General features: G+C 62.7%; 225 protein-coding genes, 5 tRNA genes, 1 other RNA gene and 1 pseudogene (2 of these 232 cut by a window edge). 137 read left to right on the top strand and 95 right to left on the bottom strand.

The features are described from left to right. Positions 1–485 carry the 5' portion of a helix-turn-helix transcriptional regulator gene (locus K3152_RS01365; protein WP_221572307.1) on the bottom strand. Its footprint begins 88 nt before the window's first position, so only the first 485 of its 573 coding nucleotides appear in the window; its start codon is at positions 483–485; the stop codon falls past the left edge of the window. Positions 486–577: 92 nt separating this feature from the next. Here K3152_RS01365 and K3152_RS01370 point away from each other — a divergent pair, with 92 nt between their 5' ends. Next, positions 578–1051 carry a DUF6456 domain-containing protein gene (locus tag K3152_RS01370; RefSeq protein WP_221572308.1) on the top strand — a complete coding sequence of 158 codons (474 nt, stop codon included), beginning with the start codon at positions 578–580 and terminating at the stop codon, positions 1049–1051. Between the two features lie 56 nt (positions 1052–1107). Here the strand turns inward: K3152_RS01370 and K3152_RS01375 are convergent, their stop codons facing one another. From K3152_RS01375 to K3152_RS01385, 3 genes are read right to left on the bottom strand one after another with little or no spacing between them, the layout of a single operon-like run. After that, positions 1108–1683, bottom strand: coding sequence for a uracil-DNA glycosylase family protein (locus K3152_RS01375; RefSeq protein WP_247713105.1), 576 nt, complete (start codon positions 1681–1683; stop codon positions 1108–1110). Then, complete coding sequence (locus K3152_RS01380; RefSeq protein ID WP_221572309.1) at positions 1680–3488, bottom strand: ABC-F family ATP-binding cassette domain-containing protein; 1809 nt, start codon at positions 3486–3488, stop codon at positions 1680–1682. The genes K3152_RS01375 and K3152_RS01380 overlap by 4 nt, the downstream gene beginning before the upstream one ends. A 42-nt stretch (positions 3489–3530) precedes the next feature. Continuing rightward, on the bottom strand, positions 3531–5138 hold the full coding sequence (locus tag K3152_RS01385; RefSeq protein WP_221572310.1) for an amidohydrolase family protein: 1608 nt from the start codon (positions 5136–5138) through the stop codon (positions 3531–3533). A 135-nt stretch (positions 5139–5273) separates the two neighbouring features. Here K3152_RS01385 and K3152_RS01390 point away from each other — a divergent pair, with 135 nt between their 5' ends. The 5 genes from K3152_RS01390 to K3152_RS01410 all read left to right on the top strand — a co-directional run bounded on the left by K3152_RS01390 (position 5274) and on the right by K3152_RS01410 (position 9476). Then, positions 5274–6008 carry an SIMPL domain-containing protein gene (locus K3152_RS01390; RefSeq protein ID WP_221572311.1) on the top strand — a complete coding sequence of 245 codons (735 nt, stop codon included), beginning with the start codon at positions 5274–5276 and terminating at the stop codon, positions 6006–6008. 76 nt (positions 6009–6084) lie between these two features. Then, the gene (locus tag K3152_RS01395; RefSeq protein ID WP_221572312.1) at positions 6085–6402 is read left to right on the top strand and encodes a PepSY domain-containing protein; all 318 of its coding nucleotides are present in this window, start codon (positions 6085–6087) and stop codon (positions 6400–6402) included. Positions 6403–6500: 98 nt separating this feature from the next. Continuing rightward, positions 6501–7181, top strand: coding sequence for a response regulator transcription factor (locus K3152_RS01400; RefSeq protein WP_040963393.1), 681 nt, complete (start codon positions 6501–6503; stop codon positions 7179–7181). Next, positions 7129–8622: a sensor histidine kinase gene (locus K3152_RS01405; protein ID WP_425594662.1), complete on the top strand. Its 1494-nt coding sequence runs from the start codon at positions 7129–7131 to the stop codon at positions 8620–8622. The genes K3152_RS01400 and K3152_RS01405 overlap by 53 nt, the downstream gene beginning before the upstream one ends. A gap of 41 nt (positions 8623–8663) precedes the next feature. Then, positions 8664–9476 carry a peptidase gene (locus K3152_RS01410; protein ID WP_221572313.1) on the top strand — a complete coding sequence of 271 codons (813 nt, stop codon included), beginning with the start codon at positions 8664–8666 and terminating at the stop codon, positions 9474–9476. On the opposite strand, the gene K3152_RS01415 is transcribed toward K3152_RS01410, so the two are convergent. Continuing rightward, positions 9473–9784, bottom strand: a complete 312-nt coding sequence (locus tag K3152_RS01415; RefSeq protein WP_221573057.1) for a chorismate mutase — start codon at positions 9782–9784, stop codon at positions 9473–9475. The genes K3152_RS01410 and K3152_RS01415 overlap by 4 nt on opposite strands. 67 nt (positions 9785–9851) lie before the next feature. Here K3152_RS01415 and K3152_RS01420 point away from each other — a divergent pair, with 67 nt between their 5' ends. Further along, positions 9852–10868, top strand: coding sequence for a polyprenyl synthetase family protein (locus K3152_RS01420; protein WP_221572314.1), 1017 nt, complete (start codon positions 9852–9854; stop codon positions 10866–10868). A 49-nt stretch (positions 10869–10917) separates the two neighbouring features. Here the strand turns inward: K3152_RS01420 and K3152_RS01425 are convergent, their stop codons facing one another. Next, complete coding sequence (locus K3152_RS01425) at positions 10918–11724, bottom strand: hypothetical protein (RefSeq protein WP_221572315.1); 807 nt, start codon at positions 11722–11724, stop codon at positions 10918–10920. Positions 11725–11897: 173 nt separating this feature from the next. Here K3152_RS01425 and hrpB point away from each other — a divergent pair, with 173 nt between their 5' ends. Both hrpB and K3152_RS01435 read left to right on the top strand, forming a co-directional pair. Continuing rightward, on the top strand, positions 11898–14336 hold the full coding sequence (hrpB, locus tag K3152_RS01430; RefSeq protein ID WP_221572316.1) for an ATP-dependent helicase HrpB: 2439 nt from the start codon (positions 11898–11900) through the stop codon (positions 14334–14336). A gap of 17 nt (positions 14337–14353) precedes the next feature. Beyond that, positions 14354–14632: an ETC complex I subunit gene (locus K3152_RS01435; protein ID WP_221572317.1), complete on the top strand. Its 279-nt coding sequence runs from the start codon at positions 14354–14356 to the stop codon at positions 14630–14632. Positions 14633–14643: 11 nt separating this feature from the next. Here K3152_RS01435 and K3152_RS01440 read toward each other — a convergent pair whose 3' ends face one another. Continuing rightward, entirely contained in the window at positions 14644–15123 is a 480-nt protein-coding gene (locus K3152_RS01440) for a hypothetical protein (protein ID WP_221572318.1), read from the bottom strand. An 82-nt stretch (positions 15124–15205) separates the two neighbouring features. On the opposite strand from K3152_RS01440, the gene ffs reads away from it, so the two are divergent. The 6 genes from ffs to K3152_RS01470 all read left to right on the top strand — a co-directional run bounded on the left by ffs (position 15206) and on the right by K3152_RS01470 (position 21677). After that, an RNA gene (ffs, locus tag K3152_RS01445) (signal recognition particle sRNA small type) lies at positions 15206–15300 on the top strand. A 61-nt stretch (positions 15301–15361) separates the two neighbouring features. Beyond that, the gene (locus K3152_RS01450) at positions 15362–17188 is read left to right on the top strand and encodes a DNA polymerase III subunit gamma/tau (protein ID WP_221572319.1); all 1827 of its coding nucleotides are present in this window, start codon (positions 15362–15364) and stop codon (positions 17186–17188) included. A gap of 11 nt (positions 17189–17199) precedes the next feature. Further along, entirely contained in the window at positions 17200–17541 is a 342-nt protein-coding gene (locus K3152_RS01455) for a YbaB/EbfC family nucleoid-associated protein (protein ID WP_040963400.1), read from the top strand. Beyond that, on the top strand, positions 17541–18659 hold the full coding sequence (locus K3152_RS01460) for a hypothetical protein (protein WP_221572320.1): 1119 nt from the start codon (positions 17541–17543) through the stop codon (positions 18657–18659). Before K3152_RS01455 ends, K3152_RS01460 begins: the two co-directional genes overlap by 1 nt. Positions 18660–18796: 137 nt before the next feature. Then, the gene (gene lon / locus K3152_RS01465; RefSeq protein ID WP_221572321.1) at positions 18797–21190 is read left to right on the top strand and encodes an endopeptidase La; all 2394 of its coding nucleotides are present in this window, start codon (positions 18797–18799) and stop codon (positions 21188–21190) included. Positions 21191–21404: 214 nt separating this feature from the next. After that, on the top strand, positions 21405–21677 hold the full coding sequence (locus tag K3152_RS01470; RefSeq protein ID WP_006834374.1) for an HU family DNA-binding protein: 273 nt from the start codon (positions 21405–21407) through the stop codon (positions 21675–21677). 79 nt (positions 21678–21756) lie between these two features. On the opposite strand, the gene K3152_RS01475 is transcribed toward K3152_RS01470, so the two are convergent. Continuing rightward, entirely contained in the window at positions 21757–22614 is an 858-nt protein-coding gene (locus K3152_RS01475) for a hypothetical protein (RefSeq protein WP_221572322.1), read from the bottom strand. A 25-nt stretch (positions 22615–22639) separates the two neighbouring features. Then, on the bottom strand, positions 22640–23431 hold the full coding sequence (gene rlmB, locus K3152_RS01480; protein WP_221572323.1) for a 23S rRNA (guanosine(2251)-2'-O)-methyltransferase RlmB: 792 nt from the start codon (positions 23429–23431) through the stop codon (positions 22640–22642). Positions 23432–23586: 155 nt separating this feature from the next. On the opposite strand from rlmB, the gene K3152_RS01485 reads away from it, so the two are divergent. The 5 genes from K3152_RS01485 (at position 23587) to K3152_RS01505 (ending at position 28160) form a co-directional block, all read left to right on the top strand. Further along, positions 23587–23672 (top strand) — tRNA-Tyr (locus K3152_RS01485). A 101-nt stretch (positions 23673–23773) separates the two neighbouring features. Continuing rightward, complete coding sequence (locus tag K3152_RS01490; RefSeq protein ID WP_221572324.1) at positions 23774–25330, top strand: winged helix-turn-helix domain-containing protein; 1557 nt, start codon at positions 23774–23776, stop codon at positions 25328–25330. A 57-nt stretch (positions 25331–25387) separates the two neighbouring features. Next, on the top strand, positions 25388–26530 hold the full coding sequence (locus K3152_RS01495; protein WP_221572325.1) for a beta-ketoacyl-ACP synthase III: 1143 nt from the start codon (positions 25388–25390) through the stop codon (positions 26528–26530). 41 nt (positions 26531–26571) lie between these two features. Continuing rightward, positions 26572–27321, top strand: coding sequence for a phosphatidylserine decarboxylase (locus tag K3152_RS01500; RefSeq protein ID WP_221572326.1), 750 nt, complete (start codon positions 26572–26574; stop codon positions 27319–27321). After that, entirely contained in the window at positions 27318–28160 is an 843-nt protein-coding gene (locus K3152_RS01505; protein ID WP_221572327.1) for a CDP-alcohol phosphatidyltransferase family protein, read from the top strand. The genes K3152_RS01500 and K3152_RS01505 overlap by 4 nt, the downstream gene beginning before the upstream one ends. Here the strand turns inward: K3152_RS01505 and K3152_RS01510 are convergent. After that, on the bottom strand, positions 28129–28371 hold the full coding sequence (locus K3152_RS01510) for a hypothetical protein (protein WP_221572328.1): 243 nt from the start codon (positions 28369–28371) through the stop codon (positions 28129–28131). The two genes, K3152_RS01505 and K3152_RS01510, sit on opposite strands and share 32 nt — an antisense overlap. Positions 28372–28725: 354 nt before the next feature. On the opposite strand from K3152_RS01510, the gene rpsB reads away from it, so the two are divergent. Then, a complete protein-coding gene (gene rpsB / locus K3152_RS01515) occupies positions 28726–29475 on the top strand; it encodes a 30S ribosomal protein S2 (protein WP_040964140.1) in 750 nt (249 codons plus the stop codon). A gap of 119 nt (positions 29476–29594) precedes the next feature. Further along, positions 29595–30521, top strand: coding sequence for a translation elongation factor Ts (tsf, locus tag K3152_RS01520; protein WP_221572329.1), 927 nt, complete (start codon positions 29595–29597; stop codon positions 30519–30521). A 236-nt stretch (positions 30522–30757) separates the two neighbouring features. On the opposite strand, the gene K3152_RS01525 is transcribed toward tsf, so the two are convergent. Further along, positions 30758–31528, bottom strand: a complete 771-nt coding sequence (locus K3152_RS01525; protein WP_221572330.1) for an Abi-alpha family protein — start codon at positions 31526–31528, stop codon at positions 30758–30760. Positions 31529–31651: 123 nt separating this feature from the next. On the opposite strand from K3152_RS01525, the gene pyrH reads away from it, so the two are divergent. The 10 genes from pyrH (at position 31652) to rpmE (ending at position 41285) form a co-directional block, all read left to right on the top strand. Further along, positions 31652–32377: a UMP kinase gene (pyrH, locus tag K3152_RS01530; RefSeq protein ID WP_040963408.1), complete on the top strand. Its 726-nt coding sequence runs from the start codon at positions 31652–31654 to the stop codon at positions 32375–32377. Between the two features lie 32 nt (positions 32378–32409). Further along, on the top strand, positions 32410–32967 hold the full coding sequence (frr, locus tag K3152_RS01535) for a ribosome recycling factor (RefSeq protein WP_221572331.1): 558 nt from the start codon (positions 32410–32412) through the stop codon (positions 32965–32967). Positions 32968–33085: 118 nt separating this feature from the next. Then, positions 33086–33775, top strand: coding sequence for a polyprenyl diphosphate synthase (uppS, locus tag K3152_RS01540; RefSeq protein ID WP_221572332.1), 690 nt, complete (start codon positions 33086–33088; stop codon positions 33773–33775). 159 nt (positions 33776–33934) lie between these two features. Further along, positions 33935–34624 (top strand): phosphatidate cytidylyltransferase, encoded by a 690-nt coding sequence (locus K3152_RS01545; protein ID WP_221572333.1) that lies wholly within the window; start codon positions 33935–33937, stop codon positions 34622–34624. Further along, positions 34621–35772, top strand: a complete 1152-nt coding sequence (gene dxr / locus K3152_RS01550) for a 1-deoxy-D-xylulose-5-phosphate reductoisomerase (protein WP_221572334.1) — start codon at positions 34621–34623, stop codon at positions 35770–35772. The genes K3152_RS01545 and dxr overlap by 4 nt, the downstream gene beginning before the upstream one ends. A 1-nt stretch (position 35773) precedes the next feature. Continuing rightward, entirely contained in the window at positions 35774–36919 is a 1146-nt protein-coding gene (rseP, locus tag K3152_RS01555) for an RIP metalloprotease RseP (RefSeq protein WP_345719748.1), read from the top strand. A gap of 168 nt (positions 36920–37087) precedes the next feature. Continuing rightward, on the top strand, positions 37088–39808 hold the full coding sequence (bamA, locus tag K3152_RS01560) for an outer membrane protein assembly factor BamA (RefSeq protein ID WP_247713106.1): 2721 nt from the start codon (positions 37088–37090) through the stop codon (positions 39806–39808). Further along, positions 39808–40491 (top strand): OmpH family outer membrane protein, encoded by a 684-nt coding sequence (locus K3152_RS01565; RefSeq protein WP_221572335.1) that lies wholly within the window; start codon positions 39808–39810, stop codon positions 40489–40491. Before bamA ends, K3152_RS01565 begins: the two co-directional genes overlap by 1 nt. Before the next feature lie 22 nt (positions 40492–40513). Beyond that, positions 40514–40966: a 3-hydroxyacyl-ACP dehydratase FabZ gene (gene fabZ, locus K3152_RS01570; RefSeq protein WP_221572336.1), complete on the top strand. Its 453-nt coding sequence runs from the start codon at positions 40514–40516 to the stop codon at positions 40964–40966. A gap of 94 nt (positions 40967–41060) precedes the next feature. Beyond that, positions 41061–41285, top strand: coding sequence for a 50S ribosomal protein L31 (rpmE, locus tag K3152_RS01575; protein WP_040963416.1), 225 nt, complete (start codon positions 41061–41063; stop codon positions 41283–41285). Positions 41286–41348: 63 nt separating this feature from the next. Here the strand turns inward: rpmE and K3152_RS01580 are convergent, their stop codons facing one another. The 3 genes from K3152_RS01580 to K3152_RS01590 form a co-directional block, all read right to left on the bottom strand. Further along, complete coding sequence (locus K3152_RS01580) at positions 41349–41666, bottom strand: TraR/DksA family transcriptional regulator (protein WP_221572337.1); 318 nt, start codon at positions 41664–41666, stop codon at positions 41349–41351. 69 nt (positions 41667–41735) lie between these two features. Then, positions 41736–42158, bottom strand: coding sequence for a GFA family protein (locus K3152_RS01585; protein WP_345719749.1), 423 nt, complete (start codon positions 42156–42158; stop codon positions 41736–41738). After that, the gene (locus tag K3152_RS01590; protein WP_221572339.1) at positions 42155–42790 is read right to left on the bottom strand and encodes a prolyl hydroxylase family protein; all 636 of its coding nucleotides are present in this window, start codon (positions 42788–42790) and stop codon (positions 42155–42157) included. The genes K3152_RS01585 and K3152_RS01590 overlap by 4 nt, the downstream gene beginning before the upstream one ends. A 194-nt stretch (positions 42791–42984) precedes the next feature. Between K3152_RS01590 and K3152_RS01595 the strand changes: the two genes are divergently transcribed. The 11 genes from K3152_RS01595 to K3152_RS01645 all read left to right on the top strand — a co-directional run bounded on the left by K3152_RS01595 (position 42985) and on the right by K3152_RS01645 (position 51769). Beyond that, positions 42985–43061: transfer RNA gene (locus K3152_RS01595), tRNA-His, on the top strand. 57 nt (positions 43062–43118) lie between these two features. Beyond that, positions 43119–44183: a Leu/Phe/Val dehydrogenase gene (locus tag K3152_RS01600; protein WP_221572340.1), complete on the top strand. Its 1065-nt coding sequence runs from the start codon at positions 43119–43121 to the stop codon at positions 44181–44183. A 54-nt stretch (positions 44184–44237) separates the two neighbouring features. After that, positions 44238–44960, top strand: a complete 723-nt coding sequence (gene ccmC, locus K3152_RS01605; protein ID WP_221572341.1) for a heme ABC transporter permease CcmC — start codon at positions 44238–44240, stop codon at positions 44958–44960. Beyond that, complete coding sequence (locus K3152_RS01610) at positions 44960–45100, top strand: hypothetical protein (RefSeq protein ID WP_221572342.1); 141 nt, start codon at positions 44960–44962, stop codon at positions 45098–45100. Before ccmC ends, K3152_RS01610 begins: the two co-directional genes overlap by 1 nt. Further along, on the top strand, positions 45097–45558 hold the full coding sequence (gene ccmE / locus K3152_RS01615) for a cytochrome c maturation protein CcmE (protein WP_221572343.1): 462 nt from the start codon (positions 45097–45099) through the stop codon (positions 45556–45558). The genes K3152_RS01610 and ccmE overlap by 4 nt, the downstream gene beginning before the upstream one ends. Next, a complete protein-coding gene (locus tag K3152_RS01620; RefSeq protein ID WP_221572344.1) occupies positions 45555–47510 on the top strand; it encodes a heme lyase CcmF/NrfE family subunit in 1956 nt (651 codons plus the stop codon). The genes ccmE and K3152_RS01620 overlap by 4 nt, the downstream gene beginning before the upstream one ends. After that, positions 47507–48034 (top strand): DsbE family thiol:disulfide interchange protein, encoded by a 528-nt coding sequence (locus K3152_RS01625; protein ID WP_221572345.1) that lies wholly within the window; start codon positions 47507–47509, stop codon positions 48032–48034. Before K3152_RS01620 ends, K3152_RS01625 begins: the two co-directional genes overlap by 4 nt. A 92-nt stretch (positions 48035–48126) precedes the next feature. Next, positions 48127–48516: a cytochrome c-type biogenesis protein gene (locus K3152_RS01630; protein ID WP_247713108.1), complete on the top strand. Its 390-nt coding sequence runs from the start codon at positions 48127–48129 to the stop codon at positions 48514–48516. Further along, entirely contained in the window at positions 48513–49166 is a 654-nt protein-coding gene (locus tag K3152_RS01635; protein WP_221572347.1) for a tetratricopeptide repeat protein, read from the top strand. Before K3152_RS01630 ends, K3152_RS01635 begins: the two co-directional genes overlap by 4 nt. 121 nt (positions 49167–49287) lie before the next feature. Further along, a complete protein-coding gene (locus K3152_RS01640; protein ID WP_221572348.1) occupies positions 49288–51225 on the top strand; it encodes a potassium transporter Kup in 1938 nt (645 codons plus the stop codon). Between the two features lie 40 nt (positions 51226–51265). Beyond that, on the top strand, positions 51266–51769 hold the full coding sequence (locus tag K3152_RS01645; RefSeq protein WP_221572349.1) for a hypothetical protein: 504 nt from the start codon (positions 51266–51268) through the stop codon (positions 51767–51769). Here the strand turns inward: K3152_RS01645 and K3152_RS01650 are convergent, their stop codons facing one another. From K3152_RS01650 to K3152_RS01670, 5 genes are read right to left on the bottom strand one after another with little or no spacing between them, the layout of a single operon-like run. Further along, on the bottom strand, positions 51770–52423 hold the full coding sequence (locus tag K3152_RS01650) for an inner membrane-spanning protein YciB (RefSeq protein ID WP_221572350.1): 654 nt from the start codon (positions 52421–52423) through the stop codon (positions 51770–51772). After that, complete coding sequence (gene ftsY, locus K3152_RS01655) at positions 52423–53346, bottom strand: signal recognition particle-docking protein FtsY (protein WP_221572351.1); 924 nt, start codon at positions 53344–53346, stop codon at positions 52423–52425. The genes K3152_RS01650 and ftsY overlap by 1 nt, the downstream gene beginning before the upstream one ends. After that, positions 53343–54530: a MiaB/RimO family radical SAM methylthiotransferase gene (locus K3152_RS01660; RefSeq protein ID WP_221572352.1), complete on the bottom strand. Its 1188-nt coding sequence runs from the start codon at positions 54528–54530 to the stop codon at positions 53343–53345. Before K3152_RS01660 ends, ftsY begins: the two co-directional genes overlap by 4 nt. Next, on the bottom strand, positions 54527–55336 hold the full coding sequence (dapF, locus tag K3152_RS01665; protein WP_221572353.1) for a diaminopimelate epimerase: 810 nt from the start codon (positions 55334–55336) through the stop codon (positions 54527–54529). Before dapF ends, K3152_RS01660 begins: the two co-directional genes overlap by 4 nt. Positions 55337–55378: 42 nt before the next feature. Beyond that, positions 55379–57061, bottom strand: coding sequence for a putative bifunctional diguanylate cyclase/phosphodiesterase (locus K3152_RS01670; protein WP_247713110.1), 1683 nt, complete (start codon positions 57059–57061; stop codon positions 55379–55381). Positions 57062–57231: 170 nt separating this feature from the next. Here K3152_RS01670 and K3152_RS01675 point away from each other — a divergent pair, with 170 nt between their 5' ends. Next, a complete protein-coding gene (locus K3152_RS01675) occupies positions 57232–57642 on the top strand; it encodes an EVE domain-containing protein (protein WP_221572354.1) in 411 nt (136 codons plus the stop codon). 120 nt (positions 57643–57762) lie between these two features. Next, positions 57763–57933, top strand: a complete 171-nt coding sequence (locus K3152_RS01680; RefSeq protein WP_221572355.1) for a CsbD family protein — start codon at positions 57763–57765, stop codon at positions 57931–57933. A 71-nt stretch (positions 57934–58004) separates the two neighbouring features. Here K3152_RS01680 and K3152_RS01685 read toward each other — a convergent pair whose 3' ends face one another. After that, a complete protein-coding gene (locus K3152_RS01685; protein ID WP_221572356.1) occupies positions 58005–59675 on the bottom strand; it encodes a thiamine pyrophosphate-binding protein in 1671 nt (556 codons plus the stop codon). 149 nt (positions 59676–59824) lie between these two features. On the opposite strand from K3152_RS01685, the gene K3152_RS01690 reads away from it, so the two are divergent. Continuing rightward, entirely contained in the window at positions 59825–60019 is a 195-nt protein-coding gene (locus K3152_RS01690) for a hypothetical protein (protein ID WP_221572357.1), read from the top strand. Positions 60020–60022: 3 nt separating this feature from the next. Here K3152_RS01690 and K3152_RS01695 read toward each other — a convergent pair whose 3' ends face one another. Further along, positions 60023–61357: an MFS transporter gene (locus K3152_RS01695; RefSeq protein WP_221572358.1), complete on the bottom strand. Its 1335-nt coding sequence runs from the start codon at positions 61355–61357 to the stop codon at positions 60023–60025. Between the two features lie 120 nt (positions 61358–61477). On the opposite strand from K3152_RS01695, the gene pgsA reads away from it, so the two are divergent. Both pgsA and K3152_RS01705 read left to right on the top strand, forming a co-directional pair. Beyond that, positions 61478–62071: a CDP-diacylglycerol--glycerol-3-phosphate 3-phosphatidyltransferase gene (gene pgsA / locus K3152_RS01700; RefSeq protein WP_221572359.1), complete on the top strand. Its 594-nt coding sequence runs from the start codon at positions 61478–61480 to the stop codon at positions 62069–62071. Between the two features lie 102 nt (positions 62072–62173). Beyond that, entirely contained in the window at positions 62174–62434 is a 261-nt protein-coding gene (locus K3152_RS01705) for a hypothetical protein (protein ID WP_221572360.1), read from the top strand. Here the strand turns inward: K3152_RS01705 and K3152_RS01710 are convergent. Both K3152_RS01710 and rnd read right to left on the bottom strand, forming a co-directional pair. After that, the gene (locus K3152_RS01710; RefSeq protein WP_221572361.1) at positions 62431–63327 is read right to left on the bottom strand and encodes a hydrogen peroxide-inducible genes activator; all 897 of its coding nucleotides are present in this window, start codon (positions 63325–63327) and stop codon (positions 62431–62433) included. The genes K3152_RS01705 and K3152_RS01710 overlap by 4 nt on opposite strands. Further along, the gene (gene rnd, locus K3152_RS01715) at positions 63324–64550 is read right to left on the bottom strand and encodes a ribonuclease D (protein WP_221572362.1); all 1227 of its coding nucleotides are present in this window, start codon (positions 64548–64550) and stop codon (positions 63324–63326) included. Before rnd ends, K3152_RS01710 begins: the two co-directional genes overlap by 4 nt. Positions 64551–64709: 159 nt before the next feature. Between rnd and aspS the strand changes: the two genes are divergently transcribed. Both aspS and K3152_RS01725 read left to right on the top strand, forming a co-directional pair. Then, positions 64710–66533 carry an aspartate--tRNA ligase gene (gene aspS, locus K3152_RS01720; protein WP_221572363.1) on the top strand — a complete coding sequence of 608 codons (1824 nt, stop codon included), beginning with the start codon at positions 64710–64712 and terminating at the stop codon, positions 66531–66533. A gap of 148 nt (positions 66534–66681) precedes the next feature. Next, positions 66682–67722 carry a hypothetical protein gene (locus K3152_RS01725; protein ID WP_221572364.1) on the top strand — a complete coding sequence of 347 codons (1041 nt, stop codon included), beginning with the start codon at positions 66682–66684 and terminating at the stop codon, positions 67720–67722. 77 nt (positions 67723–67799) lie between these two features. Here the strand turns inward: K3152_RS01725 and K3152_RS01730 are convergent, their stop codons facing one another. After that, positions 67800–68231 carry a ferritin-like domain-containing protein gene (locus K3152_RS01730; protein ID WP_221572365.1) on the bottom strand — a complete coding sequence of 144 codons (432 nt, stop codon included), beginning with the start codon at positions 68229–68231 and terminating at the stop codon, positions 67800–67802. Positions 68232–68342: 111 nt separating this feature from the next. Continuing rightward, positions 68343–70313 (bottom strand): serine hydrolase domain-containing protein, encoded by a 1971-nt coding sequence (locus K3152_RS01735; RefSeq protein WP_221572366.1) that lies wholly within the window; start codon positions 70311–70313, stop codon positions 68343–68345. 153 nt (positions 70314–70466) lie between these two features. Here K3152_RS01735 and K3152_RS01740 point away from each other — a divergent pair, with 153 nt between their 5' ends. The 7 genes from K3152_RS01740 (at position 70467) to K3152_RS01770 (ending at position 75688) form a co-directional block, all read left to right on the top strand. Continuing rightward, positions 70467–70703 carry an acyl carrier protein gene (locus tag K3152_RS01740; protein WP_006834437.1) on the top strand — a complete coding sequence of 79 codons (237 nt, stop codon included), beginning with the start codon at positions 70467–70469 and terminating at the stop codon, positions 70701–70703. A 94-nt stretch (positions 70704–70797) separates the two neighbouring features. Further along, a complete protein-coding gene (gene fabF, locus K3152_RS01745; RefSeq protein WP_221572367.1) occupies positions 70798–72060 on the top strand; it encodes a beta-ketoacyl-ACP synthase II in 1263 nt (420 codons plus the stop codon). 13 nt (positions 72061–72073) lie between these two features. Then, positions 72074–72541 (top strand): hypothetical protein, encoded by a 468-nt coding sequence (locus tag K3152_RS01750; protein WP_221572368.1) that lies wholly within the window; start codon positions 72074–72076, stop codon positions 72539–72541. Between the two features lie 67 nt (positions 72542–72608). Continuing rightward, positions 72609–73574, top strand: a complete 966-nt coding sequence (gene mltG, locus K3152_RS01755; RefSeq protein ID WP_221572369.1) for an endolytic transglycosylase MltG — start codon at positions 72609–72611, stop codon at positions 73572–73574. Continuing rightward, a complete protein-coding gene (locus K3152_RS01760) occupies positions 73571–74101 on the top strand; it encodes a 2'-5' RNA ligase family protein (RefSeq protein ID WP_221572370.1) in 531 nt (176 codons plus the stop codon). Before mltG ends, K3152_RS01760 begins: the two co-directional genes overlap by 4 nt. A 78-nt stretch (positions 74102–74179) precedes the next feature. Beyond that, positions 74180–74256 (top strand) — tRNA-Met (locus K3152_RS01765). Positions 74257–74434: 178 nt separating this feature from the next. Then, positions 74435–75688, top strand: coding sequence for a tyrosine-type recombinase/integrase (locus K3152_RS01770; protein WP_007163739.1), 1254 nt, complete (start codon positions 74435–74437; stop codon positions 75686–75688). 9 nt (positions 75689–75697) lie between these two features. Here K3152_RS01770 and K3152_RS01775 read toward each other — a convergent pair whose 3' ends face one another. Both K3152_RS01775 and K3152_RS01780 read right to left on the bottom strand, forming a co-directional pair. After that, positions 75698–75922 (bottom strand): DUF5818 domain-containing protein, encoded by a 225-nt coding sequence (locus K3152_RS01775; RefSeq protein ID WP_143256035.1) that lies wholly within the window; start codon positions 75920–75922, stop codon positions 75698–75700. Then, positions 75898–76539 carry a transglycosylase SLT domain-containing protein gene (locus tag K3152_RS01780; protein ID WP_371170560.1) on the bottom strand — a complete coding sequence of 214 codons (642 nt, stop codon included), beginning with the start codon at positions 76537–76539 and terminating at the stop codon, positions 75898–75900. Before K3152_RS01780 ends, K3152_RS01775 begins: the two co-directional genes overlap by 25 nt. An 83-nt stretch (positions 76540–76622) precedes the next feature. Here K3152_RS01780 and K3152_RS01785 point away from each other — a divergent pair, with 83 nt between their 5' ends. The 3 genes and pseudogenes from K3152_RS01785 to K3152_RS14400 form a co-directional block, all read left to right on the top strand. Then, positions 76623–77537 (top strand): DUF7146 domain-containing protein, encoded by a 915-nt coding sequence (locus K3152_RS01785; RefSeq protein WP_221572371.1) that lies wholly within the window; start codon positions 76623–76625, stop codon positions 77535–77537. Positions 77538–77615: 78 nt separating this feature from the next. Next, the gene (locus K3152_RS01790) at positions 77616–81863 is read left to right on the top strand and encodes a strawberry notch family protein (RefSeq protein WP_221572372.1); all 4248 of its coding nucleotides are present in this window, start codon (positions 77616–77618) and stop codon (positions 81861–81863) included. A gap of 99 nt (positions 81864–81962) precedes the next feature. Further along, positions 81963–82463, top strand: a pseudogene (locus tag K3152_RS14400) (ParB/RepB/Spo0J family partition protein); the annotation flags it as partial. A 1698-nt stretch (positions 82464–84161) separates the two neighbouring features. On the opposite strand, the gene K3152_RS01800 reads toward K3152_RS14400, so the two are convergent. From K3152_RS01800 to K3152_RS01810, 4 genes are read right to left on the bottom strand one after another with little or no spacing between them, the layout of a single operon-like run. Further along, positions 84162–84554 (bottom strand): hypothetical protein, encoded by a 393-nt coding sequence (locus tag K3152_RS01800; RefSeq protein WP_007163745.1) that lies wholly within the window; start codon positions 84552–84554, stop codon positions 84162–84164. Then, positions 84551–85882: a dihydrolipoyl dehydrogenase family protein gene (locus K3152_RS01805; RefSeq protein WP_007163746.1), complete on the bottom strand. Its 1332-nt coding sequence runs from the start codon at positions 85880–85882 to the stop codon at positions 84551–84553. Before K3152_RS01805 ends, K3152_RS01800 begins: the two co-directional genes overlap by 4 nt. Continuing rightward, complete coding sequence (locus K3152_RS14240) at positions 85875–86087, bottom strand: GDCCVxC domain-containing (seleno)protein (protein ID WP_081432306.1); 213 nt, start codon at positions 86085–86087, stop codon at positions 85875–85877. The genes K3152_RS01805 and K3152_RS14240 overlap by 8 nt, the downstream gene beginning before the upstream one ends. Further along, positions 86080–86427 carry a mercuric transporter MerT family protein gene (locus K3152_RS01810; protein WP_007163747.1) on the bottom strand — a complete coding sequence of 116 codons (348 nt, stop codon included), beginning with the start codon at positions 86425–86427 and terminating at the stop codon, positions 86080–86082. The genes K3152_RS14240 and K3152_RS01810 overlap by 8 nt, the downstream gene beginning before the upstream one ends. 75 nt (positions 86428–86502) lie before the next feature. On the opposite strand from K3152_RS01810, the gene K3152_RS01815 reads away from it, so the two are divergent. The 8 genes from K3152_RS01815 (at position 86503) to K3152_RS01850 (ending at position 92062) form a co-directional block, all read left to right on the top strand. Beyond that, the gene (locus K3152_RS01815; protein ID WP_007163748.1) at positions 86503–86892 is read left to right on the top strand and encodes a MerR family transcriptional regulator; all 390 of its coding nucleotides are present in this window, start codon (positions 86503–86505) and stop codon (positions 86890–86892) included. Positions 86893–87112: 220 nt separating this feature from the next. After that, complete coding sequence (locus K3152_RS01820) at positions 87113–88042, top strand: ArdC family protein (RefSeq protein WP_034953448.1); 930 nt, start codon at positions 87113–87115, stop codon at positions 88040–88042. A gap of 11 nt (positions 88043–88053) precedes the next feature. Further along, complete coding sequence (locus K3152_RS01825; RefSeq protein ID WP_152434313.1) at positions 88054–88482, top strand: hypothetical protein; 429 nt, start codon at positions 88054–88056, stop codon at positions 88480–88482. Between the two features lie 39 nt (positions 88483–88521). Beyond that, complete coding sequence (locus K3152_RS01830; RefSeq protein WP_152434314.1) at positions 88522–88899, top strand: MbcA/ParS/Xre antitoxin family protein; 378 nt, start codon at positions 88522–88524, stop codon at positions 88897–88899. Continuing rightward, a complete protein-coding gene (locus K3152_RS01835) occupies positions 88871–89599 on the top strand; it encodes an RES family NAD+ phosphorylase (RefSeq protein WP_221572374.1) in 729 nt (242 codons plus the stop codon). The genes K3152_RS01830 and K3152_RS01835 overlap by 29 nt, the downstream gene beginning before the upstream one ends. 271 nt (positions 89600–89870) lie before the next feature. Then, complete coding sequence (locus K3152_RS01840; protein ID WP_221572375.1) at positions 89871–90803, top strand: DUF2493 domain-containing protein; 933 nt, start codon at positions 89871–89873, stop codon at positions 90801–90803. A 320-nt stretch (positions 90804–91123) separates the two neighbouring features. Further along, the gene (locus K3152_RS01845) at positions 91124–91393 is read left to right on the top strand and encodes a hypothetical protein (RefSeq protein WP_221572376.1); all 270 of its coding nucleotides are present in this window, start codon (positions 91124–91126) and stop codon (positions 91391–91393) included. Positions 91394–91663: 270 nt separating this feature from the next. Further along, positions 91664–92062: a single-stranded DNA-binding protein gene (locus K3152_RS01850; protein ID WP_221572377.1), complete on the top strand. Its 399-nt coding sequence runs from the start codon at positions 91664–91666 to the stop codon at positions 92060–92062. A 65-nt stretch (positions 92063–92127) separates the two neighbouring features. Here K3152_RS01850 and K3152_RS01855 read toward each other — a convergent pair whose 3' ends face one another. Beyond that, complete coding sequence (locus tag K3152_RS01855; RefSeq protein WP_221572378.1) at positions 92128–92391, bottom strand: DUF6437 family protein; 264 nt, start codon at positions 92389–92391, stop codon at positions 92128–92130. A 343-nt stretch (positions 92392–92734) separates the two neighbouring features. Here K3152_RS01855 and K3152_RS01860 point away from each other — a divergent pair, with 343 nt between their 5' ends. The 4 genes from K3152_RS01860 to mobF all read left to right on the top strand — a co-directional run bounded on the left by K3152_RS01860 (position 92735) and on the right by mobF (position 99255). Further along, the gene (locus K3152_RS01860) at positions 92735–92956 is read left to right on the top strand and encodes a hypothetical protein (RefSeq protein WP_034953463.1); all 222 of its coding nucleotides are present in this window, start codon (positions 92735–92737) and stop codon (positions 92954–92956) included. Positions 92957–93635: 679 nt separating this feature from the next. Next, positions 93636–93965, top strand: coding sequence for a hypothetical protein (locus K3152_RS01865; RefSeq protein ID WP_066777517.1), 330 nt, complete (start codon positions 93636–93638; stop codon positions 93963–93965). Continuing rightward, complete coding sequence (locus tag K3152_RS01870) at positions 93955–96294, top strand: type IV secretion system DNA-binding domain-containing protein (RefSeq protein ID WP_221573061.1); 2340 nt, start codon at positions 93955–93957, stop codon at positions 96292–96294. Before K3152_RS01865 ends, K3152_RS01870 begins: the two co-directional genes overlap by 11 nt. Positions 96295–96342: 48 nt before the next feature. Further along, the gene (gene mobF / locus K3152_RS01875) at positions 96343–99255 is read left to right on the top strand and encodes a MobF family relaxase (protein ID WP_221572379.1); all 2913 of its coding nucleotides are present in this window, start codon (positions 96343–96345) and stop codon (positions 99253–99255) included. A gap of 93 nt (positions 99256–99348) precedes the next feature. Here the strand turns inward: mobF and K3152_RS01880 are convergent, their stop codons facing one another. The 4 genes from K3152_RS01880 to K3152_RS14375 form a co-directional block, all read right to left on the bottom strand. Continuing rightward, positions 99349–100563 carry a type II toxin-antitoxin system HipA family toxin gene (locus K3152_RS01880; protein ID WP_221572380.1) on the bottom strand — a complete coding sequence of 405 codons (1215 nt, stop codon included), beginning with the start codon at positions 100561–100563 and terminating at the stop codon, positions 99349–99351. Continuing rightward, a complete protein-coding gene (locus K3152_RS01885) occupies positions 100560–101183 on the bottom strand; it encodes a helix-turn-helix domain-containing protein (RefSeq protein ID WP_090483105.1) in 624 nt (207 codons plus the stop codon). The genes K3152_RS01880 and K3152_RS01885 overlap by 4 nt, the downstream gene beginning before the upstream one ends. Positions 101184–101730: 547 nt before the next feature. Then, complete coding sequence (locus tag K3152_RS01890; RefSeq protein ID WP_090483096.1) at positions 101731–103317, bottom strand: ABC1 kinase family protein; 1587 nt, start codon at positions 103315–103317, stop codon at positions 101731–101733. Positions 103318–103321: 4 nt separating this feature from the next. Beyond that, positions 103322–103813 carry a MarR family winged helix-turn-helix transcriptional regulator gene (locus K3152_RS14375; protein ID WP_090483095.1) on the bottom strand — a complete coding sequence of 164 codons (492 nt, stop codon included), beginning with the start codon at positions 103811–103813 and terminating at the stop codon, positions 103322–103324. Between the two features lie 125 nt (positions 103814–103938). Here K3152_RS14375 and K3152_RS01900 point away from each other — a divergent pair, with 125 nt between their 5' ends. From K3152_RS01900 to K3152_RS01910, 3 genes are read left to right on the top strand one after another with little or no spacing between them, the layout of a single operon-like run. Further along, positions 103939–105066: an HlyD family secretion protein gene (locus tag K3152_RS01900; protein WP_061926347.1), complete on the top strand. Its 1128-nt coding sequence runs from the start codon at positions 103939–103941 to the stop codon at positions 105064–105066. After that, positions 105063–106634 (top strand): MDR family MFS transporter, encoded by a 1572-nt coding sequence (locus K3152_RS01905; protein ID WP_051051456.1) that lies wholly within the window; start codon positions 105063–105065, stop codon positions 106632–106634. The genes K3152_RS01900 and K3152_RS01905 overlap by 4 nt, the downstream gene beginning before the upstream one ends. A gap of 10 nt (positions 106635–106644) precedes the next feature. After that, complete coding sequence (locus tag K3152_RS01910) at positions 106645–108105, top strand: efflux transporter outer membrane subunit (RefSeq protein WP_137675990.1); 1461 nt, start codon at positions 106645–106647, stop codon at positions 108103–108105. Here K3152_RS01910 and K3152_RS01915 read toward each other — a convergent pair. The 6 genes from K3152_RS01915 to K3152_RS14100 form a co-directional block, all read right to left on the bottom strand. Further along, a complete protein-coding gene (locus K3152_RS01915; RefSeq protein WP_082745685.1) occupies positions 108035–108529 on the bottom strand; it encodes a hotdog fold thioesterase in 495 nt (164 codons plus the stop codon). The genes K3152_RS01910 and K3152_RS01915 overlap by 71 nt on opposite strands. Next, positions 108526–109431 (bottom strand): alpha/beta fold hydrolase, encoded by a 906-nt coding sequence (locus K3152_RS01920; RefSeq protein ID WP_090483092.1) that lies wholly within the window; start codon positions 109429–109431, stop codon positions 108526–108528. Before K3152_RS01920 ends, K3152_RS01915 begins: the two co-directional genes overlap by 4 nt. Positions 109432–109665: 234 nt before the next feature. Continuing rightward, the gene (locus K3152_RS01925) at positions 109666–110301 is read right to left on the bottom strand and encodes a S24 family peptidase (RefSeq protein ID WP_137675989.1); all 636 of its coding nucleotides are present in this window, start codon (positions 110299–110301) and stop codon (positions 109666–109668) included. Between the two features lie 303 nt (positions 110302–110604). Next, complete coding sequence (locus tag K3152_RS01930; protein WP_137675988.1) at positions 110605–110796, bottom strand: DUF6961 family protein; 192 nt, start codon at positions 110794–110796, stop codon at positions 110605–110607. Beyond that, the gene (locus K3152_RS14245) at positions 110796–110927 is read right to left on the bottom strand and encodes a hypothetical protein (RefSeq protein ID WP_255478505.1); all 132 of its coding nucleotides are present in this window, start codon (positions 110925–110927) and stop codon (positions 110796–110798) included. The genes K3152_RS01930 and K3152_RS14245 overlap by 1 nt, the downstream gene beginning before the upstream one ends. Continuing rightward, complete coding sequence (locus tag K3152_RS14100) at positions 110927–111466, bottom strand: thermonuclease family protein (RefSeq protein WP_240048789.1); 540 nt, start codon at positions 111464–111466, stop codon at positions 110927–110929. The genes K3152_RS14245 and K3152_RS14100 overlap by 1 nt, the downstream gene beginning before the upstream one ends. A 123-nt stretch (positions 111467–111589) precedes the next feature. On the opposite strand from K3152_RS14100, the gene K3152_RS01940 reads away from it, so the two are divergent. After that, positions 111590–111799 (top strand): hypothetical protein, encoded by a 210-nt coding sequence (locus K3152_RS01940; protein WP_137675987.1) that lies wholly within the window; start codon positions 111590–111592, stop codon positions 111797–111799. Position 111800: 1 nt separating this feature from the next. Here K3152_RS01940 and K3152_RS01945 read toward each other — a convergent pair whose 3' ends face one another. The 18 genes from K3152_RS01945 to K3152_RS02030 are packed head-to-tail and all read right to left on the bottom strand — an operon-like array spanning position 111801 to position 129399. Beyond that, on the bottom strand, positions 111801–114503 hold the full coding sequence (locus K3152_RS01945) for a conjugal transfer protein TraG N-terminal domain-containing protein (RefSeq protein ID WP_137675986.1): 2703 nt from the start codon (positions 114501–114503) through the stop codon (positions 111801–111803). A 9-nt stretch (positions 114504–114512) separates the two neighbouring features. Continuing rightward, entirely contained in the window at positions 114513–115949 is a 1437-nt protein-coding gene (locus K3152_RS01950; RefSeq protein ID WP_152434333.1) for a conjugal transfer protein TraH, read from the bottom strand. Beyond that, positions 115939–116751, bottom strand: coding sequence for a conjugal transfer protein TraF (locus tag K3152_RS01955; protein ID WP_152434334.1), 813 nt, complete (start codon positions 116749–116751; stop codon positions 115939–115941). The genes K3152_RS01950 and K3152_RS01955 overlap by 11 nt, the downstream gene beginning before the upstream one ends. Further along, positions 116748–118469, bottom strand: a complete 1722-nt coding sequence (locus K3152_RS01960; protein WP_137678740.1) for a conjugal transfer protein TraN — start codon at positions 118467–118469, stop codon at positions 116748–116750. The genes K3152_RS01955 and K3152_RS01960 overlap by 4 nt, the downstream gene beginning before the upstream one ends. After that, positions 118466–119221, bottom strand: a complete 756-nt coding sequence (trbC, locus tag K3152_RS01965) for a type-F conjugative transfer system pilin assembly protein TrbC (protein WP_137678739.1) — start codon at positions 119219–119221, stop codon at positions 118466–118468. Before trbC ends, K3152_RS01960 begins: the two co-directional genes overlap by 4 nt. Beyond that, on the bottom strand, positions 119218–120231 hold the full coding sequence (gene traU, locus K3152_RS01970; RefSeq protein WP_137678738.1) for a conjugal transfer pilus assembly protein TraU: 1014 nt from the start codon (positions 120229–120231) through the stop codon (positions 119218–119220). Before traU ends, trbC begins: the two co-directional genes overlap by 4 nt. Next, complete coding sequence (traW, locus tag K3152_RS01975; protein ID WP_137678737.1) at positions 120228–120860, bottom strand: type-F conjugative transfer system protein TraW; 633 nt, start codon at positions 120858–120860, stop codon at positions 120228–120230. Before traW ends, traU begins: the two co-directional genes overlap by 4 nt. Then, on the bottom strand, positions 120860–121366 hold the full coding sequence (locus K3152_RS01980) for a S26 family signal peptidase (RefSeq protein WP_137678736.1): 507 nt from the start codon (positions 121364–121366) through the stop codon (positions 120860–120862). Before K3152_RS01980 ends, traW begins: the two co-directional genes overlap by 1 nt. Beyond that, on the bottom strand, positions 121363–121743 hold the full coding sequence (locus K3152_RS01985; protein ID WP_137678735.1) for a TrbI F-type domain-containing protein: 381 nt from the start codon (positions 121741–121743) through the stop codon (positions 121363–121365). Before K3152_RS01985 ends, K3152_RS01980 begins: the two co-directional genes overlap by 4 nt. After that, complete coding sequence (locus K3152_RS01990) at positions 121736–122140, bottom strand: hypothetical protein (RefSeq protein ID WP_137678734.1); 405 nt, start codon at positions 122138–122140, stop codon at positions 121736–121738. The genes K3152_RS01985 and K3152_RS01990 overlap by 8 nt, the downstream gene beginning before the upstream one ends. Continuing rightward, entirely contained in the window at positions 122140–124689 is a 2550-nt protein-coding gene (traC, locus tag K3152_RS01995) for a type IV secretion system protein TraC (RefSeq protein ID WP_152434335.1), read from the bottom strand. The genes K3152_RS01990 and traC overlap by 1 nt, the downstream gene beginning before the upstream one ends. Beyond that, positions 124686–125222, bottom strand: coding sequence for a hypothetical protein (locus K3152_RS02000; RefSeq protein WP_152435765.1), 537 nt, complete (start codon positions 125220–125222; stop codon positions 124686–124688). The genes traC and K3152_RS02000 overlap by 4 nt, the downstream gene beginning before the upstream one ends. 44 nt (positions 125223–125266) lie before the next feature. After that, on the bottom strand, positions 125267–126145 hold the full coding sequence (locus K3152_RS02005; RefSeq protein WP_137678732.1) for a DsbC family protein: 879 nt from the start codon (positions 126143–126145) through the stop codon (positions 125267–125269). Next, a complete protein-coding gene (locus K3152_RS02010) occupies positions 126142–127425 on the bottom strand; it encodes a TraB/VirB10 family protein (protein WP_170002819.1) in 1284 nt (427 codons plus the stop codon). Before K3152_RS02010 ends, K3152_RS02005 begins: the two co-directional genes overlap by 4 nt. Continuing rightward, the gene (locus tag K3152_RS02015; protein WP_137678730.1) at positions 127425–128180 is read right to left on the bottom strand and encodes a type-F conjugative transfer system secretin TraK; all 756 of its coding nucleotides are present in this window, start codon (positions 128178–128180) and stop codon (positions 127425–127427) included. The genes K3152_RS02010 and K3152_RS02015 overlap by 1 nt, the downstream gene beginning before the upstream one ends. Next, complete coding sequence (locus tag K3152_RS02020) at positions 128177–128746, bottom strand: type IV conjugative transfer system protein TraE (protein ID WP_010412621.1); 570 nt, start codon at positions 128744–128746, stop codon at positions 128177–128179. The genes K3152_RS02015 and K3152_RS02020 overlap by 4 nt, the downstream gene beginning before the upstream one ends. A gap of 12 nt (positions 128747–128758) precedes the next feature. Next, the gene (gene traL, locus K3152_RS02025; protein ID WP_010412623.1) at positions 128759–129046 is read right to left on the bottom strand and encodes a type IV conjugative transfer system protein TraL; all 288 of its coding nucleotides are present in this window, start codon (positions 129044–129046) and stop codon (positions 128759–128761) included. Between the two features lie 26 nt (positions 129047–129072). Further along, positions 129073–129399 (bottom strand): hypothetical protein, encoded by a 327-nt coding sequence (locus K3152_RS02030; RefSeq protein ID WP_173214078.1) that lies wholly within the window; start codon positions 129397–129399, stop codon positions 129073–129075. 363 nt (positions 129400–129762) lie between these two features. Between K3152_RS02030 and K3152_RS02035 the strand changes: the two genes are divergently transcribed. Together K3152_RS02035 and K3152_RS02040 are read left to right on the top strand one after the other, a co-directional pair. Further along, positions 129763–130224 (top strand): hypothetical protein, encoded by a 462-nt coding sequence (locus K3152_RS02035; RefSeq protein WP_221572381.1) that lies wholly within the window; start codon positions 129763–129765, stop codon positions 130222–130224. A 1-nt stretch (position 130225) separates the two neighbouring features. Further along, positions 130226–130492 (top strand): AlpA family transcriptional regulator, encoded by a 267-nt coding sequence (locus K3152_RS02040; protein WP_010412637.1) that lies wholly within the window; start codon positions 130226–130228, stop codon positions 130490–130492. A gap of 47 nt (positions 130493–130539) precedes the next feature. Here K3152_RS02040 and K3152_RS02045 read toward each other — a convergent pair whose 3' ends face one another. Continuing rightward, positions 130540–130926: a MerR family transcriptional regulator gene (locus tag K3152_RS02045; RefSeq protein WP_010412642.1), complete on the bottom strand. Its 387-nt coding sequence runs from the start codon at positions 130924–130926 to the stop codon at positions 130540–130542. An 82-nt stretch (positions 130927–131008) separates the two neighbouring features. Between K3152_RS02045 and K3152_RS02050 the strand changes: the two genes are divergently transcribed. The 14 genes from K3152_RS02050 (at position 131009) to K3152_RS02115 (ending at position 150618) form a co-directional block, all read left to right on the top strand. Then, entirely contained in the window at positions 131009–131371 is a 363-nt protein-coding gene (locus tag K3152_RS02050) for a DUF3703 domain-containing protein (RefSeq protein ID WP_010412645.1), read from the top strand. 8 nt (positions 131372–131379) lie between these two features. Beyond that, positions 131380–132024 (top strand): class I SAM-dependent methyltransferase, encoded by a 645-nt coding sequence (locus K3152_RS02055; RefSeq protein ID WP_221572382.1) that lies wholly within the window; start codon positions 131380–131382, stop codon positions 132022–132024. 71 nt (positions 132025–132095) lie between these two features. After that, positions 132096–132440, top strand: a complete 345-nt coding sequence (locus K3152_RS02060) for a hypothetical protein (RefSeq protein ID WP_221572383.1) — start codon at positions 132096–132098, stop codon at positions 132438–132440. A gap of 64 nt (positions 132441–132504) precedes the next feature. Next, a complete protein-coding gene (locus K3152_RS02065; RefSeq protein ID WP_221572384.1) occupies positions 132505–133743 on the top strand; it encodes a TolC family protein in 1239 nt (412 codons plus the stop codon). Positions 133744–133754: 11 nt separating this feature from the next. Further along, positions 133755–134918 carry an efflux RND transporter periplasmic adaptor subunit gene (locus K3152_RS02070; protein ID WP_221572385.1) on the top strand — a complete coding sequence of 388 codons (1164 nt, stop codon included), beginning with the start codon at positions 133755–133757 and terminating at the stop codon, positions 134916–134918. Positions 134919–134964: 46 nt separating this feature from the next. Then, positions 134965–138186: an efflux RND transporter permease subunit gene (locus tag K3152_RS02075; RefSeq protein ID WP_221573062.1), complete on the top strand. Its 3222-nt coding sequence runs from the start codon at positions 134965–134967 to the stop codon at positions 138184–138186. After that, positions 138186–140678, top strand: coding sequence for a heavy metal translocating P-type ATPase (locus tag K3152_RS02080; RefSeq protein ID WP_221572386.1), 2493 nt, complete (start codon positions 138186–138188; stop codon positions 140676–140678). Before K3152_RS02075 ends, K3152_RS02080 begins: the two co-directional genes overlap by 1 nt. Continuing rightward, the gene (locus K3152_RS02085; RefSeq protein ID WP_221572387.1) at positions 140675–141313 is read left to right on the top strand and encodes a cation diffusion facilitator family transporter; all 639 of its coding nucleotides are present in this window, start codon (positions 140675–140677) and stop codon (positions 141311–141313) included. Before K3152_RS02080 ends, K3152_RS02085 begins: the two co-directional genes overlap by 4 nt. Beyond that, a complete protein-coding gene (locus K3152_RS02090; protein WP_247713111.1) occupies positions 141264–141779 on the top strand; it encodes a hypothetical protein in 516 nt (171 codons plus the stop codon). The genes K3152_RS02085 and K3152_RS02090 overlap by 50 nt, the downstream gene beginning before the upstream one ends. Before the next feature lie 121 nt (positions 141780–141900). Then, on the top strand, positions 141901–143136 hold the full coding sequence (locus K3152_RS02095; protein WP_221572388.1) for a TolC family protein: 1236 nt from the start codon (positions 141901–141903) through the stop codon (positions 143134–143136). After that, the gene (locus tag K3152_RS02100; protein WP_221572389.1) at positions 143133–144623 is read left to right on the top strand and encodes an efflux RND transporter periplasmic adaptor subunit; all 1491 of its coding nucleotides are present in this window, start codon (positions 143133–143135) and stop codon (positions 144621–144623) included. The genes K3152_RS02095 and K3152_RS02100 overlap by 4 nt, the downstream gene beginning before the upstream one ends. Beyond that, positions 144620–147787 (top strand): efflux RND transporter permease subunit, encoded by a 3168-nt coding sequence (locus tag K3152_RS02105; RefSeq protein WP_221572390.1) that lies wholly within the window; start codon positions 144620–144622, stop codon positions 147785–147787. Before K3152_RS02100 ends, K3152_RS02105 begins: the two co-directional genes overlap by 4 nt. Next, positions 147766–148149 (top strand): copper-binding protein, encoded by a 384-nt coding sequence (locus tag K3152_RS02110; RefSeq protein ID WP_247713112.1) that lies wholly within the window; start codon positions 147766–147768, stop codon positions 148147–148149. The genes K3152_RS02105 and K3152_RS02110 overlap by 22 nt, the downstream gene beginning before the upstream one ends. Positions 148150–148287: 138 nt before the next feature. Next, positions 148288–150618: a heavy metal translocating P-type ATPase gene (locus tag K3152_RS02115; protein ID WP_221572391.1), complete on the top strand. Its 2331-nt coding sequence runs from the start codon at positions 148288–148290 to the stop codon at positions 150616–150618. An 11-nt stretch (positions 150619–150629) separates the two neighbouring features. Here the strand turns inward: K3152_RS02115 and K3152_RS02120 are convergent, their stop codons facing one another. The 10 genes from K3152_RS02120 to K3152_RS02165 all read right to left on the bottom strand — a co-directional run bounded on the left by K3152_RS02120 (position 150630) and on the right by K3152_RS02165 (position 158166). Next, on the bottom strand, positions 150630–151982 hold the full coding sequence (locus K3152_RS02120; RefSeq protein ID WP_221573065.1) for an MBL fold metallo-hydrolase: 1353 nt from the start codon (positions 151980–151982) through the stop codon (positions 150630–150632). A 71-nt stretch (positions 151983–152053) separates the two neighbouring features. Further along, entirely contained in the window at positions 152054–152758 is a 705-nt protein-coding gene (locus K3152_RS02125) for an NAD(P)-dependent oxidoreductase (protein ID WP_221572392.1), read from the bottom strand. A 93-nt stretch (positions 152759–152851) separates the two neighbouring features. Beyond that, positions 152852–153340, bottom strand: a complete 489-nt coding sequence (locus K3152_RS02130) for a DUF6692 family protein (protein ID WP_221572393.1) — start codon at positions 153338–153340, stop codon at positions 152852–152854. Continuing rightward, complete coding sequence (locus K3152_RS02135) at positions 153337–153864, bottom strand: DUF305 domain-containing protein (protein ID WP_221572394.1); 528 nt, start codon at positions 153862–153864, stop codon at positions 153337–153339. Before K3152_RS02135 ends, K3152_RS02130 begins: the two co-directional genes overlap by 4 nt. Then, the gene (locus K3152_RS02140) at positions 153861–154274 is read right to left on the bottom strand and encodes a potassium channel family protein (protein WP_221572395.1); all 414 of its coding nucleotides are present in this window, start codon (positions 154272–154274) and stop codon (positions 153861–153863) included. Before K3152_RS02140 ends, K3152_RS02135 begins: the two co-directional genes overlap by 4 nt. Beyond that, positions 154271–155020, bottom strand: a complete 750-nt coding sequence (locus K3152_RS02145; RefSeq protein WP_221572396.1) for a glutaredoxin family protein — start codon at positions 155018–155020, stop codon at positions 154271–154273. Before K3152_RS02145 ends, K3152_RS02140 begins: the two co-directional genes overlap by 4 nt. 111 nt (positions 155021–155131) lie before the next feature. Then, positions 155132–156415 carry an APC family permease gene (locus K3152_RS02150; protein ID WP_247713186.1) on the bottom strand — a complete coding sequence of 428 codons (1284 nt, stop codon included), beginning with the start codon at positions 156413–156415 and terminating at the stop codon, positions 155132–155134. A 280-nt stretch (positions 156416–156695) separates the two neighbouring features. Then, positions 156696–156971: a hypothetical protein gene (locus tag K3152_RS02155; protein WP_221572398.1), complete on the bottom strand. Its 276-nt coding sequence runs from the start codon at positions 156969–156971 to the stop codon at positions 156696–156698. Between the two features lie 44 nt (positions 156972–157015). Then, complete coding sequence (locus K3152_RS02160; protein ID WP_221572399.1) at positions 157016–157483, bottom strand: DUF411 domain-containing protein; 468 nt, start codon at positions 157481–157483, stop codon at positions 157016–157018. Continuing rightward, the gene (locus tag K3152_RS02165; RefSeq protein ID WP_011413848.1) at positions 157480–158166 is read right to left on the bottom strand and encodes a class I SAM-dependent methyltransferase; all 687 of its coding nucleotides are present in this window, start codon (positions 158164–158166) and stop codon (positions 157480–157482) included. The genes K3152_RS02160 and K3152_RS02165 overlap by 4 nt, the downstream gene beginning before the upstream one ends. Positions 158167–158315: 149 nt before the next feature. Here K3152_RS02165 and K3152_RS02170 point away from each other — a divergent pair, with 149 nt between their 5' ends. From K3152_RS02170 to K3152_RS02200, 7 genes are all read left to right on the top strand, one after another. Beyond that, a complete protein-coding gene (locus tag K3152_RS02170) occupies positions 158316–158612 on the top strand; it encodes a hypothetical protein (RefSeq protein WP_011413849.1) in 297 nt (98 codons plus the stop codon). A gap of 3 nt (positions 158613–158615) precedes the next feature. After that, entirely contained in the window at positions 158616–159050 is a 435-nt protein-coding gene (locus K3152_RS02175) for a periplasmic heavy metal sensor (RefSeq protein WP_011413850.1), read from the top strand. A 6-nt stretch (positions 159051–159056) separates the two neighbouring features. Next, on the top strand, positions 159057–159623 hold the full coding sequence (locus K3152_RS02180; RefSeq protein WP_041685070.1) for an RNA polymerase sigma factor: 567 nt from the start codon (positions 159057–159059) through the stop codon (positions 159621–159623). Positions 159624–159671: 48 nt separating this feature from the next. Continuing rightward, positions 159672–161483 (top strand): copper resistance system multicopper oxidase, encoded by a 1812-nt coding sequence (locus K3152_RS02185; protein WP_221572400.1) that lies wholly within the window; start codon positions 159672–159674, stop codon positions 161481–161483. Beyond that, positions 161480–162637: a copper resistance protein B gene (locus K3152_RS02190; RefSeq protein WP_221572401.1), complete on the top strand. Its 1158-nt coding sequence runs from the start codon at positions 161480–161482 to the stop codon at positions 162635–162637. The genes K3152_RS02185 and K3152_RS02190 overlap by 4 nt, the downstream gene beginning before the upstream one ends. A gap of 91 nt (positions 162638–162728) precedes the next feature. Continuing rightward, positions 162729–163214, top strand: a complete 486-nt coding sequence (locus tag K3152_RS02195; RefSeq protein WP_007163863.1) for a YybH family protein — start codon at positions 162729–162731, stop codon at positions 163212–163214. Between the two features lie 20 nt (positions 163215–163234). Then, positions 163235–163969: a PepSY domain-containing protein gene (locus tag K3152_RS02200; RefSeq protein ID WP_233994312.1), complete on the top strand. Its 735-nt coding sequence runs from the start codon at positions 163235–163237 to the stop codon at positions 163967–163969. A gap of 13 nt (positions 163970–163982) precedes the next feature. Here K3152_RS02200 and K3152_RS02205 read toward each other — a convergent pair whose 3' ends face one another. Beyond that, positions 163983–164423, bottom strand: a complete 441-nt coding sequence (locus K3152_RS02205; RefSeq protein ID WP_011413854.1) for a hypothetical protein — start codon at positions 164421–164423, stop codon at positions 163983–163985. A 93-nt stretch (positions 164424–164516) separates the two neighbouring features. After that, entirely contained in the window at positions 164517–164804 is a 288-nt protein-coding gene (locus K3152_RS02210) for a hypothetical protein (RefSeq protein WP_090479056.1), read from the bottom strand. A gap of 223 nt (positions 164805–165027) precedes the next feature. Between K3152_RS02210 and K3152_RS02215 the strand changes: the two genes are divergently transcribed. The 3 genes from K3152_RS02215 (at position 165028) to K3152_RS02225 (ending at position 167380) form a co-directional block, all read left to right on the top strand. Next, on the top strand, positions 165028–165417 hold the full coding sequence (locus K3152_RS02215) for a hypothetical protein (RefSeq protein ID WP_247713114.1): 390 nt from the start codon (positions 165028–165030) through the stop codon (positions 165415–165417). Between the two features lie 213 nt (positions 165418–165630). Then, the gene (locus K3152_RS02220) at positions 165631–166260 is read left to right on the top strand and encodes a DUF2231 domain-containing protein (protein ID WP_221572402.1); all 630 of its coding nucleotides are present in this window, start codon (positions 165631–165633) and stop codon (positions 166258–166260) included. 730 nt (positions 166261–166990) lie between these two features. Further along, a complete protein-coding gene (locus K3152_RS02225) occupies positions 166991–167380 on the top strand; it encodes a hypothetical protein (protein WP_221572403.1) in 390 nt (129 codons plus the stop codon). A 60-nt stretch (positions 167381–167440) separates the two neighbouring features. On the opposite strand, the gene K3152_RS02230 is transcribed toward K3152_RS02225, so the two are convergent. The 3 genes from K3152_RS02230 to K3152_RS02240 all read right to left on the bottom strand — a co-directional run bounded on the left by K3152_RS02230 (position 167441) and on the right by K3152_RS02240 (position 169909). Then, positions 167441–168241 (bottom strand): WecB/TagA/CpsF family glycosyltransferase, encoded by an 801-nt coding sequence (locus K3152_RS02230; RefSeq protein WP_221572404.1) that lies wholly within the window; start codon positions 168239–168241, stop codon positions 167441–167443. Between the two features lie 38 nt (positions 168242–168279). Next, positions 168280–169788 (bottom strand): acetyl-CoA acetyltransferase, encoded by a 1509-nt coding sequence (locus K3152_RS02235; protein WP_221572405.1) that lies wholly within the window; start codon positions 169786–169788, stop codon positions 168280–168282. Positions 169789–169834: 46 nt separating this feature from the next. Continuing rightward, a tRNA-Gln gene (locus K3152_RS02240) sits at positions 169835–169909 on the bottom strand. A gap of 80 nt (positions 169910–169989) precedes the next feature. Between K3152_RS02240 and argE the strand changes: the two genes are divergently transcribed. Further along, positions 169990–171141 (top strand): acetylornithine deacetylase, encoded by a 1152-nt coding sequence (gene argE / locus K3152_RS02245; protein WP_221572406.1) that lies wholly within the window; start codon positions 169990–169992, stop codon positions 171139–171141. Here argE and K3152_RS02250 read toward each other — a convergent pair. Then, on the bottom strand, positions 171138–171764 hold the full coding sequence (locus K3152_RS02250; protein ID WP_221572407.1) for an alpha/beta hydrolase: 627 nt from the start codon (positions 171762–171764) through the stop codon (positions 171138–171140). The two genes, argE and K3152_RS02250, sit on opposite strands and share 4 nt — an antisense overlap. A gap of 69 nt (positions 171765–171833) precedes the next feature. Next, entirely contained in the window at positions 171834–172685 is an 852-nt protein-coding gene (gene yghU / locus K3152_RS02255) for a glutathione-dependent disulfide-bond oxidoreductase (protein WP_221572408.1), read from the bottom strand. 94 nt (positions 172686–172779) lie between these two features. Between yghU and K3152_RS02260 the strand changes: the two genes are divergently transcribed. The 3 genes from K3152_RS02260 to K3152_RS02270 all read left to right on the top strand — a co-directional run bounded on the left by K3152_RS02260 (position 172780) and on the right by K3152_RS02270 (position 177583). Beyond that, the gene (locus K3152_RS02260) at positions 172780–173784 is read left to right on the top strand and encodes a DNA topoisomerase IB (protein ID WP_247713115.1); all 1005 of its coding nucleotides are present in this window, start codon (positions 172780–172782) and stop codon (positions 173782–173784) included. A gap of 276 nt (positions 173785–174060) precedes the next feature. After that, complete coding sequence (locus tag K3152_RS02265; protein WP_221573066.1) at positions 174061–176121, top strand: NAD(+) synthase; 2061 nt, start codon at positions 174061–174063, stop codon at positions 176119–176121. Positions 176122–176239: 118 nt separating this feature from the next. After that, on the top strand, positions 176240–177583 hold the full coding sequence (locus K3152_RS02270) for an MFS transporter (RefSeq protein ID WP_221572410.1): 1344 nt from the start codon (positions 176240–176242) through the stop codon (positions 177581–177583). 74 nt (positions 177584–177657) lie between these two features. On the opposite strand, the gene K3152_RS02275 is transcribed toward K3152_RS02270, so the two are convergent. From K3152_RS02275 to K3152_RS02285, 3 genes are read right to left on the bottom strand one after another with little or no spacing between them, the layout of a single operon-like run. Continuing rightward, positions 177658–178080 (bottom strand): DoxX family protein, encoded by a 423-nt coding sequence (locus K3152_RS02275; RefSeq protein ID WP_221572411.1) that lies wholly within the window; start codon positions 178078–178080, stop codon positions 177658–177660. A gap of 29 nt (positions 178081–178109) precedes the next feature. After that, the gene (locus tag K3152_RS02280; RefSeq protein WP_221572412.1) at positions 178110–178703 is read right to left on the bottom strand and encodes an FMN-dependent NADH-azoreductase; all 594 of its coding nucleotides are present in this window, start codon (positions 178701–178703) and stop codon (positions 178110–178112) included. 14 nt (positions 178704–178717) lie between these two features. Beyond that, the gene (locus K3152_RS02285; RefSeq protein ID WP_221572413.1) at positions 178718–179419 is read right to left on the bottom strand and encodes a pirin family protein; all 702 of its coding nucleotides are present in this window, start codon (positions 179417–179419) and stop codon (positions 178718–178720) included. A 108-nt stretch (positions 179420–179527) separates the two neighbouring features. On the opposite strand from K3152_RS02285, the gene K3152_RS02290 reads away from it, so the two are divergent. Continuing rightward, complete coding sequence (locus K3152_RS02290; protein WP_221572414.1) at positions 179528–180457, top strand: LysR family transcriptional regulator; 930 nt, start codon at positions 179528–179530, stop codon at positions 180455–180457. Here the strand turns inward: K3152_RS02290 and K3152_RS02295 are convergent. Both K3152_RS02295 and K3152_RS02300 read right to left on the bottom strand, forming a co-directional pair. After that, positions 180454–181533 (bottom strand): branched-chain amino acid aminotransferase, encoded by a 1080-nt coding sequence (locus K3152_RS02295; RefSeq protein WP_221572415.1) that lies wholly within the window; start codon positions 181531–181533, stop codon positions 180454–180456. The two genes, K3152_RS02290 and K3152_RS02295, sit on opposite strands and share 4 nt — an antisense overlap. A 654-nt stretch (positions 181534–182187) precedes the next feature. Beyond that, on the bottom strand, positions 182188–182760 hold the full coding sequence (locus tag K3152_RS02300; RefSeq protein WP_221572416.1) for a hypothetical protein: 573 nt from the start codon (positions 182758–182760) through the stop codon (positions 182188–182190). A gap of 50 nt (positions 182761–182810) precedes the next feature. Between K3152_RS02300 and K3152_RS02305 the strand changes: the two genes are divergently transcribed. The 11 genes from K3152_RS02305 (at position 182811) to K3152_RS02355 (ending at position 195453) form a co-directional block, all read left to right on the top strand. Then, the gene (locus tag K3152_RS02305; RefSeq protein WP_221572417.1) at positions 182811–183548 is read left to right on the top strand and encodes a TlyA family RNA methyltransferase; all 738 of its coding nucleotides are present in this window, start codon (positions 182811–182813) and stop codon (positions 183546–183548) included. A 121-nt stretch (positions 183549–183669) separates the two neighbouring features. Next, a complete protein-coding gene (locus K3152_RS02310; RefSeq protein ID WP_221572418.1) occupies positions 183670–185202 on the top strand; it encodes an acyl-CoA carboxylase subunit beta in 1533 nt (510 codons plus the stop codon). Between the two features lie 9 nt (positions 185203–185211). Then, the gene (locus K3152_RS02315) at positions 185212–185721 is read left to right on the top strand and encodes a hypothetical protein (RefSeq protein WP_221572419.1); all 510 of its coding nucleotides are present in this window, start codon (positions 185212–185214) and stop codon (positions 185719–185721) included. Between the two features lie 24 nt (positions 185722–185745). After that, a complete protein-coding gene (gene mce / locus K3152_RS02320; protein ID WP_221572420.1) occupies positions 185746–186195 on the top strand; it encodes a methylmalonyl-CoA epimerase in 450 nt (149 codons plus the stop codon). Positions 186196–186302: 107 nt separating this feature from the next. Further along, positions 186303–187778 carry a serine hydrolase domain-containing protein gene (locus K3152_RS02325; RefSeq protein ID WP_221572421.1) on the top strand — a complete coding sequence of 492 codons (1476 nt, stop codon included), beginning with the start codon at positions 186303–186305 and terminating at the stop codon, positions 187776–187778. Between the two features lie 62 nt (positions 187779–187840). Then, positions 187841–190090 carry a methylmalonyl-CoA mutase gene (gene scpA / locus K3152_RS02330; RefSeq protein WP_221572422.1) on the top strand — a complete coding sequence of 750 codons (2250 nt, stop codon included), beginning with the start codon at positions 187841–187843 and terminating at the stop codon, positions 190088–190090. 375 nt (positions 190091–190465) lie between these two features. Then, positions 190466–191476 (top strand): biotin synthase BioB, encoded by a 1011-nt coding sequence (gene bioB, locus K3152_RS02335; protein WP_221572423.1) that lies wholly within the window; start codon positions 190466–190468, stop codon positions 191474–191476. After that, complete coding sequence (locus K3152_RS02340) at positions 191473–192255, top strand: heme-dependent oxidative N-demethylase family protein (protein WP_221572424.1); 783 nt, start codon at positions 191473–191475, stop codon at positions 192253–192255. The genes bioB and K3152_RS02340 overlap by 4 nt, the downstream gene beginning before the upstream one ends. A 135-nt stretch (positions 192256–192390) precedes the next feature. After that, on the top strand, positions 192391–192852 hold the full coding sequence (locus tag K3152_RS02345; protein WP_221572425.1) for a hypothetical protein: 462 nt from the start codon (positions 192391–192393) through the stop codon (positions 192850–192852). 94 nt (positions 192853–192946) lie between these two features. Continuing rightward, a complete protein-coding gene (locus tag K3152_RS02350) occupies positions 192947–195013 on the top strand; it encodes an acetyl-CoA carboxylase biotin carboxylase subunit (protein ID WP_221573067.1) in 2067 nt (688 codons plus the stop codon). A gap of 182 nt (positions 195014–195195) precedes the next feature. Further along, entirely contained in the window at positions 195196–195453 is a 258-nt protein-coding gene (locus K3152_RS02355; protein ID WP_221572426.1) for a hypothetical protein, read from the top strand. A 19-nt stretch (positions 195454–195472) separates the two neighbouring features. Here the strand turns inward: K3152_RS02355 and K3152_RS02360 are convergent, their stop codons facing one another. The 4 genes from K3152_RS02360 to K3152_RS02375 form a co-directional block, all read right to left on the bottom strand. Continuing rightward, the gene (locus K3152_RS02360) at positions 195473–196138 is read right to left on the bottom strand and encodes a CPBP family intramembrane glutamic endopeptidase (RefSeq protein ID WP_221572427.1); all 666 of its coding nucleotides are present in this window, start codon (positions 196136–196138) and stop codon (positions 195473–195475) included. Between the two features lie 108 nt (positions 196139–196246). Further along, positions 196247–197017 (bottom strand): cyclase family protein, encoded by a 771-nt coding sequence (locus K3152_RS02365; RefSeq protein ID WP_221572428.1) that lies wholly within the window; start codon positions 197015–197017, stop codon positions 196247–196249. 11 nt (positions 197018–197028) lie between these two features. Continuing rightward, the gene (gene aroB / locus K3152_RS02370; RefSeq protein ID WP_221572429.1) at positions 197029–198138 is read right to left on the bottom strand and encodes a 3-dehydroquinate synthase; all 1110 of its coding nucleotides are present in this window, start codon (positions 198136–198138) and stop codon (positions 197029–197031) included. Continuing rightward, positions 198129–198698, bottom strand: a complete 570-nt coding sequence (locus K3152_RS02375; protein ID WP_221572430.1) for a shikimate kinase — start codon at positions 198696–198698, stop codon at positions 198129–198131. The genes aroB and K3152_RS02375 overlap by 10 nt, the downstream gene beginning before the upstream one ends. Positions 198699–198768: 70 nt before the next feature. Here K3152_RS02375 and K3152_RS02380 point away from each other — a divergent pair, with 70 nt between their 5' ends. The 5 genes from K3152_RS02380 (at position 198769) to K3152_RS02400 (ending at position 204144) form a co-directional block, all read left to right on the top strand. Further along, positions 198769–198909: a hypothetical protein gene (locus K3152_RS02380; RefSeq protein ID WP_221572431.1), complete on the top strand. Its 141-nt coding sequence runs from the start codon at positions 198769–198771 to the stop codon at positions 198907–198909. Continuing rightward, positions 198906–200720 carry a hypothetical protein gene (locus K3152_RS02385; protein WP_221572432.1) on the top strand — a complete coding sequence of 605 codons (1815 nt, stop codon included), beginning with the start codon at positions 198906–198908 and terminating at the stop codon, positions 200718–200720. Before K3152_RS02380 ends, K3152_RS02385 begins: the two co-directional genes overlap by 4 nt. Position 200721: 1 nt before the next feature. Next, positions 200722–201600, top strand: a complete 879-nt coding sequence (locus K3152_RS02390; protein ID WP_221572433.1) for a tyrosine recombinase — start codon at positions 200722–200724, stop codon at positions 201598–201600. 11 nt (positions 201601–201611) lie between these two features. Further along, positions 201612–202556: an acetyl-CoA carboxylase carboxyltransferase subunit alpha gene (locus tag K3152_RS02395; protein ID WP_221572434.1), complete on the top strand. Its 945-nt coding sequence runs from the start codon at positions 201612–201614 to the stop codon at positions 202554–202556. Positions 202557–202674: 118 nt separating this feature from the next. Next, the gene (locus tag K3152_RS02400; protein ID WP_221572435.1) at positions 202675–204144 is read left to right on the top strand and encodes a M48 family metalloprotease; all 1470 of its coding nucleotides are present in this window, start codon (positions 202675–202677) and stop codon (positions 204142–204144) included. A 151-nt stretch (positions 204145–204295) separates the two neighbouring features. On the opposite strand, the gene K3152_RS02405 is transcribed toward K3152_RS02400, so the two are convergent. Further along, a complete protein-coding gene (locus tag K3152_RS02405; protein WP_221572436.1) occupies positions 204296–204481 on the bottom strand; it encodes a Flp family type IVb pilin in 186 nt (61 codons plus the stop codon). Between the two features lie 121 nt (positions 204482–204602). Next, entirely contained in the window at positions 204603–204782 is a 180-nt protein-coding gene (locus tag K3152_RS02410; RefSeq protein WP_221572437.1) for a Flp family type IVb pilin, read from the bottom strand. 113 nt (positions 204783–204895) lie between these two features. Here K3152_RS02410 and K3152_RS02415 point away from each other — a divergent pair, with 113 nt between their 5' ends. The 3 genes from K3152_RS02415 to K3152_RS14250 all read left to right on the top strand — a co-directional run bounded on the left by K3152_RS02415 (position 204896) and on the right by K3152_RS14250 (position 206088). Then, positions 204896–205291, top strand: a complete 396-nt coding sequence (locus tag K3152_RS02415) for a (deoxy)nucleoside triphosphate pyrophosphohydrolase (protein ID WP_345719750.1) — start codon at positions 204896–204898, stop codon at positions 205289–205291. Positions 205292–205335: 44 nt separating this feature from the next. Continuing rightward, positions 205336–205412: transfer RNA gene (locus tag K3152_RS02420), tRNA-Arg, on the top strand. A gap of 550 nt (positions 205413–205962) precedes the next feature. Further along, entirely contained in the window at positions 205963–206088 is a 126-nt protein-coding gene (locus tag K3152_RS14250; RefSeq protein ID WP_282098331.1) for a hypothetical protein, read from the top strand. On the opposite strand, the gene K3152_RS02425 is transcribed toward K3152_RS14250, so the two are convergent. Beyond that, positions 206085–206447, bottom strand: coding sequence for a metallopeptidase family protein (locus K3152_RS02425; protein WP_247713116.1), 363 nt, complete (start codon positions 206445–206447; stop codon positions 206085–206087). The genes K3152_RS14250 and K3152_RS02425 overlap by 4 nt on opposite strands. A 131-nt stretch (positions 206448–206578) precedes the next feature. On the opposite strand from K3152_RS02425, the gene K3152_RS02430 reads away from it, so the two are divergent. The 3 genes from K3152_RS02430 to folE are packed head-to-tail and all read left to right on the top strand — an operon-like array spanning position 206579 to position 209236. Then, positions 206579–207070, top strand: a complete 492-nt coding sequence (locus K3152_RS02430) for a hemerythrin domain-containing protein (RefSeq protein ID WP_221572440.1) — start codon at positions 206579–206581, stop codon at positions 207068–207070. A 16-nt stretch (positions 207071–207086) separates the two neighbouring features. After that, entirely contained in the window at positions 207087–208628 is a 1542-nt protein-coding gene (locus K3152_RS02435; RefSeq protein ID WP_221572441.1) for a phospholipase D-like domain-containing protein, read from the top strand. Continuing rightward, positions 208625–209236: a GTP cyclohydrolase I FolE gene (gene folE / locus K3152_RS02440; RefSeq protein ID WP_221572442.1), complete on the top strand. Its 612-nt coding sequence runs from the start codon at positions 208625–208627 to the stop codon at positions 209234–209236. Before K3152_RS02435 ends, folE begins: the two co-directional genes overlap by 4 nt. A gap of 55 nt (positions 209237–209291) precedes the next feature. Here folE and K3152_RS02445 read toward each other — a convergent pair whose 3' ends face one another. The 5 genes from K3152_RS02445 to K3152_RS02465 form a co-directional block, all read right to left on the bottom strand. Beyond that, positions 209292–209612 carry a hypothetical protein gene (locus K3152_RS02445; protein ID WP_221572443.1) on the bottom strand — a complete coding sequence of 107 codons (321 nt, stop codon included), beginning with the start codon at positions 209610–209612 and terminating at the stop codon, positions 209292–209294. Positions 209613–209725: 113 nt separating this feature from the next. Continuing rightward, on the bottom strand, positions 209726–209935 hold the full coding sequence (locus tag K3152_RS02450) for a hypothetical protein (RefSeq protein WP_221572444.1): 210 nt from the start codon (positions 209933–209935) through the stop codon (positions 209726–209728). Positions 209936–210194: 259 nt separating this feature from the next. Beyond that, positions 210195–210572: a hypothetical protein gene (locus tag K3152_RS02455; protein ID WP_221572445.1), complete on the bottom strand. Its 378-nt coding sequence runs from the start codon at positions 210570–210572 to the stop codon at positions 210195–210197. After that, positions 210572–210826: a hypothetical protein gene (locus tag K3152_RS02460; RefSeq protein ID WP_221572446.1), complete on the bottom strand. Its 255-nt coding sequence runs from the start codon at positions 210824–210826 to the stop codon at positions 210572–210574. The genes K3152_RS02455 and K3152_RS02460 overlap by 1 nt, the downstream gene beginning before the upstream one ends. Before the next feature lie 95 nt (positions 210827–210921). Beyond that, complete coding sequence (locus K3152_RS02465) at positions 210922–211401, bottom strand: peroxiredoxin (protein ID WP_221572447.1); 480 nt, start codon at positions 211399–211401, stop codon at positions 210922–210924. A 179-nt stretch (positions 211402–211580) separates the two neighbouring features. On the opposite strand from K3152_RS02465, the gene K3152_RS02470 reads away from it, so the two are divergent. The 8 genes from K3152_RS02470 to addA all read left to right on the top strand — a co-directional run. Further along, the gene (locus tag K3152_RS02470; protein ID WP_221572448.1) at positions 211581–212036 is read left to right on the top strand and encodes an S-adenosyl-L-homocysteine hydrolase; all 456 of its coding nucleotides are present in this window, start codon (positions 211581–211583) and stop codon (positions 212034–212036) included. 140 nt (positions 212037–212176) lie between these two features. Beyond that, a complete protein-coding gene (ahcY, locus tag K3152_RS02475; RefSeq protein ID WP_221572449.1) occupies positions 212177–213586 on the top strand; it encodes an adenosylhomocysteinase in 1410 nt (469 codons plus the stop codon). An 87-nt stretch (positions 213587–213673) separates the two neighbouring features. Continuing rightward, positions 213674–216016, top strand: coding sequence for a sensor histidine kinase (locus K3152_RS02480; RefSeq protein ID WP_221572450.1), 2343 nt, complete (start codon positions 213674–213676; stop codon positions 216014–216016). Continuing rightward, a complete protein-coding gene (gene tsaE, locus K3152_RS02485) occupies positions 216013–216450 on the top strand; it encodes a tRNA (adenosine(37)-N6)-threonylcarbamoyltransferase complex ATPase subunit type 1 TsaE (RefSeq protein WP_221572451.1) in 438 nt (145 codons plus the stop codon). The genes K3152_RS02480 and tsaE overlap by 4 nt, the downstream gene beginning before the upstream one ends. Further along, positions 216447–217436, top strand: coding sequence for an aminoglycoside phosphotransferase family protein (locus K3152_RS02490; protein ID WP_221572452.1), 990 nt, complete (start codon positions 216447–216449; stop codon positions 217434–217436). The genes tsaE and K3152_RS02490 overlap by 4 nt, the downstream gene beginning before the upstream one ends. 96 nt (positions 217437–217532) lie before the next feature. Then, positions 217533–218255, top strand: a complete 723-nt coding sequence (locus K3152_RS02495) for a nucleotidyltransferase family protein (RefSeq protein ID WP_221572453.1) — start codon at positions 217533–217535, stop codon at positions 218253–218255. After that, complete coding sequence (gene addB / locus K3152_RS02500) at positions 218248–221265, top strand: double-strand break repair protein AddB (RefSeq protein ID WP_221572454.1); 3018 nt, start codon at positions 218248–218250, stop codon at positions 221263–221265. The genes K3152_RS02495 and addB overlap by 8 nt, the downstream gene beginning before the upstream one ends. Next, positions 221262–222562, top strand: the start of a protein-coding gene (gene addA, locus K3152_RS02505; protein WP_221572455.1) for a double-strand break repair helicase AddA. Its footprint extends 2176 nt past the window's final position; 1301 of the gene's 3477 nt are visible here — the first part of the coding sequence; its start codon is at positions 221262–221264; its stop codon lies off the right edge, out of view. The genes addB and addA overlap by 4 nt, the downstream gene beginning before the upstream one ends.

Consider the following 222562-nt stretch of genomic DNA (forward strand, 5'->3'; position numbering starts at 1 on the left):
AGACCGACGAGATTGCCTTGCCGGTCGATGAGGCGGCCAAAGGCGAAGCGACCACCCTTCTTCGGGACCAGCACATCGCGATTGACGGCCCGCGCTGCCTCTTCGGGTGGTAGCTGGCGCAGCCATAGCTGGTCGCCCGGACGATATTCGCCATGCGGATAGTCGATGGTCAGGACCACCAGCGCACCATCGCCGCCCAGGTCGGTGGCAAGTATGGCATCGCGGGTCGTTCCCAGCGCCTCGGGACCCGACTGTCCCAGCGTGGCAACCACTTGCGGATGCCCTGCCTTTTCCGAGCGCACCAGCATTTCCGGATCCACGCCCAGCGCCGCGCCGATCCGCTCCATCCATTTGAGCGAGAGGTTGCGCATGCCAGTCTCGAGCCGCCCCACCGTCTGCGGCGTGGTGGGCGGGGAGCAGGCCTCGGCGAGGTCGGCCAAAGTCATGCCCTTTTGCTTACGAATGTCGCGGATGCGGTTTATCACGGCAAAACCCTCATGTAACCGGATTGGTGATTTCTCTTTCCTACACGAACCGATGAATTGCAAGGCCGCTACACAGTAAAGCGGAGATTGCGATGAAAAGGGAATTGGTCGAGCGCGAACTGACCGAAGTCGGTCCGAAACGTGCAGGTTCGGCAGCGGGCAAGCGGCGAACCGTTACGGTGAACATGGCGGAGTCGCCGCTAACCTGGTTACATGCGCGCGGGCATCTCGACGAGAGGCAGTTCGACGCGGGCGAACGCCTGCGGGCGGATTACGAGCGGGCGCAGCTCTCGCCCTCGGTCACCATGCGCTGGGACCCTGTGCGCGTCGATGGCGGCGGAGGTGACGGCTTGACGCCATCCGAGCGGCAACTGGCAGCCAAGGCGCGCTTCGACGGGGCGATGGCCGAGGCGGGCAGCGGGTTGAAGGACATACTCTGGCGCGTGGCTTGCGCGTGCGAGGGGCTGCCCGAAGCGGAGAAGGGGCTTGGCTGGCCCGCGCGGAGCGGGAAGTTGGTGCTCAAGTTGGCGCTGGACCGGGTGGCCGATTTTTATCGGATAAGGTGAGGGCGTGGTTCCACGTCCTCCCATTGTCGTTCCTGATTTTGCAGGAGTGACAAGGGTTAGATGCGAGCGCGAACCTGTTTCTGCAGTTCTGGCAATACTTCCTGCCCGAACCAGGGATTGTCGCGCATGAAGAGCGTGCTCCTCCACGATGGATGCGGCAGCGGGAAAAATGCCGGCAGGAACTCGCGGTAGTTGACGATGCGCTCGCGCATGCTCCAGCCCTTCGTGACAGGCAGATAGGCGCGCTGGGCGTAGGTGCCTACGAGCAGGGTCAGGCGGTCTTCGGGTAGCAGCTTCCAGATGCGTTCATGCCATGTTGGCGCGCATTCTGGGCGGGGTGGTTTGTCGCCGCCGCTGGCCTTGCCGGGATAGCAGAAGCCCATCGAGACGATGGCGAAGCGCGCCGGGTCGTGCAGCGTCTCGAAACTGACGCCCAGCCATTCGGCGAGCCGGTATCCCGACTTGTCGTCGAAGGCGAAGCCGCTCTCATGCGTGATGCGCCCGGGTGCCTGCCCGATGACCACCACGCGGCTGGTCGGGCTGAACTGGACGATGGGTTTGGGGCCGAGCGGCAGGTGCTCGGCGCACAATGTGCAGGACCGGATTTCGCGTTTGAGTGCGTCCGCCGTCAAAGCGCCTCGACCTGCTCGGCAAGCTCCAGCCAGCGTTCTTCCGCCGCATCCTTTTCGGCGCGCGCGTTCTCGATGCCCTTGGAGACATTGGCGAAACGCTGCGGGTCGGAGGTGTAGAGGTCCGGGTCGGCAAGGATTTGCTCGCCGCGCGCGATGGCCGCTTCCAGTTCCTCGATACGCGCGGGCAACAGCTCGTAATCGCGCTGGTCCTTGTAGCTCAGTTTGGTCGGCTTGGGCGGCGACGGGTGAGGGGGCGCGGGCTTGTCCTCGGATTTCTCGCTCTTCGCCTTGCCGGTGACAGGCTTCTGGCGTTTTGCCTGCCAGTCCTCGTAACCGCCCGCGACCACATCGACCTTGCCCGTTCCGTCGAGGCCGAGCGTGATGGTCACCGTGCGGTCGAGGAAGTCGCGGTCATGGCTGACGATGAGGACGGTGCCTTCGTAATCGGCGATGACTTCCTGCAGCAGGTCGAGCGTTTCAAGGTCGAGGTCGTTGGTCGGTTCGTCGAGGACGAGAAGGTTCGAAGCCTTGGCAAATTCGCGCGCCAGCAGCAGGCGGCTGCGCTCGCCGCCCGAGAGAACGGCCACCTTCATGTCGACAATCTTGGGGTCGAACAGGAACTCCTTGAGGTATCCCTGCACGTGCTTGCGAACCCCGCGTACGTCGATCCAGTCGCCGCCTTCGGCCAGCACCTGCCGCACGGTCTTGTCGGCGGTGAGGAGCTGGCGCTGCTGGTCGATCATCACGCCGGTCAGCGTCTTGGCGATCTCCACCGTGCCGCTGTCGGGCTCGAGCTCGCCGGTGAGCATCTTCAGCAGCGTCGTCTTGCCCGCACCGTTCGCGCCGACGATGCCGATGCGGTCGCCGCGCTGGATGCGCAGGGAGAAGGGCTTGATGATCGTGCGGTCACCATAGGCCTTGGTAATCTTGTCCGCGACGATGACCGACTTGGACTTGAAGTCCTCCTCGGTCGCCAGCTTGAGCTTGGCGGTGCCGCCTGCCGAAATCATCGAGGCCCGCTGCGCACGCATCTGCCACAGCTTCTCGAGACGTCCCTGGTTGCGCTTGCGCCGCGCAGTCACGCCGCGTTCGAGCCAGTGCGCCTCGATCTTCAGCTTCGCGTCGAGCTTTTCCGCCGCGCGCGCTTCTTCGGCGTAGACCTGCTCTTCCCACGCCTCGTAGCCGCCGAAGCCGACTTCCTTGCGGCGCAGTTCGCCGCGGTCGAGCCAGATGGTTGCGCGGGTGAGGCGCTTGAGGAAAGTCCGGTCGTGGCTGATGACGACGAAGGCGCCCTTGTAGCGCTCCAGCCAGCCTTCGAGCCAGTCGATTGCGCCCAAATCGAGGTGGTTGGTCGGCTCGTCCATCAGCAGCAGGTCGGGTTCCTGCGCCAGCGCGCGGGCGATGGCGGCGCGGCGCTTTTCGCCCCCGCTCGCGCCCGTGGTCTCGCGGCTCATGTCGATGCCGAGCTGGCCGGCAATGGCCTCGACCTCGAATTCCTGCGGGGCGTGTGTCCCGTCGAGCGCCCAGTCCATCAGCGTCTTGTAGCCGGTGAGGTCGGGGTCCTGTTCGAGCAGCACGATTTTTGCATGCGGCTTGACCTTGCGCGTGCCGGCATCGGTTTCGATGCGGCCGTCGATCATGCGGAACAGCGTGGTCTTGCCGACGCCGTTGCGGCCAATCAGCGCGAGGCGGTCGCGCGGACCGATGTGCAGGTCGAGCGGGGCGTGGTCGGGGCCGCCGAACAGCCACTTGCCGCCCTGCTGAAGGGCCATGCCTTCGAGGCTGAGGATGGGGGGCTGTGCCATAGGCCGCGCGAGGTAGTCGCGCGACCCGACAACCGCAAGCTTCTAGTCCGAGAAAGCGTCGGCGGCGGCTTCTGCCGCATCTCCGGCGATTTCACGCTCCGCTCTCTGAATCTCCACCATTTGCGCAATGTCTTCGAGCAGCGCGGGCGCGTCATAGACGATGCCGTCCTTGATGGTCCAACGCACCCCGCCGACCTGTTCGATGTCGCCGGTCTCGTAATTGAGCTTGGTGTGGCCCGTGCCGTAGAGCAGCTTCAGATTGTCGAGCGGATTGCCCGGTACGATGACGAGGTCGGCCAATTTGCCGACCTGTATCGTGCCCATCGGCGGGGCCTCTCCACGCGCCTGGTAGATTTCCTCTGCCCCGGCAACAGTCGCAGCGCGGATGACCTCGAGCGGTTCAAGGCCGGCTTCGCGCAGCATTTCCAGCTCGCCGATATAAGCAAAGCCCCAGGTCTGGTAGATATATCCCGGGTCGCTGCCCGCCGTGACGCGGCCGCCGCGGCGGTGGAATTCCTTCGTCAGGTCGAACCAGTAGCGGTAGAACTTGCGCCAGGCGACTTCGTCCTCGGTCGACCAGTCCTTGTAATAGCTGCCGTGATTGGTCGCGCTGGGGGCGTAGAAATCCATCAGGCTGGGCAGGCTGTAGCGCTCGTGCCAGTCGCGGTTCTTGGCTGCCATCACATCCCGACTGGCGGAATAGATGTTGAAAGTGGGGCTCAGCGTCACACCACTATGGACGAGGTGGTCGATATATTCGTCCCATTCCTCGCTGCCCGGCTCGACCACCTGGTCTGCCAGCCGCGCGACCCATGCGAAGCGCGATTGCTCGTCGAAATAATTGTAGCCTTGCGGGTATTTCGGCAGCGCCGCATCGGCGAGCAGGCTCTCGAAATGGCCGTAGAAATGGGTGATGCCGTCCATGCCTAGCTCCACGGCCTTGGCGGCGTTGACGCGCTGGACGCCGGGCTGGGCAAGGTGGGCGACGCTGCCCATCCGTTGCTTTTCCGCCTCGTCCAGCGCGGCCCCGAGCACTTCGGGTGATTGGGAATTGAAGAACTTGATGCCCCAGTAGCCGCGCGCCTTCGCCCAGCGCACCCATTCGCGCGCCTTGGCGGGAGTGTCGACCGCGCCGCCGTCCCATTTGTCGCCGAAAGCGGCATAGGGGAAGAGGCGCGGTGCGGTGATGGAATTGTCTGCGCTGCGCTGCGTATCGGAGAGGTCGGGCTGCCCCGGTCCCCAGTAGAAGGACACGCCGCGTACGCTGGTCACGCCATGCGCGAGCCAGAGCTTGTAGCCGTAGGAGGGCTGTCCGGCCTTGGCGGGATCGCCATTATGACCATGCGTGTCGATGAAGCCGGGCATGACGGTCATGCCTTTGGCATCGATAATGCGGCCAGCTTTCGCGCGTACTTCGTCGGGAGCGCTGCCGCCATGAATAGCGGCGATGCGGTTGCCCTCGATGACGATGTCCACCGGCCCCATCGGCGGCGCGCCCGAGCCTTCGACCATGGTCGCACCCGACACGATTAAAGTGGGATAGGGGCCTTGGCCCTCGGTGCGGTCGGGGACAGGCTGCATGCCTTGAGCGGCAAGTGGCGCGCCTACCAAAATGGCAAGCGCGGCAAGTACGAATTTCGGCAGTTTCACTCCGGCATCTCCCCCGTTTCGTGGCCTTGGCTAGCGCGCAAATCCCTGTCGGCAAAGCATTTAGCGGAACTTCCCCGTTCAGGCAGGCGTAAAGCTGCAAAGCGGAAACTTCGCTCGACAGAAGGAGATTCGACCATGATGTCCACCAAAACGATGCTCGCTATTCCCGCCTTCGTGATGGCTGCTGCCGTGCCGATGAGTGCGCAGGCCGCCGAAGTGCAGATCGCCTCGCAAGGGCCGGTGGTCGAGCTGAATGTGCAGGAAATCGTCCACTCCGCGCCCGATGTGGCGCAAATCGGGGCAGGCGTGATTACCCGCGCGCCCACCGCGCAGCAGGCGGTCCAGCAGAATGCGCAGGCGATGGAACGGCTGGTCGAACACATGCGTGCGCTCGGTATCGAGCGGCGCGACATCCAGACCTCGAATTTCAACCTCAATCCCGATTATCGCCACAATCCGCAAACGGGCGAGCAAAGCTTCACCGGCTATACGGTCCACAACCAGGTCAATGTGAAGCTGCGCGATCTGAAGCGGGCGGGCGAGGTGCTCGATGCGCTGGTCGCGGCGGGCGCGAACAATATCCACGGCCCCAATTTCATGCTCGAGGACGATGCCGAAGCCAAGGATGAGGCGCGCGCCGCAGCCTTCGCCAGCGGTAAGGCGATGGCTGAAAATTATGCGCGCATGGCCGGATACAGCTCGGTCCGCCTGCTCGAGGTTTCCGAGAGTTTCCAGTCCTATATGCGCCGTCCGCCCATGGCGATGGCCTCGGTGCGGATGGAAGCGGCCGCCGATGCCTCGACGCCCATTGAGCCGGGTGAGGTCGGTACCGGCGTCACGATCATGGTGAAATACGAGATGGTCCGCTGAGCAGGTTTCGCTGAACGGGTGTGAACCGCCATATTCACACCTTGTTCAATGCTTCATGCCTACTAAGACTGGCATCATGAAACAGGTTCTCGCATCCCTTCTCGCCTTCGGCCTCATCGCCGGGCCGATTGCCGCGACAATCGCTCCGGCTCCGGCAGAGGCGCAGCGCCGCTCCGACCAGGGCGAAGCGCGCAAGGAAATGCGCGCGGGCAACATCCTGCGCGCCCGCGAGATCGAGAACCGTGTCCTGCCGATGATGGGCGATGCGGAATATCTTGGCTTCGACTATGATTCGACAGCCATGGCCTACCGCCTCAAGTTCATCAAAAAGGGCAAGGTGCTCTATGTCGATGTCGATGCGCGCACTGGCCGCATCCTGCGTCGCAGTCGATGATTGGGTCGCTGATTTTCCGCAATCAGAAACCTCGTTCATCTTGACGCGTTCATCTACATGAACGACACGCGCAAGATTATTAGCGAGGACGGAAATTCATGAGAATCCTTATCGTCGAAGACGAGCCGACCCTCGGGCAACAGCTGAAAAGCACGCTCGAGCAGAACGGCTATGCGGTGGACCTTTCCACCGATGGCGAGGATGGACATTTCCTCGGCTCTACCGAAGATTATGATGCGGTGATTCTCGACCTCGGCCTGCCCGAAATCGACGGGCTGACCGTGCTCGGCATGTGGCGTAAGGAAGGGCGCAAGTTCCCCGTACTCGTGCTGACCGCGCGTGACAGCTGGTCGGACAAGGTCGCCGGCCTCGATGCGGGCGCCGACGATTACCTTGCCAAGCCCTTCCAGACCGAAGAGCTGATTGCCCGCCTGCGCGCGCTTATCCGCCGCGCTTCGGGCAATACCTCGAGCGAGCTCACTGCTGGCGACGTGCGTCTCGACACGCGTTCGGGCCGCGTCACGCTGAAAGGAGAGCCGGTCAAGCTGACCGCGCAGGAATACAAGCTGCTGTCCTACCTCATGCACCACAAGGGCAAGGTGGTCAGCCGCACCGAACTTATCGAACACATCTACGACCAGGATTTCGACCGGGATTCCAACACCATCGAAGTCTTCGTCACGCGCATCCGCAAGAAGCTGGGTGCCGAAGTGATTACGACCATCCGTGGACTCGGTTACAGCCTCGACGACCCCGCCGACCAGCCGCGCGCATCCTGAGAAGGATGCCGAGGCGAGGGCGGCGGCGGGTTCACCTGCTGCGGCCCCCGCTGTGCCTGCCGCAGATGCCGACCCGGTAGTCCTCGCCACGCCACCTGCGCCGCAGCGCAGCCTCGCCAAGCGCATGATGGCGATTGCCGCCATCTGGATCTCGGTGTTGCTGCTTGGCGGCGGATTTGCGCTCGATCGAGCGTTGACCCGGGAGGTGCAGGAGAATTTCGACGACCAGCTCGAATATGTGCTGACCGCCTTGATCGCCTCGGCGGAAGTCGATGACTGGGGCGATGTGCGTTTCTATCGCTCGCTTGGCGACCAGCGCTTCCTCGAAGTCAATTCAGGGGTTTATTGGCAAATCAGCGGACCCGAACGTGACCCTTACCCGAGCCGGAGCCTTTGGGACCGCACTCTGGAAGTGCATGGCGACCACGAGGACAACGAACCTCACTTCTACGACAGCAACCAGTTCCCGGACGAGCCGCTGCGTATCGTCGAGCGCAATATCATTCTGCCCGACAGCGACGTGCAATGGACCTTTACCGTTGCCTCCGCGCGCGAGGAGCTGGATTTCCAGGTCGCGCGTATTCGCTCGATCCTCGTGTGGAGTTTCGCCGTATTGGGTCTCGGGCTTCTCATCATGGCCGCGCTGCAGAGCTGGTACGGTCTCTCTCCCCTCCGCCGTGTGCGTGCTGCCATCAAGTCGATGCGAAGCGAAGGCGCGAACCGCATCGAGGAACCGCTGCCGCTCGAAGTCGAGCCACTGGTCGATGAAATCAATGCGCTGCTCGCGCATACCGAAAAGCAGGCCGAGGAAGCGCGCATGCATGCGGGCAATCTCGCCCACGCGCTGAAGACGCCGCTCACCGTCCTCACCAATGCCGCCACGGCGCACGACCCGAAGCTCTCGGATCTCGTTTGCCGCGAGACGAAGACCATGCAGCGCCATGTCGAACACCACCTTGCCCGCGCAAGGGCGGTCGGACGCCGCGCGACGGGGCACTCGCGCGCCGAAGTATGGCCGAGCGCGGAAAGCGTGCTACGCGCGGTGACACGCATCTACGAGGACACCCGCTTCGATCTCGACGGCAACCGGGAGGCCACTGTTGCCATAGAGCGGCAGGACCTCGACGAAATCCTCGGCAACCTCATCGAGAACGCAGCGAAATACGGCGGCGGCAGCGTGTTCGTGACCGTCGATGCGCTGCCCGATGACGCGCTCTGCACAATCTGGGTGGAGGATGACGGGCCGGGTATTCCCGAAGCCGAGCGGATCCGCATCTTCGACCGCGGCGCACGCCTCGACACCGGCAAACCCGGAACGGGGCTCGGCCTGTCCATCGTGCGCGATGTCGCAGAAATCTATGCGGGCGAGGTGGAACTCGGCACCAGCGAGGACCTCGGCGGCCTGCAGGTCACGCTTAGATTGCCGAGACCCGGCAACTGAATTCACAAACCGTTCAATTCGTCCACGGTAGGCAACGTTTCATGGACGACTCGAAGAACAGCGCGCGCTTGGCGCCACTCGCTTTCCGGATGGGGATTATCGGCCTTGCAGGCCTCGGCCTCGGCGGATGTACCATTTACGACGATGGCTACGGCTATTCGGGCGTCTCGGTCGGTGTCGGATATCACGACGGCTATTACGACCCCTATTACGATGACTACTATTACGGCTGGTACGAGGATTACTATTATCCGGGCGCCGGCTACTATGTCTACGACCGCCATGGGCGTCGCCATCGCTGGAGCGACCGTCACCGCCACTACTGGCACCAGCGCCGCAGCGGCGTGAGGCAGATGGCGGAAAACTGGGCCGGCTATTCGCGCGGCGAGGACGGTTATTACCGCGACCAGCGTCGCCATTCGAGCCGTGATGGCCATCACGAGGGTCGCCGTGACGGTCGCCGCGGCCGCCACACAGGTGAGGCTCGTGACGAGCGTCGTTCAGAGCGCCGTGCAGACCGCCGCGAACGGCGCGAGGGCAGCTTTGGCAGCGATGCCGTTCGCCGCGCAGCCGAGGCCGCGTCGCGCGAAGACCGCCGCACGCGTTCTGCCGAACGCGCTGGCACGCGCCGCAATGCGCCTGCTGCTGCGACTACTGGTAACCGCCGCGCACGGACCGCGCCTGCGCCCGCGCCGAGGGCCCAGCGGGCAGCACCTGCTCGTCCGGTAGCCGCCGCACCCGCACCGCGACCGCAGCAGTCGAGCCGTCCCGTGCGCACCCAGCGCAGCGCCCCGGCTCCGCGTCGCAATACTCCGGCTACCTCATCGAAGCCGCCCGAGCACAAGGACGATTAAGCGGAGTTATCCCGCGCCTGTTCGTGGTGGCGGATGACTTCGTCGATAATGAAGCGCAGGAATTTCTCGCTGAATTCGGGGTCCAGTTCGCTTTCTTCCGCAAGGCGCCGAAGCCGGGCAATCTGCTCGGCTTCGCGTGCCGGGTCGGCGGGTGGAAGCGTGGCCTTCGCCTTGTAGGCACCTACCGCCTGCGTGATACGAAACCGCTCGGCCAGCATGTGCACCAGAGCGGCATCGATATTGTCGATGCTCTTGCGAAAGCCTGCCAGCGTTGCGTCTTCGGCGGTTTGTTGCGTGTCTTGCGCCATGAGATGAGAGATTAGCGGCAATCGCGCTCTTGCCAAGAAAGCTTAGGCAGGACATGGCCAAGCTGACATGACAGCCGACGTCGTCCCCCTGCCGCGCAAGGCGCCTGAGCCTTCCATCGAGCCCATGCTGGCGCTGACCGCGCAAGGCATGAACCAGGTAAACCAGGTCATCCTCGACCGGATGCAGAGCGAAGTGCCGCTTATCCCGGCGCTGGCGGGTCATTTGATTTCAGGCGGCGGCAAGCGGCTGCGCCCCATGCTCACGCTCGCAGGGGCAGAGCTGGTCGGTTACAGCGGCACGCGCCATTACAAGCTCGCCGCAGCGGTGGAGTTCATTCACACCGCCACGCTGCTGCATGACGATGTCGTCGATGGCAGCGACCTTCGGCGCGGCAAGGCGGCGGCAAACATCATTTTCGGCAATCCGGCGACCGTGCTGGTCGGCGATTTCCTGTTCAGCCGCAGCTTCGAGCTGATGACCGAGGACGGCAGTCTCAAGGTGCTCAAAATCCTTTCGGGCGCCAGTGCCATCATTGCCGAGGGCGAGGTCGACCAGCTGACCGCGCAGCGCAAGATCGACACCAGCGAGGAACGCTACCTCCACATCATCCGCGCCAAGACTGCCGCGCTCTTCGCCGCTGCCAGCAGGATTGCAGCCGTCGTTGCCGAATGCAGCGACGAGGAAGAGCAGGCGCTGGATGAATACGGCCGCAATCTCGGCGTGGCCTTCCAGCTGGTCGACGATGCGCTCGACTACGATTCCAATGCCGCCGAGATGGGCAAGGATCGCGGCGACGACTTCCGCGAAGGCAAGATGACGCTTCCCGTCATCCTCGCCTATGCGCGCGGAAACGAGGAAGAGCGCGAATTCTGGAAGGCCGCCATCGCGGGCTTCCGTACGTCGGATGAAGACCTCGACGAAGCCATCCGCCTCATCGACAGCCACAATGCGGTCGCTGACACCAAGGCCCGCGCGCGCCACTTTGCGCAGCGCGCCATCGATGCGCTGTCGATATTCCCCGACGGCAAGGCCCGCCGCGCAATGACGCAGGCCGCGCTCTTCGCCGTCTCGCGCGGATACTGAAAAGCCCGACCTGCACGCGGCAGGCCGGGCTTCGCGGAATTGGCACCGATTACTGGCGGGTGGCCGTCCAGCGCACCACGCTGTCGTCGCGCGCATCGGTCGAAACGCCGGTCAGCGTATCGCCATCGACTGTCAGTTCGGAAGTTGAGAGGGTCTCGTCGTCGCGTGAGAAGGTCAGGCGGTAGCCATTGTCGCCCATCCGCTCGACAGCAACCATCACTCCGGCATTGTTCCCCTCGATAGCAACGGGTTCGCCGCCAAGCGTGGCGGTGTAGCTGCCGTTGTTGCCGTCGAAAGTGAATTGGTCGCCCTCGACATTGTACATGGCGCGAAGCGCTGCCTCGTCCACGCTATCGGGACCATTGTTGGACCATTGGCCCGAAACCGCGTGTGCTCCATCGGGCGCATCGCCGGTGCGGGTGTAGGTTTCGCTGCCGTTGATGGTCTCGTCACCGGTCATGCTGGTGAAGTCGAGTTTCATCGTCGCGCCGTCCTCGCTGACGGTCCAGGTGGAGCCACCGGTGTCCTTGCCCTCGAACTGGTAGGCTGTCTTCACGGTCCGGTCGTCGACCACTTCGATCATGCCCTTGTCCGCGCCGGGGCGGTCGAGGTCCTGCCACTCGCCATTGGCAGCCATGCTGAAGGGCGGGTTGCAGCTCTTGCACTCGAATGTGCCGTCGGCGAGGAGGTATTCGCGGTTGTCGTTCTCGAACTCGGCACTGTCGAGGTCGATCATCCAGTTGCCCGAGATGTCACTGGCGGCAGCAGTCGTGGCTTCGGTGTCGTCCGCGCTGGAGCAGGCCGCGAGACCGGCGGTCAGCGTAAAGGCGGCGAGCGCCGTCATCATCTTTTTCATATGTTTCTCCCTTGCTTTCGTGCTGTCCCGCCGTGCGCTTTTGCGCTGGTTGGCATGCGGACAACCTCACCCCCTCCACCCGAATGAAAGAGCAAGGAGCGGGATGGATATAGCAAGCGGAGTGTTTCTCCAAATTGCTTGATCCGGGGCTGTCTCGGGCGCGGGATTGTGCAATGGGGTGGCCCGTGTCTGAAGCGCTTCCCATCCATGCCGTCCTGCCCGAGCTGCTCGCTGCCCTACGCGGGTGTAGCGGGGCGGTCCTCGTCGCACCTCCCGGGGCAGGCAAGACCACCGCGGTTGCGCCTGCGCTGCTGGACGAGGATTGGTGCAGCGGCACGATTATCCTGACCTCGCCTCGCCGTGTGGCGGCCCGCGCTGCTGCCGAGCGTATGGCGCAGATGTTAGGGGAAAAGCCGGGCGAGACGGTCGGCTATCTCACGCGCCTCGACAGCAAGCGCGGGGCAAGGACGCGCATCCTCGTCGTGACCGAGGCGATTTTCGTAAACACGATCCTTGGCGACCCCGAACTGGCGGGCGTTTCGGCGGTGCTGTTCGACGAAGCGCACGAGCGGCATCTCGACAGCGACCTCGGCCTTGCGCTGGCGCTGGAAACGCAGGGCGTGCTGCGCGAGGATTTGCGCGTGCTGGTGATGTCGGCAACCATCGACGGAGCGCGTTTCGCCTCGCTCATGGGCGAGGGCACGCCGGTGGTGGAGAGCGAAGGACGCGCCTACCCGCTCGACATCCGCTGGCTCGGTTCGTCACCTCAGATGCGGGTAGAGGACGCCATGACAGCGGCCATCGTCACCGCGTGGAAGGAGCAGGACGGCGACATCCTCGCCTTCCTCCCCGGTGTCGGAGAAATCGAGCGCACGCGCGAGCGGTTGGCGGAGCGTCTGCCCAAGGCGCTGGTGTTGCCGCTGCATGGTCAAGTCGAGCCCGCCGACCAACGGGCAGCCATCAGGCGCGATGCCGACGGGCGCAGGCGTATTGTGGTCGCGACTGCCATTGCCGAAACATCGCTAACTTTGGACGGGGTGTCCGTAGTGGTCGATGCCGGCCTTTCCCGGCGCGCCGAATTCGACCGGGCTGCGGGGACCACCCACCTCGTCACGCACCGCGCCAGCCAGGCGGCGGCGGCACAGCGGGCCGGGCGCGCCGCGCGGCAAGGGCCGGGTGTTGCCTATCGCCTGTGGGAAGAGGGCGGGCACGCCGGGCGCAAGCGCTTCGACCCGCCCGAAATGGAGACCGTGGACCTTGCGCCGCTGGTGCTCGACCTCGCGAAATGGGGGACGAGCGACCCTGCGAGCCTGCAATGGCTCGACAGGCCGCCCGAAGCCTCGGTCGCGGCAGCGCGCAAGACCTTGCAGGGCCTTGGCGCGCTCGATGCCGAGGGCCGGATTACGCCATTTGGCGAGAAGCTGGCGACCCTGCCGCTCGACCCGGCCTCGGCTGCAATGGTTCTGTTCGGCGCGGGGCACAGGCTGGCGCAAACCGCGGCACGGCTGGCGCTCCTGCTGCAAGAGCGCGGGCTGGGCGGGCGCGGCGAAGACCTCGAGAGCCGATTGGCGCGGTGGAACAGCGACCGCGGAGCAAAGGCAGAGGCAAGCCGCAAGCTGGCCGGGCGATGGGCGGCACAGGCCTCGAAACTGGTCGACGGAGCGGCTGACGCGGACATTCCTGCCGCCGTCCTCCTCGCGGCGGGGAGGCCGGATTTCATCGCCAAGCGGCGCGATGCTTCGGGGGAGGGCTGGATTTCCGCAGGCGGACGCGGGTTCATGCTCGACCCCGCATCACCGCTCGCCCGCGCGAATTTCCTCGTCATCGGCGACGCGCAGGGACAAGCGAAGGGCGCGCGCATCACTTCGGCCATCGCGCTGGACGAACAGGACCTCGAGAAATGGCTCGGTGACCGTATCGAGCGACGCAAGGTTCTGCGGTGGAAGGGCAATCGCATCGAGGCTCTGGTCGAGCGGCGGCTCGGCGCGATCACGCTTGCGAGCGGCCCCGACCCGGAACCCGACAGCACCGCGCTTGTGGACATGCTTGTGGACAAGGCTCTGGAAAACCCGGCAAAACTGCTCCCGGCCGAGTTGCTGGCGCGGGCAAGCTTTATCGGGCTGGACACATTCACACCCGATAAGCTGGCCACGACTGCGCAAGTTTGGCTCGCGCCGCTGCTCGAAGGGCGGCGCGACCTCGACATTTCCAAGGGCAAATTGGTCGATGCCCTGCTCGGCGCGCTCGACTGGGACGATCGTCAGCGGCTCGACAGCGAGGCGCCGCGCGAATTTACCTCTCCTGCCGGGACAACGCACCGCATCGACTATACCGGCGACGATGCGCCGAGCGCAGAAGTGCGCGTGCAGGCGCTGTTCGGGCTGGAGCGACATCCGATGGTCGGCAAGGCGCCGCTACTCCTAAAGCTTACCAGCCCCGCCGGTCGCCCCATCCAGTCAACCCGCGACTTGCCCGGATTCTGGCGCGGTAGCTGGGAGGATGTGCGCAAGGACATGAAGGGCCGCTACCCCAAGCATCGCTGGCCCGAGGAACCATGGGCGGAAAAGCCCAGTTTGAAGACCAAGAACGCCTTCCAAAATTCGGGAGGCTGAATTAAGGGGCAGCCACTATGGCAGCGAGAATCTATCAGCGACCGCAAAACGCGATGCAATCGGGCAAGGCTCGTACCGACGAGTGGGTGCTCGAATTCGAACAGTCCGAAGCGCGCCGCGCAGACCCGCTGATGGGCTGGACCGGCAGCGGTGATACGCAGGCGCAGGTCTCTTTGACCTTCCCGAGCAAGGACGAGGCCAAGGCCTATGCCGAGAAATACGGCATCGCCGCCCGCGTCCACGCCACGCCGCCGCACAGCCTGAAGCTGCAGGCCTACGCCGACAACTTCAGGTAATCGGCTGCCGCTTAGTCGGTAACGGTCACACCAAGCTTGAAATCGCGGGCGTTCGCCTGCCATGTGAGGGAACCGTCCTCGATGCCTGCGCGGCAATCGCTCGCGTCATGGCCGATATCTCCGGTCAAATATGGCAGGCTGGCAGTGTGTGCGCCGACGAAACGAATGTCGTCGCACTGGCCGTCATTGGCGAATCCCGAACGGTCGTCGCCATAATCGTAGTCTTCACCCGGCGCCGGCTCGTTAAACCACGGGTTGCGCTCGATAGTGCCGTCAACCCATGCCGCGCGGCAGTCGCTGGCATCGCGCCCGATTGCTTCGGTCAGGAGGTGTTCCGCCATACCCTCTCCGGTGAAACGGATGTCATCGCACTCACCGTCCTTTGCATGTTCGTAGCTGTCGTCGCCGAAATACGGCGCGTCTGCGGCAGCTAGCGAAACGGGTGTAGTGGATGCGAGGACGATGGGGATTGCGGCAAGGACGTGCTTCATTGTGACCTTCCAAAATATTCTGTTGCCTCACCCCATGCCGCCTAGCCCTTGCCAAGCAGTTTATCCATCGCCATATGGCGCGCCGGGAGTCGGGTGGACGTTTGCGTTCGCTCACCGGGTCAGGTCCGGAAGGAAGCAGCCCAGGTGAATTGCGGCGGGTCGCTCGGCTCCTTTTTCACCCACAATTCGTGATTGTCACCATGTGACATTCGGCGCTTCTGCGCCTAGCTAAGTGTGCATGGGTGATTCACCGGAAAATATGGACAGCCCCCCGTGGGATACCGAGGTCGAGGACGAAGCGCCGAGTGCCGCGGAACTCGAGGCTGCAGGACAGAATTCGATGTTCGGCGATGCACCGGAGCCTGAACCCGCTCCTGCTCCTGCACCAGCCCCCACAGAGCAAACCGCCGAGAACGCACCGGCGCCCGCTGACGAGCCTTCCGACACCGCTCAGCCCTATCGTGTCCTTGCGCGCAAATACCGCCCGCAGACCTTTGCCGAGCTTATCGGGCAGGATGCGATGGTCCGCACGCTCGCCAATGCCATTGCGCGTGACCGGCTGGCGCATGCCTTCTTGATGACCGGCGTGCGCGGGGTCGGCAAGACCTCGACCGCGCGCCTCATCGCCAAGGCACTCAACTGCATCGGTCCGGACGGCGAGGGCGGTCCGACCATCAGCCCCTGCGGCGTGTGCGAGCCTTGCACCGCCATCGCGGAAGGCCGCCACATCGACGTCATCGAGATGGACGCCGCATCGCACACCGGTGTCGACGACGTGCGCGAGATTATCGAGGCGGTGCGCTATGCCGCGGTCTCAGCGCGCTACAAGATTTACATCATCGACGAAGTCCACATGCTCTCGCGCAACGCCTTCAACGCGTTGCTCAAGACGCTGGAAGAGCCGCCCGCGCATGTGAAATTCCTCTTCGCCACGACCGAGGTCGACAAGCTTCCCGTCACCGTGCTCAGTCGCACGCAGCGCTTCGACTTGCGCCGTATCCCGGTGGAGCTGCTCGAAGCGCATTTCGCCGAAATCTGCCGCAAGGAAGGCGTCGAAGCCGAGGACGAGGCGCTCCACATCGTCGCCAATGCCGCCGAAGGCTCGGTGCGCGACGGGCTCTCCATCCTCGACCAGGCCATCGCCCATGCCGATATGGACACGGGCGGCAAGGTCACTGCCGAGCGCGTACGCGATATGCTCGGCCTCGCCGACAGGGGCGCGCAGCGGCGTCTGTTCGCGTATATCCTCGATGGCGACGCCAAGTCCGCGCTGGCAGCGGTGGACGACCAGTATGCGCTGGGTGTCGAGCCGCTGGCGCTGATGCGCAGCTTGATGGACCTCACCCACCGCATTGCGCTGACGCAGGTCTCGGGTGGCGAGGCCGATGCGACGACCGCCGAAGAACGCGAGCAGCTGACCGAATGGGCCAGTCGCCTCGAAGTCGGTCAAGTCCACCGCTTGTGGCAGCTCCTGCTGAAAGGCCACGAAGAAGTGCGCCACGCGCCCGACCCGCTGGTCTCGGCGCGCATGGCTTTGCTGCGCGTGCTCCATGCCTCTGGAATGCCCGACCCAGGCAAGCTGGCGAAGCAGCTCGAGGAACTGGCCGCGCGCGGTCCTGCACCAGCCGCAACTGCGGGCGAGGGCGGGGCGAGCGCGCCTACCGCCTCGCTCGACTGGGAGGAGCTGGTCGAGAAGGTCTCCGCTGCCGGAAAGCTTCAGGCGGAAAGCATCATGCGCCTGCAAATCCGCCCCATCAGCGTCGAATTGGGCAAGCTCGTCTATTCACGCGACAGCAAATACGGCGATGCCATAGAACCGGTGCTGAAGGACGCGCTCTACGCGGTCACCGAAACCCGCTGGCAACTGGAAACGGGCGACCCGGCGCTTGCCACGCCCTCGATGGAGGAGCAGCGCGCGGCCAAGGCCGAAGCGGCCAAGGCGGCGATGCGCGAACATCCCATGGTGAAAGCGGTTGAAGCCGCCTTTCCCGATGCCGAAATGATAGAAGACGGCGCCAATCTCCCCCCGATGCGGCGCGAGGTTCCCTGGAACCGCAGAGCATAAGGACGACAGACATGAAATCGATGGAAGAAATGATTGCCGCAGCACAGAAGGCTGCCGAGCAAATCCAGACCCAGATGAACGACGCGCAGGCCAAGCTCGACACGATCGAGGTCGAGGGCACGGCTGGCGGCGGGCTGGTCAAGGTCCGCGCCACGGCGCGCGGCCGCATCATCGGCGTCGAAATCGACGAGAGCCTGATGAAACCGGAAGAAAAGCAGATGGTCGAGGATCTCGTCACCGCCGCTTTCAACGACGCGCGCGACAAGGCCGACCGCAAGTCGGCCGAGGAAATGCAGGCCATCCAGGGCGGCATGGGCCTTCCGCCGGGCATGAACATCCCCGGCTTGGGCTAATGCCGAAAAGGGTCGCGCCTTTCCTCATCGCTAGCCTGATAGCGGGCGGTATCGGCTTGCCCGCCGTTGCACAGGAAAAGGTAGAGGCAAGGCCCCCGGTGGTCGTTTCGCGAGTACCTACTGTCGAACTGGTGACCGATCCTCCCAAGGCGACATCTGCCAATGTTCCGCTGACAGGTGCAGGCAGCGTGAAAGCGCCGCTCGACCCGGGTGGCCTGAGGTTCGGACTTCACATTCCGGCCGGTGCGATGGAATTGGGCGTGAAGGTGTGGTTTGATGCCAATGGCGAGCCGGACGACTGCGGCTTCGCGAACCACGACAATCTAGGCGATTACGACGCCCGGAGATACTTCCCTTCCTATAAGGTCCTGAGAGAGCAGATTTGCGCGCAGGCCATGGAGAACTGGTCGTTCAAACTGGCCGACTGGTATGGCGCAAAGGTCGACCGGGGCTTCGCGACCGTCGATTTCCGTATCACCCCTACGGTGAAGCTGGCAGAGCCGCTGGAGGCGACACGCTACCTTCCTTCTGCAAGCGTTCGCGTCGATTACTGGGCGCGTGAGGGAGAGGCGCCGACATGCACGGTCAGGACGGCGTTGACCGACCCTGCGCAAGCCGAGGCGATCTGCGCGTGGGTCCTCGTCGATCCCGAAAAGAACCTGATGCCGCTCGAGGACGGTCGGGTCACGCCCTATCGGACCACCCAACCGCTTTTGCTGGATTGGAATGAGACAAGCCTCGAGGTGCAGCGCAGGCCATCGTTCAAGGTTTTCGATTTCACGTCGCTGGTCTATCGCAGGCTCGATCGCGACCTGCCCGAAGGCAGCGTGCAGGACATCGGTGCGGTAGGCTTCGAATCCCGCCTCTCGCCCGACGACAATCCGGCATGGCGCACCACGGACCACCGCTGGACCGGACGCACCCTATCGCTGCTCGGTATCGATGACCGGGGCCGGGTGAGGACTTGCGTGCCCCTGAAGACCTCGGGCAGCGCCCAGGTCGACAATGGCGTATGTGCCGCCATGGTTCGCAAGAGCCGCGCGGCGAAGGGTAAGGCACCAGCCGGACAGCGATATCGCTACGTCGTGGCACCGGCTCTCTGGAAGCCTGCTCGCTAGGTTTCACAGCCTTGGGCGTTCTCGCCCGTCGCTGTGCACAGCTTAGCTGCAGCAGGCCGTTGCACCTCGGCCTATCGCTACCCATATTCCTATCCAACACACGGTTCTGACACGGGCCGCAGATGGACTGAATGCATATGACCGAGACCTTTCCCCTCCTTCCGCTTCGCGACATCGTCGTTTTTCCCGGCATGGTCGTCCCGCTCTTCGTGGGGCGCGACAAGTCGGTGGCGGCGCTGGAAGTCGCGATGGAAGGATCGAAGGACATCTTCCTCCTCTCGCAGCTTGACCCGGGCTGTGACGACCCCGAGGGCCGCGACCTCTACGACACCGGCGTCATCGCGCAGGTGCTGCAGCTGCTGAAGCTGCCCGACGGGACCGTACGCGTGCTGGTCGAAGGACAAGCGCGCGCCAAGCTGCACGAACTGCGCCCCGTCGGCGACTATGTCGCGGCCGACGTGACCGAAATCGAGGAGCCGACCGCGTCAGGCACCGAAATCAGCGCCATGATGCGCCAAGTGGTCGAGCAGTTCGGCGAATACGCAAAGCTCAACAAGAAAATCGGTGAAGACGCTGCCGAGCAGCTCGCCGAAGTCGATGATGCCGGCGAACTGGCCGACACGATTGCCGCTGCTATCCAGGCGAAGGTCTCCGACAAGCAGTCGCTGCTGGTCGAACCCGATCCGCTGAAGCGCCTCGAAATGGTCATGTCCTTCATGGAAGGCGAGCTGTCGGTGCTGCAGGTGGAGCGCCGTATCCGTGGCCGCGTGAAGCGGCAGATGGAGAAAACGCAGCGCGAATATTATCTCAACGAACAATTGAAGGCGATCCAGAACGAACTCGGCGATGGCGACGAGGACGGCGGCAACGAGATTGCCGAGCTGACCGAGAAGATCGGCAAGACCAAGCTGTCGAAGGAAGCCAAGGCCAAGGCCGAGAGCGAGCTCAAGAAGCTCAAGGGCATGCAGCCGATGAGCGCCGAGGCGACTGTCATCCGCAACTATCTCGACGTGCTGCTCGGCCTGCCCTGGGGCAAGAAGAGCAAGGTTAAGAAGGATATCGGCAAGGCGCAGGAGATCCTCGACGCGGACCATTATGCGCTGGAGAAGGTCAAGGACCGGATCATCGAATACCTCGCCGTGCAGGCGCGCACCAACAAACTCAAAGGCCCGATCCTGTGCCTCGTCGGCCCTCCGGGTGTCGGCAAGACCTCGCTTGGCAAGTCGATTGCCAAGGCGACGGGGCGCGAGTTCATTCGCCAGTCGCTTGGCGGCGTGCGCGACGAGGCCGAAATCCGCGGTCACCGCCGCACCTATATCGGCTCGCTTCCGGGCAAGATCGTCACCAACTTGAAGAAGGCCGGCAAGAGCAACCCGCTCTTCCTGCTCGACGAGATCGACAAGCTCGGCCAGGACTTCCGCGGCGATCCGGCCTCGGCGCTGCTCGAAGTGCTCGACCCCGAACAGAACAACAAGTTCCAGGACCATTATCTGGAGCTGGATCTCGACCTGTCGGACATTATGTTCGTCACCACGGCGAACAGTCTCAACCTGCCGCAGCCGCTGCTCGACCGCATGGAGATTATCCGGCTCGAAGGCTATACCGAGGACGAGAAGGTTGAGATTGCCCAGCGCCACCTCCTGCGCAAGCAGGTGAAGGACCATGGCCTGAAGGATGGCGAGTTCGAGCTGACCGAAGAAGCGCTGCGCGACCTCATCCGTTATTACACGCGTGAGGCGGGCGTCCGCACGCTCGAGCGCGAACTGGCGCGACTGGCCCGCAAGAGCTTGCGCAAAATCCTCGAGGGCAAGGCGGAAAGCGTGACCATCACGCCCGAAAACCTTTCCGAGTTCGCAGGCGTGCGCAAGTTCAAGCACGGCATGAGCGAGGAGGAAGCGCAGGTGGGCGCAGTCACCGGCCTCGCATGGACCGAGGTGGGCGGCGAGCTGCTGACCATCGAAAGCGTTACCACGCCGGGCAAGGGTGAAATCAAGACTACCGGCAAGCTGGGTGAAGTGATGAACGAAAGCGTCGCGGCGGCCTTCAGCTTCGTAAAGGCGCGCGCTCCGCATTATGGCATCAAGCCAAGCATCTTCCAGCGCAAGAACATCCACATCCACCTTCCCGAAGGTGCGGTGCCCAAGGACGGCCCTTCGGCGGGTATCGGCATGGTCACTTCGATCGTCTCGACCCTGTCGGGCGTGGCGGTGCGTCCCGATGTCGCCATGACCGGCGAGGTTACCTTGCGTGGCCGCGTGCTGCCGATTGGCGGACTCAAGGAAAAGCTGCTCGCGGCTTTGCGGGGCGGCATCAAAAAGGTCCTCATCCCTGAGGAGAACGTGAAGGACCTCGCCGAGATTCCGGAGAATGTGAAGGAAGGGCTGGAAATCGTGCCCGTTGCCCATGTCGATGAAGTGCTCGAGCACGCTCTCACGAGCCTGCCTTCACCCATCGAATGGACTGAAGCGGACGACCTCGCGAGCCAGCCCGGACACCCGCAAGGCGGGGCGCCGTCACCGACCGCGCATTAACAAAAGTTGTGCTGCGCCGCAGCGAGATGTCTCGTTGCGGCACAGCTACGGCCCGTTTTGTCGTATTATTGCAAATGCAAGGCCAAAAAGCGCCGATTCGCGCCGATTTTGCCTTTGACACGCGCGGGAAAAGTCTCTCAATTCGCTCCCTCTCCGGCTGAAGTGATTCACCGGGAAAAAATTCAAAACCTGATTTGAGGGGGTTCCCAAAGTAATGAACAAGAACGATCTGATCGGCGCTGTTGCAGAAGCAAGCGGCCTGTCGAAGAGCGACGCATCGAGCGCAGTCGAAGGTGTTTTCGACGCCATCACCAAGTCGCTTTCGAAGGGTGACGAAGTGCGCCTCGTCGGTTTCGGCACCTTCTCGGTCGCAAAGCGCAAGGCATCGACCGGTCGCAACCCGCGCACCGGCGAACCGATGAACATCCCCGCTTCGAACCAGCCCAAGTTCAAGGCCGGCAAGGGCCTCAAGGACGCCGTCAACTAAGACGCGCCTTCACGGGTAAAGAAAACGCCGCAGCCTCGACGGGAGGCTGCGGCGTTTTTCTTTTGCGGGCTGGCCCTATTCAGTCGAACGCGATGAGCGCAGTCGGGGCCTGTTCGGTCCGCGGGCTGATTTTCCAGACCAGCGCCTGGCCATGTGCATTGGCCTGCGGGCCTTCGTCGGTGTTGTTGGCAAGGATTCGGCCATCGGTGACGATGGTGAAAGTGCCGTCGGGCAGCGCAATCTTGGGCGCTTCCTCGCCCTCTTTCTTTGCTCCCATTTGCATCAGCCCGGCCATGCCGCCCATCATGCCCTGCATCGGATTGTTGCCGCCTGCGCTGGCAAAACCGGGTGCATCGACGCGCACCTGGCCCTCGTCACGCAGCACGACGGTGACGAACATATTCGACATGGGCATCTTCTCGACCACCGGGAAGGCAAAGTCGTGTGTCATGCGGCCCGAGATGCGGAAGTCGATGTCGAACAGCCCGTCGCCCTTGTAGGTGACTTCTTCCCAGCCGCGCTGGCGCTGCAGTTTCTCGGCGAGTTCCTGTGCGGCTTCGGGGTTCGACGGGTCGATACCGCCGAGCATGGCCTTGGCGGTCTCTGCATCTTCCTTGCGCTTGGCCTCGCGCTTGCTTGCCTCGGCATCCCATTCGGCGCGCTGCTCGTTGACTTCGGCGAGCGTGCATTCGCGCTCTTCGAACTCCTCGTCCCAGCATTCGGCCTCGAAGGTCTGTTCGCTCTTGCTGCCCATCTCGGCCAGCTTGGTGAGCGCCAGCATCTGGATTTCGCCATCATAGCTGTAGGAGAAGCTGCCGTCCTTCATCAGGTGCAGTTCGCTGGTGAAGGCGCCGGGCGAAAGCAGGCAACCCGTCAGCGCCAGCGAACTTGCTGCAGCAAGCGCGACGCCGCGCAGTTTCGTCGAAATATGTTTCACGTCCAAAATCCCCCCTGAAAGGATGTCAGTTTCTCGTCGCCGCCGCATAGAGCGCGATGGCTGCCGCGTTGGACACGTTGAGGCTTTCGATTTCGTTTGAGATCGGCAATTTCGCCAGCGCGTCGCAATGGGTTTCGATATTGTGCCGCATGCCTTCGCCTTCCGCACCAAGCACGATGGCGACGGGGCCGGCGGGAAGGGCTTCGGCAAAAGTGGTTTCCGTATGGCCGGTGAGGCCGATGCGCCAGTAACCGGCTTCGGCCATCTCCTCCATCGCGCGGGCAAGGTTGACCACGCGAATCCATGGGAGGGTCTCCAGCGCGCCGGAAGCGGACTTTGCAATCACACCGCCTTCGGGCGGGGCATGGCGGTCCTGCGTCACGAGCGCCGCAGCGTTGAAAGCCACCGCCGAGCGCATGATGGCGCCAACATTGTGCGGATCGGTTACCTGGTCGAGCACGACGATGGGCCGCGCCGGGTCGCCATCGAGGACTTCGTCGAGAAACTTGTCCTCCAGCGCCGCGCATTCGAGCACCAGCCCCTGATGCGGCGCATCCTTGGCGACCAGCCGCGCAAGGTCCTGCACATCGGCGTATTCCACGGGAAAATCGGGCGGCAGCTCGCCGTCGAGCGATGCCACGCCTTCGCGCGTCGCCCATAGTTTGCGGTGCTGGCGTTCGGGGTTCTTGAGTGCCGCCTCGACCGCGTGGCGGCCCCACAGGCGCACATGGCCCGCGCTGGCCCGGCCACTGCCGCGGCCGCCTTTCATCCGGCCGGCCCGGCCCCTCAGTGCGCGTTTGCGTTCGCCTTTTGCCATTAAATTCGTCCTCAATTCGAGATTGCGTGGCGCTCCTGCCAGCGAGGGCATTGACAGGCAAGCGCCGCTTCGCCAAAGGGGCGCCTCTCGGCAGGGGATACCAAGCGAATCCCCGCTTCTTTACCCGATAATTCGGGCAAATGGCGAACCGGTGTGGACAGGTGGCCGAGTGGTTAAAGGCAGCAGACTGTAAATCTGCCCGCGCAAGCGTACGCTGGTTCGAATCCAGCCCTGTCCACCATTCGCCGTTGAATTTTTTTCAAGCCTGACCCAGCATCAGCGCCCCACAAGAAGGCAGCGCTGCAGAAGGCGCGTCGATATTCGTTACTTCGGGCGAGCACGATGATTTACAATCTAGACCAGTTCATCATCGACACGGTCCGCTTCGAGGTGGTGCGCGGGGGCGAAGAGGTCGTGCTGCAGCCCAAGGCGAAGCGCCTGCTCATTGCGCTTGTCGAAGCGGATGGCGCGCTGGTCACCAAGGCGAAGATTATCGACGAGCTGTGGGACGGCCGGGCCATTTCCGACAGTGCCTTGTCGAGCCAGGTCAAAGCCTTGCGCAAGGCGCTCGGCGATACCGACAGGCCGTACCGCATTATCGGTACAGCGCATGGTGAGGGATTCCGGATCCTGGCACCAATCGAAAAGGCGGGCGCCGCCGTGCCTGCACAGGTTTCTCCCGTTGGCGAAGAGGCCGAGCAGCCCGTCATCGGCGAGCGCCCCCGTATCGCTGTACTCCCGTTCCGCACCATCGGGACGGACCGGTATGCCCCCCTCACCGAGGCACTTCCTGACGAGATCATCACTGCGCTTTCACGTTCGCGTTCGATGCATGTGCTGGCGCGTGGGTCCAGCTTCCAATTCCCCTCGCTGACTAGCGACCTCGCTGCCGTGCGGGAAAAGCTCGATGTCCAATATTGCCTTTCGGGTAGCATCGAGGAGGCCGGTGAGCGGCTCGTTATCCGGGTGGAACTCGCCGATACGCGCGATGGTTCGGTCGTCTGGTCCAACGAATTCGAGGCCCCGCGCGAGGCAATTCACGAGATACGCTCCGACATCGTCGGACAGGTGGTGGCCGGTATCGATTTCCGCACACCGCTGCACGAGATGGAGCGGTTGCGCCTCATCGTGCCGGACAAGCTTTCGGCATGGGAGAATTACCATGTGGGCATTTCCAATGTCTTCTCGCTGGGGCGGCCCGACTATGTCGTAGCGACCGATCATTTCCGCCGCGCCATCGCTATCGACCCGTGGTTTTCACGGGCGCACGCAGGCTTGAGCCACGTCAACTGGTGGCAGATGGTCCAGCAGAATCAGGACATCGGTGCCGCAGCGCGCGAGGAAATGTTCCGGGCGGCCGATGAAGCCGTTGCTGCCGACCCGCTTGACCCCTTTGCCTCGCTGGTGCGCGGACGCTCTGCATGGCTTGCCGGGCGTATCGAAGAGGCCATTACCTGGTTCAAGCGTTCGATCAACCTCAGCCCCAGCTACGGCATGGCGCACGGGGCAATGGCGAATCTCAACACGCTCATCGGCAGGCCTGACGTGGCGATGCCGCATGTCGAGCAGGCCATCCATCTTAGCCCGATCGACCCTTGGCGGCACAATATGTACGCCGTCCAGGCTGCGCTTTTTCTCCAGCAGGGCAGGTTCGAGGAAGCCGCGAAAGCCACCGATAACTCAATGGTCATCCCGCATGACAGCCTGATTGTCCTGCAATGCGGAGTGGTCGCCTATCACTTTGCGGGGCGGGGTGAAGATGCTGACAGGCTCGCGAAGCTGATTATCCGCGCCAACCCGAATTCCGACCTCGGCGGATCGCGGCGCGCCATCCCGGTCAATTCCGAGGCTTTCCGAAAGTTGCAGGACGATGCCTTCGCCGCCCACGGGCTGGCCTGACGCGAAATTGCGTTGCAGCCGCTTGCGAGGCGGCGAGCGCGCGACTAGGCACGGCGCATGACAAACGATGCCCAGCTGACCGGACGCCCGGTCATTTCGTCGACCGGCCTGTTCACGCCCGAAGAAAGCATTTCCAACGCGGAGCTGGTCGAAAGCTTCAATGAATTTGTGAAGCGGCACAATGCCGCGAACGCCGATGCCATTGCTGCGGGCGAGATGGAGCCGCTGGCGGAGAGCTCGGTCGAATTCATCGAGAAGGCGAGCGGCATCAAGGCGCGCCACGTCATGGCGAAGGAGCCGGTGCTTGATCCGGAAATCATGGCTCCGCGCTGGCCGCAGCGCTCGAACGACGAGATTTCCATCCTTGCCGAAATCGGCGTGAAGGCCGCGCGTCAGGCGCTCGAACGGGCAGGGCGCCATGCCAAGGATGTCGACGCGGTGCTGTGTGCGGCATCGAACATGGAGCGCCCCTATCCGGCGATGGCCATCGAAATCCAGCAGGCGCTGGGTATCGAGGGCTTCGGTTTCGACATGAATGTCGCGTGCTCTTCGGCCACTTTCGGTATCCAGACTGCCGCCGACTATATCCGCGCGGGCAATGCCAAGAGCGTGCTCGTCGTCAGTCCTGAAATCACCAGCGGCCACCTGAACTGGCGCGACCGGGACAGCCACTTCATCTTCGGCGATGTCGCCACAGCCGTGCTGGTCGAGGACGCCGCCGTCGCTCCGGCGGAGCATTGGGACGTCATCGGCACCAAGCTGAAGACCGTCTTCTCGAACAACATTCGCAACAATTTCGGCTTCCTCAACCGCGCTTATCCCGAAGACGCCGGCGGGCCGGACAAGCTCTTCGTCCAGGAAGGCCGCAAGGTCTTCAAGGAAGTCGTGCCCATGGTCGCGCAAATGATTGTCGACGAAGCGGAGCGGCTGGACCTCGACCCGCAGGGCCTGCGCCGCCTGTGGCTGCACCAGGCCAATACCGGCATGAACCGCCTGATTGCGCACCGCGTGCTGGGTCACGAGGCAAACGAGGACGAGAGCCCGACCGTGCTCGACACCTATGGCAATACCTCCAGCGCGGGCTCGATTATCGCCTTCCACCTCCATAGCGAGGACCTGAAGAGCGGCGATACCGGCCTCATCTGCAGCTTCGGTGCGGGATATTCGGCCGGTACGGTTTTCGTGCGCAAGGTGGCGTGACCGGCTTGTGACCGTTCACCCGAGCGCCTAAGCCCGCTGCCATGGCAGGAGACATCCAAGACAATCGCGGGCGCGGCGAAGCGCTCACGAACTTACCGCGTATCCACCCCGAAGGACGCAAATTCGGGCTTGCCGTACTGGGGCTCTCGCTCGTCACCGCGTGGTTTGCGTGGGAGACAATTGCCTGGCCGCTCTTCTTCCTGTCGCTGCTGGTCTTCGCCTTTTTTCGCGACCCGGAGCGCGTGGTGCCGCAGGACGATCGCTTCATCGTCGCGCCGGCCGACGGGCGCGTGGTGCAGATTGCCGAGGTGGTGCCGCCGCGCGAACTGGTGGTGGACGACGGCAGCGATACCGAGGGCCTCGCGCCCGTGCCGGTCGTACGTATCTCGATTTATCTCTCGCTGCTCGACGTGCACATCAACCGTACGCCCATCGGCGGGATGGTTCGGCGGGTCATCTACATCCCGGGCAAGTTCATCAATTCTGACCTCGACAAGGCGAGCGAGGATAACGAGCGCCAGCATATCCTCATCGAGCGTTCGGACGGGCTGAAGGTCGGCATGACCCAGATTGCGGGTCTCGTCGCCCGCCGCATCGTGGCTTTCGCGAAACCGGGAGACACTCTGGGCGTTGGACAGCGCGTGGGGATGATTCGCTTCGGTAGCCGGGTCGATGTCTACCTGCCTGCCGGGACCGGCTCCTATGTGATGCTGGGCCAGAAGACCGTGGCGGGCGAAACCGTACTTGCTGCCGTGGGAAGCCAGCCGCTGCTGGAAGGAGTGTCGCAATGAGCCTGCTGAACGAGCCGACCCCGCGCGTGGAGGACGAAGAACGTGCGCGCCTCGGACCCAAGGCCGCGGAAGACGAGAAACCGGTTCTCGGCAGGTCTCGCGGGCTTAGCCTTCGGGCCATGGCGCCCAATGCGATTACGGCCGCGGCGCTGTGCTCTGGCCTGACGGGCATCCGTTTTGCCATTGGTGAACAATGGGCCGCGGCGGCCGTCGCGGTTATCGTCGCTGGCATTCTCGACGGGATGGACGGGCGTATCGCGCGCCTGCTCAAGGCCCAGTCCCGGTTCGGGGCGGAACTCGACAGTCTCGCCGATTCGCTGAGTTTCGGCACCGCGCCCGCAATCATCATTTACCTCTGGTCGCTCTCGGCGGAGCCGCGCTGGGGCTGGTTCGCCGCGCTCGCGCTTGCAATCTGCTGCGCCCTTCGCCTCGCTCGCTTCAACGCGCAGATCGATACCGAAGACCAGCCGCACAAATCGCTCGGTTTCCTCACCGGCGTTCCCGCACCGATGGGGGCGGGCCTCGCCTTCATGCCGTTCTACCTCTGGATGGCAACCGACATCGAGTTGTTCCGCGAGCCCATCTTCGTCGCGCCCTGGATCCTCGCCACCGCACTGCTGATGATCTCGAGCATGGCGACACCAAGCTGGACCTCGCTGCGTCCGCGACGGGGTATTCGCCTGTGGGTATTGGTGTTCGTAGGCCTGCTATTCGGCGCGCTGATGCTCGAGCCGTGGTGGACGCTAAGCGTAATCGGTATCGGCTATCTTGCCCTGCTGCCGTTCACGCTGATGCGTTACGCGCGGCTCAAGCGGCGCGCAGCGTCACCTTCCGAATGACCGGATAGGCACGCGGCTGGCGGCCGAAGCCGTTACCGCTACCCGAAACAACCGAAGGACGCTGGCCGGCGCCTGCCGTCGCATATCCTGCCTTCATCCGCTGCCGCAGCAGGCCGAAAGCGGACCACCAGCGCAGTCCGCTATCGGCAAGCACGAGAACCGTCGCCACGCTGGCGAGGGCAAAAGCGGTAATGAGAACAGTTGCGAACATATCGGCCATCTCCTCCCCGCCTGCCTGTGCACAAAGCTGTTGACAGCCGGGGCAAATTTACGGGAAAACCCCTAAATCCCGCTGGGTGTTCCAGTGATGAGAACAATGTTCCTGTTTTGTTCTCGCCTGTCAAGCGCTTTTCGCGCCCGGATTCCCTTTTTCTGCGATGAATTGAGTCTGGATTTCTCGGGCAAAGGCCCCTATGTGCGCGCCGTTCGCTAAAGATTCGGCCAATCCGGGCCATTTCGAAGGCGGGCAAATCCACATGGAAGGCGCTCATACCGGTGCCCGGCGCGGGATACTCCGCACCACGGGTTCCAGCCTTCCAGAGGTACAACCGGAAAGGAAATGACCATGGCGGCTCCTACCGTCACCATGCAGCAACTGATCGAGGCCGGCGCACACTTCGGCCACCAGACCCACCGTTGGAACCCGCGCATGAAGCCGTATATCTTCGGCGCGCGCAACGGCATCCACATCATCGACCTGTCGCAGTCCGTGCCGCTCTTCGCGCGCGCTCTCGACTTCATCAGCTCGACCGCACGTTCGGGCGGCAAGGTGCTGTTCGTCGGCACCAAGCGCCAGGCGCAGGACCCGATCCGCGAAGCAGCGCTCGCTTCGGGCCAGCACTTCGTCAACCACCGCTGGCTGGGCGGCATGCTCACCAACTGGAAGACGATTTCGCAGTCGATCAAGGAACTCAAGACCCTCGAGGAAAAGCTTTCGGGTGACACCGGCGGCCTGACCAAGAAGGAAGTCCTGAACCTGACGCGCAAGAAGGACAAGCTGGAGCTTTCGCTCGGCGGTATCCGCGACATGGGCGGCATTCCCGACGTGATGTTCGTCATCGACGCCAACAAGGAAGACCTCGCCATCAAGGAAGCCAACGTGCTTGGCATCCCCGTGGTCGCCGTGCTCGACACCAATGTCGATCCCAACGGCATCGCCTTCCCGATCCCGGGCAATGACGACGCTGCGCGCGCCATCAAGCTCTATTGCGATGCGGTTGCCGAAGCAGCCCGCAGCGGCAAGGGCGAAGGCGTGACCGACAGCGGCGCAGACGTCGGCGCGATGGAAAATCCGCCGGAAGAAGCCGCGGCTTAAGCCCGTACCCGTTCGGCGGGGGCGCAATGTCCCCGTCACATTTGCGAGATACGCGCCGGGCCGCTGAAACCAGCAGGCCCGGTGCCTTCGCACCAAAACCTCCCAAGAAGGAAATTACCATGGCTGCATTCACTGCTGCTGACGTAAAGGCCCTGCGCGAGAAGACCGGCGCGGGCATGATGGACGCCAAGAAGGCGCTCGAAGCCGCTGGCGGCGATATCGAAGCCGCTGTCGACGCACTGCGCGCCAAGGGCCTCGCCACCGCCCAGAAGAAGTCGAGCCGCACCGCAGCCGAAGGTCTCGTCGGCCTCGCCGTCGAAGGCACGAAGGGCGTTGCCGTCGAAGTAAACTCGGAAACGGACTTCGTTGCGAAGAACGACAAGTTCCAGGACTTCGTCCGCAAGACCACTAGCGTCGCGCTCGGCGTGGACGGTGACGACGTCGAAGCCCTCAAGGCTGCCGGCTATCCCGAAGGCGGCACCGTCGCCGAGAAGCTGACCGACAACGTCGCCACCATCGGTGAAAACCAGCAGGTCCGCCGCATGAAGACCGTTTCGGTCACCAACGGCGTGATCGTGCCCTACATGCACAACGCTGTCGCTTCCGACCTCGGCAAGATCGGCGTTCTCGTCGCTCTCGAAAGCGAAGGCGACAAGGCCAAGCTCGAAGAACTCGGCAAGAAGCTCGGCATGCACATCGCCGCTGCTTTCCCGCAGGCTCTTACCGCAGAAGGCCTCGACGCCGACGTGATCGCACGCGAACGTGCCATCGCGCAGGAAAAGGCTGCCGAAAGCGGCAAGCCCGAAAACGTCCAGGAAAAGATGGTCGAAGGCGCTGTCGCCAAGTACGCCAAGGAAAACGCGCTGCTCAGCCAGATCTACGTGATCGACAACAAGACGCCGATTGCACAGGTCGTGGAAGCTGCTGGCAAGGACGTCGGCGCCAAGGTCGAACTGGTGGACTATGTCCGCTTCCAGCTCGGCGAAGGCATCGAGAAGGAAGAAACCGACTTCGCAGCCGAAGTGGCAGCTGCCGTCGGCGGCTAAGCGCTAGTCCGCTTCCTACACGAATAGGGCCGCCGGAGTGTTCTCCGGCGGCCTTTTTCGTGCGCGCCGGAGTGATTCGGCGGAGTTAGTTGATGAAGTACAGACGGTGCCGCGGCCTTCCATGGGAGGGCGTGTGGTCCGGACAGGAATGACGATGTGAAAGAGCCGGGGCGAAGCTAGCGGTAGCGCATGTGGTAGGAAAGCCATTTGCCTGCGACTGAATGTGATAGGGTTCACTAGGGCGTTTGCTTATCAGCAATTTCCTCGAAAATCGCGCGAGCCAACGACCATCCCAGCCTTGAAAGGGTAAGGTCGTAGTACGGCTCGACCATATCGAAAAACATTGAGTTCCTTAACCGGTCGGCCTGACCGCTCTCAAGTGCAGTTTTCAATTCGTCCAAATGACTTTCGAGTGCTGAATTGTCTAGAACCAACCTTCTTTCGATGACCCCCAGCCTCATTAAATCATCTAAAGCAAGCAAATCATCAAATTCATATTCACGCTGGAGAAGGTCGATAAACTGCCGTTCTCTGAACTTGAACGAAATGACTTCACCATCGCCTAAGATGGACTGATGAGTTTGCATTCGATCTTTCACGATCTGAAATAGTCGCGCGGAAGGTGGTGAGAATTTCGCAATGACTTCGAGATTTCGCTCTTGGAGGGCATCTTCGTTCCCATCGACAGCGTTCGCTAGGATTGTGGCAAAAAGGTCCTGAACGGTCGATTGGTCCTGCTTCGAAGCCTCTTCGAACCAAGTAAATGCGTATTTTGCGGAGACTTTATCCTTATCCAGTTTAAGGCCTTTGGCTTCTAATTTCGATACGAGCTTCCGGCTGATCTCTGCCGCATTTTCAACCCTCCAAGCTGCAACCTTGTCCCCGACTATAGCTTGCCACACTTCCGACAAGGTGCCGCCAACTGCACTGCGCAGTGGCTTCACTGTCTCACTATTTATGGCCTTGTTTCCCACCTCTTCAACGATGGGTATCAAGTCGTTTGGCAAACTCACCTCCTTAATTTTCAGAATGATCTAGGCACCATTGCGGGATCGGCAAGGCCTTTCCCTTTGCGCCTTGCATCCTTCATGGCTAAGGACCCCCAAACCCCATAAATAGAGACTGCCCGCATGACCCTCCCCAAGATGAACCGCGTCCTCCTGAAACTGTCGGGCGAGGTGTTGATGGGTGGCCAGCAGTTCGGCATCGACCCGGCCTTCGTGCTGGAGCTCGCCAAGGAAGTGAAGGCGGCCAAGGACACGGGGCTCCAGATTTGCCTCGTCATCGGCGGCGGCAATATCTTTCGCGGTATGGCAGGCGCGGCGCAGGGCATGGACCGCGCGCAGGCCGATTACATGGGCATGCTCGCCACGGTGATGAACGCGCTGGCGATGCAGAGCGCGCTCGAGCAGCTGGGCGTCGAGACCCGCGTGCAGAGCGCGGTGCAGATGGACCAGGTGTGCGAGCCGGTCATCCGCCGCCGCGCCGAGCGTCACCTCGAAAAGGGGCGCATCGTGATTTTCGCAGCCGGCGTCGGCGCACCTTATTTCACCACCGACAGCGGCGCGGCCCTGCGCGCTGCCGAGATGAAGTGCGACGCGCTTTTGAAGGGCACCAGCGTCGATGGCATTTACGACAGCGACCCGAAGAAGAACGCCGATGCCAAGCGCTATGAAACCGTGAGTTACTCCAAGGTGCTCGCAGATGATTTGAAGGTCATGGACGCCAGCGCCGTGGCGCTGTGCCGCGACAATGAAATCCCCATCGTGGTGTTCTCCATCCGCGAGAAGGGCAATGTCGTGAAGGTCCTTTCGGGCGAGGGCACGCAGACCATCGTCACCGACCACACCGCATAAACCGAACGAAGAAGACAGGACGAGGAAGCCACATGGCCAAGTACGACAAAGCCGATATCGAACGCCGCATGAAGGGCGCCGTTGAAAGCCTGAAGGGCGACCTTTCGGGCCTGCGCACCGGCCGCGCCAACACCAGCCTGCTCGATCCCGTGGTGGTCGAGGTCTACGGCTCGATGATGCCGCTGAACCAGGTCGCCACCGTCTCGGCGCCTGAACCGCGCATGCTCAGCGTGCAGGTGTGGGACAAGGCCAATGTCACCGCGGTCGAGAAGGGCATTGCCAAGGCCAACCTCGGCCTCAACCCGATGATCGACGGCCAGAACGTGCGCCTGCCGATGCCCGACCTGACCGAGGAACGCCGCAAGGACCTCGCCAAGGTTGCCGGCGAATATGGCGAGAAGGCGAAAATCGCCATCCGCAACGTGCGTCGCGACGGCATGGAAGCGCTCAAGGAAGACGAGAAGAAGAAGGAAATCTCCGAGGACGAGCAGAAGCGCTGCGAGGGCGACGTCCAGAAGCTGACCGACACCTATGTCTCCGAAACCGATGATGCGGTGGCGAAGAAGCAGCAGGAAATCATGTCGCAGTGAGGCCTCGCGCGCCAACCTCCGTTCGCCTCGAGCGGATGCGGAGCACTGCTGAAAGCAGAACTCAAGAGGCGTTGGCGCGGAAGTGTCTCGACTACGCTCGACACGAACGGAAAGCGGCGTGAGCAAGCCCGAGAAAACCCAGGAAGCCCGCCATGTCGCCATCATCATGGATGGCAACGGGCGCTGGGCGAAGCGCAAGCACCTGCCCCGCGTGATGGGGCACAGGAAGGGCGTGGAGGCTGTGCGCGAACTGGTGCGCAGCCTCAAGGATACGCCCGTCGAGTGCCTGACGCTCTACGCCTTCAGCAGCGAGAACTGGAAGCGGCCCGAAGACGAGGTCGACGACCTGATGAATTTGATGCGCAAGTTCATCAAATCGGACCTGCCCGAATTCATCGCCAACGACGTGCGGCTGAAAATTATCGGTGACTGGCAATCGCTTGCGAGCGATATCGTCGAGATGCTCGAAGATGCGCTGGCCAAGACCGCGCATGGCTCGCGCACGCTGGCGGTGGCGCTCAATTACGGCGGGCAGGCGGAAATTGCGCAGGCGGCGGCAAAGGCTGCGGCGGCTGGCGAGGTGACCGAGCGCAGCATTGCCGCCAATCTCTACACCGCCGATTTGCCCCCGCTCGACTTGCTCATCCGCACCAGCGGCGAAGTGCGCCTGTCCAATTTCCTCTTGTGGCAGGCGGCCTATGCGGAGATGATTTTCACCGAAGTGCTGTGGCCCGACTTTACGCCTGAGCATCTGCAGGATGCGCTGGACCAGTTTGCGGGCAGGGAGAGAAGGTTTGGCGGCAGATAGAACGCAAACGGGAATCGTCATCCTGAACTTGCTTCAGGATCCATCTCTCCACCTGTCGGACGTCGCGCTTTCGGCACAATGGATGCTGAAACGAGTTCAGCATGACGGCAAGGGGCGGGGGCAATCGGTGTGAGCGACGGTCAACTTCCAAGCGAATCCATGCCCCTGGCGACCAAGGCGTCGGACCTGCCGATGCGGGTGCTGTCGGCGGCTGTCATGATGGCAATCGCAATTGCGGCTATCGTTGCGGGCGACCCGTGGCTCGACTTGTTCATCGCCGCCGTGGTGATCGTGACGCTCGCGGAGTTTTATCGGCTCGTGCTCAAAGCGCCTTTCGGCATCGTTGGCAAGGGGGTCGGATTATTTGCGGGTACTATCTACATCGCCCTCGCGGGCCTTATTTTAAACGCGCTGCCCGTACCGATGATTATCGGCGTCATCGGCTCAGTCATTTTCGTCGACAGCTTTGCCTATGCGTTCGGGCGCACGCTGGGTGGTCCCAAGATTGCGCCCAAGATCAGTCCGTCCAAGACATGGGCAGGCCTGCTCGGCGGCGTGGTGGGCTCGAGCCTCTGGCTCGGCATCTTCGTCTATGTCGCGGCGCGGCAGGTGAGCGGCGCTAACACCTTGGGCTTCGAGGCGGGCGAATTGGGCACGCTGGTGCTGATGGGCGCGGCGATTGCCGTCGCAGCGCAGAGCGGCGACTTCTTCGAAAGCTGGCTCAAGCGCAAGGCGGGCGTAAAGGACAGTTCGAACCTTATTCCCGGCCATGGCGGCTTTTTCGACCGCACCGACGGCATCATCCCGGTCGTGCTGCTGGCGGGCCTGTTTCTAAACGTGATGCGATGACACGCTCGATTACCATCCTTGGCGCGACGGGTTCGGTGGGCGCATCGACGCTCGACCTCGTGCGGCGGAATCCCGATGATTGGCGGGTCGAGGCGCTGACCGCGCATTCGAACGTCTCCGACCTTGCCGCGCTGGCGAAAGAGTTCGGCGCGAAACAGGCGGTGATTGCCGACGAAGCGCGCTACGGCGAGTTGAAGGACGCGCTGGCGGGCTCGAATGTCGAGGCGGCTGCCGGACGCGCTGCCCTTTGCGAAGCTGCGGCCCGGCCCGCCGATATCGTCATGGCGGCCATTGTCGGCTGCGCGGGCCTTGCGCCGGTCATGGCGGCTATCGAGCAGGGCCGCACCGTGGCGCTCGCCAACAAGGAAGCGCTGGTCTCGGCGGGCGAGGTGATGACCGCCGCGGTCGAGAAGCACGGCGCGACGCTGCTCCCCGTCGACAGCGAGCACAATGCCATCTTCCAGTGCCTGCAGGGTGGGCGGCTTGACGAGGTGCGCACTATCACGCTTACCGCCAGCGGCGGTCCGCTGCGGCTGGTGGAGGACCTCGACGCGGTTACGCCCGAACAGGCCATCGCGCATCCCAATTGGGACATGGGCGCGAAGATCAGCGTCGACAGCGCGACCATGTTCAACAAGGGCCTCGAACTCATCGAAGCGCATCACCTCTTCCCCGTCGGGCTCGACAAGATACGCATCGTGGTCCACCCGCAGAGCGTCATTCACTCGATGGTGGAATATCGCGACGGCTCGACGCTGGCGCAGCTCGGGCCTTCCGACATGCGCGTGCCGATTGCATCGTGCCTTGCCTATCCGGCGCGGATGGACACGCCGATGGACCCGCTCGACCTTGCCGCCATCGGCGAATTGAGCTTTTTCCAGCCCGACGAGACCCGCTTTCCCGCGACCAGGCTCGCGCGGCAAGCGGCGGAGGCGGGCGGGGCCGCTCCGGCCACGCTCAACGCCGCCAACGAGGTTGCGGTTGCCGCATTCCTTGCTGGTAAGATAAAGTTCAGCCGCATTGCGCTAACGGTGGACGAAGTACTGAATGCCGGAAACCTGCCCCCTGCGCCGCAATCGCTCGACGATGTCCTCGTGATCGACGAGGCTGCGCGCAAACTGGCGACGGCGCATATGGAGACTGCCTGAGTTGGACGGTTCGATCCCTTTCTGGATGTATATCATCGGCTTCCCGCTGCTGCTGGGGCCGCTGGTAACGCTGCACGAGCTGGGCCATTACCTCGTCGGACGGCTGTTCGGCGTGAAGGCGGAAGCTTTCTCGGTCGGCTTCGGCAAGGAATTGTGGGGCTACACCGACAAACGCGGCACGCGCTGGAAACTCTCGGCCCTGCCGCTGGGCGGCTATGTCCAGTTCAAGGGCGACATGGACCCCTCGAGCATCCCGCACCGCGACCGGATCGACGATGCCTCGCCTGAAGAACGCGAGGGCAGCTTCCACCACGCCTCCTTGGGTAAGCGTGCGCTGATCGTCTTTGCGGGACCGGCGATGAACATATTGATCGCTCTTGCGATTTTCGTCGGCTTCTTCGCGCTGCTCGGCAAGCCGGTGGTCGAATTTCCCGACAATTCCACGACGATTGCAGGCTTCGCGGAAAATTCGCCGGCCCAGGAGGCAGGAGCGCAAATCGGGGACCGCATTCTTGCCGTAGATGGCGAGAGGATCGACGATTTTGCCGATGTGATCGACCGTGTCGCGCTTTATCCCAACCGCACCATAGAAGTGGTTTTCGAGCGCGACGGGCGGGAAATTGTCCTTCCGATAACAATCGCATCTGTCGAACAGACCGACCGGTTCGGTAACAAGGGTTCGATCGGCCAGATCGGCATCTACCGGCCCGATGGCGACCCCAAGGTCACTTACGAGCATGTCGGGCTGGTACAGGCATTTCCCGAAGCGATCCGCCAGATCGGCCGCATCGTCGACATGATGGTGGTCGGTATCAAGCAGATCATCGTCGGCGACCGCTCGGTGAAGGAACTTGGCGGACCGGTCACGATCGGCAAGTTTGCGGGCGAACAGCTGAGCATGGGGGCGCTGTCCTTCATAAACTTTGCCGCGCTCATTTCGCTTAACTTGGCATTCATTAACCTCCTGCCAATCCCGGCGCTGGACGGTGGGCACCTGGCTTTCTACGCGGCAGAAGCTGTCCGCCGGAAGCCGCTGGGGCCCAGGTCCACGGAGGTGGCCTACAGGGCCGGTGTGGCACTCGTGCTCGCGCTGATGGTTTTCGTCACCTTCATCGATATCGCCAAGCTCCCGTTCTTCGGGAATTAGGCGGGGACAGGCCGGGTTTCTGCCGCTTGCTGCGGTGTCACACGGCTTGAAAGAGGAGGCTGCATCGGGCAGGGGGCCAATCGGCCGTCCGCGCGATGCGGGCGAAACATGATTTCAAGGACGGGAACTCCCTTGTCGATGACTGGATTTGCGACTTCCGCGAGCGATATGAACACGCGGACCAAGCGGCTTATGGCCACCCTGCTGGCAGGTACGGTGATGGGCGGCATGCCCACGGCCGTCCTCGCTCAGGAGGTCGACGAGACCACCGCCGAGGCCGCGCAGCCCGCCGCCCAGCAGCCCGATATCGTCCGCACCATCGCCGTGGCCGGTGCCCAGCGCCTCGAGCCGCAGACCATCCTGTCCTATATCCGCCTGCGTCCGGGCGACACCTATACACAGGCCGTCGGCGACCAGGTCCTGAAAGACCTCTACGCGACCGAGCTGTTCTCCAACGTCAGCGTGCGTAACGACGCGGGCAACGTGGTCATCACGATCACCGAAAACCCGGTCATCAACCGCATCATCCTGGAGGGCAACGACCGGATCAAGAATGACAAGATCATTCCCGAAATCCGCCTCGCCCCGCGCCAGATCTTCACCCGTTCGAAGGTCCGCGCCGACGTCGCGCGCATCATCGAGCTCTACAAGCGCCAGGGCCGCTTTGCCGCTACGGTCGAGCCGCAGATGGTCCAGCTCAGCCAGAACCGCGTCGATATCGTCTTCGAGATCGACGAAGGGCCCAAGTCCAAGGTTCGCCAGATCAACATCATCGGCAACGAGCAGTTTTCCGATTCGAAGCTCAAGGGCGAGATGGTCACCAAGACGACCGGTGGCCTGCTGGCGTTCCTCAGCTCGAACACCAGCTACGACCCCGACCGCCTTGCCTTCGACCAGCAGAACCTGCGCACCTTCTACCTCACCGAAGGCTATGCCGATTTCCGCGTCGTTTCCGCCGTTGCCGAGCTTACGCCCGACAAGGAAGACTTCATCATCACTTACGTGGTGGAAGAGGGTGAACGCTACAAATTCGGCGACGTCAAGGTCGATAGCCAGCTGCGCGATTTCGACGGCGATGCCATGGCCAGCCGCCTGTCGATCAAGACGGGCGACTATTACAACGCCAAGACGGTCGAGGACACGGTCGAGCAGATGACCGACCTTGCCGGCACCTATGGCTATGCCTTTGCCGACATCCGTCCCGACTTCAAGCGCAACCCCGAAGACCTGACGATGGACGTCACCTTCGTGCTGCGCGAGGCGCCGCGCGTCTATGTCGAGCGGATCGACGTCAACGGCAACACGCTGACGCAGGACAAGGTGGTGCGCCGCGAATTCCGCGTGGCCGAAGGCGATGCCTTCAACAGCCTCGCGATCAAGCGTTCGGAAGCCCGCATCAAGTCGCTGGGTTATTTCCAGGAAAACTTCGAGGTCACGCAGGTCGAGGGCAGCGCGCCCGACCGCGTGGTGCTGGAAGCCAATATCGAAGAGCAGCCGACCGGCGAATTGCAGCTGTCGGCCGGTTTCTCCAGCCTCGAGAAATTCATCCTCGCCGGCTCCATCCGCCAGAAGAACTTCCGCGGCCGCGGCCAGACCATCGGTCTCAGCGTAAACTACTCGGGCTATTCCAAGTCGGCACAGGTCAGCTTTGCAGAGCCGTACCTGTTCGACCGCAACATCTCGATGGGCGTCGACGTCTATCACCGCGAGCTCGACAACGACTTCTTCAACCGCGGCGTCTCGACCTACGAACAGGCGACCACCGGCCTCTCGATGCGCGCGGGCGTGCCCTTGAGCGAATATATGTCGCTCATCGGCAGCTACACGCTCAACCGCGAGAACGTCTCGGTCGCGGGCGACCAGCTGCTCGATCGGGATGGCGACGGCATTGCCGAATGCGTCAGCTCGCGCTTCATCTGCGAAGCCGTCGGAAAGCGCACCGCCTCGATCCTCGGCATGACGCTGAGCCACGACACGCTCAACAACCGTTTCCGCCCGTCGAGCGGTTCGACCATCTCGCTGACCGGCGAATTCGCAGGTCTCGGCGGCACGGTGAAGTACCTGCGCATGCGTTCGCGCATGGGCAAGTACTTCGACTTGGGCAGCGGCCTCATCTTCTCGCTCAACGCGGAAGGCGGCTGGATCCACGCACTCAAGGACAACCCGACCCCGGGCTTCGACGACGTGCGCCTGACCGACCGGTTCTTTCTCGGCGAACCGCAGTTCCGCGGCTTCGACATCCGTGGTGTCGGCCCGCGCATCATCACGCGGCCTTATCTCGACGACGATAACGATCCGACGACGCCGCGCGTGCTGCAGCCGCTCGACGAGTTTATCGAGGGGCGCGAGGACCAGCGCTATGCCGATGCCCTGGGCGGACGTGCCTATTACCTCGGCCGCGCAGAGATCGAAATCCCGCTGGGGGCGGGTGCGCGCGAGATGGGCCTGCGCCCGTCGATCTGGGCCGATGTCGGTTCGCTCTTCGCGCTCGACAAGCCGATCCTGCGCGACAACCCGAATGGCGTGCAGTCGACCACTGCAGATGGCGATCCGCTCTACGTGGAACTGCTGTACAACGACGACGGTACGCCGCTCATCAACGACAACGGTACGCCCGATATTCCGGAAGACGACTTCCAGTCGTTCAATCCGCTCAGCACGAATGAGGTGGACGCGCTCGGCAACCCGACGAATCCCGTCATTCCAGCCGCGAGTTATTTCAAGGAAACCCTTTACGGCGACAGCATCAAGCCGCGCGTGACCGTCGGTATCGGCGTGAACTGGAACTCGCCCTTCGGTCCGTTCAGGATCGATCTATCCCACGCGCTTATCAAGCAGGAAGGTGACGACACCAAGACCCTGTCCTTCAACGTAGGAACGCAATTCTGATGAAACTGATTACCAAGACCATTGCCGCCGCGACCCTCGCAGGCGCAGCAGTCGCCGCCACTCCCGCCGCCGCGCAGGTGAGCGGAAACATCGCTGTCGTGAACCCGCCTGCGACCATCGCCGGCAGTTCGGCACTCGGCGCTGCCTATGGCCAGGTCAACACGACCTATGCTTCGCAGATAACCCAGATCCAGCAGAAGCAGCAGCAGGCGCAGGCGCTGATCAGGCAGCTCGACACCAACAACGACGGCAATCTCGACGCTGCCGAACAGCAGGCGGCGCAGAACGCCCCGCAGGCCCAGCAGATTGCCACGCTCGAGCGTGAAATCGGCCAGCTGTCGAACCAGATCGACCTCGCCCGCATCTATGCGGTCGAGCAGATCCTCCAGCAGTATGGCGCGGCCCTGCAGACCGTGACCACCGCCGACAACATCCAGGTCGTCCTCTCGCCCGATTCGGTGACCTGGTCGAACCCGGCAGCGAACATCAACCAGAAGGTTGTCACTGCGCTCAACGCGCGTGTGCCTTCGGTGCAGATCACCCCGCCGCAGGGCTACCAGCCGAGCCAGCAGGCCGTCGCCGTTTTCCAGCAGGTCCAGCAGATCTACATGATCGCCACGGCTCGCCAGCAGCAGGCTGCCCAGCAGGCACAGCAGCCCGCACCGGTCACCAACGGTCGCTAAGAAGTAACAGGAGCACAGGGGAATGAGCGAGACCGGTTTCGACGTCGTCGAGGTGCTGAAGCGCCTTCCGCACCGCTATCCCCTGCTGCTTGTCGACCGCGTGGCCGAGCTTGTCCCCGACGAGCGCATCCATGCGGTCAAGGCCGTCAGCTTCAACGAGGATTTCTTCCAGGGGCATTTCCCCGGCGCACCGATCATGCCGGGCGTGCTCCAGATCGAAGCGCTGGCACAGGCTGCCGGCGTGCTCGCGGTGGAAAGCCTCGGCCTCGCAGGCTCGGGCAAGCTGGTCTATTTCATGGCGATCGAGAACGCGAAGTTCCGCGCTCCCGTGACGCCGGGCGTGCTGCTCGACCTCAAGGCCAGCTTCGTCCAGAAACGCGCCCGCGTTTGCAAGTTTGCAGGCGAGGCCAGCGTTGATGGCAAGGTGACCTGCGAAGTCAGCTTCACCGCGATGATCGCCGACGCACCCGAATAATCTTGCGAATCTTGGGCAGCGCCGCTAAGGGCGCAGCCTTTCCCAACACAGCTGGATCGGTCGGAACCGCTCCGAAGCTAAAAGGACGTTTATCATGAAGGCCGAAGGTCACCCCGATTACCACATGATCACGGTCAAGATGACCGATGGCACCGAATTCCAGACGCGCTCGACCTGGGGCAGCGAAGGCGACACGCTGACGCTCGAAATCGACCCCACCAGCCACCCGGCATGGACCGGCGGCAAGCAGCAGCTTCAGGAAGGCGGCCGCGTTGCAGCCTTCAACAAGCGCTTCGGCGGACTTACGCTCAAGAAGTAAGCTTCTTTTGCGACGAGAATTCAAAGGGCGGTCCTGCGGGGCCGCCCTTTTCGTTTGCGGGCCCTACTCGGCGCAATCGATGCAGCGCGTAGCGATGGGCCGTGCAGCAAGCCGGGCCTTGGCGATGGGTTTGCCGCACTGGCTGCAGGTGCCGTAAGTGCCGTTCTCGATCCTGAGCAAGGCCATCCGCACCTGCGCAATTTCCCTGCGCAGAACCTCGTCGACCCCCTCGAGAGCCTCGTCATCGGCGAGGTCGATTGCCTGCTCGCTCGAATCGGCCTCCAGCGGATGGCGCAAATCGTCCTCGATTACCTCGGCGCGTTCCAGCAGGGTTGCGAGGCGCTGTTCCAGGCCTTCGCGGATGTCAGCATAATCACTCATGCGCTTCCCTTTCCTTCTTTCCTGTCGGGCCATGATAGCATCACTTCGCCTGAAACGGGTTGATTGCCATCAAGAGCGGCCCGGCTCGAACCGCAGGACCCCTGCATAGCCATAGGCATTGCCATCTTCCGGATGGTTCTGGCCGTCGAAAACGGGCACTTCGGGCAAATCGTAGATCGACACACCGTCCACGCAGGCGAGGTTGACCCCGTAATGGTCGGGTTCGGAGCGCAATTGATGGAAGGTGTGGATGCCGCATGTCGAGCAAAAGCGGTGCTTCGCCTGCCCGCTGCCGAAAGTGTAGAGCGTCAGCGCATCCTCGCCCCGCGTGATATCCAGCGAGGCCATCGGGACATCGAGCATGACCACGCCCTTCATCGCGCAGATGGTGCAGTTGCAGCGCCGGATGACGGCATTCTCGGGCACGGTGAAGCGGAAGCGCACGGTCCCGCAATGGCAGCCGCCTTCGCGTGTCTCTCCGGCTTCGATCACCAGCCCCACTCCTTCTCGCGATACCATTTCGTGATGACGTATTTGACGCCCTTGCGCACTTTCATGCCGTGGTGGATCGTGTTCGGGTTCTCGCGCCCGTCGGGCCGCATGTTGTTCCAGCACACCAGCTTGCCCGTCTCGGGCTGGAAGGTCTTGCCCACCGCCTTGAACCGCGTCGCGCCGCCGGCCTCGACCTCGGTGAGGTAGACCATGAAGGTCCAGGTCCGCTGGCCCGCGACCGAGCAATATTTATCCCAGTCCTGCCCGCCGCGATTGAAGTAGTCGCAGTGCGGCTTGAACTCCTGCCCGACATCGTAGCGCTGGCCCTGCAGCGGCTCGCCATATTTCGGGTCGATTCCGTTGAGTGCGGCCAGCAGGGCCTCGAGTTCGCGCACGGCGGGCTCTTCCGCTTCGAGGTCGCAGGTCTCGCTGGTACGGAAATAACGGTCGTCGCCCGCATCGGCGAGCGTGGAGGGCCGCCGGTCCTTCTCGATGAGCTCGACCAGCCTCTCGCACAAATCGGGGCTGGCGAAATCCTTCAGCTGGAACACCTCGGCCTTGGGCGTCGGCAGTCGCTGCACGCCGGGGCGCGACAGCAGCAGTTCGGCAGAGGATTCGCCCGGTGCATTCATCGCTGCGCACGATAGACGGCGGGCGCGCGCTCGCAAGCCGCGTAAGAATATTACGCAAATGTCATGCGCTGCGCTTTTTCGCTTCCCATTTGGAAGAGTGTGTGCAACAGGCGCTCGCCGTTGTGCAATGCGGGTTGACGGCCCGTATCTCGCGTATATGTGCCGCCTTCCCGGCAGCGTTCCGGGGGCATGTGGCGATCGTAGCTCAGTTGGTTAGAGCGCCGGTTTGTGGTACCGGAGGTCGCGGGTTCGAACCCCGTCGATCGCCCCATCTTCTCCCTTCGCACCGGGTTTAGAGAGACACCTTTACCAAAGGGGCGAGAGGCCGATGACAGCGTTCTGGACCGAAGCGGATTACGACGACCACGAGAAGGTTCAGGTCGTACGCGACCGCAAGAGCGGCCTCACCGCGATTATCGCGCTCCATTCCACCCATCTTGGCCCCGGCGCGGGCGGTACGCGCTTCTGGCACTATGCCGAGCCCGAAGCCGCCATGCGCGATGCGCTGCGCCTGTCGCGCGGCATGAGCTACAAGAACGCCATGGCGGGCCTTCCCATGGGCGGCGGCAAGGCGGTCATCCTCGCCGACGAGAACAAGACCAAGACGCCTGAAATGCTCGCTGCCTTCGCCGATGCGGTCGAAGCGCTGGGCGGGCAGTATGTGACGGCCGAAGACGTCGGCATTTCCGAAGCCGACATGGCTGCCGTTGCAGAGCGTACCCAGTATGTCTCCGGCTTGCCGGTCAGCGGCGAAGACGCAGCTGGCGGCGATCCGGGTCCGTTTACCGCGCTCGGCATTTTCCTCGGCATCAAGGCCGCGGTGAAACACAAGCTCGGCAAGGACAGCATGGACGGTGTCCATGTCGCCATCCAGGGCACGGGCAGCGTCGGCGGCGGTGTCGCGCGCCTGCTCGCCAAGGAAGGCGCCAAGCTGACCTTGTCGGACATCCACATGGACCGCTGCGAGGCGCTGGCCGGCGAGCTGGGCGCAGAATGCGTCGCGCCCGACGCCATCATGTCGGTGCCGTGCGATGTCTTCAGCCCCAATGCGCTGGGTGCGATCCTCGACGATGACGGCATCGGCCGCCTCGACTGCAAGGTCGTCGCTGGCGGCGCCAACAACCAGCTCAAGCGCCCCGAGCATGGCCCCATGCTGGCCAAGCGCGGCATCCTTTACGCGCCCGACTATGTCATCAACGCCGGCGGCATCATCTCGGTGACGCTCGAATACCTCTGCCGCAACGACGAAGCGCCCTGCGACATCAACGAAGTGCGCAAGCGCATCGCGCTCATCCCGGGCCGTCTCGAACAGATCTGGCAGAAGAGCGACGAGACCGGCGTCTCGCCCGACCAGGTCGCCGACAAGATGGCGCAAGAGCTCATCGGGCGCTAATCCGCCTTGCGAGCAGGGGCGGGGGCTGCAATAGGCTGACCTACGGCTTTCACCATGCACGGCTTCGCTAATCCCAAACGGTTCCTCGCACTGGCGAGCTGGCTCACGCCGCTCCTGCTGGTGAGCGGGCTTGTGCTGACGGCGGGCGCGCTTTTCTGGGGCTTCACGCAGGTTCCGCCCGACCGGCTGATGGGCGAGACGGTGCGCATCCTTTTCATCCATGTGCCTACCGCCTGGCTGGGCATGGGCGGCTGGACCGCGATTGCTATTTCGAGCCTCGTCTTTCTCGTCTGGCGCCATCCGCTGGCGGCCATCGCCGCGCGGGGGGCGGCCGTGCCGGGGCTCATCTTCACGCTGATTTGCCTCGCGACCGGCTCCATTTGGGGCCGCCCGACATGGGGCACGTGGTGGGTGTGGGACGGACGGCTGACCTCGATGCTGGTGCTGGCGTTCCTCTATGTCGCCTATATCGCGCTCGCCCAGTCGGCAGAGCGTGAAGGCGTGTCGGCGCGCATCCCGGCCATTTTCGGCCTGCTCGGCGCGGTGAACATCCCCATCATCAACCGCAGCGTGGTGTGGTGGAACTCGCTCCACCAGCCGCCCAGCATCACCATGGGCAAGAGCGCCATCGATGGCATTTTCCTCGCTCCGCTACTGGTGGCAGTAATTGGCTTCTCGCTTATCTTCGGAGGTGTGGTGCTGGCACGTATGCGCGCTTTGCTCGCCGATATCCAAGCCGAAGCGCGCCTGCGACGCCGTGCGATGGAGGCCGACTGATGCGTGAAGCACTCGACCAGTGGACCTTCGTCTACGCAGCCTATGCCCTCGGCGTGGGCGGAACGCTGGCGATGATGGCGTGGAGCTGGCTGGCGATGAAACGTGCCGAGGCGCGGCGCGAGAAAGCACGCCAGCGATGAAGGCAAAACACCAGCGCCTCGTCCTCGTAGTCCTCGCCCTCGTCGCGCTGATCGGCGCGGCGCTGCTGGCGATTTACGCGCTGCGCAACCAGGCGAGCTATTTCTACCTGCCCGAGCAGATGGCCGAGAACCCGCCTGAAGTGGGGCAGGCCGTGCGCCTCGGCGGGATGGTCGCGCCCGGTTCGCTCGAGACGCAAGCCGATGGCATTACCGTGACCTTCACCGTGACCGGTCGCGAGCAATCCGCCGTCCCGGTGCGCTATGCGGGCATCCTGCCCGACCTCTTCGTCGAAGGTTCGGGTGTGGTGGCCGAGGGTCGGCTGTTGGCGGACGGCACCTTCGTCGCCGACAACCTCCTCGCCAAGCATGACGAGAATTACGTGCCGCGCGAGCTCGAAGGCATGAGCGAACACCAGGCCGCCGAGATGGCCGAAGAGACGACGGTCGGCCTCGAATGATCGCAGAAATCGGTCTTGCGGCGCTGTGGCTGGCGGCGGCTCTGGCGGTGCTGCAACTGCTCGGCGGTGTGCTTGCGCTGCGTGGCGGGACGACGAGCGATATCGCCGCTCTGACGCGGCCCGCTGCCATACTGCAGGGCGGATTGGTGGCGGTTTCCTTCGGCGCGCTGCTCTATGTTTTTGCGATTACAGACCTGTCGGTGAAGCTCGTCGCGATGAATTCGCACACGCTCAAACCGCTGATCTTCAAGTTGTCGGGCGCATGGGGCAACCATGAAGGCTCGATGCTGCTGTGGGTCACGGTAATGGCGCTGGCCGGCGCGCTGATTGCCGGTATCGAGCGGCGCCTGCCCGAAAGGACTATGCAGGCGACACTGGCCGCACAAGGGTTCGTAGCGCTCGGCTTCTACGCCTTCCTGCTCTTGAGTTCGAACCCGTTCGAGCGGCTTGCCCAGCCTGCGGTCGAAGGCCTCGGCCTCAACCCGCTGCTGCAGGACATCGGCCTCGCGCTGCATCCGCCGACGCTCTATTTCGGCTATGTCGGTCTTTCGGTGGCCTTCAGTTTCGCTGTCGGCGCGCTGGTGACCAAGCAGGTGACACCCGCCTTCGCGCGCGCGATGCGGCCGTGGATCCTCGGCGCTTGGGTGTTCCTCACCCTCGGCATCACAGCGGGCAGTTACTGGGCCTATTACGAGCTTGGCTGGGGCGGCTACTGGTTCTGGGACCCGGTGGAGAATGCCAGCCTCATGCCGTGGCTCGCCGCGACGGCGCTGCTTCACTCGGCGAGCGTGCTTGCCAGCCGTGACGCGCTGCGCGTGTGGACTATCATGCTGGGTGTGGTGGCGTTTTCCATGTCGATGCTCGGCACCTTCCTCGTGCGCTCGGGCATACTCACCAGCGTCCACGCCTTCGCCGTCGACCCGGAACGCGGGAGCTTCATCCTGTTCCTGCTGGCGCTCTATATCGGCGGGGCATTGCTGCTCTTCGCGCTGCGTGCGGGCGCGATTTCCGAAGGGGAGCGGTTCTCAGTCGCCAGCCGCGAGGGTGCGCTGGTGGTCAACAATGTGATGCTGAGCGCCATCCTCGCGGTAGTGCTGCTCGGCACGCTCTACCCTCTGCTGACCGAGGCCTTCGACGTGCGCGTCTCGGTCGGGCCGCCTTACTTCAATCCGGTGGGCGCCGTTTTCACCTTCCCGATGCTGGCAGTCATGGCTGTCGGACCGCTCCTACGCTGGAGGCGGGATGGCTTCGGTCGCCAGACGAAGGAACTGGCCCTTATCGGAGCCTTGCTCCTGAGCGGCCTCATCCTCTTCGCGCTGCTGTTCGGCATGGCAATCTTGCCGCTGCTCGGGCTGTCCATGGCCATCGCATTGGCCGTCGCGAGCTTCCTTCCCTTGAAAGGCCGCAAGCTGCGCCGTGTGCCCATCGAGACCTGGGGCATGGTCATCGCCCATTTCGGCATCGCTGTCGCGCTGTTCGGCATGGCGAGCGAAAGCGCATTCTCGACCGAAAAACTGGCGGCGCTGGAGGAGGGCGGCACCACGCAGGTCGGCCCCTGGAGTGTCCAGCTCCAAGCGGTTGAACCGGTCGCGGGCCCCAACTGGACGGCACTTTCCGGTCGCATGACGGTCGCCTATGATGGTGGTGAGCCGAGCGAGATAACGCCCCAGTCGCGCAACTTCTGGGCTCCGCCACAGCAGACTACCGAGAGTGTGCTGGTCACCCGCTGGAATGGCCAGCTCTATGCAGTGATGGGCGGCGACAGCAATGACGGCCGCTGGCAGCTGCGCCTGTGGTGGAAGCCCTTCGTCACCTTCATCTGGTACGGCGGTCTGCTGATCGCGCTGGGCGGTGTGCTCGCGCTGGTGGGCCGTGTGCGTAAGGATCTCAAGCGGCGCTTCGTGAAGCGCAGGGGCGCCGAGCGGCGCACGGAAATGGAGGAACTCGCATGAGCTGGCGCTTGTGGCTCCCCCTGATGGTGTTTTTCGGCTTCCTCGGGCTGGCCGCCTACCAACTGACCCAGCCAAGGGACGAAGCGATCAAGAGCGCGATGGTGGGCAAGGAACTGCCCTATTTCACGCTCCCGCCCGCCAGTCTCGAGCGGCCCGGCGTCGACAGCCGCTATTTTTACGACGGCAAGCCCAAGCTGCTCAACATCTGGGCGAGCTGGTGCCTGCCCTGCATCGCGGAAGCGCCCCAACTCGAGCAGCTGAAAGAGCAGGGTGCGGAGATTGTCGGTGTGGCTATCCGCGACAAGCCGACCGATGTGATGCGCTTCCTCTCGCAGCACGGCAATCCCTACACCCGCATCGGGCGTGACGACTTGTCCGAAGTGCAGCTCGGCATCGGTTCCTCGGGCGTGCCGGAGACATTCGTCATCGATGGCGAGGGCATCATCACCTACCAGCACATTGGCGACATCCGCCCCGAGCATGTGCCGGTCCTGCTCGAAGAATTGCGGAAGGCGGGCCGGTGAACGTGAGCGAAGCCCTCCGTTCGTGTCGAGCGAAGTCGAGACACACTGGTACAGGCGCATCTCGACTGCGCTCGATGCGAACGGCTGTTGCGATGATACTTGCGACGATGATCGCAATCCCGCTCGCCGCGCAGGACGGCGCGCCGCCCGCGCCCTATGCCTATCGCCAGCTCGATGATCCGGCGCAGGAAGCTGTCGCGCAGGAACTGATGGAGACCTTGCGCTGCCTCAAGTGCCAGTCGCAGTCGATTGCCGATAGCGATGCCTCGATGGCAGGCGACATGCGCCACCAGGTCCGCATCCGTATCGCAGCGGGCGACAGCCCCGAGGAAATCCGCCGTTGGCTGATGGACCGCTATGGCGACTACGTGAGCTACGAACCGGTGATGAGCGCGACCACATGGCCGCTGTTTGCCATTCCGGCGCTGCTGGTGGTCATCGCGGGCCTGCTCTTCTGGCGCCGCTTCCGGAGGCGCGCGTGAGCTGGATCCCCGTGATCGCGCTGGCCATCGTGTCGTTTGCCGCTGCGGTTTTCCTCATCGGAGTGAAAAAGGGCGGATGGGCGCTGCTGGGGGCGACGCTGCTGTTCGGTCTGACGGGCTACGCCCTGCAAGGCACGCCCGGCCTGCCAGCCGCACCCGGGACTGCGACCGAGAAACAGGCGGTCGACGGCGAGCTTCTAGTCAATGCGCGGCGCGAATATTTCAGCGATCCGCAGCTGCCCTCGCGCTGGATCATCACCGGCGATGGCTATGCGCGGCGCGGCAATTTTGCGCAGGCTGCGGGTTTCTATCGCAGCGCGACAGAGGAAAACCCGCGCGACCTCGAAGCCTGGCTGGCGCTGGGCATCGCGCTGGTCGAACATGCCGATGGCAGGCTGACCCCGGCCGCGCTGCTGGCTTTCGAGCGCGCGCAGCAACTCGACGAGGCCAATGGCGGCGCGCGCTATTTCCTTGGCATGTCGTGGCTGCGCAGCGGAGAGGCGGGACGGACGGTCGAATTGTGGCGCGAGGCGCTCGCCAATGCGCCCGAGGATGCCGAATGGCGCGAGTCGCTGGCCCTGCGGCTGCTGCGCCTCGAAGCACTCCTTGCTTCTGACCAGCCGGCTTCGGCCGGGCAAGACGGTCGGTAGCGCGTGCTCGCGCCAGATATTGCTACGCCCACGCCATGGTGCTAAGCGCCGCCACCTTGCAAGGGGGCAAGCCGCCTCGCAGCCAAGGTTTTGACCCCATGCGTCAGGTAACACCCACCATATGACCGAGGCGACTGCGCCGAATTCACCCGCTGCCAGCAGCGGAGAGAACGGCCATGGCGGGGGCCATGGTGCCTCGAAGGCTGCGCTGGCTGTCGGGGCAATCGGTATCGTCTTCGGCGATATCGGCACCAGCCCGCTCTACGCCTTCCGCGAGACTTTCGCGGGCGCGGCCAACATCGCCATCGACCGCATGCATGTGCTGGGCGTCGTCAGCCTGATTTTCTGGTCGATGCTGATCGTGGTGGCGCTGCAATATGTCACCATCCTGATGCGCGCCGACAACAAGGGGCAGGGCGGCAGCCTTGCGCTGATTGCGCTGATCAGCCGCCATATCGGACAGACCAAATACGCCTGGCTGGTCGTGCTGCTGGGCGTCTTCGCGACCTCGCTGTTCTACGGCGACAGCATGATTACGCCTGCAATCTCGGTCCTGTCGGCAGTCGAAGGGCTGACGGTGGTCGATGCAGGCCTGCAATCCTATGTCATCCCGATTGCGCTGGTTCTGCTGGTATGCCTCTTCGTGCTGCAGCAGAGGGGAACGGCCAAGGTCGGGGCCATGTTCGCGCCGGTGATGATAGTGTGGTTCACCACGCTGGCAGGGCTGGGGCTCAACCAGATTATCCAGCATCCCGACATCCTGTGGGCGCTGAACCCCTATTACGCGGTGATGTTCTTCGTCACCGACGGCTTCGTCGCCTTCCTTGCGATGGGCGCGGTGGTGCTGGCGGTAACGGGTTCGGAAGCGCTCTATTCGGACATGGGCCATTTCGGGCGCGGCCCCATGCGCCTGTCGTGGTTCGGCTTTGTGATGCCGTGCCTGCTGCTCAACTACTTCGGGCAGGGCGCGATGATTGCCAGCCTGCCGCCGGAGCAGGCCGCCGAAGTGGTGCGCAATCCGTTCTTCCTGCTGGCGAGCGAGGAATTCCGCCTCCCGCTGGTCATCCTCGCCACCGTGGCGACATTCATCGCCAGCCAGGCCGTCATCTCGGGCGCGTTCAGCATCACCCACCAGGCCATGCAGCTCGGCTTCATGCCGCGCATGACCATCCGCCACACCAGCGAAACCGAGGCGGGCCAGATCTACATTCCGGTCATCAACTGGGCGCTGATGGTGGCTGTGATCATCCTCGTGCTGACCTTCCAGAGCTCGTCCAACCTCGCCGCCGCTTACGGTATTGCGGTGACGGGTGCGGTGACGATCGACACGCTGCTGATGGGCGTGCTGTTCGTGGGCGTGTGGAAATGGAAGTGGTGGTACGCCGCGCCGGTCGTCATCTTCTTCCTGATTATCGACGGGGCCTATTTTGCAGCGAACCTGTTCAAGGTGCCGCAAGGCGGCTGGTTCCCGCTAGTCGTGGGCCTGATTGCCTTCACCCTGCTCACCACATGGGCGCGCGGGCGCAAGCTGATGCGCGAGCGCATGCACGAGACCGCGCTGCCCATCGAAATCTTCGCCAAGAGCGCGAAGAACTCCGCCACCCGCGTGCCCGGCACCGCCATCTTCATGGCCAGCCAGACCGCGGGCGTGCCATCCGCGCTGCTGCACAACATCAAGCACAACAAGGTGCTGCACGAGCGGGTCATCATCCTCACCGTGCTGATTGCCGACGCGCCCTATGTCGACGCCGACGAGCGCTGCGAAATCCACGACCTCGGCGACGGCTTCTACCGCGCCGTGCTGCACTATGGCTTCATGCAGGAAACCAACGTGCCGCAGGGGCTGAAGGAAATGGAACGCTGCGGCGGCGAGTTCGACATGATGCACACCAGCTTCTTCCTCAGCCGCCAGACGCTGCTGCCGAGCAAGAACCCCGGCATGCCCATCTGGCGCGAAAAGATTTTCGCATGGATGCTGAGGAACGCGGCGACCGCGATGGACTTCTTCCGCCTCCCGACCAACCGCGTCGTCGAGTTGGGGAGCCAGGTGGAGATCTAGAAGCTTCGGAACGACAGGGCAGGCCGTTCATAGGTTAGCCATGCGTAACCTGCTCACCTGCTATCGCTGGCCTCTGGTAACATTCATACTCACCCTGCTTGTCGGCTATGCTGCACGCTCGGCGATTGGGCGGGTCTACAGCGCGGCAGAAGCGGTCGACTTGCTTAACGCCCTGTCGCGAGCCGGGCTTTATCTCGGTTCAGCGATTGCCACGGCCTCGGCGACGATTATCGCGCTCATGTTGACACTGGTCGGAATGATCAGACGCATGGATGAGGATTTCGACCATGGCGCCTACCGCGACGTCGCGATGGTGGGGCGACTGTCGGCGATGACCCTGCTTGTCTCGCTCTTCCTGCTTATGGCATTCGCATTGCCAATCGGCGAGTTCGAGGAGTTGCCATCAGAATGGTTCGCCAATGTCTATAACGGCTTGTTTGCGGGCACGGTGGTGATGGTCGGGCTATCAGCAGCGACGGTCGTTCTGATCTACACGACGCTCTTGCGGGTGATGGCCAAGATTACTCCCGGCGGCGAGGTCTGATCAAGCGGTCGGAGGCTCGTCTTCGAGCACATCGTCCGTGTCCTCCAGCGAGAGGCCGTGCTTCAGCAGCATGGGGATCTGGCTGAAGGTGAAGAGGAAGGTCAGCGGCAGGAACACCCATAGCTTCGCCCAGAGCCAGCTTTCGAAGCTCATGGTGCGCACCATCACCTCGTTGAGAGCGGCAAGGGCGAAGAAGAAGAAACCCCAGTTGCGCGAGAACTTGAGCCAGCCTTCGTCGTTCACGCCCTCGAACGCCGCACCCAGCAGTACCTGCATCCAGGGCCGCCCGCGCAGCCATCCGATGACCAGTATCAGGCCGCACAGCGTGTAAATGGCGGTCGGCTTGAACTGGACGAAGCGCTCGTCCTGCAACCAGATGGTGAGCCCGCCGAAACCGACGATGAGCGTGGTGGACAATATCAGCATCGGGCTGACCTTGCCGAACTTCCATTTGCTGAAGACCAGTGCGACGACGGCGGCGACCATGAAAGCGATGGTTCCGTAGATAACCGCGGCAATTTCGCCGAAGGTCGAATCCGCGGGCGGCTGGTAGAGCTTGTAGACGCCGAGGAAGACCAGGAGCGGGCCATAATCGACAAGCGTATGCAGCCAGCCGGTGGGCTTCTTCGCCTTGGGGGCTTCGGTCTCGCTCATCACGCAATCCCCGCAATCACGCGCGCGACGAGATCCGGGTCGAAGGGGCGCAAATCGTCGATTTTCTCGCCCACGCCGATGGCATGGATGGGGAGGCCGTATTTCTCCGCCGCCTGCACCAGCACGCCGCCGCGCGCGGTGCCGTCGAGCTTGGTCATGACGAGGCCGGTGACGCCCGCGACTTCCTTGAACACGTCGATCTGGCTGAGCGCGTTCTGGCCGTTGGTCGCATCGAGCACGAGCACCACGTCATGCGGCGCCTCGGGGTTGAGGCGGCCGAGGACCTTCCTGATTTTCGCCAGCTCGTCCATCAACTCGCGCTTGTTCTGGAGGCGGCCTGCGGTGTCGACAATCAGCACGTCGGTGCCGATTTCGGTGCCCTTCTTGACCGCATCGAACACGATGCTTGCCGGGTCGCCGCCCTCGGGTCCGCGCACGATGGGCACGCCGACGCGGTCGGCCCAGGTCTGGAGCTGGCCGATGGCTGCGGCGCGGAAGGTATCGCCTGCCGCCAGCATGACGTTGTAATCGTCTTCCACGAAGAGATGCGCCAGCTTGGCGATGGTGGTGGTCTTGCCGCTGCCGTTCACGCCGATGACCAGCAGCACCTGCGGGCGCGGGAAGGCGGTAATTTCGAGCGGCTTGGCGACTGGGCGCAGGATGGCGGCGATTTCGTCTGCCACCGCCTGCTTCAATTCGTCGGCGCTGATTTCGAGGCCGAAGCGCTTTTCCTTCAGGCTCTCGCGAATGCGTGCAGCCGCCGCCGGGCCGAGGTCCGACATGATGAGCGCATCCTCGACATCGTCGAGCGTCGCATCGTCGAGCTTGGCCTTGGTGACCGCCTCGGCGAGGTTTTCGGTCAGGCGCTCGGAGGTTTTCTTGAAGCCGCCGAACAGGCGCTCGGTCCAGCTGGGTTTGCTCATGACAGGAGATTGTCCTCGAGGGTCGTGGGCGTCACGGTGACGATGGAGCCGCGCGGCGTGCCGGCTGGCAGTTTCACGCGGGCGAATTGGGGTGAATAGCCGGTCCCGTCGGCTTCGGCGAGGACCTGTAGCGGCTTATCGACGAGGGTGGCCAGCCACTCTGCACGCAGCTTGGCCACCTCGGCGCGCAGTTCGGCGGCGCGGCGCTTGGTGGTGGCGCGCTCGACCTGCGGCATGCGCGCGGCGGGCGTGCCGGGGCGCGGCGAATAGGGGAAGATGTGACCGTGAACGATGGCAAGCTCGCGGACGATCGAGAGATTGGCCGCGTGGTGCTCCTCGGTCTCGGTAGGGAAACCGGCGATGAGGTCGGCGCCGACGGCGAGGTCGGGGCGGCGGTTCTTCAGGCGCGCGACAAGGTCCACTGCATCGGCACGGAGGTGGCGGCGCTTCATGCGCTTGAGGATCAGGTCGTGGCCGTGCTGCAGCGAGAGGTGGATATGCGGCATGACGCGCGGCTCGGCGGCGAAGAGCTCGAACAGCTCCTCGTCCACCTCGATACCGTCGATCGACGACATGCGGATGCGGGTGAGGGCGGGGAAGGCATCCAGCACTGCACGCACCAGCGCGCCCAGCTTGGGGCTGCCGGGCAAATCATGGCCCCATGAGGTGACGTCCACGCCGGTCAGCACGACCTCGGCAGCGCCTGCATCCAGATGCGCTTCCACCTCGCGCAGCACCTCGGCGATGGTGAGCGAGCTGCTTGTCCCGCGCCCCTGCGGGATGACGCAGAAGGTGCAAGCGTGGTCGCAGCCGTTCTGCACGGCCACGAAGGCGCGGGTGTGAAGCGCGGGCACGGGCGGCGCGCTGGCGGGCACATTCCATGCGCGCGGGTCCAGCTTTGCCGTGTTGGCGATGAGGCCGTCGACCTCGGGCATGGCGGCAAGCTGCTCGCGCTCGATATCGGCGGCGCAGCCGGTGACCAGCAGGCGCGCGTCGGGATTGGCCTTACGCGCCTTGCGGATGGCCTGCCTGGTCTGGCGCACGGCCTCGCTCGTCACCGCGCAGCTATTGACCACGACAAGGTTGTCCTCGCCCGCCAGCATCGCGCGGATGCGCTCGCTCTCGGAGATGTTGAGGCGGCAACCGAGCGAGACGACCTCCGGCGCTTTGACGGGCGCGTTCACGCGAAATCATCCCATTCGAAGCTGCCCCGGAAGCTTTCGGTGGCAGGGCCGGTCATGCGGATCGAGCCGCCCGGTTGCCACGCGATTTCAAGTTCGCCGCCGGGCAGGGCGACCGTGACCGGGCTATCCACCAGCTTGCGGCGGATGGCGTGAACGGCGGTGGCACAGGCTCCGGTTCCGCAGGCGCGGGTGAGGCCTGCCCCGCGCTCCCACACGCGCAGGCGAATGCGGCCGCGGTTTTCGACCGTGGCGACATTGACGTTCACGCGCTCGGGGAAAAGCGAGTCGTTCTCGATCTCGGGGCCGAGCCGGTCCAGCGGGACTGCGTCGGTGTCCTCGACGAAGAAAATCACATGCGGATTGCCGACATTCACCGCGCCTGGATCAGCCAGCATTTCCCAGCTGACCGGCATGGAGAACGTGTCCATGGGGTACTCGAGCGGGATGGCGTCCCAGTCGAAGCGCGGCTCGCCCATGTCGACGCTTGCGCCGCCAGCGGTAGGGCTTGCGACCAGCAGGCCGCCCGAAGTCTCTATCCGCGCCTCGCTCCCGTGGAGCAGCGCCACCGCGCGCGTGGCATTGCCGCAGGCGCCGACCTCGCCGCCGTCGTGGTTGTAGATGCGCATGCGGAAGTCGGCCGTGTCGCTCGGCTCCAGCACGATAAGCTGGTCGCAGCCGATGCCGGTGTTCCGGTCGGCAATCGCCGCCGCGCGCGCCTTGTCCAGCGCGGGCAAATCCTGCGCGCGCGCGTCCAGCACGACGAAGTCGTTGCCGAGGCCGTGCATCTTGGTGAAGGAAACGCGCATTGTGTCCGCGCATCTAGGGTGCGCGAGGCGAAGCGTCCAGTGTCAGACCGCGCGGCTGCCGCCGTCTTTCTTGCGTGCGGTGTCGTTGTCGGCCTCGCCGACGACTTCCGCGATATCGCCTTCGCTGACCGTTGCCAGCCTGCCCTTTGTCTGGAGGCGTTCGAGAACCTTGTCGGCCGGTTCGGGGCGCCCGTAGTGATAGCCCTGGCCCTTCATCTGACCCCATTTCTTGAGCGCGGCGAGGATATCCTCGTCCTCGATGCCCTCGGCGGTAATCGGCATCTTCAGCCCATCGCTCATCGAGACGATGGCCTCGACCAGCTTGGTGTTCTGCTCCTCGCCCCTGAGTTCGCTGATGAAGCTGCGGTCGATCTTCAGTCGGTCGAAGGGCAGACTTTTCAGCTGCGAAAGGCTGGCATAACCGGTGCCGAAATCGTCGAGGCTGACCTTCACGCCCTGGTTACGCAGCGAGGTAATCATCGATCGAACCATGCCGATGTTCTCGTGCAGGCAGGTCTCGGTAATTTCGATCTCAAGGCGATGTGCGGGGAAACGGTGCTTGACCAGCAGCTTGAGGATTTTCTGCGCGAACCACGGGTCGCGCATCTGCACCGGCGAGATATTGACCGACAGCGTAAGCGCCGAATCCCACTCGCTCGCATCGGCGAAGGCCTGCTCGATAAGATGTTCCGACATCTCCGCGATAACGCCGATTTCCTCGGCGATCGGGATGAAGATATCGGGACCGACGAGGCCCATCTCCGGCGAATTCCAGCGCGCCAGCATCTCGAAGCCGACCAGTTCGCCCGAATCGAGGTCGATCTGCTGTTCGTAATAGGGGACGAACTCGCCCTTCTCGATGCCGCGGCGGATGCCGGCCTCGAGCTCGTTGCGGAAGCGCAGCTCGTTTTCCATCGGCGCTTCGAACCAGTAGAAGCGGTTCTTGCCCTGCTTCTTGGCGTGATACATGGCGATATCCGCCTTGTGCATCAGGTCGTGTGCCGGGTTGTCGGTGGGCTGGTCGTCGAGATTGAGCGAGCTGGCAAGACCGAGCGACACGGTAATGTCGATCGAATTGCCGTCATGCGGGACAGGCTTGGCGACCTGCTCGATCATTCGTGTCGCGAGCAGTTCGACCCGGTCCGCTGCATGGGCCGCATAGGGCAGGGCGCAAACGAACTCGTCGCCGCCCAACCGCGCCAACACGGCCTGGTCGGGAAGCTGCGTCAGGACCCGCCGCGCTATTTCGGTGAGGACGCTGTCACCCGCTGCATGACCATTGAGGTCATTCACCTGTTTGAAATTGTCGAGGTCGATGGCGATGACAGCTACTGCGCTCTCGCCGCCCTTCCTCTCGCCCAGCATGCCGGCGAGTTTTTCGGAGAAGCTGCGGCGGTTGAGGCAGCCGGTCAGGTCGTCGAGCTCGGCCAGCCGTCGGGCTTCCTGTTCCGATTGCTTGTGCGCATCGAGCTGGCCGTTCAGCGCCTTGTAGCGGTGCCAGCCGAGCAGGATCAGCGCAATATTCAGCAGCAGCGCATTGGCGAGGATGACATCCGGCCCTTCGGCCAGGCCGCGCCATGCGCGCATGATCGTCGGCATGACCGTGCCCGCCGTGCCCACGAACAGGACAATGGCGGCAAAGGCGATACCCAGCGTCATCCAGTCGTGCTTGCGATACGCGGAAAAGCCGCCGCTCTTGCGGACGTCCTTTCCTCGATCTGGCAATGGCTTAAGAGGCAAGAGACCCCCCGGACTTCTTTCACTTCGCCCCGGGTATCGTGACAAGGCTAAAAACCGGTTAATCGGGCAATAGATCAGTTGCGCTCTGGCCAGCCGCAGGGGCGCTCGCTAACCAGCGGCGCAGGACACGAACAGACCCGAGGAGATGTGCACCCATGGCCCGCTATTGGCTGATGAAATCCGAACCCTTCAAATACAGCTGGGATGATCTCGTCGCCGAGAAGGAGGGGACCTGGGACGGCGTGCGCAACCATCGGGCCAAGAACAACCTTGCCGCCATGGAAGTCGGCGACCAGGCATTCTTCTACCACTCGCGCGAGGGGCTGGAGATTGTCGGCATCTGCGAGGTCAGCGTGGCCGGGATTACCGATCCGACCGATCCGGAAGGCAAATGGGCCGCGGTGAAGGTCGTGCCCAAGACCAAGCTGCCCTCGCCTGTCACGCTCAAGCAGATCAAGGCCGAGCCGCAGCTGGCGGATTGCGAACTGGTGAAGCTGTCGCGCCTGTCGGTGGCCGAAATCAAGCCCGAGGAATGGTCGATCATCCTCGAGATGGCGGGCATCTAGGCTTCGTCGCAAGGGCGTGTCGTCTGGCCGTAACCGGCCGGAACGCGTGTGCTGGATTGCCTTTTATCTCCCTGTAAGCGCGCCGCTTTTCAGGCGCAACCAGACTACAGGAGAGGCCCGATGGGCGAACTGACAGAGAAGATCAAAGGCAACACCAACGAAGCCATCGGCAATCTGAAGCAGCAGTCGGGTGATCCCGAAACCCGCGCCGAAGGCCGCCAGCAGGAACAGAAGGGCGAAGCCCAGCAGTTCAAGGGTGAAGTCGAAGGCGAACTCGGCAACGACATCTGACGCCGGACGCCAAGCTGAATTACAGCGAGGAAGGGCCGTCTCCTGATCGGGAGGCGGCCCTTTCGCTCGTCCTATTTGCTGCGCAGTCCGCTGACCGTTGCGCCGCTGGCGGCGAGCTGCTCGATATCGATGTGGCAGTGGATGAGGCGCAGGCCTCCGCGACCTTCGGCAGCCACGAGCGCATCCTTGAATTCCTGCGTGGTCTTTGCAGTGGCCGACCAGCCGCCATAGGCGCTCGCCAGCGCGGCGAAGTCGGGATTGGCGAGCCGGGTGCCGCTGATGCGGTCCTCGCCGGGGAACTCGCGCTCCTGGTGCATGCGGATGGTGCCATAGGCCGAATTGTCGACCACGATGACGATCATGTTGGCATCGTGCTGGACGGCAGTGGCGAGTTCCTGGCCGTTCATCATGAAGTCGCCATCACCCGCCACGGCGACGACGGTGCGCTGCGGGAAGCGGAGTGCGGCGGCGACTGCTGCGGGGACGCCGTAGCCCATCGCGCCGCAGGTGGGCGCGAGCTGGGTCGGGTAGCCCTCGTAACGCCAGTAGCGGTGCCACCAGCCGGCGAAATTGCCCGCGCCGTTGCAGATGATGGTGTCGGCAGGCAGCGTGTCGCGCATGAACTGGACACACTGCCCCATGTCGAGAGCGAATTGCTGGGCGGGGTGGGCGGTGGCCCAGCTTTGCCATTCGGCATGCGCCTCGGCCCCGGCATCGAAGTCGATGGTGTCGCCATCGTTCCACAGGGCCGCGCTTTCGGCAAACTCGTCCATCTCGGCGCAGATGGCGAGGTCGGCCGGGTAGACGCTGTTGAGCTCGTTCGGGTCGGGGTGGACGTGGATCAGCCTGCGCTCGGCATCGACCAGCGGCGGAACGGTGTAACCATCGGTCGTCGCCTCACCCAGCCGCGCGCCCACGGCAAGCACGAGGTCGGCGTTCTTCACCCGCTCGACCAGCTTGGGGTTGGGGCCGTAGCCGAGGTTGCCGGCGTAGACACGGCTGGAAGGCGAAATCGCGTCCTGGCGGCGGAAAGCGGTCGCCACGGGGATACCGAGACGCTCGGCGAAGAGCTGGAAATGCTCGCGCGCCTTGGCGTTCCAGCCCGCGCCGCCAATGACCGCCACGGGCGAGGCCGCATCGGCAATCAGCGCCATCATCGCCTGCATCGCGTCGGGGCAGGGGGCCTGTGCGGGGCGCTCGACTCGGTTGCGGGGTGCAGCCTCGGTGTCGCGGCTGAGCATGTCTTCGGGTAGCGCCAGCACGACCGGACCCGGACGGCCCGAAATCGCGGTGGCATAGGCGCGGGCGACATATTCGGGGATGCGGTCCGCCGAATCGATACGCGCGGCCCATTTGGCGATGGGGCCGAAGAAGGCGGCGAAGTCCACCTCCTGGAAACCCTCGCGGTCGCGCATCTCGCTGTCGACATCGCCGACGAACATGATCATCGGCTGCGAATCCTGCATCGCGACGTGCACGCCGATGCTGGCGTTGGTCGCGCCGGGACCGCGGGTGACGAAGGCGACACCGGGGCGCTGGGTCATGGCTCCGTCGGCGCAGGCCATCATCGCGACTCCGCCTTCCTGGCGGCAGGTGACGAGGTCGATCTGGTCCTGCTGGCCGAGCGCGTCGAGAACCTGGAGGAAGCTTTCGCCCGGAACGGTGAAAATACGCTCGCAGCCTTGTTCGATGAGGCAGTCGACGAGCAGCTTGGCGGCGGCGGGAGTGGGTCGCGTGGTCATGGAGCAGGCGGTTAGCGGGGCGGAAGCGCTCGTGCAATCGAATGCGAGCCGGTTCCCGATTATCCCCAGCTTGCCGAGTCCCTGTCTCGAATTGATACGGCCTTGATTTGCGGGGAAACCGAAAGTTAAAAAACCGTTAATAGGGCATCATGAGACGCGCCCTAGTACTCTCGAACGAAGCCGCCCGCCACTGGATGCGGGCCAGCTTGCCGCAACGCCGCCGGATGTTTGCCGACGTCCCGCAGGGCACCGTGACCGACTGGAAGGTCACCGCCAACGACGTGCGCGGTGTCGCGACGACCTATTTCGCGACCGTCGCGGCCGTTCTCGCCTTCATCATTTAAGGACTAAGCAACTGCCGCGGCGCGCTCGGCCTCGAGCAGCCTGCGGCCGAGCCATGCCGATATCAGGCACATGGCGGCGCTGATGAGGACCTGTTCGACAATCGGCACGCCAGCCGCGCTCATCGCCATCGCAGCGAGCGAGCCCAGCACCATTGCGCCCGAATTGACGATATTGTTCGCTGCAATCGTGCGCGAAGCCTTATGCGATTCCACCCGCGTGGTGAGGAAAGCGTAAAGCGGGACCACGAACATGCCTCCCGCGACCGCTATCCCGAGCAGGCATAGCAGGATGACGCTGGCAAGCGGCCATGCGAGGAAGCCACTCACATCAAGCAGCTCGGCTGGCTTGTCGGCCTCCCAAACCTTGCACACGGCATAGAATGCGACAACGAACGCGCCCATCGCCAGCACCGATTGCGGGGCATAGCGCGCCGAGACCTTGCCCTTGAGCAGCGCCCCCACCGCGACAGAGCCGATGGCGACCCCGACCGAGAAGACGACGAGGAAGATGCTCGCTACTTCCTTGCTTGCCATGATGACGTTCTTGGCGAGCGGCGGGAACTGGATGAACAGCACCGCACCGATGGTCCAGAAGAAGCTGATCGCGAGGATGGCGTAGAAGACCTCGCGATTGTGGGTGGTCTCGCGCACCAGTTTCACCGAGGCGCGCAGGATGTGCCAGTCGAGCTTTTCGACCTCGCCCTGCGCGGGCGCATCGGGCACCTGCCTCGCGACCAGATAGCCGACGATCGAGGTGAGGATGATGCCCACCGCCGCCGCCTCGACCGGAATCCAGCCGGCGAGGATGGTACCTGCAAGGATGGCGATATAGGTCCCAGCCTCGACCAGCCCGGTGCCGGCCAATACTTCTTCCTTGCGCAGGTGTTGCGGCAGGATGGCGTATTTGATGGGGCCGAGGAAGGTCGACTGGATGCCTGTCATGAAAAGGGCCAGCAGCATCAGCAGGATGGGGAAGGTGGTCTCGATACCGAAAAGGTTCACCGGCATCTCGAAACCGCGCCATGCGAGGTAGAGGCCGGTCGCGCCAATCAGCATGAGCAAGATCTCGAAGGCCTTCACCTTCCGGATAATGGCCGCCTTGTCGCGCATGTCGGCAAGTTGTCCCGCCAGCGCAGACAGCACGAAGAAAGGCAGGATGAACAGTCCCGACGCGACGGCCGAGAACATGCCTTCGGCCTCCTCCGAATTGTAGATCTGGTAGACCACGAAGAGCACCATCGCGGTCTTGTAGAGATTGTCGTTGAAGGCGTTGAACAGCTGCGTGACGAACAGCGGCAGGAACCGCCTGGTGCGCAGCAAATGCGTGCTAGTGAACATGGACCCCCATTACGAAACCTTCCGTAAGGGAAGCATTGGTAGAGACATCGAAGCGGCGGACAACCCCGCTTGCCATCTTTTGCGGCAGGACGAATGTCGTTAGGGAGCCATTCTAGAGAGATGCTGAACCTGCCCAACATCCTGACGCTGTCGCGCATCGTGGCGATTCCCCTGCTGGCCTTCCTCTTGTGGTGGCCGGGCTGGGAGGCGGGCTATCTGATGGCCTTCGCGCTCTACTGCGCCATGGGCATCACCGACTATTTCGACGGCTACCTCGCCCGCACCAGCGGGACGGTGTCGAAGCTTGGTATCTTCCTCGATCCCATCGCCGACAAGATCATGGTCGCCGCAGTCATCCTCGTGCTGGCGGCACAGGGCGTGCTGCGCGGGCCCTACGTGGGCGATGCGCATGTGATTGCCGGGCTGATTATCCTCGTCCGCGAGATTGCGGTGTCGGGCCTGCGCGAATTCCTCGGCGGGCTGCAGGTTTCGGTTCCGGTCAGCCGGCTGGCGAAATGGAAAACCACCTTCCAGCTGCTCGCGCTGGGCTCGCTTATCCTCGGGCAGGGGCTGCCCGACTGGAATGTGATGGTTGGCATGGTCGAGGCCAATGTTCCGCACACGGTCGGATTGATAACGCTCTGGGCAGCTGCCGTAATGACCGTGATTACCGGCTGGGATTACTTACGGGTCGGCTTGAAACATATGGATTAAGGCGCGTTGCCTTAATTAATCGACGAAGCGAGGCAACCGCACGATGCAACGCGTGTTGCATGGTAAACCTTTTCTCAACCACTCGCGTTTAGACAGTAAGTCATGAGCGCAACCCTTCATATGCTTCTCGGCCTGCTCCTCAAGTTCGGAGCAGTGGCCATGGTGTTCAACGAGGTTCGAGGCCTGATCCTCGCTGCCCCGGTGCTCTATGGCATGTGGGCATCCGGCGGGACCGGCATGGCAATTTACCTCGGCGTTTGCGCCCTCGGAGGCATCGCTCTCAGCGTCATCGTCCCGCTTTTCGCTTACAAGAAGCTGGACAAATACGTGAAGTCCAAGAAGCCAGCCGAACAGCCCGCCTAACCGGCGCGCAATTCTTCTGCCAACAATTCGAAATCTTCCCGGCGCGGTGAATTCTTGCGCCAGATGAGCGCAATCTCGCGGCTCGCCTGTTTCGACTTCAGGGGGCGGGCGACGACCTCGGTTCCCTTCAGGATTCCGGCCTCCACCGCCATTTGCGGCAGCATGGTTAGACCAAGCCCGTTGTCGACCATCTGCACCAGCGTGTGCAGGCTGGTGCCGATCATCGTGGTCGAGCCGCGCAGTTCGGGCCGGTTACAGGCCGCCAGCGCATGGTCCTTAAGGCAATGCCCGTCCTCGAGGAGCAGCAGGCGGCCATCGTCGATCATGTCTGCGCTGACCATTTCCGGCGGGTCGCGCGGGTCGTCCTTGGGGAAGGCGACGTAGAGCGGATCGTCGGCGATATGCGCCTTGTCGACCTCGCCGGTTGCGAAGGGGAGGGCGAGCAATACGCAATCTACCCGTCCGTGCTGGAGCGATTCGACCGCATCGTGGCTGGTCTCCTCGCGCAGGAAAAGCTCGAGATCGGGCCGCTCCTTGCGCAGCCGCGGCAGGAAGCGCGGGAGCATGAACGGCGCGATGGTGGGGATCACGCTCATGCGGAGCTGTCCGGCCAGCGGCTTGCCCGCGGCCTGCACGAGGTCTGCGAGTTCCTCGGTCTCGCGCAGTACGCGGTGTGCCTTCTCGACCACCTGGTTGCCCAGTGCCGTGAAGCGCACGACCCTTCGACTGCGCTCGACCAGTGTCACGCCGAGCAGCGATTCCAGTTCGCGTATGCCCGCCGACAGCGTCGATTGCGACACGAAGCTGGCCTCGGCCGCGCGACCGAAATGGCCGTGCTCGTGCAGCGCGACGAGATATTGCAGCTGCTTGAGGGTGGGGAGGTAGGTGCTCACCCGGCCTCTGCTTCCGTAATGACCTCGTCCTGTGCTGCCGCCATCATCCCTGCGTGGACATCATCGACATGGGTCATCAGCAGCTTGCCGTCCTTCACCGCAAAGGCGAGGCGGCCCTCGACGAGTTCGAGCGCGTCCTTGCCGAACACCTCGTAACGCCAGCCTTGCAGGATGGGCAGCTTGCGCACCCCTGCGGCGAGCGCTTCCATCTCGTCGGCCCGTGTCAGCAGCCGCGAGGCGACATCGATTTCGCGGGCGCGGATCTTGAGCAGCAGCTTGAGGAGGTCGGCCACCAGCGCGCCCTCCTTGCCCAGCGGCGCACCGCGCTTGGGTTTTTCGGGCATTTCGTCCTTGGGCAGCGGTTCGGCCTTGTCGATCACCTTCATCAGGCGCTTGCCGATGTCGTTGTCCTTCCACGCGTTGGAAAGCCCGCGCACCTTGGTGAGGTCGCCCTGCTTCTTGGGCGGATGGCTGGCGATGTCGGCCAGCGTTTCGTCGCGCATGATGCGGCCGCGCGGGATGTTCTTGTGCTGCGCTTCGCTTTCGCGCCACGCGGCGAGCGCCTTCAGGCGGCCGAGCACAGCGGGATTGCGCCCGGGCGAGCGGATGCGCTTCCATGCGAGCTCGGCATCGTTGGCATAGTTCGCCGGGTCGGCGAGCTTTTCCATTTCCGCATCGAGCCAGCCGCCGCGGCCGGTCTTGATGAGCTTGTCGAGGATCTTCGGGAAGATCTTCGAAAGATGCGTCACGTCGCCGATGGCGTATTCGATCTGGCGGTCGGTCAGCGGACGGCGGCTCCAGTCGGTGAAGCGCGCGCCCTTGTCGATGGTGAAGCCGAGCCAGCTGTCGACGAGATTGGCATAGCCTATCTGCTCGTTCTGGCTGATGGCCATCATCGCGATTTGCGTGTCGAAGATGGGATGCGGCGTCTTGCCGGTGAAGTTGTAGACAATCTCGACATCCTGCCCGCCAGCGTGGAAGACCTTGAGGACGTCCTCATTGTCGCACAGCAGGTCCCACAGCGGCTGGAGGTCGATGCCGTCGGCCAGCGGGTCGATGGCGGCTGCCTCTTCCTCATTCGCAATCTGCACCAGGCACAGTTCGGGCCAATAGGTGTTCTCGCGCATGAATTCGGTGTCGACGGTGACGAAATCGCTCTTCGCCAGGCGCTCGCAAAGCTCTGCGAGGGTGTCGGTATCGGTAATCAGATCATGTATTTTCATCGTATCATTTCTGTCGTTCGAGCGGAGTACCGCTCCCGCACCATTGGCAGACCTTGACAAAAACCCGCCGGTGCCCTGTTAGCGCGCGCGATTCCAAGTTAAGGAGCCGCGACGCTCGCGCCCTTAGCGCCATACATCCCAAATTGGAAAGAATTCCAGATGCACGCCTATCGTACCCACACCTGCGCACAGCTGACCAAGGACAATGTCGGCGACACCGTTCGCCTGTCGGGCTGGGTGCATAACAAGCGCGACCACGGCGGCGTGCTCTTCGTCGACCTGCGCGACCACTACGGCATCACGCAGATTGTCGCCGATAGCGACAGCCCCGCACTGCCCGTGCTCGAAAAGATGAAGCTGGAATCGGTCGTCACCATCGACGGCACGGTGAAGGCGCGTGACGAAGTGGCGGTGAACAAGAACCTGCCGACGGGCGAGATCGAAGTCTTCGCCCGTGAAATCACGGTGCAGAGCCGTGCGGACGACCTGCCGCTCATCGTCAATCAGGCGGAAGATTATCCGGAAGAAACGCGTCTCAAGTACCGTTTCGTCGACCTGCGCCGCGAGCGCGTCCACAATAACATCATGCTGCGCAACCAGGTCATCACCTCGCTGCGCCGCCGCATGACCGACCAGGGCTTCAGCGAGTTCCAGACCCCGATCCTCGGTGCATCCAGCCCCGAAGGCGCGCGCGACTATCTCGTGCCCAGCCGCCTCCACCCGGGCCGTTTCTACGCGCTTCCGCAGGCGCCGCAGATGTTCAAGCAGCTTCTGATGGTCGCCGGTTTCGACCGTTACTTCCAGATTGCGCCTTGCTTCCGCGACGAAGACCTGCGCGCCGACCGCAGCCCCGAATTCTACCAGCTAGACTTCGAGATGAGCTTCGTGACGCAGGAAGACGTCTTCCAGGCTATCGAACCCGTCCTCGCGGGCGTGTTCGAGGAATTCGCGAACGGCAAGACGGTAACGCCGGCCGGTGAATTCCCGCGCATCCCCTATGCCGAAGCGATGCTTAAATACGGCTCGGACAAGCCCGACCTGCGCAACCCGCTAATCATCTCGGACGTCACCTCGCACTTCGAAAAGTCGGGCTTCGGCCTGTTCGAGAAGATTGTCGGCACGGGCGGCAAGGTTCGCGTGGTCCCGGCTCCCAACACCCACGAAAAGAGCCGCAAGTTCTTCGACGAAATGAACGACTGGGCGCGCAAGGAAGGCTTTGCCGGTCTCGGCTACGTCACCCGCAAGGGCGGCGAGTTCGGCGGTCCGATTGCCAAGAACCACGGCACCGAAGGCATGGAAAAGCTCTATGCCGAGCTGGGCCTTGGCGAAAACGACGGCCTGTTCTTTGCCGCGGGCAAGGAAAAGGACGCCGCCAAGCTGGCCGGTGCCGCGCGCACCCGCGTCGGCGAACTGCTCGGGCTCATCGAAGAGAACTGCTTCAAGTTCTGCTGGATCGTCGATTTCCCGATGTTCGAATATGACGAGGAACTCAAGAAGGTCGACTTCAGCCACAACCCCTTCTCGATGCCGCAGGGCGAGATGGAAGCGCTGGAAACCAAGGACCCGCTCGACATCCTTGCCTGGCAGTACGACATCGTCTGCAACGGCTACGAACTGTCCTCGGGCGCCATCCGTAACCACCGCCCGGACATCATGTACAAGGCCTTTGAAATCGCCGGCTACACGCAGGCCGATGTCGACGAGAATTTCAGCGGCATGATCGAGGCCTTCAAGCTGGGCGCACCGCCGCATGGCGGCTCGGCCCCGGGTATCGACCGCATCGTGATGCTGCTCGCCGACGAGCCGAACATTCGCGAGGTGATTGCCTTCCCGCTGAACCAGAAGGCGCAGGACCTGATGATGGGCGCCCCGTCGCTCGTCTCCCCGCGCCAGCTGCGCGATGTGCACATCCGCACCATCGATGCGCCCAGGCCCGAAGGGGCAGAGGCGACGCGGGTCGACAAGGCCGGCGACAACGGCTGACACGGGCGCGGCCCCGAGCCGCGCTCGAATTCACATCTTCGATGACCAGAAACCTGCTCGGGGCGGCGGAATTGCCGCGTCCTGTTCGGATTTCCATCACTTTCCTGACCCATGAGGAGGTAAAATGACGCAAGGGGGCGCCACCAGAATGACACGAACGACCATGATGATTTCTATCCTCGCGGCAGGTGCGGCAGGGGTATGCGCTGCGCCTGCATGGGCCGAAACCCTGCCGGTTTCAGCGGTCTATGCCGCCGAACAGGATGCTCCATCCGAATTCCAGACCATCGTTGTCGAGCGTTTCGATGGCAATGAAGGCACCAAGTTCGCCCTTGCATTGCGCAATGCAATCGCGCGCGCGCGCATCGATGGCGAAGACTATTTCGAGGTGCGCCGCGATTCCGCTCCGGGTGAAGATGCTGGCCAGACTGCCTGGATCAACGGCACCGCCTTCACCGAAGTCGAACGCCTTCAGGCGGGAACCACCGAAGAGCGCAAATGCGTGCGGAGGGATGACGACGACAAGTGCGTCCAGTATCGCACTTACACCTATAGTTGCAGCGAGCTGAGCGTTCGTTTCACCGGCGAAGTACAAATGCTCGATGCGCGCGAGGAGCTTGCTTACGATCGCAGCTTCTCGACAGTCGATTCGAAGCGCTATTGCCGCAACGAAAGTTCGGTTCCTTCCACGAGCGACATGGTGACCGGCATGGTCGACCGCTTCGCTTGGCAGGTACGCCGCGATCTCGCGCCTATCCAGCGCCATGAGGACATCCGTGTGCTCGAAAGTCGCAAGGACATGGACAAGCCGCTGCGCAAGCCGTTCAAGAAGGCGCTTAGGCTGACCAAGTCGAACTGGGAGGCAGCCTGCAGCGAGTTCGAACGGCTCAACAAGGCACAGCCTCGTCACATCACGCTGACCTTCAACACGGGCCTTTGCCGTGAAGCCGTGGGCGATCTCGACGGCGCTGAAGAACTCTATGACCTTACGCTCGAACTGGAGGCCGGCAAGGATTACCCGACCGCAGGTCTCTCGCGCATCGCCTCGAGGCGCAGGGCGGCAGAGCAACTGGCCATACATTATGGCGAGCCGGAAGCAGAGCACCTTGCCGATGGAGACCGGGACCCCGGCAAACCCGTTCGAGACAGCGAAACTGCAGAAGGCCTGTCATCGGCCTCGACCTCCTAGGTCCAGCCGACTGGCAATAAGGAAAAGGGCGCGGAGACTGAACTCCGCGCCCTCTTTGCGTACGACTACTCGCTTGTTCAGTCGTACTGCTGTTCGATCATGTCGCCGAAGCGCTCGCCTTCGCAGATCTCGTTGTAGCACTGCTCCACGACGGCGCGTTCCTGGGCTTCGAGCTGGTTGCTCTCGAGCGCTTCCTGAAACTTGCCCTTGATGTAGTCTTCGCCTTCCTCGACACGCTCGGCAGCGGCTTCGTCGTCGCTCTCGAATGCGCTGGAGATGCTCTGCCACATCTGGTGGGCTTCGCCGGCCAGCGTTCCCTTGGTGACGAGTTCGTCGCCCTGGCGCTCAAGCTCTGCGTTCATCTGGCGAAGCGTGTTCTCACGCTGGCTTGCACGCTGCTGGAGCGCCTGCTTCAGCTGGGGGCTGTCCGCCTTGTCGCATGCCTGGCGATAGCCCTCGACCGAATCGAAGGTGGTGTCGGTAAGGCTCTTAAATACTGTAGTAGCCATGATAATTGCTTCCCTTTTTCAAAGTGTTGACACCCAAATAACGGGTAAGGAAGCGGCTGGGTCCGGCACTGCCCGCACCCAGCACTCGCTCTGACGCAAAGCCGGTTTCGATTAGCTATCGGCCTCCACGAAAACATACTCGTGCTGCGCGTCTATCAGGATGAGCACGCGCTTGCCTTCACGCTCCCCGATGATCAACGGCATGCCGAACATGCCCGGCGTGGTCATGATGAGCGAATGGGTGCCGTCGTCATTGGCCCTCGTGCCGATCATCGAGCGCCCTGATGTCACCACGCCCCATGTGGTCTCGCCATCGCGTTCGATGACGAGCGGGCCGAGGTCAGCGTTGACATAGCGCGGGGCGAGGGCGGCCAGCACGGCCGCATCGCCGCGCTCGACGATATCCTCGCGGCCCTTGGCGCGGGCCTCTGCGCCCAGCTTCACCGATGCTTCGAGGTTTTCTTCTGCTTCTTCGTCGCCGTCGTAAAGCACTTCGAGCAGCTTGCGCTGGAAGAGGCCGAGGAGGCCCTGTCCGGTGTCGGAATTGGTCAGCAGCACCGCCGCCACGCCGTCTTCGGGGATGAACCAGAAGTTGCTTTTGTAGCCGATGAGGCTGCCGCCGTGGAAATAGATGTTTTTGCCCAGCCGCGCACTTTCCATCAGCCCCATGCCGTACCAGCTCTGGTCGCCAATCGGCACGTAGCGCTGGCGGCGCTTCAGGAGGTTCTCGGCCGAGACAAGGTCGGTCCCGTCCGCCAACGTACCCTCGCGCAGTTCGTTGAGCGCATAAAGCGCCATGTCATGCGCGGTCGACCACACGCCGCCGGCGGGGCGGTAGGGATAGACCATGTTGTTCCAGTCCATCGGCGCAAGTTCGACCGGCCCGGCATAGCCGCGCGCATGCGGGCGGGCCCAGTTTTCCGCCATCGCTTCGGAGAAATCGAAGGTCGTGCGGTCCATGTCGAGCGGGTCGAAGATGCGCTCGTCCATCGCGCGGTCGAAAGCTGCGCCCACTTCCATGTCGGGATAGACGAGATGGCCGCCGATATAGCCGGCCGCGCTCGCCATCAGATTGTTGTACTGGAAGACCTCGCCGAAACCGCTGGTCGGCTCGGTCGCGGCCAGCTGGACGAAGGTGTCGCTGGCGGGCGTCTCCGAGTTCGTATTGAACACCCACTGCATGTCCTTGCGCGGCAGGCCGGTGCAGGCGCAGATGAGATGCTCGACCAGCACGCTGTCGGTCGTTTCCGCGCTGCCGAGGCGGAATTCGGGATAAAGCTCGGTGACCTTCTGGTCCCATTGCAGCTTGCCCTCGTCGGCAAGGGTGGAGAGCAGCAGCGTCGCCATACCCTTGGTGTTGGAGGCGACCATGAAGCTGGTGTCCTCGTCCACCTTTTTGCCGCCGCCAAGCTCGGTCGTGCCGAGGCCGCCTTCCCAGATAATCTTGTCACCCTGCACCAGCGCAAGGCCGACGCCGGGAATTTCCAGCCCTTTCATCGCGCGCTCCACGAAGCCGGTAATCTCCGCGATGCGGGCAGGGGTGAGTTCGTTTGCTTCACGGCCTGCAAAGGTCTCGCGCTCGAAATCAGTGGGCTTGAGCGAGCCGAAGGCCTGTCCCAGCTGCGCCCCGCGCTTGGCGATGGTTGCCATGGCGCCGCGGATAAGCACGACGGTGTACTGGTCGCCCTTTTTGAGCGCGATGCCCTGCAGGACCAGCTTTTCTGCAGGCGAGGTCTCGTAATTGCTGACGGTGATATTGTCCCACCCGTCACGTGCAGGCGGCTCCTGCGAAATCGACACCTCGCGGTCAAAGCCGGGCGCAAATTTCTCCCACGCGGCCGCTACTGCATCTGCGCCAGTTTCAGCATCCGTGACGCCGACAATCGCCGCTGACGCATCGCCCTCGGGTGCCGTGAAGACTAGCATGCCGTCGCGCGTTTCGCTCGCCCAGCCGGGGACTGGGACGATGGACGCGCCCGTGCCGGTTTCGACAGTTTCGGGGGCCGCATCGTCCTGCGCCAGCAGCGGCAGCGGGGATGCGGTCAGCAGGAGGGCGGAAATTGCGCAGGCAAGCTTTTTCATATCGGGTCCTCTCATCCCTTTGATGCGGCGATAGTAATGACGCTACGTTACAGGTCAATTTCGCCTTCATGTCGCCTGCCCCTTGCGCTTGGCCCTTGCCTTGATTAGGGCGAGACCCAATTTGATAACCCCCAAGATTGAGAGGGAATATAAATGAGCGATACTGCCGACCGCGTGCAGAAGATTGTCGTCGAGCATCTCGGCGTCGAAGCAGACAAGGTCACCCAGGAAGCCAGCTTCATCGACGACCTCGGCGCTGACAGCCTCGACATCGTCGAGCTGGTCATGGCCTTCGAAGAAGAGTTCGGCGTGGAAATCCCCGACGATGCGGCTGAGAAGATCACCACCGTCGGCGACGCGACCAAGTACATCGAAGAGCACAAGGGCTAAGCCTCAACTGCTTCTTGTACCCGTGTAATGCGGGACCGGACAGGCCCGACCCTGATGATGGGCCGGGCCTGTTGTCTTTTTATCGGAGAATTTCATGCGTCGTGTGGTCGTTACCGGACTTGGCCTCGTCACCCCGCTGGGAGGCGACGTCGAAACCACCTGGTCAAACCTTATCGCCGGCAAGAGCGGGGCGGGGCAGATCACCCGTTTCGACACCACTGGCCAGAAGGCGACCATCGCCTGTGAGGTGAAGCCGAAAGACCACGAATTCGGCTTCGACCCCGACAAGCGCGTCGACCACAAGGTCCAGCGCCAGGTCGACCCGTTCATCGTCTACGGCATCGATGCCGCCGGACAGGCGCTGGAAGACGCCGGCCTCACCGAGATGGACGACGCGACCAAGGAACGCGCCGGTGTCTCCATCGGCTCGGGCATCGGCGGCCTACCGGGCATCGAGAGCGAATCGCTCGTGCTGGCAGAGCGCGGCCCCGGCCGTGTCAGCCCGCACTTCGTCCACGGGCGCCTCATCAACCTCATCAGCGGCCAGGTTTCGATCAAATACGGCCTGATGGGCCCGAACCACGCCGTCGTCACGGCCTGTTCGACCGGCGCGCACTCGATTGGCGATGCGGCGCGCATGATTGCCCTCGACGATGCCGACATCATGCTGGCGGGCGGTGCGGAAAGCACTATCAACCCGCTGGGCGTCGCAGGCTTCGCGCAGGCACGCGCGCTCAACATGAGCATGAACGACCGCCCCGAAGAGGCCAGCCGCCCCTACGACAAGAACCGTGACGGCTTCGTCATGGGCGAAGGCGCAGGCGTGGTGGTGCTGGAAGAATACGAGCACGCCAAGGCACGCGGCGCGACAATTTACGCAGAAGTCGTCGGCTATGGCCTGTCGGGCGATGCCTATCACGTCACCGCCCCGCACCCCGAAGGCCGCGGCGCGGAACTGGCGATGAAGATGGCGCTAAAGAAGTCGGGCCTCGAGCCCTGCGACATCGACTACGTCAATGCCCACGGCACTTCGACCATGGCCGACACGATCGAACTGGCCGCCGTCAAGCGCGTGCTGGGCGACGATTTGTGCGGCGCTTCGATGAGCAGCACCAAGTCCGCCATCGGCCACCTCCTTGGCGGTGCGGGCGCGGTGGAAGCCATCTTCTGCATCCTCGCCATCCGCGACCAGATCGTGCCCCCGACGCTCAACCTGCACGATCCGGACGAAGGGACCGAAGGTGTCGACCTCGTGCCGCTGACCGCGAAAAAGCGCGAAGTGAAGGCGGCGCTGAACAACAGCTTCGGCTTCGGCGGCACCAACGCCTCGCTCATCGTCAAGAAGGTCGAGGGCTGACGGTCATCGCTGAATGAATTCGGGCAGGTTCACGCCGCTCCCCGTAGCGCAGCAGAGACCGGCGAATGCGGTAAACCGCCGGTGTCTGCGCCTGCTGGGCATGCTGCACGAATTGCACAAGGTCGGCTACCAGCGGCTGCGCGCAGACATGGGCATGTCGCCAAGCGGCATTCACTGGCGGTGCACGATTTTCGTCGATGGGCCTGGCGATATCGAGCCCGCCTACTACACCAGCGCCGATAACGCCCAGTATTTCCGCTGGATGGATGCCGAACACGACACGGCGCGCCAGATGGCCGCGAAATTCATCGACCGTTTCCCGGACCTTTGCGCGGCAGGGGCGGGGCTCGATTACGCCAATGCCGGCTGGCTGACCTGGATGCTGGGCAAAGCGGAGAGCGGCGACCTTCCGGTATTCTATGCCGATTACCCCATCGATATCGACCCGCAGGACCGGCCACCGCCACCTTCTGCCGATTGAGCTTTCCCTTGTTCCTCCCGAGGCGCTAAAGCGAGCGCACGCAACTGATTGAAGGCAAAGACACGACGTGAAGAAACTGGGTTGCCTCATTGCCGTTATCCTCCTCGCCGTGGCGGGTGCTGGATGGTTCGCCAGTGGGTGGTACGGCTCGGCCGATGTCGAGGAGGACACGACTTTCATCGTTCCTCAGGGCGCCACACTGACGGCTGTGGCCCGGCAACTGGCCGACGAGGGGCTTATTGGCTCCTCCGATGCCTTCCTGCTGCGCGCCAAGCTGCTCGGCTCGGGCGACCCGATACAGGCAGGCGAGTTCATGCTGCCAGCCCATGCCAGTCCGGCGCAAATCCTCGAAACCTTCCAGAGCGGGAAAGTCATTCGCCGTTTCGTCACCGTGCCCGAGGGACTGCCTTCCATCCTCGTCTACGAGCGGCTGATGGCCGAAGACCTGCTCACCGGCTCCATTGAAGTGCCGGAAGAGGGGTCGGTCCTGCCCGATACCTATGATTTCGAACGCGGGGAAAGCCGTGCAGCGGTGCTGGCGCGAATGCAGGCGGCGATGGACCGCTATCTTGCCGAGGCATGGAAGAAGCGCACCGATAGGTCCGTGGTCGATTCGCCTGAAGAAGCGCTCATCCTCGCTTCCATCGTCGAGAAGGAAACCGCGCAGGCCGACGAGCGGCCGATGGTTGCAGGCGTCATGTCGAACCGCGTGCGCATCGGCATGATGCTGGGCGCAGATGCGACGACCATCTATCCGATTACCAAGGGCAAGCCGCTTGGACGCCGTATCCGCGTGTCGGAACTGCGCAGCAAGGATCCCTACAACACGCGCGCGGTCGCCGGCCTGCCACCGGGCCCGATTACCAATCCGGGCCGCGAGAGCATCGCCGCCGTGCTCGACCCGGCCGAGACCAAGGCGCTCTATTATGTCGCCGACGGCAGCGGCGGGCATGTCTTCGCCGAGACGCTGGAAGAGCACAATCGCAACGCCGCCGCGTGGCGCAAGCTGCGCCGCGAACGCGGGGAAATGTGAGCCCGGAGGTGAATGGCGAGGGCGCGCCTCTCATCCTGACGGCGCAGCTCCCGCCCGATTTGCATCGCCGCTATACCGACCTGCGTAAGCAGCATTTCCCGCCCGAGCGCAATTACCTCGAGGCGCATGTCACGCTGTTCCACGCCATCCCCGCGCAATGCGAGGACGAGCTGCGCCGCTATCTCGCGCGGCTGGCGGGCGAAGTCCCGCCGATCGAGGGGCGGATCGAGGGCCTGATGTCGCTCGGCGGAGGGACGGCCATCAAGCTGTCGAGCCCCGACCTCCTCGCCCTGCGCGACGAAATCGCCGAGCATTTCCGCGGCATGCTGACCGCGCAGGACCAGCACAGGCCGCGCCTCCACGTAACCATCCAGAACAAGGTCACCTCGAAGGAGGCCAAGGCGCTGCAGGCCGAACTTTCAGGCCTTATCGAGCCGCGCGATTTCGCCTTTCCCGGCCTCGCGCTGCACGCCTATCGCGGCGGCCCGTGGGAATTCCTGCGCCGCTTCGCATTTAGGGGCAAATGAGTGTTGACCGCATGGGTTTCCCGCCCTAAATGCGCCGCCTGCCGAGCGGGCCTGTAGGCCCGCGGCAAGGCCTTTCGGGGCGGAGTAGCTCAGGTGGTTAGAGCAGCGGAATCATAATCCGCGTGTCGGGGGTTCGAGTCCCTCCTCCGCTACCATTCTCGAATCCGCATGGGTTCGCATTCTTCCGTATAAATCCGAAAAAAACAATGAAATCAAAACCATGTCGCTGATTCGCGTCCGCTTGCGTTCGCTTGCATGCGCTTGAAGCCGGATTTGGAGTGGGGGTATTTTGGGGGTACTTTCGGGGGGTACCGAAAAGGAGCGATACCCCCAATGGCTTTGAGTGAGATTCAGATCAAGAATGCGAAGGCGGCAGAACGACCCTACAAGCTTGCCGACGGTGAAGGGCTATTCCTCCTCGTAAAAGCGAACGGTTCGAAGCTCTGGCGCATGAAATACCGCTATCGCGGAAAGGAGAAGCTGCTTTCCTTTGGTGCTTATCCTGACGTCGGAATAGCGGCTGCGCGTGAGTTGAAGACGCTTGCAAGGGCTGCCTTGGCCGAAGGCAAGGATCCGATGGTCCACAAGCCTGGTCGAGATTTCGAGCCAGAGAAAACCTTCAAGGCTGTTGCTGAGATGTGGCACAAGAATCGAAAGAGCAGCCTTGATCCAGCTCATGCGAAGCGTGTCTGGTCTCGGATGGAACGGGACGTGTTTCCGGTATTGGGCGAAAGGATGATGCACGAGATCACCCCCCCTGAAGTTTTAGGCGTGATCCGCAATATTGAAGAACGGGGGGCTCTGGATATCAGTCGGCGTGCGAAGCAGAGCATTGGCCAAGTTTTCCAGTTCGCCATCGCGAGTGGGCTTTGCGATGCGGACCCCACGGCTCATCTTCGCGGCGCTCTGAAGCCGCGACCTCGCGTAAAGCATATGGCCAAACTGCCGCTCGCTCTGTTGCCAGAGCTCATAAACAAGCTGGATCAATACAATGAAGAAGGGGAGCGACGCTCCGAGATTACTCGCGCAGCGCTCACCTTCGCGCTTCTGACATGGGTCAGAACGAAGGAACTTCGTTTTGCCAAGAAGCACGAGTTCGAGGATCTAGAAGGAAACTCTCCGCTTTGGCGCATCGGGCCTGATCGAATGAAGATGCACCGTGAGCATATCGTACCATTGTCAATGCAAGCCGCTTCGCTCGCCAAGGACATGATCGCATGTTCTCAAAGTGACTATGTCTTTCCCGGCCAGAAGCGTGGAGTGCCGCTATCCGAAAACACCATGATCTATGGTTTGTATCGTCTGGGCTATCACGGTCGGCAGACTGTTCATGGCTTCAGAGGTCTTGCGAGCACATGGGCCAATGAACAGCTTGTCGAAGTCGGCCAACCGCCAATGTGGATCCGAAAGTACCATGAAGACTGGGTCGAGCTTCAACTGGCTCATAGCGAGGAGAACGAAGTTCGCGGGGCCTATAATGCCGCAGAGTATCTGGCGCCCCGTCGCGCGATGCTTCAAGATTGGGCGAACTTCCTCGATGCGATGCGCGGAAAAACAGGCAATGTTGCGATCTTGAGAGCTGCGTGATTTAGCGTGCTATGCCGGGACTTGGCCCAGCCACTCAACTCGAAGGCGGTCAAAGCCCACAACGACACCCTCGGCGGTGACCTCGAAACCGAAGTCATCGTTCGATGGTTCGTAGCCTTCCAGAACCCAGTGGTCGCCTGCATCTGTCACGATAGCTGCCCCACGCGGGAGATGCTCGAGCCGTCCGCTGATCCTTTTCCGATTCGTGTTCATAGTGCTCCGTATGCCATCCATCTTTGGATAACGCTCCTCACATATCCCGGCGTTTCCCGATTTCTTGGAATTCCACCAGCACGGGATACCGCGCCGGGTCCCGCATTGTAGGCCGCCAATGCGAGATGGATCGCACCAAACCGGTCGAGCATCTGCCTTAGATATCGCGCGCCACCGTCGATATTCTGAGCTGGGTCGTGCCGATTGGTTACGCCGAGTTCTCGTGCGGTTGCAGGCATAAGTTGCGCAAGTCCGGCAGCACCAGCCGGACTGATCGCCATTGGATTAAACCGAGATTCTTGCCAGACCAATGCTTGGAGCAAGCGAGGCGGCAATCGATACCTTGCTTCAGCTTGGCGGATGAGGGGTTCGTAGAGCGTCTCCTTGAAACTTCGGTTGGCGGCCGATGGGTACCCTCCTTCGGTCCCAATGACCGCCAGAGAAGGATCGTACATAACTTCATTGTCTACCGGCTTTTCGACCCTGCTCAGTCGATGATCAAAGACCCGGAACTCCTGCGCCTGAGCGATGGCGGGGATCGCAATTGCGAGCCCGCAACACACGCCAGTTACCCATTTTCGTCTCATTGCGTTCTCTCTTGTCTTGCCTGGACAGGTGGCAGAACATAAATGGAACATAAGGGTGTAGGAAAGCGCCATACGCGTCCGGTAAGAGGAAAGGGGGCAGTCTGCAGGGGCAATTGTGCGGCGATGGAGCCAGTATGTCCGTTTCGAACTCAACCCTATCCCGCCCCTCGCTAGAGGACACCGCTCGCAAGCTCTGCGAGAGCCGCGGCGGCAAGTGGTCAGGCACCAAGGGCATGGCCCGTTGTCCCGCGCATGGTGACCGCAACCCTTCGCTCGGCGTTACGCTTGGCCGGAGGGCTATCCTACTGCATTGTTTCGCCGGATGCGATCAGGCGAGCGTGCTCGCTGCCCTCGCTCGAGAAGGGATCGAGACCTCTGCGCTATTCTCAGGCTCCTCCGACGAGTTTCCGATCCAGCCGCGCTATTCCAGCCAGCCATCGGCTGCAGCACTCCGCATCTGGCGCGATGCTCGACCGTTGCACCGAAGTCCTGCCAAGGCCTACCTCGAAGGGCGCGGCATCCTCGCCACGTCCCATGCGCTGAAATTTCATCCGCGCACGCCGCTTGGACCGAAGGGTCGCGCACGCTTCCTGCCAGCGATGATCGCTGCGGTCAGCCTCGACGAGGGGCCGATTGCCGTTCACCGGACTTTCCTGTCGCAATGCGGCAATACGCAGGCATTGTTTGCGAAGCCGAAACGCGCACTGGGGTCTCTCGGCGAGGCGGCGGTACGTCTGTTCGAACCTGCCGAGGGAAGGCTCGGTCTCGCCGAAGGCATTGAAAGCGCGATGTCGGCCTATGCGCTCACTGGTATCCCGACGTGGGCAACGCTGGGCAATGGACGCTTCGGGCTGGTTGCCATTCCGGAGAGCGTGAGCGACCTTCATCTCTTCGTGGATCACGATTCTGGCGGCGACCTTGCAGCCGAGCGCGGGCGAGGTGCCTATCTCCGTGAAGGGCGGCAAATCCAAGTTCGACGGCCTAAGTTGCGCGGTACCGACTGGAACGACGAGCTCCAGTCATGGCTGCGCCGAAAGGCGTGTCGCTAAGAGGAGAGAGAGCTTCTCGAATTCCTGACCCGGCAGAGGGCGCATGTCCCGATGCCTCAACCAGGAGGACGACAAGCCATGTTTCAGTCAGACTTTTTTCCAGACCGCGAGACATCGAGCACAATTCCGCTCGCTTTCGCAATCGGTGAACGAATTTCCCGGCGACTTGCGGATGGATGCCATCTCACCCGACCTGACATTTCCGAGTTTTTCGCCGCTCAAACCGACGTGCAGGACTGGGGCAGTGCGTGGACCATCGACGACTACAACAACGCGGTCGAGATTGGCGCCTTGCTCTGGCTCCGCGAGTTCTCACGCATCGACCTCGATACAGGTTTCCACGAGGCTGCAGCACGGTTCGATTGGCTCGATGCAGCCTTACCGCCTCGCCACGTGCGCAGCGACTGCCAAGTCGAGCTACAGCAGTTTTCGACGCCGCCGATCCTTGGATGGCTGATGGCCAAAGCCGCTTGCCTCGCCCCGCGCGATCGCGTTCTCGAACCGTCAGCCGGGAATGGCGCTCTTGCGCTTTGGGGCGACGTTCGAGGGTGCTCGCTGACGCTGAACGAGATCGATCGCGCGCGCGGCGATGCGCTGGCGCATATCTTCCCAGATGCCCGGCTATCCGCACATGATGGCGAGTTGGTTGCAGAACTGACCGATGGCCATAGTTCCAGCCTCAACCCCAGCGTCATCCTGATGAATCCTCCCTTTGCTCGAAGCCGCGAGCGGGGCGTCGATGGCCGCACGGCAATGCGCCACTTGCGCAGCGCGCTTCGGATTTGCGCGGTAGGAGGTCGCCTCGTGGCCATTCTCCCGGACAGCTTTGACGCCGCGACCTTTGTCGAAGACCAGGAACAGGCGTCGCTGCTGCTCGACGTCCGGCTGTCGGGCGCATTCTCGCGAAGCGGAACCGGGATCGCGGTCAGAATGGTCGTCATCGACAAGGAGCCTCTTCAGGACGCTTCCACGATCACGGGGGAGTTCGCCGACCTCACCGAACTGAATTCCTGCCTAGCGCATTTGCCTGATCGTGCGCCTTTGCAGGCCAACGTTCATCGCCTTCCGGTACGCTCGGTTGCGACCTCGGTAAGCGGCGCTGCTTCGCGCAAGCCGGTTGCTCCTTTCCTGACTGCAGCCGCCCAGAAAAGCGCGGCAGTCGCGCTCAACTATGAAGCCCTGGCAGAGCCTGCACCCGTTCCCGAGCAGGCGGGCATCTACCTGCCTTACCGACCGAGCCGCGTCATCATGGACGATGCACCTGTTCACCCGACGCCGCTCGTAGAATCGGTCGCGATGGGCTCGGTCGCGGCACCGGTAGCGAAAGCGCGCCCTTTGCTTCCCGTGAACTGGCAGGAGGGCAAACTGCTCTCGGCCGCACAGTGCGAAACACTGATCTACGCTTGCGAGGCATTCACCCGCGACCTTCCCGGGCAATTCCGTCCAAGCCAAAAAGGAACGACGGTCGAACTCGCGGAGGACGGTCACTCCTACCGGCAAGGCTTTTTCCTCGGTGATGGTACGGGCGCAGGCAAGGGTCGCCAAATCGCGGGCGTCATGATGGATCGCTGGCTCTCGGGCCAACGCCGTCACATCTGGATCACCAAGAACGAGGCACTGCTCGAAGACGCGCGCCGCGACTGGGAGGCGCTTGGCGGGCTCCCGCTCGACATCCAGCCGCTCTCCCGATGGAATCTCGGAAGTCCTGTGACAATGGCGGAGGGTATCCTGTTTGTAACCTATCCAACGCTTCGCTCGGGACGCGCCGAGGACACAAGGCTCGATCAGATCCTCGACTGGGCCGCCGAGCAATTCGAGGGCGTGATTGCCTTCGACGAAGCGCATTCCATGGCTAATGCGCTCGGCTCTTCCTCGACCCGCCGCAATGTCAAAGGATCGGAGCAAGGGATGGCAGGTCTCAGGCTGCAGAACCATCTGCCGCGAGCACGTGTTCTGTACGCTTCCGCTACCGGCGCGTCTGACATTGCCAACCTCGGCTACACAGCCCGCCTTGGACTGTGGGGGCCAGAAACCGCGTTCCCAACGCATCAGGCATTCATGACCGAGATCCGCGCCGGCGGCGTCGCGGCGATGGAACTCGTCGCCCGCGATCTCAAGGCACAGGGGCTCTACCTTGCCCGTGCGTTGTCCTTTGCCGGGGTCGAATACGAGATCCTCGAACATCAGCTCACGCAGGCGCAGGTGCGGATCTACGATGCCTACGCCGATGCCTGGGCGATCATCCACCGCAATCTCGACCAAGCACTCGAAGCCACAAGGGTGGTCGATGAGGACAGCGGCGATACGCTCAATCGCAACGCCAAGGCAGCGGCGCTCTCGATATTCGAAGGCACCAAGCAGCGCTTCTTTGGGCAGCTTCTGCTCTCGATGAAACTGCCGAGCCTGATCCCGGCAATGGAAGAGGCGCTCGGCGATGATCATTCGGTGGTGGTGCAGCTGGTCTCGACCGCTGAGGCCATGCTTGACCGACGCCTGGCCGATCTCTCGGACGAGGAGCGAGAAGCGCTCGATATCGATCTCTCTCCGCGCGAATATGTCATCGACTATCTCGCGAAGAGCTTCCCGGTGCGCCTGATGCAGGTCTTCACTGACGAGGAAGGCAATTTGCGATCCGAAGCGATGAGCGACGATCACGGCAATCCCGTTCTCTGCTCGCGTGCCATCGCTGCGCGCGACGCGCTGATCGAACAGCTTTGCGCCCTTCCGCCAATCGCCACTGCACTCGATGCCATCATCGAGCACTTCGGGACCGAGGCTGTGGCCGAGGTCACAGGCCGCACGCGCAGGTTGGTCTTGGGACGCGACGGTCAGCAGCGGCTTGAACGTCGAAGCGCAAGCGCCAACGTCGCTGAAGCACAGTGCTTCATGGACGGGACGAAGCGTATTCTGATTTTCTCGGACGCGGGGGGTACGGGCCGATCCTATCACGCCGATCTCGATGCGCAGAACCAGCAGCGCCGCGTCCATTTTCTCCTCGAACCGGGCTGGCGCGCGGACAATGCAATCCAGGGTCTTGGCCGGACAAACCGTACTAACCAGGCTTCTGCGCCGCTGTTCCGCCCGGTCACGACCGATGTGAAGGGCGAACGCCGCTTCATCTCGACAATCGCGCGAAGGCTCGACGCATTGGGCGCTCTCACACGCGGCCAGCGTCAGACCGGCGGTCAGAACCTGTTCGACCCTGCCGACAATCTCGAAAGCGACTATGCCAAGGACGCGCTCTCGCGCTGGTTCCACCTGCTTTACGACAGCAAGCTCGAGGCGGTCGGTTTCGGGGACTTCGTCGAGAGGACGGGACTCAAGCTCGAGAACCCCGACGGCGGCCTGAGCGATAACCTTCCCTCCATCCAACGCTGGCTCAACCGCATACTTGCGCTCCCGATCGCACTGCAGAACGGCATCTTCGAGGAATATCTCGGACTTGTTGAAGCGCGGATCGAGGCCGCACGCGAGGCTGGCACGCTCGATCTGGGGCTGGAAACGGTTCGCGTCGACAGCTTCGCGGTGCTGTCTGATGAAGTTCTCCGCACCGATCCTGTTTCGGGGGCCGAAACCCGCCTCGTTTCGCTCGAAGTGAAACGCCAATTGCGTCCGCTGCGCTTCAAACGTCTCGTGCGGATGCACGAAATCGGATCACTCCAGGCCATTCCCCTGCGCAATGCGCGCTCGGGCAAGGTGGCCCTGTCAGTTCCGGCGCGGCGCCTCATCGCCGATGATGGCGCGGCGATCGAACGCCGTCGCCTGTTGCGCCCGCTTCAATCGGTCAACTGGACGCTTGAGGCGCTTGGAGAAAGCTTGTGGGAAGAGGTCGGCGTGACCGAGTTCTCTCAGCTGTGGACACAAGAAGAGAGCGCCGCAGCGGCCTCGCCGGTCACTGAACGAGTGCATCTGGCCACGGGACTGCTGCTCCCGGTCTGGAAGCGGCTGCCTGGCGACCATGTCCCCGTCACCCGGCTTGCCGCCGAGGACGGCAGCTCGATCATCGGGCGCGAAGTCCTCGATATCGACCTCGCCAAGATCGCCGAGACGTTCGGCCTGAAGGGTGTGTCCGGTCCGGCTCCGGCTGAGCTCGGAAGACTGGTCCTGGCAAGCGGGACACCCCAGCCGCTTACCAGTCATGACGCACTGACCATCAAGCGCTCTCTGGTCGGCGGCGAGCAGCGCCTCGAACTCACCGGTTACGCGCCTGAGCGCCTCGACTGGTATAAGACCAAGGGCTGTTTCACCGAGATCATCCGCTACCGCACGCGCCTTTTCGTCCCCGTGTCGAAGGCATCCTCTGTTCTCCCAGCCATTGCGGCCTGAAGGGCAAATCCATGACCAAGCGTGAGAGAGGGGAGGGAGCCGGTGGCTTGTCGGGCCATGCACCGTCGCGTGGCTTTTCAATCCATCAGGAGACAATCCATGATCCAGTCTATTCCTTTGAAAAAGCTCGTCCCAAGCCCGCGGAATGTTCGCAAGTCGAGCGACGTACTTGCCGACCTGCAGCTGCGGGCGGACATTGCCGCCCGCGGACTCTTGCAGAACCTCGTCGTGCGAAAAGCAAAGCGCGGCAAGTTCGAAGTCGAGGCCGGTGGTCGCCGTCTGGCTCAGCTCCAGGCGCTGGCCGAGGAGGGCTCTCTTCCCAAGAATCACGAAGTCACTTGTCTCGTCATCGAAGGCGAGGAAAGCGAAGTACGCGAAGCAAGCCTCGCCGAGAACTTCCAGCGCCTCGCAATGAACCCGGCCGACGAGGCACAGGCTTTTGCTGCGATCATCGAGGCGGGAGCCAGTACCGAAGACGTTGCCCGCCGGTTCGGTCTCACGGCCCGCTTTGTCGAGGGTCGTCTGCGTCTGGCAGGCCTCGCACCTTGTGTCTTTGAAGCGCTCGCCGAAGGCGCAATCACGCTCGACATGGCCAAGGCCTATGGGGCAATCTCAGACATCGATCGTCAGGCGCACGTCTTTGCCGAACTGAAGGATGCCTGGTACCAGGTCACGCCAGACACAATCCGGCGCATGGTGCTTGATGCCACTGTTCGTGGCTCCGATCCGCGCGCGGTTCTGGTCGGGCGCGATGCCTACCTTGCTGCAGGCGGCCGGATCGAACGCGAACTGTTCGACGACGAAGCCAGCGAGAGCTGGATCGATGTCGCGCTTCTCGAAGACCTTGCCCAGAAAGCGATGGATGATGCTGCGAAGAAGGTCGCGGAAGAACACGGTCTTGCCTGGGTGCGACCCACGCTTGGCAACTATGTCAGCCACGATCTCATCGAGGGCCTCAATCGGCTCCCATGCGAACCGGCTCCGCTAACCGAAGACGAGGCTCGTGAGCTCAGCGACCTTGAAGCCGACTACGATCGGACGGCCGCCATCCTTGAGGATGAGGACAGCGACGAAAGCGAGATCGCCAAGGCGGAAGAGGAACTGGTCTCGATCGACCGCGCGATGCGCGATCTCAACGATCGTCCGCCGGTGCTTGCCGACGAGCTGAAGTCGGAGGCTGGAGCGTTCCTCGTGCTCTCTCGCAATGGCGAACCGGCATTGGTGCCGCAATTCTACACCGAAGTTGAAGTCGTCAACGCTGACGACGGAGCAGTCGAACCGGTGGATGCTGGCGCTGATACCAAGCGCAAGAGTGGAGCGCTTTCACAGCGACTGCTCGACGAGCTCGCGATGCAGCGCCGCGATATCCTGGCGATCCACTTGGCCAATGATCCTGCGCTTGCGCTCGACTTCATGGTCTTCACGCTCGCAGACGCCGATGGACATGACTGGCGCGCGAAGAAGGCATCGACGCTGGTCGGCTCGGTAGCATCGGGACCGGTGGTCGGCTTCGAGGCGAAGGACGCCCCAGCAAGCGCTGCGCTCGCCGAATTTGTCGCTTCGCTCGACGAAAGCTGGCGCGCCGGCGAGACCGATGTCGAACGGTTCGAACGCTTCCGCGCATTGAGCGATGAAGCACGTTCGGCCTGGCTCGGTCATGTCGTATCCCGCACGCTGGTCGCGAGCCTTGCGTGTGAAGGCGATCGCTCGGCGCCGCTGCATGAAATCCTCGGGTCGCTGCTCGAGATCGAGACCGCGCACTGGTGGCGGCCGACGGCGGCGAACTTATTCGATCGTGTGGCCAAGGCGCGTACACTCGAAGCGCTCGATGCAGCAGGCGGCCCCGAACTCGTCAGTCGCTATGCAGGTTCGAAGAAAGCAGAGTTGGCGAGCGCAGCCGAGCGCATCTTCTCCGGCAATTTCATCGGCGAGGCGGATGTGAAAACGCGAGCGGGAGCGTGGGTGCCCGAGATCATGCGCTTCGGCTCTCCAAACGAGCCTGTGGATGACGAACTAACGCTCTCACCGGTCGACGAAACGAAGGATACAATTACCGAGGAAGCTGCCTGACTCCTCCTGACAGGTTCCGGCTACTCGGTGGGCGGTCCGTACCTATCGTACGGGCCGCCTTTTTCATGTCCAGGTCTGGGCCGGTTGCTGACAGTCCGCTCCCAGGCGACTGCGCAGCAGAAGCAGACGGCAGTCTGCTTGATCGAGACCACCCGCTCGTGTTCGCTTTGAAAAGGTTCTTGGTGGAGAGGGTCTCGTTTCTATTTCGCTGTGAACAGAAACCTGAGCTTACGCCGGTCTTCGCCAATACTTCCCTGCTATGCGTTCGGCGATAAAGCTGCCAGCAACTACCCCAAACGTGACCCAGATGATGACGCTTGGACCGTGTTTCCCGAAATCAGCCAAGCCGAATGCCACCATGGCAAGAAGCGCAGCACCAATCAAAAATGCTGGCCCTGCGATCATGCAGTGAAGCCGACGGCAACGCAAAGCGTTTAACGAGCACGCCGCCCCCATCCATAGGAACAGCACCGCCGCGATTTCCACCCTCTCGTTCGGTTGCAGAAGTTCTGCGGTAAAGTTTAGGCCGATTAGCGCCGCAAACGGCACGCCCCAGATTAGGATGCGGTGCAGACGGTTGGCGGCCAAGTCACGCTTGTTGGTGGCTTCCGCGTTGCTCATCCCAACATATACCCTGCATCGGAGGCCGCCGTCGGATAAGCGAACATGGTAGATTTGATGTCGTCCGCGTTTAGCCCATGGCGCATGGCCAAGCCGAAGATATTGACGAGCTCGTCGGCGTCAGGGCCGACCAAGTGGGCTCCAAGGATGCGTCCCGTTCCGTTCTCGACCAGCAGCTTGTGGCCGTAGATCTCTTCGTTCAGCCGCCTCGCCGAGAACCAACCAGGGTGCGAGCCAGCATGCACCGTGAAATCCAGCCCTGCCTCACGCGCCTCGCTTTCCAGCATTCCGACCCTGGCCGCCGGCGGCTCCGTGAAAAGTGCACTTGGCACCCCTCGATAGTTCGGAGTTCGACCGGTATCATCGAGTATGTTTTCTACCACGACCTTGGCATCGTTACTGGAGACTGGAGTCAGTGGCGGGCCATTTGCAGCAGCGTCACCTGCCGCGAAGACCTTGGGGTTACTTTGGCTCCGTAGCTGGGCGGTAAGTGCCAAGCGACCCGCGTCACAGGCGACGTCTCCCGCCTCCAGATCGAGCGAGCCGATCGCAGGGATTCTTCCGGCAGCGTGCACCACCAGGCTCCCTTCGATCCTGCGGTCGCCAGCATGGACGGTCAGCACGTTGCCTTTCTTCGTTACGCGGTCCACTTCAGCGTCCACAATTTCGATGCCGAGATCATCGAAACTTGGCATGAGCCAATCGACCGTGTCAGGGTCGAAGGCTTTCAGAATGCGGCCTCGTTGGAAGATTGTGACCTTTGCACCGGCGCGCGCGGCGAGGTGGGCAAATTCTGCGGCAATGTATCCGCCGCCGACGAATACGATCCGATCTGGAAGGGTTTTGTGTTCTAGGAATGCATCGCTGTGAATCAGCAATTCCTCACCTTCGATCCCAAGCGGCCGAGGCTCTGCTCCCGTTGCGATAAGAGCGTGCGAGAAACTCAGTTCCCGGTCGCCTATCACGATCCTGTCGGGGCCAGCAAAGCGTGCCGCGCCGTGAAAAGTCGCGACGCCCTTACGCTCGTAGCGAGCTTCCTGCTTTTCAGGGACGGGGTCGGTAAAGCTGCGCTTGAATGCCTGGAGGTCGGCCCAATCAATTGAAACCGAGCCCTTGATGCCCTTCCCCTTCATTCGCCTGTATGCCGCGAGCGCTTCCTCTCCGCTCACCATCATCTTTTTCGGGTCGCACCCTCGAAGCGCACATGTGCCACCGTAAGGCCGATAATCGATAACCGCGCAGCGCTTCCCGGCGTTGGCCATCTGGTGGACCGCGACCTGCGCAGCAGTTCCCGATCCGATGGCGACGAAATCGAAAGCCTCAGCCATGGCAGCAATCCCCTTCCTGTATTGGGGGGCAGGGAACGGTGCCGTACGAGCAGAACACGCAGCAATCGCCTTGGAGCGGCTGAAGGCGAACGCCGCAACCCGCGCAGTTATGGAAGAACAGGCAAGCGTTGGTCGGCATTTCCATGTCCTCCTCATGACCGCATTCGGGACAGCGCAAGCGCGAGATCAGGATCGGATCAGCCATAGAGGAAGGCACCTGTCAGCAGCGCCGCACCGATGGCAATTCCTATGGCGGTCAGCGCTCGATAAGTCGATGATCCGCATGCACTGTCCGCCGGGCATGTTCGTGCCTGCCGAAACTGCCAGAGCAAACGGAGGGTCGCAGCGAGAAGAAGAGCCGACGCCAGGGTCAGCAACGGGACGCGATAGGGGGCCAGGACCGGCGAGATGCTGCCAAGCCACGCCGAGCCCACACCCACCGACGCGAGCATCAAGGGCAGTGCACAGCATGCAGCTGCCCCGAAGGCTGCAAAGATACCCCCGCCCGTCGCCAATCCGTTCCACCATGTGCTGATGCCGCGCATCGATCGTCCTTTTGCAAACCTCGATTCGCATACCTATTTACAGTCTGTAGCAACTACAGACTCAAGAGGTTGGCTTTGAAAATTGGCGAAGTGGCGAAGCGGACCGGGTGTAACATCGAGACAATCCGGTATTACGAACGGATAGGCGTTATCGATGCTCCGCCGAGAAGGGGCGCCTACCGCGACTATGGTCCTCACGACACGGAGCGCCTCCGCTTCATTCGGCGCGCGCGCGAACTCGGATTTTCCCTCGAAGAGGTGCGGGCATTGCTTGACTTAACGCCAGGTCAGGAAGTGCGTTGCGATGAGGTGCAATCGATCGCCGAACAGCACCTCGCAAACATCCGTGCGAAGCGGGCCGACCTTGAGCGTATGGAGAACGCTCTCGCTAAACTGATCGAGCAATGTGGCACCACGAGCAATGATCGGTGCCCGGTATTGGAAAGCCTCGCGGGCGAAGGCTAGCCCAGCGAATTCAAGCTACAGACCAACGGGTTTCCACCCAGCACTCAAAATTGGCGCAGCCTGCCGGATCAGAAAAGCAATCGGTCCGCTTTCGGGCACCTTGCAATGTGCGGCCTACGACCAGAATTGGGGCGCAAAGCCGACATCGAAGCTAAGAGGAGAGTGAGCTTCCTGATTCCTGAACCCGGACACGTCCGTTCCGGTGATCAGGAGACGATCGATGACCAAGTCCCGCCGCACCGCTTCAGTTTCTCCAGCCGGACGCATCACTGCCGCCATCATTGAAAAGCTCGAAGAGGGCACCAAGCCCTGGGTCAAGCCGTGGCGTGGCTTGCCGGTTTCGCGCCCCTTGCGTTGCTGCGGGACGCCCTATCGCGGCATGAACACCTTTTGGTTGTGTATGGTGGCCGATGCCTGCGGATACACCTCTCCCTACTGGATGACATACCGCCAGAGTCAGAAGCTCGGTGGTCAGGTCCGCAAAGGCGAGAAGTCGACCATCGCGATCTTCTACAAGAGCTACACAAAGGAAGTTGAAACCGCTGACGGCGGGCAGGACACGGAGAACCGTCGCGTGCTGAAGGCCTATTCGGTATTCAACGCCGACCAGTGCGATGGCCTTTCCGAATTCTACCATCCCAAGCCTCTGGTTGCCGCGCTTGAGCCCGAAGGCCGCGAAGAGCGGCTCGATGCCTTCTTCGCCCGGATCGAGGCAAACCTGCGGCATCACGGCGCGCAAGCATACTACGAGCCGCTGCGCGACCGCGTCACCATGCCGCCTGTTGAACTCTTCGAAGCCTATGACCACTACTATGCGACACTCGCGCATGAGCTGTCGCACTGGACGGGGCATTCCTCGCGGCTCGATCGCGATCTCAAGAACCGCTTCGGTAGCGATGCCTATGCCGCTGAAGAACTGATCGCCGAGCTATCGTCTGCCATTCTTGGCGCTGAACTGGGCCTTCCGGTCACCCACCTCGACCATCATGCGAGCTATATCGCGTCTTGGCTCAAGATCCTCAAATCGGACGAGCGCGCGATCCTGACCGCGGCAGCAAAGGCCGAGGAGGCAGCCACCTTGCTGCTCGAACTGGGTGAATTCCAATCAACTGAAGGCGAGACCGACGTCGATTTGGCTAGTGCAGCCTAAGGAGCGGTGAGATGGGACGTTCCGTCAGCTATCCGACCGGCTCATTGGTAGCCTTTCGCCTGCTCGATGACGGCGAAGACGACGATGCGGACTGGGTCTATGAGTGCCTCGTCGACGAGATCATCGATACCACAAAGGCAGCCTTTCCATCCTTCGAGACCTTCGATGGATGGCGCGGTCGCGAGGACCGTATCCTTCTGCGCAACGCCTTCGCCGATTGCGGGATATCGACCTATTGCGGGCTTGCCGCGATCTGGCTCGCCCCTCGCGATGATGCTCGCTTTTGGGAAGCTGACTTCTCTCACCCGCGCGCGGCCCGTGCGCGCCACTGGATCGCCCAAGTGGCGCCGCGTTTCGAACGAATGTTCGGCGAACTCAAAATGGTCGGGCGTTTCTCGAACGGAGAGGCGATCTTCGAACGCCAGAAATCTTGCATTTGAGGGACAATTGTGTATATCTTGCACATGAAAGGACAGGCTATGGCGACGAAGCCACTCGAATTGCAGCCCGACGATGGCAAGGTCCTCACCTCTGCTATCGCGCGCATCGCCGAGTTCTGGGGCCTCACCAATCCCAAGCTTGGTGCAATCCTCGGTGTATCGGAATCGACCGCCTCACGCCTGCGCTCGGGCAAGGCCCAGCTCGACCCTCAATCGAAGTCTTTCGAAGCTGCTCAGTTCCTCCTGCGACTGTTCCGCTCGCTCGACGCTCTGCTCGGGAGCGACGACATGTCTGCGCGCGCGTGGCTGACGACCGCCAATCTCGATCTCGATGCGCGTCCGATCGATCTCGTCGACAGCTTCAAGGGTCTCATCACCGTTTGCGACTATGTGGACGCCCACCGCGCTCGCGTCTGAGTTCCGCCGCTACCGCCGGACGGTATGGCGGGTAGTCGAAGCACAGCATCGCATCTCGACCAATCGATTGACCTCCGACCTTGGCGAGCAACAGCGGCTTGAAGAACTGGCAGATAGCGCCAAGCCGGACTTGCCGAAGTCCGCGCACGGGTTGCACTATCTCCTTGCTTCACCCTTTCGCTATGGCCACACGGTTGCCAGCCGGTTTCGCCGAGCGAACGAGCGGCCCGGGATATTCTACGCAAGCGAAGCCGAAAGCACTGCGATTACCGAAACCGCCTACTGGCGGCTCAAGTTTTACAGCCGCTCGCCGGGCTTCGTTCCGGGCAATCGGACCAGCGAGCACCTGAGCTTTTCCGTGCCCATATCGGTCACGCGGCTGACAGATACGACCAGAGCGCCGCTTAAGGTCGATGCCAACCGATGGCTTGACCCGGACAACTACTCGCACTGCCAGGACCTTGCTGCGTCGGTGCGCGAAGCGGGCGGTCAGGCCATTCGGGCATGCTCCGCGCGTGACCCGGACGGCATCAACTTGGCATTGCTCGATCCGGCCGGCTTTGCGAAGTCGGAACCAGATCACGGTCGGGGGTGGCACTTGCGTCACGAGGGAGACCGACTAACTGCGATCGCGGCTTTCCCGCACGCGGAAGTGCTCGCCTTCACGCCGGTGCAGTTTGGCCTCCAAGAGCGCTCCTGAGTCGATCCGGGACTCCTCCGAGACAACTCCAGCACCACCCCGGCACTATCCAGCACGAACCTGTTCGCTGGTCCTCGTGCCCTGGACCGGTCAGGTCCCACCGCAACCCGCGCAAGGCTGCGGCCCGTGTGGCCCGCGCTAGCCTTGCCTTGCGGGGTTTCCCGCTGTCGCGGTGCGGCGTTCCCTTGTCCCGGTCCTTGTCGGGCACGGCGAACAGGCCCGCGCGGAAATTCCTCTGCCGGCATTCGCCGGTCTCAGGAGGACTACCGATATGTATGACAGTTTCGCCAGCCAGCTTGCGGGCCTCGATCTATCCGGCTTCTCAATCACGCCCGCCCCTTTCAACGAATGCGACTTTCCATGTGAGGATGCCATGGCTCACACGCTGGGAGCGGTATGGTCCGATCTCTTTGCGCTGTTCGCCGACACCGCGCTCGAAGCCGACGCCGAAGATCTCGCTTGGGGCTTCGTCAATCTCTTCCACCGCGCTGCCAGCCGCAAGTCGGCCCAGGTGGATCGGGCCTCGGATGAAATCCGTGCCCTGTTGGCATCCGCCGACGGCTCCGAGGTGCATTCGTCGAACCTTGAGGAGCAGACCCTGCGCGCGCAGTCGGCTGAAGCCAGCATGCAGGCCTTCGAGCAGATGCGCGAGGTTGCAGCAGGGCTCTACCGAGACGAAACCGGGTCTTCGTGGAAGCCCGTTTCGGGATCGCGTGCGCGCCATTCCAAGAACTTGACTTCCGCCGTGATCGATGCCCGTGATTTCCTGCGCGTGCGCAAGGAACGCCGTCAGGCTGCACATTCGCCCGAGGGTACTCCGGTGGTTTTCGCCGGTGGCCGCAACCGCTTCGAAAGCGAGGCCGAGGCCAAGACCTACGCTGCCAACATCTGGGCTACACTCGACAGGGTGCGCGAGGTTGTTCCTGACCTGTTTCTCGTGCACGGCGGCGACGGCAAGGGAGCCGACAGACTGGCCGCATCCTGGGCCGAGCGTCACGAAGTGCAGCAACTGACATTCGGGCTTGAACGCCGTCTCGGGGCTCGCGCAGGGTTCAAGCGCAACGAGCTAATGCTCGGTCTTAACCCTCGCTACGTGGTGGCATTTCCGGGCAATGGCGTGACCGAACGCCTTGTCATCGAGGCCAAGAAGCAGCGTATCACGGTTGTTGATCGTCGCGGGCCATTAGGCAGCTGTCCCGGGTGAGCGTGCGAGGCCCGCTCGGCGTTTTCGCGCTTGCTTCCGGTCACCAGAAAAAAGGGCGGCCCCATTTGGAGCCGCCCATAAGGAGAGAACTCATTGCATTGCTGCTCCGAGCCCTTCGGGTCGCGAAGCTGACATAGCACTTAATCTCTTTGAGTCGATTGTAGAGTAACGACAGGCCCGAATAGATACGCTTTCGAACAATTTCGTTGCGTATCTGAGCGCCTCTGAAGCTACTCCCTTGTGGATGGATATGCTTGTTTATTGCAGCGGTGTGGCACTTATCGTTCCCGCATCTGATTTGCCACGCTACAAGATTTCCAATGCAACTCGATGATCTTCTCGTTCGCTACTTTGCCTCGACCAATATGGCTGAGATAGCACCCGACACTTTGGCAGCCGGGATTGAGCATTGCCGGGTCGACCTTGGCCTCGAAGAGGACAGGGGCAAGCGCTTTGCACTGTGGTCGTTCCTGCACATGTTCGGTTCTGCCCCCGACCTCGACGTGGCGTTCGAGAACGAGGAAGACCGGGAAGCAGCCCGCAACTTGATGGATCTCCTGGCAGCATCGGAAAGCGACGGCGAAAGCTGAATGCAGCGGGATCATGTGACCCTTCAGACCCGCACCCGATACCCATCCGGCTTTCTTCGCGAACAGTCCTGAACCAGGTCAGCTGAGGAGCCGCAACCCGTTCCTTTGACGGCCGTGTTGGCAGCTGCGCTGCCTGCCCGCACCACCCGTCATGAACAGGTTTCCCTTCGGCCTTTCAGGCCTGCGGTGCAGTTCTCCCATGCCCTGCTTCTTCTGCATGTTCGCAAGCCGGAGATGGTCTCCGGTTTGAGGAACTGAAGGAACACACCCATGACCAATATCGCAATCCTCACCGGCCGCATCGCTCGCGATCCCGACACCCGCGAGACCAAGGGCGGTACCAATGTCACCGGCATCACCGTCGTCACCGATCGCCCTGCGCGAGACAAGGACGGCAAGACCTACAAGGACGAGAACGGCTACACCGCCAAGGAAAGCGAGTTCCACCGGGTGACCTGCTTCAACGGCCTCGCCAAGACCGTCGGGCAGTACTGCACCAAGGGCCAGTTGGTTTCCGTCCAGGGCCGCATCCACTATACCCAGTGGGAAGACAAGGACGGGGTCACGCGCTACGGCACCGAGATCCTCGCCGACAAGGTCGACTTCCTCTCCCATGGCAACGGCTCCGGCGAGAACGACGACAACAAGGATGCTCCCGAGATCGACTGAACTCTCCCGTCGATCTCCCTCCCGAAGGGGTCCTGTCCAAGCTGGACAGGACCCCTTTCCTCGTTCTACTTCACAGACGTTTGTTGAGGGCGAGGAGAAGATATAGAAGCACCCAGCCGCTTTAACGCCTCGTCCTCTCCCAGCTTTGCGAGCTCCACGGCCAATCTTGCCAGGCCCTTCTTCGAAAACGTTTCAAGGCCTGTTCCGAGGATTACGCTGCCCAGTTCAAGAGCAGCCTGTTTCTCGAGTTCTTTCTGACGCCGGTCGAGTGCCAGCCGGTCGGCTTCCAGCTTCTGGAGTGCAGCTACAGCGCTTCGTTTCGATGGCATTGGAGTTCGTCCTTACTCCCCTTCTGCGTTCCTCCCGGGGGCCCAATGGAACAGGCAAGACCCTGTAGGAAAGTCCTTTTGCAGATGACTGGCACCGGCGCTCTTCATCGGGCGGGGGAGGGGCCTTGCTCACGGACTTTCAAGGATGACGGGCCCGGCACCGGCGCGTCAAGGACGGCGGGGCCCCACCATTTTGACTCCCCTTCGCTTGCGCTGCGGTCCAACAAAATCGTTGCCCCCACCGCCGCTTCGCGGTCGCCCCTATGGGCGATCCCTGACCCGCCGGCACCGTGCCCATCCGCCTTCCTCCTGTCGTCTCACCGACAGACATCAGGAGGAAATCATGACTACACTTGGCAATATTGAATCGAATTCGAACAGCTACTTTGAAGCACTCGCCACTGCCGAACAGCGGGCCTTGCACAGTTTCTTCGACCAGCACGTCGTCGAGGATGACGACCTTGGATACTTCGCTCTCGACGAAGGTGACTACAACGCCTTGCCAGCACATCTGGCCAGCCGTGTGGTGCACACGGTGCATGGCGCAATGCTCGACGAGTTCTGAGCGTCCAATAGGGCGGGAGCCGGTGACGGTTCCTGCCCTTTTTTCGTGTTCGCTGGTGGAAGAGGAGGGCGGGATGTGGAGCGGGGCTGGTGACGCGCTCGGTCCCGCACCACCTGCGGCGGTGCTCCTGCGGGCGCGGTGTCTTTGATCCGGGCCCCGCACGCACTTGCGCACCGCGACCGGGTCGGACCAGCGCGCGCGGCAGGACCGACAGGTCCCGTTCCCGCCGCTTCACACTTGGTCCTTTGCCGGTCCCTCTTGCGCAGGTGCTGCCTCTTGTTGAGGGTGTAGCTTCGACATGACCGCTCGCAGGCACCGGTTCGTGCGAAAGGTTGCTCACGCTCCTTTGGCAAGGATTGCCAAGCCCCACGATCAGAGAGCCGCAATCATTTCTGGGTCGGCCCGCGCAATTGTAGAGGGATGGCACACCGTACGCAGCGGGTGCTGCAATGCAAGGCGTGGAATTGCTTCGCGAATTCACGAAAATTCGCCTATACCATCTTCCGTGCCGGATGCGGCCCAGTTGCTCGCTCGTCCGTGCCGAGTCGGCACAGATCCGTTTAATCTGCTGAAAAGCTGTGTGAATTTTCCGTTTTCCTACACCCCATGCTGCGGCCTAGAGTGGCACTTGCCTTTCGAAGGGTGAGCCAGGTTCTTTGAACACAAGGAACTTGGAAAAATGCAAAGACACCACCGGTTCGTGACCTATGTCACGCCCCTGATCGCCGAATGGATCAGGAAACAAGCCGACGAGCGCAGGGTCAGCGCGAGTATCGTTGTTTGCGATTGCATCTTCGATGCCTGGCAGCGCGCGACCGAAGCTGACCTGAGGACTCCGGCGACCGATCCGGTGCGCCAGAACATCTTCATCACAGTGGCGCTCGATGCGCTGCTTACGCATCATCCCGACAGCACACTGCGCGACAGAACGGTCGCAGCCTACCAGCGCCGGCTGGAGCGCCTCGGTATCGTTGCACCCCGACCCATGGGAGGCGATGATGAAGCATAATCTCGTCAACTTCACCCGCGGCAGCCAGCTCCTCGGGCATTTCGGCTTCATGTTTGCCGCGGGCCTCAAGGGACCCCTGATCGTGACACTCCTGGTCGTTCTCGGGCTGGTCTATTGGGACGTAAGCAGCGCGCTAGATGACTACCAGGTCTACCTCCTGTGGATGCATGCCTATGCCTCTGGCTATGCCTTCATGGAGTTCGATCCGGACAAGCTTGTGAACCTCAAGCTGGCCGATGGTAGCCTCGTCGCATTTCCCATTTCCGTGGTCACCGATTACCCGCCGATGCGCAAAGCGGTCGCGCTTTTCCGGAGTGCGGTGATCAGCGCCTTGTGGCTTGCAGGGTTCATTCTTGCGCCGCTCTGCGCGCTTTTCTGGTGGGTTGCCGAACGCTTCGGCGAGAAGTCGAAACAAAAGAAGCATGTGCGCGGAGCCGAGCTCGCTACCTTGCGCGACCTTAGCCGCGAGATCGCTGCGCACAACCGCGATGCCCGTTCCCGCGAATATGGCGATGCTTTGGGCTGGCGCTGGCGTCTGGCCGGGTCGGCTTCGCTGCGGGATGCGGGCTTCTATTCACCCGCGCATCTCGCTGGTGTCAGCTGGCCATGGCGGCTTGAGCAGAGTCATGCGATGCTTGTTGGCACAACCGGGACAGGCAAGACCGTTGTCCTAACTGAACTCACCAGGGAGATCCGCGAACGGGGCGAACGCGCGGTCATTTTCGACCTTACCGGGGCCTTTGTCGAAACCTTCTACGATCCCGAGCGCGATGTTATCCTCAACCCGCTCGACGCGCGCTGTCCCGCCTGGAGCGTCTTCAACGATTGCTCCACGCGTGCCGAATTTCATGCCGCGGCGGAGTCCCTCGTCCCGCATGATGGGGGCGGCGCCGAACAGTTCTGGGTGCTCGCCGCGCGCACGCTGTTCGTCGAGACCTGTCTAAAGCTCGCCGAAGCAGGGCGGGGCACCAACGCCGCGCTGGCCCACGAACTCATGAACGCCGATCTCTCCGATCTGCACCGTCTCGTCGAAGATACCATGGCCGGTCCCATCAGCACGCCGAGCGCGGCGCGCATGGCGGAATCGGTGCGTGCAGTGTTCAATGTCAATGCCAAGGCGCTCCAGATGCTGCCCGAAGACGGGAAGCCCTTTTCGGTCCGCGAGTGGATCAATGGGGCAGGAGGACCGGGCTCGATCCTGTTCCTGTCTGCCCGCTACATCGACATGAGCGTGCTCTCGCAGTTGCTCACGCTGTGGCTCGATACCGCGATCAATACGCTGATGGCGGGCCAGCGCTCGCGGGACATCAGGCTCTGGTTCCTGATCGACGAACTGGGCGCCCTGCATCGTCTCCCTTCACTCGAAAAGGGCCTCCAGACCGCGCGCAATTTCGGGGGCGCGATCGTCACCGGGATTCATGCCTTTGCCAAGCTCAAGGATGTCTACGGTGAGAACATGGCGATGACCCTCTCCTCGCTTGCCCGCACCAAGCTGATCCTTGGCACAGCAGATCGCGAGACCGCCACCTGGTGTTCCGATATCATCGGCCACCGCGAGGTTCGCGAGATGGAGGAAGGTTACAGCTACGGCTACAACAATGCGCGTGACGCGGTGAGCCTGACGCCCCGGCGCCAGGTCGTTCCGTTGCTGCTTCCTGACGAGCTGATGAAGCTCAAGAACCTTCATGGTTTCATCAAGTTTCCCGAAGGATTTCCGGCGGCACCCGTGGTTCTCGCACCGCGCAACTGGCCTCGGGTAGCCGAAGGCTTCATTCCCCGCGATATGCCGAAGCCACCGCCGCAGACCCGGCACTCTGATGGTAAAGATGGAGCAGGGGGCGGTGCCGGAGCAGCCTCTGAAACAGGCGACAATGATGGTGATCCTCGCCGGATGAGGGACGCGCACGATCGCTCCGACAGCGCTGAAAAGAAAGCCGACAAGGAAGACAAAAAAGAACTGCGCCGGACCCGTCGCAGCAACAAGGGCGATCAGGCTCGACCGGACCAGACAAGCAAGCGTCGCGATCCGAATGCGCGAGGGAAAAAGGCGACATCGGACCCTCAGCGGCCGGCTCAATCCGAACTCCCTCTGTCTTCGAAAGCTGAGGAGCACCGCGGCATGGAGCAACGGGCTGTGCCTTCCGCCAGATCCGATATTCCCGATCCCGCAGCGCATCAGCGAGCACAGGTCGCGCGCGGCAAGGCCGACCAGAGGCTCCAGGAAGAGCAGCAGAAGTCGCTGCTTGGCGGTGCAGCGAAGCAGGGTCGCGATGCCGATCAGGGGCAGGACCATGGTCACGATTACGGGGACTTCGATCCGGATATGTGACGCTCAACCGGGGAGGGGACGAGGGCCAAGAGAAAGTGATCCCAGCCCATGCTTTCCGTCGCCAATGTCCGCTCGCCTTCGGCGGCGGCGAGCTACTTCGCATCGGACAATTACTACGCGAGCGCCGATGCCGACCGTTCGGGCCAATGGGTCGGTGAGGGGGCGAAGCGCCTTGGTCTTGATGGCAAGGTCGAGGCAAAGGCGTTCGATGCGCTCCTCCGGGGCGAGCTGCCCGACGGCAGCAGTGTCGGCAATCCCGGACAGACGCACCGCCCGGGTACAGACCTCACCTTCTCCGTCCCCAAGAGCTGGTCGCTGCTGGCGCTCGTCGGGAAGGATGAGCGGATCATCGCCGCCTACCGCGAAGCCGTCCTGGAAGCGCTGCACTGGGCTGAGAAGAATGCGGCCGAGACCCGGATGGTGGAGAAAGGCAAGATCGTCACTCAAGCCACGGGAAGCCTTGCGATCGGCCTGTTCCAGCACGACACCAACCGCAACCAGGAGCCGAACCTCCACTTTCATGCGGTCATCGCCAATGTCACGCAAGGCAGGGACGGGAAATGGCGCACGCTCAAGAACGACCGGCTCTGGCAGCTCAACACCACGCTCAATGCTATCGCGATGGCGCGCTTCCGTGTCGCGGTCGAAAAGCTTGGCTATGAGCCGGGACCGACCCTCAAGCACGGCAACTTCGAAGCGCGCGGTATCACCCGCGAACAGGTCATGGCGTTCTCGAGCCGCCGCCAGGAAGTGCTCGATGCGCGGCGCGGGCCTGGTCTTGAAGCGGGCCGCATCGCCGCGCTCGATACGCGCGCCAGCAAGGACGCGATCGAGGACCGCGAAACCCTGGGCAAGCTCTGGAGCGAAACCGCGAAATCCATCGGACTGGACCTCGCGCCCTTGGTCGAGCGGGCGCAGACCCGCTCACTGAAACAGTCGATCGAAACTGGCAGGTTCGGCTCACTTGTCGAGCGCGGGCGCGCATGGCTGGGACGCTTCGCCGCACATGTCAGGGGCGATCCGGCTGATCCGCTTGTGCCCAAGTCGGTCCTCAGACAGGACCGTGAGACGATCGCAGCGGCACAGGCCGTCGCTTCGGCGGTGCGTCATCTTTCGCAGCGCGAGGCTGCCTTCGAGCGCACCGCGCTCTACAAGGCTGCGCTCGATTTCGGGTTGCCAGCGACGATTGCTGATATCGAGAAACGGACCCGCGCCTTGGTGCGCTCTGGCGAGCTCATAGCAGGGATGGGAGAGCACAAGGGCTGGCTCGCCTCGCGTGACGAGGTGCTGACCGAGCAGCGGATCGTGTCCGAGGTTGCCGCCGGCAAGGGTGCGAGCTCATCTGCAGTTGAGCCGAAAAGCGCGACTGATCGTGTCCAGGCCGCTGCAATGACAGGGCAGGGGTTCCGTCTCAACGAGGGTCAGCTCGGGGCGGCGAAGCTGATCCTGACGTCCGAGGATCGAACGATCGCGGTCCAGGGAATTGCAGGGGCCGGCAAGAGCAGTGTTTTGAAGCCCGTCGCCGCGGTGTTGCGCGCCGAGGGCCGCCCGGTCATCGGGCTCGCAATCCAGAACACGCTCGTCCAGATGCTCGAACGCGACACCGGTATAGCCTCGCAGACGCTGGCCCGGTTCCTTGGTGGCTGGAACAAGCTGCTCGACGATCCCGGTAACGCGGTGCTGCGTTTGGAGGCAAAGGCGGCGCTAACAGACCATGTGCTGGTGCTCGACGAGGCTTCGATGGTCTCGAACGAGGACAAGGAAAAGCTCGTCCGCCTCGCCAATCTCGCTGGCGTTCACCGGTTGGTCCTGATGGGGGACCGCAAGCAGCTCGGCGCAGTCGATGCGGGCAAACCTTTCGCGCTCCTGCAGCGGACGGGCATGGCGAGCGCTGAAATGGCGACCAACCTGCGCGCCCGCGACCCTGTCGTTCGCGAGGCGCAGGCGGCAGCGCAGGCGGGTGATGTACGCACGGCGCTGCGGCACCTGCAGCCGCACACGGTCGAGGCCAAGGGTGATGGCGCGCTGGTCGCTGCTGATACCTGGTTGGCGCTCGACAAGGACGACCGCGCGCGGACATCGATCTACGCCTCTGGCCGCGCAATCCGCTCTGCGGTCAATGGCGCCGTCCAGCAGGGACTTCTCGCCAATGGCGAGATTGGCCCGGGCAAGGCCGAGCTCGGAGTGCTGGACCGCGTCAACGCGACCCGCGAGGAGCTGCGACATCTCTCGGCCTATCGGCCTGGCCGGGTGCTCGAGGTCTCGAGAAAGCAACAGGCGCTGGGACTGTCAGCGGGCGAGTATCGTGTCCTGGGACAGGACCGGAAGGGCAGGCAGGTCGAAGTCGCGGACAAGCGCGGCAAGCGGTTCCGGTTCGACCCGGCACGGATCAGGGCAGGGAAAGGCGACCAGAATCTGACCTTGCATGAGCCGAGGAAGCTCGAGATCCATGAAGGCGACCGGATCCGATGGACCCGCAACGATCATCGCCGCGGCCTCTTCAATGCCGACCAGGCCAGGGTGGTTGCCGTTGTCGGCGGGAAGGTCACTTTCGAAACTTCAAGGGGAGACCAGGTCGAGCTCAAAAAGGACGATCCGATGCTGAAGCGGATCGATCTTGCCTATGCGCTGAACGCCCATATGGCGCAGGGTCTGACATCCGATCGCGGCATTGCAGTCATGGACAGCCGCGAGCGCAACCTGTCGAACCAGAAGACCTTCCTGGTGACGATCACGAGGCTTCGCGATCACCTGACGCTTGTTGTCGACAGTTCGGACAAGCTAGGAGCGGCCGTCGCACGCAACAAAGGCGAGAAGGCATCGGCCCTCGAGGTCACCGCACAGTTGACCCCGACAGAAAAGAAAAACGGCGAACTTGATCAGCTGAAACCGGAAGAGGCCAACAAGGCCGAAAAGGAACTCGCCCGAAGCAAGAGCAAGACACTGGACTTCGGGATTTGAAGGGCCGCTATGTGCCAGATTTTCTGACGAATTGGCCCCGGCAGTTGTTCCGGGTCGTGCCTGCGCGTGCACGACCAGATTTCGGAACCGCTCTCAGATCGCAAGAGTCTTGCGATGCCTCTCAATCGCGCTTCGCACGTCATCGGGGAAGGGCAGGTGTCCGCTTTCGCTGCTCCAGGCGTCGTCGAACCGTGCAACGACATCCTTCGCTGTCGCGGTGATCAGCTTGGCAGGCAGCCTTGCCTTGTCGGCGATCGCTTCGAGTTCATCATAGGTGTAGGACGCCCACTCGCGCGAGCTATGAAACTTGAGCGCAGCATCGTCGCCTGGGATATAGGCGAGCGTCGAAAGCAGGTCATAGGCAGGTGCCAGCAGCGCGTTGCGCCGGTCCGGATAAATCAATGACCAGTTCTTGAGGTGCATGTCGCCATTGCCGATCAGCACCGAGTAGGTGAGCCGGCGGACGAATTCGACCACGCTTTGTTCGTCGGTCTCGATCGCCAGGACACTGAGAATCTGGCGGTAGCTCGCGTTCTCGTATTTATCGTCTGCAAAGACACCGAACACCTGGGCGAAGTCTTCGGTGTGCACTGGTCCTTCTTCCCCCCGGTCGAAGCGCCGGATGGCAAAAGCGGATTTACCGTAGCGTGTGATACCTTCGGGTATGCCATCGATCTGATCGAGGGGCACAAGGTCGATTTCAGGTACGTCGATCCCGATCTTTGCGGCCAGTTTCATCGCTGCGAATTCTGCCTCGGGCACGTCCGGATGTCTGGCAGACGGGAGCTTGACGATCCAGTCGCCGCCGCTGCCCGTGACCGGGATCGTCAGCCCGCCATTCTTGCCCTGGGCTTTGATTGCCGAGAATTTGAGTTGCACGCCGGCAAGCGAGAAGCGCAGCGCGCGCTCTGCCTGCTTCCCCGCCGCTTCTTCATCTAGCTCGTCGGCCTCCGTTTCCTCGGCATCGACGGCGACGGCGCGCACTGCGCCGGGAAGATCGTGCCCGAGCTGTGCGAGAAGGTGGTACTCGCGCATGGCTTTCACGCCCGCGCGGCGGGCCAGGTAGTCGCGAAGCGTGCCTTCAGGAAGGAGGTTGGAGAAGAACGGCTCAATCTTCGTTCGATAGCTGCGTGTCTCGGCAATGATTTCGCCGTTCGCGTCCTTGTAGGCCAGCGACAGCGTTGGCCGATCCTGGTCGGCAAGGTAGACTTCGTCGAATGTGAAGATGCTCGCATCTCCATCGAGGCGCGCAATGGTTCCAACGCGCGTCTTACCCAGAAAGATATCGAGAGCAGCTGCGTCGATCATGTGGCGTCGTCCCCAAGGCGGTAAGCAGGCCGTCTTGAGGCACTGTCTTGACCGATTGCTTGAACCTGCGAGTTTCTGACGTGTTGGAGGGCACGCGTGGATGCTGCGATCTGTTGGGTGAGTTTCTTCCTTCCCTCTTGCTGCTCAAGCGCCCAGCCGAGATCCTGGAGATGCTTTTTCAGATGAGCGACGGGCTGCAAGGCCTGCTCGATGGCTTTGAGCGTTTCGGGAGTGAAATTAACGGCCTGGATATCCTTAAGTGCGCTTTGAAGCTCGGTCACTTCGGTGACGCTCGGATAGCTCTCCCGTACTCGCTCGGCGAACCGGTTGGTTTCGGCAATCGTTGCGAGCACTCGACTTGCCTCGCTTCTTTCGCGCTGTGAGCGAACTACGCCTTCGATCGCCGGTACGGTCCTTCGAGGCACTAGCTTCAGTTCGAGGTCGAGCGCGCGCGCTATTTCGACGAGGCTGGAAATCTGTAGGTCTACACTCCCGCCTTCGATTTTGGAGATATGGCTTTGAGGCAAGCCTACCCGTTCACCCAGCTGTTTCTGGGTAAAGCCTTTTGCTATCCGTGCCGCTTTGATGCTTGCGGCGATGTCCTCGATTGTCGTGCTCATAAATATGTTTCTACATATGCTGGCCTACGTCTATATGTTTTAGCATATACCATGATCGTTGAGAAAGGCAATAGAGATATGCAATGGCATATATACACTACCCATGATAGGCCATTGCATATCATGGGTAGTGTTTGCCGCGCATAAAGCGTGAGCCGTCGTCACTTCAAAGAGCCTTTTCCCGCTCTTTCGATGACAGAGCTTTCGCCCAGAGATCTGCCATTCAGTCAGGAAGGCCAACGGCGGCAATGCGCCCTAATCCCGGTCATTCGAGTAGTCACGATTTTCGCCCAAAAGCTGCCGTTGGTTCAGACTAGCGTCGATGGCAGCTATGCGCCCCAATAGCGGCCATAAAGTCAGGCCAGGACACGCTTGAAAGCTGCCGTTCCAAAGTTTCGTCTGATTGAGGGAAAATAAGCCTTCAATCGCAATAGGTCGAAAAATTTTCTTCGCGATGCGTCTTGGTCGCTGAAGTGAGGCGCATGAAATCCTCGTTAAGTTCGGCTTTGCCGTATCGTGACCGTGCACGAATTAAGTTGCTCCTTCATTATGACTTTCGGATGAGCACCACCCCAGCAATCACAAGCGCGCCGCCAGCCAGAAGCCAGGATTGATCGACAAGCAACGCGCTAGCTATGATCAATGCGGCAGCTAGAGGGCCTTTCAAGGACTGACGCTCATTGCGAAGTCCAGCGAGCTGCTCGATACTGAGCGGATCGAGCTGAACCGGCACATATCCTGACTTTGCGATCGAGTTCGCAGTGGCAAGTATGTCGGGCAAGGACGCCGACAAACCCAGCAGCTGACCGCGAAGTCTCTTCAAACCCGACCGAGCGCTGCCGAGCGAGAACCGCTCGGCGAGAAGCTCCGTGATGATCGGCCGGGTCTCTTCGGCGATGTTGTAGTCCGGTGCCAGCGATCGGACGAAGCCCTCTGCAGTCAACAAGGTACGCAGAAGAATGGCCAGATCAGGTGGCAGAACCAGTCGATAATCCCGCAACAGGTCGAAAGCGCGGGAAAAAATCTGCGAGAACTCGATGCCAGATAGCACGGTCCCCCTGAACTCTCCGATCAACTGATCCAGATCCACCGCGAGCGCATCGCGATCCACCTTCGGCTCCCCCGCCCATGCGAGCAGGACATTCGCGACATCGCTGGTTTCCTCACCAGCGATCGCAAGGACGAGGCGGACGATCTCGTCGCGCCTGGCCTTGGTGAGCGTCCCGACCGATCCAAAGTCGATGAAGCCGACATCCTGCTCGCCGATCATGAAGACGTTACCGGGATGGGGGTCGCCGTGAAATTCGCCGTTCAGGATGATCATCCGCAGGACAGCGTTGGCATAGCTTTTAGCGAAAGCCGCCACCCGCGGGTCGCCCGATGGGCTGCCCAGCGAAGACGCGGGCCTGCCGTACAGGCGTTCCTGAACGTTCACCCGCAGCCCGGTCAGTTCCCAATGGATGGCCGGGGACCTGACGCCGATGGTATCGAGATATGCGCCGATCCGCTCGCAGGCTCGGGATTCCGCAGCGAGGTCCATCTCCCAGGCAAGATTGCGGCCGAAGGTCCGCAGAAACTCGACTGGCCGGTAACGCGCGATGTCCGGCGACCGTGCTTCCACGATCCCGGCAAGGCGTATAAGGAGGCGCACATCAGCCTCCATCCGAGCGGCAGTGCCTGGCCGCCGAACCTTCACGATGACCTCGCTTCCGTCCCGCAGTCTGGCGGAATAGGTTTGCGCTATGGAGGCAGAGGCCAAAGGCTTTTCGTCGAACTGCGCAAAGTCGCTCCGCCAGTCCTCACCCCAGCTTGAAGCAAGTACGGGCTCGATATCTGCGAAGGGCACTGACGACACCTGATCGTGCAGGGTTGAGAATGCCGTGATCCAGTGTTCGGTAAACAGATCGCTTCGGGTGGCGAGGAGTTGCCCCAGCTTTATGCCGACTGGCCCGATGTCACGGAGGAACGCCACAACTGCAGCCGGATGAAATTCGCGAGGATCGATGACATTGCTCGAAGAGGGAATAAATCCGAGGGCTCCGGCGAGATTCTTCGCGCCGTGCCTCATTAGGATTTGGCCGATCTCCGCGGCGCGAGCGATGCTGCTGATAGGCTTTTCCGGGGGCGATGCCATGATTTTACTCAGCCTCGGCCCGGAGTTGGTCCAGATTTTCCGATACCCTTTCAAGAGTCTGCTGCAACGTTTGCTTCTCGTCGGCGGCAATGTCGCGCCAAAGCAGACCATGAAGCCTATCCGCGGAGCCTCTCAGTTCGGGCAGCAGATCGTCAAGCTGCTCCGTGAGGATGAGCTGCCACGCTCGCCGATCCGTCTCAGCTCGAAGCCTTTTCATCAGCCCGCGTGCGCAAAGACCTGCAACCGCCTGGCCGATGGTCGCCGATTCCAGTTCCAGTTTCTTGGCGATTTCAGCCTGCGTAAGGGCAGGATCGCGAAGAAGTTGTCCGATGATCCTCCACTGTGTCTGATTGAGACCGATCCTGGCGACCCTCGCATCGTACACTCTGCGCGCGCCGCGACTGATCTCGTCCATAAGATAGAGAATGCGGTCATCATCGGTGATGAACTTCTGCCGACGCTGAGACCGTGACATGGTATCTGGTTTTTCATCCATAGCGCTGTGTAGTCGGATAGCCTCGGATGCCCAAATGCAAACTGCTAAATGCCTTTACTATCTGACTCACGGCTCATAGGGCGCGAGACGCGTTCACCTTTTACTGAGGCTGCCGAAAGAGTCAGATGACCGATAACTCCAACCAACCGGAGCAGGAGGGCACAACCCCAACGAAACCGCAATCGCGGCGTGGCTTGCGCATCGTGCTAATCATCGTTGGTCTTGCCGTGCTGCTTGGCGGGATCTGGTGGTACTACCGGCACGTAACCTACGGACAGTACATGCAGACGACCGATAACGCCTATGTCGCTGCCGACAGCGTCGTTATCTCTTCCAAGGTAGCGGGATACGTCGAAGAGGTCTTCGTGGGGGAGAACGAGCAGGTTGCTCGCGGCGGAGCCCTCGTACAACTGGATCTGCGGGATTATCAGGCGCAAGCGCAACAGGCGCGCGCACAGATCGCTGCGACCCTGGCCGGTGCCGACACAATCCGTTCTCAGGTAGCCGAACAGGATGCAGCCATTCGCCAGGCGCGGGGCCAACTCGCCGCCGCGCGCGCAGCACTGGACCTCGCGAACGACCAGGTGGCGCGATATCGGCCCCTTGCCGCGACAGGAGCCGAACCGCGGGAAAAGCTAGACCAGTATGAGGCGCAGGCGCGGCAAGCGCGGGCCGAACTCGTCGCCGCGCAGGCAGCGGTGGCTGCCGCGACCGCGCGCCGAGGGACCCTGTTCGAGCAGATCAACCAGACCCAGGCGCAGGCGGACGCTGCTCGCGCTCAGCTGGAAACAGCCGACCTTACGGTTGAATCGACCTTGCTGCGCGCCAGCAAGGCCGGCCGCGTCGGCGATCTCTCGGTGAGGGTGGGCCAGTTCGTGCAACCGGGTCAACGTTTGATGACGGTGGTTCCGGTGAGGGCGATCTACGTGACGGCAAACTTCAAGGAAACGCAGGTCGGCCTGATCCGGGCCGGCCAAAGCGTCAGGCTCGAAGTTGACGCCCTACCCGACCTTGAGATCGCGGGGCGAGTGGTCAGCATATCGCCGGGAACGGGCGCGGAATTTTCCATCCTCCCCCCCGAAAATGCCACCGGCAACTTTACCAAGATCGTTCAACGGATACCCGTCCGCATCGGTATCGATGCTCCCCCTGAAGTGCGGCGTCTGCTCGTTCCCGGCATGTCGGTAGTGGCTACGGTCGACACCCGGAATGCTGCCGGCGAATTGGAAGAGATCTCGAGTCGGACTCAATGACCGAGATACTGGCAGCGCAGGACACTTCGATCGGGCCGGCCGGGGGCCGAAAGAACGCAGACGTGACTGCCTGGGTCGCTGTGGCCGCGGGCGCGCTTGGCGCCATGCTCGCGACGCTGGACATATCAATCGTCAATTCCGCACTCCCCGTCATTCAGGGCGAGATCGGTGCCACAGGCGCCGAAGGCACCTGGATTGCTACGTCATTTCTCGTTGCTGAAATCGTCGTCATTCCGCTGAGCGCTTGGCTCGAACGGCTGTTCGGTCTGCGAACCCTCCTCATCATCGCGGTTAGCGCGTTCACCGCATTTTCGGTGCTATGCGGGATTGCAACCGACCTTACGACCATGATCATCGGCCGAACGGGTCAGGGATTCACGGGCGGAGTCCTCATTCCGACCGCAATGACTATTGTGGCTAAACGATTACCGCCGCACCAACAGCCAATCGGAATGGCCCTGTTCGGCATGACTGTGGTTCTTGGCCCCGTGATGGGGCCATTGATCGGCGGCTGGCTGACCGAGAACCTGAGCTGGCACTATGCCTTTTTCGTCAATGTGCCAGTCTGCGCAATCCTGCTGCTCTTGCTGTTTATCGGGCTGCCTCACGAGAAGCCCAAGTGGGAATATCTCACGGACGCCGATTGGGCTGGCATTCTCGGGCTGATCCTCGGACTGGGCGGTCTGACTGTTGTACTCGAGGAAGGGCACCGTGAGGAATGGTTCGAGTCCTCACTCATTCGCTGGCTAACGGTGGTGACCATTATCGGCTTTGCCTGTTTGATTTACGGACAGGTGAAGGCACGCAAGCCAGTCTTGAAGTTGCAGCTCCTGTTCAATCGACAGTTCGCCAGCGTCGCGATCATGGCGCTCGCCCTGGGCATGGTGATGTATGGTTCGACCTATGTCATTCCGCAGTTTCTGGCGATCATCTCTGACTATAATGCTTTTCAGACGGGACTGGTCATCTTCTGGATGGGTGTCCCGGCCTTTCTCCTGATGCCGGTTCTGCCCCTGATGATCCGCAAGGTGGACATCCGCATTGCCGTCGGCACCGGAATGCTGCTGATGGCGATCAGCTGCTTTGTCAGCACGAGTCTGACCGCCGAATCCGGCGGCGCTGTCTTCACTGAAAGTCAGCTTATCCGCGGGGCCGGAATGATACTTGCGATGATGTTCCTGAATCAGGCAACGGTTGCGTCGGTGGCCAAGGAAGACGCGGGCGATGCCTCGGGCATTTTCAACGCGGCCCGCAATCTTGGCGGATCATTCGCCCTCTCGGCCCTCGCTTCGTTCCAGGACCAGCGAATTTGGCACCATACGAGGCGCATGGAAGAAACGCTGAATGCGAACAGCGTTTCGCTGCAGACCTATCTCGACGGACTGGCGCGAAGCTTGGGCGATATGGAACGAGCGATGGCGGCACTCGGCGGCACTCTCCAGCGCGAAGCGTTCATCATGACCTACAATGATGTCTTTCTGGTGATGGGACTTCTCACACTCGCGACAGTCCCGCTTGTTCTGTTCCTCAAGCCGCTTCCGGAAAATGTCTCCCTTTCGATGCACTGAGCCCGAGATTATGCGCCACTTGCTACCTCCGATTATCACTATCGCCTTGCTAGCTGGATGCACGGCTGGGCCCGATTATGCAGGCCCCCCGGAAGTTGTGTCAGCAGACACGGGCACTCGCTTTGTGCGCGCTGGCAGTGATGTGAGCGCATCTGATCCGGTTGTCGCTCAATGGTGGCTGCTGCTCGGCGATCCCGAGTTGACGCGGCTGGTGGAGGCTGCGCTGTCCGGCAACCCTTCGCTCGCCGCAGCGCAGGCGCGCATTGCCCAGGCACGGGCATCCATCAGGCAAGACCGTGCGGGTCGAATGCCATCGCTTGGGGCACAGGCCACCACCGTGCAGGGCCGGCTTCGTGGTCTCGACATTCAAGGCGGGGCGCCCCCCCCGTCAGAGCAAACCAATTCCGACGCAGAAACCGATGACTCGCTCAGCTTTTTCAATGTGGGCCTTAACGCCAACTGGGAGCTGGAGTTCGCCGGTGGCTCGCGCAGGCGCATTGAAGCCAGCAATGCCCAAGCTGCTGCAACCGTGGCCAATGCAGAGGACGCAAAGGTCCAGTTGACTGCCCAAGTGGCCAGCACCTACGTCAATTTGCGGGAGGCCCAATTCCGCGCAGAGCAATTTGAGGCGCAGATTTCGTTGCAGGAAGAGATCCTGGCGCTGACATACCAACGCTATCAGCACGGTGCATTGCCGCTTTTCCCGGTAGGCACCGCGAATGCCGAACTGGAGATGCTCAAGTCACAACTTGCCGAAGCTGAAGCGGATATCGCAGTCCTGTCTGATGCACTCGCTATACTGACCGGACAGGTGCCGGGATCAGTTGATGCAGCGCTCACGACTGCGCATTCCATTCCCATGCCGCCAGAGCAGGTCGCGATCGGCGATCCGGCAAGCCTGGTGGCGCGTCGGCCTGACATAAGGGCGGCCGAACGGTCTCTTGCCGCGTCGACGGCGCGGATCGGGGTGGCCGAGGCGGCGCGGTTCCCGAAATTGTCCTTCACGGGGATCCTGGGCCTCGGCGGATCCTCGTTGGACGACGTTGTCGATGTCGGCGATTTCTCCGCACTCGCGATCCCACGCCTCCAGTGGAATTTTCTGGATTTCGGCAGGGTAGACGCTGCGATCGACCAAGCCGGGGCGGCGCGCAACGAAGCAGTCGCCAATTACCAGCAGACGGTGCTTCTGGCACTGCAAGACGCCGAACGTGCCTTGGCTCGCTTCGGCCAGCAGCGTGTGGCGCTCGCTGCCAGTATGCAAATCAAGAAGCAGGCTGACGGCGCGGCGGACCTGAACCGCCAACGTTTTGCCGCAGGAGCGATCTCGAAGGCTGACCTCAACCGGGCCCTGCGAGAACAGCAGCAGGCCTCAGCAGACCTCGTCCGGGCAAAAGGTGCCCTTACGCTGGCGTGGATCGCGCTGCAGAAGTCGCTGGGCCTTGGGTGGCAAGAGCCTGTTCGAGATCAATAGTCCCGCCGCGCTGATCAAGTGATCCGGTTGACGAGAAGTAGGCGCCCCTGCCGCTGGCGACCAACTTGTCGTCGGGCTCGAGAACCCGGGTTTCCGCCACCGAAATCTGTCGCCCGATCTTCACGATCTGTCCGTGAGCAGTGAGAGGTCCTGAGGTTGCAGGACGGTGGTAATCGACATGCAGATCGGCCGTCGCTCTCGCCGCGACGCCCCCGGCAAGCAGAGTATAAAGCCCGGTGAGGTCGACCAGTGAAGCCAGGATCCCTCCATGCGCCGACCCAATCATAGGGTTCGACACGATCTCTTCGCGCCATGGCATGGTGATCGCGATTCCCTGGTCGGAGCATGTTGCAATCTCCAGCCCAAGCCATCGATGAAACGGCGCGATATTCAGCATTTCCTGCAAGCGCTCTCGATCGATCATAGCTCCCTCGTCCCCTGTGGTTGAGCCGTATCGCAAGAGTGATGGGTTCGTAGGAAATCGACGATAGCGGCGGAGAAGGCATCGTTCGCATCGCCCACGACCATGTGCGTGGCATCGGCAATATCGGTGTATTCTGCATGGGGGGCGAGTTGTCGCAGATGCAAAACGGCCTCTTCGGAAACAAGATCGCTAGAGCCGCCTCGGATGAGGTGAAGCGGAAGCGTGAGATTCGCCGCAGCTTGGCTCAGCATTGCCGATTGACGTTCTTGGCTGTCTGGGTCGCCTTGTCTGGCTGACATTATATTACGGATAAACACCGGGTCCCAGTGCCAATAGAAGCGCCCATCCGACTTCTGCCGCAGATAGTTTTTCAGACCATCGCTCGCGCCCCGCTTGGGACGATGCGGTATGTAGCGAGCGATCACGTCGGCCGCCTCCTCTGGTGAGGCGAAGCCGCTATCGACATGCTCTTCCATGAAACCAACCACGCGCATCACACCGCTGGGCTCCATGCGCGGGGCAATGTCGACCAATGTGAGTGAAGCAAAGCTACCTGGAGCAAGCTCCCCTGCGGCAATCAGTCCAGCGAGCCCGCCCAGTGAAGCGCCAACCAGCGCTGGCTTCTGGTCCAGGCGCGACGCTGCAGCGACCAGATCCGCCGCGAAGTCGCGCATTTCATAAGCTCCGCATAGCGACCAATCGCTGTCTCCGTGACCGCGCATGTCGAAGGCGATTGCGCGAAAGCCGGCTTGAGCCAGCTCGCTGACCACCCTTCTCCACGCGCGCCGTGTCTGCCCGCCGCCGTGCGCAAGAAGGACGGGTTTAGCGTAGGCATCCCCCTCAGCCTCGGCTGTAAGAGAAATCGCGCCTGCGCCCTCAATCGTAAAGGTTTCTCTCGCCATCTCCGGATGGTAGGAAAGGCGCGCTAAATAGTAAACCAATTTAGTTTGTGGCTCTCGGCTCCGTGTTGGCTGTCCTGCAGGGGCGTTTCAACGACGGCAAAAGTCTATGCCAAGAGGGGTTTCTCCAGACCATTCTCTAATGCACCGGCTTGCGATTCGGTCAGTAGTCGCTGTCCGCTTAATCCGCTCAAAGATATAAAAGCTGCCTTTCCGCTTCCGGCCCAAGTCCTGCCGTTACAAGGCTCGGCCAAACCAGATGACCCGACCGACGACGTGCACCTCAGATCGGTCCATGTCGTGCCAAGTTGGATAAGCTGGGTTGTCGCTGGCGATTGTGATTTGTCGGCCACCAGGCTTGATAGCAATACGCTTAACGACCAGAGCATCATCAGCGCGCAAAACGTAGATTCCATCGCGCAATCGTGAGCCATGGTCTGACGCGTCGACCAGGACCTCGTCACCATCGCTGAGCGTGGGCTCCATCGAGTCACCCTTTACGCCGACGATCGACAGGCTGGCGCTCTTGGCCGACGTCAGGTGCCGCAGCCACCGCTCATCGAACCCGAACCGGGTGTGTGCAGTCTCACTGGCAGCTACCGCGCCGAATCCAGCAGATGCTTCCACATCGAGAACGGGGATCTCGACCATACCATCATTGACTGGATTGGCGGGACCGCCGAGCACTTGCTCATCGACGCCGAAGAAGCAGGCAAGTGTCTTTCGGTCTTCGTCATCGAGCTTTCGCGGTGAACCGCGCTTGATGAATTGCTGCACATAGGCAGGGTTGCGGCCAAGCAGCCGCGATATCGAGGCGTAGCCATATCCGCCCTTGAGGATCAGCCGGTCGAGCTCTTCCCTGACATGTTCCATCTGTCTGTCCTTCGAATCTCAATTGTAGGAATTTTCCTAGACTCGCGGATGTGATCCTACTAAGAACATAACAAGAACACAAGGGATTTGCGAGTCGGAGCGAAAGGGTTATGACCTTGCTGGAACGGATCGAAAAGCATCTGAAAGATCACCATATTTCGGCAACGCGCTTCGGCCGGCGCGCAGTTGGCGATCCTCGATTCGTACTCGATCTCAGGCAAGGGCGAAGGCCGCGTCGACGAACGCTTGAACGGCTGGAAGCCTATCTGCAGTCAGTCGACGCTAGAGATCCTCAAGGTTCTATCAGGAATAGGTCCTGCGCTCGACAAGTTGCTCATAGCGACGGGCAACATTCTGCCAAAGTCTTGCCCCGTCCTGCTCGCCGGCCTGGTATAGCTGATCGATCTTCGACGCAATGAATTCACCTCCGGCGTCGCCATGGTGCTTATCCACCCACAGCGCCATGCCCCAAAGCTCCTGATCACGGGTGAGCATCAGAAGAGTGACCCGATGCCTGCGATGAGCATAAGGACAATCGGAATACCCAGCAGCCATGCTTCGAGCTTCAATTTCCATTCCCGCTCGTTGCCCGGCAAGGGATCGTCACTGTCCGGCCAGATGCGCATCAGCACCATGGCTCCCTGCGTCCGGACCAGGTTCGTGCTAGTCCTTCCGCGACCAATTGGTCGCCGATCGAGCGGCCATCGCGCATCAGGACACGGAGCTTACGACCGTACTGGTCTTCGTCTCGATTACCGATTGGAACGGCGGAGAACTCTCCCTGATTGAGCAGAACCACCAACCTGTCGCGTGCCCTTATGCCGAGATCGTATTCGATATCGCATCTTGGCTGCGAAATTTCAGGCGTGTCGATATCCGCGATCCTGATCTTCACGCCTTCGAGCCAGATCGTGTCGCCATCGATGACACAAGTGCGTCTGACCATGCCGCAAACGGCAAAGCTGTGCTTGGTTCGTGCCTCAGCGATCGCCGAACCAAAAGGCCAGTAGATGCCAAGAATGCCGCCCAGAATGCCAACGAGTAAGCCTCCGGCAACAAGCAGCGCAAGGCCGCGCCGTTTGCCTTGCTTCTGTCGGAGAACTCCTGCGTGAAAATCGAAGACATTATTCTGAGGTGATCTTCCTGCCATGCCAACTCCTTTCATTTTCGGGCCTGCAAGCCAAGATACCGTGCTCGCTTTTCCGATGATTTTCGGCTATTTTCTCAGCAACAAGATGGGGCTGAGAAGAGGAGAGGGCGGCTCCCTTCTTGTGAAGGAGAATGAGCGATGAACGATCCAGACGACACACCCCCGGGCGGCAAGGAGGGCTGGGAGGGCTTCCGCGAAGTAGATCGGGCCATCGCCGAGAACCGTCTCACTTCCTACACCTGGAAAAAGACCTGGGCTGACCCGTGGGGCAAGCTTGGATTGATCCTGTTCGGGGTCCTGTTCCTCGCCTTTTTGATCTATGTGATCATCTACGACGGGCTGATCTGAGCTACCATTCCTTCACATCGTCGGCCGCCTCAGCCGAGGCTCCCTTGGCATCGCGAGTCTTGCCATCGAGGTATCCTTTGACGGTCCCGATCCGCCGGTCCCCTTGTTGTTGGACCCGACCTACATTCCGGGCGATGTCTTCACGCTCGCTTGAGGGGGCGCCAAGGCTCCCTGGTACCCCGCCAAGCCGTACCGATCCCCGCACGCCATCTGCGCTGCTCACAGCGGGTCGAGCGACGGACGCAAAGGGCGGCAGAGCCAGGTCATCCGCGATCTCGGCATTGAGCTGGTTCGCATAGCTTTCGACGAACCGCGCCTGGAGTTTCTGGCCCCGCGCACTCATCTGGAAATCGATGTCGTCGAAGCGCACCGGCCCATAGTAGTCGCGGTTACCATCGATCTCCGCCATGCCCCATTCGCGATAGGCCTGGCTGAGGTTGAGCGTGCCTGCGGCATTGGCACTTTCGTACCAGCTTGCTTGGTTCTCGAGGCGGCTGGCGATCTCCTCGGCTCGGCGCGCTTCGCGGGTGTAGCTCTGCGCTTCGGTGATCGACGTGGTGATCCCGGCCGAGCTGCTTGACACCAGCGCCTCCGAACTCGAACTCGTTTCACGCAGGAAGCCTTCGCGCGTGCTCGACCAGCTGCGACTGTCCGAGATCTGGCTCAGCGCGCCCATGATGCGCGAGCGATCCTCGGAGGCGATCCCGATATCACTGTCAGTCCAGGTCTGGTTCCGACCACCCTTTAACCCGAGGGTGCCCTTGATCGAGCCTCGTTCTCCTTTGACCCCGAGACCGGCATCCCCGTTCAGGAACCAGGACACAGTAATGTCGTCGGCCGCGCGGCGCGACAGCCCGAACTGCTGCTGGAGTGTTTTCGAGGCGTTGTCGACTTCGCTGAAGGCGCTGCCGATGCTGTCGCTCGTTGACGTGCCACTGACGCTCTCGTTCGAGCGCGAGCGGGTGTAGGCATCGCGCAACTCGCTGAAGCGGGTGACAGCCGAGCTCGTCGATTGCTGGGCAAGGTTCGAGAATGTCTCGCTCTGGCCGCGGCTCTGGCTCGCCATGGTCGCAAGCCGGCTCGAGAAGTCCTGCCCTAGCGTTGGTGTGAACGGATAGCTCGAGGTCGGCACAGTCGCGAACTCGGCCTGCGGGAAGCCGGTGGTTTGGGTGCCGTTTTCGCCCGTCGTTCGCGTCTGCGCGGCGCCGTAGCCAATGTTGGGAGCAAGGCTGGCTTGCGCAAACTGGCGCGAAAACACGTTCGAGTTCTCAAGGCTGGAATTGCCGAGCGAAATATTGCCGGTGCTCGCTTCGCGCGCCGCCTCTTCTGCCGCGTTCTGGCTCGGATTGAGGTAGCTGGTTGCCTGGCCCGATATTGCGAGCGCGCCCCTGGCGACGCCGCCTGCAAGGAACGGTATCGATGCGACGAGGTAGCCGGCCAGGATCCCGATATCGTTGTTGACGTCGGTCATGCCGGAGAAGGTCGCGAGGCTGAGACCGGTCGCGCCGCCCGCTGCCGCCACATCGCTCGCGCCCTTGAGCATCAGGATCATGTGCAGGATGACGAACAGCGGCCCCCAAGCTGCCAGATAGAAGAAGCCCGTGACGTATCCTCTGAGAGCGATCGGTCCGGTCTTGGGCATCAGGAACAGTGGGAAGAGCACCGGAAAAAGCGCGTAGAATACGACCGTCAGGACGACATTGAGGATCGGGACCCATTTCATCGCGTTGTGCGCGATCGAGGAATAGGTCCGTTCGGTTTGGATGTCGGCGCGGGTCTGCGCGAACACATCGACGCTCGATGCACCGCTAGCTCCGGCGAAGCCATGCATCGCCTGGTTCATGGCGTTGATGGTCAGAACCTGGCGGAAGATGCTGCTTGCATCCTTCGAGACGCCGGTGAGGTATTGATAGGCAATCGGCAGGTCTGCGATGAGCTTGGCCTTCGCGAGCGCCTCGGTCTGCCGGGGGTAGAGCTGGCGCCCGGCGACCCGTGTCATCTCATCAATAAGCCCGGCCCACTGGTTGGAGAGCGCAGTGTATGCTTCGCGGCAGGTGATGATCGTGGCCGTGACGCTATCGTCCGCCTGCCGGGTGAGGAAGCGCTGTGCCCGCGCGGCACTGCCAGGCGCAATGGTCGCCCAGATATCGTTGCTTTCGGACAGTTCCTTCATCGAGTAGCGGCCGAGGAGCAGGTCGTAGAACACGCATTGCCGCACATGCTCGTCGAAATTGGCGGCAAACTCGGGATCGGCAATGCGCAGGGACCGTGTCGCTTCGAGCAGGCGCGCGCCATAAATCATGCCGTTCTTCGAGTAGTTGAGATCGTCGGGGAGGCCGAAGACGAGCTCGGCGGAGCGGGTAAGGTAGTCGCCTGCCTGACTGGTGAAGCTTGCCATGAGCGCGAGCCCGAGCGGGACATTGGCGACTGTCGCCGGAGCGAGGCTCGGATTGACACGGTCGGTGACCTGCACATCCATGCGCGGCACCATCAGGCACATGTAGATGAGTGTCGCGCCGAGGAACCAGTTGAGCCAGGCGCGCCAGTCCTGGTTGAACGCGACGACAATGACCGCAAGCGCCATGCCCATGACCAGCGCCACCTGGATCAGGCTCTTGTAGCCACCGGCCCCGGTCCACGCGGCGACGGCGTTCAAGACATTGACGATGTATTCGCCGCCGCCGGTTGTGAAGATCTCGACCATGTCGCGGCCTCAGGGGATAATCGAGCGCGACTGGAGCCCGCGCGACCAGTCGAGCGCTGCCGACATCGAGGGCGACATCGAGGCGGCAAGGGCGTTCTCGATCATCGCCGTTTTCTCGATGATCTGCATGATAGCGGAGACCTTGGCCTGTCCGGTGGCCTGTCGCTGGACGAGCCCCGAACGCACCTCAGCAACCTGGCCGCGCCAGATCGCGAGCTTGGCTTCGTCGGCGGCGATGAAGCTCGCCATCGAGCGCCCGGCTTCCGACACGATCCGGTCGAGGATGGCATAGAGCAGGTCGATGCTGGCGATCTCGGCGAGCGTGTCGCGGTCGTCAGTCGGCATTCCGCGCCCATAGGCGGCCTGGACGGTAAGGATCTTGTACAAGGGGACCGAGGCGACCTGCAGCAATTCCTTTTCGGCATTGCCGATCGCGGTGTCGGCCCGGATCGCATCGACCATGTTCCCGATCAGGAGCGTGACCCGCGGGCGGATGGCCTTTGCATTCGATAGGCTCATCTGCTCGAAGGTGGGATTGAGGCAAAGATCGGTCTCGTCGCAGCGGAAAACGCGAACAGTCTGGCCCTGCGTCCCGTCGAGCAGTGCGCTCACCAGGGTGGATGAAGCATCGCCTGCGAAAGGCACGAACTTGCCTGCCTCGTCGTCCTTGGGCGGCACATAGATCACCGTGCCGATCAGCGTCATGGCGTATTCGGCAAGCTCGCGGTCGAATGTGCCGCCGGGGTTGAAGAAGGCGCTCTTTTTCAGAACGTGCCAGGTGTAGTTGCGCGCCACGCCCGGATTGATGTCGGCGTAGTCGGCGCCGGCGCCTTCATTCGTTGAGGCGCGCTGCCCGCGCGTGCCGCAGCCGTGTTTGGCTGCGGCATAGTCCGTGAAGATGCCTTCGGAATTCCCGATCGCTTCGCAGATCGCCTTGTCGGCGAGATCGCCCTTGGGCCACAGGCCTCCGACCAGCCCCTGCGCCATTTCGCAGGAGTTGATCGAGAGGTTGTTCATGAGCTGCGCCTTCTGCGAAAACTCCTGCATGATCTTGTTGCACTCGGGGCAAACGGTGTCGATCGCGAGGCTGAAGGCGAACCCGACCGCGTTGTTCGCCACGGCTTTCAGGAGCGCGACCATCTCGCTCGCATTGATGAAGGAGAAGGAGCCCGCGAAGATGTCGATCCCGCCGCAGCCCGCGCGGGCGCGGGGCAGCTGTAGGTTGGCCACGTTGGTGGTCTTCTGGGGGAAGCGCGTCCAGACATTGCCGAGGCTGTAATAGCCCGCCGACTGGCCTTCGAAAGCGGTCGGGCCGATGACATTGGCCGCCGCGCCCATGTCGTCCATGAACCGGTCCATGCTGTCGCCGACATTGGCGGCGACGGGTGATGCGACCATGCTGGCAGCGGCGAGGGTCAGCGCCGCGTTGCGAATGCTAGTAATCATGTCCGGCTTCCTTCGAGGTGAGGAGATAGATGCGGTCCTGCAGCTCGTCGGCCGAGAGCACGCCGTATCCGATCGGGATCGGGCGCTTGGTCGCGCTGTCCCACAGCACGAGCGCCGGGGTGGCCTTGCCTTCAAGACCGAGCCTGGCGCGCTGGTTGGTCTCGACCTTGTAGTCCGGGAAATGGCGCGAAGGACCGCCATCGGTCGAGATGGCGCGCACAGTGATCCGCCAGCGGTCGGCGACTCCCTTGACGATGGGGCTCATCACTTCGCACGGGCCGCAGGTGGCGCTGAAGAAATAGAACAGGCCGTAGCGCTCGGAGAGCCGTGCCATGACGCTGTCGCGCTCGGCGCTGCGGGCGTCCTGCCACTGCTTCTTGGCGACCGCTCCGACGGGGCGTTCGAGCGTGTAGTCGAGTTCGGGGTCCTGCCAGATCGCCCGTTGCCAGACATCGGAGAACAGCGAGGCGCGGTCGAGCTGCGCGCGCTGGAAACGGATATAGGCTGCGACATTCGCTTCGGTCGGATAGAGGATCGCGCGCGCCTTCAACTCGCGCAATTCGGAGGTGATCGCATCGAGTTCTTGGCTGGCCGCGACCGGTTCGGCTTCGGGCGTTTGCGGTTCCTCTGCGGGCACAGGTTTGACGCAGTAGAACCAGTAGCCGAGCTTTCGCTCTTCGCAGTAGAGCGCGTCGGCGTCGGTGATCGATGCCGTCTCCCGAGGTTCCTGGGCATGCGCCGAAGCGGCGGCGAGCGCAGTGAAGCTGAGTGCGAGCGCAGTCAGGTAGTCCAGATGGGTCATTGACCGCCCCTTGCGTAATAGTCGTCGATCTTCTGCTGGATGAGGATGGAGGTCTCGAGCTCGTCGGGCAGCCGCGCGGCCTCGGTGAACTCGGCATAAACCTCGCTGAAATCCATGCGGGAAAGATCGAGCTGAGCGAACTCGTCGAGGGTGAAGCCCTCGCATTGTTCTTCCTTGGGCTTGTCCCAGGGCTTGGGAAGCTGCTTGCGGCCCTGTTCCTGCAAGATGCGCGAAAGCTTGCTCTCGAAGCAGCAATAGGCCTTCTTCTTGGTCAGGCAGACGCCAAGGAACTTCTTTGAACAATATGTGCCCACAAAGGCGCACAGGCCCTGCGCATCGCGCTGGTGGAGCAACACTTCCTCGCGGTCGCAGCCGAGCGCGACCAGCAGGCTGATCCCCGGAATGAGCGGGAAACCCTTGCCCTTGCAGCAATTGAGCACGCCGAAGACCTTGGACGAGCAGGTGTTGCGCGTTCCCCGGAACAGCGTCAGCGTGTTCGGGTCGAATTGCCCGCGCGCCTCGTCCATCGCATGGAGCGCGGTGACTGCATCCTTGAACTCGTCATTAGCGGTGCGCTCGATCGTCTCGCAGCTGCCATCAATGCAATAGACATCGCCATCGCAGACATATTGCGTGGTGTTCTCGGTATCGGGCAACGGGCATTCGTAGATGCGCTCCCAGGTCTCGCACGGAAGTTCGTCGGTGAGGCATTCCTCGCGGACGAAGCGGCAGGTGCCCTGGCTCTCGATGTCCGAGCAATCGGTCGCCGCTTCGCGCGAGGTGCAGGTGTAGCTGCGCTGCCATTCCCAGCAGGGCCGCGTCACCGAGACGCCGTCGATCACGCGTGTCTGCGGATCGGCATCGGTGCAAATCTCTACATCGAGCGTGCAGTCTCCATTGTCGGCAAAACCCGTGCACTGGCTCTCGTCTGGAACCGCATCGACCGTGCTGTCTGTGGTGACCGCATAAGGCGTGTAGCGAGGATCGGGCGCATTGCAGGAGATTTCGGCAATCGGATCGCCCGGCTCGGAGCAGAAGCGGTTGAACCCGTTGTCCCACCACTGGAGGCACGGGCCGGGGCGATAGCCGGTGATGCGGCACGAGCCGCCATCGAAGGCCGAGCACCAAGGAAGACCCTGGTAGATGCCGGTGTCGTTGCAGAGATAATGCCATTGCTGGCGCTGCGTCACGCTGGCGACGAGCGGCACCGCGCATTGACCCGCCGACTGGTCGATCCGCGTGCCGGTGTTGCAGGTCGCGGTGTAGGTTCCCGCAGAGCCCGAGCCGGGCGGCAGCGGGACGCAATTGCCCTGGCCGCCCGAGATATCCATGCCGCTGGTGTATTCAAGCGGCGTCTCGTTGATCGCGAGACTGCGCGCGATCACATCCTCGATCTCGTCTGGATCGAAGCGTGCGCGGTTGGCGATGCTGTCGCGCATCGCGCGATAGCCCTGGTGCCCGGTGGCCACCGCCGCGGCATTGCTCTCGATCCGGTCGGGATCGTCGGCAAGCGTTTCGAGGTCACGCACGGCATTGCGATCGTAATTGGGGAGGGTGGATGCGTCGTGCTGCGAGTTGGCGGCTGCCTGCGCTTCGCTGCGCAGGCTTTCGCCAAAGGCCTTGCCGTCAGCCCGCGCATCCTGCTGCTGCGCGGAGAGGGGCGCGGCGACGGCGAGAAGAGCGAGCAGTCCCAGACGAAGCGATTGTGTGAGCCTCATGGCCGCTCTCCTTCAAGGCGGCGGAGATGGAGACGTGCAAGCTGCGCGCCCGGACCGCCTCCTGAAGCAAAGGTGTCGAGCACTTCGGCCACGCTGATATTGCCAGCGATGCGGTCGTGCGGCGGAAGGATGTCGCTGCAGTCGAACCCGTCGCAGGGGGCAAAGTCGCTCGCGATCATCACGAAGCTCGGAGCGACCTCGATATCGAAGGCGCGGAACAGGCGCGGGTCGATCCCGAGCGCGCCGGCTTCATGGCCATCGCTCCAGATCGCGGCGATGCGTTTCTTGAAGCGCGCGCTGTCGCCTTGCGGGAACCCGCGCAGCACGGTGACGCCGCCCGCCCTCGCGACATCGTGAACCAGCGCCTTGAGCGAGCGTTCCGGCATTCCCAGCGAGGCAAAGGCAATGAACCGGGGCGTCTCGCCCATTGCCGCCACTTCGGCATCGGCCTGGGCGCGGATCATGCCATCGAGATCGAGCGGGCCGGTATCGGCAGTCGCTTGCGCCGCTTCTGCATAGGCTGCGCGGTTCGCGTGGGCCGTTTGTTGAGCGGCGCGCGCGTCCTCTGCCAGCGCATCGGCTTTTGTCTTCACCGACGTGGCGAGCGCTTCGGCATCGGCGCTATGCTCGCTGGCGCGCGCGCGGATTTCGGCAAGATCGAGTTCGGGCGAACTCTCTTGCGCAGACGCGGCAGCAAAGGCGGCGGCGGTCGCAAGGCTGATAGCGACCAGCAGGGGGAAGGCGATTCTCATAGCGCGCAGCAATTCCTCTTGCGCCAGACGAGGTATCCCATGTCTTCGCCGATGGCGGGGATGACCTGTCCGGGGGACTGGAAGGTGGTGGAGGCACCGATAGGCGGGCAGGCGAAGCGGCCCTTGGTTGCCGGATTGGGATTGGTGGCCTGGAAGCGGTATTGCTGCTTGCGCATCACCGGCATCAGGTATTTGCCGCACAGGCCCTTCGATCCCATCGTGCCCCACGAAACGAGTTCGCGGTGGAGCTTGTAGGCGAAGCGCGAGAGCACGAGCCGCGAGGCCTGGACATGTCCGATCGAGGCCGAGACGTTGCCGTTCATCGGGTACATCGAACCCTGGCAGCCCGCGCACCAGAACATCTCGTCGAGCGGCAAATTGGCGGTCGATGCCGCGCAATCCGCAGCGCAAGCGGCAAGCGCCAGCGGGTTGGCGAAGAGCACCGCTTCGGGGTTGATGATCGCGGTGAGCTCGCTGTCCTGCCACAGCGGATCGATCTCGGAGATGTAGAGGATGTCGATCGAACCGGGCTCGAGGCACAGGAAATCGGCGACGATCTCCATCCAGTAGATCAGCGGATAGGCATACCAGTGGACATGCCAGCTCGAATAATACTGGCTTGCGCCCCCCACCGCCGAAGGACCCGAGATCGAGCGGAAGCCAATATCAAAGCCGGGATCGAGTTTCATCCCGCCGAGGTTGACGAAGCACCAAGGCTTCATACTGACATCGGCGAGCCGGACCGGCTCCCAGAACCCCATCGCGATGCCGGGCCGAAGCCCGCACAGGCACACCGGTAGGTCCGGATTGTCGGGATCGGGGCGATTGCTCGGCCAGATTTCGAGCCCGCCGACCGATATCGGGAACAGGCACGACCAGCAGATGTCGGTGATCGGGTTGACGAATTGCCCGGTGCACTTGCCCGGACCGGCATCGGCCGAAGCCGGTGATGCGAATACCAGCGATAGCATCGCCGTGAACAGCACCAGGAAGGCGCGGATGCTGCTCATGGCTGTGCCTTCCGGGGCGGCAGCGCGATCTCGCTCACTTCGAGCATCCGGCCGTTCTGGCGCACGCGCGCAGGCGTCGCCCGAATTCCGAATTTGTCGGTGAGCTTGCCGCCCTGGTCGAAATAGAACCTTCGCTGGCGGGCCTTCATCAGCTCGAGCGGCGCACCCTTGACGAGGATCAGCTTGGCATTGACTTCTTGCCTCAGCGACCAGGCGACCTGCGCCGGATCGTCGCCGTCGAGAAACAGGAGGTCGCCGCGCAGCTTGACGCTGTCGAGCGGATTGACCCGGGTTCCGGCGGCATGGATCAGCTCGCCTTTTGCGCCCCGGATATCGGCAGCAAGCGTAATTGTCGGATCGAAGGCCCATTGGCGGCTTGCGCTTGCGCGGATCACGCCGGCAACCGGATCAGGCCGGTTGACGCGGGCGATCGTACGACGCTTGAGTTCCTCGTTGAGCCGCGCGGTCTCGCCCGACTTTTCCATCTGCGCGAGGCGAGCATGGATCTGTTCGAGCAGATCGCGCTCGATCACGGGGAAGACCGCGCCGCGCTGGCCATAGTCTCGCGCCTGCAGGCTGGCCGGGAGCGCAGCGAGGAGAAGCGCGCCAAGCGGAAAGAGGGAGCGCATCACAGGATCGCCCTCCCGCTGCCAAGGATTTGTCCGCGGCACACGAAGCCGATTGCGCCATAGCGGCTGTCGAGCCCGCGGGGATGGCTGGTGCCGGTGTAGTAGCAGCCCTCGGGGATGACGCCTTTAGGCCCCCGCGTGAGCGGGACACCGAGACGGGTGACCTCGAGCAGGCTCGCGACCTGCTTCCCGTTGATGAAGACCGCATCGCCCTCGTGGCGCACGACATCGCCCGGCATGCCAAGCACGCGCTTGCCGAACATCTGCGGTCCTTTTCCGAAATGCCTTTCGACCAGCTCGCTTTGCGGCGGCTCAAAGAAGATCAGGCTGCCGCGTTCGATCGGCGCGTGCTTGTCGAGCCAGAACGCCCAGTTGGACAGGCTCGGGCTCGCATTGATGAGGAACGCGTGGTCCTTGCTGAAGGCATCGAGCGGCGCCCAGGCAAGCGGCAGCAGGACCAGCCCCGAGAGCAGCAGCGGACGGCGGATCGAGCGGGTCAGGCTCATGGCTGCTTCTCCCCGGCGAGCTTGTCCGCAATGCGCTGCTCGAGTTCGGAGGTTGCGTCTTCGGCAGCGCCCGCGAGCACGGCCTCGGCAACCAGCACCACGCGGCCGTCATGGCCCATGTCGGCGACGGCGCTTTCGGCGGCTTTGAGGTATGCAAGGCTCGCCGCCTGAACGACCGCCGGATCGGCATCGGCGCGCGCGGCTTCCTCGACGAATGTCCCGATGGTCTCGGCGAGCCGGACCGTGACGATCCGCTGCTCCGGGGAGCTGGTGACCTGCTGCGTGATCCACGCACCCCACAGGAGCGCGGCAACGAGCAAGGGTAGAGCGAGGAGTTTCGGGCCCAGCTGGCTAAGCGGGAGGTTCAGTCTATCCATGGCGGGGAGATCCTTCGGCGAGGCGGCGATCGAGGCGGCGCAGGAAAGCCGGCAATCGCAGCAGGGCGAGGCCGCCGGCTGCGATGAGGAATGCGATCTGGAGGTCTTGGGCAAAGAAGCGGCGCGCGACCGGTTCAGCGGTGCGGTAATGGTCGGCAAGATTGCCGAGCTGCGCGAACAGCGCCGTGAGATCCCAGCCTGCTACAGCCAGGAACACGAACAGCGGCAGGCCGAGGACCAGCAGCAGCGTGCTCGCCGCGAAGCTTGCCGTTTCGATCAGCACCAGGCAGGTGCCCTGGAACAGCGCCAGCCAGTCGATCACACGGTGCTTGTCGCGGGCTTGTCTGACTGACGGAAGCGGCACGCGATCTACGAGCGTGGTGGTCTCGAGCACCATCACATGCCTCCTTCCACGCCCGCGACCAGCGCGACTGCGCGCTCCAGCGGCATGCCGTTTTCGACATGGCGGTGGATCGCGGCATAGGTGTCAGGATCGGAGGAGAAGATGGTTGCCGAGAGTGGGTCGAGCACCAGGCGTCCAACGGCTTCCATCTCGGGACCTTTGAGGTAGATCTCGCTGTACTCGGTGCCCGAGCGCTTGAGGCTGCGGATCAGCGTCTCGGTCCGGTCGTCCATGTCGAGCCGGGCCTCCTTGCGGAAATCGGCAATGGTCTCGGGCTTCTGCTGGAGCACCAGCATCCAGTCGCTGTTTTCGAGCGCGGCCCGCGCGCCGTCGGATTTGTAGTAATCGTTCAAGGACTGGGTGGCAGTGGCGAGCGCACCCCCGTACTTGCGCGCGGTGCGAGCATAGGTCTCGACGAACTCGCCCATCGAACCACCCTTGAGCATGGCCCAGGCTTCATCGATCAAAAGCAGCTTTTTGGTGGACCGCGAGCTGCGCGTCATCGCCTGGCCGGTCATGAACATGATCGCCGAGAGGACAACGCTTCGCAGTTCCTCGCGGGACGCAAGGTCGCTCATCTCAAAGACGGTGAAATCGTCTTCGAGCGCGAAACTCGCCTTGCCGGAGAAAAACCCGGCATAGCTGCCGCCGCGGCAGAAAGGCGCGATCGCGGTCGCCAAATCCCTGCCCGCCTCGTTTTCGCTTTGATGGAGGGCATGCGCGACATCGTCGATCGCGCCGCCGCTGCCGAGCGCTTCCCAGACCTGCGTCACCGCGCGGTCGATGAGGCCGCGCTCGGTGTCCGAGGGCGCGGCGCTTGGCCGCGCCATCTGGCTGACGATCGCCTTGATCATCGCAAAGCAGTCGAGCCGGTAGTCCTCGTCCTCATGCGCGCGGGCATCGTCGACCATCGAGAAGGGATTCAAGGAGAAGCCCGAGGCGAGGGTGAACTCGACGAAGCGCCCGCCCTGCAGCTTTACCGAATGCTCGAAACTGCGTCCGTCATCGATCACCACGACCTTGGCGCCCGCGCCGCGCAGCGCGGCGCACAGCTCCTGCAGCAGCACCGACTTGCCCGAGCCCGACTTCCCGCAGATCGCGATGTTGTGGTTGCCCGCCGCGTTCTCGAAGGGTGACCAGAAGAAGGGCTGGCCGCGCCGGCCGAGAAGCAGCAGGTGCGGGATAGTGCCGCCGAGATACTCGCCCTGCAGCGGGGCGATATGGGCCGCGGTGGTCGAGAGCATGGTCCGAAAGCGTTTGAGCCGCGCAAGGTCGTGGACCAGACCATCGGCGAGGCTCAACGGGAACGCCGCGACGAGGCCCTGGAGCTGGAGGAAGCGCTCGTCGGCAAGGTCCCATCCGGCCGCCTTGTAGATCGCCTTGACCGTGCGCTCATGCGCATCGCCTTCGCCAAGCGGCGAGATCGTGGTGAGACCATAGAACAGCTTGACCAGCTTCTTGCCCGCCTGGAGCTCGGCCTGGACGTGTTTCCATTCTGCCGACTGCTCGGACAGTTTGGGCAGGAAACGTGCGCTCTTCGTTTCCGACAGGCTGGTGGTGCGCATGAACTTGTAGCCTGCGCGCGCCGAGGCGGCTTCCTGGTCGGGATAATGCAGGCACAGCATGGTCGCAGCCGGGCAGGGAAAGCGCAGTTTGTCGGTGAACATGTCGCCGATGAGCCGCGCGCATTCCCACGGTGCCCAGCGCTCAGGGGTAGAGCGCACGCCGTAATGGCGCACATCGAAGCGGTCGGGATAGCATTCACCTACCTGCGGCACGCCATCTCGCGAGCGCCCGGTCTCGCGGAAGCGCTCGGTGCGCAAGATCAGCCGGTCGTCCTCGACTTCGAGTTCGATGTCGCGGCGGATCGCTTGCGCGTCGAGCGTGTCCTCGCGGTTCCAGTGCGTGAGATCGGGTTCGCGCGCGGTGGTCGGCGAGGTGAGCTCGTCGACCAATGCGAGGAGGCCTGCGGGCTCGAGCCTGTTCGATGCAAGGCCGAGCGAGTTCAGCATCCCCGACATCCCGTCGCGGCATTCGGTGAGTTCTGCATCGGTGACGCTTCCGGGCACCGGAACGCCGAGCGAGAGCACCAGACGCACATGGCGCGCATGGAACGGCGCGTGTGCCGAGCCCGACTTCCAGACGAGATCGTAGAGCCGGTTGGTGCGGGCTTTCGCAATCGCTTCGTAGATCCCGCCCTGCTCGTAGCGCGGTGCGAACCACGGGCCGACGATGGCGCCGATGCGCGGGGACGCGAAGTTCAGCACTTGGAGGCACGCGCCTTGCGGCAGGCTCTCGGAAAAGAACTGGCCGAGGATCTCACCTGTCCGCTCGTCGGCGCCGATGAGCGGGGTGACTTCGAGAATGAAGCCCTTCGAGTGCGCGTTGCGGTAGAGCCCCGGGCCCTCGTCATAGACTCGGTACGGAAGCCAGTCCGACAGCATGTCGAGCGCGAAACGCGGCTGCGCATGGTCGCCCCTTTTCGCATCGCCGAACAGGCCAGCAAGGAGCGCGTCGCGCGCAGAGGATAGCGAGAGGTTCACTTGGGCTCTCCTTCGGGCAGAACGGGGTGGGGCACCTGGCCGGGGGAGGGGGGACGACCAGGTGCCCCGGGGTCCGGCGCTTTGGCGCCGGGCAGCTCCGTCAGATCCTGCGAGGGGATGACCAGGACATCGGGAGGCTGCTGGGGGGAGGGATTGGGATGCTGGAAAGGAATTGCTTCTGCGGCGGCGGGCGGGGCGACTTCTGCTTCAGCCGGACGCGCCAGTGCGCGAAGCACGTCGCCGGTCGAACGCGGCGCGCGCCAGCGCTCGGCAGCGCGATCGGGCAGCACGACATGAACAACCCGGGCCTCGTGGATGCGGCCCGCCCCGTCGCGGTAGCCCGCAACAACGATCCGCAATCCGCGATCACCGGCCCTGTGCGCTCCCGCAGAGGCATGACCGGACCGTTCTGCCTGTGAAACGCGGGTCGCGGCATCGTCGATCATCGAGGTCGGCGCGCAGCTTCCCTCCGGTGCCCGGCAGGAAAAGTCGCCCTTGACGTTGCCGCCAAGCGTCGCACAGCCGGCGATCATCAACGCGAGAATTGCCGTCGCTCCGACACGGGTCGCACCGCCGCTCATTGCTTCGATCCGGTCTTGGCATTGGCAAAGGCGCGCAGTGTCTTTGCATCACGGTAGCCGTGCAGCACCGCACCGTCGCGCGCCCGGACGATTACCGGGGTTCCGGCAAAGCCGTTGGCCTGTGCAAAGGCTTCGTTGGCATCGAGCGCAGCTGACTTTTTGCAGGTTGCGCGCGGTTCGAGGTGCTTGCCGGTGTATGCGGCATGGAGCGCCTCGACCGGGTCGGCGGCGCACAGCACCGCCTCGGACAAGCGGCGGCTCGACGCGCCGAAGATCGAGATCGGCCGTTCCTCGACAAGAACGCCTGCCTTTTCGAGTTCGCCGGTGAGCCGCTTGCAGTAGCCGCACTGGAAATCCGAGAAGACAACCAGCTTCAGCCCCTTGGGATTGCCCCACAGGATCGCGCCTTCCTTGGGAAGGGCTTTAAGATCGACATGCGTCGCGACCTGCCTGTCGCGGGTTTCGGCAACGTCATGGCGCCCTCCAGTGTCCTCGCCGGCGTGGCGGGCTGCGCCGGCGGCGAGCAGGTCGGGGTTGAGTTCGAGCAGGCGCGCGGCAGTCACGTCGCGCCGCTCCTCCATGTCGTAGAGCCGCCCGACGAAGAGGTAGCGTGCCGCTTCGTCGATGTAGAATAGCGTCTCTCCCGAGACGACCTCGCACCATGGCGCGAATGTCGTGCAATCGAGCGCGTCGATCGGCGTTCTGGGCAGACGAAGCTTGAGCGCTTCAACCACATCTCGCGTGATCGCGGCCTGCGCGGGCATGGCGGTTACGATCGCGACGCCGCTTGTGAGGAGGGCTGCTGCGCTGGCGGCAGCGAGCGATATGTGCGCGGCGCGCGCCTTGAGGCCGGGCCGCTGGTTCGAATAGTTCATTGCGGTGTGCTCCTGACATGGACGCCGTCGAGAAAGACGATCTCGACTGCGATGCCGGTCGGCATCTCGACGACGGGTTGGTACTGTTCTGCGCGTTCGATGAGGTATTTGGCTGTAGTGTCGGCGGCTTCGCCCGCGCCCTGGCCGAGGCCGCCTGCGAGGATGTCGGTCGGCGAAAGCGCCTCGCGCCTGCCGTCGCTGCCGACAGGCTGCGCAAAGATGCCGTTGGCATTGGCCGAGAAGCCGCGCCCGAACCCGCCGACGATCCCGGCAAGCAGCGCCTGGCTGACAAGGCTGCCTTCGCGGCTGACGACATTGCCGCGCACGCCCGACTTGCCGGCAAAGGCGATGAACCCCTTGACCTCGCTCACCGCGAAGCGTCCGCCCGGTTGCGCGCAGGTCATGCGCACGAGCTTGACGTAAACCTTCTCGGCCGAGAGATCGCCGCGTGCCGCGCCGTTGACGAGGCAGCCGGTGAGATCGGTGGTGAGCAGCTTGTCGCCTTGCAGCACCGAGCGCGCCGGCCCGGTGATGCGCAGCACCACGGGCAGCGGATCGCTCTGACTGGTCACGCCCGTCGAGGCGTCGACCCCGACGATCACGGTGGCAGGTGCATAGCTGTTGGGCGGGAGATAATCGCGGCTTGCCTCGAGCAGCAGCGGCGGCGTGCTTTCGGTTGCCTTCGCTTTGGCTGCGCCCGGCTTTTCGGATGAGAAGCTCAGCAGGCTCGCCTTGGGTTCGCTGGGTGGCTCGAGCGGTCCGGGAGCGAAACCCGGAGTCCGCGGTTCTCCTGCGTCAACTGGCGTGACCGGGGGATTGGCGCGGACGGTTTCGAGTTCCGAGCGCAAGGCGGCGTTCTCCGCCGAGATCGCATCGATCGCAGCTTGCCCGTCGCTCAGCATCCGCGCGTTCTCGCCCCGCAGCGTTTCGAGCTCCTGCTCGATCGAGGCCTTGGGAAGCTGGCTTTCCTGCAGGTCTTTGATCGCGCGGCCCTGCGCATCGAGGCGGTTGCCGTAAGTGGCGACGAATTCGCGCTGCGAGAGATTGCGATTGACCAGCGCGCCGGTCTCGATCGTGGTCGCGCCCACGCCGTCGGCGCCGGCTTCATCCTCGCCGCCGAAGATGAACATCGAACCGGCGATGAGCGCCACGCCGCCGATCCCGGCAAGCAGCAGCTTCTGGCGCTGCGCGACCGTGCGGTTGAGGTTGCGCCGGGCTTCGCCGCGCGTCTCGTCCTTTGGCGCTGGCGCGGGCGTATCGCGTGTGTCGGGATCGGCCATTACTCGAGCCCTCCCTTGGTAAAGACAAGGAAGGCCTGAGTGCTCTCGCCAGGCTGAAGGCTGTCGCGGCCATAGGCAAAGGCCAGCGCCCCGGCCGGCGCCTCGCGCTCACCGGCAAGGTCGACGGGCGCCGAGCCAAGATTGCGTAGAGTAAAGGCTTGGCCGATCAGTTCGGCGCCTTCGTATTCCGCGACCTGCTGCACTTCGAGGCTGTCGGTGTGGCGTGGTCGCGAAAGTTCGGCACGGGCGCGGAAGCCCGGCAGGACCCCATCGCTGGCCATCGCTTCGATCAGCCGGATCGCGGCCTCGTCGCGCGTCACTGCTGCGCCTTCCCATTCACTCGCCTGGGATTTGGCGAGCGCGGGATTGGTGACGAAGAGCTGGCTCGCTTCCTCGCCTTCGACGCGGCAGGTGAACTTGTAGACATAGCCCGCGCTGCTCGTCGCGAAGAAGCTGACCCTGGCGCTCGCATATTGCAGCGGCACCGAGACATAGATGTCGCCGCGCACCGGCTCGTGGGTCACCTCGAAATCGTTGTAGGGAAAACCGCTCGCCATCTTCGAGACATTGGCGAAACCGTCCTCGATGAGGGCGATACGGGTCAGCGCGCCGCGCGCGAGCACGCAGTCGATCGCGGCGCCATCAGCGGCCTCGACGAACTGGTCGGCATGTGCCGGTGAAGCGTAGGCGGCCGTGGCGATTGCCAGTGCAACGCTGGTCAGCGCGGCGGGGAAGGGGCGGGATAGGAGTGTCATGGGTTCTCCTCCTCGTTTTCGGTTGGGAGCTGGCGGAAGCCGGTGAGGCCGAGACTGAGGCCGCGGCGGTTCCAGCTGAATTCGAAGCTGCGCTCTTGGCTTGCGATCACCTGCGCACCGACGAAGGTCTTGAGCGTGCCGGTGACGACAGCGGTGAGCGCCTGCGCGTCGACCTCCATCCGCGAGATGACGAAGGCCTGGCTGATGTCCGAACCGCGCTGCTCGTCGACGATCTTGACGAGCTCGGCCTTGAGGCTCCCGTGCGCTGACGGATCTGCCACCTTGAGGACCTGTTCCATCCAGTAGTCGAGGCTCTCGGGTGCGCGATTGAGCAGCATGAGCGCGGTGTCGCGGGTTACGAGTTCGAGGTAGTGCGCATCGGTACCGCCGCTCCCGAGCGTCAGGCGCTCGGTCGTGACAGGCACCAAAATGACGCTTTCCTCGCGCGTCGCCGCCGCGCCGACCGCCAGCAGGCTGGTAAGGCCCAGCACGGCTGACAGCGCGGCGAAGCGGTTGCGCTGTTTGAGGTGACGCTGCGCTTCCTCATAGGCGAATTCGTGTTTCACTTGGGTCCTCCCTCAGCCTGCGAGCAGGCGGCAGTGGGAGGGCGGCGTGGCTTTCAGCCCGAGGAAGCTCCCCGGCAGATACCAGTAGGCAGCATGGACCAGTTTCGACCCTGCGCCTGATGCCTTCGCCTTTCGAAGGGCGAACCAGGTCATGACCGATAGGCCGGTGCCGATGATGATGTGCTGCGAAAGGATGCCCCACGCGAAGGGGACGAGCAGTCCCGCAAACTCGTCGATGGTCCAGAAGCCGATAAGCTCCGGGTCGTCGAGCCGCCGTGGAACGAGGTATCTGTCGGCCATGCCGCCCTCCCGTCGTTAGACCGCGATCAAATGGTTGCGGTCACGACCGAGGTGACGATCGGCACGCCTGTGCCGACGCCAATTCCGACACCGACCGGGACCGCGACCTGCCCAAGGGCGAAGCGGCCCGAGGCGAGCGCGATCAAACCGCCGGCAAGGCTGAGGACGGTGATGATCTTGCCGCCCGAACCTTCGAGGAAGTCAGTGAACTTCTGCAGCGCCGGATCAAAGGTCGTGTCGGCACCGGCATAGGCGGCACCGGCGCAGGCGAGCGCAATCGCGGCCGGAAGAATATAGTCGCGGGCACGAATGCCTTTAACGGATGGGCGGGGAAGGGTGATTGCATTGTTCATCGAGGAACTCCGTTTCGAACATTGGCAGCGATGCGTTCGCTGTATGTTCTTTCCTCGATTGGAAGGCAGGGTGTAGGAAAACGGAAACTGCCGCACGCGGCATTCCGACCAAGAGAAATCGTCGATTCTGGGCAATCTGACCAGGCTTTGCGCGACCGGTGCAGACATTGCGGCCAAGAATACCGATCATTGCGCCACCCATACCGAATTCTGAGATCGAGGGACCGGAATCTGCGCGAATCAAATCGTGTGACGATGAGCCAGTTTCCTACGTGTTCCTTATTTGTTCTTTTTCCTTTCCTACAGTTTGACGCGTCGCCTAGCCTGTTGGTGATTCGCTGAAGATCACCGGAAGCAGGAACAATGGCGCGAAACACAAACGACAAATGGGAAGAACTATCGCGAGGAGTCGCCGCTTTCCTCGACCATGCCGTGGACGAAAGTGGCAAGTCCCGGCGGACGATTGCCGCACAGACGAATATCAACAAGGACGCGCTCCGACGCATCCTCGCCGGGACAAGGTCAGCCACACTGCCAGAGGCGCTGGCCATCCTTGACGCGAGCGGACACGCGCCGCGCACCTCCCTGATGCTGGCACTCGCGGGGTACTCGCAGCGTAGCAAGGATTGGCAGAATAGCGGCGTGCTGGAATTTCTTGAAACCTTCATAAGCGAGTTGCCGTCTGCTTTGGATCAGGCGCTGGGCGAGAGGCTGCTCGATGTGAGACCGCGCTGGGCAAAGGGGACCGCGCACCGCACCGCCGGTCTCCTGTCGGATCACCTCGCGCAACTGGAGCGGCAGGATGAACAAAGCTTCGCTCTCTGAAATGACGACCGGTCTCGAAACGGACGCGGAAGCCGTTCCTGTCGAGCCAACGCCAGACCGGCTCATTCGTCTTCCCGAGGTCATGGCGCGCGTGGGCCTGCGCCGAACGGCAATCTATCAGCGGATGCGCGAAGGCCGTTTTCCAAAGTCGCGTTCGCTCGGTCCCCGTTGCACGGTTTGGGTCGAAGCCGAGATCGATGACTGGATCGGTTCTGTTGTCGAACGCACCGACGAGATATGTCAGAACACGCCCCGAATTTCGAGATGATCATGGTTTGCGTCCCGTCACCGCTCGAATAAACGCGCGCTGTCCCGCTAGCCGGAAAGCACTTCGATTATCCGGCATTCGCCAACCGCTCCGTGCTGGCAGTCGTCGACCATATGGCGCAGTTCGGTTCGCAGTTTTCGCAAGTCACCAAGCTTCCGATCCACTTCGCGTAGGTGGAGGCTGGCAATAGAGTCCACGGCTTCGCACGATTGCGATGGATCATCCGACAAAGAAAGCAATTGGCGCACCTCCGCCATGGTGAAGCCAAGGTCGCGTGCGCGGCGGATAAACCGCAATCTGGCCAATTCGGTCGGGCCATAGTCCCGGTAGTTTCCGGCGGTGCGTGGTGGTTCCTCCAGCAATCCGGTCCGTTCGTAGTAGCGGATCGTTTCGGCGGTCGTGCCGGTCTTCCGCGCCAAGGCACCAATCTTCATGGGTTTCTCGCAATGCTTGACCTTGTAGCCACTACAAGGTGCATAAGACGATTCGAAGATGCAAGCAGAACGGTAAAATCCTGTGGCAAAGAAGGACATTATTGAGCTTATCGAAGCTGAGCGGCGCGTTTTCCGTGCCGCCAGGCAGTCTGGTGACCGGGCTTTGGCTTGGACCGCGCTCGAGCGGGAACATATTCTGGGCCAGGGCTTCTTCGGGCCGCACCTTCGTTCACATATGACGATGCTGGGCTATGCAGTTGAAACCCGCGATGGCCGCGAAGTTCTGGGGCAGGTCATACGTCTTGCGCTCGCTCCCCTTGGTAATCTCACCGGACGGCTCCCCTGGGGCAATACCGGACGCGCAAACGTGAGCGCATTCGCGCCAATGCCATACCCGGACGACCTCGCGGAGGTTTTCACCATCTCTTCGGACGAGGTTCGCTAGCACGCGCCATGGCAATTCTATCCAACGAACAGGTTGAACGTCTCTACGACAAGAACGCGGGAATCTATGACCGATTGGTGTCGGGGTTTCGGTGGGCCGGTCTTGGTCGCTGGCGACGCGATCTGGTTAACCGGCTTGAACTCAACGCCGGTGACCATGTGATCGATCTATGTGCTGGCACCGGCGCAAACCTCGCGTTTCTGCTTGAGAGAGTAGGACCAAGCGGCAAGGTGACGCTGGTCGACCTTTCGCAAGGCATGCTCGACCAAGCCCGTCGACGAGCGAAGCGCCTGCGAGCTAGCAATGTCGAATTTGTGCAGTCAGACGTAGCCGCCTTCCGCTTTCCGAGCGAGACCAGCGCAGTCATCAGCACCTTTGGACTGGAAATGCCACCTGACTACGCCGCGATCATCGAGCGCGCCTCAGCTGCTCTCCCGACGGGTGCCCGGATGGCCCTGCTTGGCCTGAAGCACCCCGAGCGCTGGCCGCGATGGCTGATTGAAATCGGCATAGTGCTGACCAAACCATTTGGTGTGGCGCGGGAATATGAAGAGTTCCGCCCTTGGCTACCAGCACGCAAAGTTTTGCGCGAAGTTCATTTCCGCGAGTTTCTGGCCGGTTGTGCGTATGAATTCGTCGGTGCCAAATCGTGATCATGAAAAGACAAGCGCTCAGACAGCCGTGGTTGCGCAAGCTTTGCAAGGCTCCTAAAGGGTTGAGTAACATGCCGCGTCTTGTGTTCCCCTTCCTTGCGATCATCGCCATTCTTTTCGGTAGTGTCCTATCGTTACCTGACGCGCATGCTTCAGAAGGCGAAAGCTTCGTTCATGCGGCCGATCACGTTTATGCGCATGGGGCGGACCACTTCGATAGCAATGATCCCGAGCCGGACCATGATGGTCAGGACCATTCGGCAACGCATCATCACAATTGCAGCTTCAGCCTCGCCGATAGTGGAGTGTTCCTGGGGTCGCCCTTTGCGCGCACGAATAGCCTGAAGGGTCCGCTTGCGACTTCGATGCTCACCTCGCGCGCGCCGCCAGTTCTGATCCAACCTCCCAAAGCCTGACAGCAAATCATGTGCGAGTGCGCCTGCGCGTGCGCTCGATTGGTTTCAGTCAGGAGATACAATAATGCGGTGCTTTGCACTGGCCGCGGCCTTGATTGCCGTGTCCACGGGTTCGCCAGTATTGGCACAGGAAACAGTTACACTCGAGCAAGCGCTCGCTCGAGCGGGCGTCGGCGTTGAAGGGGAAGATGACCCTTCCAGCAATCCACGGGTTTACGGCCCTCAGGCGGAGGCCGAAGCCGCGCGTGCGGCTATCGACCAAGCACGCCTCCGACCCAATCCCGAGTTATCGCTCGAGGCCGAGAACATCGCGGGCTCCGGCGCTTTCTCCGGGCTGCGATCGACCGAATATACCCTGGCGATCGGTCAGCCGCTCGAACTCGGCGGCAAGCGAAGCGCACGCATCGCGAGCGCACGCGCATCATCCGATTTCGCCGGCTTGCAGAGCAAGTTTGCCTTGTCGCAACTCGCTTTGGGGGTGCGCGAGCGTTATGTGGAGGCTGTAGCCGCAGGCCAACGCCTCGTTCTCGCGCGGCAAATCGTCGAGCGAAACCGTGAACTGACGCGGATCGCCAATGTGCTTGTAGAGGTTGGGCGGGAGCCGCCGCTTCGAGCTATGCGTGCACAAGCTACGCTTGCCGAGGCGGAAGCCGAACTGCAGGCTGCACAAGCAGACGATTTAGCAGCACGTCAGGCGCTCGCGGCACTCTGGGCGACCGGTCAGTCCAGCCCATCTGTTTCTGCCGCGTTTCCCGAACTATCGCCGCCGCTTGACCTGCCGAGTTCGGATGATCCCCTGCCGTTGCGGATTGCAGGGGCGAGAACTGCCTTCGCGCAGGCGGAGATCGCGCGCGAGCGCTCGCTAGGAGTGCCCGATCCCACGCTGTCCGCAGGCGTGCGGCGCTTTGAAGAAAGCAACGATCAAGCCTTCATCGTCGGGATTTCCATTCCGCTGCCTTTCCGCAATCGCAACCAGGGCAACATCGCAGCCGCTGAAGCGCAATATCGCGCGGCAAGCGCAAGCGAGGCAATAGCCGAGGCGGACTACCGGCTCGATTTCGAGCGAACCCGAACGCTTTATCTGGCCGCCGAAACGCGGGTGGAAACCCTTTCCAGCGCATCCCTGCCGCAGGCCGAGGAAGCGCTCAGGCTCGTCGAGATCGGCTACCGCAATGGCAGATTTCCGCTGATCGAAGTCCTGGCAGCTGCCGAAGCGCGCGACGCCATTCGTGAAAATCTGATCCAGGCAGAAGAGACCCGCGGCCTGCTCGCCGCGCGGCTCATCTGGCTCTCCGCACAGTGAGATCCCTTCCCATGAAACGTAACTATTTTATCGCGATAATCGGCATCCTTGTTCTGGTGGCCGTATCTGCTTGGGCCTTCTGGCCGTCAGGGTCAGTCGACCACTCTGAAGACGGGCATAGCGAAGAGGAAGGCGGAGCAGAAACCGCAGGTTCCGAAGACGTTCTGCTGATAGACGAGAAGCAGATCGTGGCTTCGTCGATAGAAATCGAAGCTGTCCAATTCGGCGCTGCGACGGAGCTTGTATTCCCAGCGACCGTCGCCGCAGCGCCGAATGCCAGCGCGCGGATCGATGCGCGTGCTTCCGGTGTGGTGAGGAGCGTGAACAAGACGCTTGGCGACTATGTCAGGCGAGGTGAGCCAATTGCCCGGATCGAAAGCGCTGACGCTGCCGGACTGGCTGCGCAGGTCGCTGCTGCGCGTGCCCGCGTCAACGAACTTTCCGCACTCTATGACCGGGAAAGGCGGCTGTTCGAGGCCAATGTGACGGCTCGGCAGGATCTCGAAGCTGCACAGGCTAATCTGCAAGTGGCAAGATCGGAGCTGTCACGCGCGCAAGCAGCATCCGCAGCTGCTGGTGTCAGCGGGGACGGACGGTCGCTGGCTGTGACGAGCCCGATTTCAGGGCAGATCACCAGCGCGCCGATCGTGCTTGGCTCCTACGTCTCCGCCGGTGAAGAGATGTTCCAGATCGTGAACGCGAGCGGCTTGCAAGTGCAGGTTGCTCTGCCCGCCAGTGATGCTGCGAGAATTAGGCCCGGCGACGAGGCAACGCTGGAAATTGGAGAAGAGCGGGAGATCGGCGGACGTGTGCGCTCGGTGACCCCGGCACTCGATCCGGAAAGCCGCAGCGCAACCGCAGTTATTTCGCTCGCTGGAGCGGTCCCCGGATTGCAGCCAGGCGCATTCTTGCAGGCGCGCATCCGGCCCTCAGGTGAAACCGATGCGACCTCGATCTCGGTGCCTGAATCCGCAGTTCAGATGGTCGAAGGCCGGGAAGTCGTGTTCCTTCGCACGCGTACCGGCTTCCGGGCGACGCCTGTCGTGACGGGATCGCGCTCGGGAGGGCGCATCGTGATCGAGTCCGGCCTGCAAGATGGCCAACGGATTGCGACCGCAAACGCCTTCCTGCTCAAGGCCGAACTCGGAAAAGAGGAAGCCGAACATGGACATTGATCGTTCTGAAAGCGGCTTCGAAAAAGAGGCCGACAGCAATGGCGGCCTGATTGGCGGCGTGCTTGACTGGTCGGTGCGCAATCGCTGGGCGGTCGTAGCCCTTGCCCTAGGTGTTGCCATTTGGGGCGCGTTCAATCTTGCAAAACTGCCGATTGATGCGGTGCCGGACATCACCAATGTTCAGGTGCAGATAAACACCGAGGCACCGGCCCTCTCGCCCTCGCAGATCGAAACGCAGGTAACCTTCCCTGTCGAAACCGGACTAGCCGGTATCGAGGGACTTGAGATGACCCGCTCGATCTCGCGTAACGGCTTCAGCCAGGTCACCGCGATCTTCGAAGAAGGCACCGACATCTACTTTGCCCGGTCGCAGGTCGAAGAGAGGATCGCCAACCTGGCCTCTTCGCTTCCTGCAGGTGCGGAGCCGTCAATGGGTCCGATTGCAACCGGTCTCGGCGAGGTGTTGATGTATACCATCGAATTCGAGCATCCGGGTGGAACCGATGCGCCCAAGGGTGGTGCTGTTGGCTGGCAGAAGGACGGCAGCTTTCTCACGGACCGGGGCGAGCGATTGGACACGCCGGTGGCAAGAGCCGCCTATCTGCGCACGGTACAGGATTGGGTTGTCGCGCCGCTGATGCGTACGGCCGACGGCGTGGCGGGCGTGGACTCGATCGGTGGCTTTGAGAAGCAGTACCTGGTGCAGCCAGACCCCGACCGCCTCAACGGCTACGGCGTTTCGCTCGACCAGCTGATTACCGCGCTCGAAGCAGCGAACCAGGCCGAAGGCGCCAACTTTGTCGAAAGGGCTGGCGAAGCTCTTCTTGCACGGGTCGATTCCCGGCTGAATTCCGTAGAAGACATTGCGCAGGCAGTGGTGGCAACGCGCGAAGGTGTGCCGATCCGCGTCGGCGACGTGGCAACGGTCGAAATTGGCGGCGATCTCCGCACTGGTGCAGCCTCGCTGAATGGCGAGGAAGCCGTCGTCGGTACTGTGCTGATGCGCGCAGGCGAAAACAGCCGCACCGTAGCTGCGGGTGCTGCCGACAGGCTCGACGAGATACGATCGTCGCTTCCGGCAGGAGTTGAAGCGGAGATCGTCTACAACCGTTCGACACTCGTCGATGCGACCATCGTGACGGTACGCAACAACCTGGTCGAGGGCGCGCTGCTCGTCATCGTCATTTTGTTCTTGCTGCTTGGAAACATCCGCGCCGCGATCATTGCAGCTCTGGTCATCCCATTGTCGATGCTGATGGCAGCTATTGGCATGAACCGGCTTGGCGTATCTGGCAATCTGATGAGTCTTGGTGCGCTTGATTTCGGCCTGATTGTCGATGGCGCTGTCATCATCGTCGAAAACAGCATCGCGCGCCTCGCCGCAAGGCAGGAGCACAAGGGACGTTTGCTCACACTGCGCGAACGCCTTGCCGAGACGCGGGCAGCGGCGCATGAGATGATCAAGCCAACGGTGTATGGCCAGGCGATCATCTTTCTGGTTTTTGCGCCACTCCTCACCTTCACCGGGGTTGAGGGCAAGACATTTTCGCCCATGGCCATCACGGTGATGCTGGCACTTGCCTCGGCATTCATCCTCTCGCTTACTTTCGTCCCAGCGATGATCGCTCTCTTGCTGAACAAGAAAATCAACGAGCAGGAAGCAAAGCCCATCCGAATGACAAAGGAGCGCTATGGTCCGCTGCTGCGCAGAGCGCTTGCCCGTCCATGGCCTGTCATCGGTACCGGAGTCGGCGTGTTCGCGCTCGCGGCGCTTGTCTTCAGCTTCATCGGCAGCGAATTTACACCGCAGCTCGACGAGCGTGATCTGGCTGTCCAGTCATTGCGTATTCCTTCCACCCCACTGGAGCAGTCGCTTACAATGCAGCGCCAGGTTGAAGCGCGATTGAAGCAATTCCCGCAGGTTGAGCTGGTATTTTCGCGCACCGGCACGGCAGAGGTCGCGACCGACCCTATGCCGCCGAACATCTCGGATGCCTATGTTATCCTCAAACCGCGCGAAGAATGGCCTGACCCCTCGCTGTCTAAGGATCAACTTGTAAGCGAGATGGAAGAGGCGCTCGGCAATCTCGTTGGCAATCTCTATGAATTCAGCCAGCCCATCGAGCTGCGCTTCAACGAGCTCATCGCAGGCGTTCGCGGCGATGTTGCGGTCAAAGTCTACGGCGATGATCTCACGGCCATGACGGCAGCAGCCAATGAAGTTGCCACAGTTCTCCGCGGCGTTGATGGTGCGGCCGACGTGAAAGTTCAGCAAGTGTCGGGCTTTCCAACGCTCGATATTGCCTTCGATAGACCCACAATCGCGCGTTACGGCCTGACGGTCGAAGACGTGACACAGTCGGTTGCCATTGCCCTTGGCGGTCGCACAGCGGGTCTCGTGTTCGAAGGTGACCGGCGGTTCGATGTCGTGGTCAGGCTGTCCGATGCGAACCGCAACGACTTTGACCAGCTTGGAACATTACCCATTGTCCTGCCCAATGGCGGAAGCGTCCCGCTTCGTGCTGTGGCAGAATTTCAGGTGATAGATGGGTTGACCGAAGTCCGGCGCGAGCAGGGTCGCCGGCTGGTGATTGTGTCCGCCAACGTCCGTGAACGTGATCTTGGGTCATTCGTCGAGCAGGCACAGTCCGAGGTTGCCGCGAATGTTGATTTGCCGTCCGCATCATTCATCGAATGGGGTGGCCAATATCAGAACCTGCAACAAGCTCAGCAGCGTCTGCTCATCGTGGTCCCGCTTGCCTTCGCGGTTATCCTACTGTTGCTTTATATGGCGGTCGGCGGTTGGGTCCCTGCGCTGGCGGTGTTCAGCGCAATCCCCATGGCACTGGCTGGCGGGGTCTTTTTCCTGGCTCTGCGCGGCATGCCTTTTTCCATCTCGGCAGCGGTGGGGTTCATTGCTCTCTCCGGGGTTGCGACGCTGAACGGCCTCGTCATGATCACAGCGATCAAGCAGCGTCTCGAGCAAGGCTTGGAACTGGGCGACGCGATCATCGAGGGCGCGATCGCGCGGCTGCGGCCGGTGTTGATGACAGCGCTAGTTGCATCGCTCGGCTTTGTTCCGATGGCGCTTGCGACGGGAACCGGGGCCGAAGTGCAACGTCCATTGGCTACGGTTGTCATTGGTGGGTTGATCACCGCCACGGCGCTCACCCTGTTCGTATTGCCAGCCATTGTAAGCCTGATCTTCGCGAGAAAACCGCGCGCGACCCAGGTTGAGACATCAGCAGCAGCGAGGAGCGACAGCTAGTGACACGGAATATCGAACTCGAACTATCGTCGCTTCTCCCGGACATTCCGAGCGACACCGACAGATGTATCGCTCGGCTGCAGTCGTTGCTCAGTTCGCGGGCAGGTGTGCATGCGGTTGAGGTCGTTGAAGGATCGAACAGTGCACCTGCCCAGCTTGCAATATCTTACGATCCCGATCGTCTCACGATCGCGCGGATCAGAGAACTTGCGCACGTAGCAGGAGCGGAAATTTCCGGGCGCTACGGGCATGTTGTGTGGCAAACCGAGGGCATTAATTCGGTGCGCCGGGCGCAGACAGTCGCAGATCTGGTAGCCCGCGAATCCGGCGTACTTGAAGCAAATGCCGATGCGAGCGGAAAGCTGGTCGCCGAGTTCGACCGCCGGCGTACCGATGAGACAGCGATTGCCAATGCGCTGCAAGAACTGGGGGTTTCAATCAAGGCCGACAAAATCGCCGCAAATGCCAGAGATGCTGAAGAACACCGCCATGACGATAAAGATCATTCCGGGCACAGTCACGGCGGCATCTTCGGCGCTAATACTGAACTCTTTTTCTCGCTCGCTTCGGGCGCATTTCTCGCCATCGGCTTCGGGATCGAGAAGCTATGGGACGGACATCCGGTCTGGCTGCCGTTCGCTTGTTATATAGCGGCATATTTCTTCGGAGGCTTCTTCACTCTCCGAGAGGCGTGGGACAATTTGCGCCTCCGCCGGTTCGAAATCGACAGCCTCATGCTTGTCGCCGCTGCGGGCGCCGCCTTTCTCGGGGAATGGGCCGAAGGCGCGCTACTGCTGTTCCTGTTCAGTTTCGGCCACGCGCTTGAACACTACGCGATGGGGCGCGCGAAGAAAGCTATCGAAGCGCTCGCCGAGCTTGCCCCGGACACCGCACGGGTAAAGCGCGGAACTGACGTAGTTGAGATCCCGGTCGAGGAGCTTGCGCTAGGCGACGTGGTAATCGTGCGTCCGAACGAACGCCTTCCGGCCGATGGCTTCATCCTGGACGGCGTCAGTGCCATCAATCAGGCTCCGGTGACCGGCGAAAGCGTGCCGGTCGACAAGAGCGCGGTTTCGGATGTTGCTTCTGCGCGCGCCAACCCTGACAATCTTGCGGATGACAATCGCGTCTTCGCGGGGACGATCAACGGATCGGGCGCGCTCGAAGTGGAAGTGACCCGGCGATCAAGCGATACGACCCTAGCCAAGGTCGTCCAAATGGTGAGCGAAGCCGAGGCTCAGCAATCTCCGACCCAGCGCTTCACGCAGCGCTTCGAGCGAATTTTCGTGCCTGCCGTGCTCGCTCTGGCCGGCCTGCTCCTTTTCGCATGGGTCGTCATCGACGAACCCTTCCGCGACAGTTTCTACCGGGCGATGGCGGTGCTTGTGGCTGCGAGCCCCTGCGCTTTGGCGATCGCGACCCCGAGCGCGGTCTTGTCCGGAGTGGCCAGAGCAGCGCGCAGCGGCATTCTGGTAAAGGGCGGCGCGCCGCTCGAAGATCTCGGTGCGCTCAAGGCCATCGCGTTCGACAAGACCGGTACTCTTACCGAAGGCGAACCCCGCATTACCGATGTCCAACCCGCGCAGGGCGTATCTGAAAACGAACTGCTTGCGATTGCCTCGGCGGCTGAAAATCTGAGCGATCATCCCCTGGCACAGGCGATTGTCAGGGACGGCAAGCAGCGGCTTGGCGATGAGAATCTGCCCGAAGCTACCAATCTCGAAAGCTTCACAGGCAAGGGCATCACCGCGCTTGTCGACGGTGAGCGGGTGTGGATCGGAAAGCTCGAAATGTTCGGGCAAGACGGGGTCCCTGCGCTCAGTGCCGAACTGTCGGATGCTATAGAGTCCATGCGCGAGCGCGGGCGAACGACGATGGGCGTTCGCTCGGAAACGCGCGATCTCGGAGCGATCGGCTTGCTCGACACGCCGCGCGCGGCGGCAAAGGCGACGCTTGAAGCGTTGCGCGGCCTCGGGATCACCCGGATGATCATGATCTCGGGCGACGATCAAAGAGTGGCCGATGCGGTTGGAAAGGAAGTCGGCCTCGACGAGGCCTGGGGAAATCTCATGCCCGACGACAAGGTCAAGGCCATCCGCAACCTTGCCGGCCAGGACAAGGTTGCGATGGTCGGAGACGGGGTCAATGACGCTCCGGCCATGGCGAACGCAACGGTCGGAATAGCAATGGGGGCTGCCGGCTCGGACGTTGCATTGGAGACAGCCGACGTCGCGCTGATGGCCGATGATCTCGCCCGACTGCCTTTTGCCGTCGATCTGAGCCGGCAGACCCGGTCGATCATCCGGCAGAATATGATCGTCAGTCTCGGAATTGTCGTCGTGCTCATCCCGGCAACCATTTTCGGTCTCGGGATAGGCCCCGCTGTCGCGGTTCACGAGGGATCAACGCTAATCGTGGTCGCCAATGCGCTTCGCCTTCTGGCGTATAAAGAGAAGGGCAGCACAAAAGACATAGCGGAGAAGCCAGTATGAGCTGCAACGATGACTTCGATCTGGATTCGGCGGACAAACGACGCACATTGTGGATCGTATTGTGGCTCAACGTCGCAATCGCGGTTGGTTTCTTTGTCGTTGCCTATTTTGCGGACTCGAACGCGCTCTTGGCCAACGGGCTCGACAATTCATCCGATGCATTTGTCTACGCGCTCAGTCTTCTGGCTCTCACCCGTTCGCAATCCTGGAAACGAGGGGCCGCGCGTTTCTCAGGCATTATGCTCCTAGTCTTCGCCGGAGGCGTTATCGCCGATGCCGTCAGGCGTTTCATCGAAGGCTCCGAGCCGGGCGGCCTGATGATGATCGCCATGGCGGCCATCGCGGCGGTGGTGAACCTCATATGCCTGCGCATGCTCCAGAAGCTTCAGCAAAAGGATGTCAATCTGCGCGCAGCGACCACGTTTAGCTTCAACGATTTCATATCGAACGGCGGTATCATCGTCGCCGGGATCATCGTTATGCTTACAGGCGCAAATTGGCCGGATCTCGTGGTTGGGATCGCGGTTGCTGGCATCGCCCTGTATGGCGGGATCGATATCCTTCGCGATGCGCACAGGGATAAGCATGAGGAAGCGGGCACCCAACATATCAAAGGCGACGAATTCCGAAGATGATGCTCGAATTTTGCATTTTGGCCGCTGGATTGCCTCGGCTCCTTATTCAGACTATCGCAGCTCCGTGAAATTTGTTCGCGCCTTGACCCTGATTTGCTTCAGCTTTGGACTGTTTGTGCAGGTTGCTGCGCAGGCGGCCGTTCCGCAGAGCGAAATGGCTGGGTCGGCTGATTGTGCTGAAATGGCGCAAGGCATGGCCGAGCACGGCATGTCTGAACACGCGATGCCCGAACAGATGGTTTCCGAAACGGACCCGGCCGAACAGCATGGCTCATGCTGCGAGATGAGCCTCGATTGTCTCGTAGCCATGAATTGCCTGCCGCCGCTGGCGCTTGCGGGTCCGGGACTGGCGCATGCAGGACCGTTTCCTGTTGCGCCTACGTATCTGGCCGCTAGCGCCAGCAGGCTCGACGGCCAGCCTCGACCGCCGGAATCTCCCCCTCCACAAACTGAACTCACCATCTAGCATTTCCCGGGCGGTGCTCTGCGCCGTTTGCGAGCTTGACGGATTACTTGACTTGCGCCGTGTCGATTGACGCGTACGCCGCAGTCGTTCCCGGCCAGTTCGCTTTGAAAGAGTGAGAATTATGGATTGGCGAATTGGCTTGTTGCCGTTTTCGGCCCTGCTCAGCGCACAAGCTGCGCAAGCGCAGTCTGTCGGATACGAAGAAGCCCTTGCATCGGTAAGAGTCGAGCAACCCGCTCTAGAAGCTGGCGCGCTGCGTGTGCAATCACGGCGCGAGGCTGCGGAAGCGGCAGACGAGCTTCCTGACCCGCGTGTACGCGCAGGGGTTATGAATCTTCCGGTCAGCGGTCCCGCGGCGTTCGAGCTTGACCGGCAACTTCCTACGCAAGTCGCCATCGGTATCGAGCAGGAGATACCCAACCTCGCCCGCCGACGGGCGAAATTTGGCGTTGCCAGTTCGGAAGTGAGGCTAGCCGAAGCGCGCCTGGGTGTGACCGACCGTGATCTCCTCGCCGATGCGGGAACGGCTTGGGTGAGGCTCTATTATGCGCAGGCGCGGATTGAGCTTGCCCACGCCGCGCTGGACGAATTGAGGGCATTCGTACCCGCAGCGAACAGCGCCGTCGCCTCCGGGTCGGCCCGCCCGGCAGAGAGTCTGGCGATCCGGCGCGAACTGCTTGGGATCGAGGATGCAGCGACGTCGATCGAGGCCGAGCGCGAGACGGCGCAAGCGCAGCTTTCCCGATACATACCGTTCCCTGACCCGGTTGCCTTGGGTGAGGCTCCCACGGCGGCTCTGGATGAAAACCAGCTTCGCTTCGAACTGGAAGAGAATCCCGAACTCATTCTGGCCGATGCGGAACAAGATCGGGCCGAAGCCGGTGTGGCGCTCGCTCGCGCTGAAAAGCGGCCGGATTTTGGGGTGAGCGTCACCTATGGTCGTCGCGACCAGGCGTTTGGCGATGCGGTGTCGGTCATGGGGTCGATTACTCTTCCGATCTTCACCGACCGGCGGCAGAATCCGCGCATCGCCGCCGCCGAAGCCGATGCCGCTGCCGCTTTGGCCGACCGCGAGGATCGCAGGCGCGCGCTGGTTGCGGATTTCGAAGCCGATCTCGCCACTTGGCGCAGCACTACGCGCCAATGGCGCCGCGCGCGTGATGAACTTCTTCCGCTCGCGCGTGACCGCGTTGAGCTCGAGACAGCCAGCTTTGCGGCCGGGCGTGCCGATCTCGTCGATGTGATTGCGGCGAAATCCGCACTTGCCCTGCTCGAGCTGGAAATTCTCGAACGCGAACAGGCGGCGGTGCAGGCGGCGGTCAAACTACAACTCACATACGGGGAGGGCAGGCCATGAACTCCGTGCTCGAACGATTTACGCAGCGCCAACGCTTGTTTGCGGCTGGGCTAGGTATTGCCCTTGTCAGCCTGGCTGCTGGCTACGGTCTTCACATGCTCGGCGGCGAGAGCAGCGGGGCTGGGTCGGCGACGGATACTGACTGTGAGGACGTGCTCTATTGGTACGATCCGATGGTGCCCGGACAACGCTTTGACGAGCCCGGTAAGTCGCCCTTCATGGACATGATGCTGGTTCCCAAGTGCGCGGGAGAAGCTGCGGAAGCGGGCGTCCGGATCGATCCGGGCCTTGTCCAGAATTTCGGAATTCGCACCGCAGCAGCCGAGTTCGGCGTTCTCGAACCGGAGATCACCGTTACGGGTGTCCTCGCATACAACAGCAGGGATATAGCTATCGTCCAGCCGCGCGCGGGGGGCTACGTCCAACGCACCTATGGCCTTACGCAGGACGATGTCGTCAGTCGCGGCACTCCGATCGTCGATATTTTGGTCCCTGATTGGGGCGGCGCGCAGCGCGAGTACATTGCTGTGCTCAATACTGGCGATCGGGCGCTGGCAGATGCGATGCGGCAGCGCATGCGATTGCTTGGAATGAACGACGCAATGATCGCATCGGTCGAACGCACACGCAGAGCCCAAAACACGATCACCGTCACGGCTCCGGTGGGCGGTGCCGTAACAATGCTTGGGGTGCGCTCCGGCATGACTGTAATGGAAGGTCAGACTTTGGCCGAGATTACGGGCTTTTCGCCGATATGGCTTGAAGCTTCGGTTCCTGAAGCCCAGGCCGCAAATATCCGGCAGGGCCAGCCCATCAGTGCGACCCTGGCAGCGTATCCGGATCAGCGATTTGCGGGACGGATTGTTGCCATCCTTCCAAGCGCCGATGCCGCGAGCCGAACCATCACCGTCCGGGCTGAGCTACCCAATCCGCGCGGCAGGTTGAAACCGGGGATGTTCGCGCAGGTGTCGCTTTCACCCGACACACGGCGAGCCTTGCTGGTACCGTCGGAGGCGGTCATTCGAACCGGACGCCGAAATCTCGTGATGCTCAAGCAGGATGAAGGCGCGTTCCTGCCTGCCGAGGTCGAAATCGGGCGCGAAGCGAATGGCAGGACAGAGATACTCGCAGGCCTTGCGGAGGGCGAGCAGGTCGTCACTTCAGGTCAGTTCCTGATCGACTCCGAAGCAAGTCTTGGCGGGATCGACGTCAGGTCGATCGATGGGACCATGAGCATGGCGTCGGACGGCTCGCCAAAGATGAGGGCATACACCGCTACGGGAAGAGTGACGAAAATCGCTGGTGCTTCGATCACTCTCAACCACGCGCCGGTTCCCGCCCTCGAATGGCCAAGCATGGTCATGCCCTTCGCCCTCGCCGACGCCGCTCTAGTTGACGGTATTGAACCGGGCGACAAGGTCGAGTTTACCTTCTCGCAGCACGACACCGGTCCGCGCATCGAATCCATTCGGAAGACCGACCGATGATCGCGCGCATAATCGATGCCTCGATCGCCAATCGGTTTTTCATCGTTCTGGCGGCCTTCGCGGTCACGCTCGCCGGCTTCTGGGCGGTGCGCGCAACGCCTGTCGATGCGATCCCAGATCTGTCTGATGTGCAGGTCGTGGTGCGGTCGAATTACCCGGGGCAAGCTCCGCGCATCGTCGAGGACCAGGTCACCTATCCGCTCGCAACGACGATGCTCTCGGTGCCGGGCGCGGAAACAGTGCGCGGCTATTCGATGTTCGGCGACAGCTTCGTCTACGTGATCTTCGAGGATGGGACGGACCTCTACTGGGCGCGCTCGCGCGTGCTCGAATATCTCAACCAGGTGCAAAACGAATTGCCCGACGGAGTGACCAGCTCGCTCGGGCCGGACGCGACGGGCGTGGGCTGGATTTACGAATATGCGCTGGTTGACCGAACGGGGAACAGCGACCTTGCTGGCCTTCGGAGCCTTCAGGACTGGTTCTTGCGCTATGAGCTGCAGACCATTCCGGGCATCGCAGAGGTCGCCAGCGTCGGCGGCATGGTCAAGCAATACCAGGTCGTCCTGGAGCCTTATCGCATGGCTTCGCTTGGCGTCACTTACAGCGATGTCGTGCGCGCCATACAAGCTTCCAATCAAGAGGCTGGCGGATCGGTGGTCGAAATGGGCGAGGCCGAGTTTATGGTCCGCGCTTCAGGCTATCTCACGTCTCTCGACGACTTCCGGCAGATCCCTCTCAAATCAGTCGGGAGCGGTATACCGGTTACTCTATCCGATATCGCCACGATCCAGCTTGGCCCCGAAATGCGGCGAGGAATCGCCGAACTCAATGGCGAAGGCGAAGTCGCAGGCGGTATTGTTGTGCTTAGACAAGGCGAGGATGCGCGGGCAACCATCGCGGCTGTCGAAGAGAAGCTCGACGTGCTCCAGGCCAGTCTTCCTGAAGGGGTCGAGATTGTCACGACCTATGATCGTTCGAAGCTGATCGACGCCTCGATCGAAAACCTGACCGGAAAACTCATCGCCGAATTTATCATCGTCGCGATCGTTTGCGCGCTGTTCTTGTGGCATGTGCGATCAGCATTGGTGGCGATCGTCACGCTTCCATTGGGGGTGCTGGCGGCCTTTATCGTGATGCGGTTCCAGGGGGTCGATGCGAACATCATGTCCTTGGGCGGCATCGCCATCGCAATCGGCGCGATGGTCGACGCTGCCATCGTCATGATCGAGAACGCGCACAAGCATATCGAGCATTGGGAAGAGGACCATCCCGACGAGAAGATGTCCAACGATGAGCGCTGGAAACTGATTGCGGACGCATCGAAAGAGGTGGGGCCAGCGCTGTTTTTCAGCCTCCTGATCATAACCCTATCGTTCCTGCCGGTGTTTACTCTGCAGGCGCAGGAAGGGCGGCTCTTCTCCCCACTGGCCTTTACCAAGACCTATGCCATGGCGGCGGCCGCCATTCTGTCGGTGACGCTGGTTCCCGTTCTGATGGGCTGGCTGATCCGCGGGAAGATACCCAAGGAGGACACCAACGTCCTCAATCGCTTGCTGACCAAAGCCTACCGGCCGGGTCTTGATTGGGTGCTCAGCCGACCCAAGACGACAATGCTGGTGGCCGGACTGGTGTTCCTCACGGCGCTGGTCCCGTTCACGCGCCTTGGTGGCGAATTCCTGCCGCCGCTCGATGAAGGCGACTTGCTTTACATGCCAAGCGCGTTGCCTGGCCTGTCTCCTGGTGAAGCGTCGGCATTGCTTCAGCGGACGGATCGGCTGATCAAATCCGTGCCGGAAGTCGATACCGTGTTCGGCAAGGCAGGACGCGCGGATACCGCAACAGACCCGGCGCCGCTCACGATGTTCGAGACGACCATCCGGTTCAAGCCGCGCGAAGACTGGCGGCCGGGCATGACGCCAGAGAAGCTCGTCGACGAGCTCGATCGTGCTGTGCAGGTGCCGGGACTCGCCAATGTCTGGGTGCCCCCGATCCGCAACCGCATCGATATGCTCGCGACCGGTATCAAAAGCCCGATCGGCGTGAAAGTGTCCGGCGAGGACCTTGCCGAAATCGAGCGCGTAGCTTTGCAGGTCGAGAATGTCGCAAAACAGGTTCCTGGCGTCAGTTCCGCTTTGGCAGAGCGTCTTTCGGGAGGCCGCTATGTCGATGTGGACATCGACCGGGTCGCTGCGGCGCGTTTCGGGCTGAATATCGCCGATGTTCAGCAAATTGTGTCAGGCGCGATCGGCGGCGCGAATATCGGCAGAACGGTCGAAGGATTGGCGCGATATCCCATCAATGTGCGCTATCCGCGCGAGATCCGCGACAGCCTCGCAGAACTGCACGCGCTGCCTTTGCTAACCCCCTCTGGCCAGCAAATTACGCTCGGCACCGTAGCGCAGGTGAGCGTCAGCGATGGCCCCCCGATGCTCAAGAATGAGCAAGGCCGTCTCATCAGCGTGGTCTATGTCGATACGCGCGGGCGCGATTTGACCTCGGTCGTAAGCGATCTTCAGGCGGCAGTTTCAGAGGGCGTCGATCTGCCTGCCGGTGTAAGCATTTCCTACGCGGGCCAGTTTGAATATCTCACCCGCGCCAATGAGCGGTTGCAGGTCGTCGTTCCCGCGACGCTCGGCATCATTTTCGTTTTGCTGTACCTGATCTTCCGCCGCTTCGACGAAGCGCTACTTGTTATGGGCACGCTGCCCTTTGCCCTCACCGGCGGCTTCTGGCTGCTCTATCTGATGGGCTACAACCAGTCTGTTGCGACATCGGTGGGTTTTATTGCGCTTGCCGGTGTGTCTGCCGAGTTCGGCGTCATCATGCTGATCTACCTCAAGTCTGCGCTGGCCCGGCGCAGCGGTGCCCTCGATGCGGACGGCGTGGGCGAAGCCATCAGGGAGGGTGCTCTTCTGCGCGTGCGTCCCAAGGCGATGACCGTGGCCGTCATTCTTGCCGGTCTCTTCCCTATCCTCATTGGAACCGGCGCAGGTTCGGAGGTCATGAGCCGCATCGCCGCGCCGATGGTGGGCGGCATGATCACCGCGCCGCTGCTTTCGATGTTCGTTATCCCCGCCGCATATTTGTTGATGCGGCGCCCCCGGCCCGAACGGCCAACCCAACCCCAAGGAGAAAAAGAATGCGTACCACAACCCTCATGAGCCTACTGGCCTTTCCGCTGGCGCTGGCGGCCTGCGATTCTGGCCAGGACACTGCCGACATGAACGACATGCCGATGGCAGAAAATGAAATGATGATGGACGGCGAGGATATGCCAATGATGGAACCTAGCAGCGAAATGCAAACCGTCAGTGCAGAAGGCACGGTCACTGCAATCGATGCCGAAGCGGGCACGATAACCGTCGACCACGGTCCGGTCCCAGCGATCGAATGGCCTGCGATGACCATGGCTTTTGAAGCCGATGAGCAACTGCGCAGCGAAGTAAGCGTCGGTGAGGGAATTGCCTTTGAATTTCGTACCGGTTCTGAAGGCAATGTGATCACGTCGATCACGAAGCAGTGAGTCGGTTGGGTGGTGCCAGGCAAACCTGGTGCCGCCCAACCAAATGCGGACGACCGAAACCTGGTATCGTGCCGGCACCGCCAAAGTATTCGGCACAAGGCTGTAAGAGGTCTGCTTTAGAGTGAGAAAGGAAGAGCGATGAGCACGGACGCAAGCTTACTCGAAGGCACCGCCATCGATCCCGTCTGCGGCATGAGCGTAGCGATCGACGGAGCAGAGCATATCGCGAAGCATGCGGGGGCCGAGCACTATTTTTGTTCGCCGCGATGTCACGACAAGTTCGTCACCGATCCCGAGCTCTATCTCTCGGGCGCGCATCTCGACGCGGCCGAGGATGTGCCTGAAGGCACGATCTACACCTGTCCGATGCACCCTGAAATCCGCCAGCCCGGGCCGGGTTCATGCCCGATTTGCGGCATGGCGCTCGAACCGGAAACGGTTTCGCTGGACGATGGCCCCGATCCCGAACTGGTTGATATGCGGCGCCGGTTCTGGTGGAGCGCGCTGCTCACGCTGCCGCTGTTCGTATATGCGATGAGCGACATGGCACCGGGGCTCAGTTTCGACAGGCTGATCGAACCTGCCTGGGCGCAATGGGCGCAGTTCGCCCTTGCCACACCGGTGGTTCTATGGGGCGCCTGGCCGTTCTTCGTTCGGGCCATACAGTCGCTCAAGACGCGCAATCTCAACATGTTCACGCTGATCGGGTTTGGGGTTGCCATCGCCTATCTGTTCAGCGTGGTGGCGACGGTCGCGCCCGATCTGTTCCCTGCAGCGTTCCGCGACCATTCCGGACGGGTCGGGGTCTATTTCGAGGCGGCAGCCGTCATCACGACGCTCGTTCTGCTGGGACAGGTCCTCGAGCTCAAGGCCAGGGGTTCGACCTCGAGCGCTTTGCGCGCATTGCTCGAATTGGCGCCGCCCAGCGCGGTCAAGATCTTCGGCTCCGGCGATGAACGCGAGGTGCCGCTCGACCAGCTGGCCACAGGCGATCGTCTGCGCGTTCGACCGGGCGACAAGGTTCCGGTCGATGGCGAAATCGAGGAGGGATCGAGCGCGATCGATGAATCCATGATCAGCGGCGAACCGCTGCCGGTCGCCAAACAGGCTGGCGACACAGTCATTGGCGGCACGGTCAACCAGACTGGCGGGTTCGTCATGCGCGCGACCGGTGTGGGCAAAGACACGATGCTGTCCAAGATCGTCCAGATGGTGGCCGAGGCGCAGCGCAGCCGCGCACCGATCCAGCGACTGGCAGATCAGGTGGCGGGCTGGTTCGTGCCTGCGGTGGTGGTGATAGCCATCGCCACCTTCGTGGTATGGGGAATCTGGGGGCCCGCACCAGCGCTTGCCTATGCGCTGGTCAATGCCATTGCAGTCCTGATCATCGCCTGTCCCTGTGCGCTCGGTCTCGCTACGCCGATGTCGATCATGACGGGCACAGGCAAGGGTGCCCAGCACGGGATTCTGATCCGCAATGCCGAGGCGCTGGAGACACTCGAGAAAATCGATACGCTGGTGGTCGACAAGACCGGCACGCTGACGATGGGCAAACCCGATTTGGTGGCGGTGACGCCGGCAGATAACATCAAGGAAAGCGATTTCCTGGCTGCGGTGGCAGGTGTCGAAATGGGGAGCGAACATCCGCTGGCCCATGCCATTGTCGAGGGCGCGCGGACGCGCGGCGTTTCTCCTGCCAATGCCACGGATATCGCTTCGACGACTGGGGAAGGCGTTGAAGCCAACGTCCAGGACCGCCGTGTTGCGATCGGAAATGAGAAGATGATGCGGCGCGTCGGGATCAATGACGAGGCCTGGCTGGGCTCGGCCGAAAATGGTCGCAAGCAGGGTCAGACGGTGATGTTCGTTGCGTTCGATGGCCGGCCGGCAGGCCTTATCGCGGTGGCCGATCCGATCAAGCCTACCAGCGCAGCGGCTATTGCGGCGCTGCACAAGCGCGACATCCGGGTCGTTATGCTGACGGGCGACAGCCGCAGCACTGCCGAAGCGGTCGCGCGCGAAATGAAAATCGATGAAGTGCATGCGAATGTCTCGCCCGAAGACAAGCACCGCAAGATCGAAGAGCTGAAAGCGCAAGGTCGCCGCGTCGGCATGGCGGGGGACGGGATCAACGATGCGCCTGCACTGGCCGCCGCCGATGTCGGCATTGCCATGGGCACCGGCACCGATGTCGCAATCGAAAGCGCCGGCGTGACGCTGGTTCGCGGCGACCTGACAGGAGTGGTGCAGGCCATCGTGCTGTCGCGTGGGACGATGCGCAACATCCGGCAGAACCTGTTTTTCGCCTTCGCTTACAACACACTCGGCATCCCGGTCGCGGCAGGCGTGCTGTATCCCTTCTTCGGAGTGCTGCTCAGCCCGATGATTGCGGCCGCAGCCATGAGCCTCTCTTCCGTATCGGTGATAGGCAATGCGCTGCGGCTGCGGAGCCTGCGCCTTGCAGTCTGAGAGGCCAAACCTCAGCTATGCGCGTTCTTCCATGCCCCCATGGAGCCGAGATAGATGTCGAGGCGCTTGAAGCCCTGGCTTGCCAGCCAGCCCGCAGCAACGCTCGCCCGCATGCCGCTCGCGCACATCAGCGTGTAGTGGCGGTCGCGGTCGAGATCTTCCCACCGCGTGTTGAGCTCGCCAACATAGATATGTGCTGACCCGTCGATCCTTGCTACTTGCCGTTCGTCCGCGTCGCGCACGTCGAGCAAGGTCCACTCGCCGCTGTCTTGATCGAGCCTGCGCGCGATTTCTTTTGTGCCGATCATGGGAATGCTGCGCATCGCTTTGCCCTGTGCGGCAGCTGGAACCACGCCGACATAGCCGCCGACAACATTATCGAGACCGATACGCACCAGATGGGCCATGGCCTGGGCTAGCTGGTCTTCCTCGGAAGCGACGAGGGCGATCCTGTCGCCTTCACTGAGGAACCATCCGGCAAAGGCCGGTATCATTCCCACCGGAAGGCACATGGCACCCGGCAGATGGCCGGCAGCGTAGGCGAGCGGCTCGCGCACATCGACCAAGTGATCGGCTTCGATCTCGTCAAGCTCTCCCAGCCCTAAGCGCCTTGGTCGTATGACCCGCGGCGCGGCATCGGCCCCTTCGAGGTTAAGCCGTTCCATCAGCCGGAAATAGGGAGGTTGGTGGTGGTGTTCTGCTACCTTCGCCTTGATGAACTCGTCGCGGTCGGAGATGCGCAGGCGAGGGTTGTTGCGTCGCTCGTGGCCGATTGTCGAGAATTCCCGATCCGCCATTCCCGACCCGCAGACCGAGCCCGCACCATGCGCCGGGTAGATAATCGCCTGATCGCCGAGGCCGCAAAGTTTCTGCAGTGAGTCGAACAGAAGGCCCGCGACTTCTTCCTTGCGCTCGGGATAGAAATCGGTGCGCCCGACATCGCCGACAAACAGGGCATCGCCAGTAAAGACGCCGACCGGTCGCTCGGAATATTCGCCGTCATGGATGACGAAAGCGAGATGATCGTCAGTGTGTCCAGGTGTTTCCAGCACCTCGATCCGCAATTGACCCAGCTCGAAACAATCGCCCTCGCGTGCGGTATTGGCAAAAACGATCTCGCCTGCCGCGTTGGGCCCGTGATAGACCGTGGCTCCTGTCAAATCGGCCAAGATCGGCGAGCCGCTGATCAGATCCTCATTGCGATGGGTTTCGAAGATGTGCGTTATCTCCAGTCCTTCGGCCCGGGCCTTTTCGACATAGATCTCGCAGTCCCGGCGCGGATCGATGACCGCTGCCTGTCCGCCCGAGCCGATGATGTAGGAAAGGTGCGAGAGGCCAGGGGTTTTGATTTTCTCCAGAAACATACGATTTCCTTGTCTGTTGCTCACAACTTGCAACGTGCGGGCCCGTCACAAATCGCAAAATGATACGGCGCTCAATCGATCCCGAGTTCGGCCTTGATGGCGGCGGGACTTTCGAAATGTTCGGCTTCGGGCCTGCCGATGGCAGGTTTTGCGTTGATCCAGGTATCTTCGCACACGAAATCGAGCAGGCTCGCCGCGAGATCAGCATGACGGCAGCGGAAACAGCCTTCTGCCAAGCGTTCATCCGTAATGACGGCATCGCCGGTGTAAGGCTCATCCAGCAGCCAGCCCGGTCGTGCGACCGTCCATTTGGTGCCTTGTGCGTCGCTGAGCATCGCCTCCATGGCGCGCATCTGCTCGAGTATATTGAACAATGCTGGCTTGGCGGTGAGTTCAAACCACGCCGGAACGCTCGACTGATGTTCGACGAAGGCGGCGGAGATCACGGCAATACGGTCGATCTTCGCTTGTGCCATCGCCCCGAGCAGGTTGCGCGTGCCATCGGTATAGAGCGGCGGTGGATCGATCGCATTGCCCGGACCGAAAGCGACACCGAGCGTCGAGATAACCGCGCGGCAGCCATCGAGATCGCCCGCGAAATCGTCCGACAGCACATCGCATTCGATGTATTCGAAGTCGCCCACCCGCTCGTCTGATCCAGGCACTGTGTGTTCGAAGGCGCGGATCGGTATGTCCGAGGCAAGGGCACGCCTCAATAGCTCGCTGCCGGTCTTCCCGCCTGCCCCGAAGACAGCGATGGGCCTCGTATCAGTCATCTGCTTGTTCCTGTTAAGACTGGTGATGGCGACGAAGGGCGGAGGCACGGGCGCACGGGGTAGCCGACGGCCCGCCCACGCGCCCTGCCAGTATCAGGCTCCGTCAGCCGGACAGGTGGTATAGCCCCAAAAACCGAACTCATCCTTGGCTCTTGGTGCTGCCACGATCATCTCCTGCATTTGCAGGCCCGCATCGCCTTCATCATCCAGCATACGGGTTTTGATCCGAAGCTCGCCGTTCGCATAGCTGCCGGGGCCATCGGCGGTCACGGGGATCAATTTGCCATTGATCTTGATCGCTCCGCCCCCGTCACCGTCATAGACAAACGAGGGAAAGGCCACTTCGGTCAAGCGGAACTGGCAGGCCTGTCCTGCGCCCAGAGCAGCAAGGTCCGCGTCATTCATGGTCCCGGGAAGCATGAGGCCCGGGTCAACATTTGCCAGTGCACTGGCCGCGTCCTCGATCGGCGCGGCAGTGGCAGGCGGGTCGAGCTGGGCTTCGCGGTCATTTCCCGGAGCAGTATTCGAATTGCAGGCGGCGAGCGGAAGCGCGATGAGCGCCGTGAGAGCTATCTTGTTCATTGCTGCATCTCCTCGGGCAGGCGTTCTTCGGTCCGCGGACCGTTCTGCTCGATATCGTCGATGAGATATTTCATCTCGGCGATTTCGCGGCGCTGGGCGACTATGATCGCTTGAGCGAGTTCGCGCACGCGAGGATCTTTCAGGCTCGCGCGTTCGCTGGTCATGATAGCGATCGAGTGGTGCGGAATCATCGCTGCCATATATTCGGTATCGTCGACGGTGGTCTGGCTGCGCACCAGCCATAGTGCGAGCGCGAACACAAAGGCCCCGACGCCCAGGATGATGAAGTTCTTGGTCCGGTCCTTGTACATGCCCCACATGAAGAGGAGCATGACGATCATCATCATCGCGCCCATGACGAACATCATCCAGAAGCGCGTTTCGCTCCAGAAAACATCGTCAATGGTGAAGGTGTTGGCATACATCAGGAAGAACATGATGACGGTCGAAGTCGACACCATGGCCATGAACCGCCAGTAGTTGCCGCCCCCTCCCTTGTCCGAGTGGGTCGTCTTTTCGGTCATGCTTTTTCTCCTTTTTGCATCATGGTCCAGAATAGCTGCGCCGAGCAGCTGATGAGAGCGAAGCCGGTGAGGGCCTCGACGCCGGCGAGAACTCTCAGGTGCTCGGTCGGATAAATGTCGCCCAGGCCCAGTGTGGTCACGTTGATGAGCGAGAAATAGAAGTAGTCCATCCAGTCCATTGAAGGCGCCTTGTCGAACCCTCCCAAGCCCCATTGCGCGCCCAGCCAGAAACCCGCGGCAAAAAGGATCGCCACGATGAAATGCGACGCGAGCACGAGCAGCGACACGGCAAGCTTTGCCAGCGTATCGCGGCGGCGATCGAGAATCCGGTGGCCGACACCCAGAATGGCAAGGTGGGAAGCGACGGCTGCAAGGAACAGAAAGACGGCGAGAAGGAGCGCGGTGATCATGCGAGAAGCTTCACGCCCATCCACAGGCCCATCCCCATCATGAATAGATTTTCGGTCAGCGAGACGAAGCCGAGCGGCACATTGCTGCTGCCGCCGACGCAAGCGCATTTGAGCTCACGCTTGTCGATGTAGACAGCCTTGAAGACGCTGACAGCGCCGACGGTGCCGATGAACAATGCCAACGGAGCAGAAAGCCACGTCAGCGCGCCCGCGGTCATGAGAATGCCGGCAGCGGCTTCGCCGAAAGGGTAGACGAAGCCATAGGGCACCCAGCGCCGCGCCAGCAGGTCGTAATTGAGGAACATCGTCGAGAAACTGCGCACGTCCTGAAGCTTCTGAACGGCGAGCAGGGTCATCGACAGGCTGACGAACCATTCGGCGGCCCGGACAGTGAAGAGGTTATCAAAAAAAGCCCAGCTCAGTCCGAGCGCGAGCAGAAGCGCGACCGCGAAAATCGCAATGACCGGCTGATAGCTGGTCTCGCCTTCCTCCGGCTGCGAACGGCTCTTGCCGAAGAACTCGCGGACATCGTCATAGCCGCCAATGCGCTTGTCTTCGATAAAGGTCTGCGGGGTGGTCTCGACGTTGTGCTTGTCCTTGAATGCGTCGGTTTCCTCCCTGCTGGTCAGGTGATGATCGTCGACCTCGAAACCTTGCCGCTTGAGAAGATCGACCGTCTTGATGCCATAGGGACAGACATGGTCCTCCATTACCATGCGGTAGACCGCCGCTGTTCGGGTCGTCATGAATCGCTCCATCTGTTTTGCCTGACGTGTCTCGTGCTCAACGCCGGTTTTCGGTGAACGGTTTCGAAAAACCCCGCTGCAAGAGCCTCAAGGCCCAGCGAAAAGTTGCCATCAACTCTTCTCTTCTGACCGATCATCTTTGTGAGAAGCGGGCGCTTCGGAATTGTGCGAAAGGTAAATCCATTCTCCCACGAAGACTGCGACGATGCCGATCGCCGCATAGGCGACAACGGCAGGATCGCTGCGCAATTTGGCCGCGGTAAAAGCTGCAAGGACCACGCCATCTGCCGCGAGTGCTGTAAGAAGTATTGTTGCGCGCGCGCCGACTTCCTTGCGCAGGTGACGCAGGACGCCCCAATGCACCAGCATATCCATGACGAGGTAGAAGAAGGCGCCTAGCGAGGCGATCCGCGACAGATCGAACAGGACGGCAAGCGTCCCGGCAATGACCACCGTATAGACCAGCATGTGGCTGCGAATTCCGCCGCTCATACCGAAATGGCTGTGCGGGATCATCTTCATGTCGGTCAGCATCGCAAGCATGCGCGACACAGCAAATACGCTCGCGATCACGCCCGAAGTCGTGGCGGCGATCGCGATCGCGACGGTGAAATAGAAGCCCAGCTCACCCAGCGCCGGACGCGCCGCTGCCGCGAGCGAGTAATCGCGCGCCTCGACGATCTCGGATATGCTCAGGCTCGAACCCACGGCCAATGCGACGAGCAGATAGATCACGATGCAGACCGCGATCGAGATCATGATGGTCCGACCGACATTCTTGTGCGGGTCGACGATTTCGCCGCCGCTATTGGTAATCGTGGTGAAGCCCTTGAAGGCGAGGATCGAGAAAGCAACAGAGGCGAGCATGGCTTCTGCATTCGTCATCGAAACGGGCTGCGAAAACGCGCCTGATGAAAAACCGCTGGCCCAGATCGCCGCGACTGCGAACAGCGCTATGCCGCCGATCTTGATGGCGGACATGATGAGCGAGAAGCCGCTTACCGACTTGTTGCCCGCTGCATTGACGAGATAGGCGAAGATGATGAGGGCAAGCGCTGCGAGAGAAACGAGCCACCCGCTGCTTTCGAGGCCGAACGGGCGCAGCGCGTAAGTCGCGAAGGTGCGGGCTACGAGGCTTTCATTGATGACCATCGAGAGCGCCATCAGGAGCGAGGCAGAGGCGGCGATCACGCCGGGTCCGTATGCTTTTTGCAAGATCATCGCGATGCCGCCCGAAGACGGCCATTTGTTCGACATCTTGATATAGCTGTAGGCCGCCAGCGAGGTTACCAGCGCGCCAGCGATGAAGGATAAGGGGAAGAGCGGACCGGCAAGCTCGGCGATCTGCCCGGTCAGCGCGAATATGCCGGCACCGATCATGACGCCGGTTCCCATCGCCACGCCGCCCAGCAGGGTTATCGAGCCAGCTGTCTCGCTTTGATTCTCGTGCTCATGGTCTTGCAAGACTTTCCCCTGTCGATGGTCTCCCGTTCAAGAAAGATCATGCCGGACAGTACGTTCAGCCGGGGCTCATCCCTCAAAAATATTTCAGGACAAATCCGGAGGGTTGCGTTTTGCTCGGGGCGCTCGAGCAAATTGCGGCCCAAAGCGGACTGCTTGCGCAGCTGAAAATGCTCGGCGAGTATCAAGGCACGCGTCCATCGCCGCCGATTTACTACGTCCTGAACCGGTTACGGAAAAATCGCAGCAGTGGCACCCCAATGACCGCGATGTACCAACCGTACAGAAAGCTGCCGAGAGCGCCTGCCAAAAAGCCCGAGAGGGTTAGCCATTCGAAACCGGGAAGCAGCGGCGCCCACGCTTCGTGCATGTGCACCTGTTCGGGCGCGAGCAGGCCGAAACCGATGCAGATCAGGTAGCTGAAAAGCAGGAAGAGGCTGAGTGTCCAGCCCCATATGAGAATTGAGGTTCTGACCGAATAGTCCGACATGATGGTCCTCCGTTAGAGTTGGCGCGAAAATGGCTTGTCCATAGTCACGGGTAGGATGCGAACACGCTCCGCCCGCCTGGGCCGAAGGCGATGACATCATAGGGCTGCACCTGCTCTCCGACTTCCATTCCGGGCGAGCCAAGCGGCATTCCGGGCACAGCCAGGCCAGCAACGTCTTCGGGGCGTTCGCGCAATAGCTTCGCGACGGCATCGGCCGGCACGTGGCCTTCGATGATATAGCCATCGACTTCCATCGTGTGACACGACCACAGATCCTGTGGCACACCCTTGGCTGTCTTGAGCGCAGCCATGTCGTCGGTGTCGACCGAGGCGACCTCTGCTTCGAGCCCATGTTCGACGTGACCGGCCCAGCTGAGACAGCAGCCGCATCCTGCGTCGCGGAACATCGTGTAGGTCGCGGCCTGCGCTGCATTCGAGCAGGCTGCAAGGGCGAGGAGGAGCGAGGCCGCCAGCGAACGGCGTAGCGGTCTCGAATCTTTCGTGAGGTTCATTGGACATTGCCTTTCTTGATGCCGCGCCAGAGAGAAATGGTTCCGGTCGCGGTATGGATACGATCGAGCAATTCGGCGTCTGCGAAAATCTCGGCGAGCAATTTCTCGACGGCTCCGTCGGCGCTCGGCTGGGTGTCCTTCACGCCGTCGAGAAGCTGAACGCTCGAACGGAACAGCGCGCGCATGACTGGAGCATCCTGCCCCATATAGTCGGCAATCAGCGCCATGCCCCCGGGGGCCAGAAGGTTCTCGATCTGCTCGAGGATCGCGCGTTTTTGCGAAACGGGCACCTGGTGAAGGACGAGACTGCTGACGATCTTATCTGGTTGCCAGCCGTCGGAAAGCTCGAGACTGTCAAGAAAGCCGTTGTGCCACCGGACCATATCGACTCCGGCACCGAATTTGCGCTGCGCGATCGCCAGCGCGGCGGGGTCTGGCTCAACGCCGATGAAGCCGGCTTCGGGACAGCTGGCCATCAGCGCTCTGAGCAAGGTCCCGGTGCCGCACCCGACATCGATGACCTTGTCGCCCGGCACCAATACGGCCTCTTCGACGATCGCGCGGCGCCACCGGCTCTCGCGCGTAAAGATTGCGATCGCGCGGTCATAGAACGGCGTGAGCCAGCTTTTGCCCAGCGGCGGAGTGAACTCGCGTTCTTTTGACGGAACTGCCGCGCTTTTCATGCCATGGCTCCCATTCGACGCTGGTACATACCGCTGTTGCTACAGTTATCTCCTCTTACGCGTCGCCAACCCGCAGCCCTCAAAAAAGAAACTTGAGGGTTTGCGCGAAGTGTCGCGTATAGGAACCGTGCAACCGACAGGAGCAAGGGATGCGTGAAAATCAGACACTCGATGCGATGCTCGGCACCATGGCCTCGCAGAAGGCTGGCGACGTGCCGCCCGACTTCATGAACGGCGTCTGGCAGCGCGCGGGACAGCTTGGCGAAATTGCCGATCAGCGACGCAGAATGGCCTTGTTCGCCGGTCTGTTTGTCGTCGGGCTGGCAGCTGGCGCAGGGACCAGCGGATGGCCTTCCGAATATGGCGCTCCTACAGAAATTGTTGGCGAGAGCCTCGTTGGCGGAGAATCCCTGTCACCCGCTGCTTTGCTTCATGTGGGGTCATAGGCGTTGAAGAAGTTTCACCTTGTCCTGGCGGTCCTGCTGGCGGCGCTCGCAGGATGTCTCGGAGCTTTTGCCGCCGATCGCTGGGCCAACAACGATGCCGAGGGCAGCCTGCACCAGTTCGTGCACGATGAGCTGTCGCTCACGGCTGACCAGGAGCAGCGGCTCGATGCGCTCGAAGCGCGTTTCGCGGTAGAACAGGCAAGGCTCGAAGCCTCTGCGCGCGCAGCCAACGCCCAGCTCGCCCAGGCAATGGAAACCGAGCACGAATACGGGCCCGAAGTCAGTGCCGCGATCGACGAGGTGCATGCGCGCATGGGCGATTTGCAAAAAGCGACCGTGCGCCACGTCTTCGACATGCGGGAAATTCTCGATCCCGATCAGCAGCTCCAGTTCGACCGGAAAGTGTCCGCGGCCCTCACGCGCGATCCGCGTGACTGACCAGCCTTGGCAGCGGTGGATGACACTTCGAATGAAGCTCTGATCGGGCGGGCGATAGCCGGTGACAAGCGGGCGTTCACAGCTCTCGTCGAGAGCGAGATCGCCCGGTTGATTGCGCTTGCCACGCGCATGCTGGGTTCACCATCGCGGGCCGAAGATGTCGTTCAGGACGGTCTCGCGTCGGTCTGGCTGACTCGTCATCGCCTCGATCCGAGCAAGCCCATCGGTCCCTATTTGACGACAATCGTTCTCAACCGGTGCCGCGACAGGCTCCGCCGCAGGAAAGTTATTGGCTTCCTTGGTTTGCCGGATGGGCGGGAAGCCGACGCCGTTGCCGACGATGCTCCTAATCCCGAAAATGTTGCCGGAGCCCGCGAACAGCTGCGGCTGGTCCAGGCCGAAATCGGGCGCTTGCCGGTGCGCCTACAAGAGGCGCTCGTGCTGGTCACTGTCGAGGGGTACAGCCAGGCCGAGGCTGCCGAGCTGCTCGGCACCACCGAGAAAGCCGTCGAGACGCGCATCTATCGTGCGCGCAACCGGCTGAAGGAGCGGTTCGAAAAGTTTGAGGGGTAGGGCAGGTGGCCGCGTATGTGACGGTATACGCATTTTCAGGAGCCCCCTATGCCTGCCCTCAATCGCCGAAAATTCCTTGGAACAAGTGCTAGCGGGCTGGGCCTGCTTGGCCTCTCCGGTGCCATGCCGGCCTGGGCGCGCGGCGCGGACATCCTGGCGGGTAACGCTAGGAAAGGACTGGACGAGGTAGCGGGGCCGAATATCGACCTCACTGTCGCACGTTCTGCCTTCGCGACGGGTAACAGGCGCGGCGGCGCCATCGCCGTCAACGGCACGATCCCCGGTCCGCTGTTGCGTTTGCAAGAGGGCACGACCGTGCGGTTGAACGTTCATAATCAGCTCGAGGAAGATACCTCAATTCACTGGCACGGTCTGCTCGTGCCGTTCCAACTGGACGGTGTACCCGGCGTGAGCTTTCCCGGCGTCAAACCAGGCGAGACATTCACAGCGGAATTTCCCGTGCGGCAGGCAGGAACTTATTGGTGGCACTCGCATAGCGGGTTGCAGGAACAGGCCGGGCACTACGGCGCTATCGTGGTCGATCCCGCCGGACCCGATCCGGTGCGGGCCGACCGCGAATATATCGTGGTGCTCAGCGAATTCAGCGATATGTCGCCCCACACGATCTTCGACAAGCTCAAGAAGGGCGAAGGCTACTTCAACTACAACCAGAACACCTGGACCGACGATTATCCGCTTTCGGGCGGGGACCGCCGGATGTGGGCGAGGATGCGCATGATGCCGACCGACATCCTCGATGTGTCGAGCGCTGCCTACACTTACCTCCTCAATGGTCACGGCCCGCTCGACAACCTGGAATATCTCTTCCGCCCCGGCGAGCGCGTACGCCTGCGCTTCATCAATGCCGGAGCCATGACCTTTTTCAATATCCGTATTCCCGGCTTACCGATGACTGTCGTGCAGGCGGACGGGAAGGATGTCGAACCGGTCGAGGTCGACGAGTTCCAGATCGGCGTTGCCGAAACCTACGATGTCGTCGTGACGCCGGGCGAGCAACAGGCTTACACGCTGGTGGCAGAGTCCATGGACCGCTCCGGCATGGGTATTGCCACACTTGCGAGCACACCCGGCGCGCGCGCCGCCATACCTCCGCTGCGCGATCCCCCGCTGCTGACCATGGCCGATATGGGCATGAGCGGCATGGACCATGGCTCCGGCGGCGATGCCGGCAAGACCGGAATGGACCACAGCAGTGGCGGTGACATGGCGGGAATGGACCATGGTTCGTCCGGCGATTCGGATATGGCGGGCATGGCCGGAATGGCGGGAGGCATGCAGATGCGTGATATCTCGCGCTTGCCTCCCGATGTGAAGGTCGGACCCGGGCTAGACATGGTCTCGATGAACCCGGTCGACCGAATGGGCGATCCCGGCATCGGCCTCGCCGATGTCCCTCACCGCACGCTCGACTATCGCAAGCTCCGCTCGCTGACACCTCATCGGGAGGGCCGGACTCCCTCGCGGCGGATGGAAATCCATCTCACCGGGAACATGGAACGCTACATGTGGTCGTTTGACGGCAAGAAGTTTTCCGCCGTCTCCGACGAGCCGATCCGGTTCGCCTATAACGAACGCGTGCGCGTGAAGCTCATCAACGACACGATGATGGCGCACCCGATCCATCTGCACGGGCACTTCTTCGAGCTGGTCAATGGCGCCCCGGCCGACCGTCAACCGCTCAAGCACACAGTTATCCTGCAGCCGGGTGGCAGCGCGCAGTTCGACCTGACGGCGGACGAGCCGGGCGACTGGGCCTTCCACTGCCACCTTCTCTACCACATGCATGCCGGGATGTTTCAGATTGTCACGGTTGCCAATCCGGACGGGAGCGAAGCATGAAGACTTTCAATTTCAGCTTCTTCGCCTCCGTCGCAGCAGGTGCAGTCCTCGCTTCGCCCGCCGCAGCCCAGCATGCCGGTCACTCGCCGGCGGAGCCGCAGCAGAGCGCCGAGGCGCAGGCTGACGCCAAGGTAAAGTGCGAGGAGGAAGCCGCGCGCCATCGTGCGATGGGGCATCCGGTAACAGAGGGGGCGTGCGAACGTACTGCCCAGCCTGAAGCTGCGATGGACCATTCGACGATGGATCATTCGCAGATGAATCACGGCGACATGGGGCAGGCGGAAGCCAGCAGCTCGTCGACAGACCATGGGCAGATGGATCACAGCCAGATGAACCACGGGCAGACGGGATCGCAGGACATGCAGGGCATGGACCATTCGTCGATGCAGATGGGCTCGAACGACGATATCCCGCTGCTGCCGCCTCCTCCCGAAGCCGGGAGCGGTCCCGCGCGCGCGGCGGTTGCGATCTGGGGCGAGGAAGCCATGAACGAAGCGCGGCGCGAACTTGTACGCGAGACCGACGGCGGGATGCGCTTCTGGTTTCAGGGCGACCGGCTCGAATACCGCGCCCGCGAGGGAGCGGATGGATATCTTTGGGATATCCAGGGCTATTATGGCGGTGATATCGACAAGTTCTGGTTCAAGTCCGAGGGTGAAGGCAGCTTCGGTGAGCCTGTCGAGGGCGCCGAAGTCCAGGCGCTCTGGAGCCGGGCGATCGCTCCCTTCTTCGATTTCCAAGCCGGTGTCCGCCAGGATCTGACAGGGCCCGAGCGCACCCATGCGGTCATTGGAATACAGGGCATTGCTCCCTACCAGTTCGAGGTAGACGTTGCAGCGTTCGTATCGAACAAAGGCAATGTGACGGCGCGTTTTGAGGGCGAGCTTGATCAGCGCATCACGCAGCGGCTGATCCTCCAGCCGCGTGCCGAAATCGCACTTTCGGTGCAGGATATTCCCGAACTCGGCATTGGCGCTGGCCTCGACCGGATCGAGGCAGGTCTGCGTCTTCGCTACGAGTTCGCACGCGAAGTCGCGCCCTATGTTGGCGTATCCCAGGAATGGCGGATCGGTGACAGCGCCGATTATGCCCGCGCCGCAGGGGAAGACTCTAGCGTGACGAATTACGTCGTGGGAATTCGATTCTGGTTTTAAGAGAAGGAAATATACAATGAGGACAAGACTATCCCTAAGCGCGGTCGCCCTGGCCTTGGCTGCAGGGGGCACTCCCGCCCTGGCACAATCCATGGACCATTCGGCGCATTCGGAACATTCGGTATCAACGCCGATGGACCATACGGAGCAGGGCATGAACCATGCCGAGCATATGGCTGCGATGAACGACGACGTCGCTGGGGCAGAAGCGGTTCTGACATCATATCGCGATGCCCTGACGTCGCGCGATGCAGAGGCCATGGCCGCGCTGTTTGCCGAGGAATCCTTCGTTTACGAAAACGGCAAGGCGGAAGGCAGCTTCACGCATTACATGGAGCATCACCTGGGACCGGAACTCGATGCAATAACCAGCTTCACCTTCGGCGAACCGACGCTCGCAGTCACCCGGATGGGACATATGGCTTATGGCCGCGAAACGTACACCTATCGGATCGAACTGGCCGACGGCCGCGTAATCGACCGCGAAGGGGTTGCGACCTCGGTCCTCGCTCATGATGCAGATGGCTGGAAGATCGTTCAGTACCATTCATCGTCACGCGCACCGCGTAACAACTGATTTGATCGGGGGAACACCGATTGGCGTTACGCTCTTTCAAGCTGCGTCTTCATGTGCTGGGCAGCAAGCTTCACAAATGGCTGGCGATCTTTGTCGGCGTCCAGGTGCTCCTGTGGATGATCACCGGGGCGCTGATGTCGTTTCTCGACATCGAAGAGGTTCGGTCCGAACATGTCGTTTCGCGCGCGCCGGAGGTCCTGCCCGCTGATGCTGTCATGCCCCAATGGCTCGATAGCAGCGAGGGGGTGGTTTCCCTTGCGACGCGCGCGGTCGGCGGCAGGGCAGTAACCGAGGTCCGCCGGGACGATGGAAGCGTCACGCTCCGCGACCCGGATAGCGGGATGCTCCTCTCGCCCCTTCCCGCCGCGAGTGCACGGGCCATCGCCCGACGTGCCTGGACCGGGCCATCGACCACCATAGCGACCACACGCCTCATCGAAGACGCTGTCGGGACCGAATTCCGGGGTCCGTTTCCGGCGTGGCAGATCACCTACGGCGATGAGGACAATACCCGCGTCTACATCGATGCATCGAGTGGCTCGGTGCTCGCTGCCCGCAGCGACACCTGGCGCCTGTTCGATTTTATCTGGGGGCTGCATATCATGGACTGGACGCAGCGCGACCGCATCAACAGCTGGTGGCTGCTACTGTTCGGGATCGGCGGGACGATTATCGCGGTTTCGGGCTTTGTCCTGCTTGCGAACCGGTTTCCCAGGATCAGGCGGCGGGCGAAACATGTGCCGAATGCACCCTGAAGCCGCTCCCAGTTTAATCAGGTTCGGCTCGGGCAAAGCGGACCAGAAGGATCGTTAGCGCCGGCACGACCGTCCACATCGCGATCGGGATCAGCGCTAGTCCCGTCACTGGCTCGTGCGGCATCAACTCGCTGTAGCGCCAGCTCAGGAAACTGTTTGCCGGAAGCGATGTGGCGATCATTTCGACGGCGATTGCGACGACAAGCCCGAAGCCGAAATAGACCGCATAGGGCATTTTGGCGGCTTGCCAGAGCCATGCGTGCCCGCCACGTAATGCTGCAAGGCTATAACCTGTCAGCAGGATCACGCCATCGCCCAGGCTTGCAATGCCGCAGCGAATGGTCCGCTCGAAGGGTTCGAGATCACCCGGCTCGAAGAATGGCATCTGGAAAATCTCCCAGACGAACGCGATCAGGCTCCCGCAAACAAAGATCAGCCAATGGGTTCTGGTCATGCTTCGGATACGCCGGAATGATGTGCGCAAGGAAATAGCGGCGGGCCGGAGTTCCACGTCCTGCATAACGCCTTTGCTGCCCCAAAGCCTGGATCAGTCACGGTCTTCGCGGCTCTCGGTTTTGGCCATGCGAGCAGCGCGTTCGAGAAATTTCCGCATGTCACCTGCTGCCAGTTCGGTAAGCGGATGCCGGCTCGCATCGGGACGCGGTTCGATCATGTCCGCACGTTTCCTGATCTGTTCGATCTGTTCGTCGCTCGCCCCGGACAAGAGGCCGAGAACTATGTTCTCGAGAGTTATGAGGCGAATGCGCATTTGCACCAGCTCGGCATGATCGGGCTCCGGAACATCCCAGCTGCCGTCCTCATTGACCGTGCTCACGACTGCTTCTCCGACGGCTCTGCTGGCACCATGATACTCCCCATTCGTCGTTATCAGCTTCTCTCAAAAAGGTGGCCGAAAAACAGCACCGCTGCAACCGGCCGTGCTTCGGCCCACCAGCCCCACCGCTGCTGCGGATTGTTTGAGGGGAAGAGATGTCGGCTGCGTAAAGAAGATGAATGCACACAGCATCCACCGCAAGACCGACTAAAGGAAATCGACCATGAAACGGACAGTTCTAGCTTTCGCGCTCGCCACCGGCTTGGCAGCCACCCCGGCAATGGCCCAGCAACAGCATGACCACGGAGATCAAGCGGCGGCGCAGCAGCAGTCACACGCTGGCCATATGATGCAGGATTCCGACGCTATGGCGGCCCATCGTGAAAAGATGGCAGAAATGCGCGCGCTGATGCAGCAGGCCCACGCGGCGGGCGATCCTGCCGAACGCCAAAGGCTGATGGCCGAACATCGTGCAAAAGTGCAGGAGCACATGGCGGGCATGATGCAAGGCGGCAATGCCGATATGATGGCGGCCTGTCACCAGCGCATGATGATGATGCACGACATGATGGAGCAGATGGCGGCTCACGAGAACATGGCGCAAGACGATTAGGAGATGGTGGCCGGGCTTTCGCTTCGTACCTGAGGCTGGCCACCCTCACCAAAGCGCTGTGCAAGGCAGGAGGCCCGACCATCTCGTGATTTATATTTGAACCCTAACGCGCCGTCGTTCGCCTCGCTGCATTACCGCGAGAGATGAGGGTTCGCAGAGCACTACCGATACAATAGGTCGCACGACTGTCGCTAAGACCGGAGCCCAAAGAGAATGAAACCAATCCAATTCATGGCTATTGTGGCCGCCAGTCTGCTCTGGATAAGTCCGGCCCAGGCCCATGGCGACGAAGAACATGGTGAAGCGGCCAGTGCTGTCGTCTCCGATGCGGCGTCAGAAGAAATCCAGTCTGCGCAGGGGCACGGCGATACGGCTGCTGATCATGACGGGGCGAATGGACAGGATGCAGGCGAAGGCGACAAGGGCGTGGTCGGTGTGCTCAAATCGCTGCATCCCGCCACCGTACACTTTCCGATCGCTTTGTTCTTTATGGCAGCTCTCACCGAGCTATTCATCATCGCACGGAAGGGCACAGGCCTAGAGCCGGCAGTGCGCGTACTTGTTTATGGCGGTGCCGCCGGGGCGGTCGTGGCGGCCCTATTCGGTTGGATCCATACCGGTCTCTGGTTCGGCGGAGATACTACGATGCAGGTTCATCGCTGGAACGGAATGCTGATCGCCGTCCTCGGTCTGGCGATGGCCTATCTTGCGAGCCGTGCTTCCGCGAGCCGGACCCTGCTTCGCGCCGCAATCTTTTCCATGGCCGCTCTCGTGCTGGTGCAGGGGTTTCTGGGCGGCGAGCTTGCGCACGGTGCCAATCATCTTGGTATCTCCTGGCTTTGAAGGATAGAATGATGCGTAGATCGAATCGGAACGCGTTTGTTGCCCCCCTTGCTGCGGCGGCACTGGGGCTAGGGCTCGCTGCATGTCATCAGACGCAGGACACTTCATCAGAAGCTGAAGCCTTGCCACTGTATACGGCCCCGCCGACCGAGAGCACAGGTGCTGGTGAAGGCGAAAGAGACAACGCTGCCTCTCCCGCTGGAGAGGCCAATACGAACCGGTCGGGTGAAGCTGCGACTGCCGGTAGGCAACCAGACCGACCGGCGAGCACTCCGGTAGTAGCGCCGTCACCTGCGGCCACTCCCCCGCCGATGAATGCGAAGCCTAGCGACACACCCGATCCGCATGCGGGCCACAATATACAGTCCATGCCAGACCATGACATGTCCTCGATGTACAATCGGGCGGATGGTTCATGACCTGGCGTTTCGCCTTCTGATCGGCCCAAAAACGGCCGACGCTCATTTCACCTGTCACTACGAATAACATGTCGTCGTTTGCCAAAGGCGCTTTATCTCATCTGTCCGATTTTGGGGGTATTGATGGGGGTATTTGCATGGCGATCCAAAAAGTTGATAAGGTAAATCAGCACGTTATACGCTCCCTACATTTCCCTCCTCCGCTACCAAATCCGAAAAAGTTGGACGCATCCACCCATCTGGGTGGTCCGCGTCGCTGCAGTCACCCATAAACCCTTCGGTACCTACCAAGCGCAACCTAGGGGGGACTTATGCGCAAGACACTCATGACGGCATTCACGCTCGCGGCATTTTCGAGTGCGGCGAATGCCGATTATCGCAGCTCGGTCGATGAAGACGGCTGCTGGGACGCCCGCGATTCATATGGGGCAAATTGCATGACCTTGGTCGACGCCCATCGCGAGAACGGGCGCGCCGAGGTGACCTACAAGAACAAGTGTTCGCAGCGGATCTATGCGCGCATATGCCTGACTCGGGTCGGCAAAGCCGATAGCTGCGGGCAGTCCAGCATGCGGCCGGGTCAGGAATTTACGTGGTACACCCACAGTTCTGCCGGCCAGCAGTCCGCCAGGTCAATCGGCTCGACCAGTACCTCGAACGACTGGGTATGCACCGGGAAGGTCCGCGGCTGGCGTAACTGAGCAGCCGGACCAAACGACAAAAGCGGCGCGGCAAGAAATTGCTGCGCCGTTTTGCTTTGCTCAGCCTTCGTATTCCATCACCTTCACGCGCTTGTCCGAGTGGCGCAGCGCCACCACCAGCGCGTGCGGCGTGGTGGTGAGATAGCGCCAGAACAGCGCGCGGGGCTGGGTGAGCATGCGGTGGACCCATTCGAGGCCCTTGTCCTGCATCCACTGCGGAGCGCGGCTGTAATCGCCGGTGATGAAGTTGAAGCAGCCGCCGCAGGTGATGGTCCAGACTGCATCGAGCCGGTCCTTGTACTGGGCGCAGAACTTCTGCTCGAGCGGTTTGCCGAGACCGACCCAGAGAAAATCGGGCTTTTTGTCTGCGATGTCGGCGAGGATCTCCTCTTCGCGGCCCTTGAAAAAACCGTGGTGGCGGCCGACGATTTTAAGGCGCGGGTACATCTGTTCGAGCAGGCGCGCGCATTCGGCATTGGTCTCTTCCGGACCGCCGAGCAGGTAGAAGGTCCGCCCGCTTTCCTCGCATGCCTTGGCGAAGTCGTGAATCATGTCGGTGGTCGGCGCGCGCTCGGGGATTGGCTCGGCGCAGTATTTCTCCGACATGTTGACGATGAACTGGCCGTCGGCATGGATGACATCGCCATGGTCGAGCGCGGCGCGGAATTCCGGATTGGTGCGCGCGAGCGAAATGCCCTGGCCATTGGAATCGAAGATCAGGCGGGTGCGCACGCGGCCATGCTTGTCGGCGTAATCGGCATCCGCATGCGCGGCATCGACGAAATCCTGGCGGCTGGCCGCAGCGACCCACTGGTCGGCGACATGCACGTGCCGGATTGGCGTCCAAACGTTATCGGTCATCAGACCCCTCGAAGAATTTTGGATAGACCCTGCCGGGCTTATGCCGGCATCTGCCAGACCCCCATGCCCGCTTCGTCGCGGACTATCAATCCCGGGGTTCCGACGGGCTCCCCATTGCCGTTCGTGAGTAAAGAAATCGTAGACTCATCGCTTGCCGGGACATGGGCGAGGGTGCGTGCGCCATCGGGAGTACGGGCGATGATGACACCCGAACGCACCGAACCGTCGCGGGCATAGTGGACAGTGTAGGTTTCGACTGTGGCTTCACCTGCATAATCCTCGTCCAGTGCCGGGATTTTGCCGCGCCGCTCGTCCGCCTCGCGCTGGTAGTCGAACTCCTGCGGGAAGCTGGCGCCCGTCGCTGCTCCGGACAGGAGGATCGAGTGGTTGTGCGTTGCGTAGCCGCCATTGGCAAAGAGGAGGCCCTTATCCCCGGTCCCGCGCAGGCGGAGCACCATTTCGGCCACCGCATGGCTCATGTAATTGCCGATGGGGCCGCCGCCGAAAGTGAGACCACCGAAAACGGTCGCTGGCTTGTCGAGCGGCCAGCCGAGCGCACGCCGCGCCATCTTGGGGACGCAGGGGAAGCAGGAATAGAGTTCGACATGGGCGAGGTCGTCCGCTGTCAGACCGTTCAGCGCCATGGTGCGCTCGATGGAAGTGGCGAGGCTGGGCGAGAAATCATAGCGGTCGCGGGCGAGGAAATTGGCATCCTCATGTGCTGCCGCGCCTTGTCCGACAAAGACGAGCCTGTCTTCGGGAATGCCTCGCTCGCGCGCTTCGGCGAGGCTGGTGACGAGAAAGCCCGCGCCCTGATTCACCGAGGAATTGGCGACCTGCAGCTTGGTGTAGGGGAAGGCGATGGGGCGGTTGGCGGGGGAGGGGGTGACGACTTCCTCGGCAGAAACTTCCTCGCGGATCCACGCGCTATCGTCGGCCGCTGCGACTTTACTCATCCGCGACCAGATTTCGCCGCTCTCTGCCTGTCCCTCTGCGAGTGTCTGGCCATAGGCGGCGCGCACCGCGATTTCGTAGAGCGGATAGACATCGGTCGGTACGACGAGGCCGTAGCTCTGCGCATAGCCGGTACGCTTGCGGTGGCTGGCATCGCGCAGGGCATTGGGCTTGTCGCCGTCCTCGCGCGGTTTGAGTGCTGCCAGTTTGGCTGCCGTCCGCAGCGCCTCACCGCCCACCACGGCGCAGACCTCAGCCTCGTCGCGTGCGATGCGGTTGGCGGCTTCGTGGAGGAGCAGGATGGGGCTGTCGCCGTTGGGCATGGCGGTCTGCATCCGATGGGCAGGGGAGATGCCGAGCGTTTTGGCCAATGCCCCATCGACCGGGTTCAGCTGCGGCCACGCCAGCTGCGCCACCACGGCGAGCGAATCGCATGTCGCCAGCCAGCCGCCCCCAGCATCCTCGTCTGCCCTGCGCAGTGCTGCTGCCATCAGGCCGATGGGGTCGAGCCCGTCGCCGGGGTTTTCGGGCCGATCGTTGATCTGGCCGACGCCGATGATGACGGGGGTTTTGCGCGGGTCCGTTTCGCTCATGCGCCAAGGCTTAGCGAGGCGGACCGGTTTGGCAAAGGAGGGAGGCTGGCTGGGGTGGCAGGGATCGAACCTGCGAATGGCGATACCAAAAACCGCTGCCTTACCACTTGGCTACACCCCAGCAGCGAGGCGCTCCTATAACGCCCTTGGCGGATATGTGAAGGGGTAGCGGGGGCGATTTTGTTCGGCGATACGGGAGGTATGACGAACCTCGCGACCGCCCGCTCGATTCTCGAAACGCTCGTCGCTTTCGACACGACTTCCTCGCGCAGCAACCTGGCGCTTATCGAATGGGTCGAGGACTATCTCGCGCAGCATGGCGTGGCCTCCACCCGCGTGCCCGACGAGACGGGCAAGAAGGCCAATCTCTTCGCCACCTGCGGGCCGCAGGTAGAGGGCGGGGTCATCCTTTCCGGCCATAGCGATGTGGTGCCCGTCGATGGGCAGGCGTGGAGCAGCGACCCGTGGACCGTGCGCGAGGCGGACGGCAAGCTCTTCGCGCGCGGGACAAGCGACATGAAGGGCTTTATCGCGCTGGCGCTGGCCTATGTGCCGCGTTTCGTCGTCGGCACGAAGCCGGTGCATCTCGCCATCAGCTATGACGAGGAGGTTGGCTGCAAGGGCGCGGGCGCGATGATCGAGAGGATGGCGAAGGGCATTCCCGCACCGCGCCTCGCCATAGTCGGCGAGCCCAGCCTGATGCGCATCATCACCGGTCACAAGGGTTCGAGCAATTACGAGGTCACCATCCGCGGGCATGAGGCGCACAGCTCGCTGGTGAATCATGGCATCTCGGCGAATATGGTCGCGGTGCGGCTGATGGGCGAGTTGCTGGAAATAGCGCAGCAGCTGGAAAAGAGCGCCGACCCGGACAACGGCTTCGACCCGCCGCAGGCCACGCTGACCATCGGCAAGATGGAGGGCGGGACGGCGGCCAACATCCTCGCAGGGCATGCGCGCTTCGTATTCGACCTGCGCTGCCCTCCGGGCATCGACCCGGAGGCGGTCCTCGCCCCGTTTCGCGAAAGCTGTGCGAGGGTCGATGCGGAGATGAAGGCGCGCTTCGCCGAAACCGGCGTGGAGCTCGAGCGACTGGCCTCGACACCGCCGATGACCGCAGCAGGGAGTGAGGATGCTGTCGCCTTCGTGCGCAAGCTGACGGGCGAGAACACGCCGCCCGCCCAGGTCGCCTATGCGGCCGAGGGCGGGCAATTCCAGCAGGCCGGTTTCCCGACCGTCATCTGCGGACCCGGCTCCATCGAGCAGGCGCACCAGCCGGACGAGTGGATTGCGCTGTCACAGCTCGAGGCAGGTGCCCGCTTCATGGAGCGCCTCGCGGCCGAACTGACCTAGTCGCGGAGAATCCAGCGCAGCGCGGCAGGCATGGCGGCGATTGGCGCGGTGTAATGGGTTTCCTCTGGCAGGACCGCGAGGCAAGACCGCGACCCGAATTGCTGCTCGAGCTGCGTGCCGAGGCGCTCCACCCGCTCATGCATATGAAGCGTATCGCCGGTCAGCTCGCGGTCCTTCTCCTCGCCGCCGACCGCCAATTTCAGTTGGGCGGTATCGCTGCTGGAAAGCCAGTCACTCGCCGCATCCTCCGCGGCACCTTCGGCCCAGAGCGAAGGCGATATCGCAACGAGGCGGCTGGGAAAGTTTGCGCTACGCGAGGCAGCCTGCAGCAGGAAACTGGCCGAAAGCGAAAAGCCGATGGCTCCAACGCATTTCCCGCCGGACAACTCGCGCTCGACATGGGTGACGAGCTTCTCCGCTTCCCCGCCGAACGCAATGCCAATCGCCTTCAACGCATCGGACGCGAAGGTGAGGTGGCGCGCCCGCTTCCCCAGCAGTTGTTCGGTCGTCCCGCCGCCCATGCCGATGGCGAGGATGGTCAGCCCCATGGACTCGCCGGACTGGACGAGCGCGGTTGCGGCTAGCCGGCAGGCATCACCTATCAGCTCGTCGTCGAGCAGCATTATCGTGGGCCCGTCCGGCGCGCCGATGGTATCCTTGCGGGTAGTGAACAGCCTGCTTCTCCTCGGGCCTTAAAGCCGCTTGCCTTCGAAATCCGCCGCAGAGTGGCGGGTGAGGAGCTGCGTGTCTTCATCGCCCCATGCCTTGTTCACAATCCTGCCGCGCTTGACTGCGGGTCGCTCGGCAATCTGCTTTGCCCAGCGACCGACGTGTTCATATTCGCCGATGGAGAGGAATTTGCGCGCCTCGTTGTAGATCGTGCCTTCGACGAAAGGTGCCATCCACGGCCAGGCGGCGATGTCGGCGACCGTGTAATCCTTGCCGCCAATGTATTCACTCTTGGCGAGGCGCTGGTCGGCGACGTCGAACAGGCGCTTTACCTCCATCGCATAGCGGTTGATGGGGTACTCGTATTTTTCCGGCGCATAGGCGTAGAAATGGCCGAAGCCCCCGCCGATGTTGGGGCCGCTGCCCATCTGCCAGAAGAGCCAGCTCAGCACCTCTGCGCGGGTGTGGTCGGTGGGCAGGAAGGCGCCGAATTTTTCGGCAAGGTGCAGCAGGATCGCGCCGCTTTCGAAGACGCGCACCGGCTCCGGCCCGCTGCGATCCAGCAGGGCAGGAATCTTGCTGTTGGGATTGAGGTCGACGAAGCCGCTACCGAACTGCTCGCCTTCACCGATATTGATGGTGAAGGCGTCATATTCCGCGCCCGCATGACCCGCTTCGAGCAGCTCCTCGAACATCACCGTCACCTTCACTCCGTTGGGCGTGGCGAGCGAATAGAGCTGGAAATCGTGCTCGCCAGTCGGGAGTTCCTTGTCCTCGCGTGCACCAGCGGTCGGCCGGTTGATATTGGCGAACTTGCCGCCGCTTACCGTGTCGGCGCTCCACACTTCGGGCGGGGTATAGGTCGGGTCGGACAATCGCTATCTCCTTGTTCGTCGGGCAGTGTCACGCCCAACCGTTCGTCGCAAGATGGGGAACGGATACAGCCGTGCCACGGTTTCTCCCTTCGCCATGACGAAGCTCATCTATGTCGACGACCAACTGCCCGGGATTACCCGCAAGGGTGCCGGGAAGGGATGGGCCTATTACGACCCCAAGGGCGAGCTCATCACCGATCCCGCCGAGAAGAAGCGGCTCAACGCCATCGCGCTGCCGCCCGCCTATACGGACGCATGGTTCTGCCCCGCACCCAACGGCCACATCCTTGCCACCGGCATCGATGCCAAGGGCCGCAAACAGTACCGCTACCACCCCGATTTCCGCGCCCAGCGCGAGAGCGAGAAGTTCGACAACTGCCTTGCCTTCGGGAACTTGCTGCCGCTGGTACGCAAGAAGGTCGAGGAGGATCTGAAGGCACGCAAGCTCACCCGCGAACGCGCGGTGGCAAGCGTTGTTCGCCTGCTCGATTTGGGCGCGGTGCGCGTCGGTAACGAAGGCTATGCCGAGCGGAACAAGAGCTTCGGGGCGACCACCCTGCGCCGCCGCCATACCGAGGTGACGGGCAAGACGCTGCGCCTGCGCTACAAGGGCAAGTCGGGCAAGATGCGCGACGTCACCCTGACCGACGGCAGCCTCGCCCGGGTGGTGCGAAAGATGCAGGATTTGCCGGGGCAGAACGTCTTCAAATATGTCGATGACGACGGCGAAGTGCAGGCGGTGGATTCGGGCGATGTGAACGAATATCTCGAAGCCTGCATGGGCGAGCGGTTCACCGCGAAGAACTTCCGCACCTGGCACGCCAGCGTGATGGGCTTCGAATGCCTGCGCACGGGCGAGGGGCAGATGCCGATGAAGGCGCTGCTCGAATGCGTGGCGCAGCAGCTCGGCAACACACCGGCGGTGACCCGCAAGAGCTATATCCACCCGGCCGTCATCGACCTCGTCGAGACGCAGGAGGAATGGCGCAAGGGCCTCGAATTGCCCCGCGCAACCCGCTGGCTGACGCGCGAGGAGCGTGCGCTCATTGCCATGCTGCAGGAAAGCCCCAGCGCCGCGGAACTTCTTGCCGCCGCCTGACAAGCGCCTTGCGGCAATTATCTTTTCGGGATAATCGCGACTGCCATGCATAGGGCAGGACAGAAACTCAAGGCCTGGCGCCAGTCGCGCACTCCGCCGCTATCGGCAGAAGAGTTCGCCTCGCGCCACGGTTTCAAGACACAGACGGTGTTCGGCTGGGAAAGCAAGGGCCGCATCGCGCGCGCCGCCGCCCAGCGCAAGCTCGCCGATCTCGGCATCTGCCAGCCCGCCGACTGGATTACCCCCGCTACACCTCCCGCAAAGGACAGCCAGCCCATGGCGCAAAGCGATACGCATCCCTTCTTTGACCTGCACACGCATGGCTTCGTGCGCGTGGCGACGGCGACGCCCAAGGTGCGCACGGCCGATGTCGCCTATAATGCCGAGGGGATACTCGAGCAGGCCCGCAAGGCGCACGAACGCGGCGTCGACCTCTTGCTCTATCCCGAGCTCTGCCTGTCCTCCTACGCCATCGACGATTTGCATTTGCAGACCGCCATGCTGGAAGCGGTCGAGCGGCATCTTGCTGACATCGTCGAGGCCTCGGCTTCGCTGGCGCCCGCACTGGTGATCGGCGCGCCGCTGCGCCGCAATGGCCGCATCTACAATTGCGCGCTGGTGATCGCGCGGGGGCGGCTGCTTGGCGTGGTTCCCAAGAGCTACCTGCCTAACTACCGCGAATTCTACGAGAAACGCTGGTTCAGCCACGGGCGCGAATGCGTGGGGCTGGAGATTGCCGTCAACGGCGAGACCGTGCCCTTCGGCACCGACCTCGTCTTCGACGCCGACGATTTGCCCGGCTTCACCTTCGGCATCGAGATTTGCGAGGATTTCTGGTCGCCCAATCCGCCCGGCACGCTGGCCGCGCTGGCGGGGGCGACCATCCTGCTGAACCTGTCCGCTTCGAACATCACCATCGGCAAGTCGGACGAGCGGCACATGCTCACGCGTGCCAGTTCGAGCCGCTCGGTCTGCGCCTATGCCTATTCGGCCAGCGGCTATGGCGAGAGCACGACCGATCTCGCGTGGGACGGGCAGGGCATGATTTACGAGCTCGGCGATTTGCTGGTGGAAAGCGTGCGCTTCGACCACGCGCCCGAACTCTGCGTCGCCGACGTCGACACCAGGCGCATCCTTGCCGAGCGCATGCGGATGCAGACATGGGGCGATGCGGCCGATGCTGCGGGCCGGCCCGAGGACTGGTATCGCCGCGTGACTTTCCAACACGGTCACGCGCCCAAGGACATCGGTCTCGAACGCCCCATCCGCCGCTTCCCCTTCGTGCCCAACCGGCAGGAGAAGCTCGACGAGGATTGCTACGAGGCATTCAACATCCAGGTCGATGCCCTGATGCGCCGCATCGAGGCGACCCGGCCCAAATGCCTCACCATCGGTATCTCAGGCGGGCTCGACAGCACCCACGCGCTGCTGGTCGCGGCCAAGGCGATGGACCGGCTGGGACGCCCGCGGACCGACATTCGCGGCTACACAATGCCCGGCTTTGCGACCTCCGATGGCACCAAATCCAACGCGTGGAAGCTGATGAAAGCTTTCGGCATCACCGCCGAAGAAATCGACATCAAGCCGACCGCCACGATGATGCTTGAGAACATCGGCCACGCTTTCGCCGATGGCGAGCCGGTCTATGACGTGACTTTCGAGAACGTGCAGGCGGGCCTGCGCACGGATTACCTCTTCCGCCTCGCCGGACAGCATGGCGGCTGGGTCATCGGGACGGGGGACTTGTCCGAACTGGCGCTCGGCTGGTGCACCTATGGCGTGGGCGACCAGATGAGCCATTACGGCGTCAATGCCGGCGTGCCCAAGACGCTCATCCAGTATCTCATCCGCTGGACCACGACGACGAAGCAGTTCGACGAGGGCGTGGACGAGGTCCTGCTCGCCATTCTCGATACCGAAATCAGCCCCGAACTGGTCCCCGCGGGCGAGGACGGTTCCATCCAGTCGACCCAGTCCATCATCGGGCCCTACGAACTCAACGACTTCTTCCTCCACCACGTCATCCGCTGGGGGCAGAGCCCGAGCCATGTCGCGTTCCTTGCATGGCATGCGTGGAGGGATGCCGAGGCAGGCCTGTGGCCCATCGATTTCCCCGAAGAGGCCCGAAACACTTACGACCTCGCCACTATCACCAAGTGGCTGGAAAACTTCGTCAAACGCTTCTTCGGCTTCAGCCAGTTCAAGCGCAGCGCGCTTCCCAATGGGCCGAAGGTCAGTGCAGGCGGGGCCTTGTCACCGCGCGGAGACTGGCGCGCGCCGAGCGATGCAGTGGCCGATATCTGGCTCGAGGATTTGCGGCGCAACGTACCCACCTGACACTGTGACCCTTGCCGAAACCGCAGAAATGCGGCATTTTGCGCAGCAATCGGTTCGTGAAAGGGGCGCGACCGGCCAAGGCTAACAGCCAGCCGATAACCTGTGTGGGGAATTGGTCATGGCGACTGTCGCGCCTGCAAGCGGGCTCGTGCTCGAGAACAGCCAGAAATTACGGCTGTTCACGCTCTTCATCCTTTATGTCGGCCAGGGCATGCCCATCGGGTTGTTCTGGTTCGCAATTCCCGCATGGATGGCGGTCAACGGCGCATCGGCAGCCGATGTCGGTTCGGTAGCGGCGCTCACCGCATTGCCGTGGTCGCTCAAGTTCACCAACGGCTTCTTCATGGACCGCTACACCTACTTGCCGATGGGCAGGCGGCGCGCGTGGATACTCGGGGCGCAGGGCCTGATGATCGCCGTTCTGGTCGTGGGGGCCGTCCTGTCGCCCGCAGTGACCGATATCGCCATCCTCGGCGCGCTGGGTTTCATGCTCAACACGGCCACCGCGTTCCAGGATGTCGCTGTCGACGGCCTCGCGGTCGACATCATGTCCGAGGACGAGCGCGCCCGCGGGAGCGGGATGATGTTCGGCGGGCAGTCGATCGGAATTGCGGCGGCCACCGCCATCTGCGGCTTCGTCATCGAAGACTTCGGCGCGCCCGGCGCCTTCCTGACGGTCGCGGCAATCCTGCTTTTGCTGTGCGCCTACACCGCTGCCTTTCGCGAAAGGACCGGCGAGCGGCGTTATCCCTGGAGCGAAGGCGATGCCCATGCGCGCAATCTCGACATCCAGCTCGACGCGTGGTGGCCGATATTGCGTTCGACCTTCGTTTCGCTCTTCGCGGGCAAGAGCCTCTTGTGGATGATAGCGATGTTCAGCGCGGGCATCCTCTACGGCGGGATGACCGGGGCGGTGCCGCTGATCGGGGCGAACCACGTCGGCTGGGATGTCTCGACCATATCTTCGCACAATGCGAGCGCGGGGCTGGTCGGCGGAATATTGTGCATGACGCTCGGCGGCTGGCTGGGGGACCGCTACGGCGCAAAGCGGATCGGGATCATGTGGATCGTCATCACGCTTGGTCTCCTGACCACCATGTATTTTTCGGTCTCCTATTGGGGAGTTCCGGCGTTATTCCTGGTGTTCGTCTATGGTTGGATGGCGCTCAATGTCCTGCGCACGGTGGCCCTGCTGCCGGTGTCGATGCGGCTGTGCGACCCGACCGTCGCCGCTACCCAGTTCACGATCTACATGGCAGTTTCGAATTTCGGCATTTCCTTCGGAGCGTTCATGCTCGGTCAGTCGGACAGGATGGGCGGGCTCCAGTCCATCTTCGTCGTTTGCGGAGCGGGCTTGATGGTCACGCTCTTCCTGTTGCTGACGGTACGATTTCCCCGCCGTCCGGAATATTACGAAATCCAGAAGCGGCGCGAGATCCTGGCTGCGCACAAGCCGGCCTGAGATCTTGTCGTCGACACAATAAAACTGCCGGAGAGCGCGGGCTCCCCGGCAGTCTGTCTGGACCGGTATTCGACCTATTTGCGGTCGAGCGAGATCGTGCCCGGACCGAATGCGGCGAGCTGGAGCAGGCCGCCTGCGATGGCGATATTCTTGAAGAACATCACGAACTGCGTCTGGTCGCCGATCTGGTTGTGGAAGACGAAGGCCGTGACGAGGCTGAAAGCCGCCAGAGCCAGCGCCGTCATGCGCGTCTTGAACCCGGCGATCAGGGTCAGTGCGCCAAGCACTTCGATCGCCACCGCACCCCAATAGGCCAGCGTCGGGGCGGGAAGGCCGACCGAGGCGATATAGCCGATGGTGCTGGCAGGGTCGGTGATCTTGTTGAGACCGGCCAGCAGGAAAATGGCGGCGAGCATCAGCCGGGCAGCAAGCGCGAGCCAGCTTGTGCCCGGAGTGCCCTCGCTTGTCGGAGCGATAGTGGTTGCTGCAGTGTTCATGGCGGATACCCCTTTCTTGCGTTCCGGCCTCAGGCGGCCAGTTTCTCGACTTCTTCGTGGGCTTCGGCGATTTTCTCTTCGCCGCCTTCGCCCATGATGCCGTCGGCTGCGACCAGATCGACGTCCTGCATGCCGAGGAAGCCGAGGAAGAACTTCAGCCAGGGCGACATGAAGTCGATGTCGCTACCCATGCCGGTGCCGCCCGAAGCGGCGGTGATGAAGACCTTCTTGCCCGTCAGCAGGCCTTCCGGCCCATTGGCGGTATACTGGAAGGTGCGGCCTGCGCGGGCGACGAGGTCGGCCCATGCTTTGAGCGTGGCGGGCACGGTGAAATTGTAGACAGGCACGCTGAAGACGATCGTGTCGGCCGCTTCCAACTCGTCGATGAGTTCGTCGGCAATTTTGGCCAGTGCGTGCTGGTCTTCCGACCGCTCGGCATAGGGCGCTAGATTGGCTGCGTGACGCTCGGCATCGATGAAGGGCAGGTCGTTCTTCGCAAGGTCGCGGGTGACGACGGTGGCACCCTGCTTGGCTGCAAGGCGCTCGACCAGCTTGCTGCCGAGGCTGCGCGAGACGCTCTCTTCGCCGCGGATGCTGGCGGTGAGGTGGAGGATGTTGGTCATGAGAATTCTCCTGCTCAGGCCGCGTCGACGAGGACGAGTTCGCTATCCTCGAGCGCGGTGATGGTGATGCTGTCTTCCTTGGTGATGGCGAGGCCGTCGCGGGCCTGCGCCTTGATATCGCCCACGCGGATGCTGCCGATCGCGGGCACGAGGTAGAGGTGACGGCTGGCGTCGCGCGGCGTGTAGGTCACGCTCTCGCCTGCCTTTACCGTTGCGCCCAGAACGCGGGCGTCGGTGCGGATGGGCAGCGCGTCCTCGTCATTGGCGACGCCGCTGGCGAGCGGGACGAACTGGCCCGCACGGTCGCCCTTGGGGAACTGGCGCGCGCCCCAGCCGGGGTCACCGCCGCGTTCGGAAGGGATGATCCAGATCTGGAAGAGCGTGGTTTCCTCGTCTTCGAGGTTCATTTCCGAATGCGCCACGCCGCGCCCTGCGCTCATCACCTGCACGTCGCCTGCCTCGGTGCGGCCTTCGTTGCCCATGCTGTCGCGGTGGGTGATGGCGCCGGAGCGGACATAGGTGATGATTTCCATGTCGTTGTGCGGATGGGTCGGAAAGCCGCTCTTCGGCGCAATCCGGTCGTCGTTCCACACGCGCAGCGCGCCCCAGTTGACGCGGGCGGGGTCGTGGTAACCGGCGAAGGAGAAATGGTGGTTGGCATCGAGCCAGCCGTGGTTGGCCTTGCCGAGCGTGCTGAAGGGACGATGTTCGATCATTGTGTGGTCTCCCGATGGGGAATGGCTTCGTTGGACCAAGAGATAGACATTGCGGTGTGTTCCGATAACTGCGATAAAACGCGCCAAGATGTTCAGGAAATCAGAACAGTGAAACTAGGTGAACCAAGCCTCGACCAATTGCGGATCTTCCTCGCCGTGGCGGAGGAAGGCAGCTTCGGCGCGGCCGCGCGCAAGATGGGCCGGGCTGTCTCGGCGGTCAGTTACGGCATTTCGCAGATGGAAGCGCAGCTGGGCGTGTCGCTGTTCGAGCGTGAGGGGTCGCGCAAGCCCGTGCTCACCGAGGAAGGACGCGGTCTGTTGACCGAGGCCAAGGCGGTGGCGGATGGCATCGACCATTTGCTTGCCAAGACACAGAGCCTGCATGCAGGGCTCGAGAGCGAGCTCTCGCTTGTGGTCGACGTCATGCTGCCGGGCGAGGTCACTGCAAGCGTACTGCGTGACTTCCGCGTGATGTTCCCCACCGTCGCGCTGCGCCTTCAGGTCGAGGCTCTTGGAGCCGTCGCGGCGTGCCTGCTGGAGGGCGGCGCGGATCTCGGTATCGGCGGGCCGGTGCTGGCCGACCATCCCGAACTCGAACGCCAGGCCATCGGCGCAGTCGAACTCGTTCCCGTCGCCGCGCCCGACCACCCGCTGGCGCGCTCGGGCATCGAGCCGGGGGAGAGCCGCAAGCACCTCCAGCTTGTCCTTACCGACCGCTCGCCGCTTACCGAGGGCCGCGAATTCTCAGTCCTGTCACCGGAAAGCTGGCGGCTGGCCGACCTCGGTGCAAAGCACGCGCTGCTGAAAGAGGGCATCGGCTGGGGCAACATGCCGCGCCACATGGTAAGCGGCGATATCGACGAGGGGCGGCTATGCCTGCTCGACCTGCCCGAAAAGCCCGGCGCGCATTATACACTGAGCGCGCTGTGGCGCCGCGATGCGCGGCCCGGTCCCGCGACCAGCTGGCTCATCGACGCCATGCGCGAGCGGATAGGAAAATGCAGCGGCGTGGAGCCGTCGGTTATCGGCGAAGCCTAGAGCTTCATCGTCCAGCCGTGCGAGTCCTCGACGCGGCCTTTCTGCAGGCCGACCAGCTTGTCGCGGACCTTGTTGGTCATCTGGCCGGTGCCGCCGCTGCCGATGGTGAACTCGCCATCGGGGCCGAGCACGGTGCCGACCGGAGTGACAACCGCTGCCGTTCCGCAGGCCATCGTCTCGAGCAGCTTGCCTGTGGTCGCATCCGCGCGCCACTGGTCGATGCTGTAGGGTTCCTCGCGCACCTGCAGGCCCTCTTCGCGCAGCAACTGGATGAGGCTGTCGCGGGTGATGCCGGGCAGGATGGTGCCGGTGAGCGGCGGGGTGATGACCGTGCCGTCGTCGAAGACGAAGAACAGGTTCATGCCGCCCAGTTCCTCGATCCACTTCTTCTCGACCGCGTCGAGGAAGACGACCTGGTCGCAGCCGTGCTCGATACCCTCGGCCTGCGGCACGAGGCTGGCGGCGTAATTGCCGCCGGTCTTGGCCGCGCCGGTGCCGCCGGGGGCTGCGCGGGTGTAATTACGGCTGACCCAGATTTTCACCGGCTTCGCGCCGCCCTTGAAATAGGGGCCGACAGGCGAGGCAATGAGGATATACTTGTACTGCTTGGCCGGACGCACGCCGAGGAAGGCTTCGGAGGCGAACATGAAGGGGCGCAGGTAAAGCGAGCCGTCGGGGTCGCTCGGCACCCAGTCGCGGTCGGCGGCGACCAGCTGGCGGATGGATTCGAGGAACAGCTCTTCCGGCAACTCGGGCATAGCCATGCGGCGCGCGCTGTCGTTGAAGCGGCGCGCGTTCTGCTCGGGCCGGAACAGCGCGAGGCTGTCGTCGGGCTGCTTGTAGGCTTTCATGCCCTCGAAGATTTCCTGCGCGTAATGCAGGACAGCCGCTGCCGGGTCGAGACTGATGGCCTCGCGCGGGCCGAGCGTCGCCTTGTGCCAGCCGCCCTTGTCCTCATCATAGTCGATGACGACCATGTGGTCGGTGAACAGCTTGCCGAAACCGGGGTCCTGTAGCGCTTCTTCGCGCTTGTCGGCGGGTGTGGGGGCGGGGTGAGGGAGGTGATCGAAATTCATGGGTGCGCGGTTAGTGGGTGAGGGCGCGAGAGGCAAGCGTGAGTCTGGTTTCTCTCGCGGCTGTTCGGCCCTTCGGGCCTGCCTCCGAGGGGCGGCGCATAAGCGCCGACGGGCAGTCGCCTTTTGACTGCCGTGACCAAGAACCAATGGTTCGATTTGATGCCAAACGCGAGCCGAAGGCGAGTGCAAGCGCGACTGCGCGTCGGCCGGTTAGGCCGGAAGCCAAGCGACGCGGACGCGTCGCGCCCGGCGTTTGAGGGGCCCAACACAAAATGAGAAGGGCAGCTTCTCCCTCGGGAGAAACTGCCCTTCGCATGGTCAGCGGTCGCAAAGCGCCGCTCACGAAGCCTTACTCGGCAAAGGAAACTACCGAATATGCTCCGTAGGGGTCTTCACCGACCTCGCTACTGAACCATGAGACATCGGATCACCTCCTTTCAAGCTTGTGAGCTACAACCCCGTTTCACCGGAGAAGAAGACCGCGTGCGCCGCTGATCTTGAGTACAATTTGAGTCTTTTCGGGACCCAAAACAAGGCTTGCAAAAAAGTTTTCCCACGTCAGAATTGTCATTTGTGGCTCGGAGCGGACTCCGGGCCTTTTTCGTGGGTGGTGCGGGGGGTCTCGCAAGGCGACCGGCACGCCCGAGAATCGGCTCAGCGGCAATCCTCGATAACGCGCGTCACTTCGGCCCATGCGGGCAGGTAAAGCGTCGGCGAATCCGGAGTTTCCACAGCGAATCGTCCCTTGGTCAGCGCCATGGCGTCGAGCAGCGGGTCAGTAGCGGCAACCGAGGCGAACAAACGCTCCGGAGCGCTTGGGCGCGGTTCGCCCGTAAACGAGCGGGCGGTGGTCTCGGTCAGGATGCGCATGGGGGCTGATGCGGTGAAATCCCCATGCCTGATCAAATCGACCTGACGCTTCGTCCTGTCGCACCAGAGTGTGAAGACAGGTCTATCGTTCGAACTGCCGAAGCTGGCCGCGCCTCCGAGCGATGTCATAGTGTAGCGCCATTCACCTTCCGTACGCGGTGCGTCGATCCAGTTTTCATATTCAGGTTCGGCCATGGCGACGGGAGTGGGGGCAGGAGTCGGCGACGGCGCGGGAGCGGTCTCGACCGGCGAGGGCGAGGGGGCGGGCGTGGAATCGGGCGCGGGCACGCATCCTGCGGCGAGCAGGGCGCTCGTCAGCAGGAGGACACGGGCGATGGCGCTATGCGAGGCTTTCATGCTTCCCCAATGCTCGCTAACGGCTTTGTTTCCTATTGCCCGGAAACACTATGAGTAAGAAACGTCGCCTCGATCAGATGCTGGTGGACCGCGGGCTGGTCGAAAGCCGCACGCGCGCACAGGCGCTGGTGATGGCGGGGCTGGTCTTCAGCGGCGAACAGAAGCTCGCCAAGCCCGGCCAGCAGATGGCCGAGGACGCGCCGCTGGACGTGCGCGGGCGGGACCATCCTTGGGTCAGTCGCGGGGGTATCAAGCTGGCCCACGCCATCGAACATTTCGGGCTCGACCCCAAGGGCGTCACCGCGATGGATATCGGCAGTTCGACCGGCGGCTTCACCGATGTGCTGCTGCAGGGCGGCGCTAGCCACGTCTTCGCAGTCGACAGCGGCACCAACCAGCTCGCATGGAAGCTGCGGCAGGACGAGCGCGTGACCGTGCTCGAACAAACCAGCGCGCGCATCCTGACGCCGGAGATGATCGACCGCCCGGTCACATGGGTGGTGTGCGATGCGAGCTTCATCGGGCTCGCCAAGGTGCTCGAACGCCCGCTCGAACTGGCGCAGAGAGACTGCCGCCTCGTCGCGCTCATCAAGCCGCAATTCGAGGTGGGCCGCGAGGAAGTGGGCAAGAAGGGTGTCGTCAGCGACCCGGCCTTGCACCGGCGCGTGTGCGACGAAGTGCGCGAGTGGGTGGAAGGTCTCGGCTTCACGGTGCAGGGCATCGTGGAAAGCCCCATCACCGGCCCCGAGGGCAATGTCGAATTCCTGATTTCGGCCTTGCGCCACTAACCACCGTTCGTATCGAGCGAAGTCGAGATACGGCAATCTGGCGCAGGTGTGTCTCGACTACGCTCGACACGAAGGGCCGATGGCGATAACCGCCCCCCACGAGAGATTTAACGGAGAGAGCATGTCCGCCAATATCGCCGAAATGGAACGCCGCCGCGAAGCTGCCCGGATGGGTGGCGGCCAGAAGCGCATCGATGCCCAACATGCCAAGGGCAAGCTGACCGCGCGCGAGCGGCTCGACGTGCTGCTCGATGAAGGCAGCTTCGAGGAACTCGACACCTATGTCGAGCATGACTGTGTCGATTTCGGCATGCAGGACCAGAAGATCCCGGGCGACGGGGTGGTCACCGGCAGCGGCACGATCAACGGCCGCCTCGTCTATGTTTTCAGTCAGGATTTCACCGTCTTCGGCGGCTCTCTTTCCAAGCGCCATGCAGAGAAAATCTGCAAGGTGATGGACACCGCGATGAAGGTCGGCGCGCCCGTTATCGGCCTCAACGATTCCGGCGGCGCGCGCATCCAGGAAGGCGTGGCCTCTCTCGGCGGCTATGCCGAGGTGTTCCAGCGCAATGTGCTCGCCAGCGGCGTGGTGCCGCAGATCAGCCTCATCATGGGGCCGTGCGCGGGCGGCGCGGTTTACTCGCCGGCGATGACCGACTTCATCTTCATGGTCGAAGACAGCAGCTACATGTTCGTCACCGGCCCCGACGTGGTGAAGACGGTGACCAACGAAGTCGTCACGCAGGAAGAACTGGGCGGGGCGAAGACGCACACCACCAAAACCAGCGTCGCCGACAACAGCTTCGAGAACGACATCGAAACGCTGCTCGCGACGCGCACCTTCTTCGATTACCTGCCGCTGTCCAATCGCGAGGAGGTGCCCGAGCGCCCGACCAGCGATCCGTGGGACCGCATGGAGGACAGCCTCGACACGCTGATCCCCGACAACGCCAACCAGCCCTATGACATGCACGAAGTCATCCGGAAAACGCTGGACGAGGGCGAGTTCTTCGAGATCCAGCCGAACCACGCCGCCAACATCATCTGCGGCTTCGGCCGGGTCGAAGGGCGCACGGTGGGCGTGGTCGCGAACCAGCCGATGGTGCTCGCTGGCGTGCTCGACATCAACAGTTCCAAGAAAGCCGCGCGCTTCGTGCGCTTCTGCGACGCCTTCGAAATCCCGATCCTGACCTTCGTCGACGTGCCCGGCTTTCTTCCCGGCACGGCGCAGGAGCATAACGGCATCATCAAGCACGGCGCGAAGCTGCTCTTCGCCTATGCCGAGGCGACCGTGCCAAAGATCACCGTCATCACCCGCAAGGCCTATGGCGGAGCCTATGACGTGATGGCCTCCAAGCACCTGCGCGGCGACCTCAACTACGCCTGGCCCACCGCCGAAATCGCCGTGATGGGCGCGAAAGGCGCGGTGGAGATCATCTTCCGCCAGGACCGCGACGATCCGGACAAGATCGCCGAGAAGACCAAGGAATACGAAGACCGCTTCGCTAACCCCTTCGTGGCAGCGCAGCGCGGCTATATCGACGAGGTGATCTACCCGCACTCCACGCGGAAGCGGATCGCGCTGGGTCTACGCAAGCTGCGCACGAAGCAGCTCGAGAACCCGTGGAAGAAGCATGATAATATTCCGCTCTAGGGGGCGCTGATGACCGTTCTAGCTTGGCAAATCGGAATAGCAGTCTTCGGCATAGCCGCCGTGGCCTGGCTCGTCTCGAAGGCGCGGAAATCTTCTGCCAAAGCCCGTCAGGTGGAGGCCGATGCAGCCCTCAAGGCTGCCGAGGTCAAGGCACATCGGGACGCCGTCGGATATTACGTCTATTACGCCGAGCATTTTGGCGATCTGAGCCAATTCTTCCAAAGCGTGCGCGCCGAGGAGGAGGACAGCGCAGCAGAGGCATCCTACGCTGCTCTGGAGGGCGTGGGCGCGGCCTCTATCATCCCTCTGTTGCGAGACGCCGAAAGCGCACATGTCGCGTTTCACAGGCAGGTCAACAATTTGGATTACGAGCAGGATGCGGATGAAATTGCCGCTGCGGAACAAGAATATTCCGCAAGGATCGGGCTCGCTGAAGCAGGGCTGAGGGACAGCGGTGTATCTGTGACCAAGCTGCTTGAAGACTTCGAAAAGCGTAATGCAACCATCCTCGCATCCTGATCAGCAAACAGATGGATCAATGAAATGAAACTCGGCCGTCTCAACCATATTGGCGTCGCCACGCCCTCGATCGAGGAATCGATCCGCTATTACCGCGATGTCATGGGCGCGACCTCTTTTCACAAGCCCTTCGATCTCGAGGCGCAGGGGGTGAAGGTCTGCTTCGTCGACACGCCAGGCGAGAACGGCACGCAGGGAACGCAGATCGAGCTGATCGAGCCGCTCGGCCCCGACAGCCCGATCGCCAAGTTCCTCGAGAAGAATCCCGCCGGCGCGCAGCACCATGTCTGCTACGAGGTCGAGGACATCGAGGACGCGCGCAAATGGTTCGAGGACATGGGCAAGCGCATTCTCGGCCCCACGCGCATCGGCGCGCACGGCACGCCCATCTTCTTCCTCCACCCGAAGGACATGATGGGCCAGCTCACCGAAATCATGGAAACGCCCAAGGACAACGCGCACTGGTCGAACTGATCAGTCGATGATCGGCCGTTGGCCCGACAGTATCCGACATTCATCGATATAGGCTACCGCCTTGCCATGAGACAGTCTTCCTCCCGTCGTTAATCGGGAGGTCCACCTTGAAATTACGCCAGTTTTCCGCAGCAGCCCTGCTTTTCCTCGCTTCGACACCGCTCGCCGCCCAGATCGACGACGTGCCAGTTTCCCATTCGGATTACCAGTTCGGGGACGAGGCTCATCTTGATCGACGGATCGAACAGTCGGCCATTGAATATGGTATCGTCGGCGGGGCCGTTGCTGCAGCACGCGGCGACCGCACGCTCTACCTGCGCGGCTTCGGCATGGCCGACCGCGAAGCCGGACTCGATGCTACTGCCGACACTGTCTTCCCGATGGCCTCTGTCACGAAGTTCATCACGGCGGCAGCGATCATGTTGCTGGTCGATGAGGGAAAGCTCGATCTGGAAACTCCGGTCAATAGCTATCTCGGGAACGATGGTGTCCGGCCCACCTATGGGCGGGAAGAAGAGATTACCCTTGGCAGGGTGATGAGCCACACGGCCGGCCTGCCGTTTCTCTACGAGCCGATATATGCCGATGAAAACCGGGTGCGCCCGAGCTTTGCAGAGCTGATGCAAGAGCACGGCTACACGATCCTGCCGCCCGGAGTTAGCAGCGAGTATTCAAACCTCGGATATGAAATCCTGGCGGAGATCATTCGCAGGCAATCGGGAATGGCCTACGAAGATTTTATCCGCACACGCCTGTTCGAACCGCTCGGCATGGCGAGCGCCTACATTCATACCGGGAGGGAGCGTCCACCGGGAACCGCGCAGCGATACATGGCCGATGGATCGATCGTCCCTGGTGTCGATACCTCCCATCCCGGTGCAGCCAACGCGTTCATGTCCGTGCGAGACATGATCCGGTTCGGACAATTCTGGCTCAGGGCCTATCGCGGCGAAAGCACCCTCATGAGCCAGCATGCGGCCCGGTTGATGATTACCAATGACCAGGGTGAGGAGGGCAAGGGCGCGGCACACGGCCTCTGGCCCGAGGAATATCCCGCCGAGACGCTGTACGTTAGCCATGGTGGCGGGATGGCGGGCGCCAAGACGCGCCTTGCGATACTGCCCGAGCTTGGCCTCGTGATCGCCGTCGCCATCAACGAAGGCAATGCGACTGCAGAGGCTGTGCTGGGCGAGGAGATGATCAGGTCATTCGAGACGCAGAGCAATCTCTATTGGCGCTCTCCCAAGGTGCCCGAGGCGCTGGAGGGCTATTGGAGCGGCACGATAGGTGGAAACGGGCCGGTGGCTCATTTGACCCTGGATTTCCGGAACCCGTTGCAGCCACGGGCATCGCTTGACGGACGTGACGTGCTGGTTCGCTCTGTCGGCGGCGACGGGCCCTTCAAGATCAGGTTGGACGCGCAGCTCGAGGGGGTTGGATTTGGGGTCACTCACGATTTGCGTCTGCGGCTGTGGAACATCGACGGGCAGCTTGTCGGCGAGGTGAAGCAACAGGCCATCGGACAGCGGGATCGCGACAATCCGGGCAAGGGCTTCTGGGTGAGGATGAGCGAGGCCGGTTGAGCCGGTCGTGGAAATCCCAGCGGCGGCTTTTCTGCGCATAGGAATGCGGTTAGGGGAGGCCCATGACCGACAAACGCACTTACGACGACTGGAAGCCCCTCGCCGACAAGGAAGTGAAGGGCCGCGACCTGACCTGGCACACGCCTGAAGGCATCGCGGTGAAGCCGCTCTACACGAGTGAGGACACGGCAGACCTCGACCCCGGCGTGCCCGGCATCGCGCCGTTCACGCGCGGGCCCTATGCCTCGATGTATACGGGCCGTCCGTGGACCATCCGCCAGTATGCGGGCTTCTCGACGGCCGAGGAATCGAACGCCTTCTATCGCCGCAATCTCGCGGCGGGTCAGAAGGGCCTCTCGGTCGCTTTCGACCTTGCCACCCACCGCGGCTATGACAGCGACCACCCGCGCGTCGTCGGCGATGTCGGTAAGGCGGGCGTCGCCATCGACACCGTGCGCGACATGGAAATCCTGTTCGACCAGATCCCGCTCGACACGATGAGCGTGTCGATGACGATGAACGGCGCGGTGATTCCCGTGCTCGCCTTCTACATCGTCGCGGCAGAGCGGCAGGGGGTGAGCCAGGACAAGCTCGCCGGGACCATCCAGAACGACATCCTCAAGGAGTTCATGGTCCGCAACACCTATATCTACCCGCCCGAACCGAGCATGCGGATCGTCTCCGACATCATCGCATATACCTCGGCCAACATGCCGAAATTCAACAGCATTTCGATCTCGGGCTATCACATGCACGAGGCCGGGGCGACCGCCGTGCAGGAGCTTGCCTTCACCATCGCCGACGGCAAGGAATACGCCAAGCGCGCGATGGAAGCGGGCCTCGATATCGACGCCTTCGCGCCGCGCCTGTCCTTCTTCTGGGGCATCGGCATGAACTTCTTCATGGAGATCGCCAAGATGCGCGCCGCGCGCCATCTGTGGCACGATGTGATGACCGAACTGGGGGCGCAGAACCCCAAGTCGAAGATGCTGCGCACGCACTGCCAGACCAGTGGCGTGAGCCTGCAGGAGCAGGACCCTTACAACAACGTCATCCGCACCACGATCGAAGCGATGGCGGCGGTGCTGGGCGGCACGCAGTCGCTCCACACCAATGCGCTGGACGAGGCGATCGCGCTGCCGACCGACTTCTCCGCCCGCATCGCGCGCAACACGCAGCTGGTGATCCAGGAAGAGACCGGCATCACCAATGTCGCCGATCCGCTAGGCGGCAGCTATTACATCGAAAGCCTCACTGCCGCGCTGGTGGAGCAGGCCAAGGCGATGCTCGACGAGGTCGAGGCGGCGGGCGGCATGACCGAATATGTCGCCAGCGGCAAACCCAAGGCGCAGATCGAGGAAGCGGCTGCCGCCAAGCAGGCGAGTGTTGACAAGGGCGACACGGTCATCGTGGGCGTCAACAAGTACCGCCTGCTCGAAGAGGCGGAAATCGACACGCTCGATATCGACAACCACGCCGTGCGCCAGAGCCAAATCGAGCGGCTGAAACGGGTACGCGAAGGCCGCGACGAGGCTGCCTGCCAGGAGGCCCTGAAGACGCTGACTGAAGCGGCGAAGGCTGACCCCTCAGCCGCGCGTGCGGCGCTGGCGGATGGCCGCGACGAGCATGGCGTCCCGCTGCGCCCCTCGCAGATTGCCGAATTGCAGGCTGGCGGTGACCAGAACCTCCTCGCCCGCGCGGTCGAATGCGCGCGCCACAACGCCACGCTGGGTGAGATTTCGGCTGCGATGGAAGCCGCCTTCGGGCGCTACGACACGACCCCCAAACCGGTCAGCGGCGTCTATTCCAAGGCCTATGCGGGCGATAAGCGCTATCTGCAGGTGGTCGAGGGTGTGCACGCGGTCCAGCGCCGCCTTGGCCGCGCCCCGCGCCTGATGGTCGCCAAGATGGGCCAGGACGGCCACGACCGCGGCGCGAACGTCATCGCCTCCGCCTTTGCCGACATGGGCTTCGAGGTCGTCTCCGGCCCGCTGTTCCAGACGCCCGAAGAGGCCTGCAAGATGGCGCTCGAAAACGACGTCGACGCCATCGGCGCGAGTAGCTTGGCCGCGGGCCACAAGACGCTCATCCCCGAACTCATCGGACACCTGCGCGATGCGGGCCGCCCCGACATCAAGGTCATCGCCGGCGGCGTAATCCCGCAGAAGGATTACGACTTTCTGCGCGATGCCGGGGTGCAGGGCATCTATGGCCCGGGCAGCAACGTGGTCGAATGCGCAGCGGACGTGCTGCGCCTGCTGGGCCACAACATGCCGCCAGCCGGTGAGGATGCGGACGAGGCGGCGGAGTGATCGCCACCCGACGTCACCCCGGACTTGATCCGGGGTCCCGCCATTCTTCAAGCACCGCGTCAAAAGCAAGCGGGATGCCGGATCAAGTCCGGCATGACGATATGGTACGGTAAGTGAGCAAGTTATACTTATATTTGGCCCTAAGCGGTATCTTTTGGTTCATCGCATTTCTGACAGCCCGGAGCGGTCATGAAAGGACCGCAGAATTTTGCGCACAACCGCAGTCGGTTGCGATTCCTGCACCAAACTGCCCTGCGTTCACGCCGGAGATTTTTTTGGCAATGGTTGGTGTCCTTTGCCTCATCGATATCGTTCGCCTGTTCCTGATGTTCTCGAATGCTCGAGCAATCCAAGCTAAAAAATAGGGAAACTGAATTGACCCAAATCCGCACCGACTGGACCCGCGAGGAAATCGCTGGGCTGTTCGACCTTCCCTTTACCGAACTGCTTTTCCAGGCAGCCACCGTCCACCGCGAGTTCCATCCGCCCGAGCAGATCCAGCTCTGCACGCTGCTCTCGATCAAGACCGGCGGGTGTCCGGAGGATTGCGGTTACTGCTCGCAGTCGGTGAAGGCCGACAGCGGGGTCGAGGCGACCAAGCTGATGGAGGTGCAATCGGTCCTCCAGCGGGCGGCGCAGGCGAAGGATGCAGGCAGCCAGCGCTTCTGCATGGGCGCGGCGTGGCGCAATCCCAAGGACCGCGACATGCCCGCCATCGTCGAGATCGTGAAGGGCGTTCGCGCCATGGGGCTTGAGACCTGCATGACGCTGGGCATGCTGACGTCGAAACAGGCGGACATGCTGAAAGAGGCAGGCCTCGATTACTACAACCACAATGTCGACACCGGGCCGGAATATTACGAGCGCGTGATTTCGACCCGCAACTACCAGGACCGGCTCGACACGCTCCAGAACGTGCGCGATGCGGGCATCAACGTGTGCAGCGGCGGGATCGTGGGCATGGGCGAAACGCGCGAGGATAGGGTGGGCTTCGTCCACACGCTCGCCACGCTCGAACGCCATCCCGAAAGCGTGCCGGTCAATGCGCTGGTGCCGGTCAAGGGCACGGTGCTGGGCGACATGCTGGCCGACACGCCGCTCGCCAAGATCGACGATATCGAATTTGTCCGCACCGTCGCAGTCGCGCGCATCTGCATGCCGATGAGCATGGTGCGCCTCTCCGCAGGCCGCGAGTCGATGTCCGAAGCCGCGCAGGCGCTGTGCTTCATGGCAGGCGCGAACTCGATCTTCACCGGCGACAAGCTGCTGACCGCGCCCAACGCGGGCGATGATAGCGATGCAGCGCTGTTCGCGAAGCTGGGGCTGACGGCACTGGCGCAAGAGGAGCCGATGCGGGCCTGCAGGCAAGTGGAGCCTGCCGAGTGACGCTTGGCTTTTCCGTCGATGCGTTGCTGCCCAAGGCGCGCGGGGGCGGGGTACTCAAGATGGGTCTCGCCAAGCTGGACGAGCGCGACTGGCTGCAGCCCGATCCCGATTTGGCAGCTCGTAAGGCGGGCTTTGCCGCTTACCCCGAAGGCATTCAATTGTCGCCCGAAGGCGAGGCTTCAGGAGCGGAACTGGCCGTCATGCTTGGCCTTGCCGGCGGCCTGCCCGAAGCTGGCCGCAACCATCACGAGGACATGTGCCTCCTGACCCTGCGCGAAGGCGAGGAGCAATACCGCCTCGTCGGTGCCGCCGTGGCCTGGCCGTCCGACTGGACTCCGGCAGACAAGATGGGCCTGCCCCTGCGTGCGCTGCACGCGCCGATCCAGGGGTACGCGGAGCAACTGGCAAGCGGCGTCGACCATTTCATGGCGAAGCTCAAGCCGGGCGCGATCTACGGGCGGTGCAACTGGTTCATCGCCGCCACGGGCGACAGGCGCTGGGTTGCCGGGCCGCCAGCAGAGGCCTTCGCCAATGTTACGCCCGAGAACGCAGGCGAGACGTTGTTCGTCCGCTCCGAACGCCAGACGCTGCGCCGCCTGCCCGAGACGGGCGCAATCCTCTTCACCATCGGCATCTACGTCTCGCCCCTCGGGGACTTGTCGCACAACAATATTGTCCGGCTCGCCAGCGCCATGAAAGGCCTGCTCGACGGGGAAGGCGACCGTCGCGGGGCCGATGCCTATGCGCAGGCGCTGGTTTCCTACGCTGCAAGTGCCTGAATAGGATTGGTAATCCAGAAAACTTGACTCTTCCGGGTATTGGTCGTCCTATGCCTCCCAGCTGGGGGGACATCAGCTTTCAAAAAATCGGATCGCTTCGACTGGGTCGTATTCCTGTTTTTGGGGGAAGACTTAATGAAGAAGCTCGTACTTACCGCCGCTGCGGCCACGCTGGGCCTTGGCATCGCATTCACGCCGACACCCGTCCTCGCCGATCACCATGAAGCGGGCGAGATGGAGAAGCTCGACCAGACCTGGTACCGGGTCAACCTGGTCAAGTTCGAAGCGGGCAATCGCAAGCGGATCGGCGAAATCATCGACATGTACGAAGCCGCCAACAAGGCCTCTGGCGTCGATAGCCCCGTGGTCATCCACATGAATACCGGCCCGTGGGACATGATGGTGTTTTTCCGGATGAAGCACGGGATCGAGTCGATGGGCTGGAAGACCAATCCCGAAGGCGAGAAGTGGTGGGCTGCATTCAAGGAGATCGCAGGCGGCGAGGAAGAGGCCAACAAGATTGAAGCCGAATGGGATTCCTACGTCCTTCGCGAAGAAAGTCACATCGCACACCGCCATCCGGTCGAAGACGAATAGCTTTGCAGCCGGATTGGTCCGGCCAGCTTGATAAGGGCCTCCGGGGTCGGCATAGGCGTGCAAACCAATGCACAGCTTGCCTCCGGAGGCCCGTTTGTTTTCCAAGATCCTGATCGCCAACCGCGGTGAAATCGCCTGCCGTGTCATCAAGACCGCGCGCCGCATGGGCATCCAGACGGTTGCCGTCTATTCCGACGCCGACGCCCGCGCGCCCTTCGTGCGCATGGCGGACGAGGCGGTGCATATCGGCCCCGCGCCGGCCGCCGAAAGCTATCTCATCGCGGACAAGATCATCGAGGCCTGCAAGCAGACCGGCGCCGAGGCGGTGCATCCGGGCTACGGCTTCCTCTCCGAACGCGCGAGCTTCGTCGAGGCGCTGGCGGCAGAGAACATCACCTTCATCGGCCCCCCGCCGAACGCCATCGCCGCAATGGGCGACAAGATCGAATCGAAGAAGCTGGCGCGCGAAGCGGGCGTGAACGTGGTCCCCGGCTTCGTCGGCGAAATTCGCGATACCGAGCATGCGGTCGAGATTTCGAACGACATCGGTTACCCGGTGATGATGAAGGCCAGCGCCGGCGGCGGCGGCAAGGGCATGCGCCTCGCGTGGAGCGAAAAGGACGTTCGCGAAGGCTTCGAGGCGACCAAGCGCGAAGGCCTCAATTCCTTCGGCGACGACCGCGTCTTTATCGAGAAATTCATCGAGAACCCGCGCCACATCGAGATCCAGATCCTCGGCGACAAGCACGGCAACGTGATTTACCTCAACGAGCGCGAATGCTCGATCCAGCGCCGCCACCAGAAGGTGGTCGAGGAGGCCCCGTCGCCCTTCGTTACGCCCAAGATGCGCAAGGCCATGGGCGAGCAGTGCGTCGCGCTGTCGAAGGCGGTGAATTATCACAGCGCCGGCACGGTCGAGCTGATCGTCTCGGGCGCGGACCCGACGGGTGAGAGCTTCTACTTCCTCGAAATGAACACCCGCCTGCAGGTGGAGCATCCCGTCACCGAAGCCATCACCGGCGTCGACCTCGTCGAACAGATGATCCGCGTGGCAGCTGGCGAGAAGCTCGAAATCACGCAGGACGACGTTAAAATCGACGGCTGGGCGATCGAGAACCGCGTCTATGCCGAAGACCCCTATCGCGGTTTCCTCCCCTCCACGGGTCGCCTCGTGCGCTACGAACCGCCGGTCGAGCCCTGGGCCGATGATGGCGAGGAGAACGGCCGCCGCGGTGTCGCGGGTATCCGCGTCGACGACGGCGTCTTCGAAGGCGGCGAAGTGTCGATGTTCTACGACCCGATGATCGCCAAGCTGGTGACCTGGGGCGAGACCCGCGAAGAAGCTGCGGACCTGCAGATTGCCGCGCTCGACGCTTTCCGCATCGAGGGGCTGGGGCACAATATCGATTTCCTCAGCGCCATCATGCAGCATCCGCGTTTCCGTTCGGGCGAACTGACCACCGGCTTCATCGCCGAGGAATATCCCGAGGGCTTCGAAGGTGCTCCGGCGGACGAGCGCCTGCGCGGTGTGCTGGCGGCAGTCGGCGGCGTGATTGCCACCGCCGATGCCGACCGTGCGCGCCGGGTCGACCAGCAGCTCGGCGGCGAATTCTACGCGCCGGGCGACTGGACCGTCCGTATCGGCGAGCGCGAGGAAGGCTCGACTACGCATGAGGTGGTGCTGGGCGAAGACGCGCTCACCGTCGATGGCGAGCAAGTTACGATCGAGATGCAATATACGCCCGGCGACCGGATGGTCGATGTCGCGCTCTACGATAACGACGCGGGCGAGGATGCCGAGCCGCTGGAACTCTACACCATCCAATTGAAGCCCACGCGTACCGGCTATGCGATGACCACGCGCGGCGCCACGCACCAGCTTCGCATCCTGCAGACGCGTATTGCCGAACTCGCATCGCACATGATCGAGAAGACGCCGCCCGATCTTTCCAAGATGCTCATCTGCCCGATGCCGGGCCTCTTGGTGAAGCTGCATGTGGCAGAAGGCGACGAGGTCCAGCCGGGCCAGCCGCTCGCCACGGTCGAGGCGATGAAGATGGAAAACATCCTGCGCGCCGAAAAACAGGCCACGGTGGGGACCATCAACGCGGCCGAAGGTGACAGCCTGGCCGTCGACGAGGTCATCCTCGAACTGGAATAGGATTGTCGCGCGCGCGATTCACCAAAAACTCGCGCAATATGAAGCGCCGTTGCATGTTCGATTCTTGCGAATTTGGCCCTTCGCGGGACAAGCTTGGTAAACGCTCTGGTAACGACTCGGCGCGCTGGAGATACTGTCTGTCTTCGAGTCGCATGTGAAACCGACATGCAGGAGCAGACACTATGGCACACAGGGGAACAGGGTTCTTCGATACCAGGGGGCATTTTTTCAAGACCCCCGATGAAGCGACGATCAGCGATCTCGCAGGCGTATTGGGCAAGATCGGCGACGGGGAAAGTCTCGCGCCGGGTATCGCGCAGACGATGCTCGACCGCCGCTGCGAAATCGAACGGCTTTTCGCCGAACACGACGCGATGATGGCGCATTACCAGCCCATCGGCGCGGGCAAGGTGACACGGCTGCAGACCCGCGCAAGCTGACGCGCGTGCATCACCTGGCTCACCGGGGGCGGGCCAGGTACCAGTCGCGCCGCGCAACCAGGATCGCGATGGCGACCACAGCCATCGCGCCTGCCATCAGGTTGAATACCACCAGCGCGCTTGCCGGGACAACGAACGGCTCGAACACCATGATCGCCGCGTTGTAGCTACCGTGCAGGGCAATACAGCCGAACAGCCCGCCGCGCTTGGTCGCGATCAGCAAGGTCATGATGACGCTCAGCGCCAGCGCGCCGACCGCGAGCATCGGCAAGGTAAAGAGCTTGGGGCCATGCCAGAGCGCCCAGACCGATCCGACCACCAGCGAGACCGCGAGCGGTGAAAGCCGCGCGAGAAGGCGGCGGGTCAGGTAGAACCGCCAGCCGATCTCCTCCAGCAAGCCCACCACCAGCAGGTTGAAGAGCCAGAGCCCGTAGCTGGCGGGGCTGGAATAGGTCGCCCATATCTCATCGAAACCGATACCGGCGAGCAGGCTTGCAGCAATCGACAATCCCAGCATGACCGGGACAAGCGCCAGCATCTGCCAGGGTGGCGGGCTGGCGGCTGCCTCGTCCCGCAGCGATGCCCACAGCGATCCTCCTTCCGACCGCACGGCAAAAGCCGCCGCGAGGGTCGGCCCGAGTACCGCTCCTGCCTGTACCAGCCAGCCATTGGCCCCTGCCGCCATGAAGGCGAATGCAAGCGCATAGCTGAGAATGAAAGCGAGGACGACGAACAGGATTATCGGACGGATGGCTCTTACTCTTTTCGTCTCATCGGGCGCGGCTCGATGCCACTACCCATCCACCATCGCAACCGCGCGGATCCAGCCCGCGCTGGCGCGCTCGATCTTCACCGGGAAGCAGCTGAAGGTAAAGCCATGCGCGGGCAGGGCTTCGAGATTGGTGAGCTTCTCGATCTGGTAATAGGGCCGGATACGCCCGGCCTTGTGGCCTTCCCAGATGATCGACGGGTCATGGCTCTCCGCCCAGCGCTTGGCCGTGTGGCTGAAAGGGGCATCCCAGCTCCACGCATCGGTGCCGACGACTTCCACGCCGCGCTCGGTCAGCCATAGCGTGGCTTCTGCGCCGAGCCCCACGCCCTGGTCGGTGAAGTTGTCCGTGCCGTAGATCGCGCCCGATTGCACCAGCACGATATCGAGCGGCTGGAGGTCGTATTCAATCTTCGTGAAAGCCTCTTCGACTTCCGCGGCGCTCACCACGTGGCCATGAGGTAGGCGGCTGAAGTCGAGCTTCACACCGGGGCGGAAGAACCGGTCGAGCGGGGCCTCGTCGATGCTCGGGGCGGGGCTGGCGCCGTCATCGGTTGTCGAATGGTAATGCCACGGCGCGTCCATGTGGGTGCCGTTGTGAGTCGAGAGTTCGAGCATCTCGACCGCCCAGCCTTCGCCATCGGGCAAATCGCCCTTTTCCAGCCCGGGAAAGAACATGGCGATCTGCTCCCAGGTGTTCTCGTGGGTCATGTACTGGATTTTCGGGCGCATCACTTCGGGGTCGGAGACGACATCGTTGGTGATGGGGATGGAAAGGTCGATGAAGCGCGTCATGGGCACGCAGCCTACTGCGCCTGCAGCTCCTCGTCGAGGAAGGCCGCGATGTCTTTCATCTCCACGTCCTTCGCGAGATAAGCCTTGCCGATACCGCGCAGCAGGATGAAGGGCAGGGTGCCTGCGTCCATCTTCTTGTCGTGCAGCATGTGGTCGGCAAGTTTTTCGCCGTTCGCAGCCATGCCCAGCGCGGCGATTTCGCTCGGCAGGCCGGCCGCATCCACGGCCGCGGTGACACGCTCGGCATCGGCCTGCGAAAGCTCGCCGCGGCGCGCCGAATAGCGCGCTGCCAGCACCATGCCGAGTGCGACTGCCTCGCCGTGGAGGAGCCTGTCGGAAAAGCCCGTCTCGGCCTCCAGCGCGTGGCCGAAGGTATGGCCGAGATTGAGCAGGGCGCGCGCTCCGGTGGTCTCGCGCTCGTCCTCGGTGACGATGCGGGCCTTGGCGGCAACGCTGCTCGCGACGGCCTGTTCGAGCGCCTCGTCGTCCAGCGCGAGGACCTGTTTGCCGCTCGTCGCCAGCCAATCGAAAAACGCGGCATCGCCCAGCACGCCGTATTTCAGGACCTCGGCATAACCGGCGCGCAATTCGCGCGGCGGCAGGGTGGAGAGCGTGTCGAGGTCGGCCAGCACCAGTGAGGGCTGGTGGAAGGCGCCGATAAGGTTCTTGCCTGCACTGGTGTTGATGGCAGTCTTTCCGCCCACCGAGCTGTCGACTTGAGCTAGTAAAGTCGTGGGGAGCTGTACAAAGCCGCAGCCGCGCTTGAGGATGGCGCAGGCAAAGCCGGTGAGGTCGCCCACGACCCCGCCACCCAGCGCCAGCACGTGGTCGCCGCGCTCGACACCTTCGGCCAGCAGCCAGTCGGTCAGGCGCGCAAGGCTGTCCCAGCTTTTCGAACCTTCGCCCGGTTCTACCTCGAACCAGCGCGGCTCCTTGCCCGCCGCCTCCAGCGAGGCCGTGATGACGGCGCCCCAATGCGCACGGGCATTGGCATCGGCGACGATGGGTACGCGCTGTTTGCGCAGGTAAGCGCCAGCCTCGCCCGCAATATCCGCGAGCAGGCCGCGCGAAACGCGGACCTCGTAGCTGCGACCGGCCAGTTCGACGGGAATTACTGCCATGCTGCCAGTTCCTGCAAGATTCGCGCGACGGTCGCTTCGTGTGGGCCTTCGTCGGTCACGACATGGATTTGTGCCTGCGCATAGGCGGCGCTGCGTTTTTCCTTGAGGTCGCGCAGGATTTGCCGCGGGTCGCCCGTTTTCAGCAGCGGCCGCGTGTTCTTGCGGGAGGTCCGCTCGACCAGCGTGTCGAGGTCGCAATCGAGCCAGATGGCGAGACCCTGTTCAAGCACCAGCGCGCGCGTCTCGGCATCGACGAAGGCCCCGCCGCCGGTCGCGATGACGCCGTGGCCTTCCTCCATCAGCCGGGCAATCACGCGCCGCTCGCCGTCGCGGAAATAGGCCTCGCCATGCGCTTCGAAAATTTCCGACACGCTGCGGTCGGCGGCGCGCTCGATTTCCTCGTCCGCATCGACGAAGTCGCGGCCCAGCGCGTTGGCAAGCCGCCTGCCGATGGTCGATTTGCCCACGCCCATCAGCCCCACCAGCACCAGCGGGCGTGTAATCCGCCCCGCCAGTGCGGTGAGGTCCTCGTTTTGGGAAGAACTATGCGCGTTGCTCATTGCCGCTCGGCCTATAGATGCGCTAGGGCGCGGGCAAGGCATCGGATTGTTGCACGAGGATACGAAAAACTTGGCCGTCAAACGTTCAGCCATCCTGTGGGTCGTACTGCTGGGTATAATCGGGGTCCTCGTCGCCGCTTGGGTCGACGGGGGAGAAGAGCCGCTCAGGCCCATCAGCCAGCCGGTCGAATTGCCGGAGGGCACGCTGTGAAGCGCGGCCTGCTCCTGACCGGCGCGGCGCTCGCGCTCGCTTCCACCATGGCGCTGGCACAGAACGCGCCCGAAAGCATCCTGCCGGGCGAACGCCCGCAGCCTGCGCCTAGCCCCGCGCCTGCGCCTTCTCCCGCCGCTACACCCGCGACACCGGGGAGCGGCGAGGTGGTGCAGCCTGTGCCAAGTTCTGCCCCGCCAGTGGACTATTCGGGCGTGGACCTGTCGGACATTCCTTCGGTCGAAGAGCTGGAATCGATGACCAGCGAGGAACTGGACGACCTGTTTGGCCTCAAGCCGCGCTACGATATCCCGCCCGCCGCGCGCCGCTCGACAGAGCAGGTCGGTGTGGTCGGCGTGGACGAGGGCGGCCTGCCCGCCGCTTCGCTCGCGCGCCAGCCTGCTTCGATCGTGCGCGCCGCGCTTGCCAGTACCGACGGGCCGCTGGTCTCGCGCTGGGGCCACATCCTCTTGCGTCGTACGCTGGCCAGTCGCCTCAATGCGCCCGAGGGCATGGACCCGGTCGAATTCGCCGCCCTGCGCGCAAGCACGCTGAACACCATGGGCGAGCATGCCGTCGCCCGCGCGCTGGTGCAGGATGTCGATACCGCCAATTACAATGGTGCGCTGACCAACGCCGCGCTCGGGGCTTATCTCGGCACGGCGGACATCGTCGGCGCATGCCCGGTCGTGCGGCTCGACGATGTGGACGGCGAAGGCCTGCAATGGTCGATGCTCGAAGGCATCTGCGCCGCCTATGCGGGCGAGACGACGAGCGCACAGAACGATTTGCGCCGCCTGCTGAACCGTACCGAGGAGGACCAGATCGACGTCCTCTTCGCCCAGCGCTACGCAGGCGCAGCAGGTCAGGGCCGCCGCGCGGTGACCATCGAGTGGGACGGGGTCGAGAGCATGAACCCCTGGCGCTTCGCCATGGCGAGTGCGCTCGGCGAGCCGCTGCCCGAAAATCTTTCCGAAACGCTCGGCCCCTACTACCTCAAGTCCTCCGCGCTCATCCCTGCGCTTCCTGCTCGTGCGCGGCTGCGCGGTGCGGATGTGGCGGCGGCTTCGGGCATCCTTTCCTCTCGCGCGATGGTCGACCTCTATTCGGTGCTCTACGCGGGCCGCGAGGACGAGCCTGAGAGCGTCGGCCTGACGATCGCGACGCGCTTGCGCGATGCCTATACCGACCCGTCTCCCGCAGGGCGTTTGGCCGCCATCAAGGATGTGTGGGGGAACGATTCGAGCAACTATGGCCGCCAGGTCCTCACCGCCTATGCCGCCGCGCGCCTGACGCCGAGCGCCGACTTCGCCGACGACGCAGGACCGCTGATTGCTTCCATGCTCACCGCCGGGCTCGACCGCGATGCGATGCGCTGGTCGGGTGTGGTCGAGGAAGGCTCGGTCGGCTGGGCGCTGCTGGCACTCGCCAATCCCAATGGCGGACAGGTCAGCGACGGCGAGCTCGATAGCTTCCAGGACAATGACGATTCGTCGGGCCAGGCGAAGTCGCGCATGCTGCTGGCGGGTCTTGCAGGGCTCGGGCGGACCGATGCCGACAATATCACCGAATACAGCGGGCGGCTGGGTGTGAACCTTTCCGCACCGACTGCATGGACGCGGATGATCGACAAGGCAGCGGATGCCGATAATCCCGCGCTGGTCGTCATGCTGGCTGGCCTTGGCATGCAGGGCGCCGGCTGGGAGCAGATGACTGCGCGTCACCTCTATCACATCGTGTCCGCGCTCAACCGCGTCGGCCTTGAAGCCGAAGCCCGGATGATTGCCGCAGAGGCAGTCGCGCGCGCCTGACGTGAGCGCAATCGACGATTTCCTCGCCATGCTCGCCGCCGAGCGCGGCGCGGCGAGGAATACACTGCTGGCCTACGGACGCGATCTCAATCAGGCCGAGGAGATGCTCGGCGGCGAGCTGGCGACGGCAACACCGGCACAGTTGTCGAAACTAGGGCAGGGCTGGTCTTCGCTCGCGCCCTCGACACTGGCGCGCAAGATATCGGCGCTGCGGCAGTTCTTCGGCTTCCTCGTCGACGAGGGCGAACGCGAGGACGACCCGACCCACGCGCTCCCGCGCCCTGCCACACGCCGCCCGCTGCCCAAGATCCTGACGCATGCGCAGGTCGAGGCGCTGTTTGCGCGGGCAGAGGACGAGGCAGCGAGCGACCGGCCCGAGGCGGTACGTCTGCTGGCCATGCTCGAACTCCTTTACGGCTCGGGGCTTCGTGCGACCGAACTGGTCTCGCTCCCCATTTCCGCTGTCCCGCGCGACGAACCCTTTCTCACCGTCACGGGGAAGGGCGGTCAGGCACGGCTGGTGCCCGTCAGCACCCGTGCCAAGAAGGCACTCGCTCGCTGGCTCGCCGTGCGTCCGACTGGCTCGCTGCATCTTTTCCCCTCGCGCACCGGCCACCTTAGCCGCATCCGGCTCTACCAGATGCTCAAGGAACTGGCGGTCCGCGCCGACCTCCCGCCCGAAAAGCTCAGCCCGCACGTGCTGCGCCATGCCTTCGCCACCCATCTGCTCGAGGGCGGGGCGGACCTTCGCGCGCTCCAGACCCTGCTGGGCCATGCCGATATCGCGACCACGCAAATCTACACCCATGTCGATGCCGCAAGACTGGTGAAGCTGGTCAACGAACGCCACCCGCTTGCGCAGCAGCGCCGTAGCGACTAGCGGCTTTGGCCATGGTTTCTTATCTCGAATTCGAAAAGCCGGTCGCCGAGCTGGAACAGCGTATCGCGGAACTTCGCGCAGCCTCCGAAGGCGACGACGTCGATATTTCCAACGAGCTCAAGCGGCTCGAGGTGAAGAGCGCGACGCTGCTCGAACAGACGTACGAATCGCTCTCGCCGTGGCAGAAAACGCAGGTCGCGCGGCATCCTTCGCGCCCGCATTTCCGCGATTATGTCGAGCATGCTTTCGACGAATTCGTGCCGCTGGGCGGAGACCGCAATTTCGGCGAAGACGAAGCCATCATGGGCGGCTTCGCCAAGCTGGGCGGCCGCAAGGTCGTGCTGATCGGCCACGAGAAGGGCAACGATACCGCCAGCCGCATTCGCCACAATTTCGGCATGGGCAAGCCCGAGGGCTATCGCAAGGCCATCCGCCTGATGGAAATGGCCGGACGCTTCGGCCTGCCGGTGGTGACGCTGGTCGATACTTCGGGCGCCTTCCCGGGCGTGGAAGCCGAAGAGCGCGGGCAGGCAGAAGCCATCGCCCGCTCGACCGAGGCCTGCCTCGCATTGCCCGTTCCCATGGTGGCGAGCATCGTGGGCGAGGGCGGCTCGGGCGGCGCAGTCGCGCTGGCGAGTGCCGAGCGCGTGCTGATGCTTGAACACGCCGTCTATTCGGTCATCTCGCCCGAAGGCTGTGCTTCAATTCTGTGGCGCACCGCGGAAAAGGCCCCCGATGCAGCCGAAGCGATGAAGATAACCGCGCAGAACCTCGAGAAGCTGGGCGTCATCGACCGCATCGTCAACGAGCCGGTCGGCGGCGCGCATCGCGACCCCAAGGCCGCGGCAGAAGCGCTGGGGCAGGCCATTGGCGAAGAGCTAGACATGCTCTCGCGCCACTCGGCTGACGAACTCAAGCGCCTGCGCGAAGAGCGTTTCCTGCAAATGGCAGGCTGAGCCCCAAGTCTTTGAGGGGCGGGAACTAACCGCCCCATCCCCTTGTTCTGGCAAAGGTAAACAACCGGGGCCGTGCGCTGGTGGGAAGTCACGCGCGCCTATCCAAGGGGAGACTCCCATGTCCAAGACCAGAACACTCGCCATCTCATCGACCGCAGCCCTCGCACTTGCGCTGGGCGGCTGTGCGCTGGGTGGCCCGATTCCCGATGCCTCCACACCGATTACGCAGAGCGAAGCCGAACTGGGCGCAGAAGCACACCCGCAGCTGCTCGCCGAATTCGGCGGCGCGATGACCGGCCCGCAGGCGCAATATGTCGAAGGTGTCGGCAAGAACATCGCGGTCCAGTCGGGCCTCGGCAATGCGCAGAGCAGCTTCACCGTCAGCCTCGTCAACAGCCCGGTGAACAACGCTTTCGCCATTCCCGGCGGCTATATCTACACGACCCGCCAGCTCGTTACGTTGATGAACAACGAGGCGGAACTCGCCGGCGTGCTCGGCCATGAAGTCGCCCACGTCGCGCTGCGCCATTCGCAGCGCCGCCAGCAGGCAGCGCAGACGAACCAGCTTCTCGGTGTCGGTGCTGCCATCCTGTCGAGCGTGCTGCTCGGCAGCAATCCGCTCGGCCAGCAGCTTGGCCAGGCCGCGCTGCAGGGCTCGCAGATGCTGACGCTGAAATTCTCGCGCAGCCAGGAACTCGAAGCCGATGTGAAGGGCATCGAGTACCTCAATTCCGCGGGCTACGACCCGCGTGCCATGGCCACCGTGCTCGCCAGCCTCGCCGCGCAGAACGCGCTCGACGCACGCCTCCAGGGACGTGACAATGCGACACTGCCCGAATGGGCATCGACCCACCCGGACCCGGCCAGCCGCGTGCAGGCCGCGCTCAGCCGTGCGCAGGGTATGACCGGCGTGACGAATCGCGACACCTTCCTCACGCGAATCGACGGTCTGACTTATGGTGACGACCCGGCGCAGGGCCTCGTCGAGGGCAACCAGTTCATCCATCCCGACCTGCGCCTTGCCTTCCGCACGCCGCAGGGCTTCTACATGGTCAACGGCACGCGCGCCGTCACCATCAACGGCCAGAGCGGGAAGGCCCAGTTCACCACCGGGCCCTACAACGGCAATTTGCAGACCTATGTGAACAACGTGTTCGCCGCGCTCAGCCAGCAGCAACAGATTCGTCCCGCCAGCATCCGCACGACCACCGTCAACGGACTGCAGGCGGCTTACGGCGTGGCGCGCGTGCCGCAGGGCAACAGCGCGGTCGATGTGACGGTCTACGCCTATGAGTTCGCCAACGACCGCGCCTATCACTTCCTCGCCATCACCCCGGCGGGGCAGTCGGGCACGTTCAACTCGATGTACCAGTCGGTGCGCCGGATCTCGCAGCAGGAGGCCGACAACGTCGTTCCGCGCAAGCTCGACGTGATTACGGTCGGCAGCGGCGACACGGTCGCCTCGCTTGCCAGCCGCATGGCCTATCCCAGCGCGCAGGAAGAACGCTTCCGCGTCCTCAACGGCCTCTCCTCTAGCGAAACGGTCCGCGCAGGACAGAAGGTCAAGATCGTCGTTCGCGGGCGCTAAGGCCTGAAACGCGGGCGCTAAGGCCTGAAACAATGAAACCCCGCCTGCCATAGTGGCGGGCGGGGTTTTTCCTGCGCGTAATCCATGCGCGTAAAAGAAAAGGCGGCGAGGTTTCCCTCGCCGCCCAATCTTTTGCCGTAGCTTGCGCTGATTAAGCAGCAGGCTCGGTTTCGGCTGCGCCCATTTCGGTTGCAACGTTGTCGAAGGTCGAGCTCAGCTGGTTGCCGAGGGCGCCCATTGCGGTGATGGCAGCGACAGCGATCAGAGCAGCGATCAGGCCGTATTCGATTGCGGTTGCGCCTTCTTCGTTGTTGCGCAGCTTGTTGATGAACTTCATGTAACGTCTCCTGGTTCAGTCTTCGGTACCCGACTCTCACCGCGTCCTAACGGCTTGAGCTATCCTCGTTTTGACGCCGACTGGTTGACAATTTGCTAACGTCGTCGGCAATATTTCTCGCTTAGTTGTTTCCTGCTGCGGCCATGCGCGCACTGACGTAGTCCCACATCTCGATTGCGCGTTCGCCGAAGGTCTGGACACCCCCAATCATCGCGAGAAAAATCAAAGCGATGATCAGCCCGTATTCGACAGCGGTCGCTCCCCGGTCGTCTTTCCGTATTGTCTTCAGAAATTTGACCACTTGGTTTGCCCCCACTGTCAATTCGTAGCTGACACCTAAGAGGTAGGCCCCAAGTTCTTAAGAAAGGGTTTCGAGGATGAGCAGGCTTGGAAAATAATCCGACATGGACACCCGTGGTCGCGCTTGCGCTACAGGGGGAGGACGGTCGCTGGCTGATGCACAGAAGGCCCGACGAAAAACATCATGGCGGCCTGTGGGAATTCCCCGGCGGCAAGGTGGAAACTGGCGAAAATCCGCCATCGGCACTCGTACGCGAGATTCGCGAGGAGCTCGGGATCGTCATCGATTCGCGTTTTCTCGAGCCTGCCGGATTCGCGCAGGAACCCGCTGGCGCGCGCCCGGCACCTATTGTCATACTCCTTTACACTTGCCGCGAATGGCAGGGCGAACCGCAGGCATTGGAGGGTGGGGCAGTCGGCTGGTTCACGGTCCGGGAGGCCGGCGAACTGGACAAGCCACCGCTCGATATCGCCCTGGCAGCCACTTTGTTTGAAAAAATGCCCGATTAGGTGTTGCCAAGCTTGGAGCGCCTGCCTATGTGCCGCCCTCCAACGCGCCAGTAGCTCAGCTGGATAGAGTACCTGACTACGAATCAGGCGGTCGGAGGTTCGAATCCTTCCTGGCGCGCCATTAAAGGCCATCCCTCGCAAGAGGGGTGGCCTTTAATGGTTTTGCCGTATGGAAGGTTCGGAATTCGGAATCGAAGCACCGCAGGTGCGAAGATGACCGAACCCACAGGGCGAGGACAATCCTTCCTGGCGCGCCAGAAAAGCCCATGACCCCAAATCGGGGTCGTGGGCTTTTTTGGTGGGGCGGTATGAAGGTTCGAACGGTTCGGAGTCGGAGCCGCGCAGCGGCGGAGACGGCCAGAGCCGCAAAGCGGCGGCGGCCAATCCTTCCTGGCACCCCAATCCCCGAGTCCCCCGCCAGCGTGACACCATCATGCAACACGTTGCACTGAATCCGGATTTCGCCAGTCGAATTCAGGAATTCTCCCGATTCCCGCCCTTGCAACGAATCGGCGCATGGTTAACTTTCCCCTAGCGCCTGTCGCGAAGTGGCCTCGTGGGGACTTGGCCGGTGGCAGGCGGGAAGGGGCTTATAATGAACAACAGGTCGCAAGCACCGCGCGCAACGGCAAAGCCGGGCGTCGCACTTTTCGTGGTGAAGGAGGGGCGCCATGCAGGCTGAGCTTCCGCAAGCGCCGTCGAGGCCCGCCGGCTCGTTCTGGGCCTGCCTCGCACGGCCCGGCCTCGTCAGCAGGCTGAGCGTGCCCGAGCGCAAGGAAGGTGCGCAGGGCGGCTAGTCCGCGTCATCCTCCAGCGCGTGCATGTCATCGTCGCTGAAACCGAAATGATGGCCCGCCTCGTGGATCACCACGTGGCGCACGAGGTCGTCCATCCGCACGCCGGTCTCGCGCCATTCGGCGATGAGCGGTTCGCGGAACAGCCAGATGCGCGCGGGCATGCGGTGGCTCTGCCAGACCGAGCGGTCGGGTAGCGCTTCGCCTTCGTAGAGGCCGGTCAGCTCCCATTTGTCCGTGAGCTCGACCGAGGCGAGCTGCTCGGGCGTCGCGAAATCCTCCACCTGCATGACAATCTCGTCCATCTGGACGCGGAATTGTTCGGGCAGGGTGGCGAGGACACTCTCTGCCAGCTGCTGCATTTGCTCGCGTGTCGGGCCCGTGCGGTCATGGATCATAGCGTGGGATATGCGGGCGCGCTGCTCTCTCTTCAAGCCATGCGGAACCGCACCCGCTCCTGCCTGTTCTCAAAGACAAAAGGAGATTTACCCGCATGGCCGACAGCAAAGAGATTTTCGACCGCCTCAAGAAGGACCACGACAAGCACCGCGAACTTCTCGACAAGCTGCTCGAGACCAGCGGTGAAAGCGAGAAACGCGAGGCGCTGTTCGAGGAGCTGACCAGGGAACTCAAATCGCACGCCGCTGCCGAAGAACAGGCGCTCTACTCGACCATGCTGCGCAAGCCGCCGACCACGGGGGATACGCGCCATTCGGTCGCCGAGCACCACGAAATCGAGGAAGCCTTGAACGACCTTGCGGCAACCGACATGTCCGAAGGCGGCTGGTTGACCAAGTTCAAGACCTTCGACCACGATTATCGCCATCACATCGACGAAGAAGAGGAAGACCACTTCCCGGAATTCGCCAAGCACCTCACGGAGGAGGACATGGAGCATATGCGCTCTGTCTTCGAACGCCGGAAGCAGGAAGAGAAGGCCGAAGCCGAAATTACCCCGGAAAAGAAAGAGGACGCCAAGGAATAGGCGCGGGGGGAGGGGCATGGACGAAACCCAGGAAGAAGACCCCAACTGCACCTCGCAGTTGGAGCCGGGCGTCGAGCCGGGTGTGTGGCGCTATGAAAACGTCAGCCGGGCGAGCGTCATCATCGATGCGGCGGATTACTTCGCCTTCATGCAGACGGCGATGCTTGGCACGCGTCGTCGCCTGCTGCTGATCGGCTGGGACTTCGATACGCGCATCCATCTCGAGCGCGGGCGGCGCTGGTGGCAGCGACCGTGGAAACGCGGCTATCCCCGTCGGCTCGGCAGTTTCATCGCCTGGCTCGCGCGCAACCGCAGGCAGCTCGATATCCGCATCCTGAAGTGGAATTTCAGCGTCTTCACCATGCCGACGCGGGTGACGATGCTGTGGGACCTGGCCCGCTGGGTCCGCCACAGCCGGATCAATTTCAAGTTCGACACGGCGCATCCGGTCGGCTGCAGCCACCACCAGAAGATCGCCGTGCTCGACGGCAAGGTGGGGGTGTGCGGCGGTATCGACATGACCGACAAGCGCTGGGACACGCGCGAGCATCCCGAAGAGTGCGACAAGCGCAAGACGCCCAACGGGCGCTCCTACGATCCCTGGCACGATGCCACGATGATGCTCGAGGGCGATGCGGCCAAGGCGCTCGAGGAACTGGGCGAGGATCGCTGGACCCGTGCCGGGGGTCCGCCGCTGCCCTCCTATGAGGAGAGCCCCGGTTCGCCCTGGCCGGACGCGCTCGAGGCGCAGTTCGAGAATGTCGAAGTCGGCATTGCCCGCACCCGCGCCGCGCACCGCGACTGGGACGAGGTCGACGAGATCAAGCAGCTCTATCTGGAGCATATCGCGGGCGCGAAGCACTTCATCTATGCCGAGAGCCAGTATTTCGCCTCGCGCGCGATTGCCGAGGCGATCATTTCGCGGCTGGAAGAGGAAAACCCGCCCGAAATCGTGATCGTCCATCCCTGCAATGCCGACGGCTGGCTCGAACAGCAGGCGATGGACCATGCGCGCGCCGAGCTCGTCACCGCGATCGAGCAGGCCGATCACAAGGGCCGCTTCAGCATCTGGACGCCCTTCACGGGCACGACGCCGATTTATGTCCACGCCAAGATCATTATTGTCGACGACGAGATCCTGCGGATCGGCTCGGCCAATATGAACAACCGCTCGATGGGTCTCGACAGCGAATGCGATGTCTTCATCGACAAGACCCGGCCCGCCAACGCGCATGTCGGCGACGCGATCAGGGCCATTCGCCATTCGCTGCTGGCGGAGCATTGCGGGCTCGATGAAGACGAAATCGGCAAGCAGATTGCGCGCCACGGTTCGATGGCGGCGATGATCGACCATTCGATCAGCGAAAACGGGCGGAACCTGCTGCGTTATCACCCGCCCGAGCTCAACGACGCCGAAGAAAAGCTCGCCCAGAGCGGCCTGCTCGACCCCGAACATCCCGACGACATGTTCGAGCCGTTTGCAAAAGGCGGCCTTTTCCGCAAGGGAAGCCGGCTCCACCGCATGCGCGAAAAGTTCAGAAGGAAAAACGGCACGTGAGCAGCCTGGTCGGACCCGACGAAGACAACCCTGTCGGCAAGCCCCCCGTACCCGAACATGTGCAGGACGCGATTCGCACGCTGATCGAATGGACCGGCGACGATCCGACGCGTGAAGGCCTGCTCGATACGCCCGCGCGCGTCGCGCGCGCGTGGAAAGAATACTGCCTCGGCTATACCGAGGACCCCTCGGTTCACCTCAGCCGCGTGTTCGAGGAAGTGGGCGGCTATAACGAGATCGTGCTCCTGAAGGATATCCCGTTCCAGTCGCACTGCGAACACCATATGGCGCCTATCATCGGCAAGGCGGCGATCGCCTACCTGCCCACCGACCGCGTGGTCGGCATCTCCAAGCTCGCCCGCGTGCTCCACGGATTTGCCCGCCGCCTGCAGGTGCAGGAGCGTCTGACGGCCGAAGTCGCCGACTGTATCTGGGACAATCTCCAGCCGCAGGGCGTCGCCGTCGTCATCGACGCGCAGCACGCCTGCATGACCGCTCGCGGCGTGCGCACCCCCGGCGTCGGCATGGTCACCAGCCGCATGATGGGCACCTTCCTCGAAGACCAGCGCAGCCGCAAGGAAGTGCTGAGCCTGATGGGGTATGGCTGAGGGGCGTTATCGGTGGCTCGAACCGGACGGTCCGCTAACGACCCGATTGCGGACTTTAGGCTCTTAGCCAGTCCGGTTTAGGTGACGCGCAGGTCCATCCCCAATCTGACAGTATCTCGCAAACCGCTACGAGGTCGTCCGGTTGGTCGCTCGGTTGGACACAAGAAAAACCGTAACCTGCTGCAAGGAGGCTAGATTGGTGCGGTGCAATCAAACTCCAATCTGCATCTACCACCATCCCATTCGTTGCGCCGAATTGGGGGAGTAAGGCCGCAAAGCGGAAGATGCTGTCCGACAGTTCCAATTCAAACGGTGCAATGGTTCTAATGCCCAAATGTTGAGCCAGCACCTGCCAACGATCAGAATCGGTCTTCATGCAGCCCGCCTAGCGTCGCGATTGTCCGCTTTCCACCCATCTGACGATGCTTTTACCGAGCTAGCGGTGTGCCATCAGCGGACCGGCAGCGAAAGACCCGATTGCGGAAGCAATCAGTCAAGCGACTTATCCAGCGCATTCTGTAGAGAACGATTGGCATTGCGGTTTGCCCGCCAATGCTCGCTTTCGATAACTGCACGTTTGCAATCGCTTGGCTCGGCTACGGCGATTTTTTGAAGCGTAACGCTTGTGAGCCCCTGCGAAAATCCTTCATTCTTGAGATGCAGGATTATGTTCTCAACAGGCTGCCCGTCTTCAGCCATGCCTTTCGCTGTCCGAAAAGCCCTACGCGTTTTCCGTCGAGCATGAACTTGTTTGAGCCAATTCAGCATCCCTCCACAATGGCCAAACAAGTATAAACGTCAACGACCGTTTACCCACCAAATAGCTGGCAACAAGCTGGACACCACTATTCCTGGAAAGCAGTCGCGTCTGAGCGTCCCGCATTGAGGTGACGTGTTTCATTCTCACCGGGTTTCGACAGTGGTGCTGTTCTCGAAGACATAAACACGCGGAAGCATCTCACCATTCCGGACGTCCGCCATGGTCGGGCTTCTGCGGTTTCGGTGTCGACTTGCCCGGCCAGCGATATTGCGGTGCCTCGCGCTCCTTCGGGAAGGCGAAGTGGAAGAGCACAGCCATCATCGCGCTCGCCAGAAGGAGGAAACCTCCCACGAGGGCGGGCATGGTCAGGCGGTTAACGAGAGCAAGGACGACGTGGGTTTCGGAAATCACACGCGGCTCATCCATCGGGCAAACCATGTCGAGGAATTGTGCAGAGATGTTGCGGCCGCTCCACCCGAAGCTGCAATGGACTAATGTCGCTGCGACGCTGATAAGGACGAGCGCCAGACTGAACAGCGCCAGATCGCGCAGCATCCGGAACATGCGGGCTCGCATCAGCCCAGCCACTTTCCCAGCAAGCCGCGCTTTCTTGGTTCGGGCGGCGTTTCTCCCGCCACGCCATAAAGGAAATTGCCCAGCTGCACCGCCTGCTGCTTGGTCAGGAAGTAACGGAACTCGCGCACGTCGTCGTCGCTCTCCACGACCTTGTTCGTGCTTTGCATGAGCAGCGCGATTTTCTCGCCCGCCGGGTCTGCGCGCCAGCCCAGCAGCATGCCGAAAGTGTTCCGCTCCTCGCTCTCGCTCGCCATCGCAATTTCCTCCCAAAGGCGAAAAAGACTGCGCCCCGCCGTGCGGCATGGCAAGGCGGGGCGCGAATTTGTCCTCAATCGGGAGGGAGGGGGCCTTACATCTGGCCGAGCATGTGCTCCGCGCTCGAGACCGAGAAATCGCCCGGTGCCTCGACATTGAGCTGCTTCACCACGCCGTCTTCGACCAGCATCGAATAGCGCTGGCTGCGGTGGCCCATGCCGAAACCGGTGAAGTCTGCATCGAGACCCGCTGCCTTGGCAAACTCGCCATTGCCGTCGGCCAGCATCGTGATGTCGTCGCTGCCGGCGCTCTGCTTCCATGCGCCCATGACAAAGGCGTCGTTGACCGAGGTCGCGACGATTTCATCGACACCCTTCGATTTCAGCTCATCGGCCTTTTCGACAAAGCCGGGCAGGTGCTTGGCAGAGCAGGTCGGGGTGAAGGCACCCGGGACCGCGAACAGCGCCACGGTCTTGCCGGCGAAGTAATCCGCGGACTGGACCTGCTCGGGGCCTTCGGCGGTAGCCTTGACCAGTTTCACGTCGGGAAGGCGGTCGCCTACAGCGATTGTCATAAGTTAAAACTCCTGTGTCTTTAGGTCCACACTCCGCATCTAGTGAGACGGGCCGTGCATGCAAGGGCGCTGGATGGTTAACTGCGGTTTACCGCGCGGGTTTAAATCTTCGTAAAACCTTTGCACCCACACTCTCCTCAACAGGCACGGGACGCCTGTCAGACGGGAGTATATGGGACATGCTTAAGAAGACGATTGCAGCCGCCGCAACGGCCGCTGCCCTTATGATGACGCCGACCACCGCAAGCGCGGCAAGCCAGGACGAGCAGGTCCGCAAGCTCGACATCATGCTCATGGTCACCTCGCTTCGCTGCCGCATGGGCGCGGACGATTTCCAGCCGCAGTACCGCAAGTTTTCGGCCAACCACCTGGCCTCGCTCAATGGCGCGGCACGTCGCCTCGAAGCAGGCCTCGTTGCACGCCACGGCAAGAAGGGCGCCACCCGCGCTCTCGACCGTATCAGCGTCGGCATGGCCAACCAGTACGGCCAGGGCCACCCGTGGCTCGGCTGTGCAGAGCTGAAGGAAATCACTTCGGATCTCGCCAAGTCGAAGGATCCGGCAATTCTCGCGCAAGCCGCTGACGAATTGCTCGGACCGGCGCCGCGCAGCGGGGGACGCTGGGCGAAGCGCTAAGGCCTTTCGGGATCGCGGAAGGAGGGGCGAGGGGCTAGCTTGCCCTCCAACCGACGAAGGGCTAGGGGCGGCGCCATCATGGTGCCGCCCCTTTGTCATGCGCGGCACCTTTTTTCTTGAGAGATTGCAAAGGACCGCACGTGGCCCAGTTCAACGATTACGTCATCAAGGACATTGCCCTCGCCGACTATGGCCGCGAGGAAATCCGCATCGCCGAAACCGAAATGCCCGGCCTGATGGCCACGCGCGAGGAATATGGCGATGCGCAGCCGCTGAAGGGCGCGCGCATCGTCGGCTCGCTCCACATGACGATCCAGACCGCGGTCCTCATCGAAACGCTCGTCGCGCTGGGCGCCGAAGTCCGCTGGGCGACCTGCAACATCTTCTCGACGCAGGACCACGCCGCTGCCGCCATCGCGGCGCAGGACATCCCCGTCTTCGCCGTGAAGGGCGAGAGCCTCGCCGACTACTGGGACTATGTCGGCCGCATCTTCGACTGGTCGACCGAAAGCGATGAAGACCTCACCGCCAACCTTATCCTCGACGATGGCGGCGATGCCACCATGTTCGCCCTGTGGGGTGCACGCATCGAGGCGGGCGAGGAAATGCCCGAGCCGCAGAACGCCGAAGAAATCGAGATGCAGCGCGCGCTGAAGGAATTCCTCAAGCGCAAGCCGGGCTACCTCACCAAGTCGGTGAAGGCGATCAAGGGCGTTTCGGAAGAGACCACCACGGGCGTTCATCGCCTCTATCACCTCGCCAAGGCGGGCAAGCTTCCGTTCCCTGCAATCAATGTGAACGACAGCGTGACCAAGTCGAAGTTCGACAACCTTTATGGCTGCCGCGAGTCGCTGGTCGACGCCATCCGCCGCGCCACCGACGTCATGCTTTCGGGCAAGGTCGCCTGTGTTGCGGGCTATGGCGATGTCGGCAAGGGCTCGGCGCAGTCGCTTCGCAACGGCGGTGCACGCGTCCTCGTCACCGAAATCGACCCGATCTGCGCACTGCAGGCGGCGATGGAAGGTTATGAGGTCGTGACCATGGAAGAAGCGGTGACGCGCGCCGACATCTTCGTCACCACCACCGGCAATGAAGACGTCATCACCGCCGAGCACATGAAGGCGATGAAGCCGATGGCGATCGTCGCCAACATCGGCCACTTCGACAGCGAGATCCAGATCTCGGCGCTCGACAATTACGAGTGGACCGAACTGAAGCCCGGCACCGACCTCGTGAAGTTCCCCGACGGCAAGGAAATCATCGTGCTGGCCAAGGGCCGCCTGGTGAACCTCGCCTGCGCCACCGGCCATCCCAGCTTCGTGATGAGCTGTTCCTTCACCAACCAGGTGCTGGCGCAGATCGAACTCTGGAAGAACACCGACGATTACGAGAACGACGTCTACGTCCTGCCCAAGAAGCTCGACGAAAAGGTCGCCGCGCTGCACCTCGACAAGCTCGGCGTGAAGCTGACCAAGCTGTCGCAGGGACAGGCCGACTACATCGGCGTGCCGGTCGAAGGTCCGTTCAAGCCGGAACACTACCGCTACTAAGTAATCGATGCGGAGCGGCTCCCCATTCGGGCAGCCGCCTCAGCATTCCGGTTGCATCCTTCCCGCGAGCCTAATAGCTGGCAGGTAATGGAAATCTCGCCCGTACTCCTGGTCATCGTCTGCGTGTTGTTCGCGCTGTGGACGGGCGGCGCGATGGTCCTCATGCTGAAAGCCAGCCGCGAGACGCAGGCGGCGCAGGCGCACCGCAAGGTCGCCCGCCGCCTTTCGCGCATGGTCGAGGAAGGGCCCGCCATCCCGCTGCTGGTGCGCGTCGATGGCCGGATCGAGGCACCCGACCGCTTTGCGCGCTGGATCGGGCTCGACAAGGTCCCCGAATATCTTTCCGAACTCGCGGGGCGCGACGGTCTGGGGCTGTCGGAAGAACAGGTCGAGCGACTTTCTTCTCACGTCCGACGCACGCAGAAGAGCGCAAAGCCGTTCAGGATGGCGCTGCGCCCGCCCGGCTCGAAGAAATCGCTGGCCCTTCGCGGCGCACTGGCGGACCCGGCTGTTTCGCCCAGCGGTGCGGCGCTGATCTGGGTCTTCGACTTTACCGAAACCGAAGACGAACTCGCCCGCCTCGGCGAAGAGGCAGCGCGTGCGAAGGACGATTTCGGCGCGCTGGTCGGGCTGATCGAGGCCGCGCCCATGCCGATGTGGTTTCGCGGCGCGGACATGCAGCTGCGGCTGGTCAACAAGGCCTATGTCGAAGCGGTCGGGGCGCAGAGCGCTGACCAGGTGGTCGCCGAACAGATCGAGCTCGTCGAGACCGTCGGCGGGCGCAGCGCGCAACAGGTCGCGCAGCAGGCCTCCGACCGCCGCCAGCCCATCGAGCGCATCCTGTCCGCCACCATCAACAACGCCCGCCGCACTGTGCGCGTGACCGACCTGCCGCTGGTGGGAGAGGGCATCGCCGGATACGCGGTCGATATCGAGGAAATGGAGGAGCAGGCGCGCGAATTCCGGGCCTTCCGAGAAGCGCAGCGCTCGATGCTCGACCAGCTTTCCATCGGCGTGGCGCAGTTCGATTCCGGCCAGCGGATGACCTTCGCCAACCAGCCCTTCCACCGCGTGTTCGCGCTCCCTCCCGGCGTGGTGAGCGAGCGTATCCGTTTCGAGCAGATGCTGATGATTGCCCGCGAGAACGGCAAGATTCCCGAGGTCCGCGACTTCCCCGCATGGCGCAAGGAACTGGGCGAGTGGTTCCTGAGGGACGAGCCCGAAGAGCACCAGTGGCCGCTTCCTGACAGCACGCACTTGCGCCTCGTCTCGCAGCCGCTCCCCGATGGCGGCCTCGTGCTCATCGCCGAGGACCGGACCGAACAGCTCGCCCTCTCGGCTACGCGCGACACGTTGCTGCGCACCCGCACGGCGACATTCGACAGCCTGTTCGAAGCGCTCGCGGTCTTCGCGCCCGACGGGCATCTCGAACTGTGGAACCGCGGCTTCCCGCTGGCCTGGGGGCTGGAGAGCGAGGTGCTCGATGGCCACCCGCAAGCGGAGACCTTGCTCGAGGAAATCGCCAAGCAGTTGCAGGACCCGCGCGAGATCTCGCAAATCGGCCAGACCATCCGCGCCGCCACGCTGGACCGCAAGCCGCGCGACGGGCGTATCGAACTCGCCGACGGGCGCACGCTGACCTATGCCGGCGTGCCGCTGCCCGACGGCAACGGACTGCTCACCGTACTCGACGTCACCGCCTCGCAGCAGGCCGAGCAGGCTCTGCGCGAACGCAATCGTGCGCTGGAAGAGGCGGACGCGGTGATGACCCGTTTCCTCGCCAACATGTCCTACGAATTCCGCACCCCGCTGACATCCATTGGCGGCTTTGCCGAACTTCTCAGCCAGGGGATTGCGGGCGACCTTACGCCGCAGGCCAAGGAATATGTGCAGGCCATCACCATGTCGGTCGGCAAGCTGACCGAGCAGGTCGAGAACGTGCTCGACCTCTCGCAGTCCGAGGCGGGGCTCATGCCGCTGCGCAAGACCAAGGTCGAACTGCTGCCCTTCATCGAGCAGATTGTCAGGAAGCGCGAGGAGGCCATTCTCGGGGCGGGCCTCACACTCGACCTCAAGGGCAATGCCAACAAGGTGGTCGAGGCCGACCCGCAGCAATTGCAGCGCGCCATCGGGCAATTGCTCGACAACGCCGTCACCCACACTCCGCGCGGCGGGCGCATACTCATCGACATCGCCAAGCGGCGCGGGCTCAACCGCATCGCGATATCGGACAATGGCGAGGGCATGAGCCAGCATGAACTCGCCCGCGCGCTTGAGGGCATCCGCATGAGCAAGGACGGCAAGGGTATCGAGCGCCGCCACGGCCTCGGCATCCCGCTCGCCCGCCAGCTGGTGGAGGCGCATGGCGGCACGCTCGAATTCCAGACGCGCAAGAACGCCGGCACCACGGCGACCATCACGCTGCCGTGACCGAAGAGCTGCCCGACCTCGCGGCCATGGAGGCTTTCGGCAAGCGCATTGCAGAGCGGCTGGAGCCGGGCGATGTGGTGGCGCTGACTGGCGGGCTTGGTGCGGGCAAGACCACGCTCTCGCGCGCCATCATCGCCGCGCTGGGACACGAGGGCGAGGTGCCGTCGCCGACCTTCACCATCGTGGAAATGTACGAGCATTTGCGCGTGCCGCTGGTCCATGCCGATTTCTACCGGCTGGAGCATCCGTCCGAGGCAGATGAAATCGGCCTCGACGATTACCGCGAGGGCGCGGCCCTGCTTGCCGAGTGGCCCGACCACGCGGGCGGCTTTGCCCATGAGGCGGGCTGCCTCTCGATTACGCTGGAAATGGTGGGCGATGGGCGCAGGGCCATTGTGAAAGGCGGGGAGGCTTGGCAAAGCCGCATGCCATGAGCGACGACATTCTCGAAGACATCCAGGCCTTCCTCGGCGCAACCCGCTGGGAAGGGGCCGAAATCGCCCCGCTGGTGGGCGATGCCAGCTTCCGCCGCTATTTCCGCATCCGCCGCGGCGGGCAAAGCGCCATGCTGATGCACGCGCCGCCCCCGCACGAGGACCCCAAGCCCTTCCTCCACGTCGCCGAATGGCTGAATGCCAATGGCATGCGCGGCCCCGAAATCTATCGCGAGGACGCCGCCGAGGGCTGGGTGCTGACCGAGGATTTCGGCGACACGCGCATGAAGGAGTGGCTCGACGACCATCCGGGCGACGAGCACGACATCTACGCAAAGGCCATCGACGCGCTGGTCCAGTTGCACCAGCTGCCCGCCGGCCCGTTCGAGCCATACGACATGGCCGTCTACCAGCGCGAGGCGGCGCTCTTCACCGAATGGTATTGCCCCGCCGCCGGCCTCGAAGTCGACGAGGCGGGCTGGACTGCCGCATGGGAAGAGGCGCTCGCCCCCATGCTCCTGCGCCAGAACCCCGGCGTGACCGTGCTGCGCGATTACCATGCCGAGAACATCATGCTGCTCGAAGAGGGCAAGCTGGCGGGCGAGCAGGGCCTTATCGATTTCCAAGACGCGCTGGTCGGCCATCCGGCTTACGACCTCGTCAGCCTGCTGCAGGACGCGCGCCGCGATGTGTCGGAGCAGCTCGAACACGACATGCTCTGCCGCTATCGCGCTGCCGCGCAGCCGGGCGAGCATTTCGAGGCCGATTACGCCCGGCTGGGTGCGCAGCGCAATGCGAAGATCGTCGGCATCTTCACCCGCCTCTACAAGCGCGACGGCAAGCCGCGTTACCTCGGCATGATACCGCGCGTGTGGAAGGCGATGGAGCGCGACCTCGCGCATGAGGCCATGGCGCCCGTCGCTGCATGGTTCGAGGCCAATATCCCGCAGGAATTGCGCGCCGCGCATGGAGGGGAGATATCCTGATGGACTCCCACCGTTCGTCTCGAGCGAAGTCGAGAGACAGCAGTTTCGCGCCAAGCCTCAGTGTCTCGACTGCGCTCGACACGAACGGAGTGATGAATGGCTGAACTGGTTTCCGACACCGCCATGCTGATGGCAGCAGGGCTGGGCAAGCGCATGCGCCCGCTCACCGCCACCATGCCCAAGCCCATGGTGCGTGTCGCGGGCAAGCCGCTTATCGATCGCGCGCTTGACCGGCTGGAGGATGCCGGCGTGGAAAAGGCGGTGGTCAATGTCCACTACCTCGCCGAAAGCATCGAGGCGCATATCGGCCCGCGCAAGGCGCCTGCCATCACCTTTTCCGACGAGCGCGAGGAATTGCTCGAAACCGGCGGCGGCATGGTCAAGGCGAATGCGGCGGGCCTGCTGCCCGACCCCTTTTTCGCCTGCAATGCCGACAGCATCTGGCTCGACGGGCCGCGCAACGCCTTTGTCGACCTGTCGCACGCCTGGGACCCTGAGCGGATGGACGCGCTGCTGCTGCTCGTCACCCACGCCCGCGCGCGCAATTTCGACGGGACGGGCGATTTCTACATGGACGCAGGCGGACGGCTGGCGCGCAAGAAGCCCGACCGTATCGCGCCCTTCATCTACACCGGCATCCAGCTGGTCTCGCACCGCCTGCTGCGCGAGGCGCCGGAAGGCAAGTTTTCGACCAACATCCTCTGGGACCGCGCCATCGAGGAAGACCGCCTGTTCGGCGTCGCCTTTACCGGCATGTGGTACGAAGTCGGCACGCCGCAGCACATCCGCCCGACCGAGGAGGCGTTGACGGGTGGCTGACGCAAGAGGCGGGCCGCAAGTCTATTCCATCGCCGCGCACCGGGGCTTTGCCGACGCGCTCGTCGCGGGGCTGGTGCCGCGCTATTCGGACGGCGAACTGGGGCTGGCACGGCTGACGCTGCTGCTGCCGAGCGCGCGTGCCCGGCGCACCGTTTCCGAGGCCTTCATCCGCCATGCGGGGGAAGAGGGCCGCGCAGGCCTGCTGATGCCGCGCATGGCGGTGGTGGGCGACCTCGACCTCGACGAGGCGCTCGGACCGCTGCTCGACCCGCTGGGGGCGAGCGAAATCAGGCCCGCCATTGATCCGCAGCGCCGCATGTTCGCGCTCGCCCGGCTGATTGCCGAGGAGATGGGTGATGACGCGCCCAAGGGTGCGACCTTGCTGCGCCTCGCCCGCGAAACAGGCGCGACCATGGACCGGCTGCTGGTCGAGGATATCGGGCCGGAGCAATTGCTCAAGGATGAGGTGGTCGGGGTCTTTCCCGATCTCTCGGCGCACTGGCAGGACAGCATCCGCCTTTTCGCCAATGTGCAGGTGAAATGGCTGGCGTGGCTGGGCGAGAATGGCGTGCTCGATGCCGCCGCGCGCCGCAACCGGTTGTTCGACAAGGCCAGCGCCGCGTGGAAAGCGAATCCGCCCGCAACGCCCATCGTCGCAGCCGGTGTCACCAGCGCCGCGCCCGCGCTCGCCAGGTTGCTGCGCGTTGTAAGCGAACTGCCGCAAGGCGCGGTAATCCTGCCCGATTTCGACCTCACAATGGATGATGCGGTGTGGGAGGAACTGGGCCGCGCAGGCGCTGCCCCGACGCCGCAGGACACGGCTTTCGCGCGCGACGATGCCGTGACGCATCCGCAATATCATCTGAAGCTGCTGCTGAACCGCATGGGCGTGGCGCGCGGCGAAGTGCAGCCGTGGCACCGCAAGGGCATGACTGCCGCTCCGCCCGAGCGCAGCCATGCGATTTCCGCGCTCTTCCTCCCGCCCGAAGCGAGCAAGGTCTGGGTCGACCTCCCGCCCGAAAAGCGCCGCCTGTCGGGAGTGCGGATCATGGAGGCCGCCAATCCCGAGGAAGAGGCGCAGGCCATCGCGCTGCTGGTGCGCGAGGCGCTGGCCGAGCCAGAACGGCGCGTGGCGGTGGTCACGCCCGATCGCCCGCTGGCACGGCGCGTGGTGCATCACCTCGAACGCTGGAACATCGTCGCCGACGATTCCGCCGGTCGTCCGCTGTCGCAGACCGCTGCGGGGCGGGCGTTCCTGCTCGCCGCCGAGGTGATGGCCGAAGGGGCGAGGGCAGTGCCGCTGATGGCGCTGCTCGGCCACCCGCTGGTCGATGGCGGGATGGAGCGCGGCGTCTGGCTGAGGCGTCTGCGACGGCTGGAGCGCGAACTGCGCGGGCCGCGCTTGGCTCCGGGTCTCGAACCGGCGCGCGGCGAGATTGGCAAACTGGCGAAAAAACGCCCTGAAATGGCTGAATGGTGGGGCATTGCCGAGGCGCAGCTGCTCCCGCTGGTCGAAATCGACCGCGACAGTCCCGCCGAGCTTGCGGAACTCATCGACACGCTCGCAGCCTCGGCCGAGGCGCTGTGCGGCGAGAAATTGTGGGCACAGGAAGACGGGCGCACGCTGGCAGGGTTCGTCGAGGAATTCCGCCTCCACGCCCGCGAGGCTGGCTTCACCGTCGCCCCGCGAGATGTGGCGCAGGTGCTCGCCGATGCGATGGAAGAGCGCGCGGTGCGCCCGCCCTATGGCGGCCATGCGCGGGTGCAGGTGCTCGGCCTCCTCGAAGCGCGCATGAACCGCGCGGACCTCGTCATTTGTGCGGGTCTCAACGAAGGCGTGTGGCCTGCGCGCGGGAGCGTCGACGCGCTGCTCGCGCCGCCGGTTCTGCGCGCGCTGGGCGTGCCGGGCGGCGATTTCCGCATCGGCCTTTCCGCCCATGACCTCGCCGGGGCGCTCGGCGCTCCCGAAGTCGTTCTCAGCCGCAGCGCGCGCGACGAGGGCGGCCCGGCCATTCCCAGCCGGTTCCTGCTGCGGATGCAGGCGCTGCTCGGCGAACTCCTGCCGCGCTACGAGGACCACCAGACCATCGCACTCGCCCGCGCCATGACCCGCTCCGAGGCCGCACCCGAATATCCGCGCCCTATGCCGAAACCCTCTGCCAAGCAGCGCGACGTCGACATCTCGGCCACCGCGCTCGACCGGCTGCTGGGCGATCCCTACCAGTTCTTTGCGCAGAAAATCATGGGCTTGTCCGATCTCGACGCGCTCGACGCCGACCCCAACCCGCTGTGGCAGGGCAATGTGGCGCATGAAATCCTCGAACGCTGGCACAAGGCGAGGAAGGACGACCCGTCTGCGCGTATCGCCCCGATCATGGAGCAGGTGCTGGACGAGGAAAACGCCGACCCGCTCATCCGCGGGCTGTGGCAGCCGCGCTTGCAAAAGGCGCTCGAATGGATCGAGGAGACCGTGTCAGGCTATGGCGACCGCGAGGTGGTGGCGGTCGAGGCCAAGGGTTCGATGCATTTCGACGACGTCTTCGTCCACGGCCGCGCCGACCGGATCGACCGGTTTGCCGACGACACTCTGGGCATCATCGACTACAAGACCGGCAAGCCGCCTTCCAAGGCCATGGTCGAGCAGGGTTTCGCGCTCCAGCTCGGCATTCTCGGGCTGATTGCAGAGCAAGGTGGCTTCGAGGGGCTGGCGGGCGAGCCGGGCGCTTACGAATACTGGTCGCTGGGCCGCGCCAAGGACGATAACCCGCATGGTTTCGGCTATGTCGCGGTGCCGCTCAAACTGACGGACCGGCAGCAGGGCCTGCTGCCCGAAGACTTTCTTCCCACCACTCGTGAGAAACTGGGCGAGGCCATCGGCAAATACATCAAGGGCGATGCGCCATTCACCGCACGCGAGAATCCGAATTACCCGGCCTATGACACATACGACCAGCTGATGCGTCTGGAGGAATGGCTCCCGCGCCAGGCGGATGAGGGGGACGCGGCATGAGCGGCAAGGTCTATCCGTTGAAGGACGCGCAGGCCGACAGCGTCAATCCGCTGGAGAGCGTGTGGCTTTCGGCCAGCGCCGGAACGGGCAAGACGCAGGTGCTCTCGGCGCGTGTGCTGCGGCTGTTGCTCCAGCCGGGTGCCGATCCGTCGCAAATCCTCTGCCTCACTTTCACCAAGGCGGGCGCGGCGGAGATGGCGGTGCGCGTCAATGCGGTGCTCGCGCGTTGGGTGCGGATGGATTCGGCCAAGCTTGCGCAGGAGCTGGGACATCTCGGCGCGCCCATCGACCCCGACACGCAGGCCCGCGCGCGCTCGCTTTTCGCCCGCGTGCTCGACTGCCCGGGCGGCGGCCTGCGCATCGATACCATCCACGCCTTCGCGCAGTACCTCCTCGCCGCCTTCCCGAGCGAGGCGGGCGTGCTTCCCGGCAGCCAGCCGATGGAGGACCGCGACCGCGACCTGCTGAGCCGCGACGTCCTGTCCGAGCTCCTATCGGAAGGCGACCCGCACATCCGCGAGGCGGTAGCCGAGATGAGCCGCCGCAAGGGGCCGGACGCGGTGCTCGGCTGGCTGATGCGCTGCGCCCGCCACAAGGAATTGTGGGACCAGCCCGGCTGGCAACACGCCCTGCGCGACCCTGTGCACCGACTTCTCGGCATTCCGGTCGATGCAGGCGAGGGGTGGGTAGCGGAGGCGTGTTCGGACGAGAACTTCCCCATCGATACGCTTCGCGGTGCGCTGCAGGCGATGGACGGGTGGAAATCGCAAGGTGCCGACAAGGTCCGCGACTTCGTGCCCGCTTGGCTGGCCGCCGATACCGCGACCCGGTTCGAAAACCTCGACGGTTTCTTCGACAGCTTGCTGAAGAAGGACGGCGACCCCCGCGTGATGAAGGGCGCGGAGAAGAACGACCCGGATTTCGCAAACAAGCAGGGCATAATCGCCGAGGCGGTGCGCGCCGTGGCCGAACGCGCCGCGCTCCTCGACCTCGCCGCGTTCCTCGCCCCGCAGCTCGAAGCGGGCCGCGCTTTCGCCAGGCGCTGGGAAGAGGCCAAGGCGCGCGAAGGCCTCGTCGATTTTGACGACCTCATCCACCGCGCCGCGCGGCTGCTGTCCTCCAGCCAGATGGCCGACTGGATACGCTACAAGCTCGACCGCAGCTTCGACCACATCCTCGTCGACGAGGCGCAGGATACGAACAAGGCGCAGTGGGCTATCGTGAAGGCGCTCACCGACGATTATTTCGACGGGCTGGGCGCGCGCGGCCATGCCGTCCGCACCATCTTCACCGTGGG

This window comes from Qipengyuania polymorpha, assembly GCF_019711435.1.
Classification (GTDB): Bacteria; Pseudomonadota; Alphaproteobacteria; order Sphingomonadales; family Sphingomonadaceae; genus Qipengyuania; species Qipengyuania polymorpha.

What these genes read in the sequence shown, in the direction of transcription:
- K3152_RS01495 (WP_221572325.1), top strand. Translation starts at nt 25,388, where the DNA reads ATGACAAACGATGCCCAGCTGACCGGACGCCCGGTCATTTCGTCGACC.
- K3152_RS02265 (WP_221573066.1), top strand. Translation starts at nt 174,061, where the DNA reads ATGGCGCAAAGCGATACGCATCCCTTCTTTGACCTGCACACGCATGGC.
- K3152_RS01950 (WP_152434333.1), bottom strand. Translation starts at nt 115,949, where the DNA reads ATGATTACTAGCATTCGCAACGCGGCGCTGACCCTCGCCGCTGCCAGC.
- K3152_RS01630 (WP_247713108.1), top strand. Translation starts at nt 48,127, where the DNA reads ATGATACTTGCGACGATGATCGCAATCCCGCTCGCCGCGCAGGACGGC.
- K3152_RS01855 (WP_221572378.1), bottom strand. Translation starts at nt 92,391, where the DNA reads ATGCCATCGAAACGAAGCGCTGTAGCTGCACTCCAGAAGCTGGAAGCC.
- K3152_RS01460 (WP_221572320.1), top strand. Translation starts at nt 17,541, where the DNA reads ATGCCGAAAAGGGTCGCGCCTTTCCTCATCGCTAGCCTGATAGCGGGC.
- K3152_RS02400 (WP_221572435.1), top strand. Translation starts at nt 202,675, where the DNA reads ATGTCCAAGACCAGAACACTCGCCATCTCATCGACCGCAGCCCTCGCA.
- K3152_RS01440 (WP_221572318.1), bottom strand. Translation starts at nt 15,123, where the DNA reads ATGAAGCACGTCCTTGCCGCAATCCCCATCGTCCTCGCATCCACTACA.
- traL (WP_010412623.1), bottom strand. Translation starts at nt 129,046, where the DNA reads ATGGCCGACAGATACCTCGTTCCACGGCGGCTCGACGACCCGGAGCTT.
- K3152_RS01960 (WP_137678740.1), bottom strand. Translation starts at nt 118,469, where the DNA reads ATGAGGCTCACACAATCGCTTCGTCTGGGACTGCTCGCTCTTCTCGCC.
- K3152_RS02065 (WP_221572384.1), top strand. Translation starts at nt 132,505, where the DNA reads ATGCGGTGCTTTGCACTGGCCGCGGCCTTGATTGCCGTGTCCACGGGT.
- K3152_RS01600 (WP_221572340.1), top strand. Translation starts at nt 43,119, where the DNA reads ATGACAGCGTTCTGGACCGAAGCGGATTACGACGACCACGAGAAGGTT.
- ccmE (WP_221572343.1), top strand. Translation starts at nt 45,097, where the DNA reads ATGAAGGCAAAACACCAGCGCCTCGTCCTCGTAGTCCTCGCCCTCGTC.
- K3152_RS02010 (WP_170002819.1), bottom strand. Translation starts at nt 127,425, where the DNA reads ATGGCCGATCCCGACACACGCGATACGCCCGCGCCAGCGCCAAAGGAC.
- K3152_RS02355 (WP_221572426.1), top strand. Translation starts at nt 195,196, where the DNA reads ATGGCACACAGGGGAACAGGGTTCTTCGATACCAGGGGGCATTTTTTC.
- K3152_RS02480 (WP_221572450.1), top strand. Translation starts at nt 213,674, where the DNA reads ATGGAAATCTCGCCCGTACTCCTGGTCATCGTCTGCGTGTTGTTCGCG.
- K3152_RS01825 (WP_152434313.1), top strand. Translation starts at nt 88,054, where the DNA reads ATGGGACGTTCCGTCAGCTATCCGACCGGCTCATTGGTAGCCTTTCGC.
- K3152_RS01415 (WP_221573057.1), bottom strand. Translation starts at nt 9,784, where the DNA reads ATGGCGCAAGACACGCAACAAACCGCCGAAGACGCAACGCTGGCAGGC.
- K3152_RS01390 (WP_221572311.1), top strand. Translation starts at nt 5,274, where the DNA reads ATGATGTCCACCAAAACGATGCTCGCTATTCCCGCCTTCGTGATGGCT.
- K3152_RS02155 (WP_221572398.1), bottom strand. Translation starts at nt 156,971, where the DNA reads ATGTCGGACTATTCGGTCAGAACCTCAATTCTCATATGGGGCTGGACA.
- K3152_RS02035 (WP_221572381.1), top strand. Translation starts at nt 129,763, where the DNA reads ATGGCGCGAAACACAAACGACAAATGGGAAGAACTATCGCGAGGAGTC.
- K3152_RS02465 (WP_221572447.1), bottom strand. Translation starts at nt 211,401, where the DNA reads ATGACAATCGCTGTAGGCGACCGCCTTCCCGACGTGAAACTGGTCAAG.
- K3152_RS01740 (WP_006834437.1), top strand. Translation starts at nt 70,467, where the DNA reads ATGAGCGATACTGCCGACCGCGTGCAGAAGATTGTCGTCGAGCATCTC.
- K3152_RS01620 (WP_221572344.1), top strand. Translation starts at nt 45,555, where the DNA reads ATGATCGCAGAAATCGGTCTTGCGGCGCTGTGGCTGGCGGCGGCTCTG.
- K3152_RS02495 (WP_221572453.1), top strand. Translation starts at nt 217,533, where the DNA reads ATGGCTGAACTGGTTTCCGACACCGCCATGCTGATGGCAGCAGGGCTG.
- K3152_RS01770 (WP_007163739.1), top strand. Translation starts at nt 74,435, where the DNA reads ATGGCTTTGAGTGAGATTCAGATCAAGAATGCGAAGGCGGCAGAACGA.
- K3152_RS02235 (WP_221572405.1), bottom strand. Translation starts at nt 169,788, where the DNA reads ATGAGCGAAACGGACCCGCGCAAAACCCCCGTCATCATCGGCGTCGGC.
- K3152_RS01610 (WP_221572342.1), top strand. Translation starts at nt 44,960, where the DNA reads ATGCGTGAAGCACTCGACCAGTGGACCTTCGTCTACGCAGCCTATGCC.
- mce (WP_221572420.1), top strand. Translation starts at nt 185,746, where the DNA reads ATGAAACTCGGCCGTCTCAACCATATTGGCGTCGCCACGCCCTCGATC.
- K3152_RS02170 (WP_011413849.1), top strand. Translation starts at nt 158,316, where the DNA reads ATGCGTGAAAATCAGACACTCGATGCGATGCTCGGCACCATGGCCTCG.
- K3152_RS01900 (WP_061926347.1), top strand. Translation starts at nt 103,939, where the DNA reads ATGACCGATAACTCCAACCAACCGGAGCAGGAGGGCACAACCCCAACG.
- K3152_RS02105 (WP_221572390.1), top strand. Translation starts at nt 144,620, where the DNA reads ATGATCGCGCGCATAATCGATGCCTCGATCGCCAATCGGTTTTTCATC.
- K3152_RS02125 (WP_221572392.1), bottom strand. Translation starts at nt 152,758, where the DNA reads ATGACTGATACGAGGCCCATCGCTGTCTTCGGGGCAGGCGGGAAGACC.
- K3152_RS01650 (WP_221572350.1), bottom strand. Translation starts at nt 52,423, where the DNA reads ATGAGCGAGACCGAAGCCCCCAAGGCGAAGAAGCCCACCGGCTGGCTG.
- K3152_RS02095 (WP_221572388.1), top strand. Translation starts at nt 141,901, where the DNA reads ATGGATTGGCGAATTGGCTTGTTGCCGTTTTCGGCCCTGCTCAGCGCA.
- K3152_RS01885 (WP_090483105.1), bottom strand. Translation starts at nt 101,183, where the DNA reads ATGAGCACGACAATCGAGGACATCGCCGCAAGCATCAAAGCGGCACGG.
- K3152_RS01910 (WP_137675990.1), top strand. Translation starts at nt 106,645, where the DNA reads ATGCGCCACTTGCTACCTCCGATTATCACTATCGCCTTGCTAGCTGGA.
- K3152_RS02360 (WP_221572427.1), bottom strand. Translation starts at nt 196,138, where the DNA reads ATGGCGGCAGGGGCCAATGGCTGGCTGGTACAGGCAGGAGCGGTACTC.
- K3152_RS01490 (WP_221572324.1), top strand. Translation starts at nt 23,774, where the DNA reads ATGATTTACAATCTAGACCAGTTCATCATCGACACGGTCCGCTTCGAG.
- K3152_RS01840 (WP_221572375.1), top strand. Translation starts at nt 89,871, where the DNA reads ATGTATGACAGTTTCGCCAGCCAGCTTGCGGGCCTCGATCTATCCGGC.
- K3152_RS02045 (WP_010412642.1), bottom strand. Translation starts at nt 130,926, where the DNA reads ATGAAGATTGGTGCCTTGGCGCGGAAGACCGGCACGACCGCCGAAACG.
- K3152_RS01645 (WP_221572349.1), top strand. Translation starts at nt 51,266, where the DNA reads ATGCGTAACCTGCTCACCTGCTATCGCTGGCCTCTGGTAACATTCATA.
- trbC (WP_137678739.1), bottom strand. Translation starts at nt 119,221, where the DNA reads ATGAGAATCGCCTTCCCCCTGCTGGTCGCTATCAGCCTTGCGACCGCC.
- rnd (WP_221572362.1), bottom strand. Translation starts at nt 64,550, where the DNA reads ATGAAAATACATGATCTGATTACCGATACCGACACCCTCGCAGAGCTT.
- K3152_RS01865 (WP_066777517.1), top strand. Translation starts at nt 93,636, where the DNA reads ATGCAAAGACACCACCGGTTCGTGACCTATGTCACGCCCCTGATCGCC.
- K3152_RS01870 (WP_221573061.1), top strand. Translation starts at nt 93,955, where the DNA reads ATGAAGCATAATCTCGTCAACTTCACCCGCGGCAGCCAGCTCCTCGGG.
- K3152_RS01800 (WP_007163745.1), bottom strand. Translation starts at nt 84,554, where the DNA reads ATGAGCAACGCGGAAGCCACCAACAAGCGTGACTTGGCCGCCAACCGT.
- K3152_RS02000 (WP_152435765.1), bottom strand. Translation starts at nt 125,222, where the DNA reads ATGATCGCCGGCTGTGCGACGCTTGGCGGCAACGTCAAGGGCGACTTT.
- rpmE (WP_040963416.1), top strand. Translation starts at nt 41,061, where the DNA reads ATGAAGGCCGAAGGTCACCCCGATTACCACATGATCACGGTCAAGATG.
- dapF (WP_221572353.1), bottom strand. Translation starts at nt 55,336, where the DNA reads ATGCGCGTTTCCTTCACCAAGATGCACGGCCTCGGCAACGACTTCGTC.
- K3152_RS01580 (WP_221572337.1), bottom strand. Translation starts at nt 41,666, where the DNA reads ATGAGTGATTATGCTGACATCCGCGAAGGCCTGGAACAGCGCCTCGCA.
- K3152_RS02090 (WP_247713111.1), top strand. Translation starts at nt 141,264, where the DNA reads ATGAGGAAGCGGGCACCCAACATATCAAAGGCGACGAATTCCGAAGAT.
- aspS (WP_221572363.1), top strand. Translation starts at nt 64,710, where the DNA reads ATGCACGCCTATCGTACCCACACCTGCGCACAGCTGACCAAGGACAAT.
- K3152_RS01510 (WP_221572328.1), bottom strand. Translation starts at nt 28,371, where the DNA reads ATGTTCGCAACTGTTCTCATTACCGCTTTTGCCCTCGCCAGCGTGGCG.
- K3152_RS01685 (WP_221572356.1), bottom strand. Translation starts at nt 59,675, where the DNA reads ATGACCACGCGACCCACTCCCGCCGCCGCCAAGCTGCTCGTCGACTGC.
- K3152_RS01370 (WP_221572308.1), top strand. Translation starts at nt 578, where the DNA reads ATGAAAAGGGAATTGGTCGAGCGCGAACTGACCGAAGTCGGTCCGAAA.
- K3152_RS02225 (WP_221572403.1), top strand. Translation starts at nt 166,991, where the DNA reads ATGCGCAAGACACTCATGACGGCATTCACGCTCGCGGCATTTTCGAGT.
- aroB (WP_221572429.1), bottom strand. Translation starts at nt 198,138, where the DNA reads ATGGCAGTAATTCCCGTCGAACTGGCCGGTCGCAGCTACGAGGTCCGC.
- mobF (WP_221572379.1), top strand. Translation starts at nt 96,343, where the DNA reads ATGCTTTCCGTCGCCAATGTCCGCTCGCCTTCGGCGGCGGCGAGCTAC.
- K3152_RS02310 (WP_221572418.1), top strand. Translation starts at nt 183,670, where the DNA reads ATGTCCGCCAATATCGCCGAAATGGAACGCCGCCGCGAAGCTGCCCGG.
- K3152_RS02110 (WP_247713112.1), top strand. Translation starts at nt 147,766, where the DNA reads ATGCGTACCACAACCCTCATGAGCCTACTGGCCTTTCCGCTGGCGCTG.
- K3152_RS14100 (WP_240048789.1), bottom strand. Translation starts at nt 111,466, where the DNA reads ATGAAAGGAGTTGGCATGGCAGGAAGATCACCTCAGAATAATGTCTTC.
- K3152_RS02060 (WP_221572383.1), top strand. Translation starts at nt 132,096, where the DNA reads ATGCCGCGTCTTGTGTTCCCCTTCCTTGCGATCATCGCCATTCTTTTC.
- K3152_RS01640 (WP_221572348.1), top strand. Translation starts at nt 49,288, where the DNA reads ATGACCGAGGCGACTGCGCCGAATTCACCCGCTGCCAGCAGCGGAGAG.
- K3152_RS02070 (WP_221572385.1), top strand. Translation starts at nt 133,755, where the DNA reads ATGAAACGTAACTATTTTATCGCGATAATCGGCATCCTTGTTCTGGTG.
- K3152_RS02165 (WP_011413848.1), bottom strand. Translation starts at nt 158,166, where the DNA reads ATGAAAAGCGCGGCAGTTCCGTCAAAAGAACGCGAGTTCACTCCGCCG.
- K3152_RS01545 (WP_221572333.1), top strand. Translation starts at nt 33,935, where the DNA reads ATGCCCCTGGCGACCAAGGCGTCGGACCTGCCGATGCGGGTGCTGTCG.
- K3152_RS01780 (WP_371170560.1), bottom strand. Translation starts at nt 76,539, where the DNA reads ATGTTCCATTTATGTTCTGCCACCTGTCCAGGCAAGACAAGAGAGAAC.
- K3152_RS01590 (WP_221572339.1), bottom strand. Translation starts at nt 42,790, where the DNA reads ATGAATGCACCGGGCGAATCCTCTGCCGAACTGCTGCTGTCGCGCCCC.
- fabZ (WP_221572336.1), top strand. Translation starts at nt 40,514, where the DNA reads ATGAGCGAGACCGGTTTCGACGTCGTCGAGGTGCTGAAGCGCCTTCCG.
- K3152_RS01400 (WP_040963393.1), top strand. Translation starts at nt 6,501, where the DNA reads ATGAGAATCCTTATCGTCGAAGACGAGCCGACCCTCGGGCAACAGCTG.
- K3152_RS02140 (WP_221572395.1), bottom strand. Translation starts at nt 154,274, where the DNA reads ATGATCACCGCGCTCCTTCTCGCCGTCTTTCTGTTCCTTGCAGCCGTC.
- K3152_RS01705 (WP_221572360.1), top strand. Translation starts at nt 62,174, where the DNA reads ATGAGCGCAACCCTTCATATGCTTCTCGGCCTGCTCCTCAAGTTCGGA.
- K3152_RS01625 (WP_221572345.1), top strand. Translation starts at nt 47,507, where the DNA reads ATGAGCTGGCGCTTGTGGCTCCCCCTGATGGTGTTTTTCGGCTTCCTC.
- K3152_RS01820 (WP_034953448.1), top strand. Translation starts at nt 87,113, where the DNA reads ATGACCAAGTCCCGCCGCACCGCTTCAGTTTCTCCAGCCGGACGCATC.
- K3152_RS01890 (WP_090483096.1), bottom strand. Translation starts at nt 103,317, where the DNA reads ATGGCATCGCCCCCGGAAAAGCCTATCAGCAGCATCGCTCGCGCCGCG.
- K3152_RS02470 (WP_221572448.1), top strand. Translation starts at nt 211,581, where the DNA reads ATGCTTAAGAAGACGATTGCAGCCGCCGCAACGGCCGCTGCCCTTATG.
- K3152_RS02100 (WP_221572389.1), top strand. Translation starts at nt 143,133, where the DNA reads ATGAACTCCGTGCTCGAACGATTTACGCAGCGCCAACGCTTGTTTGCG.
- K3152_RS02250 (WP_221572407.1), bottom strand. Translation starts at nt 171,764, where the DNA reads ATGCTGCTCGACGACGAGCTGATAGGTGATGCCTGCCGGCTAGCCGCA.
- K3152_RS02185 (WP_221572400.1), top strand. Translation starts at nt 159,672, where the DNA reads ATGCCTGCCCTCAATCGCCGAAAATTCCTTGGAACAAGTGCTAGCGGG.
- K3152_RS01990 (WP_137678734.1), bottom strand. Translation starts at nt 122,140, where the DNA reads ATGGTGCTCGAGACCACCACGCTCGTAGATCGCGTGCCGCTTCCGTCA.
- K3152_RS02230 (WP_221572404.1), bottom strand. Translation starts at nt 168,241, where the DNA reads ATGACCGATAACGTTTGGACGCCAATCCGGCACGTGCATGTCGCCGAC.
- K3152_RS01675 (WP_221572354.1), top strand. Translation starts at nt 57,232, where the DNA reads ATGGCCCGCTATTGGCTGATGAAATCCGAACCCTTCAAATACAGCTGG.
- fabF (WP_221572367.1), top strand. Translation starts at nt 70,798, where the DNA reads ATGCGTCGTGTGGTCGTTACCGGACTTGGCCTCGTCACCCCGCTGGGA.
- K3152_RS02085 (WP_221572387.1), top strand. Translation starts at nt 140,675, where the DNA reads ATGAGCTGCAACGATGACTTCGATCTGGATTCGGCGGACAAACGACGC.
- hrpB (WP_221572316.1), top strand. Translation starts at nt 11,898, where the DNA reads ATGGGGTGGCCCGTGTCTGAAGCGCTTCCCATCCATGCCGTCCTGCCC.
- pyrH (WP_040963408.1), top strand. Translation starts at nt 31,652, where the DNA reads ATGACCCTCCCCAAGATGAACCGCGTCCTCCTGAAACTGTCGGGCGAG.
- K3152_RS02280 (WP_221572412.1), bottom strand. Translation starts at nt 178,703, where the DNA reads ATGACCAACATCCTCCACCTCACCGCCAGCATCCGCGGCGAAGAGAGC.
- K3152_RS02270 (WP_221572410.1), top strand. Translation starts at nt 176,240, where the DNA reads ATGGCGACTGTCGCGCCTGCAAGCGGGCTCGTGCTCGAGAACAGCCAG.
- K3152_RS01845 (WP_221572376.1), top strand. Translation starts at nt 91,124, where the DNA reads ATGCAACTCGATGATCTTCTCGTTCGCTACTTTGCCTCGACCAATATG.
- K3152_RS02005 (WP_137678732.1), bottom strand. Translation starts at nt 126,145, where the DNA reads ATGAACTATTCGAACCAGCGGCCCGGCCTCAAGGCGCGCGCCGCGCAC.
- K3152_RS02295 (WP_221572415.1), bottom strand. Translation starts at nt 181,533, where the DNA reads ATGAATTTCGATCACCTCCCTCACCCCGCCCCCACACCCGCCGACAAG.
- K3152_RS01835 (WP_221572374.1), top strand. Translation starts at nt 88,871, where the DNA reads ATGTGGACGCCCACCGCGCTCGCGTCTGAGTTCCGCCGCTACCGCCGG.
- K3152_RS02015 (WP_137678730.1), bottom strand. Translation starts at nt 128,180, where the DNA reads ATGACACTCCTATCCCGCCCCTTCCCCGCCGCGCTGACCAGCGTTGCA.
- K3152_RS01690 (WP_221572357.1), top strand. Translation starts at nt 59,825, where the DNA reads ATGAGACGCGCCCTAGTACTCTCGAACGAAGCCGCCCGCCACTGGATG.
- K3152_RS01680 (WP_221572355.1), top strand. Translation starts at nt 57,763, where the DNA reads ATGGGCGAACTGACAGAGAAGATCAAAGGCAACACCAACGAAGCCATC.
- frr (WP_221572331.1), top strand. Translation starts at nt 32,410, where the DNA reads ATGGCCAAGTACGACAAAGCCGATATCGAACGCCGCATGAAGGGCGCC.
- K3152_RS02405 (WP_221572436.1), bottom strand. Translation starts at nt 204,481, where the DNA reads ATGAAGTTCATCAACAAGCTGCGCAACAACGAAGAAGGCGCAACCGCA.
- K3152_RS01420 (WP_221572314.1), top strand. Translation starts at nt 9,852, where the DNA reads ATGACAGCCGACGTCGTCCCCCTGCCGCGCAAGGCGCCTGAGCCTTCC.
- K3152_RS02055 (WP_221572382.1), top strand. Translation starts at nt 131,380, where the DNA reads ATGGCAATTCTATCCAACGAACAGGTTGAACGTCTCTACGACAAGAAC.
- K3152_RS02300 (WP_221572416.1), bottom strand. Translation starts at nt 182,760, where the DNA reads ATGAAAGCCTCGCATAGCGCCATCGCCCGTGTCCTCCTGCTGACGAGC.
- K3152_RS02445 (WP_221572443.1), bottom strand. Translation starts at nt 209,612, where the DNA reads ATGAAGACCGATTCTGATCGTTGGCAGGTGCTGGCTCAACATTTGGGC.
- K3152_RS01470 (WP_006834374.1), top strand. Translation starts at nt 21,405, where the DNA reads ATGAACAAGAACGATCTGATCGGCGCTGTTGCAGAAGCAAGCGGCCTG.
- K3152_RS02285 (WP_221572413.1), bottom strand. Translation starts at nt 179,419, where the DNA reads ATGATCGAACATCGTCCCTTCAGCACGCTCGGCAAGGCCAACCACGGC.
- traU (WP_137678738.1), bottom strand. Translation starts at nt 120,231, where the DNA reads ATGAGCAGCATCCGCGCCTTCCTGGTGCTGTTCACGGCGATGCTATCG.
- K3152_RS02030 (WP_173214078.1), bottom strand. Translation starts at nt 129,399, where the DNA reads ATGAACAATGCAATCACCCTTCCCCGCCCATCCGTTAAAGGCATTCGT.
- K3152_RS01920 (WP_090483092.1), bottom strand. Translation starts at nt 109,431, where the DNA reads ATGGCGAGAGAAACCTTTACGATTGAGGGCGCAGGCGCGATTTCTCTT.
- K3152_RS02190 (WP_221572401.1), top strand. Translation starts at nt 161,480, where the DNA reads ATGAAGACTTTCAATTTCAGCTTCTTCGCCTCCGTCGCAGCAGGTGCA.
- K3152_RS02275 (WP_221572411.1), bottom strand. Translation starts at nt 178,080, where the DNA reads ATGAACACTGCAGCAACCACTATCGCTCCGACAAGCGAGGGCACTCCG.
- K3152_RS02365 (WP_221572428.1), bottom strand. Translation starts at nt 197,017, where the DNA reads ATGACGCGCTTCATCGACCTTTCCATCCCCATCACCAACGATGTCGTC.
- K3152_RS01505 (WP_221572327.1), top strand. Translation starts at nt 27,318, where the DNA reads ATGAGCCTGCTGAACGAGCCGACCCCGCGCGTGGAGGACGAAGAACGT.
- K3152_RS01830 (WP_152434314.1), top strand. Translation starts at nt 88,522, where the DNA reads ATGGCGACGAAGCCACTCGAATTGCAGCCCGACGATGGCAAGGTCCTC.
- K3152_RS01860 (WP_034953463.1), top strand. Translation starts at nt 92,735, where the DNA reads ATGACTACACTTGGCAATATTGAATCGAATTCGAACAGCTACTTTGAA.
- K3152_RS01565 (WP_221572335.1), top strand. Translation starts at nt 39,808, where the DNA reads ATGAAACTGATTACCAAGACCATTGCCGCCGCGACCCTCGCAGGCGCA.
- K3152_RS01725 (WP_221572364.1), top strand. Translation starts at nt 66,682, where the DNA reads ATGACACGAACGACCATGATGATTTCTATCCTCGCGGCAGGTGCGGCA.
- K3152_RS01880 (WP_221572380.1), bottom strand. Translation starts at nt 100,563, where the DNA reads ATGATCGACGCAGCTGCTCTCGATATCTTTCTGGGTAAGACGCGCGTT.
- K3152_RS14375 (WP_090483095.1), bottom strand. Translation starts at nt 103,813, where the DNA reads ATGGATGAAAAACCAGATACCATGTCACGGTCTCAGCGTCGGCAGAAG.
- K3152_RS01410 (WP_221572313.1), top strand. Translation starts at nt 8,664, where the DNA reads ATGGACGACTCGAAGAACAGCGCGCGCTTGGCGCCACTCGCTTTCCGG.
- K3152_RS01940 (WP_137675987.1), top strand. Translation starts at nt 111,590, where the DNA reads ATGAACGATCCAGACGACACACCCCCGGGCGGCAAGGAGGGCTGGGAG.
- K3152_RS02425 (WP_247713116.1), bottom strand. Translation starts at nt 206,447, where the DNA reads ATGCAGCAGCTGGCAGAGAGTGTCCTCGCCACCCTGCCCGAACAATTC.
- K3152_RS01915 (WP_082745685.1), bottom strand. Translation starts at nt 108,529, where the DNA reads ATGATCGATCGAGAGCGCTTGCAGGAAATGCTGAATATCGCGCCGTTT.
- K3152_RS02145 (WP_221572396.1), bottom strand. Translation starts at nt 155,020, where the DNA reads ATGACGACCCGAACAGCGGCGGTCTACCGCATGGTAATGGAGGACCAT.
- K3152_RS02430 (WP_221572440.1), top strand. Translation starts at nt 206,579, where the DNA reads ATGGCCGACAGCAAAGAGATTTTCGACCGCCTCAAGAAGGACCACGAC.
- K3152_RS02455 (WP_221572445.1), bottom strand. Translation starts at nt 210,572, where the DNA reads ATGCGAGCCCGCATGTTCCGGATGCTGCGCGATCTGGCGCTGTTCAGT.
- K3152_RS01785 (WP_221572371.1), top strand. Translation starts at nt 76,623, where the DNA reads ATGTCCGTTTCGAACTCAACCCTATCCCGCCCCTCGCTAGAGGACACC.
- K3152_RS02160 (WP_221572399.1), bottom strand. Translation starts at nt 157,483, where the DNA reads ATGAACCTCACGAAAGATTCGAGACCGCTACGCCGTTCGCTGGCGGCC.
- tsf (WP_221572329.1), top strand. Translation starts at nt 29,595, where the DNA reads ATGGCTGCATTCACTGCTGCTGACGTAAAGGCCCTGCGCGAGAAGACC.
- K3152_RS01985 (WP_137678735.1), bottom strand. Translation starts at nt 121,743, where the DNA reads ATGGATAGACTGAACCTCCCGCTTAGCCAGCTGGGCCCGAAACTCCTC.
- K3152_RS02395 (WP_221572434.1), top strand. Translation starts at nt 201,612, where the DNA reads ATGGTTTCTTATCTCGAATTCGAAAAGCCGGTCGCCGAGCTGGAACAG.
- K3152_RS01905 (WP_051051456.1), top strand. Translation starts at nt 105,063, where the DNA reads ATGACCGAGATACTGGCAGCGCAGGACACTTCGATCGGGCCGGCCGGG.
- pgsA (WP_221572359.1), top strand. Translation starts at nt 61,478, where the DNA reads ATGCTGAACCTGCCCAACATCCTGACGCTGTCGCGCATCGTGGCGATT.
- K3152_RS01955 (WP_152434334.1), bottom strand. Translation starts at nt 116,751, where the DNA reads ATGACCCATCTGGACTACCTGACTGCGCTCGCACTCAGCTTCACTGCG.
- K3152_RS01500 (WP_221572326.1), top strand. Translation starts at nt 26,572, where the DNA reads ATGGCAGGAGACATCCAAGACAATCGCGGGCGCGGCGAAGCGCTCACG.
- K3152_RS02460 (WP_221572446.1), bottom strand. Translation starts at nt 210,826, where the DNA reads ATGGCGAGCGAGAGCGAGGAGCGGAACACTTTCGGCATGCTGCTGGGC.
- K3152_RS01980 (WP_137678736.1), bottom strand. Translation starts at nt 121,366, where the DNA reads ATGAGCCTGACCCGCTCGATCCGCCGTCCGCTGCTGCTCTCGGGGCTG.
- dxr (WP_221572334.1), top strand. Translation starts at nt 34,621, where the DNA reads ATGACACGCTCGATTACCATCCTTGGCGCGACGGGTTCGGTGGGCGCA.
- ftsY (WP_221572351.1), bottom strand. Translation starts at nt 53,346, where the DNA reads ATGAGCAAACCCAGCTGGACCGAGCGCCTGTTCGGCGGCTTCAAGAAA.
- K3152_RS02305 (WP_221572417.1), top strand. Translation starts at nt 182,811, where the DNA reads ATGAGTAAGAAACGTCGCCTCGATCAGATGCTGGTGGACCGCGGGCTG.
- scpA (WP_221572422.1), top strand. Translation starts at nt 187,841, where the DNA reads ATGACCGACAAACGCACTTACGACGACTGGAAGCCCCTCGCCGACAAG.
- K3152_RS01395 (WP_221572312.1), top strand. Translation starts at nt 6,085, where the DNA reads ATGAAACAGGTTCTCGCATCCCTTCTCGCCTTCGGCCTCATCGCCGGG.
- K3152_RS01810 (WP_007163747.1), bottom strand. Translation starts at nt 86,427, where the DNA reads ATGCGCGGCATCAGCACATGGTGGAACGGATTGGCGACGGGCGGGGGT.
- K3152_RS02130 (WP_221572393.1), bottom strand. Translation starts at nt 153,340, where the DNA reads ATGAACAAGATAGCTCTCACGGCGCTCATCGCGCTTCCGCTCGCCGCC.
- K3152_RS02435 (WP_221572441.1), top strand. Translation starts at nt 207,087, where the DNA reads ATGGACGAAACCCAGGAAGAAGACCCCAACTGCACCTCGCAGTTGGAG.
- K3152_RS01790 (WP_221572372.1), top strand. Translation starts at nt 77,616, where the DNA reads ATGTTTCAGTCAGACTTTTTTCCAGACCGCGAGACATCGAGCACAATT.
- K3152_RS01730 (WP_221572365.1), bottom strand. Translation starts at nt 68,231, where the DNA reads ATGGCTACTACAGTATTTAAGAGCCTTACCGACACCACCTTCGATTCG.
- K3152_RS02345 (WP_221572425.1), top strand. Translation starts at nt 192,391, where the DNA reads ATGAAGAAGCTCGTACTTACCGCCGCTGCGGCCACGCTGGGCCTTGGC.
- lon (WP_221572321.1), top strand. Translation starts at nt 18,797, where the DNA reads ATGACCGAGACCTTTCCCCTCCTTCCGCTTCGCGACATCGTCGTTTTT.
- K3152_RS01455 (WP_040963400.1), top strand. Translation starts at nt 17,200, where the DNA reads ATGAAATCGATGGAAGAAATGATTGCCGCAGCACAGAAGGCTGCCGAG.
- K3152_RS01750 (WP_221572368.1), top strand. Translation starts at nt 72,074, where the DNA reads ATGAATTCGGGCAGGTTCACGCCGCTCCCCGTAGCGCAGCAGAGACCG.
- K3152_RS01380 (WP_221572309.1), bottom strand. Translation starts at nt 3,488, where the DNA reads ATGGCACAGCCCCCCATCCTCAGCCTCGAAGGCATGGCCCTTCAGCAG.
- K3152_RS02205 (WP_011413854.1), bottom strand. Translation starts at nt 164,423, where the DNA reads ATGACCAGAACCCATTGGCTGATCTTTGTTTGCGGGAGCCTGATCGCG.
- K3152_RS02220 (WP_221572402.1), top strand. Translation starts at nt 165,631, where the DNA reads ATGAAACCAATCCAATTCATGGCTATTGTGGCCGCCAGTCTGCTCTGG.
- K3152_RS01735 (WP_221572366.1), bottom strand. Translation starts at nt 70,313, where the DNA reads ATGAAAAAGCTTGCCTGCGCAATTTCCGCCCTCCTGCTGACCGCATCC.
- K3152_RS02315 (WP_221572419.1), top strand. Translation starts at nt 185,212, where the DNA reads ATGACCGTTCTAGCTTGGCAAATCGGAATAGCAGTCTTCGGCATAGCC.
- K3152_RS01850 (WP_221572377.1), top strand. Translation starts at nt 91,664, where the DNA reads ATGACCAATATCGCAATCCTCACCGGCCGCATCGCTCGCGATCCCGAC.
- K3152_RS02150 (WP_247713186.1), bottom strand. Translation starts at nt 156,415, where the DNA reads ATGGGAACCGGCGTCATGATCGGTGCCGGCATATTCGCGCTGACCGGG.
- K3152_RS02450 (WP_221572444.1), bottom strand. Translation starts at nt 209,935, where the DNA reads ATGGCTGAAGACGGGCAGCCTGTTGAGAACATAATCCTGCATCTCAAG.
- bamA (WP_247713106.1), top strand. Translation starts at nt 37,088, where the DNA reads ATGAACACGCGGACCAAGCGGCTTATGGCCACCCTGCTGGCAGGTACG.
- K3152_RS01925 (WP_137675989.1), bottom strand. Translation starts at nt 110,301, where the DNA reads ATGGAACATGTCAGGGAAGAGCTCGACCGGCTGATCCTCAAGGGCGGA.
- traW (WP_137678737.1), bottom strand. Translation starts at nt 120,860, where the DNA reads ATGCGCTCCCTCTTTCCGCTTGGCGCGCTTCTCCTCGCTGCGCTCCCG.
- K3152_RS02115 (WP_221572391.1), top strand. Translation starts at nt 148,288, where the DNA reads ATGAGCACGGACGCAAGCTTACTCGAAGGCACCGCCATCGATCCCGTC.
- K3152_RS02490 (WP_221572452.1), top strand. Translation starts at nt 216,447, where the DNA reads ATGAGCGACGACATTCTCGAAGACATCCAGGCCTTCCTCGGCGCAACC.
- K3152_RS02260 (WP_247713115.1), top strand. Translation starts at nt 172,780, where the DNA reads ATGACGAAGCTCATCTATGTCGACGACCAACTGCCCGGGATTACCCGC.
- K3152_RS02120 (WP_221573065.1), bottom strand. Translation starts at nt 151,982, where the DNA reads ATGTTTCTGGAGAAAATCAAAACCCCTGGCCTCTCGCACCTTTCCTAC.
- rpsB (WP_040964140.1), top strand. Translation starts at nt 28,726, where the DNA reads ATGGCGGCTCCTACCGTCACCATGCAGCAACTGATCGAGGCCGGCGCA.
- K3152_RS14250 (WP_282098331.1), top strand. Translation starts at nt 205,963, where the DNA reads ATGCAGGCTGAGCTTCCGCAAGCGCCGTCGAGGCCCGCCGGCTCGTTC.
- K3152_RS01945 (WP_137675986.1), bottom strand. Translation starts at nt 114,503, where the DNA reads ATGGTCGAGATCTTCACAACCGGCGGCGGCGAATACATCGTCAATGTC.
- K3152_RS01695 (WP_221572358.1), bottom strand. Translation starts at nt 61,357, where the DNA reads ATGTTCACTAGCACGCATTTGCTGCGCACCAGGCGGTTCCTGCCGCTG.
- ccmC (WP_221572341.1), top strand. Translation starts at nt 44,238, where the DNA reads ATGCACGGCTTCGCTAATCCCAAACGGTTCCTCGCACTGGCGAGCTGG.
- K3152_RS01775 (WP_143256035.1), bottom strand. Translation starts at nt 75,922, where the DNA reads ATGGATGGCATACGGAGCACTATGAACACGAATCGGAAAAGGATCAGC.
- K3152_RS14245 (WP_255478505.1), bottom strand. Translation starts at nt 110,927, where the DNA reads ATGCGCATCTGGCCGGACAGTGACGATCCCTTGCCGGGCAACGAGCGG.
- K3152_RS14240 (WP_081432306.1), bottom strand. Translation starts at nt 86,087, where the DNA reads ATGGCTGATCCGATCCTGATCTCGCGCTTGCGCTGTCCCGAATGCGGT.
- argE (WP_221572406.1), top strand. Translation starts at nt 169,990, where the DNA reads ATGACGAACCTCGCGACCGCCCGCTCGATTCTCGAAACGCTCGTCGCT.
- K3152_RS01450 (WP_221572319.1), top strand. Translation starts at nt 15,362, where the DNA reads ATGGGTGATTCACCGGAAAATATGGACAGCCCCCCGTGGGATACCGAG.
- K3152_RS01805 (WP_007163746.1), bottom strand. Translation starts at nt 85,882, where the DNA reads ATGGCTGAGGCTTTCGATTTCGTCGCCATCGGATCGGGAACTGCTGCG.
- K3152_RS02375 (WP_221572430.1), bottom strand. Translation starts at nt 198,698, where the DNA reads ATGAGCAACGCGCATAGTTCTTCCCAAAACGAGGACCTCACCGCACTG.
- rlmB (WP_221572323.1), bottom strand. Translation starts at nt 23,431, where the DNA reads ATGGCAAAAGGCGAACGCAAACGCGCACTGAGGGGCCGGGCCGGCCGG.
- K3152_RS01435 (WP_221572317.1), top strand. Translation starts at nt 14,354, where the DNA reads ATGGCAGCGAGAATCTATCAGCGACCGCAAAACGCGATGCAATCGGGC.
- K3152_RS01425 (WP_221572315.1), bottom strand. Translation starts at nt 11,724, where the DNA reads ATGAAAAAGATGATGACGGCGCTCGCCGCCTTTACGCTGACCGCCGGT.
- K3152_RS02195 (WP_007163863.1), top strand. Translation starts at nt 162,729, where the DNA reads ATGGACCATTCGGCGCATTCGGAACATTCGGTATCAACGCCGATGGAC.
- K3152_RS02135 (WP_221572394.1), bottom strand. Translation starts at nt 153,864, where the DNA reads ATGACCGAAAAGACGACCCACTCGGACAAGGGAGGGGGCGGCAACTAC.
- K3152_RS02215 (WP_247713114.1), top strand. Translation starts at nt 165,028, where the DNA reads ATGAAACGGACAGTTCTAGCTTTCGCGCTCGCCACCGGCTTGGCAGCC.
- K3152_RS01930 (WP_137675988.1), bottom strand. Translation starts at nt 110,796, where the DNA reads ATGCTCACCCGTGATCAGGAGCTTTGGGGCATGGCGCTGTGGGTGGAT.
- K3152_RS02040 (WP_010412637.1), top strand. Translation starts at nt 130,226, where the DNA reads ATGACGACCGGTCTCGAAACGGACGCGGAAGCCGTTCCTGTCGAGCCA.